The 230,686-nt window shown below is 41.6% G+C and carries 207 protein-coding genes, 5 tRNA genes, 1 rRNA gene, 5 pseudogenes and 3 other annotated features (1 of these 221 running past the window's edge); of the genes and pseudogenes, 52 read left to right on the top strand and 166 right to left on the bottom strand.

Annotation, left to right across the window (positions count from 1 at the left end; all coding sequences use genetic code 11):
* Window positions 1–558, top strand: the 3' portion of a protein-coding gene (locus A5886_RS04050; protein ID WP_086273753.1) for a cyclic nucleotide-binding domain-containing protein. It extends 114 nt beyond the left edge of the window; 558 of the gene's 672 nt are visible here — the last part of the coding sequence; its start codon lies off the left edge, out of view; the stop codon is at window positions 556–558.
* A 38-nt stretch (window positions 559–596) separates the two neighbouring features.
* Here A5886_RS04050 and A5886_RS04045 read toward each other — a convergent pair whose 3' ends face one another.
* The 7 genes and pseudogenes from A5886_RS04045 to A5886_RS04015 all read right to left on the bottom strand — a co-directional run bounded on the left by A5886_RS04045 (window position 597) and on the right by A5886_RS04015 (window position 8,565).
* Entirely contained in the window at window positions 597–2,042 is a 1,446-nt protein-coding gene (locus tag A5886_RS04045) for a glycoside hydrolase family 32 protein (RefSeq protein ID WP_086273752.1), read from the bottom strand.
* A gap of 27 nt (window positions 2,043–2,069) precedes the next feature.
* A complete protein-coding gene (locus A5886_RS04040; RefSeq protein WP_086273751.1) occupies window positions 2,070–3,446 on the bottom strand; it encodes a PTS transporter subunit EIIC in 1,377 nt (458 codons plus the stop codon).
* A 146-nt stretch (window positions 3,447–3,592) separates the two neighbouring features.
* Window positions 3,593–4,594 (bottom strand): annotated as a pseudogene (locus A5886_RS04035) (LacI family DNA-binding transcriptional regulator); the annotation flags it as partial.
* Between the two features lie 95 nt (window positions 4,595–4,689).
* A complete protein-coding gene (locus A5886_RS04030; protein ID WP_086273749.1) occupies window positions 4,690–6,000 on the bottom strand; it encodes an NCS2 family permease in 1,311 nt (436 codons plus the stop codon).
* A 155-nt stretch (window positions 6,001–6,155) separates the two neighbouring features.
* On the bottom strand, window positions 6,156–6,755 hold the full coding sequence (locus A5886_RS04025; protein WP_086273748.1) for an NUDIX hydrolase N-terminal domain-containing protein: 600 nt from the start codon (window positions 6,753–6,755) through the stop codon (window positions 6,156–6,158).
* A gap of 338 nt (window positions 6,756–7,093) precedes the next feature.
* Window positions 7,094–7,250: pseudogene (locus A5886_RS16170) on the bottom strand (MFS transporter); the annotation flags it as partial.
* Between the two features lie 124 nt (window positions 7,251–7,374).
* Window positions 7,375–8,565, bottom strand: a pseudogene (locus A5886_RS04015) (amidohydrolase).
* A gap of 182 nt (window positions 8,566–8,747) precedes the next feature.
* Between A5886_RS04015 and A5886_RS04010 the strand changes: the two are divergent.
* A complete protein-coding gene (locus A5886_RS04010) occupies window positions 8,748–10,508 on the top strand; it encodes a helix-turn-helix domain-containing protein (protein WP_086273746.1) in 1,761 nt (586 codons plus the stop codon).
* A gap of 37 nt (window positions 10,509–10,545) precedes the next feature.
* Here the strand turns inward: A5886_RS04010 and A5886_RS04005 are convergent, their stop codons facing one another.
* The 6 genes from A5886_RS04005 to truA all read right to left on the bottom strand — a co-directional run bounded on the left by A5886_RS04005 (window position 10,546) and on the right by truA (window position 15,893).
* On the bottom strand, window positions 10,546–11,589 hold the full coding sequence (locus A5886_RS04005) for an FUSC family protein (protein ID WP_086273745.1): 1,044 nt from the start codon (window positions 11,587–11,589) through the stop codon (window positions 10,546–10,548).
* Window positions 11,590–11,862: 273 nt separating this feature from the next.
* Entirely contained in the window at window positions 11,863–12,573 is a 711-nt protein-coding gene (locus tag A5886_RS04000; RefSeq protein ID WP_179190071.1) for a deoxynucleoside kinase, read from the bottom strand.
* 318 nt (window positions 12,574–12,891) lie between these two features.
* Entirely contained in the window at window positions 12,892–13,299 is a 408-nt protein-coding gene (locus A5886_RS03995) for a helix-turn-helix domain-containing protein (protein ID WP_086273744.1), read from the bottom strand.
* A gap of 103 nt (window positions 13,300–13,402) precedes the next feature.
* Complete coding sequence (msrA, locus tag A5886_RS03990; RefSeq protein ID WP_086273743.1) at window positions 13,403–14,230, bottom strand: peptide-methionine (S)-S-oxide reductase MsrA; 828 nt, start codon at window positions 14,228–14,230, stop codon at window positions 13,403–13,405.
* Between the two features lie 139 nt (window positions 14,231–14,369).
* Complete coding sequence (map, locus tag A5886_RS03985) at window positions 14,370–15,131, bottom strand: type I methionyl aminopeptidase (protein WP_086273742.1); 762 nt, start codon at window positions 15,129–15,131, stop codon at window positions 14,370–14,372.
* A gap of 24 nt (window positions 15,132–15,155) precedes the next feature.
* Window positions 15,156–15,893 (bottom strand): tRNA pseudouridine(38-40) synthase TruA, encoded by a 738-nt coding sequence (truA, locus tag A5886_RS03980; RefSeq protein ID WP_086273741.1) that lies wholly within the window; start codon window positions 15,891–15,893, stop codon window positions 15,156–15,158.
* Between the two features lie 192 nt (window positions 15,894–16,085).
* On the opposite strand from truA, the gene A5886_RS03975 reads away from it, so the two are divergent.
* Both A5886_RS03975 and A5886_RS03970 read left to right on the top strand, forming a co-directional pair.
* Window positions 16,086–16,367, top strand: a complete 282-nt coding sequence (locus A5886_RS03975; protein ID WP_086273740.1) for a metal-sensitive transcriptional regulator — start codon at window positions 16,086–16,088, stop codon at window positions 16,365–16,367.
* A 12-nt stretch (window positions 16,368–16,379) separates the two neighbouring features.
* On the top strand, window positions 16,380–17,726 hold the full coding sequence (locus A5886_RS03970; protein WP_086273739.1) for an MATE family efflux transporter: 1,347 nt from the start codon (window positions 16,380–16,382) through the stop codon (window positions 17,724–17,726).
* 73 nt (window positions 17,727–17,799) lie between these two features.
* On the opposite strand, the gene A5886_RS03965 is transcribed toward A5886_RS03970, so the two are convergent.
* Complete coding sequence (locus A5886_RS03965) at window positions 17,800–18,309, bottom strand: YehS family protein (protein WP_086273738.1); 510 nt, start codon at window positions 18,307–18,309, stop codon at window positions 17,800–17,802.
* A gap of 86 nt (window positions 18,310–18,395) precedes the next feature.
* Window positions 18,396–18,875, bottom strand: coding sequence for a 23S rRNA (pseudouridine(1915)-N(3))-methyltransferase RlmH (gene rlmH, locus A5886_RS03960; protein WP_086273737.1), 480 nt, complete (start codon window positions 18,873–18,875; stop codon window positions 18,396–18,398).
* Between the two features lie 200 nt (window positions 18,876–19,075).
* Between rlmH and A5886_RS03955 the strand changes: the two genes are divergently transcribed.
* Window positions 19,076–20,380 carry a S1C family serine protease gene (locus A5886_RS03955; protein WP_086273736.1) on the top strand — a complete coding sequence of 435 codons (1,305 nt, stop codon included), beginning with the start codon at window positions 19,076–19,078 and terminating at the stop codon, window positions 20,378–20,380.
* Between the two features lie 50 nt (window positions 20,381–20,430).
* Here A5886_RS03955 and ytpR read toward each other — a convergent pair whose 3' ends face one another.
* From ytpR to pepA, 4 genes are all read right to left on the bottom strand, one after another.
* Window positions 20,431–21,045, bottom strand: coding sequence for a YtpR family tRNA-binding protein (gene ytpR, locus A5886_RS03950; RefSeq protein WP_086275982.1), 615 nt, complete (start codon window positions 21,043–21,045; stop codon window positions 20,431–20,433).
* Between the two features lie 169 nt (window positions 21,046–21,214).
* Entirely contained in the window at window positions 21,215–21,670 is a 456-nt protein-coding gene (locus A5886_RS03945; RefSeq protein WP_086273735.1) for a universal stress protein, read from the bottom strand.
* Between the two features lie 18 nt (window positions 21,671–21,688).
* Window positions 21,689–22,003: a thioredoxin family protein gene (locus tag A5886_RS03940; RefSeq protein ID WP_086273734.1), complete on the bottom strand. Its 315-nt coding sequence runs from the start codon at window positions 22,001–22,003 to the stop codon at window positions 21,689–21,691.
* Between the two features lie 121 nt (window positions 22,004–22,124).
* Window positions 22,125–23,201, bottom strand: coding sequence for a glutamyl aminopeptidase (gene pepA, locus A5886_RS03935; protein ID WP_086275981.1), 1,077 nt, complete (start codon window positions 23,199–23,201; stop codon window positions 22,125–22,127).
* Between the two features lie 207 nt (window positions 23,202–23,408).
* On the opposite strand from pepA, the gene A5886_RS03930 reads away from it, so the two are divergent.
* The gene (locus tag A5886_RS03930) at window positions 23,409–23,753 is read left to right on the top strand and encodes a hypothetical protein (RefSeq protein WP_086273733.1); all 345 of its coding nucleotides are present in this window, start codon (window positions 23,409–23,411) and stop codon (window positions 23,751–23,753) included.
* A gap of 4 nt (window positions 23,754–23,757) precedes the next feature.
* On the opposite strand, the gene A5886_RS03925 is transcribed toward A5886_RS03930, so the two are convergent.
* The 3 genes from A5886_RS03925 to A5886_RS03915 form a co-directional block, all read right to left on the bottom strand.
* Complete coding sequence (locus A5886_RS03925; RefSeq protein WP_086273732.1) at window positions 23,758–24,804, bottom strand: YncE family protein; 1,047 nt, start codon at window positions 24,802–24,804, stop codon at window positions 23,758–23,760.
* 43 nt (window positions 24,805–24,847) lie between these two features.
* Complete coding sequence (locus tag A5886_RS03920; RefSeq protein ID WP_086273731.1) at window positions 24,848–25,249, bottom strand: Ohr family peroxiredoxin; 402 nt, start codon at window positions 25,247–25,249, stop codon at window positions 24,848–24,850.
* A gap of 177 nt (window positions 25,250–25,426) precedes the next feature.
* The gene (locus A5886_RS03915; RefSeq protein WP_086273730.1) at window positions 25,427–25,675 is read right to left on the bottom strand and encodes a GlsB/YeaQ/YmgE family stress response membrane protein; all 249 of its coding nucleotides are present in this window, start codon (window positions 25,673–25,675) and stop codon (window positions 25,427–25,429) included.
* A 411-nt stretch (window positions 25,676–26,086) separates the two neighbouring features.
* On the opposite strand from A5886_RS03915, the gene A5886_RS03910 reads away from it, so the two are divergent.
* The 3 genes from A5886_RS03910 (at window position 26,087) to A5886_RS03900 (ending at window position 29,185) form a co-directional block, all read left to right on the top strand.
* Window positions 26,087–27,340 carry an ABC transporter substrate-binding protein gene (locus A5886_RS03910; RefSeq protein WP_086273729.1) on the top strand — a complete coding sequence of 418 codons (1,254 nt, stop codon included), beginning with the start codon at window positions 26,087–26,089 and terminating at the stop codon, window positions 27,338–27,340.
* A gap of 131 nt (window positions 27,341–27,471) precedes the next feature.
* On the top strand, window positions 27,472–28,344 hold the full coding sequence (locus A5886_RS03905; protein ID WP_086273728.1) for a carbohydrate ABC transporter permease: 873 nt from the start codon (window positions 27,472–27,474) through the stop codon (window positions 28,342–28,344).
* Entirely contained in the window at window positions 28,334–29,185 is an 852-nt protein-coding gene (locus A5886_RS03900; protein WP_256926139.1) for a carbohydrate ABC transporter permease, read from the top strand. The genes A5886_RS03905 and A5886_RS03900 overlap by 11 nt, the downstream gene beginning before the upstream one ends.
* A 39-nt stretch (window positions 29,186–29,224) precedes the next feature.
* Here the strand turns inward: A5886_RS03900 and A5886_RS03895 are convergent, their stop codons facing one another.
* Window positions 29,225–30,166, bottom strand: a complete 942-nt coding sequence (locus A5886_RS03895; protein WP_086273727.1) for a magnesium transporter CorA family protein — start codon at window positions 30,164–30,166, stop codon at window positions 29,225–29,227.
* A gap of 194 nt (window positions 30,167–30,360) precedes the next feature.
* On the opposite strand from A5886_RS03895, the gene A5886_RS03890 reads away from it, so the two are divergent.
* The 3 genes from A5886_RS03890 to ypfJ all read left to right on the top strand — a co-directional run bounded on the left by A5886_RS03890 (window position 30,361) and on the right by ypfJ (window position 33,212).
* Entirely contained in the window at window positions 30,361–31,188 is an 828-nt protein-coding gene (locus tag A5886_RS03890) for a manganese catalase (RefSeq protein ID WP_086273726.1), read from the top strand.
* A 173-nt stretch (window positions 31,189–31,361) separates the two neighbouring features.
* The gene (locus A5886_RS03885) at window positions 31,362–32,201 is read left to right on the top strand and encodes an aldo/keto reductase (protein ID WP_086273725.1); all 840 of its coding nucleotides are present in this window, start codon (window positions 31,362–31,364) and stop codon (window positions 32,199–32,201) included.
* 117 nt (window positions 32,202–32,318) lie between these two features.
* Entirely contained in the window at window positions 32,319–33,212 is an 894-nt protein-coding gene (gene ypfJ, locus A5886_RS03880; RefSeq protein ID WP_086273724.1) for a KPN_02809 family neutral zinc metallopeptidase, read from the top strand.
* Between the two features lie 704 nt (window positions 33,213–33,916).
* On the opposite strand, the gene A5886_RS03875 is transcribed toward ypfJ, so the two are convergent.
* From A5886_RS03875 to A5886_RS03860, 4 genes are read right to left on the bottom strand one after another with little or no spacing between them, the layout of a single operon-like run.
* Window positions 33,917–34,744 carry an energy-coupling factor transporter transmembrane component T family protein gene (locus A5886_RS03875; RefSeq protein ID WP_086273723.1) on the bottom strand — a complete coding sequence of 276 codons (828 nt, stop codon included), beginning with the start codon at window positions 34,742–34,744 and terminating at the stop codon, window positions 33,917–33,919.
* A complete protein-coding gene (locus A5886_RS03870) occupies window positions 34,734–36,437 on the bottom strand; it encodes an ABC transporter ATP-binding protein (RefSeq protein ID WP_086273722.1) in 1,704 nt (567 codons plus the stop codon). The genes A5886_RS03875 and A5886_RS03870 overlap by 11 nt, the downstream gene beginning before the upstream one ends.
* A 27-nt stretch (window positions 36,438–36,464) precedes the next feature.
* Entirely contained in the window at window positions 36,465–37,019 is a 555-nt protein-coding gene (locus tag A5886_RS03865; RefSeq protein WP_086273721.1) for an ECF-type riboflavin transporter substrate-binding protein, read from the bottom strand.
* Window positions 37,020–37,024: 5 nt separating this feature from the next.
* Window positions 37,025–37,864 carry an SAM hydrolase/SAM-dependent halogenase family protein gene (locus A5886_RS03860; RefSeq protein WP_256926138.1) on the bottom strand — a complete coding sequence of 280 codons (840 nt, stop codon included), beginning with the start codon at window positions 37,862–37,864 and terminating at the stop codon, window positions 37,025–37,027.
* Window positions 37,865–37,955: 91 nt separating this feature from the next.
* Window positions 37,956–38,197: a binding site (T-box leader), on the bottom strand.
* 116 nt (window positions 38,198–38,313) lie between these two features.
* On the opposite strand from A5886_RS03860, the gene A5886_RS03855 reads away from it, so the two are divergent.
* Window positions 38,314–38,395, top strand: a tRNA-Leu gene (locus tag A5886_RS03855).
* An 85-nt stretch (window positions 38,396–38,480) separates the two neighbouring features.
* Here A5886_RS03855 and A5886_RS03850 read toward each other — a convergent pair.
* Entirely contained in the window at window positions 38,481–40,130 is a 1,650-nt protein-coding gene (locus A5886_RS03850; RefSeq protein WP_086273719.1) for a peptide ABC transporter substrate-binding protein, read from the bottom strand.
* A 526-nt stretch (window positions 40,131–40,656) separates the two neighbouring features.
* Here A5886_RS03850 and A5886_RS03845 point away from each other — a divergent pair.
* Complete coding sequence (locus tag A5886_RS03845; protein ID WP_086273718.1) at window positions 40,657–41,115, top strand: DIP1984 family protein; 459 nt, start codon at window positions 40,657–40,659, stop codon at window positions 41,113–41,115.
* 268 nt (window positions 41,116–41,383) lie between these two features.
* Here the strand turns inward: A5886_RS03845 and A5886_RS03840 are convergent, their stop codons facing one another.
* From A5886_RS03840 to A5886_RS03825, 4 genes are all read right to left on the bottom strand, one after another.
* Window positions 41,384–42,067 carry an NADPH-dependent F420 reductase gene (locus A5886_RS03840; RefSeq protein WP_086273717.1) on the bottom strand — a complete coding sequence of 228 codons (684 nt, stop codon included), beginning with the start codon at window positions 42,065–42,067 and terminating at the stop codon, window positions 41,384–41,386.
* The gene (locus A5886_RS03835; RefSeq protein ID WP_086273716.1) at window positions 42,060–43,121 is read right to left on the bottom strand and encodes an LLM class flavin-dependent oxidoreductase; all 1,062 of its coding nucleotides are present in this window, start codon (window positions 43,119–43,121) and stop codon (window positions 42,060–42,062) included. The genes A5886_RS03840 and A5886_RS03835 overlap by 8 nt, the downstream gene beginning before the upstream one ends.
* A 135-nt stretch (window positions 43,122–43,256) precedes the next feature.
* Window positions 43,257–43,631, bottom strand: coding sequence for a TIGR02328 family protein (locus A5886_RS03830; protein WP_086273715.1), 375 nt, complete (start codon window positions 43,629–43,631; stop codon window positions 43,257–43,259).
* Between the two features lie 36 nt (window positions 43,632–43,667).
* The gene (locus tag A5886_RS03825; RefSeq protein ID WP_086273714.1) at window positions 43,668–44,609 is read right to left on the bottom strand and encodes an NADP-dependent oxidoreductase; all 942 of its coding nucleotides are present in this window, start codon (window positions 44,607–44,609) and stop codon (window positions 43,668–43,670) included.
* A 260-nt stretch (window positions 44,610–44,869) separates the two neighbouring features.
* Between A5886_RS03825 and A5886_RS03820 the strand changes: the two genes are divergently transcribed.
* Both A5886_RS03820 and A5886_RS03815 read left to right on the top strand, forming a co-directional pair.
* Window positions 44,870–45,949, top strand: a complete 1,080-nt coding sequence (locus A5886_RS03820; protein WP_086273713.1) for an ABC transporter substrate-binding protein — start codon at window positions 44,870–44,872, stop codon at window positions 45,947–45,949.
* On the top strand, window positions 45,950–47,551 hold the full coding sequence (locus A5886_RS03815) for an amidohydrolase (protein WP_086273712.1): 1,602 nt from the start codon (window positions 45,950–45,952) through the stop codon (window positions 47,549–47,551).
* A gap of 51 nt (window positions 47,552–47,602) precedes the next feature.
* Here the strand turns inward: A5886_RS03815 and A5886_RS03810 are convergent, their stop codons facing one another.
* The 5 genes from A5886_RS03810 to A5886_RS03790 form a co-directional block, all read right to left on the bottom strand.
* Window positions 47,603–49,051 carry a glycoside hydrolase family 1 protein gene (locus A5886_RS03810; protein WP_086273711.1) on the bottom strand — a complete coding sequence of 483 codons (1,449 nt, stop codon included), beginning with the start codon at window positions 49,049–49,051 and terminating at the stop codon, window positions 47,603–47,605.
* A gap of 33 nt (window positions 49,052–49,084) precedes the next feature.
* Window positions 49,085–50,947, bottom strand: coding sequence for a beta-glucoside-specific PTS transporter subunit IIABC (locus A5886_RS03805; RefSeq protein ID WP_086273710.1), 1,863 nt, complete (start codon window positions 50,945–50,947; stop codon window positions 49,085–49,087).
* Entirely contained in the window at window positions 50,937–51,794 is an 858-nt protein-coding gene (locus tag A5886_RS03800) for a PRD domain-containing protein (RefSeq protein WP_086273709.1), read from the bottom strand. The genes A5886_RS03805 and A5886_RS03800 overlap by 11 nt, the downstream gene beginning before the upstream one ends.
* Before the next feature lie 190 nt (window positions 51,795–51,984).
* Window positions 51,985–53,319 carry a metal-dependent hydrolase family protein gene (locus A5886_RS03795; protein WP_179189963.1) on the bottom strand — a complete coding sequence of 445 codons (1,335 nt, stop codon included), beginning with the start codon at window positions 53,317–53,319 and terminating at the stop codon, window positions 51,985–51,987.
* A gap of 81 nt (window positions 53,320–53,400) precedes the next feature.
* Window positions 53,401–54,897, bottom strand: coding sequence for an AcpB/EbpR/MafR family transcriptional regulator (locus A5886_RS03790; RefSeq protein ID WP_086273708.1), 1,497 nt, complete (start codon window positions 54,895–54,897; stop codon window positions 53,401–53,403).
* A gap of 250 nt (window positions 54,898–55,147) precedes the next feature.
* On the opposite strand from A5886_RS03790, the gene A5886_RS15745 reads away from it, so the two are divergent.
* Together A5886_RS15745 and A5886_RS03780 are read left to right on the top strand one after the other, a co-directional pair.
* The gene (locus tag A5886_RS15745) at window positions 55,148–55,294 is read left to right on the top strand and encodes a hypothetical protein (RefSeq protein ID WP_086273707.1); all 147 of its coding nucleotides are present in this window, start codon (window positions 55,148–55,150) and stop codon (window positions 55,292–55,294) included.
* A 196-nt stretch (window positions 55,295–55,490) separates the two neighbouring features.
* On the top strand, window positions 55,491–56,069 hold the full coding sequence (locus tag A5886_RS03780; protein ID WP_086273706.1) for an SOS response-associated peptidase: 579 nt from the start codon (window positions 55,491–55,493) through the stop codon (window positions 56,067–56,069).
* Window positions 56,070–56,151: 82 nt separating this feature from the next.
* On the opposite strand, the gene A5886_RS03775 is transcribed toward A5886_RS03780, so the two are convergent.
* On the bottom strand, window positions 56,152–56,754 hold the full coding sequence (locus A5886_RS03775; protein ID WP_086273705.1) for a short chain dehydrogenase: 603 nt from the start codon (window positions 56,752–56,754) through the stop codon (window positions 56,152–56,154).
* A gap of 230 nt (window positions 56,755–56,984) precedes the next feature.
* Window positions 56,985–57,218: a binding site (T-box leader), on the top strand.
* A gap of 103 nt (window positions 57,219–57,321) precedes the next feature.
* Here A5886_RS03775 and cysK point away from each other — a divergent pair.
* Together cysK and A5886_RS03765 are read left to right on the top strand one after the other, a co-directional pair.
* Entirely contained in the window at window positions 57,322–58,254 is a 933-nt protein-coding gene (cysK, locus tag A5886_RS03770) for a cysteine synthase A (protein WP_086273704.1), read from the top strand.
* Window positions 58,255–58,280: 26 nt separating this feature from the next.
* Window positions 58,281–59,192, top strand: a complete 912-nt coding sequence (locus A5886_RS03765; RefSeq protein WP_086273703.1) for a LysR family transcriptional regulator — start codon at window positions 58,281–58,283, stop codon at window positions 59,190–59,192.
* A 114-nt stretch (window positions 59,193–59,306) separates the two neighbouring features.
* Here A5886_RS03765 and A5886_RS03760 read toward each other — a convergent pair whose 3' ends face one another.
* From A5886_RS03760 to A5886_RS03745, 4 genes are all read right to left on the bottom strand, one after another.
* Window positions 59,307–61,055 carry an ABC transporter ATP-binding protein gene (locus A5886_RS03760; RefSeq protein ID WP_086273702.1) on the bottom strand — a complete coding sequence of 583 codons (1,749 nt, stop codon included), beginning with the start codon at window positions 61,053–61,055 and terminating at the stop codon, window positions 59,307–59,309.
* On the bottom strand, window positions 61,039–62,793 hold the full coding sequence (locus tag A5886_RS03755; protein WP_086273701.1) for an ABC transporter ATP-binding protein: 1,755 nt from the start codon (window positions 62,791–62,793) through the stop codon (window positions 61,039–61,041). Before A5886_RS03755 ends, A5886_RS03760 begins: the two co-directional genes overlap by 17 nt.
* 424 nt (window positions 62,794–63,217) lie before the next feature.
* The gene (locus tag A5886_RS03750; protein ID WP_086273700.1) at window positions 63,218–64,858 is read right to left on the bottom strand and encodes a peptide ABC transporter substrate-binding protein; all 1,641 of its coding nucleotides are present in this window, start codon (window positions 64,856–64,858) and stop codon (window positions 63,218–63,220) included.
* A gap of 18 nt (window positions 64,859–64,876) precedes the next feature.
* Window positions 64,877–65,584: a gamma-glutamyl-gamma-aminobutyrate hydrolase family protein gene (locus A5886_RS03745; RefSeq protein WP_086273699.1), complete on the bottom strand. Its 708-nt coding sequence runs from the start codon at window positions 65,582–65,584 to the stop codon at window positions 64,877–64,879.
* 244 nt (window positions 65,585–65,828) lie between these two features.
* Here A5886_RS03745 and A5886_RS03740 point away from each other — a divergent pair, with 244 nt between their 5' ends.
* Window positions 65,829–66,248, top strand: coding sequence for a LysM peptidoglycan-binding domain-containing protein (locus tag A5886_RS03740; protein ID WP_086273698.1), 420 nt, complete (start codon window positions 65,829–65,831; stop codon window positions 66,246–66,248).
* Between the two features lie 63 nt (window positions 66,249–66,311).
* Here the strand turns inward: A5886_RS03740 and A5886_RS03735 are convergent, their stop codons facing one another.
* The 5 genes from A5886_RS03735 to A5886_RS03715 form a co-directional block, all read right to left on the bottom strand.
* Window positions 66,312–66,746: a single-stranded DNA-binding protein gene (locus tag A5886_RS03735; RefSeq protein WP_179189962.1), complete on the bottom strand. Its 435-nt coding sequence runs from the start codon at window positions 66,744–66,746 to the stop codon at window positions 66,312–66,314.
* Window positions 66,747–66,880: 134 nt separating this feature from the next.
* Entirely contained in the window at window positions 66,881–68,233 is a 1,353-nt protein-coding gene (locus A5886_RS03730) for a WD40/YVTN/BNR-like repeat-containing protein (RefSeq protein WP_086273697.1), read from the bottom strand.
* A 138-nt stretch (window positions 68,234–68,371) separates the two neighbouring features.
* The gene (locus tag A5886_RS03725; protein WP_086273696.1) at window positions 68,372–69,619 is read right to left on the bottom strand and encodes a dicarboxylate/amino acid:cation symporter; all 1,248 of its coding nucleotides are present in this window, start codon (window positions 69,617–69,619) and stop codon (window positions 68,372–68,374) included.
* 18 nt (window positions 69,620–69,637) lie between these two features.
* Complete coding sequence (locus A5886_RS03720; RefSeq protein ID WP_086273695.1) at window positions 69,638–70,888, bottom strand: MFS transporter; 1,251 nt, start codon at window positions 70,886–70,888, stop codon at window positions 69,638–69,640.
* A gap of 147 nt (window positions 70,889–71,035) precedes the next feature.
* Entirely contained in the window at window positions 71,036–72,250 is a 1,215-nt protein-coding gene (locus tag A5886_RS03715; protein WP_086273694.1) for a pyridoxal-phosphate-dependent aminotransferase family protein, read from the bottom strand.
* A 133-nt stretch (window positions 72,251–72,383) separates the two neighbouring features.
* On the opposite strand from A5886_RS03715, the gene A5886_RS03710 reads away from it, so the two are divergent.
* Window positions 72,384–74,018: a PucR family transcriptional regulator gene (locus tag A5886_RS03710; protein WP_086273693.1), complete on the top strand. Its 1,635-nt coding sequence runs from the start codon at window positions 72,384–72,386 to the stop codon at window positions 74,016–74,018.
* Window positions 74,019–74,031: 13 nt separating this feature from the next.
* On the opposite strand, the gene arcC is transcribed toward A5886_RS03710, so the two are convergent.
* From arcC to allC, 7 genes are read right to left on the bottom strand one after another with little or no spacing between them, the layout of a single operon-like run.
* Complete coding sequence (gene arcC, locus A5886_RS03705; RefSeq protein ID WP_086275977.1) at window positions 74,032–74,967, bottom strand: carbamate kinase; 936 nt, start codon at window positions 74,965–74,967, stop codon at window positions 74,032–74,034.
* Window positions 74,968–74,984: 17 nt separating this feature from the next.
* Window positions 74,985–75,803: an oxamate carbamoyltransferase subunit AllH family protein gene (locus A5886_RS03700; protein WP_086273692.1), complete on the bottom strand. Its 819-nt coding sequence runs from the start codon at window positions 75,801–75,803 to the stop codon at window positions 74,985–74,987.
* 30 nt (window positions 75,804–75,833) lie between these two features.
* The gene (locus A5886_RS03695) at window positions 75,834–77,099 is read right to left on the bottom strand and encodes a YlbE family protein (protein ID WP_086273691.1); all 1,266 of its coding nucleotides are present in this window, start codon (window positions 77,097–77,099) and stop codon (window positions 75,834–75,836) included.
* An 11-nt stretch (window positions 77,100–77,110) separates the two neighbouring features.
* The gene (gene fdrA, locus A5886_RS03690) at window positions 77,111–78,865 is read right to left on the bottom strand and encodes an acyl-CoA synthetase FdrA (RefSeq protein ID WP_086273690.1); all 1,755 of its coding nucleotides are present in this window, start codon (window positions 78,863–78,865) and stop codon (window positions 77,111–77,113) included.
* A gap of 8 nt (window positions 78,866–78,873) precedes the next feature.
* Entirely contained in the window at window positions 78,874–79,950 is a 1,077-nt protein-coding gene (gene allD, locus A5886_RS03685; RefSeq protein WP_086273689.1) for an ureidoglycolate dehydrogenase, read from the bottom strand.
* 16 nt (window positions 79,951–79,966) lie between these two features.
* A complete protein-coding gene (allE, locus tag A5886_RS03680; protein ID WP_086273688.1) occupies window positions 79,967–80,752 on the bottom strand; it encodes a (S)-ureidoglycine aminohydrolase in 786 nt (261 codons plus the stop codon).
* A gap of 23 nt (window positions 80,753–80,775) precedes the next feature.
* Window positions 80,776–82,020: an allantoate deiminase gene (gene allC, locus A5886_RS03675; RefSeq protein WP_086273687.1), complete on the bottom strand. Its 1,245-nt coding sequence runs from the start codon at window positions 82,018–82,020 to the stop codon at window positions 80,776–80,778.
* Between the two features lie 169 nt (window positions 82,021–82,189).
* On the opposite strand from allC, the gene A5886_RS03670 reads away from it, so the two are divergent.
* The gene (locus tag A5886_RS03670; RefSeq protein WP_086275976.1) at window positions 82,190–83,053 is read left to right on the top strand and encodes an alpha/beta hydrolase; all 864 of its coding nucleotides are present in this window, start codon (window positions 82,190–82,192) and stop codon (window positions 83,051–83,053) included.
* A gap of 117 nt (window positions 83,054–83,170) precedes the next feature.
* The gene (locus A5886_RS03665) at window positions 83,171–84,316 is read left to right on the top strand and encodes a cation:proton antiporter (protein ID WP_086273686.1); all 1,146 of its coding nucleotides are present in this window, start codon (window positions 83,171–83,173) and stop codon (window positions 84,314–84,316) included.
* 54 nt (window positions 84,317–84,370) lie between these two features.
* Here A5886_RS03665 and A5886_RS03660 read toward each other — a convergent pair whose 3' ends face one another.
* The 5 genes from A5886_RS03660 to rhaB all read right to left on the bottom strand — a co-directional run bounded on the left by A5886_RS03660 (window position 84,371) and on the right by rhaB (window position 90,605).
* On the bottom strand, window positions 84,371–85,558 hold the full coding sequence (locus A5886_RS03660) for an MFS transporter (protein ID WP_086273685.1): 1,188 nt from the start codon (window positions 85,556–85,558) through the stop codon (window positions 84,371–84,373).
* Window positions 85,559–85,827: 269 nt separating this feature from the next.
* The gene (fucO, locus tag A5886_RS03655; protein ID WP_086273684.1) at window positions 85,828–86,979 is read right to left on the bottom strand and encodes a lactaldehyde reductase; all 1,152 of its coding nucleotides are present in this window, start codon (window positions 86,977–86,979) and stop codon (window positions 85,828–85,830) included.
* An 81-nt stretch (window positions 86,980–87,060) separates the two neighbouring features.
* A complete protein-coding gene (gene rhaD / locus A5886_RS03650; RefSeq protein WP_086273683.1) occupies window positions 87,061–87,885 on the bottom strand; it encodes a rhamnulose-1-phosphate aldolase in 825 nt (274 codons plus the stop codon).
* Between the two features lie 7 nt (window positions 87,886–87,892).
* Window positions 87,893–89,146, bottom strand: a complete 1,254-nt coding sequence (rhaA, locus tag A5886_RS03645) for an L-rhamnose isomerase (RefSeq protein WP_086273682.1) — start codon at window positions 89,144–89,146, stop codon at window positions 87,893–87,895.
* The gene (gene rhaB, locus A5886_RS03640) at window positions 89,121–90,605 is read right to left on the bottom strand and encodes a rhamnulokinase (RefSeq protein ID WP_086273681.1); all 1,485 of its coding nucleotides are present in this window, start codon (window positions 90,603–90,605) and stop codon (window positions 89,121–89,123) included. The genes rhaA and rhaB overlap by 26 nt, the downstream gene beginning before the upstream one ends.
* Before the next feature lie 150 nt (window positions 90,606–90,755).
* On the opposite strand from rhaB, the gene A5886_RS03635 reads away from it, so the two are divergent.
* Complete coding sequence (locus A5886_RS03635) at window positions 90,756–91,637, top strand: AraC family transcriptional regulator (protein ID WP_086273680.1); 882 nt, start codon at window positions 90,756–90,758, stop codon at window positions 91,635–91,637.
* Between the two features lie 64 nt (window positions 91,638–91,701).
* Here A5886_RS03635 and A5886_RS03630 read toward each other — a convergent pair whose 3' ends face one another.
* The 13 genes from A5886_RS03630 to A5886_RS03570 all read right to left on the bottom strand — a co-directional run bounded on the left by A5886_RS03630 (window position 91,702) and on the right by A5886_RS03570 (window position 102,385).
* Window positions 91,702–92,628: a metal ABC transporter substrate-binding protein gene (locus tag A5886_RS03630; RefSeq protein ID WP_086273679.1), complete on the bottom strand. Its 927-nt coding sequence runs from the start codon at window positions 92,626–92,628 to the stop codon at window positions 91,702–91,704.
* Window positions 92,629–92,686: 58 nt separating this feature from the next.
* Window positions 92,687–93,094, bottom strand: a complete 408-nt coding sequence (locus A5886_RS03625) for a NusG domain II-containing protein (RefSeq protein ID WP_086273678.1) — start codon at window positions 93,092–93,094, stop codon at window positions 92,687–92,689.
* 24 nt (window positions 93,095–93,118) lie between these two features.
* Window positions 93,119–93,511 (bottom strand): hypothetical protein, encoded by a 393-nt coding sequence (locus tag A5886_RS03620; RefSeq protein WP_086273677.1) that lies wholly within the window; start codon window positions 93,509–93,511, stop codon window positions 93,119–93,121.
* Window positions 93,512–93,548: 37 nt separating this feature from the next.
* Window positions 93,549–93,719 carry a 50S ribosomal protein L32 gene (gene rpmF / locus A5886_RS03615; protein ID WP_086273676.1) on the bottom strand — a complete coding sequence of 57 codons (171 nt, stop codon included), beginning with the start codon at window positions 93,717–93,719 and terminating at the stop codon, window positions 93,549–93,551.
* A gap of 31 nt (window positions 93,720–93,750) precedes the next feature.
* Window positions 93,751–93,870: a putative metal homeostasis protein gene (locus A5886_RS03610; protein ID WP_086273675.1), complete on the bottom strand. Its 120-nt coding sequence runs from the start codon at window positions 93,868–93,870 to the stop codon at window positions 93,751–93,753.
* Between the two features lie 26 nt (window positions 93,871–93,896).
* Window positions 93,897–94,166: a 30S ribosomal protein S14 gene (gene rpsN, locus A5886_RS03605; RefSeq protein ID WP_086273674.1), complete on the bottom strand. Its 270-nt coding sequence runs from the start codon at window positions 94,164–94,166 to the stop codon at window positions 93,897–93,899.
* 15 nt (window positions 94,167–94,181) lie between these two features.
* Entirely contained in the window at window positions 94,182–94,334 is a 153-nt protein-coding gene (gene rpmG / locus A5886_RS03600; protein ID WP_086273673.1) for a 50S ribosomal protein L33, read from the bottom strand.
* A 248-nt stretch (window positions 94,335–94,582) separates the two neighbouring features.
* Entirely contained in the window at window positions 94,583–96,559 is a 1,977-nt protein-coding gene (locus tag A5886_RS03595) for a S9 family peptidase (RefSeq protein ID WP_086273672.1), read from the bottom strand.
* 89 nt (window positions 96,560–96,648) lie between these two features.
* Entirely contained in the window at window positions 96,649–97,593 is a 945-nt protein-coding gene (locus A5886_RS03590; protein WP_086273671.1) for a tocopherol cyclase family protein, read from the bottom strand.
* 149 nt (window positions 97,594–97,742) lie between these two features.
* Complete coding sequence (locus A5886_RS03585) at window positions 97,743–98,591, bottom strand: MurR/RpiR family transcriptional regulator (protein ID WP_086273670.1); 849 nt, start codon at window positions 98,589–98,591, stop codon at window positions 97,743–97,745.
* Window positions 98,592–98,667: 76 nt separating this feature from the next.
* Complete coding sequence (locus A5886_RS03580; RefSeq protein ID WP_086273669.1) at window positions 98,668–99,564, bottom strand: ROK family protein; 897 nt, start codon at window positions 99,562–99,564, stop codon at window positions 98,668–98,670.
* Between the two features lie 132 nt (window positions 99,565–99,696).
* Window positions 99,697–101,007: a PTS sugar transporter subunit IIC gene (locus A5886_RS03575; protein WP_218776625.1), complete on the bottom strand. Its 1,311-nt coding sequence runs from the start codon at window positions 101,005–101,007 to the stop codon at window positions 99,697–99,699.
* 343 nt (window positions 101,008–101,350) lie between these two features.
* Window positions 101,351–102,385 carry an oxidoreductase gene (locus A5886_RS03570; protein ID WP_086273667.1) on the bottom strand — a complete coding sequence of 345 codons (1,035 nt, stop codon included), beginning with the start codon at window positions 102,383–102,385 and terminating at the stop codon, window positions 101,351–101,353.
* 214 nt (window positions 102,386–102,599) lie between these two features.
* Here A5886_RS03570 and A5886_RS03565 point away from each other — a divergent pair, with 214 nt between their 5' ends.
* Window positions 102,600–104,729 (top strand): HelD family protein, encoded by a 2,130-nt coding sequence (locus A5886_RS03565; RefSeq protein ID WP_086273666.1) that lies wholly within the window; start codon window positions 102,600–102,602, stop codon window positions 104,727–104,729.
* Window positions 104,730–104,773: 44 nt separating this feature from the next.
* Here A5886_RS03565 and A5886_RS03560 read toward each other — a convergent pair whose 3' ends face one another.
* Window positions 104,774–106,138: a CHAP domain-containing protein gene (locus tag A5886_RS03560; protein ID WP_256926137.1), complete on the bottom strand. Its 1,365-nt coding sequence runs from the start codon at window positions 106,136–106,138 to the stop codon at window positions 104,774–104,776.
* A 558-nt stretch (window positions 106,139–106,696) separates the two neighbouring features.
* Here A5886_RS03560 and A5886_RS03555 point away from each other — a divergent pair.
* Window positions 106,697–107,935, top strand: a complete 1,239-nt coding sequence (locus A5886_RS03555; RefSeq protein WP_373404597.1) for a metallophosphoesterase — start codon at window positions 106,697–106,699, stop codon at window positions 107,933–107,935.
* A 307-nt stretch (window positions 107,936–108,242) separates the two neighbouring features.
* Here the strand turns inward: A5886_RS03555 and A5886_RS03550 are convergent, their stop codons facing one another.
* The 5 genes from A5886_RS03550 to A5886_RS03530 all read right to left on the bottom strand — a co-directional run bounded on the left by A5886_RS03550 (window position 108,243) and on the right by A5886_RS03530 (window position 113,690).
* Entirely contained in the window at window positions 108,243–108,461 is a 219-nt protein-coding gene (locus A5886_RS03550) for a hypothetical protein (protein ID WP_086273665.1), read from the bottom strand.
* A gap of 60 nt (window positions 108,462–108,521) precedes the next feature.
* Complete coding sequence (locus A5886_RS03545) at window positions 108,522–108,722, bottom strand: cold-shock protein (RefSeq protein WP_086273664.1); 201 nt, start codon at window positions 108,720–108,722, stop codon at window positions 108,522–108,524.
* Window positions 108,723–108,917: 195 nt separating this feature from the next.
* On the bottom strand, window positions 108,918–110,378 hold the full coding sequence (locus A5886_RS03540; protein WP_086273663.1) for a glycoside hydrolase family 1 protein: 1,461 nt from the start codon (window positions 110,376–110,378) through the stop codon (window positions 108,918–108,920).
* A 1-nt stretch (window position 110,379) separates the two neighbouring features.
* Window positions 110,380–111,822: a glycoside hydrolase family 1 protein gene (locus A5886_RS03535; RefSeq protein ID WP_086273662.1), complete on the bottom strand. Its 1,443-nt coding sequence runs from the start codon at window positions 111,820–111,822 to the stop codon at window positions 110,380–110,382.
* Entirely contained in the window at window positions 111,819–113,690 is a 1,872-nt protein-coding gene (locus A5886_RS03530; protein WP_086273661.1) for a beta-glucoside-specific PTS transporter subunit IIABC, read from the bottom strand. Before A5886_RS03530 ends, A5886_RS03535 begins: the two co-directional genes overlap by 4 nt.
* A 109-nt stretch (window positions 113,691–113,799) precedes the next feature.
* On the opposite strand from A5886_RS03530, the gene A5886_RS03525 reads away from it, so the two are divergent.
* Complete coding sequence (locus A5886_RS03525; RefSeq protein ID WP_086273660.1) at window positions 113,800–114,603, top strand: MurR/RpiR family transcriptional regulator; 804 nt, start codon at window positions 113,800–113,802, stop codon at window positions 114,601–114,603.
* Window positions 114,604–114,750: 147 nt separating this feature from the next.
* Window positions 114,751–115,332: a polymer-forming cytoskeletal protein gene (locus A5886_RS03520; RefSeq protein WP_086273659.1), complete on the top strand. Its 582-nt coding sequence runs from the start codon at window positions 114,751–114,753 to the stop codon at window positions 115,330–115,332.
* A 177-nt stretch (window positions 115,333–115,509) separates the two neighbouring features.
* Here the strand turns inward: A5886_RS03520 and A5886_RS03515 are convergent, their stop codons facing one another.
* From A5886_RS03515 to A5886_RS03500, 4 genes are all read right to left on the bottom strand, one after another.
* The gene (locus tag A5886_RS03515; protein ID WP_086273658.1) at window positions 115,510–117,177 is read right to left on the bottom strand and encodes a peptide ABC transporter substrate-binding protein; all 1,668 of its coding nucleotides are present in this window, start codon (window positions 117,175–117,177) and stop codon (window positions 115,510–115,512) included.
* A gap of 219 nt (window positions 117,178–117,396) precedes the next feature.
* Window positions 117,397–118,344 (bottom strand): hypothetical protein, encoded by a 948-nt coding sequence (locus A5886_RS03510; protein ID WP_086273657.1) that lies wholly within the window; start codon window positions 118,342–118,344, stop codon window positions 117,397–117,399.
* Window positions 118,345–118,557: 213 nt separating this feature from the next.
* Window positions 118,558–120,177: a C40 family peptidase gene (locus A5886_RS03505; protein ID WP_086273656.1), complete on the bottom strand. Its 1,620-nt coding sequence runs from the start codon at window positions 120,175–120,177 to the stop codon at window positions 118,558–118,560.
* A 334-nt stretch (window positions 120,178–120,511) separates the two neighbouring features.
* On the bottom strand, window positions 120,512–121,993 hold the full coding sequence (locus tag A5886_RS03500) for a UDP-N-acetylmuramoyl-L-alanyl-D-glutamate--2,6-diaminopimelate ligase (RefSeq protein ID WP_086273655.1): 1,482 nt from the start codon (window positions 121,991–121,993) through the stop codon (window positions 120,512–120,514).
* 205 nt (window positions 121,994–122,198) lie between these two features.
* On the opposite strand from A5886_RS03500, the gene A5886_RS15740 reads away from it, so the two are divergent.
* Complete coding sequence (locus A5886_RS15740) at window positions 122,199–122,342, top strand: hypothetical protein (protein WP_179189960.1); 144 nt, start codon at window positions 122,199–122,201, stop codon at window positions 122,340–122,342.
* 134 nt (window positions 122,343–122,476) lie between these two features.
* Here A5886_RS15740 and A5886_RS03495 read toward each other — a convergent pair whose 3' ends face one another.
* From A5886_RS03495 to A5886_RS03480, 4 genes are read right to left on the bottom strand one after another with little or no spacing between them, the layout of a single operon-like run.
* Window positions 122,477–123,925: a glycoside hydrolase family 1 protein gene (locus tag A5886_RS03495; protein WP_086273654.1), complete on the bottom strand. Its 1,449-nt coding sequence runs from the start codon at window positions 123,923–123,925 to the stop codon at window positions 122,477–122,479.
* An 18-nt stretch (window positions 123,926–123,943) separates the two neighbouring features.
* Entirely contained in the window at window positions 123,944–125,254 is a 1,311-nt protein-coding gene (locus tag A5886_RS03490; protein ID WP_086273653.1) for a PTS sugar transporter subunit IIC, read from the bottom strand.
* A 37-nt stretch (window positions 125,255–125,291) separates the two neighbouring features.
* Window positions 125,292–125,600, bottom strand: a complete 309-nt coding sequence (locus tag A5886_RS03485) for a PTS sugar transporter subunit IIB (RefSeq protein WP_218776624.1) — start codon at window positions 125,598–125,600, stop codon at window positions 125,292–125,294.
* Between the two features lies 1 nt (window position 125,601).
* The gene (locus A5886_RS03480) at window positions 125,602–125,928 is read right to left on the bottom strand and encodes a PTS lactose/cellobiose transporter subunit IIA (RefSeq protein ID WP_086273652.1); all 327 of its coding nucleotides are present in this window, start codon (window positions 125,926–125,928) and stop codon (window positions 125,602–125,604) included.
* 300 nt (window positions 125,929–126,228) lie between these two features.
* On the opposite strand from A5886_RS03480, the gene A5886_RS03475 reads away from it, so the two are divergent.
* Complete coding sequence (locus A5886_RS03475; RefSeq protein ID WP_086273651.1) at window positions 126,229–126,654, top strand: DUF3284 domain-containing protein; 426 nt, start codon at window positions 126,229–126,231, stop codon at window positions 126,652–126,654.
* A gap of 294 nt (window positions 126,655–126,948) precedes the next feature.
* The gene (locus A5886_RS03470) at window positions 126,949–129,336 is read left to right on the top strand and encodes a PRD domain-containing protein (RefSeq protein WP_256926134.1); all 2,388 of its coding nucleotides are present in this window, start codon (window positions 126,949–126,951) and stop codon (window positions 129,334–129,336) included.
* Between the two features lie 140 nt (window positions 129,337–129,476).
* Here the strand turns inward: A5886_RS03470 and A5886_RS03465 are convergent, their stop codons facing one another.
* The 9 genes and pseudogenes from A5886_RS03465 to groES form a co-directional block, all read right to left on the bottom strand.
* Window positions 129,477–129,932, bottom strand: coding sequence for a GNAT family N-acetyltransferase (locus A5886_RS03465; RefSeq protein WP_086273649.1), 456 nt, complete (start codon window positions 129,930–129,932; stop codon window positions 129,477–129,479).
* Between the two features lie 22 nt (window positions 129,933–129,954).
* Window positions 129,955–130,251, bottom strand: a pseudogene (locus tag A5886_RS03460) (MazG-like family protein); the annotation flags it as partial.
* Window positions 130,252–130,397: 146 nt separating this feature from the next.
* A pseudogene (locus A5886_RS03455) lies at window positions 130,398–131,676 on the bottom strand (glycosyltransferase family 2 protein).
* A gap of 64 nt (window positions 131,677–131,740) precedes the next feature.
* A complete protein-coding gene (locus A5886_RS03450; RefSeq protein ID WP_256926133.1) occupies window positions 131,741–132,034 on the bottom strand; it encodes a hypothetical protein in 294 nt (97 codons plus the stop codon).
* A 124-nt stretch (window positions 132,035–132,158) separates the two neighbouring features.
* Window positions 132,159–132,887 carry a YcjF family protein gene (locus tag A5886_RS03445; protein WP_086273647.1) on the bottom strand — a complete coding sequence of 243 codons (729 nt, stop codon included), beginning with the start codon at window positions 132,885–132,887 and terminating at the stop codon, window positions 132,159–132,161.
* Between the two features lie 265 nt (window positions 132,888–133,152).
* Complete coding sequence (locus A5886_RS03440; protein ID WP_086273646.1) at window positions 133,153–134,235, bottom strand: HigA family addiction module antitoxin; 1,083 nt, start codon at window positions 134,233–134,235, stop codon at window positions 133,153–133,155.
* Window positions 134,228–134,566: a type II toxin-antitoxin system RelE/ParE family toxin gene (locus tag A5886_RS03435; RefSeq protein WP_086273645.1), complete on the bottom strand. Its 339-nt coding sequence runs from the start codon at window positions 134,564–134,566 to the stop codon at window positions 134,228–134,230. Before A5886_RS03435 ends, A5886_RS03440 begins: the two co-directional genes overlap by 8 nt.
* 246 nt (window positions 134,567–134,812) lie before the next feature.
* Window positions 134,813–136,441: a chaperonin GroEL gene (gene groL / locus A5886_RS03430; RefSeq protein WP_086273644.1), complete on the bottom strand. Its 1,629-nt coding sequence runs from the start codon at window positions 136,439–136,441 to the stop codon at window positions 134,813–134,815.
* 29 nt (window positions 136,442–136,470) lie between these two features.
* Window positions 136,471–136,755, bottom strand: a complete 285-nt coding sequence (gene groES / locus A5886_RS03425; protein WP_054117104.1) for a co-chaperone GroES — start codon at window positions 136,753–136,755, stop codon at window positions 136,471–136,473.
* A gap of 204 nt (window positions 136,756–136,959) precedes the next feature.
* Between groES and A5886_RS03420 the strand changes: the two genes are divergently transcribed.
* Window positions 136,960–137,604 (top strand): CPBP family intramembrane glutamic endopeptidase, encoded by a 645-nt coding sequence (locus A5886_RS03420; RefSeq protein ID WP_086273643.1) that lies wholly within the window; start codon window positions 136,960–136,962, stop codon window positions 137,602–137,604.
* A gap of 51 nt (window positions 137,605–137,655) precedes the next feature.
* Here A5886_RS03420 and A5886_RS03415 read toward each other — a convergent pair whose 3' ends face one another.
* From A5886_RS03415 to A5886_RS03370, 10 genes are all read right to left on the bottom strand, one after another.
* Window positions 137,656–139,083 carry a 6-phospho-beta-glucosidase gene (locus tag A5886_RS03415; protein WP_086273642.1) on the bottom strand — a complete coding sequence of 476 codons (1,428 nt, stop codon included), beginning with the start codon at window positions 139,081–139,083 and terminating at the stop codon, window positions 137,656–137,658.
* A 23-nt stretch (window positions 139,084–139,106) separates the two neighbouring features.
* Complete coding sequence (locus A5886_RS03410; protein WP_086273641.1) at window positions 139,107–140,402, bottom strand: PTS sugar transporter subunit IIC; 1,296 nt, start codon at window positions 140,400–140,402, stop codon at window positions 139,107–139,109.
* Between the two features lie 155 nt (window positions 140,403–140,557).
* Window positions 140,558–141,304: a MurR/RpiR family transcriptional regulator gene (locus A5886_RS03405; RefSeq protein WP_086273640.1), complete on the bottom strand. Its 747-nt coding sequence runs from the start codon at window positions 141,302–141,304 to the stop codon at window positions 140,558–140,560.
* Between the two features lie 35 nt (window positions 141,305–141,339).
* Window positions 141,340–142,146 (bottom strand): exodeoxyribonuclease WalJ, encoded by an 807-nt coding sequence (walJ, locus tag A5886_RS03400; protein ID WP_086275972.1) that lies wholly within the window; start codon window positions 142,144–142,146, stop codon window positions 141,340–141,342.
* A gap of 58 nt (window positions 142,147–142,204) precedes the next feature.
* Window positions 142,205–143,059 carry a two-component system regulatory protein YycI gene (locus A5886_RS03395; RefSeq protein ID WP_086273639.1) on the bottom strand — a complete coding sequence of 285 codons (855 nt, stop codon included), beginning with the start codon at window positions 143,057–143,059 and terminating at the stop codon, window positions 142,205–142,207.
* Window positions 143,060–144,370, bottom strand: a complete 1,311-nt coding sequence (locus A5886_RS03390; RefSeq protein ID WP_086273638.1) for a two-component system activity regulator YycH — start codon at window positions 144,368–144,370, stop codon at window positions 143,060–143,062.
* The gene (gene walK, locus A5886_RS03385) at window positions 144,367–146,208 is read right to left on the bottom strand and encodes a cell wall metabolism sensor histidine kinase WalK (RefSeq protein ID WP_086273637.1); all 1,842 of its coding nucleotides are present in this window, start codon (window positions 146,206–146,208) and stop codon (window positions 144,367–144,369) included. Before walK ends, A5886_RS03390 begins: the two co-directional genes overlap by 4 nt.
* 3 nt (window positions 146,209–146,211) lie before the next feature.
* Entirely contained in the window at window positions 146,212–146,916 is a 705-nt protein-coding gene (yycF, locus tag A5886_RS03380; protein WP_086273636.1) for a response regulator YycF, read from the bottom strand.
* 141 nt (window positions 146,917–147,057) lie between these two features.
* Window positions 147,058–147,918 (bottom strand): DegV family protein, encoded by an 861-nt coding sequence (locus A5886_RS03375; protein WP_086273635.1) that lies wholly within the window; start codon window positions 147,916–147,918, stop codon window positions 147,058–147,060.
* On the bottom strand, window positions 147,911–148,477 hold the full coding sequence (locus tag A5886_RS03370; protein WP_179189959.1) for a DUF1836 domain-containing protein: 567 nt from the start codon (window positions 148,475–148,477) through the stop codon (window positions 147,911–147,913). The genes A5886_RS03375 and A5886_RS03370 overlap by 8 nt, the downstream gene beginning before the upstream one ends.
* A 254-nt stretch (window positions 148,478–148,731) precedes the next feature.
* Between A5886_RS03370 and A5886_RS03365 the strand changes: the two genes are divergently transcribed.
* The 3 genes from A5886_RS03365 (at window position 148,732) to A5886_RS03355 (ending at window position 150,615) form a co-directional block, all read left to right on the top strand.
* Window positions 148,732–148,804, top strand: a tRNA-Lys gene (locus A5886_RS03365).
* Between the two features lie 134 nt (window positions 148,805–148,938).
* Window positions 148,939–149,241 carry an ArsR/SmtB family transcription factor gene (locus A5886_RS03360; RefSeq protein ID WP_086273633.1) on the top strand — a complete coding sequence of 101 codons (303 nt, stop codon included), beginning with the start codon at window positions 148,939–148,941 and terminating at the stop codon, window positions 149,239–149,241.
* A gap of 186 nt (window positions 149,242–149,427) precedes the next feature.
* Window positions 149,428–150,615, top strand: coding sequence for an NADH-dependent flavin oxidoreductase (locus tag A5886_RS03355; protein WP_086273632.1), 1,188 nt, complete (start codon window positions 149,428–149,430; stop codon window positions 150,613–150,615).
* 84 nt (window positions 150,616–150,699) lie between these two features.
* On the opposite strand, the gene padC is transcribed toward A5886_RS03355, so the two are convergent.
* A complete protein-coding gene (gene padC / locus A5886_RS03350) occupies window positions 150,700–151,233 on the bottom strand; it encodes a phenolic acid decarboxylase (protein WP_086273631.1) in 534 nt (177 codons plus the stop codon).
* Between the two features lie 100 nt (window positions 151,234–151,333).
* Here padC and A5886_RS03345 point away from each other — a divergent pair, with 100 nt between their 5' ends.
* Window positions 151,334–151,879 carry a PadR family transcriptional regulator gene (locus A5886_RS03345; protein WP_086273630.1) on the top strand — a complete coding sequence of 182 codons (546 nt, stop codon included), beginning with the start codon at window positions 151,334–151,336 and terminating at the stop codon, window positions 151,877–151,879.
* A 70-nt stretch (window positions 151,880–151,949) separates the two neighbouring features.
* On the opposite strand, the gene A5886_RS03340 is transcribed toward A5886_RS03345, so the two are convergent.
* The 3 genes from A5886_RS03340 to A5886_RS03325 form a co-directional block, all read right to left on the bottom strand.
* Window positions 151,950–153,212 (bottom strand): CapA family protein, encoded by a 1,263-nt coding sequence (locus A5886_RS03340; protein ID WP_086273629.1) that lies wholly within the window; start codon window positions 153,210–153,212, stop codon window positions 151,950–151,952.
* Between the two features lie 349 nt (window positions 153,213–153,561).
* On the bottom strand, window positions 153,562–155,694 hold the full coding sequence (gene feoB / locus A5886_RS03330; RefSeq protein ID WP_086273627.1) for a ferrous iron transport protein B: 2,133 nt from the start codon (window positions 155,692–155,694) through the stop codon (window positions 153,562–153,564).
* Complete coding sequence (locus A5886_RS03325; protein WP_086273626.1) at window positions 155,691–156,161, bottom strand: ferrous iron transport protein A; 471 nt, start codon at window positions 156,159–156,161, stop codon at window positions 155,691–155,693. Before A5886_RS03325 ends, feoB begins: the two co-directional genes overlap by 4 nt.
* A gap of 358 nt (window positions 156,162–156,519) precedes the next feature.
* Here A5886_RS03325 and nrdH point away from each other — a divergent pair, with 358 nt between their 5' ends.
* The 3 genes from nrdH to nrdF all read left to right on the top strand — a co-directional run bounded on the left by nrdH (window position 156,520) and on the right by nrdF (window position 160,054).
* Entirely contained in the window at window positions 156,520–156,744 is a 225-nt protein-coding gene (gene nrdH / locus A5886_RS03320) for a glutaredoxin-like protein NrdH (RefSeq protein ID WP_054117135.1), read from the top strand.
* 97 nt (window positions 156,745–156,841) lie between these two features.
* Window positions 156,842–159,001 (top strand): class 1b ribonucleoside-diphosphate reductase subunit alpha, encoded by a 2,160-nt coding sequence (nrdE, locus tag A5886_RS03315; RefSeq protein ID WP_086273625.1) that lies wholly within the window; start codon window positions 156,842–156,844, stop codon window positions 158,999–159,001.
* An 87-nt stretch (window positions 159,002–159,088) separates the two neighbouring features.
* Window positions 159,089–160,054 carry a class 1b ribonucleoside-diphosphate reductase subunit beta gene (nrdF, locus tag A5886_RS03310; RefSeq protein ID WP_179190070.1) on the top strand — a complete coding sequence of 322 codons (966 nt, stop codon included), beginning with the start codon at window positions 159,089–159,091 and terminating at the stop codon, window positions 160,052–160,054.
* Here nrdF and A5886_RS03305 read toward each other — a convergent pair.
* The 9 genes from A5886_RS03305 to A5886_RS03270 all read right to left on the bottom strand — a co-directional run bounded on the left by A5886_RS03305 (window position 160,051) and on the right by A5886_RS03270 (window position 169,013).
* Window positions 160,051–161,100, bottom strand: a complete 1,050-nt coding sequence (locus A5886_RS03305) for an alpha/beta hydrolase (RefSeq protein ID WP_086275971.1) — start codon at window positions 161,098–161,100, stop codon at window positions 160,051–160,053. The genes nrdF and A5886_RS03305 overlap by 4 nt on opposite strands.
* 163 nt (window positions 161,101–161,263) lie before the next feature.
* Window positions 161,264–161,539: a helix-turn-helix domain-containing protein gene (locus A5886_RS03300; RefSeq protein WP_256926128.1), complete on the bottom strand. Its 276-nt coding sequence runs from the start codon at window positions 161,537–161,539 to the stop codon at window positions 161,264–161,266.
* 86 nt (window positions 161,540–161,625) lie between these two features.
* Window positions 161,626–161,820, bottom strand: coding sequence for a type II toxin-antitoxin system RelE/ParE family toxin (locus tag A5886_RS16140; protein WP_306297893.1), 195 nt, complete (start codon window positions 161,818–161,820; stop codon window positions 161,626–161,628).
* Window positions 161,817–161,960, bottom strand: coding sequence for a hypothetical protein (locus A5886_RS16135; RefSeq protein ID WP_306297892.1), 144 nt, complete (start codon window positions 161,958–161,960; stop codon window positions 161,817–161,819). Before A5886_RS16135 ends, A5886_RS16140 begins: the two co-directional genes overlap by 4 nt.
* A 121-nt stretch (window positions 161,961–162,081) precedes the next feature.
* Window positions 162,082–162,798 carry an MIP/aquaporin family protein gene (locus A5886_RS03290; protein ID WP_086273623.1) on the bottom strand — a complete coding sequence of 239 codons (717 nt, stop codon included), beginning with the start codon at window positions 162,796–162,798 and terminating at the stop codon, window positions 162,082–162,084.
* Window position 162,799: 1 nt separating this feature from the next.
* A complete protein-coding gene (gene glpO, locus A5886_RS03285; protein ID WP_086273622.1) occupies window positions 162,800–164,620 on the bottom strand; it encodes a type 1 glycerol-3-phosphate oxidase in 1,821 nt (606 codons plus the stop codon).
* Between the two features lie 3 nt (window positions 164,621–164,623).
* Window positions 164,624–166,144, bottom strand: coding sequence for a glycerol kinase GlpK (gene glpK, locus A5886_RS03280; protein ID WP_086273621.1), 1,521 nt, complete (start codon window positions 166,142–166,144; stop codon window positions 164,624–164,626).
* 123 nt (window positions 166,145–166,267) lie between these two features.
* Window positions 166,268–167,713, bottom strand: a complete 1,446-nt coding sequence (locus A5886_RS03275; protein WP_086273620.1) for a helix-turn-helix domain-containing protein — start codon at window positions 167,711–167,713, stop codon at window positions 166,268–166,270.
* A complete protein-coding gene (locus tag A5886_RS03270) occupies window positions 167,703–169,013 on the bottom strand; it encodes an NAD(P)/FAD-dependent oxidoreductase (protein ID WP_086273619.1) in 1,311 nt (436 codons plus the stop codon). The genes A5886_RS03275 and A5886_RS03270 overlap by 11 nt, the downstream gene beginning before the upstream one ends.
* Before the next feature lie 134 nt (window positions 169,014–169,147).
* Between A5886_RS03270 and A5886_RS03265 the strand changes: the two genes are divergently transcribed.
* Window positions 169,148–169,951, top strand: coding sequence for a DUF92 domain-containing protein (locus A5886_RS03265; protein ID WP_086273618.1), 804 nt, complete (start codon window positions 169,148–169,150; stop codon window positions 169,949–169,951).
* A gap of 43 nt (window positions 169,952–169,994) precedes the next feature.
* Here the strand turns inward: A5886_RS03265 and A5886_RS03260 are convergent, their stop codons facing one another.
* The 3 genes from A5886_RS03260 to A5886_RS03250 form a co-directional block, all read right to left on the bottom strand.
* Window positions 169,995–170,705 carry an MgtC/SapB family protein gene (locus tag A5886_RS03260; protein ID WP_086273617.1) on the bottom strand — a complete coding sequence of 237 codons (711 nt, stop codon included), beginning with the start codon at window positions 170,703–170,705 and terminating at the stop codon, window positions 169,995–169,997.
* Between the two features lie 84 nt (window positions 170,706–170,789).
* A complete protein-coding gene (gene nagB, locus A5886_RS03255) occupies window positions 170,790–171,491 on the bottom strand; it encodes a glucosamine-6-phosphate deaminase (RefSeq protein ID WP_086273616.1) in 702 nt (233 codons plus the stop codon).
* Between the two features lie 148 nt (window positions 171,492–171,639).
* A complete protein-coding gene (locus tag A5886_RS03250; protein WP_086273615.1) occupies window positions 171,640–172,266 on the bottom strand; it encodes a LysM peptidoglycan-binding domain-containing protein in 627 nt (208 codons plus the stop codon).
* A gap of 233 nt (window positions 172,267–172,499) precedes the next feature.
* Between A5886_RS03250 and A5886_RS03240 the strand changes: the two genes are divergently transcribed.
* The gene (locus A5886_RS03240; RefSeq protein WP_086273613.1) at window positions 172,500–172,877 is read left to right on the top strand and encodes a DUF1093 domain-containing protein; all 378 of its coding nucleotides are present in this window, start codon (window positions 172,500–172,502) and stop codon (window positions 172,875–172,877) included.
* A 214-nt stretch (window positions 172,878–173,091) separates the two neighbouring features.
* Here the strand turns inward: A5886_RS03240 and A5886_RS03235 are convergent, their stop codons facing one another.
* From A5886_RS03235 to A5886_RS03190, 10 genes are all read right to left on the bottom strand, one after another.
* Entirely contained in the window at window positions 173,092–174,087 is a 996-nt protein-coding gene (locus tag A5886_RS03235; protein ID WP_086273612.1) for a DUF4340 domain-containing protein, read from the bottom strand.
* A 12-nt stretch (window positions 174,088–174,099) separates the two neighbouring features.
* Entirely contained in the window at window positions 174,100–175,620 is a 1,521-nt protein-coding gene (locus tag A5886_RS03230; RefSeq protein ID WP_086273611.1) for a GldG family protein, read from the bottom strand.
* Window positions 175,621–175,632: 12 nt separating this feature from the next.
* Window positions 175,633–176,499: an ABC transporter permease gene (locus tag A5886_RS03225; RefSeq protein ID WP_086273610.1), complete on the bottom strand. Its 867-nt coding sequence runs from the start codon at window positions 176,497–176,499 to the stop codon at window positions 175,633–175,635.
* Window positions 176,496–177,470, bottom strand: a complete 975-nt coding sequence (locus tag A5886_RS03220; protein ID WP_086273609.1) for an ABC transporter ATP-binding protein — start codon at window positions 177,468–177,470, stop codon at window positions 176,496–176,498. Before A5886_RS03220 ends, A5886_RS03225 begins: the two co-directional genes overlap by 4 nt.
* A 198-nt stretch (window positions 177,471–177,668) precedes the next feature.
* On the bottom strand, window positions 177,669–179,009 hold the full coding sequence (gene glnA / locus A5886_RS03215; protein WP_086273608.1) for a type I glutamate--ammonia ligase: 1,341 nt from the start codon (window positions 179,007–179,009) through the stop codon (window positions 177,669–177,671).
* 50 nt (window positions 179,010–179,059) lie between these two features.
* Window positions 179,060–179,440 carry a MerR family transcriptional regulator gene (locus A5886_RS03210; protein WP_054117154.1) on the bottom strand — a complete coding sequence of 127 codons (381 nt, stop codon included), beginning with the start codon at window positions 179,438–179,440 and terminating at the stop codon, window positions 179,060–179,062.
* Window positions 179,441–179,644: 204 nt separating this feature from the next.
* Window positions 179,645–180,886 carry a GTPase HflX gene (hflX, locus tag A5886_RS03205; protein WP_306297891.1) on the bottom strand — a complete coding sequence of 414 codons (1,242 nt, stop codon included), beginning with the start codon at window positions 180,884–180,886 and terminating at the stop codon, window positions 179,645–179,647.
* Window positions 180,883–181,803, bottom strand: coding sequence for a tRNA (adenosine(37)-N6)-dimethylallyltransferase MiaA (gene miaA, locus A5886_RS03200; protein ID WP_086273606.1), 921 nt, complete (start codon window positions 181,801–181,803; stop codon window positions 180,883–180,885). The genes hflX and miaA overlap by 4 nt, the downstream gene beginning before the upstream one ends.
* Window positions 181,800–182,546 carry a glycerophosphodiester phosphodiesterase gene (locus A5886_RS03195; protein WP_086273605.1) on the bottom strand — a complete coding sequence of 249 codons (747 nt, stop codon included), beginning with the start codon at window positions 182,544–182,546 and terminating at the stop codon, window positions 181,800–181,802. Before A5886_RS03195 ends, miaA begins: the two co-directional genes overlap by 4 nt.
* A gap of 143 nt (window positions 182,547–182,689) precedes the next feature.
* Window positions 182,690–183,208: a hypothetical protein gene (locus A5886_RS03190; protein WP_086273604.1), complete on the bottom strand. Its 519-nt coding sequence runs from the start codon at window positions 183,206–183,208 to the stop codon at window positions 182,690–182,692.
* 174 nt (window positions 183,209–183,382) lie between these two features.
* Between A5886_RS03190 and clpP the strand changes: the two genes are divergently transcribed.
* The gene (clpP, locus tag A5886_RS03185; protein ID WP_054117159.1) at window positions 183,383–183,973 is read left to right on the top strand and encodes an ATP-dependent Clp endopeptidase proteolytic subunit ClpP; all 591 of its coding nucleotides are present in this window, start codon (window positions 183,383–183,385) and stop codon (window positions 183,971–183,973) included.
* 126 nt (window positions 183,974–184,099) lie between these two features.
* Here clpP and A5886_RS03180 read toward each other — a convergent pair whose 3' ends face one another.
* The 3 genes from A5886_RS03180 to A5886_RS03170 form a co-directional block, all read right to left on the bottom strand.
* Window positions 184,100–184,630 (bottom strand): gamma carbonic anhydrase family protein, encoded by a 531-nt coding sequence (locus A5886_RS03180; protein ID WP_086273603.1) that lies wholly within the window; start codon window positions 184,628–184,630, stop codon window positions 184,100–184,102.
* Between the two features lie 88 nt (window positions 184,631–184,718).
* Window positions 184,719–186,476, bottom strand: a complete 1,758-nt coding sequence (locus A5886_RS03175; protein ID WP_086273602.1) for an ABC transporter ATP-binding protein — start codon at window positions 186,474–186,476, stop codon at window positions 184,719–184,721.
* The gene (locus A5886_RS03170; RefSeq protein ID WP_086273601.1) at window positions 186,473–188,206 is read right to left on the bottom strand and encodes an ABC transporter ATP-binding protein; all 1,734 of its coding nucleotides are present in this window, start codon (window positions 188,204–188,206) and stop codon (window positions 186,473–186,475) included. Before A5886_RS03170 ends, A5886_RS03175 begins: the two co-directional genes overlap by 4 nt.
* 399 nt (window positions 188,207–188,605) lie before the next feature.
* Here A5886_RS03170 and A5886_RS03165 point away from each other — a divergent pair, with 399 nt between their 5' ends.
* Together A5886_RS03165 and rnjA are read left to right on the top strand one after the other, a co-directional pair.
* Complete coding sequence (locus tag A5886_RS03165; RefSeq protein WP_086273600.1) at window positions 188,606–188,818, top strand: DNA-directed RNA polymerase subunit epsilon; 213 nt, start codon at window positions 188,606–188,608, stop codon at window positions 188,816–188,818.
* Between the two features lies 1 nt (window position 188,819).
* Window positions 188,820–190,505, top strand: a complete 1,686-nt coding sequence (gene rnjA / locus A5886_RS03160) for a ribonuclease J1 (protein ID WP_086273599.1) — start codon at window positions 188,820–188,822, stop codon at window positions 190,503–190,505.
* A gap of 52 nt (window positions 190,506–190,557) precedes the next feature.
* Here rnjA and A5886_RS03155 read toward each other — a convergent pair whose 3' ends face one another.
* The 6 genes from A5886_RS03155 to A5886_RS03130 form a co-directional block, all read right to left on the bottom strand.
* The gene (locus A5886_RS03155; RefSeq protein WP_086273598.1) at window positions 190,558–193,632 is read right to left on the bottom strand and encodes an alpha-mannosidase; all 3,075 of its coding nucleotides are present in this window, start codon (window positions 193,630–193,632) and stop codon (window positions 190,558–190,560) included.
* 66 nt (window positions 193,633–193,698) lie between these two features.
* A complete protein-coding gene (locus tag A5886_RS03150; RefSeq protein WP_086273597.1) occupies window positions 193,699–195,255 on the bottom strand; it encodes an extracellular solute-binding protein in 1,557 nt (518 codons plus the stop codon).
* A 41-nt stretch (window positions 195,256–195,296) separates the two neighbouring features.
* Window positions 195,297–195,899: a DUF624 domain-containing protein gene (locus tag A5886_RS03145; RefSeq protein ID WP_086273596.1), complete on the bottom strand. Its 603-nt coding sequence runs from the start codon at window positions 195,897–195,899 to the stop codon at window positions 195,297–195,299.
* Between the two features lie 28 nt (window positions 195,900–195,927).
* A complete protein-coding gene (locus A5886_RS03140) occupies window positions 195,928–196,821 on the bottom strand; it encodes a carbohydrate ABC transporter permease (protein ID WP_086273595.1) in 894 nt (297 codons plus the stop codon).
* A gap of 11 nt (window positions 196,822–196,832) precedes the next feature.
* Window positions 196,833–197,774, bottom strand: coding sequence for an ABC transporter permease (locus A5886_RS03135; protein WP_086275969.1), 942 nt, complete (start codon window positions 197,772–197,774; stop codon window positions 196,833–196,835).
* 33 nt (window positions 197,775–197,807) lie between these two features.
* Complete coding sequence (locus A5886_RS03130; RefSeq protein WP_086273594.1) at window positions 197,808–198,059, bottom strand: helix-turn-helix transcriptional regulator; 252 nt, start codon at window positions 198,057–198,059, stop codon at window positions 197,808–197,810.
* A 159-nt stretch (window positions 198,060–198,218) separates the two neighbouring features.
* Between A5886_RS03130 and A5886_RS03125 the strand changes: the two genes are divergently transcribed.
* Window positions 198,219–198,557 (top strand): helix-turn-helix domain-containing protein, encoded by a 339-nt coding sequence (locus tag A5886_RS03125; RefSeq protein WP_086273593.1) that lies wholly within the window; start codon window positions 198,219–198,221, stop codon window positions 198,555–198,557.
* Window positions 198,558–198,612: 55 nt separating this feature from the next.
* Here A5886_RS03125 and A5886_RS03120 read toward each other — a convergent pair whose 3' ends face one another.
* From A5886_RS03120 to ezrA, 11 genes are all read right to left on the bottom strand, one after another.
* Window positions 198,613–198,813: a cold-shock protein gene (locus tag A5886_RS03120; RefSeq protein ID WP_005225155.1), complete on the bottom strand. Its 201-nt coding sequence runs from the start codon at window positions 198,811–198,813 to the stop codon at window positions 198,613–198,615.
* 188 nt (window positions 198,814–199,001) lie between these two features.
* On the bottom strand, window positions 199,002–200,705 hold the full coding sequence (locus tag A5886_RS03115; protein ID WP_086273592.1) for a putative glycosyltransferase family protein: 1,704 nt from the start codon (window positions 200,703–200,705) through the stop codon (window positions 199,002–199,004).
* Window positions 200,706–200,889: 184 nt separating this feature from the next.
* Entirely contained in the window at window positions 200,890–201,570 is a 681-nt protein-coding gene (radC, locus tag A5886_RS03110; RefSeq protein WP_086273591.1) for a RadC family protein, read from the bottom strand.
* A 74-nt stretch (window positions 201,571–201,644) separates the two neighbouring features.
* Window positions 201,645–202,319: an HAD family hydrolase gene (locus A5886_RS03105; protein WP_086273590.1), complete on the bottom strand. Its 675-nt coding sequence runs from the start codon at window positions 202,317–202,319 to the stop codon at window positions 201,645–201,647.
* The gene (locus tag A5886_RS03100) at window positions 202,312–203,625 is read right to left on the bottom strand and encodes a bifunctional folylpolyglutamate synthase/dihydrofolate synthase (protein ID WP_086273589.1); all 1,314 of its coding nucleotides are present in this window, start codon (window positions 203,623–203,625) and stop codon (window positions 202,312–202,314) included. Before A5886_RS03100 ends, A5886_RS03105 begins: the two co-directional genes overlap by 8 nt.
* Before the next feature lie 121 nt (window positions 203,626–203,746).
* Window positions 203,747–206,386, bottom strand: coding sequence for a valine--tRNA ligase (locus A5886_RS03095; protein ID WP_086273588.1), 2,640 nt, complete (start codon window positions 206,384–206,386; stop codon window positions 203,747–203,749).
* Between the two features lie 110 nt (window positions 206,387–206,496).
* Window positions 206,497–206,711 (bottom strand) — a binding site (T-box leader).
* A gap of 56 nt (window positions 206,712–206,767) precedes the next feature.
* Window positions 206,768–207,259: a thiol peroxidase gene (gene tpx / locus A5886_RS03085; protein ID WP_086273587.1), complete on the bottom strand. Its 492-nt coding sequence runs from the start codon at window positions 207,257–207,259 to the stop codon at window positions 206,768–206,770.
* Window positions 207,260–207,324: 65 nt separating this feature from the next.
* Window positions 207,325–207,978 (bottom strand): redox-sensing transcriptional repressor Rex, encoded by a 654-nt coding sequence (locus A5886_RS03080; protein WP_086273586.1) that lies wholly within the window; start codon window positions 207,976–207,978, stop codon window positions 207,325–207,327.
* Between the two features lie 157 nt (window positions 207,979–208,135).
* Entirely contained in the window at window positions 208,136–209,341 is a 1,206-nt protein-coding gene (gene thiI, locus A5886_RS03075; protein WP_086273585.1) for a tRNA uracil 4-sulfurtransferase ThiI, read from the bottom strand.
* Between the two features lie 49 nt (window positions 209,342–209,390).
* A complete protein-coding gene (locus A5886_RS03070; protein WP_086273584.1) occupies window positions 209,391–210,533 on the bottom strand; it encodes a cysteine desulfurase family protein in 1,143 nt (380 codons plus the stop codon).
* Window positions 210,534–210,711: 178 nt separating this feature from the next.
* The gene (gene ezrA, locus A5886_RS03065; protein ID WP_086273583.1) at window positions 210,712–212,433 is read right to left on the bottom strand and encodes a septation ring formation regulator EzrA; all 1,722 of its coding nucleotides are present in this window, start codon (window positions 212,431–212,433) and stop codon (window positions 210,712–210,714) included.
* 360 nt (window positions 212,434–212,793) lie between these two features.
* On the opposite strand from ezrA, the gene A5886_RS03060 reads away from it, so the two are divergent.
* Window positions 212,794–214,143 carry an aspartate kinase gene (locus A5886_RS03060; protein WP_086273582.1) on the top strand — a complete coding sequence of 450 codons (1,350 nt, stop codon included), beginning with the start codon at window positions 212,794–212,796 and terminating at the stop codon, window positions 214,141–214,143.
* 61 nt (window positions 214,144–214,204) lie between these two features.
* Here the strand turns inward: A5886_RS03060 and A5886_RS03055 are convergent, their stop codons facing one another.
* The 3 genes from A5886_RS03055 to A5886_RS03045 are packed head-to-tail and all read right to left on the bottom strand — an operon-like array spanning window position 214,205 to window position 216,460.
* Window positions 214,205–214,732: a pyrophosphohydrolase domain-containing protein gene (locus tag A5886_RS03055; RefSeq protein WP_086273581.1), complete on the bottom strand. Its 528-nt coding sequence runs from the start codon at window positions 214,730–214,732 to the stop codon at window positions 214,205–214,207.
* 34 nt (window positions 214,733–214,766) lie between these two features.
* On the bottom strand, window positions 214,767–215,621 hold the full coding sequence (locus tag A5886_RS03050) for a Cof-type HAD-IIB family hydrolase (protein ID WP_086273580.1): 855 nt from the start codon (window positions 215,619–215,621) through the stop codon (window positions 214,767–214,769).
* A gap of 8 nt (window positions 215,622–215,629) precedes the next feature.
* Entirely contained in the window at window positions 215,630–216,460 is an 831-nt protein-coding gene (locus A5886_RS03045; RefSeq protein WP_086273579.1) for a DUF72 domain-containing protein, read from the bottom strand.
* An 85-nt stretch (window positions 216,461–216,545) separates the two neighbouring features.
* Here A5886_RS03045 and A5886_RS03040 point away from each other — a divergent pair, with 85 nt between their 5' ends.
* Entirely contained in the window at window positions 216,546–217,514 is a 969-nt protein-coding gene (locus A5886_RS03040; RefSeq protein WP_086273578.1) for an asparaginase, read from the top strand.
* 49 nt (window positions 217,515–217,563) lie between these two features.
* Here the strand turns inward: A5886_RS03040 and A5886_RS03035 are convergent, their stop codons facing one another.
* The 6 genes from A5886_RS03035 to A5886_RS03010 form a co-directional block, all read right to left on the bottom strand.
* Window positions 217,564–218,322: an acyl-ACP thioesterase domain-containing protein gene (locus A5886_RS03035; RefSeq protein WP_086273577.1), complete on the bottom strand. Its 759-nt coding sequence runs from the start codon at window positions 218,320–218,322 to the stop codon at window positions 217,564–217,566.
* A 155-nt stretch (window positions 218,323–218,477) separates the two neighbouring features.
* On the bottom strand, window positions 218,478–219,257 hold the full coding sequence (locus tag A5886_RS03030; RefSeq protein WP_086273576.1) for a tyrosine-protein phosphatase: 780 nt from the start codon (window positions 219,255–219,257) through the stop codon (window positions 218,478–218,480).
* Window positions 219,258–219,413: 156 nt separating this feature from the next.
* The gene (locus tag A5886_RS03025; protein ID WP_086273575.1) at window positions 219,414–220,802 is read right to left on the bottom strand and encodes an L-cystine transporter; all 1,389 of its coding nucleotides are present in this window, start codon (window positions 220,800–220,802) and stop codon (window positions 219,414–219,416) included.
* A 227-nt stretch (window positions 220,803–221,029) separates the two neighbouring features.
* Window positions 221,030–222,067, bottom strand: a complete 1,038-nt coding sequence (locus A5886_RS03020; RefSeq protein ID WP_086273574.1) for a PDDEXK nuclease domain-containing protein — start codon at window positions 222,065–222,067, stop codon at window positions 221,030–221,032.
* Between the two features lie 216 nt (window positions 222,068–222,283).
* Window positions 222,284–223,612 carry a C1 family peptidase gene (locus A5886_RS03015; protein ID WP_086273573.1) on the bottom strand — a complete coding sequence of 443 codons (1,329 nt, stop codon included), beginning with the start codon at window positions 223,610–223,612 and terminating at the stop codon, window positions 222,284–222,286.
* Window positions 223,613–223,733: 121 nt separating this feature from the next.
* Window positions 223,734–224,750 carry an acyltransferase family protein gene (locus tag A5886_RS03010; RefSeq protein WP_086273572.1) on the bottom strand — a complete coding sequence of 339 codons (1,017 nt, stop codon included), beginning with the start codon at window positions 224,748–224,750 and terminating at the stop codon, window positions 223,734–223,736.
* Window positions 224,751–224,914: 164 nt separating this feature from the next.
* Between A5886_RS03010 and A5886_RS03005 the strand changes: the two genes are divergently transcribed.
* Window positions 224,915–225,304, top strand: a complete 390-nt coding sequence (locus A5886_RS03005) for a GntR family transcriptional regulator (protein ID WP_086273571.1) — start codon at window positions 224,915–224,917, stop codon at window positions 225,302–225,304.
* Window positions 225,301–226,674 (top strand): hypothetical protein, encoded by a 1,374-nt coding sequence (locus tag A5886_RS03000; protein WP_086273570.1) that lies wholly within the window; start codon window positions 225,301–225,303, stop codon window positions 226,672–226,674. Before A5886_RS03005 ends, A5886_RS03000 begins: the two co-directional genes overlap by 4 nt.
* 98 nt (window positions 226,675–226,772) lie before the next feature.
* On the opposite strand, the gene A5886_RS02995 is transcribed toward A5886_RS03000, so the two are convergent.
* Window positions 226,773–226,846, bottom strand: a tRNA-Asn gene (locus A5886_RS02995).
* A 183-nt stretch (window positions 226,847–227,029) separates the two neighbouring features.
* Between A5886_RS02995 and A5886_RS02990 the strand changes: the two genes are divergently transcribed.
* A tRNA-Thr gene (locus tag A5886_RS02990) sits at window positions 227,030–227,102 on the top strand.
* 80 nt (window positions 227,103–227,182) lie between these two features.
* On the opposite strand, the gene A5886_RS02985 is transcribed toward A5886_RS02990, so the two are convergent.
* Together A5886_RS02985 and A5886_RS02980 are read right to left on the bottom strand one after the other, a co-directional pair.
* Window positions 227,183–228,037, bottom strand: a complete 855-nt coding sequence (locus A5886_RS02985) for a hypothetical protein (protein ID WP_179189958.1) — start codon at window positions 228,035–228,037, stop codon at window positions 227,183–227,185.
* A gap of 331 nt (window positions 228,038–228,368) precedes the next feature.
* Window positions 228,369–228,803: a universal stress protein gene (locus A5886_RS02980; protein ID WP_086273568.1), complete on the bottom strand. Its 435-nt coding sequence runs from the start codon at window positions 228,801–228,803 to the stop codon at window positions 228,369–228,371.
* Between the two features lie 388 nt (window positions 228,804–229,191).
* Here A5886_RS02980 and A5886_RS02975 point away from each other — a divergent pair, with 388 nt between their 5' ends.
* On the top strand, window positions 229,192–229,545 hold the full coding sequence (locus A5886_RS02975) for an iron-sulfur cluster biosynthesis family protein (protein WP_086273567.1): 354 nt from the start codon (window positions 229,192–229,194) through the stop codon (window positions 229,543–229,545).
* 47 nt (window positions 229,546–229,592) lie between these two features.
* Here A5886_RS02975 and A5886_RS02970 read toward each other — a convergent pair whose 3' ends face one another.
* From A5886_RS02970 to rrf, 3 genes are all read right to left on the bottom strand, one after another.
* Window positions 229,593–230,228: an HAD hydrolase-like protein gene (locus A5886_RS02970; protein WP_086273566.1), complete on the bottom strand. Its 636-nt coding sequence runs from the start codon at window positions 230,226–230,228 to the stop codon at window positions 229,593–229,595.
* Between the two features lie 146 nt (window positions 230,229–230,374).
* Window positions 230,375–230,448 (bottom strand) — tRNA-Asn (locus A5886_RS02965).
* Between the two features lie 14 nt (window positions 230,449–230,462).
* Window positions 230,463–230,578 (bottom strand): 5S ribosomal RNA (rrf, locus tag A5886_RS02960).
* Window positions 230,579–230,686: the final 108 nt, after the last annotated feature.

The raw sequence follows: 230,686 nt of genomic DNA, 5'->3' as shown, positions 1-230,686 counted from the left end.
ATCCAGCAAGATGCTGTACCAATGACTTATTTCTATCTCTTGCTTTCTGGCAAAGCCAAAATCATCAAGGATCAGGCCAATGGAAAACGTGCACTGCTCCATTTTTTGCAGCCCGGTGATTCGATTGGAGATTTGACACTTGTTGGGGCTGAGATACAACCAAAGACAGTCATTGCCCTAGGCAAAACCAGCTGCATCGGTATCCCGATACAATTGGCCAAACAACAATTGATGCAAGATCCTTACTTTGTTCAAGCATTAGCCAAAGAAATCGGAGAAAAACTATTGCTGCGAATGGACAGCTATATGCTGCAGCAAACATATCCATTAGACTTGCGCCTCGCCATGTTGCTTATGGAAACATCCGTCGAGGATCATTATCAAGAAAAAATAACCGAAACAGCCGAATTTTTAGGCGTCAGTTACCGGCACCTAACGTTCACACTGAAACGGTTCAAAGAACAAGGATTGATTCAAAAGCAGAATCAAGGCTATCGTATCAATCATGAGGCACTAAATAACTATATAGATCAAAAACACAGAGGTGCATCAGACTAAACGTCTGATGCACCTCTGTGTTTTTATAAAGATTCACACTATTCACTTGCTAATGGCCAATAGTCGATAGAGCAGTCTGTGAAACCCGTCAGACCCATAGCTGATTGCCGTTTTTTGGGATATATTCTTGAAGTCAAACATGCAGTCCCATGATTTAAAAAGATTTCAATGGAGGAATGATCTACAAATATATGCAGATGTTTCAATTCATCGATTTTTACCCTGCGGTGCTTGCGTCCATATCCGGAAGGACCATGAGACATGGTCAACGTCGTACCATCATAATCGAGCAAAGTATCTTCTAATAGTTCAATCTGCCATCTCGGTTCATTCTGATTGATCGTTATAATCATTTCATAGGCAGACGTTGGTGTCTGAAATGATTGCTCACACGCTGGTGACTGGATCTGTTTGTGTTGTTGTTTTCCACGTAAACGTTGCAATTCGGCAATAGGTTGTTGAAGAAGTTTGCCTTCGCAGATCTGTAATTCTCGTGGTAGCGTTGCAGCATGTTGCCAACCACGGGCAACAGTTGGATTGCTATATTCTGGCAATGTATCACCTAGTCCCATCCATCCCCATAAAATCCGACGTTCTTGTTCATCTGAAAACGTTTGGGGCGCATAAAAATCAAATCCATGATCCAATTCTCTAAAGGGACTACTTTCATGAAAAGTGAAGGTTTCCCAATTCACTTGACCTATGATATACCCTGAATGAAATCTATTTTGGAATGATTCCCTTTGATTAGGTATTCCTTGTGGCGAAAATAACAGCACATCTTGTCCGTCAATTTGAAAATAATCAGGACATTCCCACATATAACCAAAGTCATCCATTCCACCAAAAAATATCCCGCGATAATGCCAATCAGACAAATTGGTAGAATCATAAATCAGAATTTTCCCTTCATTATTTACAGTCCGTGCACCTAAGATCATGTAATACGTATCTCCGCGTTTAAATACTTTGGGATCGCGAATATGATCCGTAAACCCGGAGGGATAAGCTGCATGAGGAATCACGACTTCTTGTTTGTTTATAGAAAAACCATCGTTGCTCACTACATGCACCGTATTTTGTTCTCTTCCACTGTAGGTATAATCATGATCACCAGGCTGTTTGACATTTCCAGTATAGAAAAAATGAATTTGATCATTCTCAACAAAAGCTGACCCTGAGTATACACCATCGCGATCATACGCATGGTTTGGTGAAAGAAACACGGGTTCCTCTTTGAATGAAACAAAATCCGTCGATGTCTTGTGACCCCAGTGCGGTGCAAGTCCACCAGCAGCTTCTTGCGGCACATATTGGTGATAAAAATGGATCGTCCCGTTGAACTGACACAATCCATTGGGGTCATTCATCCATCCAGTTTCAGGCATAAGATGATACGCCAAGCGCCAAGGATCTTGAGCGATTTTTTTCTTTAGATTCGTTTGTTTTTGGTTCAACGTTTGCCAATATTCTTTGTTCAGCATAGTGAACCTCCTTACTACTAGATTGGTTTAATGATTGATTTCTTTGATGATTCGTCCGCGTTGTACTTGTACACAAACAAACCCAACCGCAAAAGCCACAATGATGACTGCGATATACTTCAACATCGCTGACAAATCACCCGTATATAAAAGTAACCCGGGAATAAACGTAATGCCCATACCAGTTGCAGCCAATTGGAACAGGTAGGTGACAAAGCCGCCAACAGCACCGCCAATCACCCCAGAAATAAAAATACGCATAGATCTAAGATTGACACCAAAAAGCAAAGGTTCAGTAATGCCAAACAGTGTTGGAATTGCCGCGCTGATTGCATTCGACCGTTTGATTTGATCACGGTACAAGAAAGCTGCTGCGATTGCTGCACCAAATTGTCCTGCCATACTCGCTGTACCCAAGACTTGCAACACATTTTCACCAGTCGTATTCAACAAGCCCAATTCGACGATACTCAATGAATGGTGCAATCCAGTGATCACGATCAGCTGTTGCAGCCCACCATATAAAATATACCCGATACCAAAAGGCGCCTGAACCACACTTACGATACTATTGATAACCGCTTTTTCAGCAACTTGCAATATCGGTCCTAACGCGAATAGAACCAACACCAATGTCACAACTATTGTGAGAAAAGGCGTCACGATCAAGTCCATGATTTGTGGAACAAATCTTCGAAACCACCGTTCTAGTGTTGATACCAGCCAGCCGACAATAATTGCGGGGAAAATCGATCCTTGATAACCTGAAATAGACAAGCCAAACAAATGCAGCGGACTAGCATCCCCACTTGCAACCGCCCAAGCATTAGGCAATTGCGGCGAAACCATCATCAATCCAACAACAATACCGATGATCGGATTACCCCCAAATTTTTTGGTCGCACTATAAGCAATCAATACTGGTAAAAAGGCAAATGCTGTATCCGTTAACATTTCGAACATCGCATACCAATCCGCACTGAAAGAGACACCCAGTTCAACCAACAAGCCACGGATACCCATCAGCAAACCCGTTGTTACCAACGCGGGAATCAAGGGAACCAGCACATCAGATAGTGTACGAATGACCTTCTGAGTTGGGGACAAATTGGCGTAAACATCCTTTTTGAATGTTTGCTGCCCCTCCATTTCTGTCAGACCCATTTCTTTTGCGAAAGCCGCATAAACTTGGTTGACCTTACCGGTCCCAAAAATAAACTGATGTTGTCCAGTATGAAAGAAATACCCTTTACTCCCGGAGACACTTTCTGCTTTTTCTTTGTCCACTCGTTGATCATCCTTCAGAATTAACCGTAGACGAGTTGCACAATGCTCATAATTTTTTACATTTTCAGGACCACCTACTGCCGCCAATACATCCTTGATTATTTGCTCTTCATTCATTTTTTGCCACTCCTGACTGTATATATTCTTTTATGGAACCGGTTCTACATTTGTAGATTAACAGAAACCGTTTGCAATATCAAGAATAAAATAAAAAAAATAGTGCCACGGCACTATTTTCATATACGACATATCAGGACAAACAGTTAGTCTTCCAATCTAATCGTAGACTGTTTAATCACTAAATGATTGGGCAGTTCAATCACCTCTGGTATCGATTCTCCATGAATGATCTGCTGGATAGCTTGGACTGCATCTACACCGATTTGCTCATAAGGATAGGCTGCAGTGGTGATCGTTGGATAGACATAATCTGTCGAATCATACCCGCCAAACCCATTCAGAGAAAAATCAAGAGGTACATTTTGGCCCAATTCATGCGCCGCCTTTAAAACAGCAATGGCAATATTATCCGTGGCACAAGCCACATAGGTCGCCTGTCGCTCAGGCAGAAACTGTAATGCTTTTTGATAGGTTTCTCGACGTGAAAAAGAAGTCTCCTCAAAAGACAATGTCGTACCAGCTGTCTGATTGACAGTATCAGCAAATCCTTGTTTTCTTAAACGCCCCACCGCTTCATCTTTTTCGCTGACCCCCACAAATAAAAAGTGCCGGTGACCATTGGTTAATGCGTAATCAGCCATAGCTTCCCCAGCCTGATAGTCTTGATGAACGATTGCGTGCACACCTGATAATCGTTGACCGATTAAAATCACTGGCATTGGAATCGTTGGCAAGACCGCTTGTAACTGCGGCGTCATTTCTCGCGCAAAGATGATCATCCCTGCTACTTTTTGTTTGACCAAGGTTTGGATATTTTCCAATTCTCTTGTTTCACTTTGATCAGAATTCGTGATCAGTAATTGGTAGCCATTTTGACGAGCCGTTCGATCGATTCCTTTCAGCACATCATTGGCAGAAGGGGAGTTCAGACGAGGAATCATGACCCCTAACAGTTTTGAATCTTGTGCCTTAAGTGAACGCGCCAATGTATTGGGACGATACCCAGTTTCGGCGATGATTTGATCAATTTTTTTGCGCTTTTCTTCACTGATATAGCCATTGTTCAAATAGCGAGAAACGGTGCTTTTTGCGACGCCGGCTTTTTCTGCGATATCTTTAATGGTCGTCATACGCTGCCACCTTTTTTCTTTCTATTATACCATCTTACGTGAGAATAGCGCTAAAAAAACCAAAAAGGACTGACCAAACCTTAAGTTTTGGTCAGTCCCTTCATCAGCAATCAGACATTCAAAATCCACATAAAGCCGATAAATACAAAGAATAAAATATACATGATTGGCGATACTTCTTTGCCTCTCTTGGCTGCGATCATTGTGATTGGATAGAAAATAAATCCTAATGCGATCCCATCTGAGATACTATAAGTCAATGGCATACCTAATAAAATCAAGAAAGATGGAATGGCAATCTCCATTTCATGCCAGTTGATTTCTTTTAAGGATTGGGCCATCAAAACACCTACCACGATCAACGCTGGTGCTGTCACTTGTGATGTTACGACAGATAGTAATGGAGAAAAGAATAGCCCAAACAAGAAAAAGATCCCAGTTGTGACAGCTGTTAATCCAGAACGGCCGCCCACGGCGATGCCTGCTGAAGACTCAACATATGCACCTACTGGTGATGTCCCTAAAAGCGAACCTGCCAACATCGCTGTCGAATCAGAAGCGAGTGCCTTTCCAACGCGAGGCATTTTATTGTCTTTCATAAAGCCGGCTTGATTGGCCAAACCAACCAATGTACCAGCTGTATCAAAGAAAGTCACCAACAAGAAGGTCAAGACAACGACCCACATTTGCAGGGAATTGATATCTCCTACATGGTGAAGGGCAACTAAGAAGGTGGAAGACATGCTTGGTGCAGCAGAAACAATACTGGTTGGCGCTTGGATCAATCCAGTCAACAAGCCTAGAATCGTGGTTGCAGCCATCCCGATAAAAATGCCGCCCGGTACACGACGAACCATTAATACCGCCGTGACAACTAACCCAAAAATCGTCAACCAGGTTGTGCCAACGCTCAAAGAACCTAAAGCGACCAGCGTTGAATCATCTGATACAATAATACCCCCCTCACTCAAACCTAAAAAGGCAATGAACAGACCGATCCCACCGGAAATTGCATATTTCAAATCAGAAGGAATCGCATCGATAATCAATTCTCTTAATTTAAAAATAGTGATCACAATAAAAATCAGTGACGCCACAAAAACGCCCGCCAAAGCCGTTTGCCATGGCACCCCCATCCCGATACATACGGAATAAGAAAAGAAAGCATTGATCCCTAAGGCTGGTGCAGTGGCGATTGGATATTTGGCCAATACCCCCATCAAGATACAGCCCAAGGCACTCGCGAGTGCTGTGGCAGTGAAGACCGCGCCTTCATCCATACCTGAAGCGCCTAAAACAGTTGGATTTACGAATAAAATATAAGCCATAGAGATAAATGTTGTAAAACCAGCCAAAATCTCCCGTTTGACCGTCGTTTGCAAGGCATCAAGCCCAAAAAAGGAATTGATTTGATTTTTCATTTTGTACTCCCCCGTTAATCAAGCAGATGTGAAATAATACACTTGATGTAAATAATGAAAACAACGAAATCAATGATAAACCAAGTTACACAGCAAGTAAATAACATTCGACTGAAAATTCAAATTAAAACGCTTTTTTTGACAATCTCCCACCATCACTCGACATATAAGTGATCATCTTCCAATAAATGAATCAGTTGTTCTTTAGTGGTCCGCTTGACGGATAGCGGTGGCAATGCCTCCAGTCCAAAATATCCACTTTGAATCGTTTCGCTATTTGCCGCAAATTCCCCAGAAAGCACATCACAGGCAAACACCAATTTATAATACTGGAACAATTGAGGGATATCCTCACGTAAATTGGTATCAAAGATTGCCCGCAGTGGTCCTACTGCAACAGTCAGTCCCGTTTCTTCCAGCACTTCTTTTTGAATATTTTCTTTTGGTGTCAAGCCGACCTCTGCATATCCTCCGGGCAGCGACCATTCTTTCGTATGACTATCTTGTACCAAGAGTACTTGGTTCCCTTTACGAATCAAGGCTCGGACATCCACTTTAGGGGTCGGATAGCCATCATGTTGATCAAGGTATACCTTTAACGTCGCTATATCTTCATCTACTGCTTGACTTAACAATGTCAGCGCAAGTTCTTTTAATTCTTGGAACCGTTCCATATCATAAACATCTTTACCATAAAACAAGCCGGCTTCTGCAATCGAGAGAAGTCGTTGGTACTGCTTCAATTGATTCACGATTGATTGCCCCCCTTTCTATATCTTTTATCTTAGCTTAGAACAGTAAAATATGCCAACTAGATAAACAAAACGCGTTGTCAAAGTGGAGGAGAGTCCTCTTTGACAACGCGCTATTTTCCTTTTTCACTCATTTTATACGTGTGGTTATTTATGTTTGGGAATCACAAAAAGGATCGACCCAATGGCTAACACACAAAACAATACATTGACCAAAAGACCCACTGTTGCTCCTGTTGTAATTGATACAGATTGACTCAATCCATTATAGACACTCGCTGAAATAGCAATGCCCATGGCACCGCCTAATGAGCTGGCCATTTTGTAAATACCCGAAGGGACGCCAGCAGAAATACCCAAATCGGTTTGAACATCTGGCGCCATATTCAATAATGATTGCGCAAATAGCCAATAACTCAATACACTTAAAACGATGCCGATCAATAACCGGTTATTCCCACGATAAGAACCTTCTTCAATTGTAATAGAACGCTTCATTTATTTTACCCTCACTTTTATACTTGCATGAAAAACCAAAGCATATGCCCCCGATCTTTCAATCATCGCTTTGATCATTGCTTACATATCGCCTTTTATCTTGCTTAAGGCATTGATTTTTTTCCTATTGGTTCAAATAAGATACAACGACACTTGCCATTGCTTTGGCCGCAACCAACAGACAATCTTCATCAATCGTGAATTTTGGATTATGATGTGGCTAAACAGGCGTCCCTGGCGTATGTGCACCTACAAAAAAGAAACAACTAGGCCGTTCCAAAGTATAATACGAAAAATCTTCCGAAGCAGTTTGCGGACCACATTCTTCAACAGCTGCCACTTCTGGAATCACTGCTTTTTCAACTGCATCAGAGACCAATTTTGACATTTGGGGATTATTCATACAAACGGGATAATCATTTTGATAATCAAGTTCGTAAGAAATCCCAAAGGCTTCACAAGTACCGGCTAAAATGCGGCGAAATTCTTTTTCGACGATTGGGCGCAAAGATTCATCCATAATTCGTACATCACCAGCTAACGCAACGGTTTCTTTAATGACATTCGCAGAACCTTTGCCGTCGAATGAACCAATTGTGACCGTAGCAGAGTCAAAGGGGCTGATCCGCCGACTAATAATGGTTTGGACACTTGAAACGAATTGTGCTGCTGCCACAATTGCATCATTAGCATCTTGTGGTGCTGACCCATGTCCCCCTTTGCCGGTCATTTTCACTTTGAAGGTAGCGCGCCCTGTATGGACTGCACCAGGATGCACAAAGACTTTACCGACATCCATTGTACTCATGACATGAATGCCAAAGACATTGTCGATCCCGTCTAAACAACCGGCTTCGATCATCCCTTTAGAACCGCCAGGTGCCACTTCTTCTGCAGGTTGGTGGATGACTCGGATCATTCCTGGGAGTTGGTCTTTCACTTGAATCAATGTATCGGCCAAAATCATCATATAAGCGGTATGGCCATCATGACCGCAGGCATGCATGACACCGGGTACCTGAGAAGCAAATGGAACAGCTGTTTCTTCTTGGATCGGTAGTGCATCAAAGTCGGCACGAATCGCTATATGCTTGCCAGGTTTACCGCCTTTGATATCCACCACAATCCCATTACCACCGCCGACCTTGGTCTTGACAGTACAGTCTTTGCCTTCATAAAAAGCGGCAATTTTCTTTGCCGTTTCTGTTTCATGGAAAGACAATTCAGGATGTTGATGAAAATCTCTTCTTAATGCGATCATCTCTTCTTTGCGCTCACTTACTAATTGAAATATGTCTTGTAATACTGATTTCATCTCAATTCCTCCTTATGGATATATTGTAGTATTTTCCACACCATCAACAATCCCTTTCATTTCCAATTCAGAAACTATCCTTCACGCAATGTCCTTTCAGGAAAAATTTATATGCATAAAAGAACGATATCTTCTTATCAATCCATCCGGTGTATACTTGAGTAAAGAAATGAGGGATCCCTATGGAGAATCACAGCGCGAGTCAAATCAGCTATTTTCGTGTCTCGACACCACTACAATATTATGTAGATCACCTGACGCTGCTGCTGGTTTTGAAAGGTCAAATGACGGTAGAACATGATGAACATCTGCAACAATTAGGCACACATACCCTTTATTGTCTGAATGGTCATCAATTCGCCACGTTTTCGCCCACCGACGAGCAAGAATCCGTCGTATTGGCCTTAGAAATCGATTCACTTTTCTTTGCGGATCAATTCCCCGCTTTCTTTACTGTGCACTTCCACATTCCTTCCGCTGGCGCTGCTGCGACTACCAACGGTGAACTCTTGCAAGCAATCGCTGAGCTGGCTTTAAATGAGTTCAATCGACGAGATGAGCAAAAAATATATCGTATGATGAAATTGGAAGCCATCATTTTTTTATTGGCCCAACGTTATCAATCTGAGCGTCATCATCCTATTCAAATCAGCAGTTTTCGTCAGTTACCAGATATACTGCATTACATCGATGCACATGTCCATGAAGGGGTTAAAGTCAAACATATCGCTGAACATTTTTGCTTATCAGAATCAGCTTTATCAAAACTATTCAAAAAAGAAACGGGTGAACAACTCTCCCATTACATCAAAAAAATCCAGATTCATAAAAGTTTACCAACCCTTCAACATTCAAAGAAAAGTGTCGAGCAGATTGCCCTTGAAGCTGGTTTTGCGAGTGTCAAAGTATACCGTGATCAATTCAAATCATTTATGCACACAACACCCACCGCCTATCGGCACGCACAACCGCATATGATAGACGACAACACTTTGCCTAGAAATACGCTTCAGTCTGATCTATCAAACAAAGAGATATTGCATTTACTCTATCAAGCTGTCCAACAACAGCCAACGGAACGGCCACTTCTGATTGACAGACGCAGTCGCCACTTGTTGATTGATGCCTGTGACTTTATGAGTTTTGACGGTGATCCAAACTTTGTTTTTCTTGATAAACACAGTGAAAAGTCGTCCATCGAATCTTCTCACCACTATATTCAAGAGAAGATTCATTGGCTGCGGAAAGTGTGTCATGATTTGGCCTTTCATAAACCATTGTATATATTAAATTGGAATACACTGACTGGCGCAACCGTTGATTACAATGGGTTATTTTTCCGTGGGGCGATTATAGTCCAAGAACTATTGGGCTTGTCTCAACAGATACAAGGATATGGATTTTGGCTCAACAATGCGATACATGAGCAATATACCTTTGACCGACCAGGACTGCATGCTTATAGCACAGGTTTGGATCTATATCACTTTCAAAACAAAAAAAGACCGGCATTCTTTTGCTTGTCTTTGATTCGCCGATTACGTGGTCAAGTGATTGCCCAAGGTGACGAGTATCTATTGACCAAAGATGAACAAACCTATCAATTGCTGCTTTGGAATACGAACTTTTTTGATCCCCACTTGTCGTCAAAAGAAGCATTTCTTGAAAGCCAAGCGTTAGCTATTTCTCTCGATGTACGGGCGTTGCCTGCTGGCAGATATCAAATCAAACAGTTAGATCTTGACCGTAATTACGGCGCAGTCTTCTATGTGTACGCGCAATTTCAATCAGCTGGTCAGTTGGACCGCGAAACTGAAGCCTATATCCAACAGAAAACCATGATGAAATTGCAGGTATTTGATCTCATGATCACAGATCGATTCCGCCATTTCTCAACCATTGACACAAATGGCGTACAGTTATTGACGTTTACCTCTCTATAAAAAAAAGCTGCCAGTTCCCCACTGACAGCTTTTTTTGCTATTCTATTTCCTCTTTTTCTTTAAAATGGATCATACTTTGTTCCATTTGTTTCAAAGACCAGTCCATAATAAAAATCAAGACCATTGCCAGCACACTCCCAATCAATGCACCTGAAAAGCGCAAAGGGATCAATTGCAGCGGGGTAAAACTGCTGCCGATCGTCATCAATAGCAAGACTTGCGGATTGGTAAAAAAATTGGCTACCGTATAATTGATTGGCATATATACTTCTGTCAGTATATTCAAAATGATTAAAACCACAGCCAAGGCTGGCAAAGATAAATGCAATGACATCAACAAAAAGCCAAGCAATAAGCCAACGATCCCGCCAAGCACACGACCAATCGTCCGATTTTTGATTTTTTCCATATGTTCACCGGCTAATACTGCGGCAGCTGATATCAAGATCCAATAGCCATTGCTATCCCTCAGCAAATAGGCAATATACGTTGCAATAAATAAGATCATAGAAAAATGCAGTGCTTTAAGTACCATTTCAGGTTGTTGGTACAAAGCCAAATAATATTTGTCTTTCATTGCCAATTGTTGAAATCTTGTTGCTTTCCTATGTAGCGGCAATCCTTCCGCCACTGATATCAGCAGTCCTGAAAAAATCGACCCAGCCAAACCATAGAGCAGATAAGAACTTTGATGAAGAATATCCGAAACCGCCACAGCATGGAAATTAAAGCCAGTCGCATACAGCATCAAAACAAAGAAATAATCTGGTTTCGGAATCCGATAAACCTTTGAAAATAGAAATGCCGAGAACGATAAACACCCAATCATAAAAGGTGCGCTCCAAGGGACCAATGAAGTCAAAGCGCCAAGTATAAATGCCAATAACAACGCACCGCCATGAAGCAAAATCGCTTTGAGATTATACATAAATGATACATGTTGAAACGCCAAATAGGAAAAAGCCCCCATCGCACCGACTGAACTGATCAGCGGATCATTGAGTAAAATGCCTAACATCAACGGAACACCCATCGCTAAGCCGGAACCTAAAGGTCGTAATAGCGTCTGTTTTTCTCTCATAGAAGACCTCCTCTCTTCTTGCTCACCACTATGTAATAAAAAACAAATGTCCCTTAATTAGTATACGGACCGAAAATAGAATTGGCAAATTTATTTTCAGAATATAGGGCTTTCACCAATCAGAATCTTGTGAAGACTAGCTGATTTCCAGTTATTTCCATTGGTTCTTCACGCGTTGAAAGAGTTGACTGAATCCACAAAAACACGCAGCCCAGATAATGGTCTGCGTGTTTTTGCAAGATGATTTCATCCTTATTTTTTGATTGGTTCAGTTCATTTGTCCGCTGAAAAATCGCCCTTCGCCATCGCATGGTCTGTGCAGTAGCGTCCGGCTTGTTTATTCTCCCGCAGTGTTGCTAATTTCTCTTGAATCATCCCTAAAATGACGGATAGATTCTCTTCATTTTCAACAAAATCTAATTGATCCCCGTCGATTTGCATTTTAGGACAGACATCAAAGGCTTCATACCACGCATCATAGCGTTGGTTCAATTCCTTATAATAATCATACAACGTTGGATCATTGGCAACTTGTTCATAGGAACGTCCCCGTTTACTGATCCGTTCGATCATTGTATCCAGCGAAACCTTGATATGCACCATCAGATCCGGATGTTTTTCCGGTGCCGATTCTTCTAGTTCTTTCAGCATAGTATTCAATAAGTTATCATATTGTTCAACTTCTAATGGGGCAATTCTACCTAAATCAGCATTCAAATGGAACATCAAACTATCTTCGTAGATCGAGCGATCAATCACATTGTCGTCATTGGATAGTGCTTCTCGCATACCTAGAAAACTCTTATTCAGGAAGAAGATTTGTAATAAAAACGCATACCGCTCTGGGTTTGAATAAAACAAGGGCAATACGTCATTATCTTCCACATTCTCATAAAAAGGCTTAGAAGCCATCTCCTTTGATAAGAAATCAGTTAAACTACTCTTTCCTGCACCTATCGTACCAGCAATCAATAACACACGCATCCATCCTTTGTCCATATTCACTTATCTCGGTTGATTTCGGTCAATCCTTCTAAACTACACATGCTATTTTACACGTTCTAAAGAAAAAGTAAACACTACATATAGTAAGTAAAAAGGATGTTTGCGATACCCAACGCAATATATTGTATTTAATGAAGAAAGAATCTCGCAAATCACGAAGTATAAACACAAAAGATAGTCAAAGAATCAGATTCTATTGTTATTGGTGTTGGCTCATCGCACATATGAATAAAATTTCAGTTGTATTATTCGTGTTTTTATATTTAATTTTCACAGAAATAATATTAAAAAATTTAACTATTCTATATCTAGCGACTGTTTGATTTTATCTAAGTCTTCTTGCTCTACAAAGAAAACAACTTCTCCGGTCTCCATATCGACATTGGCTTTGACTTCTACGCCTCGGGGGAAAAATTTTGTGGCATCTGTTTCGATTTTCAGCCGCATCGTCCCATCTTTGAATCCAGCGCCATATGTCATTGTTCTAAATGTTTTTTTCATTCTATTCACTTGTCCTTTCAATAGATCATCCGCAGTACACCCATAAACTGTACTTAATTTCAAGATATTGATGATGTCAGGGGTCGTTTTGCCCGTTTCCCAATTCGAGATCGATGTTCTGGTCACCAGCATTTTTTGGGCAATGACTTCTTGACTCCATTTATTGGCTTGGCGATACGCTTTCAAGTTTTCTCCAATTGTCATGATTCTCTGTTCCTCCTTGGCCTTTACAATAGCGCAACTGACAAAGCTTGTCTGTTCAAACATGTAGACATCCCCTGATTGTCAAAGGGTTTTGACAGTGTATTCAGCTTTTTTTAGCACCAAAGACACCTTTGGTCCATGCCGACAACGCTTTGAATTGTTGCAACTGCTTGCGGGCTCGTTTGATTCGGCGGTAGCGTTTTGGTTGTTTCAGATAAAACTGTTGATGCCGATTTTCTGCGGGCCAAAAAGGCTTCGCTGGAAGAATCTCAGTCACGATTGGTTGTAGATACTTCATTGTTTCTTGCAGTTGATTTTTCGAGGCCTGTGCTACTTGCACCTGCTTTTTGGTCGTTGTAAAAATAATCGGGCGATAATGCGCGCCACGATCTTGAAATTGCCCAAAGGCATCTGTGGGATCTGTCACCCCCCAATAAATGGTCAACAATTCCTGATAGGTGATGATCGCAGGATCAAAGATAATCTCCACCGCCTCCACATGACCCGTATGCCCTGTCAGCACTTGATCATACGTCGGATGTGCCAACTGACCACCGGTATAACCCGATAAAACCGATAAGATCCCCGGGTGATTTTCAAACGGTTCCACCATACACCAAAAACAGCCACCAGCAAAAATCGCTGTTTCTGTATCTGCAGCTTGCATGCTGCGTTGTGGTGTCTTAGTAAATGATGGCGTAGCTATCGATGTTGTTTCGGTCAATGCTTGATAGAAGTCCATGACATCTGGTGAAAGATTATCCCGCAAAGCCAACGGCCGCAACACCGCTTCAAGCTGTGCCAAGCCTTGGGACTGATTGTTTTCGAGTGCATTTTTCGCTATGATCAACTGCGATCTTTCCCATTGGCGGGTCCCTTCAGCCAAAATCAAATTATATAAAGCAGCCAACACCTCTTGATTTGCTTCCATTTATCCACCTCATTTTAGCCAATCGATTTTCTTCTTCAACAAAACTCTATCATATACCTGCTTGATCACCAATTGAAGTGCCCAAAAAAAGCAGAAATTGCTTCTGCCTTTGTCTTGATTTTATGAGAGATTGTCATGATTATTCTGCTTCTGGTTTTTGCAATGTCATGATTACTGGCCCGTCTTTTGTGATTGCAATCGAATGCTCGTATTGGGCACAGTAGCTGCCATCGATCGTTCGTGCGGTCCAGCCATTGTCGTCCATTTTCATCCGCCACGTCCCCGTCGTGATCATGGGCTCAATCGTGATCGTCATCCCTTCCCGTAAACGCAGTCCTTTGCCTGGTAAGCCAAAATGTGGGAAGAAAGGTTCTTCATGGATCGTAGGTCCAATACCATGGGCGATAAAATCCCGAACGACGCCGAACCCTCTTGCTTCGGCATAACTTTGGATAGCATGACCAATATCACCAACGCGATTGCCTACTTGTGCTTGTTCGATGCCTAAACGTAAGGCTTCTTTGGTCACTGCCATCAATTCTTGGTGTTGTGGCGAAATCTCACCGACAGCATATGTCCAGCAACTGTCAGAAATCGCCCCATGATAATCAACACAAAAATCAACTTTCACCACATCGCCATTTTTTAATCGATTATTCGAAGGGAAACCATGACAAATTTCTTCATTGACGCTGATACATGTCGCATATTCATAGCCTTCAAAACCAATCTGCGCGGCAGTTGCATCCGCTGCCTCTATTTCTTGCTGCACAAATGCATTGATTTGATTGGTGGTGATACCCGCTTGGATAAAAGTCCGTAATTTCTCATGGATATGTGCTAAAATACGGCCTGATATCTTCATTTGTTCGATTTCTCTTGGTGATTTTAAGGTAATCATCATTTGCACCACTTTCTCTATGACTTAATAGTCAACTTCATCTAAAAAAAGACCATGGGCAGGCACTGTTTCGCCAGCCGCTTGTCGCACTTTTTCAGTCAACACGTGTTGAATGATCCCCTCATCCAATTCACCAGACCCAATTGCCAATAATGTGCCGGTAATGATTCGAACCATTTTATGCAAAAAACCATTGCCTTTGAAGGTAAAATGGATCATCTGTCCTTCTTGCGTGATCGTGAGTGATTCAATCGTTCTCGTCGTTGATTTCTTTGATTTTTTCAATGCTGAAAAACCAATAAAATCATGGGTACCGATCAATTGATCCGCCGCTGTTTGCATTTTTTCTAAATCAAGGGTTTGAGGATAATGGAAACTGCGACTGCGCTCAAAGACCGTTGGAATCAGATCATTCCAAACATAATAACTATATTGTTTGCCTTTTGCATGATAACGGGCATGAAAGCGATCGGGTACCTCTTCGATTTGATTGACTACGATATCTTGCGGCAAATAACGGTTGAAAAACTGCTGCATCTCAGCCAATGGCATGTCATGAGTCGTCTTGAAATTGGCTACTTGACCACGGGCATGCGTCCCGGCATCGGTTCTGCCAGATCCTACGATCTCAATGTCTTCGCTTGTCAGTAATTTGATGACCCCTTCGACTTTCTCTTGGATCGTTTTGTCATTGTCGCCCAAACGCTGCCAGCCTAAATAGCGCTTGCCGTCGTATTCAATCGTTAGTTTGATATTGCGCATCTTTGATTTGCTCCTTTTCATTCAAAACTTCTGTTCACACGAGTCCTTTTTCATCATAAGGCATTATCTTATGGTTGTAAACGCCATTGCTTATCTTAATAGTTGAATAGATTCCTCTTCTCTTCTATTGACAATCCACTAAAAAAGGTAGATTATATACCCCATACGGGTATATAAAAAGGAGGAAATGTTATGTCTCACACCAATGATCATCGACAAGATGCATTGATCAAACGTTTGAACCGTATTGAAGGGCAGATCAAAGGTATCAAAAAAATGGTCTTAGATGAAAAAGAAACAGCCGAAATCATGATTCAATTGAATGCTTCTCGCGCTGCTTTGCAAAAAATCAGTCAAATCCTTTTAGAAGCACAAGCCGATCACTCCTTGATGCATGTCAATGAAGGAAAAGATTTAGAGAAAGAAATGAGCACCTTGCGTCGCGTGATCACGCAGTATAATAAATTAAATTAAGGAGAAGACTTTATGACACACAATCAAGATACAATCCCAACGCAAAGCCTCGATCATCAGCTGTTGAAAATGGCCTTTCCTGCAATGGTCGAAAATATATTAGAAACTTCTGTGGGATTTATCGATGCCTTATTGATTGCGCAAATCGGCATCATAGCCGTTGCTGGAATTGGTGTGGCCAATGCGTTGATCAATGTTTATCTAGCTGTATTCATTGCGTTGGCTGTAGGTACTTCTTCGCTGATTGCGCGACGAATCGGGGCAAATGCGATTGAAAAAGCCAGAGAAGTTGCCAAGCAGTCCTTCGTTTTGACCCTTATTGTTGGGTTATTGTTTGGGTTCATCAGCATATTCTTCGCCGCTCCATTCCTCCGGTTGATGGGGGCTGATCAAGCAACACTTGCCGCAGCATTGCCTTTTTATCGAATGGTTGGGGGCACGGCAATATTGATTGGCACAATGACTACTTTTGGCAGTATGCTTCGCGCAACTGGGGACACCAAGTCTCCTATGTATGTTGGATTGATCACGAATGTTCTCAATATTGGATTGGATGTTGTTTTGATTTTCGGTTGGGGACCCTTTCCAGCTTTAGGTGTCATCGGTACCGCTATCGGAACCATTATTGCCCGTTTAGTAGGATCGTTTTTACTCTATCGTAAAGTCCAACAATCAGAGATTGCTTTTTCATTACGTGGGATAATGGATTTGCGCAAGTATACGTCCCTCGTTCGGTTGACAATCCCAGCTGCTTTGGAGCGATTGGCGATGCGTATGGGGCAAGTGCTATATTTTGGTTTAATTGTTGCCCTTGGCACCAAAACCTACGCAGCACATTCTATTGCCGGAAGCATTGAGAGTTTTGTTTACATGCCTGCTTATGGCATTGCAACCGCTACAGCAACTATGATTGGGATGAGTATTGGAAAAAAAAATTACGCAGAAACGAAAAAAATTGCCTTTATTGCGTGCAAATATGCCATACTGATTTTGACCACATTAGGAATTGTTTTATTCGTTGGTGCACCCACGTTTGCCTCTTGGTTCACCACTGACCAAACAGTAATATCTCAAGTCGTTACTGCATTGCACATCGATGCCTTTAATCAACCTGGGTTAGCTATCAGCTTGATTCTGACCGCCGCGTTGCAGGGTCTTGGCGATACAAAAACCCCTCTTTACAGTACCTTATTTGGTATGTGGGGTATTCGTGTGATTGGCGTATTCATACTGGGTTTGTCTTTCCAATGGGGAATTGCCGGGGTATGGCTAGCGATTGGGCTGGACTTGTATGCACGTAGTTGTTTTTTGGGTTGGCGGTTCAAATCAACTTTGCAGAAACGATCGTCTGTATCTTAAAAAAATGACCAATTTGATTGCTGAAAGCAAAACAATTGGTCATTTTTAATCCCTGTACATCATTAAAATACAACTATTGGTGTTCCTTCCGATACATCAATCCCAACCCTTTCAAAAAGTTGCGGGCGTATTTATCGCCGCAAGGTTTGAAGTTCCGGTGGCCTTCTTTTCGCAATATGGCGCCTAATTCGCCTTTCGTCGGATAAATCTCGGCTTCTGCAAAAATCGCCAGCATATCTTCACTTGTTAAAAACAAAGCGATTTTGACTTTCTTCAACAAAATATTGTTGATGTGCTTAATGTCTTTGCTTTTTTGTTGCGGGATGTCTTTTTGTTCTTTTTGCGGGCCACGTTTTAACGTAATATAGCCATTCAAAAATGCATCCAAAACTTGGTTGTTGATGGCTTTCAAGTAGACATTCTCTTTGTCATCTTCTGTTTGTGCGGCATGGTTTCTTGTCAGCATCTCCCGCATTTCTTCTTTTGTCACAGGATGGCCGCCTAATTCAAAGGCTTTGACCATATCTGAATCTTTGATATCGACAGCGTATCTTAAGCGCAGCAATCTGTCGTTATTATTCATATTCGTTTCCTCCTCAATCTTCTTCTCTCTATTGTAATCTAGAATGGCCTGTAATCAAAGGGCTACTTAAATGGCTACTTAAATGGCTATTTATGGTATGGCGCATTGGTATTGATACGATATGCACGATAGATTTGTTCCACTAAGATTAATTTCATCAATTGATGCGGGAACGTCATTTTGCCAAACGAGATTTGGGCATCGCTACGTTGCATCACAGCCTCACTCAATCCCAATGAACCGCCGATCACAAAAACCAATTGACTCTTGCCTTGGATGCCTAATTGATCGATTTGTTTGGCGAAGGCTTCGCTTGTTGGATTCTGACCTTCAATGGCTAAGGCATACACATATTCGCCGTCTTTGATTTTGGCCAAAATGCGCTGTCCTTCTTTTTCTTTGATTTGACTCATTTGCGCATCGCTCAAGTTTTCTGGTGCTTTTTCATCAGGTACTTCAACAAAGGTCAATTTGGCATAGACACTGATTCTTTTGGCGTATTCATTGATTCCCTGAACGAGGTATTTCTCCTTTAATTTTCCGACAGTCACAATTTTGATATTCATAGAACGTTCCTTTCTGAAATCTGTATCAAATGATGCAGATATTTTTTCATTAATCGATGAAATAAAAATCGAATGTTCATCATTTAAAATAAATTCTATCCCAACTTCTTCATATTTTTTTCAAAGTCTCCTAGTAGACTTAAGCCAGATAGAAAGAATATACTAATTATAACGAAATAATTAGTAAGGGGGAAATTAAAATGGCACGAAAAGATGTCACACCAGAAAAGAAACCGTCTTCTGGTTTACTCAAAAAATTAGGTATTGGTATTTTAGGTGGTGTTGTCGGTGGTCTCTTGACTTTTGGCGGCTTGTACTTGGCTATGGGCTCTTCACTGACCGGTTCTAACACAACGACCACAACGACAGGGGTTCAAAATTCAAGCGGAGAAACAACCGTCTCTAACGTAAAACTAGATGTCACGAGCGACGTCACAGAAGCTGTTGAAAAAGTGCAAGGCGCAGTTGTTTCGATCATCAATCTACAACAAAGTCAAACCAGTGATTTTGGCAGCATTTTCGGCCAACAAAGCGGCCAAGATGGTCAAACAGATGAAAATACCAGCGATGACAGCACATTAGAAGCTGCATCTGAAGGTAGTGGTGTTATCTATAAAGTCGATGGTGATACCGCATATGTCGTCACCAACAACCACGTCGTTGAAGGCCAGTCAGGTTTGGAAGTTGTCCTCTCTGATGGTTCTAAAGTAACTGGTGAATTGGTTGGTACCGATGCGTATACTGACTTAGCCGTCATTAAAATTGCCTCGGATAAGGTCGAAACAGTCGCGACTTTTGGTGATTCAAGTGCCCTAAAAGTGGGTGAACCAGCAATCGCCATCGGTTCTCCTTTAGGTTCTGATTATGCCAACTCAGTAACACAAGGGATCATTTCATCATTGAATCGTCAAGTGACCAGCCAAAATGATTCTGGTGAAACAGTCAGCATCAATGCAATCCAAACAGATGCAGCCATTAATCCAGGGAACTCTGGTGGGCCACTGATCAATGTCGATGGCCAAGTCGTGGGCATCAACTCAAGCAAAATTGCCAGCACATCTGAATCTACTTCTAGTGTCAGCGTTGAAGGAATGGGCTTTGCGATTCCAAGTAACGATGTTGTTGACATCATCAACCAATTAGAATCTGATGGTAAAGTGGTTCGCCCAGCATTAGGTATCCGGACGATTGATTTAAGTTCAATCACCTCACAACAACAAGAACAAATCTTGAAAGTCCCTACATCTGTGACTGCAGGTGTCGTAGTTTACTCGGTCAACAATGCTACACCTGCTGAACAAGCTGGATTGCAACAATATGATGTCATCACCAAAGTAGATGATACTGATATCAGTTCAACAACTGATTTACAATCTGCACTGTACAAACACAAAGTCGGTGATACGATTACCTTGACCTACTATCGTGGGGAAGAAGAGAAAACAGCAACAGTAGAATTATCCGTTGATACATCTATCAATGATACAACTGATAGCAGCAACTAGACATCGAAAAAACGCTCAACCACAAAAACAGGAAGTGGTTGAGCGTTTTTTTAGGCTTTTCCAGTGGGAAAGGCACTGCCGACAACTGCGTCTTGCGGCAATTCCAAAATTCCTTTTTTCATTGGTGCATTCGGCAACTGTAACTCTTTGGCTGAACAGACCATGCCATAACTGTCGATCCCTCGTAATGTACCTGGCCAAATCAACAGACCGTCAGGCATCATCGCGCCTGGCTTGGCAACAACAACTTTCAAGCCTTTACGGATATTGGCCGCACCGCAAACGATTTGTAACGTTTCTTCATCACCTACATCGATTTGGGTCACAGATAAGTGATCGCTATCTGGGTGTTCTTCACAAGATTGAACATACCCAACGACGATTTTTGGTGCATGGTCGCTTGTTAAGCGTTCCGAAAAACCCGCAGCAGCAATCAATTCATTCAATTGGTCCAGCTGCGCATCCGACAATGCCACTTGGCCTCTGCCATCAATGGTCATCACATCTGAAATCGCAAAAAAGTTCCAACCAACGATCGTTCCTTCTTCATTTTTGATTTGGGCAACTTGATCCACGCGCGTTACTGTTTGGTCTAAGCCTTTGTCGTTTTCAGTGATCACCATTAAGGTATCACTCACATATTCTTTATTGTATGCAAAAATCACGTCATTTCCTCCTTCAATCATTCCGCCCATAATCTTAACAAATTTTTGGGGATTCGTCATTGTATTTCGATCAATCTCTTGGATTTGTCACAAAAAACCAAAAAGCTGCTGACACACGCCATAAGTGGATTGTGCCCAGCAGCTTTTTATTTTTACTGTTCTAGATTATTTATGCATCTTGCGGTGAAACGATCAACACGTCACAACGGGCTTCTCTGATCACAAAACTAGCGACACTGCCCATCATAAAACGTTCAACCGCGTTCAAGCCGGATTGACCGACCATGATCAAATCAATATTATATTCATCCGGTAATTGTGTTGCCAATGCATCTTTGATTGAGCCATAGGCAATCACCCCTTCAACTAGGGCAAAGTCTACTGATTTTGCATAGGCTTTGCATTCGTCGATCATTTTTTGTGCGGTATCTTTTTCTTGTTCAAGAATGGAGCTATCTAATGGTGCATAGCCCATCATTGTCGGCATTTGTTGATCAATGATCGTTGCCGCATAGACTTTCCCTTGATTGCGTCGCGCAACTTCCACGGCTTTTTTGAAAGCGTCTTTGGCTTGCTCAGAACCGTCGATTCCGACTAATATATTTTGATATCTTTGTGCATCCATTTGAATATCCTCCGTTCTTTATTGAACACTTGTTAAGAAAGCTTCAATTTCTTCCTTTGTTTTGCGGTCTTTGTTCACCAATCGACCACGCTCTTTGCCATCTTCGATCACCACTAAACTTGGAATGCCAAATATCGACCACTCAACAGCTACATCCATAAATTTGTCACGGTCGACTTCAATGAATTGGTAATTTGGAAAATCCGCTTCGATCTCAGGTAATTGCGGTTTGATATATCGGCAATCCCCACACCAATCAGCGGTAAAAAAGAAGACATTTTTTCCTTTTTCTACATACGTTGCTAACTCTTCTATATTTTTTGGAATAATCACACGCTCACCACTTTCTCTTTATACATAAAGTATACACCTTTCTGGCTGGGAAAACCAAACACTAGGTATAAACAAAAAAGCACTTCATAATGAAGTACTTTCGTCTAACAGATGTTTACAATTATTTTCCAGCTATGATCGTATCGACAGTTGATTTATCCAAAGCCTTTAACACTTGGATTACCATTTCACGGGCTGCTTCATAATCTGCAATACTAAATAATGTTTGATGAGTATGAATGTAACGTCCTGGTACACCTATCACTGAGCTTGGGATTCCTTCGTTAGACATGTGGGCTGCACCAGCATCCGTACCGCCTTTTGAAACAAAATATTGGTAAGGAATGTGGTGTGTTTCGGCTGTATCTAACAAGAACTCTTTCATTGCAGGGAGCATGATCAAACCTGGATCAAAAATACGCAGCAACGTACCTTCGCCCAAATGACCAAAGGTGCCATTTTTTGTCACTGTATCATCAGCAGGCGAACAGTCGACCGCAAAAAATAGATCCGGCTTGAATTTGGTCACTGAAGGACGAGAACCCCGCAGACCTACTTCTTCTTGCACATTGGCACCGGCAATCAAGGTATGACCCAATTGTTCCTGTTGCAATGCCTCTAACGCATCCAATACAACAGTACAACCATAACGGTTATCCCAAGCTTTTGAAATGATATGTTTGCCATTTGCCGTTTTGATCGTTTCCACTTGAGGTACAACTGTATCTCCAGGACGGACACCAAAGCTTTCGGCTTCTTCTTTGGATTCAAAACCAGCATCAAACAGAATATCTGTTACTTCCACAGATTTCTGGCCACCAGTCCCCCGTAACAAATGAGGAGGTACAGAAGATGATACACATGGATAGTCCCCTTTTGCTGTTTTTAGCGTAAACCGTTGGGCGGACACAACGTATGGATTCCAGCCCCCGAGTGGTGTTACTTTAAAGAGACCGCGCTCAGTCACAGTTGTCACTAAGAAACCCACTTCATCCATGTGCGCAGCTAACATGATTCGGGGTGCCTCTTCATCTTGATGATGTCGAATCCCAAAAATACCGCCTAATCCATCTTGCTGCACCTCATCTACAAGTGGTGTCATCGCTTTACGCATATAGGCACGGACGTCTTGCTCAAATCCGCTCGTTCCTTGGAGTTCTGTCAATTCTTTGATTCGTTGAAATGTTTTATCTTCCATGTTTGATTGCTTGTCAAAAAACAAGCCTAGCCCCCTCTTTTACTATTCATTTTAAGATTTGTTATTGGTTTATTATAACGCAATTTCAGCATTCTGGTTATTTTTCTTATAGAAAAAAACTAAACTATGTTACACTTATGATAATTAACTTCTGATTTCACTCTAGCGACACCATGTGTGAAAAATCGAATGAAGGAGGACAAGCACATGCACAATCATCGCTCGATGCATTATTTTAAAAACGGCCTGACTGTCGGCTTAGGATTAGGTTTTGCCGGAGGAATCTTTTCCACTATTTGGTTAAAAAACAAGCAGAATCTCCATGCGGATGATGTTCTGGAAACGATCAAAGCAGCTTTTGTCAAAGAGGGACCGATTGAAGGCTCTTGGATCAACTTTGAAAAGCAACCGCTGCGTAAATTTGCTGTAACTTCCCAAGGGTATACTGGCGGCATCACCCGGACCGAAGACGGACAGCTAGTCTCTTATGAATTTCTAGCAGACGCGCGCACTGGTACTGTATTAGATATTCAACGCAGCATTGTTGAGTAAGCCATTATATATTTCCCTGCCGGTTTCTTTTGAAGCCGGTTTTTTTGTGCAATAAAAGTGGAATAGCTAAGACAAGCACTTCTTCCATCGGCCATGATGTTTTGTGCCGATAAGCAGTCGCGCCACTTTCAAACAAACAATACAGACGATCATCTTCCACCACGATTTGTTCAAGATAAGGCGGACATTTGATGCGAAGCGAAACAGTTTTCCTGCTGAATCTCTCGGTATCCTTTGGAAAGACCCAAACCTCACTAGACCTAGGACCATAGGACCGCACCATAAATAGCCACTCTTGGTATATCGCGATGCTTTGGACTTTTGTGGTGGTCGCGAACAAGCGACGCGGAGAAATCTGTCCCTTTTGGCCATAGACTGCTTCCTCTTTGGCTTTCGCCAATGAGTAATAAGCCAAGTGCCCTACTTTCTTCAAAGAAAAAGAGCCAGCTATAAGTTCCTGATGATGACAGGTCAAGTACGATGCCCGCTCGATCGCCACTACATCTATCGAGTATTGGAAATGGATCGGCACACCAGTTTCTGCTGAGTCATCGGCTAGTATGGCAGCTAACGAGAGCGCACCTACCCGGCCATTGCCTTGACCAGTGATCGTCACCCAAAGCAACGCTTCAGATGAATCGTAGGCCAAACCGCCAACATGGGGACGCTTGGGCAAGATGACCTGCTTATGCAGCTGTCCCGATGTTCGGTCATAGACCATGATCTGCGAATGATGTTGGTGATCAGCGCAGTACATCGACACAAACAACCATTCTTTAGAAAGTGCCAAACCTTGCGGCGTCATTTGGTGGCAATCCGTCCGTTGATTGTTATCATATGTACTTGCCAGCATCCCTGACGCCAGCCCATCAAGCCTTACGATTGGCTCTTTAGCCGCTAATGCAGCTGTCCATGCCTGCTGAATCAACGGATACCGCTTGAGTTGCGCCAACATCAAGGTTTGTTCTTGTTTGTTTCTTTTGAGTGTGCGCCACAACAAAAAGAGACAAACCAAGAACAAACTGATCAATACACCGTATGTTCTGTTCATCTCTTTCTCCCCTTCATCGATCCTTTTCAACGATCCTAATCAGTTACACCACTTGCACATCCACATCGATATTGCCTCGAGTTGCACGAGAATACGGACAAAAGTCGTGAGCTTCTTCTGCAATTTTTTCTGCTTCTTCTTTCTCGATCCCTGGCAATGACACTTCCAAAATCACACCGATTTGGTAGCTGCCATCATCATGGTGGTACAATGAAACCCGTGCTTTGACTTCCGATTCAGATTCAATAGCATGTTCTTTCAACATATGCTGTACAGCGCCATTAAAACAAGACGCATAGCCCGCTGCAAATAACTGTTCCGGGTTGGTGCCTTCACTATGAATACCTGGTTTGTCGATTTTCATATGCATACTGCCATTAGGAGCCTCTACTTCGCCAACCCGTCCACCACGATTGATCATTGCTGTTTCATATTGTTTTTTCATTGATACGCTTCCTCTCTTTTTTTAGTCTCTATTTAGTGTACCGAGTAATTTGCATTCTGACAAAAGGATTGCACTTTTATCAAAAAAAAAGACAGGTCTTGACGAATCCGTCAATCCCTGTCTTTGTATCCATAGTTTCCTATGTGTGATCAATAAATGTATACAATAGCTGAATAATTAGGCTTTAGAGCGTCCTAAGAAAAATGACACTACAGCAACCACGATAACCGCACCAATGATTGAAGGAACTAATGCCATTCCAGCTAATGATGGTCCCCAAGAACCTAATAGTCCTTGACCAATTGCAGCGCCGACTAAACCAGCAACAATGTTCGCGATCCAGCCCATTGATCCACCTTTATTTGTAATTGCACCGGCGATCAAACCGATAATAGCTCCTACGATTAATGTCCATAACCAACCCATGTTTTTCTCCTTCTTTCTGTTTGATATTTATTACACTGTTTATGTTACGCTTCTTTGTTAAATTAGACAAAAGATTTGCTCTCAATCGCAAAAAAAAGTTGAGAAACCTTGTTATATTAAGGATTTTAGTAAGTGGACATTTACATAAAAACCACTCTTAACGCGTTGTTTTAAGATAAGCCGCCAAAATGAAATCGTTTTACTTTGTGTTTTCCCCTTTTTCCGCTACACTAAGAAAGAACAACAGGTGTTTCATTTCATCAAATAAGAAATTTTATCACCTATCTATACTTTCCTTTCACCGCTATATTCTTATGACAGTTGTTACATTCACATACCCACGTTTCAGTTATGGTTGAAGTTGAGGGTTTATTTGAACATTCAAAACAAAATATAAGGGAGCGAAATATCATGAATAAGAAGTTAGGGATGACAATTATAAGCATGGCAGCTTTACTCTTAGTAGCAGGTTGCGGCAATGGTGATAGTTCTGATGCCAAAGAAATCCGAATGTTTGTCTCAGGTGACACAAGTGAAGGCGGTGCCTACACCAAAATGGCTGAGAAGTACAAAGAGGAAACTGGCGTAACCGTTGAAGTGACAGATGTGCCCTACGATGATTTATTAACGAAAATCACGAAAGCTGTACAGGCGGATGATGCGCCTGAAGTTGTCCGTGTGTCAACCGTCTTGCCAGATTGGAATGAATACTTGATGGATTTGACGGCAGTTGCGGATGATGCCAATACATTAGAATCTATGACCATCAAAAATGAAGAAGATGTGGTGAAAGCCTTACCATCAGATGTAACCGCTACCGGTTTATTTTTGAATACCGATTTGTTTGATGAAGCTGGTGTAGCCTATCCACAATCCGAAGACGATATTTGGACATGGGATGAATTTCTTGATGCCATAAATGAAGTTGTTGAAAAGACCGATGCCAAATATGGTATGGTCATGGATGCATCTGACCATCGACTGCGGGCCTTTACGTATCAATATGGCGGACAAGATTTCTTCCTAGATGATAGTGGCGATTCTTATACAACAGATGATGCGACAAAAGAAGCGTTGCAAAAATTTATTGACTTGAACAACGATGGTGTGATGCCTAAGTCTGTTTGGACCTCAGGAGAAGATGCCTCGGCGATGTTCAAAAGCGGTCGTGTCCCAGCCTACTTCTCCGGCAGTTGGCAAATCGTCGATTTTTCTAATAATATCAGCAATTTCAAATGGCAGTCTGTTTACGCCCCTGCGCAAGAAACCCGCGCATTGAATATGGGTGGCAACTTTATTACTGGTTTCAGCAACAGTAAGAATAGTGAAGAAGGACAAAAGTTCATTGAGTGGCTATACGAAGAAGAAAACTACAAACAACTCTGTACCTATGCTGGTTATTTGCCAGCTGTCGAAGACATGACGATCGAGTATGAACAAGGCCAAGATGCCTACGAAATCTATAACCAAGAAATTGCCGCAGCGGCACAACCAATCAGCGGTAAACAAACCAATGATCAAGTCACCATGAGTATGAAGGGCTATACAGGTTTGACAGGTGCCTATAAAGAAGCCATCGTGCAAGTCTTGAATGATGAAATTTCGTTGGACGACGCCATTGAGAAAACAATCCAAGATTACAATGACGGTTTTCTAAAAAAATAAGCAAAATAAGCCGATGAAAGAACCTGAACAAGTGTCAGATGCGATTCACTCATCTTTTGCAGTGATCGTCCTAACACTTATTCGGTTCTTTTCCATAGGCGACATGCTATGAAGGGTTGGAGGGGATTATCATGCATACGTTACATAAACACAAATGGCCATTGCTATTCACTGGTGTGAGCATTATTTTATTCGTGCTGTTCTTTTTGATTCCAGCCATTTTAGGTTTGTATTACTCGTTAACAGACTACAAAGGGTTTGCTGAAGCAAACTTTATTGGTTTAGCAAACTATCAAGAATTATTTCGCGATGATAGTTTTTATAAAGCCTTGTTTCGTACATTTCGCTACGTGATTATATTGGTCCCAAGTATTTATGTGATTTCATTAGCCATCGCACTTTTATTGAATAGTGACTTAGCTAAAGGACGTTTCCTCGCCAAAATCATTTTCTTTCTGCCTTGGACGATTTCAGGTATTATTGCTGGGGTCATCTGGAAATGGTTATTCGGCGAAAACTTCGGCTTCATCAACTTTCTGTTAGAACAAAGCGGTCAACAAACCATTCCTTGGTTTACTGATTCCAATGCTGCCTTTTCCGTAATCATTTTGGCAGCCATTTGGGGTGGGACAGCCTTCAATATATTGCAATTTACCGCAGCATTAAAAAATATCCCCCGTTCCTTATATGAAGCAGCCGAAATCGATGGTGCGAGTTTTTGGAATAAATTGCGCTTTATTACGATTCCAATGCTGAAGCCAACCTCATTTATGGTGATTTTATTGGCATCCATTGGTTCCATGAAAGAGTTTGCGTTGGTCCAGTCTTTAACGAATGGTGGTCCTGGGACTGACAATATGTTTATCGTGCAGTATATCTATACCACCGGCTTTGACAAGATGCGTGTCGGCTACGCCAGTGCTGCATCTATGGTCCTCTTTGTCATTTTGTTGCTATTAGGCTTGGTACAAATGAAATTAGGAGGGGGTAAAAATGATGTCTAAACAAAATACCCTTAAAAAAGCACCGGCGAAAAAGTCAGCGATGTTCTTTCTGACGCTGGCGTTAGTCATCACTTCCTTGTTGTATGTATTCCCGCTCCTTTGGTTTTTACTCAGCGCATTCAAACCTGGTACCGAATTGTTTGCTTATCCATTAAACGTATTTCCAGAAAATCCAACAGTACAAAACTTTATTGACGCGTGGACAACCCTCGACTTCTTTCGTTATTTTAGCAATACTCTGATTTCAGCAGTTACGACAACTGTGTTAACCATATTAGCCAGTGCTGCCTGCGGCTATGCTTTCGCCAAATATGATGCCAAGTGGCTTCGTTTTTTCTTTATTTGTATTATCGCGACGACTATGCTGCCAACAGAAGTGATTATGAATCCCACATTTTCAGTGATTCGCGCGCTTGGTTTGTATGATAACTTACTGGGCATTATCATTCCTTCGATCAATACCGCAACTGGCATCTTTATGTTTCGGACATTCTTTGTTTCAGTGCCGAATGACTTGATTGAATCTGCTCGGATAGACGGCGCTTCAGATGGCACGATTTTTTTGAAAATCATGTTGCCCATCGCCAGTCCTATTATTATGACTTTAGGTATATTTTCTTTCCAATGGCGCTGGAATGATTATATTTGGCCATTGATCGTCTTGAATGATCCAAAGAAATATACGTTGCAAGTGGCGATTCGCAGTTTAGTTGGTGCAGAAAATATCAACTGGACGATTTTGATTGCAGCTTCCGTCATTTCGATCTTGCCGTTACTCTTGGTATTTTTGGCCTTTCAACGTTGGATTCTTGATAGTAATTTAGATAGTGGCATAAAATAAACGAAAACAACGTCACGCAAAGAGTGACGTTGTTTTCGTTTATTTTGAAAAATCTTTTCGAGACAGATAAACCGCAGTTAATATCCCCACCAGTATCGCCAAGCCAAAGACCAAAATCGTGCCTATCGTATTGTCTTTTCCTGGCAATCCCCCAGTATTGATGCCCCATAAACCAGCGATCAATGACGGGATAGCCACTACGAGTGCTGCTGAGTCCAAATATTTCATCAAATGGTTTAGATTATTATCCATCATATCTGAGAATAATCCGCCGATCGTTTCCAAAAGATCACGATAAATAGTGACCATTTTATTGGCAAATTTTTGACGTAATTTGATATCGTATACCAAAGGCTCATTATCCAAACGGTCAAGAAATGATTTATGCTCCATCAAGCGATCAACTGTATGATTTTGGTCCCTCAGCGTATGATCCAAATAGACCATATCCCGCTCAGTATCTGCAAGATTGAATAGTTCATTGTTTTCAGTCGTTTTACGCGCAGCTTCATCCAATTCGTCGATTCGGCGCTTCATATGTTGCAATCCTTTGATAAAGTGTGTGTAAATCATCAATGTTGCATAAGCGATGACGTCTTCAAAATGATCAATATCTTGTTCATGCTTCTCAATCAACCGCTCAATCAAATTGGAACGATCAGATGCATAAGTAATCATTAAGTCGTCTGCATAAATGAAGGTGATTGGTTCTAAGCGATCTTCAATACGCTCATTTGTCACTTCAGATAAGTCAATCAATGTATACAGCATTGGATGAGTCAGTTTGGTATTGCGTAGATGTTCTAAACGCGACACTTCTTCAGGTTCATTCGATCCGATAAAAATATCTTCAGGTAATTGATACCGATCCAACAATTCTCTTTGCTCATTCGGATCACTACCAGTGATCACAAGCCAATTGTAATCATCTTTTGTTGACTCAGTCACTTTCTTTTCCTCAATTTTATAATATCGAAACATTTTTCTCGCTCCTTTTTCCTTAAATACACTTCTATATCAACTATCTTACGGTTTTTCACATTTGTCAAAATAAATGTATTATGTTCATAAACTGAGCAAAAAAAAGCAAAAATAGAGCCTTTTAATGGACGATAATTTGATATCGTGAGAAACTTAATTTGGGCCAAATAAACTATTTCAAGGAGGAATTGTGTATGTTTCGTCATCAAAAAGAATTACAGTTTGAAGCTAACCCCGATAAGCCAAATCCGTTAATTGCGAAATACCTTCAAGAATTAATTGGTGGACAGTACGGAGAAATGAGTGTAGCCATGCAGTATTTGTTCCAAGGTTGGAGTTGTCGTGGCGAAGAAAAATATAAAGATATGCTGATGGATATTGCCACTGAAGAACTGGGACACGTTGAGATGTTGGCGACAATGGTTGCACGCTTACTGGATGATGCACCTGTAGAAGACCAAGAAGCTGCGATGAAAAAAGATCCTACGATTGGTGCAATCATTTCGGGTATGAATCCGCAGCAAGCCATCGTTGCTGGTTTAGGACCTCGTCCGGCAGACAGCATGGGTAATCCTTGGTCTGGCGGTTACATCATTGCCAGTGGAAATTTATTAGCTGACTTCCGCGCGAACTTAAATGCTGAATCTCAAGGACGTTTGCAAGTGGCAAGAATATATGAAATGATCGATGATCGCGGTGTGAAAGATTTATTGTCTGTTTTATTAGCCCGTGATAGTTATCATCAAAATCTTTGGGCAGCTGCTGTCAAAGAATTGGAAGAAAAAGAAGGATCCATTTTGGTACCTAGTACATTTGATCGCAAAAATGAACGCTTAGACATCGCCTATGATTTCTATAATTTCTCTGAAGGAGATCAAAGTAAAGATGGCCTATGGGCTTCTGGAAAAGCACTAGATGGTGAAGGTGAATACCAATGGTTGGATGAACCGAAAGTCGAAGGCAAAGCCCCGGATTTAAAACCTGTCACACCGAAAATGTACGGTACACCCCCTGTTAAATAGTCAGTAAGAGAATAGACAGAATAAGATGTATGACATGCCGATCAACAGTTTGGTCCTGGCATCTTCTACTATTTTTCTGTCTATTCTTTTTTGTCTGCTTGAGCAAAGTAATTTACATAAACGCAAAAAACATTGTAGAGTAATAATCATAATAAAAAAGGAGGAGTTATTTTATGAAAGCACCATTATTGACTTTGAATGACGGTCATTTACGTCCCGCTATCGGAATGGGGACATTTCAAATCCGCGGCGGTGAAGGATTGAATCAACTCCACGCAGCGATTGCGGATGGTTACCGTTTGTTTGACTCTTCAACCAATTACGACAATGAAGGCATCGTCGGCAAAGCGATTCAGCGTTCTGGCATCCCTCGCTCAGAATTCTTTATCTCTTCAAAACTTCCAGGAAAATATCATGACTATGAAGAAGCTTTATCAAGCATCCAAGAGTCCCTTGCACGAATGGAGCTTGATTATTTTGATGCTTTTTTGATCCACTGGCCCCTACCAAAGCGTGGCAAATATGTTGATGCTTGGAAAGCGCTAGTCACTGCACAAAAATTAGGCTTGATTCGCACAATTGGTGTGTCTAACTTTGAACCGGAACATTTAGACACGATCATAGACGCAACTGGGGTGACCCCTGCGTTGAATCAAATCGAGATCCATCCTTATTGGGTCCAAGAACGCATGGTTGCTGAAAATGAAAAACGCGGGATCCAAACGGAGGCTTGGAGTCCATTAGGCCGCGGGAGTGATGCAATCAAAGAACCTGTCATTCAGGCATTGGCTGAAAAGTATCAAAAGTCTGCAGGACAAATCATTTTACGTTGGCATATTGATCGTGGTATTTTGCCATTGCCAAAATCACGGAATTTGGCGCACCAACGGGAAAACCTGGCGATTTTTGATTTCTCATTGACCTCTGACGAAGTGAAGCAAATCAATGGGCTGAATAAAGAAGATGGTCGTATCGATGGCCAAGATCCGAATGAATATGAGGAATTTGAATAGATTATTTCGATTGGCGGCTTATCGCACTTTTAGACAAGAGTGCTTAAGTCGCTTCTTTTCCCATCCCTCTCGATATCTCTTATAATAGAAGTAACAATTCTTGAGGAGGAGATATGGATGAAATGGCGTGGGGGTAGACAAAGTGCCAATATCGATGATCGAACGGGGCGTTCATCTGGTTCTGGCGGGAAATTGGTTGCTGGCGGAGGAATTGGAACAGTGATCATCGCCGTACTATTTTTTCTTTTGAGCGGCGGTGACATTGGTTCCTTACCGGATGTACTTGGCGGCAGCAATCAAGCTGCAAATTACCAAACGGAAAATGTAGCCACAGATGCTTACACTGAAGAAAAAGAATTTTCCGCCGTCGTTTTTGGTCATTTAGAAGATTATTGGCAAGACGTGTTCCAAGAGCGACAAGAAGCTTATCAGGATCCAACGTTGGTTTTATTTACCGATAGTGTGCAATCTGCCTGCGGCTATGCAACCTCACAAGTGGGGCCCTTTTATTGTCCGGCAGATGAACATGTGTATCTTGACTTAAGTTTTGCCAATGAATTGGCGAGTAAATATGGCGCCAGTGGTGATTTCGCCATGGCCTATGTGATTGCCCATGAAGTGGGACATCATGTACAAAATGAATTGGGGATCACCCAGCAGCTAGAGAAAATTCGTCAACAAGTGTCTGATACTGAATATAATGAATACAGCGTCCGTCTTGAATTACAAGCTGACTATCTGGCAGGTACCTTTGCTAAATATCTAGCGGGCGAAACGTATCAAGGCCAACCCATTCTAGAAGCTGGTGATATTGAGGAAGCCATCACTGCTGCCAATGCGATCGGTGATGATACACTTCAAAAAGAATATCAAGGCTATGTCGTCCCTGATAGTTTTACCCATGGTACCTCGGCACAGCGGGTTGCATGGTTCAACCGCGGGTATCAATATGGCGATCTCAGTCATGGTGATACCTTCAAAGAAAATAATTTAGACTTGACTAATCAATAAAACAAAGACAGCTGCATGCATTTACCCAATCCTTTGGATAAATGAACTGCAGCTATCTTTATTCTTTCTTAATCTTTGTTCCATAAATCGTGGCTGCTTCGTCATACTTTTTTCACATTTGCGGTCTATTATATACATATACCAACAAACAACCCTAACACTTTTTCATTTTTACTCCTTGCCTGTCAGTCCCCGCTGACAGGCCCTTTTTTTTTACAAGTATTGCTGCATATATTTTCTACTCGTCTATAGTGTACGTTTCTTTGTGGACATATCCATTGATACAAATGATCTTTATTTCTTCATATTTTTACTATATCTTTGCCCATCTTTTTTCACATCTGCAGGCTATTATATACATATACCAACAAACAAACCCTAACACTTTTTCATTTTTACTCCTACCCCGTCAGTCCCCGCTGGCGGGGCTCCTTTTTGTTCATTGAGACTTCGGATTTCGTATAGTTCCTACTCAGGTAGAAATCGTTTTTCTCAATCCATACCATCGATGCATTGTTTCTTTATTTCTTCATATTTTTACTATATCTTTACCCATCTTTTTTCACATCTGCAGGCTATTATATACATATACCAACAAACAAACCCTAACACTTTTTCATTTTTACTCCTACCCCGCCAGTCCCCGCTGGCGGGGCTCCTTTTTGCAAAAAAAAGAAGCATCCTATACGAGGACACTTCTTTTATTAAAACGGATTATAAAAACGGCCGCCATTGACAAAGAAAAGACTGATACCAATCAGTACAATGCAGCCAGTCAACAGGATCGCAACAAAATCTTTTGCTTGTAACGGACGCGCTTTGAGCCATGTCCGTTTTTTGTGTTTCCCAAAACGGCGTAGTTCCATTGCTGCAGAGATATGATCGATCCGTTCTAAACTAGAAAAAATCAGCGGGATCGCAATTGCCAGATTTCCAGTGATTCGCTGTTTCAACGGTGCTTTTTTGGACAGCTCGACGCCTCTTGCTTGCTGTGCTTTGGCAATGGTACGAAAATCGTCTTGGATATCTGGAATATATCGCAGCGCTAATGCGACTGCATAAGCAATCTTGTAAGAAATTCCGATTCGATTGATACTGGCAGCCAATTCACTAGGATTCGTCGTAAAAAGGAATATCAAGCCTGGTGGAATGGTCACGATATATTTGATCAGTAGATTACATTCATAAAAGAGTTGTTCTTGCGTGATCGTATAACGACCGATTCCCTCCACCAATACATGTCTAGTCCCATAAATCGTTACACCATATTCCGGTGCAAACAGATACACAGCCACCAAATTCAAGACAGAGAAAAACACAATAAACTTAAGCACCAATGCGACATCACGATAACGAATGCCTGAAGCAGCGAAAAGATAGATGGATAATCCTCCCAATGCCAACAAAAAACGCGTATCATACGTCACCATTCCAATGACTGAGATCAGCAAAAAACAGATCAGTTTGGTCGTGCCGCTTAGCCGATGCAGCCATGTATCCCTAGCGACATACCCGATAAGATTATTTTCCATGACGCACCCCTTCACTCGCAATAAAGGCCGTGGTAAAGGCTGTTGGATGCGGGAGTTGATTGACTTTCGCCAGCATATAAAGACTGGTTTCTTGCAGATTTGCCACTTGCGTAATCGACGAGTCACCCAATACCTCAGCTGGGGTAGCATCAGCCAAGACTTTGCCATTGGCCAAAACGATCGTCCGTTGGGTATATTCCAACATTAAGTGCATGTCATGAGTGATCATGATGATCGTTAATCCTAATGCATTCAAAGACTGAATAAAGGTCATCATATCATGATAGTGCCGATAATCTTGCCCCGCAGTCGGCTCATCCAGCAAAATCAATTCTGGTTCTAGGACAAGAATCGCTGCAATCGCGGCCCGCCGCTTTTGCCCGTAGCTGAGGGCCGATAACGGCCAAGAACGATAGGGATACAACCCACAAATACGTAATGTCTCGTGGACTTTGTTTCGAATAACTGCTTCTTCTATGGATCGATTGCGCAGTCCTGAAGCCACTTCATCAAACAAGAAATTTTTTGACAACATTTGATTGCTGTTTTGCAAGACATAGCCGATTTTTTCGGCCCGTTCTTTGATTGAATCACCGGCCATGTCCTTTCCTTGCCAGGATAATTTCCCTGAGCTAGGAGTCAAAAAGCCAGTGATCAAGTGTGACAGGGTGGATTTACCAGCGCCATTGTGTCCGACTAAGCTGATCATTTCTCCTCGATGGATCGTAAAGTCGAGATGCGACAAGATCGGCTTGCCTGCTTCATACGCAAATGAAACATTGGCTGCTTGTAGCAGGGGCTCAGACAGTTTCTTTCCCTCAGAAGCTGGATAAAGAGCTTGAAATTGGCTGAGGGCTGTTTTGATTTCCGGCGAACTGAAGTGCGTGATCATTGTTAGATTTTGTGCTGGCAGCGGCAGGCCGATTTTTTTGCATGCCTTTATATAAAGGGGTTCACGAATGCCTACCTCTTGTAATAAACTACTCCGCAAGAGAGCATCCGGGGTAGTATCTGCCGCGATCATCCCTTCATCCATAACGATGATTCGATCGATAGGTGCCGCCAAGACTTCTTCTAATCGATGTTCGATGATAATCGCTGTAAACCCTTGTTCTTTATGCAATTGATCAATCATCTCAATAGCTGCGACACTGGTTTTGGGATCCAAATTAGCTAATGGTTCATCGAAAAGCAAAATAGGGGTTTCGTCGATCAAGACGCCCGCCATTGATACCCGCTGTTTTTGACCGCCGGATAAATCTTGTGGCCGTTTGTGTAGCTGATCGATCAAATCTGTTTTTTGCGCCCATGTTTGCAAAGCCTCTTCCATCACTGATTGACTTTTCTGCTCATTTTCTAATGAAAAAACTATATCTTCCGCCACTGTCAATCCAACAAATTGGCTATCGGTATCCTGCAACACCGTGCCCACTTGTAAAGACAAATCGTAAATCGACGCATGGCCAAAATGAGCTGAACCAATTTGCAAAGACCCTGTTGCTTTGCCCGGATCGTTTTGCGGAATCAAGCCATTCAAACATTTGCCCAATGTACTTTTTCCTGAACCGCTGGGTCCAATGATCAATATTTTTTCTCCAGCATAAATCGTTAGATCTATATGCTTCAAAGTTGGCTCAGATTGGGCATCGTATTGAAATGAAAAATCGTTGAATTGAATGATTTTTTGTTTCATTTTTTATTCTTCACACATTTCTATAAATTAAGATTCCTTACTTAAGCTGCCTTTTTTGGTTTTGGTTTGGGCGTAGGCTTTTAGCAGGATCACTCCGATTATCCCAGTTACAATGGCATTGGTCAATCCCGCAATGATCCCTTGGGTAAATACTTTGTTGGCTGCTTCAGCATAGATCAAAATATCACCGACGGGAGCGATGATCACCCAGACGATCAAATTGGCAATCGTTTCGCCAATCAGAAATGTTTTGATCTCTTTTGACCCAAAAATACCTGCTTGGATCGGAATCCAGCGTGTCAACAGACCGAAGAAAACGCCTAAGATACCTGAGGCGATGATCCAAGACCACCAAGCACCATAGGTCGTCAAATCACCTAATGCGTGGCCGATAAAACCAGCGAGTCCAGCAACGATTGGCCCATACACCACGCCTAGCAAAGCCAAAAATGGATAGGCTGTTGCAATATCTGTGTTAGGGAATCCTGTAGGAATCGTGACAAAACGCTTCAGAATAAAGAAAACTGCTGCACCAATACCGATTGCGACGATGTGCTTAACTGTAAATTGTGATTTTTTCATATTGCTCATTTCTCCTTTTTGATTGTGATTTTCCACTCAGTTCCAGTGCCTATGTTGAATGTTTCTGCAAATGACGCCAAGTTCAAGCCAAGACCAACGTGTAATAATGAATTGATATAAAGGACAGGTGCCAAAGGACTGACTTGCGCAAAAGACCGACCAAATGCGACTGTTTCTTGATAATAGATGGTTTCGTGATGGGTGATGGTCACTTCTAATCGATCACCATAAGCGACGTGCCATGCATGAAAAAAGGAAGAAGGAATATTCGTCCATAAAGACCCAAAGCGGATATCTAAGATATCGATGGTACCGTGAATGCTTGTTTCATATTGTATCGGTTTTTCAATTGAGAACGTAGTGATCGATGCTGGATCTGCTGGGCTGCCAATCGATGCAAACGCCGCTTGACCACTTGCAAGCCAAGCACCATTATAGACATAGACATCTCGACCATGAAAGGTATGGCTTTCAGATGAACCCGCTAAGCGCTCAGTCTCTTCATCGATGACCCGCAACGCTTCAATACCGAGATATGCCGCTGCGTGTGTCAATGTTCCATTATCTGGTGTGATGATCACCTGCCCCGTCTGCAACTTAGCCACTACACTGCAGCGCTGGGAACCGACACCGGGATCAACAACGGAAACAAATACTGTACCTGCTGGCCAATACGCCACACTTTGCCATAAACGATAACTGGCATCATAGATTTGGTACGGTGTGATCTCATGGGTCAAGTCATTGATGATAAGTCCAGGATCCACTTGATAAGCCACACCATACATCGCATTGACCGCCCCATCTTGTAAGCCAAAATCTGTTTGCAATACTAATTTATGCACATAGAACCTCCTCACACTTCGATTCAAACAAATGTGTATCCGCGGGATTTCCCAATCATTCTGAAAAAAAAAAAAAACACCCCTAGCTTTCACTAAGGGCATTTACCTGCGGTACCACCTTACATTGCAGAATCATATAGATCCTGCCTCAATCAGTACCCGATCATTGACGGAGACTGCTGCTTGTTAACGGGGCTGCCGTATTTTCCTCATTTCAGTCAGAAAATCCGCTCCAAAGTCATGTTCAAATCATTCATTGCCGTTCCTTCTCACCTGCCGGAACTCTCTGAGAGACAACTACCTTGATTTTACTTTCTTTTTCATCGCGTTTACATTTTGTTTCATTAAAATTACCAAAGTGTTTCTCATTTGTCAATCATTATTTTCTATTGTTTGCAGTTGCGTTTTCTTCTTGCATTTCCCTTCCAAAAGAGGTATCGTTTTGATAGGCGGAAGTGGCGGAATGGCAGACGCGCACGCTTCAGGCGCGTGTGAGATTATCTCGTGTGGGTTCAACTCCCATCTTCCGCATCTTACCCACCATTGGATTGGTGGGCTTTTTTTATGTCAAACCCCCTTTTATCGAATGGTAAAAGGGGGTTTTTGTTGATGCTGTCTACTCACTGACGGATGCGGTTCTGAAAAAGAAATACGCACCGTAAGCTGGATATTGGATATCTTTGATTTTTGATTTGATCAAGTAATTAGAAGCGCTTTGATACAAAGGGACTTGTGCTGCATCTTGCGTCAATAAAATATCTTCAGCTGCTTTGTAGTCTTCAAATACTTTATCAGGATCATTGGCATCGACTGTGCGGGCATTTTCGGTCAGCGTTGTATAAGCCTCACTATCGTAGCCGCCGTAATTGTAAGAAGAACCATTCTTGTACAAGTTAAAATATGAATCCAAGTCACTGCTACCGGCAATCCAACCAGATACAGATAGTTCATAATCTCCATCTGAGCGGGATTGATTCAAGTTGGTACGTGGCTGTTTGTTGATCGTGATCGTCAGCCCGGGCAGATTTTCTTGTAATTGGCTCTGCAAGTATTCACCAATCTTTTGTCCATTGTCATCATCCGTCACCAATAACTTCAGCGCTATCTGATCGCCAATCTCAGACTGGGCTTTATCCCATTCCTCTTGCGCCGCTGTCGAATCAAATTGATTGTACTCGCCACTATACGCACGGAAATCTTCATTTGTATTTGGGTTTGCATACAAGCCGCTTGGAATCAGCCCATTCAATGGTTTCGCACCATCATTCAAAACATCGTTCGCCAAGCTGTCTTTATCGATTGCCAACGAAATCGCTTTACGGACATGCACATTGGCTAGTGCTTCATTGGCTTGCTTATTGAAATCAAGGAAGTAGTTGGCGATATCATTGTGGGTCACCAACTGGTCATTGTCTTGGTATTGTTGCACATATAAACCGCTGATTTTTTGGATATCCAATTCATCACTTTCGAATAATTGAATACCGGTATTTTCCTCTTTGATCGTTGATCCGTTGATCTCATCTAATTTGACAACATCTTTGTCATAGTAATCATCATTTTTGATCATGGTCCATTCGGCCCCTGTTTGTTGCCAATCGGTCAGCGCGAACGGTCCTGAATAAAGCAAATCGTCACTCGTTTTGGCATAGTTATCGCCTTCTTCTTCCACAAAGGCTTGATTTTGCGGTGCCAACCAGCCAATAGATACAACCGATAGGAAGGAAGCTTGCGGTTGGTCCAGTTGTACAACAAATGTTTGATCGTCTGGCGTTTCTAAGCCAATCGTATCGATTGATGCATTGCCTTCACGAATGTCTTTGCTGTTAACTACATTATCCAACAAATATGCATTCGGGCCCATCGTGGCAGGATCTACTAATTTTTTCCAGGCATAAGCAAAATCTGCAGAAGTGATTTTCTCTCCATTACTCCATTTGGCATCTTCACGAATCGTGAACGTATAGGTTTTGCCATCTTCACTGATATCTACACCTTCAGCCAAACCTGGTACCGGTTGACTGTCTTCATCAAAGCGGTACAACCCTTCGAACAAATGTTGAATGACAGTAAATGTCACCTTATCCGTGGTTTGAGTTGTATCTAATGTCGTCAATTCTGCGGGCAAACTCACAGAAATCGTTTGTGCTGCAGCTGTAGCATCTCCCGCTGCAGATGATTCATTCGTAGTCCCAGTTGTCGAACAACCTGCCAAAGTTAGTGTGATCAAGCCTGTTGATACCAATAATCCTTTTTTCCAATTCATTTTTCCAGTTCCTCCTCAAATCTTTCCAATTTGTTGAATAGCTATCTCATGAAAAGTCAATGATTGAAGCGCCGATAAAAAAAATCCCCATCCCTTTGCTCATCAAAAACTGACAAACAAAGGGACGAGAATTTCGTGTTACCACCCTTCTTCGTGTTATTTCATATAACACCTCAACGGTACGTACGCATACCCGGCAGGATAACGGCTGCTTGCCGTTTGACCGGCGTGAACCAGTCAAATCACTCAGAGCTCATCTTCACATCTTTGCCCATTCCCCTTTCTCACCATCCGGGGTCTCTTGCAACAGGCGCCAAAGCTACTCTTCTCTTCAACGTGCAGGATCTTCAATTTCTTGTTCATTTCATGATTGCTTTAAAGTATACTATTGCACGCAAATGATGTCAATGTGATTTGAGAAAATTCTGATAGTTCGGTCATTGATCTTCTTTCTTGCATTATCGGCAGCGATTGCATAGGATAGATGAAAGAGACTTGATAGATACCTATTTGAGGAGGTTTTTTGATGAAATTAGCGGAAGCATTGTTACTGCGGCGTGATTTAGAAAATCGTTTACACATTTTACGTACCGAAATCACTGGCAGCGTCTTAGTCCAAGAGGGTGACACATTGGATCGAAGTGTATCCGATTTATTGGCTGACTATCAACAAGGGAGTCAACAATTAGATGAGATTGCCCGCCAGATCAATCATACCAATGCCCATACAACGATAGTGGAGAGCAGCCTGTTGGTAGTGGATGCCCTCTCCCAACGAGAACGCTTGCGCCAAAGCCATGCATTGTATACACAAATGCTAGATGCCGCCAAAGCCGGTCCACGAATGGGACGTAATGAGATTCGCTATGTCAGGACCATTGATACCAAAGAAATCACCAAATTACTGAACCAAACAGCACAACAATTGCGAGAGATCGACGGGCAAATCCAACAGACCAATTGGTTGACAGATCTATCACAATAAACAGCTTGGGTGGGATGTCAAAGGCGAGCACACAGCAGGTACAGGCTTATATGTACACCATGGACGTCTGGCAGGGGCGATTTGTCAGCAATGACTGCTTAGCCATTACAAGTGTATCCATTATTGATTATTGTTAAACGACCACGTGCTGATTTGACGGTTGGGAATCCTCTTTATCTTGATTGATCAAGATGAAGAGGTGTTTTTTTGTAAAAAATCCTCTCTAAATCCCATTACAACTCATGGGGGGTTAGAGAGGATATCTGAATTATTGATTCACTCGTTGGGCAAAAAAGTCATGCCCTTTGTCACTATCCGCAAAGTCATCCATCAGCTGCTGCAGTTTGCTGGCTGTTTCATTTGCGCCAAATAAAGGACTGCCAGGTTCCAGCATGATGCCGTTGGCTAAAGGTCCAATCACCAGAGGGGTAAAGCCGAAGTCTTCAATGATGCGGGCGACTTTTTCCACCGCTTCTGGCTGGTCGCCGGCGACAGCGATTGCTTTTCTTTCAGTATCTATACTATAAGAAGACACCGCTTGTATATCATGGTACCCCATATGATTGAAGGCTTTGACCACTTGACTGTCTGAGAAATACGCTTGGACCCGCTCTGAAGAAGTAGCGTCAATGGTTGAAAAAACTTTGTCTTTACCGTCCACTTCCCACCAATAGTTCATCGCATCGATAATGATTTTGCCTTTCAAAGCAATGGGGGGTAATTCTTGGTATTTGCTTAATGGAATCGCTAAAACGATGATGTCTGTTTCTGCAATCATTTCCTCAGCTGACAACGGTTTGGCGCCGGGTGCCAAAATTGACACGGGCAAGGCCAATTGTTCTGCAGGTTTTCGGCTGGCAATCAGCACTTCGTAGCCTGACTGGGCACCGATATTGGCCAAAGCTAAGCCCAATTTGCCAGCACCCAGTATACCGATCGTTTGCTTAGCCATGTTGACCACCAACTTGTAATAATTCTTTCACACGAGGAATGACTTTGGTACCATACAATTCAATCGTCCGGAAGCGGTCTTTTTGTAATTGTCCACCGGTCCCGTAAACCAAATCAAAGCGCTCTACACCAACTTGCGGCATCATCCGAGCAATTTTTTGGGCAACAGTTTCTGGGCTGCCGACATAATAGGAACCATGTTCGACTTCAAAATCAAAACGTTCTTTGCTCATCGCTGGCCAACCACGGTCCAAGCCAATTTTATCCATACTCTTCTTGATATAATGCCAACCGATCTCGTAAGCTTCTTCATCGGTATCAGCAATCACCCCATGAGAATGCATGCCCACAGGTAAAATCGGTTGCCCCAACTGTTGCGCTGCTTTTTTGTACAAATCGACATACGGCGCAAAACGGGCAGGTTCGCCACCAATAATCGCCAACATCACTGGAAATCCATAACGGACCGCACGGATGATCGATTCTGGTGTCCCACCAACGCCCACATAGGTATCTAACTGATGACCTTCAATTTTTGGAAAGACTTCTGCTTGCTGCAACGATTGCGTCAACTTCCCTTCCCAAGTCAAAGGCGTACCCTTTCTTAGTTCACTGAACAGCGCGGTTTTCTCTTCAAATAGCGCTTCATAATCCTGCAAGTCATAACCGAATAATGGGAACGACTCTGTAAAAGAACCTCGCCCTAACATGATTTGTGCACGGCCATTGGACAGAGCGTCCACCGTCGCAAACCTTTCATAGACTCTGACTGGATCATCTGAACTTAGCACGGTTACACCCGTACCTAGTTTGATGCGCTTCGTAACCATCGCTAACGCAGCCAAGACTGTGTCTGGGCTGGAGATAGAATACTCTTCTCGATGATGTTCGCCCAAAGCGATGACATCGATACCAGATGCATCCGCCAATTGTCCTTCTGCCACGATATTGCGTAAAGATGCCGCATAACTTAGTCTTTGGCCTGTCGTATCATCGAAAGCCAAATCACCAAATGTATCTAGTCCAAATTCTACTGCCTTGCTGTTGATCGTCATATTGATTTCCTCATTTCTCAATTCTTCTCTATCCTTACTATAGCAATAAATGTATGTGCGGGCGAATAATATGCTTACTTTTTGTAAGAATGAAGAAAGCAAAAAAAACTCCCCTTCTTTAAAAGGGAAGTTTTGCTATGGATTCGTAGAAAGAAAAATATCCTTACGGGCAAGGTTTAACAAGCATTCTTCCAGATACGCTGCATCATGTTCTGGATAAATTGGCTGCGTGAGGGCGACTGCTTGGACCTCTATTTCTGACGGCAGATTTTTGCCCCGATAACTGGGATCATGCCATTCAGGTGCCGGTCGATAGCCTCGTCTCTCCATTTCCGCCATGATCAATTCATGGTATTGATAAAGTTTATAAGGTGGATGGGTAAACACATAATCCACTGTCGCATGTTTCTTGCCCCAACCGGCACCTCGCAAAGCAGCTGCTTCACGGTGTTGCCCTAATAATTGTTGGCGAGGCAAAGAGCCAATCAAAGCTTCATGCCATAAACGCATCCTTCAATCTCCTTTCGTCCTAGTCCTTCGGGTGGCTTATTGATTGTCGATGACGATTTTGCCTACTGCATGGTGGGTCTCGCTGAGGGCATGCGCATCATAAATGCCTTGTGCCGTTAATGGGAATGTTGCACCAATCACACTTTTGACATCGCCTGCTTCAATCAGAGCGGCAATTTCTTTCAATTGTTCGCCATTGGTTCTCAACCAAATCGCTTTGGCCATGATTTCTTTTTCTTTGCCAGCTTCTTCATCTTCAACACTGAGAATCGTAATCAGACGACCTTTGGGTTTCAACACGGTATAGCTTTTGCGCTGTACGTCTCCTCCCATGGTATCAAAGACTAAATCGATCGCTGACAATGTCGTTTCGAAATCAGTGGTATGATAATCAATGACTTCATCAGCCCCTAAAGAACGCAATAGTTCATGGTTGCGTGGACTTGCAGTGGTGATGACATATGCGCCCGCTGCTTTGGCCATCTGGATAGCATAGGTTCCCACACCACCAGCACCTGCATGGATCAAGACTTTCTCACCAGCTTCTAAATGACCGTGTTCGAACAATGCTTGATAAGCAGTCAAGCCTGCTAACGGTACCGCTGCAGCTTCTGCAAATGTTTGATTTTCTGGTTTGAAAGCGGCCAATGTTGCATCCACGATCGCATAATCAGCATAGGTACCAAATGGTGTCGTATCCGGGCGCGCATAAACGGCATCCCCAACTTTGAAAGTTGTCACAGCTGATCCGATTTCAACCACTTCTCCAGCAACGTCCCAGCCAAGAATAATTGGGAATTGCCATGGAAACATTTGTTTCAAATAACCTTCTCGCAACTTCCAGTCGATGGGATTAATCGATGTTGCCGCTGTTTTGACCAAGATTTGATCAGCCTCTAACGCGGGCAGTGTTACGTTTGCTTCTACTAATTCTTCTTTGCCACCATAGGCATTGATAACGATTGCTCTTGTGTTCATTGATTGTTCCACTCCTTATTCACTGACAAAAATAAACTAGATCTATATTCATTCTTGTCTTTGTACCATAAGGGTAGTGATAAAGAAACATTTTGACAAACGATTTGATTGAGGATGAGAGAATATTTGCTGTTTTTTAACAAAACTACTAGTTAATTTTGCTATTGATTTTCACATTGATTTTTTTGTTGCCTTTTCAATCTAAATCAGCTAATCTACTCAAGAAATAAAAAAAACAATTGAAAGAGGGAATTGAAGCATTGAAAAGGTTGTGGGTATTTTTTGGCGGAATCGTTGGTGTTTTGTCGTTATTGTTGATTGCAACGACAGTCCTTTCGAAGGAATCAGGTGCGGTGTCTTCTACTGATCCTAATTCGCTGATCATTTATAATTGGGGAGAATATATCGATCCTGATTTGATAGAGAAATTTGAAGCTGAGAGTGGTTACTCGGTGATCTATAATACATTTGATTCAAATGAAGCAATGGAAACGAAAGTCAAACAAGGCGGAACGCGCTACGATTTGATTTTCCCAAGTGAATCGATCATTCCAAAAATGATTGAAGAAGGACTATTGTTGCCTTTGGATCATAGCAAATTGACAGGTACAGAAGATTTGTCTGCTTTTTTGATGGATCAAGCCTTTGATCCTGACAATACCTATTCTATCCCGTATTTTTGGGGTACGATCGGCATCATGGTCAATACGGATGAAATTGATCCTACGTTGATCAAGGGCTGGTCAGATTTATGGAATCCAGCTTTCAAAAATGATATTTTGATGGTCGATGGCGCCAGAGAAACACTGGGCTTGGCATTGCAAGTATTGGGTGATTCTCAAAATGAACAAGATCCTGCCGCATTGGCAGCAGCTGTTGAGAAATTGGCGGATCTGCGGCCGAATGTCAAAGCCGTTCTAACCGATGAAATCAAAACATTGATGATCAACAACGACGCTCCTATCGGCATTGGCTACTCAGGCGATGCGGCTTATGTCATGGCTGAAAATCCAGCCGTTCGTTACGTAGTACCAAACGATGGCGGTGCCATTTGGACTGATAATTTTGCGATTCCAAAAACAGCTGGCAACCAAGCTGGGGCGTATGCCTTCATCAACTTTATGCTGCGACCAGAAAATGCCGCGCAAAATGCTGAATATGTCGGCTATGCTACGCCTAGTGAAGCAGCCAAAGCCATGCTGCCGCGTGCGTTGACTCAAGACAAAGCCTTTTATCCTGATCCTAGTGCAATGGATCTCATGGAACATTATGAATATTTAGGAAAAGATACCGTAGAACGCTACAATGATTTTTTCTTAGAATGGAAGTTGGGATTATAAATGGCGCTATTATTGACGTCTAATTTTATTTTTGATACCGAGAGCCAGACGACTTTTTCTGGCTACTTGTTGATTGAGGGTCATCGAATCATTGACCGTGGACAAAGGGATCAATTGCCACAAACACTGCCTCATGATACAGAAATCATTGATCTAAACGATCAAATGGTTATTCCTGGTCTGATTGATGCCCATGTGCACTTCTATTTATCGGCGCTTCTTCATCAAGGAGCCTTGACCCATATCACTGGTTTGACAGAAGAAGCGGTTGCCTGCCAGGTGCCGTTGATTCCTGTCAAACATGGCTGGAAAATTGGGATTGGCTGGTTCAGCAGTGATTTTGGTCAACAAGTTTATCCAACAAAAGCCAGCATCGATCATTACTGTTCAGATATCCCCGTCATGTTGATTGCCGGCGATGCCCACAGTATTTGGTTAAATAGTCGCGCTATCGAGGTCCTTGGGATCACACCGGATCGTTTGCCCCAAGGGATCAGCGGCGAAGCATTGATGGAAAACAATCGTTTAACGGGATGTTTTTTAGAAGCAATCGCCATTCATTACTTAGCGGAGGTCTTGCATGTCTTTCAACTTGAAAGTCCAGCTGCGTTTCTTGCCTATATGCAGCAACTCAATCAATATGGCATCACAACGATTGGAGACGTCGCATTGACTGGGGAAAGCTGGGATGATCTAGTCTACCCAGCTTTATACAACAAAACGGAATCAGCGGCCACTGTGCGGACAGTCTTCTACCCTGCGATGCGGGAAGATACCCGTTTGCTAGAAGAATGCTACCAACGTTTCCGTTCTGAAAAAGTACAAATGGGCGGTGTCAAACAATTCTTTGATGGTGTGACCAGTACCCATACGGCTTTTTTGAAAGAGCGTTATGAAACACCTTATTTTGATGGCGATGTTGGCATGCCATTGATTGATGTTGAACGCATGCGGCAGTTGATCTTGACTGCCAATCAACAGGATTGGCCGATGCGGATCCATACGATCGGTGACCGCGCCATCCAGCAAGCACTGCGCTATTACCAAGAAAGTGCTGCCCTTTATCCACTATCTGCTGGCAAATACAATACTTTAGAACATTTAGAAGTGATGGATGCAGCCGATTTGCCTTTAGTCGAACAAGAACAATTGGTTCTGTCTGTTCAACCTAGCCATTTGCTAGTCGGTTGGGAAACCCTAGATGAAGAAGTCGGTGAAAAACGGGCACAACAAATGTTTCCCTTTCGCTCTTTCTTGCAGCAAGGGGCAACGCTCGCATTCGGTACAGATACACCAGTGGTCATTGATGTCACTCCATTGGATTCTATCTATTATGCTGTGGCCCGCAGCGAAAAAAATGGCCAGCCAGCCGGCGGGTTGATGCCGACAGAAAAGATTTCCATTGCTGATGCATTATATGCCCATACCGCAGGTGCTGCCAAAGCGTTGAGCCGTCAAGATATTGGTGGTCTTGAGGTAGGTCAATTGGCGGATATTTGTATTTTGTCTGAGAATATTTTGTCCTTGTCTCCCGAAGAATTGCTAGAGGTGAAAGTAGCAGCAACCATTTTTGATGGTCAATTTGTGGTTAGGAATACGTAGCCTGTATTGATAGAACAAAAAGGAGCCTAAAAGGCTCCTTTTTGTATAGTGTTATTTTGTTTCATTCTTTGCTAGCCCATTTTGCTCGATCACTTGCTGATACCAAGCGAAACTATCTTTTTTCTTACGAGCCAAAGTGCCGGTACCATCATCATATTTATCTACAAAGATGATGCCATAACGTTTTTTCATTTCACCGGTCGATGCACTGACGATGTCAACCGCACTCCAAATCGTATAACCAATCAAATCAACACCGTCTTCAATGGCTTTATCCATTTCTGCAATATGTTTTTGTAAATAATCGATGCGGTATTGATCATGGATCTGACCGTCTGCCGCAACTTCTTCTGAGACACCAATCCCATTTTCAACGATCATCAATGGCAATTGATAGCGGTCGTAAATGTCATTCAAGGCGATACGCAAACCTACTGGATCAATCATGGCATTCCACTCGGTCTGCTCTAAATAAGGATTATTGACGCCTGAACCGCCAATCATGCTATGGCCATTCTTGGTAACATTCTCATCTGCAGAGACACAAAGGGTCAAGTAATAACTAAAGGTGTAATAATCGACCGTTCCTTTGGCAAGAATGTCTTGATCCTCTGGCGCAAATGCGATAGAGAAACCATTATCTGCAAAGTATTTTTTGGCGTAATACGGATATTTACCCGTCACTTGAACATCTCCGCAAAATTTAGAATGCATATTTTCTTCTTGTTTTGCCAACAAGACATCATTAGGATGGCAGGTATATGGATAGCGCGGCATATATGAAATCATACAGCCCACTTGTAATGCTGGAAACTGTTCGTGGGCATAAGCTACGACTTTGGCACTGGCGACAAATTGGTGATGCAATGCTTGGTAGCGCAATTGCATATTGTCTGGTTGATCAATAAAAGACGACGCGCCGACTTGCAAACCAAGTGACAAAAAATTACCGATCGATAAAGTCGCAGTATTGATTTCATTGAAGGTGATCCAGTATTTGACTTTCTCATGATATCTATCAAATAAGACTGTCGCATAACGGGTATAAAAGTCAATGACTTCGCGGCTGCCCCAACCATTGTAGACTTCACTCAAGTGCGCTGGCACATCAAAATGGGCAATGGTAACGATCGGCTCGATGCCATACTTGCGACAAGCATCGAATACGCGGTCATAAAAGGCCAGGCCTGCGTCATTTGGAGTTTCATCATTGCCATTTGGGAAAATTCGCGTCCAGTTGATCGACATCCGAAATGCTTTGAAACCTGCCTCAGCAAACAGAGCGATATCTTCTTCATAATGATGATAAAAATCAGTTGCTTCATGACTTGGGTATAAACGGTCCTCTTCGATTGTTGGCGTGATCTGACGAGAGGTTGTGAGGCTGCCGCCACTAATCAAATCAGCACATGCCAATCCTTTGCCTCCCTCATTATAGCCGCCTTCATATTGATTGGCAGCAGAAGCGCCGCCCCATAAAAATCCTTTTGGAAAACTCATCTTGATTTTGTCCTTCCTTTCTCATCGATGTGCTTAAAACACAGCAAGCAAGTGGTCCCCTGCTTGGATCTCTTGATGTGCAGCCAATGGTACGACATCCAAAAAGTTCATCGTATTCGTGACAGTGATCATGACTGTATCTTCATAACCAGCTGCGGCAATTTTAGCAGAATCAAAATGCAGCAATGCTTGACCTGTTGTAAAGGTATCTCCATCATTGACTTGTCGACTAAAGCCATCGCCTTGCATATTGACTGTATCGATACCAATATGGATCAATAATTCAATCCCATCATTACTCGTAATACCAATTGCATGGTTCCCTGGAAATACAGCAGAAACTTTTCCAGAAAAAGGGGCAGCAATCGTGTCGTCTTGCGGTTTTACTGCAACACCTTTCCCTAAAGCCAACGAAGCGAAGGCTTGATCATTGGTTTCAGCCAAAGGAATGGCCACACCTTGCAATGGAGAGAATACGATTTTTTCAACGGCCGCTTGTTGACCCGCTTCTGCATCTTCAGCAGATGTATCGCTTTGAGCTGTTGTTGTTTCTGGAACAATAGCAACGTTATTGTTAGGAAAATCACTGTCTTTGACCACGAACCATGTATACGCAAAGGCAATCGCAAACGTGATCAGCGAACCGATAGTTGCATGCAAGACATTGCTGTAAGAAGGCAGTGCGACAAAGGAAGCAATGACCACTGGGGTATTGATTTTCATCAATCCAAAATACAGGCCACCAACAGCACCACCTAGAATCATACCGACGATTGGTTTTTTCAAGCGTAGTGTTACCCCGTATAAGGCAGGCTCAGAAACACCCATCAATGCAGTGATCGCTGATGAAAAGCTGACTTGTTTGAATTCTGGATCTTTGGCTTTGATTCCCGCTGCTAAACAGATTGCTGCTTCAGCTGCTAATCCTAACAACATTCCTGGAACGATCAAATCATCGTAGCCGTAGGTAGCAAGTGAGGTCAAAAGAATCGGTGTCAGCGTGGTATGCATGCCTGTCATTACCAATAATTGCGCAAAAGCACCCATGAACAAGACAGCCAATGGACCAAAATTATTCGTCAAGAAATTTAGGAATTGTGAGACATAATTCCCAATCGTTACACCTAAAGGTCCAATAAGCAATAATGCAAATGGCGTGATCACGATAATCGCAATCAAAGGACGTAAGATAAATTTGACGCTGTTCGGCAAAATCCGATCTGCAAAACGGTAGACATACGACATCAACCAGACTGTCAACAAGACAGGTAAAACAGATGCATTATAACTGACATTTGGCACAGTTAGGCCAAACAAAGTGATGCCGCCTTCTTGACTCAATAAGGCTGTCAAACCGGGCATTACGAAAATTCCACCGACATAACTACCTAAGAAAGGATCGATTTTCAAACGCTTGGCTACAGAATTCCCTAAATAAACAGGAATAAAGAAGAACGCTGCTTGAGATACTTGATATAAGACAAGATACGTATCATCCGTTGCTGCCAAAATGCCTGATAATTCTAATAAAGATAACACAACTTGCAACATCCCGCCTGCTGCGATAATCGCGATCATTGGTGTGAAACAACCTGCAATAAAGTCCAATAAGCGAGAAACGACTGAATTGCTGTTTGATGATGTATCCGTAGTAGATTCTGTATTTGGCAGTTGCGCATAGACACTAGAGACATCTGGTCCAATAATCACTTGATATTGGCCATTGCCTTGTACTAACCCAGTCACACCTTTTAACTGTTTGATGCCTTCGCTGTCGGCTTTCTTATCATCAGCTAAAGTAAATCGTAACCGTGTCGCACAATGGGTCACATGCTGAATATTTTTACCACCACCGACTTTTTCATAAATATCATTGGCTAATTGTTTATAATCCATGATTTTTCTCCTTCTCTCCTTGCTCCGTCAATTTCTGGATATGGAGGGATAAATAAATTTCTTCGTTTTCTGAAATAGTAATATCATAGGTATTTTTGATATAGATCTTGATTTTGGACACACAATGAAAAGCTTGCGGATACATCTTCTCGATTTGTTGATATAAAGAAGATTCTTCATATCCAGGCATTGTATGGTTGATCACATTTTGCGCAAAATAATGCAAATGGGTCACAAACCGAGAATAGTGAAAACTATTTTCGTCAAAATTTTGCTTATATTCATATTTAACGATCGTCAGTACATCTTCGATAAACTTGGCGATTCGATTGGTGACAGTCATGTCTTTCTTTTGTGACTGTACATTAACGAAATGCAGAGCAATCGATATCGCTTCTTCTGTCGGTACATCGATGGCCAATTCTTGTTCCAATAATTGCACAGCATAGACACCAATCGCATATTCATCCGGATAAAAGCGTCTTACGTCCCATTGCAGCGGACTATGAAAAGTCATGTGCTGCTTGATCCGATGTACCGTGAAATCGATATGGTCCAATAACGTCAAATAAATATAATCACTGATCGCTAACTGATAATTCTGTTTTGCATAGGCCACGATTTTTGCCACGATCGCCACATAACGGGGATCACATTTCCCTAATTGATAGCTGAAATGCTCCAACATCGCATGGGTATCAAGCACAAAGATTTTTTCAAAGTCTTGCTCTTCCACATCATCTCCTACTTTTTTATTGAAGCTGATGCCTGTCGAAAAGCCGATGATTTCGTTGCTGCCTTTTTTCAATAAGACAACATTGTTGTTTAGAAATTTTTTGATTTTCATGGTTTCCTCCAAAATTGACGCATAAAAAAACCCCATACTCCGCCCTTGGCAGAATATGAGGTTTGCCTGCTTAGCCAGTAACACGCCTCTTGGTTACAGCACATCTGTAACCGTTCTCTTATTTACATGGCTATAATAGCACTTCAAAAAATACTTGTCAATGACATTTTATGTCTGTTGTCAATGATGATCAAAAGAAGTGCTGGCATTGATTTTTTTGTAAAACGACATCCATTTGCTGATCCAACTCAGTCATTTTCTTTATCGGCTTCAACTTGATACAATGGCCATCTTTGACGACTGCTCGCGGTTGCGCCAGTGCACGCAACTCTTCATGAGGATCCTCTTCCAGCAAAATAAAATTGGCCCTTTTGCCTATTTCAATCGTGCCTACCTCATGGTCAATACCTAGAATTTCTGCATTGCCTTTTGTTGCACGCTGCAGCATTTCTGCAGCTGAAAGACCTGTTGCACCCGCAGTGATTGCCAATTCTCTCCAAAAATCGTAATGCGTGACAAAGGTCATGGACGCATCGTTACCGACACCACAGAGGATGCCCTGTGCGATAGCCTGTTGGACACCAATCAACATGTTGGCATAGACCATACGGGCATTTTCGACTGTGACATGGCTCATCCCCAAAGTCGTCTCATCTAACATTGCAAATGGTGCAGCTGCCTGAAAGGTTGGTATAAGCACTGAATAACCGCGCAATGCACGAGGATTTTGTTTGAATAAAGATATGATTTCATCGTCCATCGGGGCCCCATGCTCAATTGTATCGACGCCGCCTTTTAACGCAATCCGCATGCCTTCAGTACTTTGCACATGAGCTGCCACCATCACCTGATTCTTATGAGCCTCTTCGCAGATTGCGGCAACTTCTGGTTCAGTTAACTGTAACGCACCTGCTTCACCAATCCGTCTTGCATCCGTCACACCGCCTGTGACACAAATTTTGATCCAATCCACACCTTGACGCATATTTTTACGGACATTTTTTCTTCCTTCCCATGGCGAATCCGTTTCAAGTGCCAAGTAAGGTGCACCATGGCCCCCGGTTGTACTCAAGAAGAAACCAGAAGTCAACAAGTCCGGACCGGTCCCTTTTGTTGCCGAAAAGTCATCTCGCAGGCGCACATCTTGATAGAAAAATTCCCCTACGCTGCGAATCGTTGTCACACCAGCATGTAATTCGATCAACGCATGTTTCTTCATGATGCGGCGAAGCACTGCCAATCCCGCACCTGTTTTTAGCAGACGATAGGCGGCGTTGATCACATTGGTCGAATAGTGGCGCTTACTCGGACGTCCCGATGCAAATAGGTGGGCATGGGCGTTGATCAAGCCAGGCACCATATAGGCTTGCTTCCCGTCGATGATGACATAGCCTGCGTTTTCAGCTGGCGCTTCTCCTGTGATGTCTTCTATTCGGCCCTCATGATCAACAAGTATCGTCCTTATTTCCCATTTGTTTCTTTCCTCATCGAATATTCGACAGTTGATCCATGCCTTTTTGGTCAAAAAATCGCTCCTTTATCTAAAGCCTATGATGGTATTGATAGTAGCAAAAAAGAGAACTAGCGCCAAGGGAACATCCGAGATTCAACTAATTGGTGTGTCCTTCAAAGAAAACTCCTTGACGATTCGCGTATTGATTTCCCGCAGCAGCCGATTCCAATCATTGGCATCTGGTATCGTTTGAAACAGCAGGGCTCGTTGATTTTTCAATAAATCATTCATATATTCACTGTAATTTGTCACAACCAAATCGATTTGATGCCGATCGATATAGGCTTGATCCAACGCAATGGCATTGGGAAAATACACATTTTGAAACCGACCCAAATACTTGATTGCTGTCGCTTGAATATTTTGACAAACAATTGCATTGCCTTCCAAAAGAAACGCAATCCGTTGAAACTGTCCCCAATGTATTTCTTTCAGCGCATCCATATATAAAACCATCAATACCGTACAGTTTTCAGCTGACGTTTTACCGCCAGTGATCGATGCCCCATACCTGTCAAAAAAAGCCAAATATTGAGCAAATTGAGCAGGAAATTTCGCCGCTACCGTTTCATGGACATCACGAATCGTTTGATTGGCTGCCGGGGTTAGTGACTCACGAATAAATAACATCGTGAAAAATGACCGAATAAACATTTGATCCCGTTGTTTATTGGGACTTTGCGTTTCTACTTCTGACAAGAAACGATCAGCCGCGGTCGTAATCGATTCAGTGGGTTGATTCTCAGCAACAAAAAGCGCTTCTCCTGCTTCATCCGTTAATGAACGCCGGCTCATCAATAAAATATACAAAAACAATATTTCAGTTTCAGGCAACACTGTCTCAAATTTTTCTTCTATCAACGGATTGATTTTTTGAAAAGAGCGAAATGAATCTTGGGTAGTCATACGCTGCAAATAGCTACTGGTCAGATTGATTTTACAACCGTTCAAATAACGTTCAAGTGTAATATAGACTGTATACGTAAAATCCCCTAATGAAATATTGGGATAGGTTGAAAAGAAATGTTCTTTCTTCAAATCAAACGCCAATTGCTGCACCGCCAAGGATGGCTGGATCGTATGTGGGGTGATCTCAGATTCATAATAAAAATCATGAAAAAAACAACGAATCGCTGCCTCATCCCCTATCAAATCAACCGGATTAACAGTCAGTGCAATGCCATAGGGTGATAATTCCTTTTGTACATGCTTGAAGTATCGAATCAAACTGCTTTCTGAGATATGCAGTTGTTCAGCCCATTCCCCGAGACTCTTGATTTCATGATAAAAAATCCCTTCCAAAACTTTGAAAAGCGGCTCATCTGCCAGCAGTGTCCGCTTTTGATCAATATAGTCTAAGTGAGATTGTTTTGTCGTCATGTATCCGACAGACGTCGCTTCGATCAACAACTTGTCTGCAAATACTTCTCTGATTGCCGTAATATCAGCAACGATTGTCCGAGTCGTACTTGAAGTAAGCTGTGCCAACTCCTTGGTCGAACGATTGGCAGAGCGCTCAAACGCATTCAAAATTTTTAACCACCGAATCGTTTCTTTGTTCGTCATAAACCTCAATTGAAAGTCTTTCATTTCTGTCACTCTTTTCCTACTTCTTGCTTCAACTTTCCTGCATTTCATCTACTTTAAAAGAGATATCCTCTCTTTATTATACGCGTTTTTGGCTGTTATCCAGTATAAAAGAGCTTTTGTGTGCTTCATCTTGTCTGAACTTTAACATATTTAGATAAAAATAACGCTTTATTTTAAATATTTATAAATCACTCTTGAATGTAAGCGTTAAATTTGTTATTATCATATCAGACAAGGAGGTGCTTACTATATGTATGCGATTAAAATCTTCCATGGTTATCTCACCCCGCAAGGTAAACGGACCCGCGATAAATCTATTGCTTTAACCTATAAGCGCAAAGAAGAAGCTGAACGTTTTGCTGATAAAATTGGCGGGAGAGTGAAAAAAATTGGATAACCAAATAGAGTAAAAAAGGGAGCCAACCAATCGTGTTGACTGCCTTTTTTGTTTTTTATTTTTCTTTATTTTATATCGAAGATAACATATACAAAAAACTCATCATCCGAGCAAGTCTCTGGTAAAACATTACACTTCCTCGCTATACTGAAACAAATACTTCCCCAATCTATTAAAGAAAAGGAGTGAAGGTTCAATGTGTGGCAGATATCTTTTTGATCCCACAACCGGTGAATTGGCAACCTATTATCAAGAAGCCGCAGCCAAAGCCCGAAAAAGACAGCAAGTGATTGCGGTAAATGATGTGTATCCTTCTGATCATGTGGTGACATTAGGTGCCAATCGGCAACAAGCCATCGTAAGTGGTGTAACAAAATGGGGATTCACGGGGTTTAAGAAAGGGCATTTGATGATCAACGCCCGGGCCGAAACTGTCGAAACCAAAAAGACCTTTCAGGCGCATTTCCAGCAGTCCCGCTGCGTGTTTCCTATGTCAGGATTCTATGAATGGAACCATGACAAACAAAAATTTTACTTTTCCCGCGACACTGTCCTATATGTTGCTGGCTTTTATCGCATGTTGCAAGCTGGTGATCAGTTGGAAACTGAATCGATTATTTTAACGACAGAACCAAACGCTTCTGTCGCACCGATCCATGATCGGATGCCAGTATTGATTGATCCTCAAGATGTGCCCGCTTGGATCAACGATCTTTCCTTTGCTCAGCAGATGCTCCAAGCAGATATGCCGTCACTGCATGTGGCTAAAGGCTAAAGCCTTGATAATGATCCACACGGCAGTCAGCTTTTTGGGCTGATTGCTGTTTTTTTTTATACTCAATCACTCTGTCAGCGGATCATACAATGAAGGTTTGACCCGTCATAATGCCAAACACTGATTTTTCATACGCCGCAAATACAGGTGCATCCCCAACTGGAATAAATCCTCTAAAAGAAGAGGCATAGCTCTCCCATGAACCGACAAGTGCATTGGGACTGACCACATTGATGCGTAGACCCCCACCAATTTCATAGGCAGCCGCAGCAACAAAGGCTTCCAACGCGCCATTGACCAATGCAGATGACGTCCCTTGAGGGATAAACTCACGATTGAGAATACCTGATGTCAATGTGATACTGCCCCCTTTATTCAACGCATGCTGGCCAATTAACACCAGATTGACCTGTCCTTGTAATTTTGATTCTATCGACTGTTGAATATCTGCTGGTTCGAGAGCTGAGAAGGGTTTAAAAACTGTGCTGCCAGCTGCCGAAACAATTGCATCAATCGGCCCCACTGCAGCGAACAGTGCTTTGACACTTTCACTATCATCAATCGCAACGTGATAATCGCCAGCCTGACGACTCGCCGTGATCAACTCGATTTCCGGGATTTTACTAAACCCTTCGTATAATATTTTCCCTAACGTACCTGTATGACCTATCAATAAACATCTCATCGCTTTGCCTCTTTTCCTTTTCTACATACTGCCGCTTTCTTTGTCCATCATCTAATCAAAAGACCTGATGCTTACGATTGTATAAGAAGTCTGCTGGATTCTCAAAGATTTTCACTTTTGCCTTTATTGGTCTTTCCCTATTGATGATAGGCAGTCTCGTGATTCGAATCGCTGATCACGAAAACAATTGACATTTGCATTTTTCTGCTCTAAGATACTAGTAATTTCATAAAGATGCAGTGAAAAGAAGAGTACGATCAATTTTTTCTTGATAGAGAATTCGTGGTTGGTGGAAACGAATAAGAAGAATGATCCGAACATGGTCTTTGAGCATTTACGGACGAATAATCCGTAACGGAGAAAGCCCGTTAACGCAATGCAGTTTGTTCAAACGAACTGACCAAGTTTTTTTGTGCAAGCAAAAAATAAACCTAAGGTGGTACCACGAGATGATCGTCCTTTCAAAGCTTTGACTTTGAAAGGACTTTTTTGTCTTCTCTGCCCAAGGTCATTCATATGCGTTTGTTCCACTCACTGCATCACCCCACACAGAAAGCAGGAAAATACATGGTAAAAATCGTTGATTCAGTTACAGCCCTTATTGGAGAAACACCCATCGTCAAACTAAACAAATTGGTTCCAGAAGGTGCCGCAGATGTCTATGTCAAATTAGAATTCTTCAACCCAGCTGGTTCTGTCAAAGATCGGATTGCTTTGGCTATGATCGAAGCAGCTGAACAAAGCGGTCAACTAAAACCTGGCGGCACGATCGTTGAACCAACGTCTGGCAATACAGGTGTCGGCTTGGCTTTTGCCGGCGCTGCCAAAGGATACAAAGTGGTGATTGTCTTGCCAGAATCCTTCTCCATCGAACGACGCAAATTGATCCAAGCATACGGCGCCGAGTTGGTCTTGACCCCCGCCGGTGAAGGCATGAAAGGTGCGATTCAAAAAGCAACCGCATTGGCGGAAAGCAATGGTTGGTTCTTGCCGCTTCAATTCAACAATCAAGCCAATCCAAACGTCCATTACAACACAACCGGACCAGAAATTGCTGAAGCCTTTGGGCAAACCGGCATTGATGCCTTCGTTTCTGGTGTCGGTACTGGTGGTACGATCACTGGCGCAGGTCATTATTTAAAAGAGCACTATCCGGATCTAAAAATCATTGCCGTTGAAGCGGCGGAATCACCGGTTCTATCTGGAGGACAGCACAGTCCTCACAAAATCCAAGGGATCTCGGCAGGTTTCGTACCTGAAGTGTTGGATACCACAGCTTATCAAGACATCATCCAAGTGACTAGTGATGATGCCATCACCACCGCACGGGCCGCTGGCAGCCAAGAAGGCTTACTCGTAGGCATTTCGGCGGGTGCCGCAATCAAAGCCGCGATTGATACTGCCAAAGACCTAGGATCTGGCAAAAAAGTGTTGGCGATCATTCCAGATAACGGTGAACGCTATTTATCCACAGCTTTATATGCGTTTGAGGAAGCGTAAAAAAGAATTTTGAGGGGGATGCAGCAATGAATATCCAACAAATGCGGGTCGTTCAGTCGATTGCGGATCACGGCAGTTTTCGTGAAGCAGCCAAGCGCCTCTTTCTTTCTCAACCCAGCCTTTCTCAAAGCATCAAAGAATTAGAAGCAGAGTTAGGGGTGCAGCTGTTCGAACGAACCAATCAAGGTGCCCGATTGACTGCGGAAGGATCAGAATTTTTGGACCATGCTCAGCATATTCTCAACCAAGTCGAGCTGCTTGAAACACGGTTTTCGAGTAAAGAAGCCCACAATCTGGAATTTTCGATTGCCAGTCAGCATTACGATTTCACAGCAGTGATCGTGCGTGAATTATTGGCGGAATTTCCAGAATGCCGTCAATTCCGATTATTTGAAACAACCACACTGAAAGTCATCAATGATGTCGAGCAGCATCGCAGTGAATTTGGCATTTTGTATCTGAATGATGAAAATCGTGCAGGCATGCTCCGCTTGCTTCAAGGGGCGCATTTGCACTTCGAACAAATCGGGACATTTCGTCCCCATGTCTTTGTTCGCCAAGGTCACCCCCTCACGCAAAAAGCCGCTGTCACGTTGGCGGATTTGGCCGCTTTTTCGCAAGCACGCTTCTTGCAAGAAGACAGCCGCTTTTCCTTTTTTTCAGAAGATCTGGTTGATTATGCTGCCAGCAAACAAGTCGTCCATGTCAGCGATCGCGGCACGATCATCGGCTTGTTGCAGCAAACCGATCTTTATGGGACTGGCTCAGGCATTGTTAAAGAACCAGAAAAGCAAGGCCTCGTTTTCATCCCCCTTTTACACGAACCAGAGGGAGAAATCATCCTCATTAAAAAGAAAAATCGCCAGATATCTCCGATTGGCGACAGTTTCTTGCAGAAATTACGGCATCATATTGCTTCATTTCAATCAAGTGTATAAGCGAAGGCTTCCTTTCCCTACTCCCCATAGATGATCAGGCAACCCTTCGCATTATATTGAAAAACCTTGCGCGTCCGTTGAATTGGCGGACACGCAAGGCTTTTTTATCATCTTTTATAGTTGTTCAGCTTGCATTTTGTACATTTGCTGGTAAATCCCCGTCGTTTGGACCAGACTGCTATGGTTGCCTCGTTCAACGATTTTCCCTTGATCTAGGACCAAAATTTGATTGGCTTCTTTGATCGTTGATAAGCGGTGCGCAATCATAAATGTCGTGCGCCCCTTTTGCAGTACCGTCATCGCTTTTTGGATGATCGACTCAGTTTCAGTATCGACGTGACTGGTGGCTTCGTCCAAAATCAAGATTTTCGGATCAAACACAAGGGCACGAGCAAAACTGATCAATTGTCGTTCACCACTGGAGAAGGCATTGCCTTTTTCTACTACTGGATGATGAATACCTTCTGGATAACGAGCCAACAAATAGTCCGCCCCGACTTGTTTCAGCGCATCAATGATCATCTCCTCGCTGATTGCGGGATCGTTCATACCAATATTGCTGGCAATCGTCCCTGTAAACAAGTAAGGATCTTGCATCACAATTGCCATAGATTGACGCAAGCTATGACGATCGAAATCATCGATGGCTTGACCATCCACATAAATATGTCCTTCTTGCGGATCATAGAAACGAAACAACAAATTCAAGATACTCGATTTCCCGCTGCCCGTATGCCCTACAAGTGCCACCGTTTCACCGGCTTGAGCCTGGAAATTGATATCATGTAAAATCATTTGCTGCGGATCATAGCCGAAAGTGACACCCTCAAAAATCACTGTTCCTTCTTTAATATCCATTTGGGCAGTTTGTTGCGCCTCCACTGGCTGATCCGCAAATTCAAAGACCCGTTGACCAGCGGCTAAGGATTGCTGCACATTGGTGATCGTTTGGACCAGTCCTTCGATTGGGTCGTATAAACGATTGATGTAATCAATAAAGGCATATAGCAATCCAGCTGAAATCGCCAAGCGGTCATTTAGAAAGAATGAAGCCAATGTCGTAATCAAAATCAAAATCGTGGAGTTTCTTAGTAAATTGCCTAAGCCCCAAGCAATACTCGAATCAAGCAACAAGTACTTTCGTCCTGTTTGAAACCATTTATCAACGGTTTCATTGAATTCTTTTTGCAACTGTTTCTCGCGTTGAAAGGCCTGGATGATAGCCATCCCTTGGACAAATTCATTCAATTGACCACTGATTTGTGAAATATATTCCCGCATCGCCAAATTATAACGAGACGCATACTTGGTGTAGATATGCTGCCACACGCCTAAAATCGGAATCAGCACCAGCATAGCTGTGCCTAATGTCGGATTCAGTAAGGTCAATGCGATAAAAGCACCTACGATTTGCATGATATTGCTGAGCAAATTGCTGATCACCACCACATAAAAGTTGGACCGCAACACTTCAGTATCATTGGTGATCCGAGCGACAACTTTTCCAGCTGGGATTTGGTCAAAATAAGAAACGGGCAACTGGTGCATGTGTTGGAACAATTGATCCCGCATCTTCTTGACGATGCTATTGGACATTTTTCTCAATTGCAGCAAACTAACATATCTGAACAATGAACCGATCAAGTTGACCAGCAAATAGCCGCCAAGCAATTGGATCAAGCGCATGGTTTTCAAAGTTGCTGTTTCAGAAGCGGGTGTCATCACTTGATCAATCAATTGTTTGGCGATCAGCGGTGAGGTTAATTCCAATGCAGCCGCCAGCAATAATAAGCTGGCACCTAGCATAAATCGTTTTTTGTAAAAGCGTAAATAAGACAGCAGACGCTTAATCGTTGAGAACATCTGTATCGTCCTCCTTTAACTGTTGATGATAATACTGGTCTTGGTACCAGCCTGGTGTCTTGATCAATGACTGGTGGGTACCTCTTTGGCGAATCTCACCGTCATCCAAGACAATGATTTGATCAGCATCTGTGATGGCCGATAGCCGATGTGTCACAATGATCGATGTTGGCGCATGTTGCATCTGTTTCAAGTTGGTGATGATTGCTTGTTCGGTTTTGGCATCCACTGCGGACAACGCGTCGTCTAACAGTAGAACTTCACTTTGCCGCAGAAAGGCCCGTGCCAATGACAATCGCTGCTTCTGACCGCCGGATAACGACACGCCTTTTTCACCGACGACCGTTTCCAATCCTTCCGGCATGCGCTTGATATCTTCTGAGAAACAAGCAGCATCTAACGCTGACCAAATGGCTGCATCACTGGCATCAGGTTGACCAAACAAGAGATTTTCTTTGATCGTCCTTGAGAACAAAGTATGTTCTTGCGGCACTTCCGCAAATTGACTGCGCAAAGCCTCCGTATGAAAGTGAGTCAACGCTTGTCCATTGATGTACGGCATCTGATTCGAATAAGGATACCGATGACCAAATTGACGGAGTAATGAGGTTTTGCCGCTTCCTGTTTTACCGACGATCCCCAATACTTCTCCTTTTTGAATCGTTAAATCAAGACCTGCCAAGACTTCCCGTTTTGTGTCAGGATATTTGAAATGATAATCTGACAGCTTGATTGTCTCAACACTAGCCAAATCAGCTGTTCCGGCGGGTTCCAACAGATCCTCTGTTTGCAAGACTTCATTGATTCGGCGCCATGAAGCTGCCCCTTGCTGCATCACATTGACTAGATCGCCGGCCGAGATCATAGGCCAAACCACCATGGTCAAATAGACTTGGAAAGAAACCATCGCCCCAATCGTGATTTGCTGATTGGCAACCAGCTGGGCACCGATACCAAAGCTCAAAACGAAACTAATCGCCAGAATAATCGTGATCAATGGACCAAAGCGGGAATCGATTTCTGAAACAATATTATTTTTCTCGCGTGTTTCCGCTGTTTTTGCTTCGAACTTTTTGGTGGTTTCCGCCTCTAAGCCATACGCCCGCACTACGCGAATCCCGTCGATGATCTCCAAAACTTCACTGTTCATTTCCGACACAGAGTTTTGTGCTTCGGTAAAAGATTTATCGACCTGTGATCCCCATTTGAAAATGTAATACGCCAAAATCGGCATTGGAATCAAGGCAATCAGTGTCAACTGCCAAGAAACAGTCACCGCCATCATAGCCACGATAAAACTCAAATACAAACTCGTATTCAAAAAAACCATTAAGCCATAACCTACAGTCATCCCCATCACTTGCACATCATCACTGGAGCGGGTCATCAAATCACCCGTACGAAACCGTTGATAAAACGGTGCCCCCATTTTCAGAAAATGACCCATCAATTGTTGGCGCAATTGCCGCTGCAGATCATAAGAACCAATAAATAAGTTAAAGGTCCAGACAAATTCTGCTACATAACCTAGCAAAATCGCCCCCGCAAACAAACTGCTGTAACGAATCAAATCTGTCTGTGAGAAATCGTCTTGCAAAAGCGCATCGATAAATAATCTCAAAATATAAATTGGCGCCACATACATGGCACTAGCAATGATCATGAATCCAAAGACCACCGCATAGCGGCCTTTATGTTCTTTAAAATACGTCGTTAATTGTTTTAATACATACTTCATTTTTATCCCTCTCAATCTAAAAAAGTACACAAAAAAGCTCTGTCCCTTCGGAAAAGGGACAGAGCGAAAACGTCAAAAAGACATTATCTGTACACTAATGGTTACCGAGTAAGGGATTTACTTTATTCAATTTGGCGATTTGTTGTTTTGTTGAATTTTGCATCGTAATCCCTCCTTCGTTTTTATTTAATAATTACACTTTACAGATAAGTTTCTCAGATTGCAACCATTTTCATTAATTTTTTTTAAAAAAGATTGACTTTTTAAAAATCTATTTGTCGATATTGTATTTTTTAACGTATGTTTTTTATGAAAATCAATATCCTGATAAAGCCTTTTAAATGACCCTTTCCAAGCAAAAAAACCACCATGATCCTTTCTTCAAAAACAGAGTCGAAGGGATCAGGTGATTTTTTTGAGAAAATTATTCAGTCACAGAAGCCAATCGATAAGATACCGTTCTGCCAAAAGGAAACACTTGCACATTTTGCAGACGATCTGATTTCAAATAAGCAACTGCTCCTTGATAAAGTGGCAAAACAGCTGTATCTTCAGCGACCAATTGTTTTTCCAACTCTTTCAATTTGGTCCAACGTGCGGCAGGATCATTTGCGAGTGTGGTACGGGCATCTTCCAGACCTTGGTCATAACTTTCGTTGGCATAGCCTGATGTATTCAATCCACCCGTTGAGTCATAGAATTCCAAGAAGTTGATTGGGTCTGCATAATCTGGTGTCCATGTACCAAATACCAAGTCAAATTCACCCTTTGATTGCAGATCAAGACGATTTTGCAATGGTACTGATTTGGCATCGATCGTCAATCCTGGCAAATTGGTTTCTAATTGGCCTTGAACAAATTCAATTGTTTTCTTCGCTGCTGCTGTATCGGCGGAAAGTAATTCCAACGTGATGTTATCTTGCCCCAATTCAGTTTTGGCTTCTTCCCATAATGCTTGGGCTGCATCCAGATCAAATGGCAATAGATCGCCATTTTCTTCACGGAAATCTTCTCCAGTATCAGGATCTTTGGCAAAGTTGCTTGGTACAAATCCATTTAATGCCGTCGAACCATCACCAAGAATGTTCTCCGCGAATGCCTCTTTATCGATGGCTTGTAAAATGGCTTGCCGTACTTTGACATTTCCCGTCACACTTCTCTTTTGATTGGCACTCAAGTAGCCAACCAAAGCTTTCGGTACATAATTGGCATTGTCAGAGTCTTGATACTGTTGGGCGTAAGTATCTGTCAATGTGGTGTAATCCAATTCTCCTGTTTCAAATAGGCTGACACCAGTCGCCGTTTCTTTGACGACTTGTACGTCGATCTCAGTCAATTGAACATTGTCTGCATCCCAATAATCCGGATTTTTGGTCAATGTCCAAGATTCATTGGTGCCTTCCCATCCAGAAATCAAGAATGGTCCGTTGCCTACAAAGTTGTCTGCAGACAAGCCGTAGTCTTTGCCTTTTTCTTCAGCAAAGGCCTGATTTTTCGGCATAAATGGCGTACCGACCAATATTTGATTCAAATAAGTGATTGGACTTTCTAAAGTCAATTCCAACGTTTGATCATCGATGGCTTTCACACCTAAATCAGTTGCATCTGCCTCGCCTTGTCTGACTTTGCTGCCATTTTTCAAGACATCCATTTGGTTGCTGCTGCTAGATCCATTGGCAGGGTCAGCAACATATTGAAATGCATAGACAAAATCACCAGCCTTGACGGCATCTCCATTGCTCCATTTGGCATCCCTTAATGTAAAGGTGTAAACCAAGCCATCTTCGGAAACCTCTGGGTCTGATGCAGCGATCGCCAGCTCCGGATCACCATTTGCATCCAGTCGATAGAGTCCTTCTGTCACTTGGCCGATCATGTCCGAACTATTGACATCGGTATACTGCCCGCTATCTAACGTGGATAACTCTCCAGCAGTTGACACTTGGATCACTTGATCAGCATTTGCTGCTGAACCACTCGTTGCCGTACTTGTCTCATTGCTGCCACCACACGCACTCAATACCAACAATGCGAACGCAGCAATCCCAAACATTCTTTTTTTCATTTTTATCCCCCTTAGATTTTATAAATCGTTGACCACATAACGAAAAGCTGCCATTTCTTGAGACAGTGCATCATAGGCAAAATCAGGATGCCATTGCACCCCCATTATCCGCCGTTCTGCTGCTTCAAGTCCCTCAATGATACCATCAGGGCTCCAAGCCGTCTTACACAGTCCCTGAGCCAGTTTGTCCACTGCTTGATGATGAAAGGAATTGACATGGGTCTTGCGCCCATAAATCGCGGATAGTCGGCTCTCATCCAATGTTTCTATAACATGTGTCGGCACTTCTTTAGGTATAGGTGCTTGCATGTGAACAATATCGCTGTGGTTGCTAATATCTTGTAACAGCGTCCCGCCTAGAGCCACGTTGATCAATTGCATTCCTCGGCAAACCGCAAAAATAGGTTTCTTCTGCAACAGTGCCTCATCGATCAAGGCCAATTCAAACTCATCTCGCTGCAAATAACTGGATAGATTGATCGTCTTTTCTTGACCATAAAACTTAGGTGAGACATCTTGACCACCCGCTAAGACCAATTTATCGATTTGTGCGATATACTCCTTGGCTGTTGCACTATCGCCGATGGGCAAAATCAATGGCAACCCACCAGCTTGTTGAACCGCCCGGACATAGCCTAGCGGCGTATAACTGATTGGTAAATGGTGTAATGTTTCTCCTGCATCTGCTACTTCATTGGCAGCAATGCCAATCGTAGGTCGTTTCATAACTGCCACATCCTTTTTTATCCATCCTATAGCCAGATATGTATTGCATCTAGTTTATCTTATTTGAGTACTTTTGTGAAATAAGTTTTTCACTTTCGCGATAATTAATTACAATCGCCACCAAATGATATCCGAATGTACATTAGCAGCATCACTAAAAAAATGTGTACACAACCCGTAAAATCAGATATAATTCCTTTTAAACAAAACAATATGAAGAATATTGACAAAAAAGAGGTAAATAATGAGAATTCATAAAACAATCATGTATACGCCAGTTCTGTTCGTTGGTCTAAGTTGCTGGGTATTGCGTCCTATGCCCGTACATGCAGACGGCCAGGTCGAAGGAGTCATACAGTCTTGGGTCCCCCGGGAACTCAGTGCTATTCAAAAACAACTGCCAACCGATTTTTATACCATTCATTGGGGTGATACGTTAGATTTGATTTGTACAGCAGCGAAAATCCCGATGGATATCGTAATCCACTGGAATCAAATCGTCAACCAAGATCTGATTTTAGCCGGCGAAATACTCGTTTTAACAGACCCCGCGACTATTGATCCAGATAATCGAGAAAGATATGCCTCCTCAAATGGCCCGGCAGAATCGACGACGCTCGCTCCCAAATCAAGCGCGATCAATCGTTTCGAAAAACGGCAATAACCGCATAAACGAAAAAACGTTAAAATCTGACGCATTGGGGCGCACAGACAGTAACGTTTTTTTCTAGACGAATCGATTGTCTTTCAAAAATTCCAACACTTGATTTCTGAAAGGGTCGTGTTCTTGATTTTGTTTTTTGTTCACAGCCTCTTGCTGGCTCCGGTTTTCTGATAGATTCATTATGACTGGTTCAGGTCGTTCCAACAGCTGAAAACTGTCTGCAATCACTTCTGCGCCACAAAATCGCTGACCATCTTCTGTCTGATGCGGACAACTATGTAAATGCCCTGTGACTTTGATCGTTGCATCGATTTGGGTATATTGCTTGAACGTTTCTGCTGGTTTGCCATAGATCACACATTCAAATGATTCTGCTTCAGCTGCCGATTGCCAATTGCTTTTGACCATTAATATGAAACGAATCCCTGTTGCGTCTTGATTGGTCACTGATGTCATTTCAGCGATTTTCCCGACCAAGATCACTTGGTTTGCTGCCACGTTAAATCCCTCGCTCTTGTTTGATAAATTGCTTATTTGCGTATTAGCTCTAGTCTATCATATTCTTCATTTGTTGCAATCGCCAAGAATCATTTCTGCGGCTTGGCACAATGAGTTACATGAAACTTAAGAAATTATCCCGCTTCTGACGTTTCCTCCGCTTCTTCTTTCTCAAATGTCCAAGTCAATCCTTGATCCTCTGAGATAAAAATACCTTTGACGTTGCCGCCTTTATAATCCCCCAATGAACCTTGGTTGACTTTTACCTTTAACGCGCCATCTTCTTCGTATGGCGCTTCAGCGACAACAAAGACTTTTTTCAAATCATCTGGCATAGTAAAAGATGATTGCAACCACGTATTGCCGCCATCTGTTGTCACATAAAGATTTGGCTCAGAAGGTGTCACACCGCCTAAACTCATGAAGCCTAACGTTTCATTTAGATAGCAGGCATCTGTCAACAAGCTGCTGACCCCTTCGACGACTTGATGTTCAGTCCATGTTTTGCCCCCGTCTGTCGTGATATAAGAAAGATAGCCTTCCAGACTCATCACTCTGCCTCCAGACAAAAAGATATAACCAAATCCATCGTCCCCGAATGCCACTTTGCGGTAACGGATCGCTGCCGCGTCTTTTTCCAAAACAACATCATGCCAGCTGCTTCCTTGGTCATCGGTATACGTATAATAGACCGTTTCTCTCGCACTGTCATCAGTGGCATAAGCGGTTCGGATAAAGCCGGTTTGATCAGGTGTCAACACATAACTTTGGTCAATCAACGACTGTTTGTCGCCACTATACTCCCCACCAAAAAAATCTGACAATGCATACGGAAGAATCACTTGATTTTTCCAGCCATCATAGGTCAATTTGAGTTGATCTTTGCCAACTTCTGTTTTGTAGTCAATTGTTTGATTGCTGTTCTCATCAACTGTTATTTGATTGTTATCTTCTGTGATGAGACTTGCATCTCCTGTCGCGACTTTTGTGATTGCCGTATCGCCCTGACTGGTTGTATCGATTGTTACTTGCCAACAAATGTCTCGGACAGAACCATCATCAGCGACCTTCCCCCAGTATGCAACCATTTGATCCCGATTGATCGTTTCAGGCCACACAGTAAATGTAACGGTCAAGACCCCCTCTTCATAGGCTGCCCCCGTGACACTATATGATTCGATTCGTACATCATCTGTCACTTTTTCAGATGAGAAATAACGCATCAAGTCATAAAACAAATTGGCCCCTTCCATACTAGGCTCATAAGAATACTCACTTTCAAAGGGTAAAAATTGGTTGAAATAATCCACATTTTGTTCTTTGATCGTCGTTTGACTTGTTTGACTGGTCGCAGTCGCTTCCGTATGATCTCCGACAAATCGACCGAGGGAAAAGCCAAGTACGAACCATACCACTAAACCGATCACCACCAATGTCAAAGCGATGGCCAATGCGATGCGGATCACCACTGTTTTTCTTTCTTTCATGAAACATCCACCTTCTGTTTTCAATAAAAATAGTATAAAACAGCGTGACCTTTCTCATAATACTTCTCTTGATAGATTAAGAAAACTAAACAAATCATGCAAAAAAGGGCAGCATCGGCTGCCCTTTTTCTCACTTTTTTATTCGGCTGTTTTCGTCACATGCTTTGTGCCATTGAAGATGTCGTGATCCAATTCTTTTTCATCGTGGGCAATAATCAGCGCGACGGTCACATCAGGATCCACATTCAACAACGTACGAAACATCCCAGAAAACCAATCAATACCTGCCAACAAGGCAATACTTTCAGTGGGCAGTCCTAACATTGGCATCACAGTCGCCAGTGTGACTAACCCGCCGCCAGGAACAACAATCGTCCCCATACACGCCAGCGTAGACAAGAGGACGATCTGAACCAGGTCTCCTGTCCCCAACTCAATCGAATAATATTGGGCAAATGTCATGACAGAGAGGGATAAGAACATTGCTAACCCATTGCTGTTCAAACTCATTCCGAGAGGCAAAACCAATTTGGCGATTCGGTCGCTGATGCCTAATTTTTCCCGACTGTCTTCAATCAAAATCGGCAATGACACGGCAGAGGAGGTGGTGGTAAAGGATACGACGGACATCCGCCACATATTTTTCATCAAACGCCATAAATTGACTTTGCAATAGCAGGCAGTAACCACGAGCCATGCTGCCAGAAATAACAGTGAGGCACTGCCTAATGTCAGCAAGAAACGAATCAATGTCCCAAGAACTTGAACACCGGACTCTCCTACGACCGAAGCAATCAGGCAGAATATACCAATTGGTGCGGCTTTCATGATCAGAGTGACCATTTTCAGAATGACATTGTTGAAAGCAATGATCCACTCGAGAATAACGTGGTTGTTCTTCTCATCCTTGATCAAACTAAGTGCGAGACCAAACAGCAGTGAAAAAACAATGACTTGAATCATGTTTCCCTGTGACATCGCTTCTATAATGTTGCTGGGAATAAAATTCAGCAAGACATCTTCTAACCTTGTACTGCCAATCGAAATGGCTTCTGTGGCTGCGGATGTATGTTCAATGCCCGCACCTGGCTGAAAGAGAAATCCAAATACAATCCCCACAACAGCTGCTAGAATAGTCGAACCAACAAACCAAAGAAAGACTTTGATCCCAATCTTGCCTAATTCTTTCGCCTCTAATCCACCCACGGCTTCAATAACAGCCCCCATGATCAAGACGACCACTGACATTTGTATAAGACGCAAGAACAATTCACCGATGATTTTCAGATCGCTGACTGCACCTTGAAATACAAAACCGCAGAGAATACCTAGAATAGTGGCGATCATGATCTGGTTAGTCAGACTGAGTTTGATGGCAGTTTTCATTTGCAGCGCCTCACTTTTTTAGTTGACTTTTTTCTTTGCATTGACTGTTAAGAATAAGATTGATCCGATGGCCAATAAAATAATTGCGATATAAAAGCCCATGACCTTCGATCCCGTGGCATCAGAAATCGAGCCTGTCAATGTCGGCGCAATGACTGAAGACATCATACCGAAAAAGTTGAAGACCCCCAAAGTTGTACCTACACCAACACTTGGTGCATTTTCACCCAACCAAGAAATAATGATTGGTTCAACTGCCAATTTTCCTAAGAAGCCATACATGATCAACGCAATCATTAAGAACGTTGCATTCGATGCTTGCACAGTGACCAAGAGCATCAACGCGGCCAAGAGTTCCAACACAACGATAAACGTTACTTTTTTATGCATATATTTATCTGCCAGTCGGCTAAACAGCAATGCACCAGGAATCGAAGCGAAGGCCACCAATGATGAAGAAAACCCAATCGCTACACCTTGAAACCCGCGCTCTGTGCCTAAGAAGTTCGGCAGCCATGTCACGGTCATGTAATACGCATAGCACGTCGCAAAATACAACACATAGGTAAAGAGCATTTTTAATGAGAACAACGTTGATAAAGACACATTCTCTTTCGGCTTTTCCCCGATTTCTTCTTCTGCACGTGCTTCATTTACTTGAAACGCAACATCATCTTTATTGCTGCGGATCACTAGGGCAAAAGCAACGGTCATACAGATGATCAAGAATGTCGAAAGATACATCATCGTTTGCCATGGCAAGTTCATTTGAATGACTAAAAAACTAGACAAAATCATCCCAAATCCTGACCCTACCGCAGAACCGCTGTTAACGATCGCCGTTGAAAAACTTTTCTTGTCCTTCGGAATATTTTGCGACGTTAAGGAATAGGCTGAGCCATAGAAAGAACCGCACCCTATCCCTGCTAGAAAACTACCGGTATAAATCATGGTGATCGACGCTGCTTGCGAAATCAAGAAAGCAGCAATCGCAAAGACGATAAATCCTGGGATCAAGACTTTTTTCTTCCCAATTTTATCCACCAAAAATCCTGCCGGAATCTGCATGATCACATATCCTAGGAAATAGAAGCTGGCAATCGACCCTAATGCTGTGTCCGAGATATTGCCCCCAAGAGAATCATTGATTTGCGGATAGATTGGGGATAATGCCGAACGATAGATCCAAATCGTGACCCACCCTGAACATAAAAGAATAATGATTTGTTTCCAATAAGCAAAACCACCGCGTTCTTTATTGATTTCCATTTTTTTCCCTCCAACATATACGCCTATAAGTTTGTGCACCAAACATTTAGTAAGCGCTTCAATATACTGTTATTTTACATTTTAGACGAAAATAATTCATTGTCATTTTTCACAAAGGACAAATTATCCTTGTGCATAAGTGCCAAACTATATGTTATTTTGATAAAAGCGCAATGCCGCCGGTACAGCTTGCCCTGATTGAATCGGTGCTTGATGATACAACAAGGCACCTTCTAGCGCTGCTAAAACATGCAGTATATTTTCTTTGCGGCTGCTATACCCCATATTGCCGATCCGCCATATTTTGCCTTTTAAATCACCGAACGAACTTGCAATCTCCACGCCAAAATCGTCAAGCAGCATGTTCCGAACCGCTTCTCCATCAATACCTTCTGGGATAAAGACTGGTGTGACAGTGGGCATCTTCGTATCCGCTGCACCATACAAGTTCAAGCCCATGGCTTTGAGCCCTGCAATCAATGCCCCTTCGTTCCTAGCGTGGCGGTGATAGACCTCAGACAAGCCCTCTTGCAATAAAACTCTCAACCCTTCATGCAAGGCATAGATCATACTCGTTGCTTCTGTATGATGATTGATGCGTTCTTGGTTCCAATAGCGCTGCAACTGACTGAGATCCAAATAGTTGCTGGCAATGTGCCGCTCATTGCGGTCTGTTTTGCTTAAGCCTAGCTCTTTTTGGTAACGAGCGTCCAACACGTCTTCCACTCGATCATTATACGTCACCAAAGCGAGGCCTGATGGCACACTCAAACATTTTTGGGTCCCAGCGATGGCAATATCGACACACCACTCATCCACTGCTAAAGGCACACCGCCATACGTCGCCACCATATCGACCACAAAAAATATGTTGTTGGCGCGACAGTATTGACCGATTTCAGCCAATGGCTGCATTTGCCCGTTCGCCGTTTCTCCATGGACCATCGCTACGATTTTGGGATTGAATGCGTCAATTTCCGCAATCACGGCATCTGGCGCAAAAGGCGCTGTCCACTCTTTTTCAAGATAGCGGACTTCCGCTCGTGCCCGTTCGCAAATTTCCCCCAATAAATACGCAAAGCGCCCATAGGCTGGGATCAGAACCTTATCGCCTGGTTCAATCAATGCAATCAAAGCCGCTTCTAATCCTGATCTGGAGGTACCATCAATGGCAAATGCTTCTTTGTTGGTTGTGCCAAAAGGTTGCTTGATCATTTCTTTGACTTCATCCATGATCGTTAAAAACGCTGGATCAAATTGACCCAATATGCGCCGCGTCATTGCTTGCAACACGGCTGGATGTGCTTCTACGGGACCAGGAGTCATGATGGTTCTTTGGGGTATTGCTAATTCATTAAACATCGTTTCGCCTCATTTCAATTTAAATTTTGTGTCTAGCCGCAACTTGTCAACGCTTCCACGGATGTTGTACAATTGGGCTAACAATAAGCTATTTTTTGTTCAATCTGTTCAATATACTAAAGGGAGATTTTTAATGAAAACACTCACTGATGTACTTGCTGTCCCACGCTTCTCCGATTTAACACTATTAACACCTGCCAATACAGCGCAACGGGTCGTTGATAGTATTGAAATCACCGAAACACCAGATATTGCCCATTATATTCCTGAAGATACGTTTATTTTGACTACCGCCATGGTCTATCAACACAAACAGCAAGACCTTTGTGGATTGATCGATACGCTGATAGCCAAAAATGCGGCCGGACTTGGGATCAAAATCGGCCGATTTCTGAACGACATCGATCCGGAAGTCATCGCCTATGCTGCCGCACGGAAATTTCCATTGATCGAGGTACCTGCGACAATGCCATTGGGTCGCTTGATGCATCAATTGCTGAACTTGATTTGGCATACCAAAACAGAACAATTAAGTTATGCCCTCGATATCCAAAAACGATTTTCCGCTTCACTCATGAAAGATGTGAGTATTGCTCGTTTTATTGCAGATTTTGGGCAAATGGTCAATACACCGATCATTCTATTGAATCCATTCAAAAAAGTCATCGCCCATTCAAAGCATTTCACTCGTATGTCGAAACCAGCAGAATACTATGTCCATCAACTGACGCAGACCAAAGGTGTCTTCAGCGGTGAAAAAAGCGGCGTGATCCCCATCACCGATCTGCAGGAAAAAACGTCTCAGATTTCTTATTATGCGATCGAAACATCGACATACTTTCCTTATTATTTGGTGATATTGAATCCCGAAGCCATTCCTTATCCAGTATCAGAATTTGCCCTTGAACAAGCTGCATTGGTCTTGTCTTTCATGTTGTATAAAAACCAAAAAATCCAAGAATCGCTAGAAGACATCAAAAGTGATTTTTGGACCAGAATGATCGAATACCAGCAATCCACCAAGCAGCAGCCCAAAGAATGGTTAGAACTTGGTAAAGGGCACGGACTTGTCAAAGCGCGCCATTATCGAGTGATTTACGGGGTGTGTCAACCTAGGCGGCATACCCAAGAAAAACTCAAATACCAACAAGAGGAAAGTGCCTTGGCTTACACTTGGTTTAGCGCACAACTTCCCCACCGAATCAAAGATGTTTGCCTTTTCCACATCAAGGATACCAACCATTTTGCGATTTTGACGCAACATAAATGTGATGGACTGGCAGACTACTTGATTGAAACAGCCAATGCTTTAGCTGAATGCTTGCCTTTTGATATGACCTTTGGTGTTGGCAGCGTTTATGAAAGTATTGACGACATCGCCAGCTCCTTCATTGAAGCAAAATCAGCCTACGAAGAACGCAAAGGACAGCTGCATACTTCTCCAGTCTCCTTTTATCATCAAAAAGGGATGCGCAGTTTATTCGAAAAAATGAGTCCAGAAGATATTCACTATTTTTGTCGTACGATTCTCAATGAATTGGCCTTCCCAACTGAAGACAATTTGATTGAATTAAGAAAAACATTGGCTTGCTATCTCGATTTTCAATGTGAGATCACTCGCACAGCCAAAGCACTCTTTGTCCACCGCAATACGATCAAATACCGGATCGAACAGTGCCAAAAATTATTAGGCAAGAATGTTCATGATCCGGCAGTCAGTCTTGATTTACGTTTGGCATTGACGTTATCCGAAGAAGGTTACGCCTGAGTTGCTGCAATCATCAGCCAGCAATCCGCGTACCTGCCTGGCCAAGCAACGCTTGGTCAGCTTCTTCTAAGGAGCAGATGATAGCCGTTTTGCCTTGTTTTGCAAAAGCAATCGCCGCTTCCATCTTAGGTCCCATACTACCTTCAGCAAAATGGCCTGCATCATAATAGCCTTGTGCTTCATCGACAGAAAGCCCAGTCAATTTCTGCTGTTGGGGAGTGCCGTAATGAATGTAGACATTGCTTACATCCGTCAGCATCATAAAGACATCGGCATCGACTTGTTCAGCCAACTTTTTGCCTGTCCGATCTTTATCGATGACCGCCTCGATTCCATGTAAGCCATGTTGTTGTTTGACAACTGGAATCCCCCCGCCACCACCGGCAATCACAATGGTATTTTGATTCAGCAAATGGACCATTGCTTCCACACCATGGATCGTTAATGGTTGTGGTGATGGTACGACTCTGCGATAGCCGCGTCCTGCATCTTCTTCCATCACCCACTGCTTTTCTTTGGCCATCGTCTCGGCTTCTTCTGCGGTATAAAACAACCCAATCGGCTTGGTTGGTTTTTGAAATGCTGGATCATCAGGACTGACTTCCACTTGTGTCAGCAAGGTCACCACATTACTCGTCAATGCTTCTTGTTCAATTTTATTCTTGATACTTTGCTCCATCAGATAGCCAATAAAGCCTTGGGTTTCAGCATTGCAGACATCCAAAGGAAAAGGCGGAACGACCGCTTTGGCTTCTTCATTTTGCCGCAAAATATTTCCTACCTGAGGCCCATTCCCGTGGGTGACCACGATTTGATGATCCAACTGCTCAATTTTGGCGATTTGATCTGCACTTAATTGGATATTCGCCAATTGTGTTTCTACTGTTGCTTCTTGATTCGGTTTTAAAATTGCATTGCCCCCTAAGGCGATCACAACTCGCTTTGCCATAATATATCCCTCACTTTTCATTGATTGTCCTGCAACAAACTTCGGATAAACCCAGCCAAAAAATCAACCCCCGAGGTATGTCCGATTGCAAGGATCGTTTGGATCACGTTCTTTGCGGTCTGCTGATCCCGACACCAGCCGATGTTTGTGTAAGTCTGACTAAAATTGCCAGCAATCGCTTGTAGTAAATAATGCCGACTGACATCCGTGGTCAAATCATCTACGGTGATCAATGTGTGCTTCAAATAGGTAAGTAAACGCTGATTTTGCTGATTGGTGAAACAGCATGCCAATAAATACCCCACCAACATATCATCTCCCGTCGGTGTCAAGCCGACACCTCGGCCAATCAGATAGTCGATTGCTTGTTGCTGTGCGCAGAATGAGTCATCGCGCAGGGCATCGATTGCTTGATAATACGTATGCTGACTAATGAATACTTGCTGTAAAGCTTCTTGAAAGCCCGTTTCTTGTGTTACTTGTTTGATTACTGAAAATAGATGCTCTCGTTCAAAGTCGCCTCCATTGGTAGACCAAGTCGTTTCATAGCTATTGGCGTGTTGGAAAGAAAGTGCTGCTTGCGGAAAATACAGGACCCGTTGTTGGATCATAATTGACGTATCGATCGTCAACTGTGCTGTCAGCTGTTCATAGTCTCTCTGAGAAACAGTGATGCCATGGGGTACTTTGGCATCTTGATAGGTCACCATGACCAATTCCTTGTTGCGCTGCGCTTGCAGATTCAGACTCTTTTTGAACATGCTATGCACGCGCCAGTGCCCATTGACATAGGGCTGCGCAAATAACTGCTGATCGATACTTTTTGCCTGCAGCATTTTCTTTCCTCCTTAGTAAGGCTTTCTTGGCTATTCTTCAGAAAAACCTAATTTTTTTGCATAGGCTAAGACAGCCTTCTCAAAACAGCCGATCGGTGGGGTTACCGTTCCCGCACCAATTTGACCTCTTCCAGCTTGCTTATTGGCAATGCCTGTGTTGATGACTGGCAAGATGCCTGTTTCAACCACTTTGCGGGCGTCGATGCCTAAGCAGATACCTTGGAAGTCCCATGTTGGTACTGGGAAATTAGGATTTGTATCAATACAGATCTCCATCATGTCATTGCTGGTTTTCAACGCATCATGAAACCCGCCTGATCCGACAAAGCGTGTTACAGCTGGTGCTGCAATCATAGCCATGCCGCCGACACCAAAGGTTTCTGTGATCGCACTATCTCCCATATCAGGCGAAGCATCTGCTTCACTAAAACCTGAAAAGTACAGCCCTTTTGGCGTATTCACAGGACCCGTGAACCATTCATCCCCCATACCAGCAATCCTAATGCCAAACTCATGACCATTGCGGCACATCGCGGTGACGACCGTTCCAGCTTCAATACTGCGGGCACCATCTAATACGGCTTTTGCCGATGCCATCATGATATTCAAGAAAAACTGATCCGTATCAGCCAAAAATTGGATGACTGCCAATTTTTCTTCATCAAACCCTTCCAACGCTACGATTGACGGCGCAACTTCTTTCAAGAAGGCCAAGGATGCTGCAATATTGCGTTGATGAAATTCATCTCCCATAGCAATTGCCTTGGCAACCAATACATTGACATTCATGCCTTCGGATTTGGTTTTTAAAGCGGCACTTAATACAGGTGCTAACGTGTTTTTCATCCAATGCAAGCGATCGATGACTTCTTGTGAATAGGCGCCAAACCTTAATACAGCACCAATCCCTTCATTCATCGTACAATAAGCACGGTTGCCACCTGTGGTATTTTCTACTACCAAGACTGGCATATGGGCAGAAGTGATCCCTCCCATAGGCCCTACCGCGTTCACATGATGACAAGGAACCAACGTCACTTCGCCATTTTCTAACAAGTGACGAACGTCGGCTTCTGTTTCGCCCCATCCTTCAAACAAAGCCGCACCTACACAGGCACCTTGGATTGGATCGATCAATTGGTCATAACGGATCGGCGGTCCCGCGTGCAGCAAGACTTTTCCTTCTGCCAGTTCTGGAATGACGCTGACCGCAGGCACGACATCCACTAAGAATGGCGATCCTGCAACGATTTTTGCGATAACTGCTTGATTTGCTTCTTCAATTGTTTGATACAAACGAATTCCTCCTACTCTTTTAATGACACTTGATTCAAGAAACGCAACGCTTTTTGCAACGTTACATTGCCCCCTGCGATAGGTTGCCAATCATACTGGATGACTGTCCCATGGTGCGCACGAATGGCTTCACCAAAACTGCGCAGTCCTACATTGATAAAGGTGTCATTGTGCAATAGCGCCATTATTTGTGCTGAAGGTTGCCGCAATGCGTGATGATCATTTTCTGTTTTCAATAAATTTCTAGTGATTGGTGACAATGGATGCCCCAGTAAATCCAAGGCTTTTTTAACAGCTTGGGCATTGCTTTGACACAAGATGGCACCAGCCTCTTCCAAGATCGTTGCTTGTGCTTTGGCATCTTGCGGATCCAAGTCAGTACCTACGATAGTCGCGATAATTGCCAACTCTCGTCCTGAGGATTGTGCTTGTGCTTTCAAGTCTTTGATCGTAGGTGCCAGTTCACCGGCCATATCTTGATGAGCGCCATAGCCTAGTACGATATCCAACAAAATGATTGCGGTCTTAGGATCGGCCCCAGCTTGACGCAGCATTTCTTTGCGCTTGGTTAGATCGATCATTGGGTGGGGTTTTCCCTGTGTATAGATGTCATCGCCTAAATCAATGATTTCATGCCCATCCGCTTTCAAGATAAATCCATCTTTATGGCCATCTGCTGCCGACAAACCTAAACCGGCTTCAATCAACATCGCTGCTTCATAAGCCAAGGTGCCACCAGAATAAAAGCCTTTGATCTGCTGTTGTTCTGCTGAAAAAGTAACTGTATTTCCCACATTGTCATCTTCTGTCAACTGGACTTTTTCATGACGCAGCAATTGAACTGCTAATTGGGCAGCCTCTTCTAATGTGTAAGCCCGATATAGGTTTTCTTCGTGATCAGTTGGCGCTTCCCCTAAGAAAATCGTGACTGCCGGTTTGCTGCCGTTTCTCAGCAATGCCAACACTTGATCACGTACGATAGGCGCCGGTGGTTTTGAGATGACAACGATCACTTCGGTATCTGGATCATTTTCCAAAGCTACGATACTGTCTTTCATCGTGATGCCGCCAACGGCTTCATGTAAATCACGACCGCCAGTACCAATGGCTTGCGTGACACCTTCCCCTAATTTATGGATGATCGTGGTCACTTCTTGGATGCCTGTACCTGATGCACCAACTACGCCGATTTTTCCTTTGCGGATCGCATTGGTAAACGCTACTGGAATCCCATTGATGATGCCAGTACCGCAATCAGGTCCCATTAACAATACGCCTTCTTGATGCGCCAATTGTTTCAGGCGCACTTCATCTGCCAACGCAACATTGTCACTAAAACAAAAGACATGTTTGCCAGCAGTCAATGCTGTCTCAATTTCATTCGCTGCCATGGTTCCAGGTACTGAAAGAACCACAACACCCGCATCTTCTCCAGCTGATAGTGCTTTTTCCCAAGTTTTGACGCTTTCAAGACCTTCTTCTTTACTGGTTTTGTTCTGGTCATTCAAAAAGCGGTCGATTTCAGTCATCACCGTGTCAACGATCGAATCGTCTTCAATATCTAGAACCAGTACCATATCATTTGAGGTAGCTGCCGTCATCTCTTCTGTATAGAGGCCGCCCGTTTTAAAAATATCTTTATTTGCTGGTGTTCCCATCATCACGGATGCATTATTGACTCCTTCAATCGTCAATAATTGGTTGGTCAGCAACATCAGAACGATTGAATCTTGATAATTATTTTTTTGAATCACTGTGTGTAACATGGGTTTCCTCACTTTCCTGATCCTGTTTGGGCAAATGCATCAGCCCTGGAGTATTGATTGAAATGAATCGTATCGCTTTGTAAATAGGCATAGATATTTTTTTCGATTGGAATCCCTTCAGTCATATACTTGTCATAATGCAGCTGATTGATTTCGCCAGGGTAATAGACTTGTTCAAAACCATCTGCTGGCGGCGTTTCGTGTAATTCTTGAACCATTGTATCGACGGATGCTTTAAAATTGTCCAGATCCGTGAATCGTTGCGGGTCAATCAACAAAATAAATTGTCCTAGATCTCTTCCTTTGGTCAAATCTTGGTACATCGAAGACACATGTTTACCGAAAGGCAAGCCCAACAACATACCAGACAAGATATCGACCATCATCATCAAGCCGAAGCCTTTCGGCCCTGAAATCGGCAGCAAACCATGGACATGATGAGGATTGGTAGTAGGGTGCCCGTCAGCGTCTACGGCCCAAGTATCAGGAATCTCTTTGTTTTTTGAGCGGGCATCCAATATTTTGCCCCACGCTTGGACAGTCGTTGCCATATCAAAAACGACTGGTTCACCGTCTTTGCGTGGCGCAGCAAAGGCAATTGGGTTGGTGCCGAAGTAATTCTCTTTGCCGCCAAAAGGGACAACCATTGAATCAGATTGACACATGGACAAAGCAATCAAATCTTCTTGTGCTGCTTTCTTTACATAGTAAGACAGCGCTCCGCTATGACTGGTTTGACTGACCCCGACAGCCGCGATCCCCGATTTTTTGGCCATCGCAATCGCATATTTTGTCGCTTCCAACACAACTACCTGTCCAGGTCCATTTTGACCATGGACGATGCCGCTGCTTGGTCCAGTCTCTTCAAATGTAATTTCTGGTTGTGTATTCATTCCGCCCTTGGCAATACGTTCCGCATAATAATCAACGCGGACAGCCCCATGGGAATGAATGCCGCTAGCATCAGCAAAAACCAAATGCTCGGCAACGATTTTGGCTTGTTGGTCAGTGAGACCTGCTGCTGCTAATTTCTGTTGAATCAACTGTTCCAGCTCTTGCGGCCGAACAATCACCGTATCTGCCATACTGTTCTACTCCCTCTCAAATTTCTGGATCGCGGTTGCAATCTTTCGAATAAATATAAGACAACGGCTCATCCCGGCCAACGCCATAAGCAGCTTGCTGCACATAGGCACTCATGAAGATATAGTCACCTTTTTCAACTGGAAACCATTGATTGTCCAAGTTATACATGCCTTTACCTGAAAGCAGATATGCACCATGTTCTTGGTAATGGGTCTCGATGTATCCGTGGCTGGCACCCGGTTCAAAGGATAAAATATGCATGTTCATATCAAAACCAAGGTCTTTAGGTAAAAAGTCCCATAACAACACATCTTCCATTCCCTCGTATTGAATCGGTGTTAAGTCAGACACATGGCCGGTGACTTTGTATGCTTCATGTCCTTCGATAGGCTGATAACGTTTTTTGTACAGAAAGACTTCTGTTGCCTCATCTTGTAGATTTTTCATATACATTTTTTCACCAGCGGGTAAATACATATAACCGCCAGTCTGCAAATCATGGGTCTCATGTCCGTCCCCCACAGATAGATGTCCATCGATCACATAGAGAAATGTTTCAATCCCAGGTCCGCCAAATCCTACTGTATTGGCGCCATCCTTCTTGAATGAAATCAAATAATCGACAAAGCTGGCACCTAATTTTTGCGAGCCCAGAATCGAGCAGTCACATTGGTCAAATCCGGGAATCACATTGTTGACCAACCCATCATGAGGCAAAATCGCATAATTGTTTTTTTTGATAATGGCTCTAGATTGGAGAAGTCCTTCTAGATAGCCGGTATTGTTATTTTTATAGCCCATTTACTTTCCTGCTTTCTGATTGTTTATTCTTGATATGCTAATTCATACAGTGCTGCTGCCAAGACTTCGACACCCGCAGTTAAATCATCGATATGGGTAGCTTCTGCTGGATTATGGCTGATGCCGTCAATACTTGGGACGAACAACATGGCAGTTGGGAAATGTGGCGCAATGATTTGTGAGTCATGGCCCGCACCGCTATGCATGACTTTATAATTCTTCCCTGAAGCTTTGACTGCTTTTTCAATAATCGTCACAATATTTTCGTCCATTGGTACTGGACGCTCATCCATCCAAAGATCCATTTCAACTGTTAGTCCATGGGCTTCAGCAATCTCTTTGATCAGCGATTCCGCTTCAGCTGTAAAAGAATCTAACACTTGTCCATCGGTGTGGCGACAATCCATCGTGAACAAAACTTCCCCCGGCACAACGTTGACCGTATTTGGTTTTGGTTCCACCTTGCCAAAAGTGACCACTAAGGGATCGCCTAATGCCAATCCACGATCAATGACTGTTTTGCATATATCCGCGAACCCATATACAGCATCGTGTCGATACCCCATCGGTGTCGTGCCTGCATGGTTGGCTTGGCCTTTCAACACAAAAGTGTAACGTTTTTGACCAGCAATATTGTTGACAACGCCAATCTGCAATTGCTCTTTTTCCAACACGCTGCCTTGTTCGATATGGATTTCGACAAAAGCCTTAATATCTTTGCGTACAGCTTCTTTCGCATCACGAAAATCGAACCCTTGACGGTGCATTTCTTCTACGAAGGGACGGCCTTCAAAATCAGCAATGTCTTGCACATCCTCAGCTTGCACATCCTCAGCCTGCGCTTCACCCACGAAGTTCTTGCTGCCCCAAAAAACAGTTGGAAAACGACTGCCCTCTTCTTCTGCCATCGAAATCACTTCTAATGAGCGCAAAGGTTGGCCATAAGTTTCTTTCAAATATTTGATTGCCAACACCGCAGCCGCTACACCAAATTGCCCATCTAAGGTTCCTCCATTAACGACTGTATCGATATGGGAACCTGACAAAATGGTTTCATCAGGATACTTGCTGCCCGTTAAGCGTCCAAATAAATTCCCGACTGCATCAAAGTGAGTAGCCAAACCATTGTCTTGTAATTGTTTCTCAACGTATAATTGCGCTTCTTTCCATGAATCTGTATACAATAACCGGGTCATACCGCCTGTGGGATCAGCCCCTATATTTGATAATGCATCGATCATTGCGGCAGTTTCTTTCTTTAAACTCATTTGGTGTGCCTCCTTTAATTGATACCTTTATTGTACGCATAAGAATAAACGCTTTCATTGTGCAATAGTGCTAAATATATCGTATTTTTTGTCCATTACGTTGTTAAATAAACCCCTTACACTGTCTATACTATAGGAAGCAACGTAAGAAATGAAAGTAGGAACCGATATGAATGAGAAAATAATCGAACAAACAACAACGGAGACGTTTGTTTATGGTCATAGTGCACAGCTTCCTTTGAAAGCCACCCTTTATCGTCCCGAAAAAGTGCGGGGCACACTCTTATATTTTCACGGTGGTGGGTTTCTCTATGGCCATCGCAATGATTTGCCGGCAGCCTATCGCCAAGCACTGCTTGAGGCTGGCTATAGCTTATTTACCTTTGATTACCCCCTGGCGCCTGAGGTTCCATTGGTGGATATCTATCAGTCCGCACAGGCTGCCATTCAGTGGTTTTTGCAAGACGGATGGCACTACAGTGGGCTTGGAAAAAAAGACTACATTTTATTTGGTCGCTCAGCGGGGGGTTATTTGGTTTCATTGTTATCAGCAGCTTTTCCACACGTATCACAAATTGGCTTGATTCGTTTTTATGGCTATCAAGAAGTCTTGAGTTCAACTTTTTTAGCACCTTCTGCTCATTATCAACGATTGCCAAAAGTTGCTCCGATCGAGGCCCAACAAATAATCGAGGCAGCCCCCATCACTGAAGGGTCTTTGGCCGCCCGTTTTCCTCTTTATCTATCCGCACGTCAGTTTGGCAATTGGCATACGTATTTGGGCAAACGCGCTGAGTTGCAGCTTTTAGATCAGCAGTTGCAGAAGGTCAATGACATGCCACCAACTTTTATGGCCCATTGCACCGACGATCCCGACGTGCCTTTCCAAACTTCAACAGCATTTGCTGCACGGCTGGATCAGGTAGAAACAGAATGGCTGTCGGACGCGCAACATGACTTTGACCGACAAGCAAATCCGTTAGCCGATGCTTGTTATCAAAAATTGATTTCATGGCTCAACCGACTTACATAAGCATGTTCCCTGCTATCAGCTCCTTTCTTCATACCTGATAATTGGCATTCTTCTGGACACTTTTTCCTCAAATAAGTGTTATAATGAATAGGCAATTTTGATAAAAGGAATGATTGAATGGCTTTTGTAGGAATAGTATGTTTGATCCTGATCACCACTACTTTGTTTGCGCAAATCGCTAAACGATTGGGGGTTCCAGCCGTAATCGGTCAGTTGTTGGCAGGGATTCTTCTGGGCACAGGCGGATTGAATTGGGTGCATCCAGATATACTGGTGACCGATTTTTCTGAGATTGGTGTCATTTTGCTGATGTTTTTGGCTGGAATGGAAAGTGATGTCTCTTTACTGAAACGGTATGTCAAACCGGGGATGTATGTGGCAGTTTTGGGGATTATGCTGCCTTTGGGTCTGAGTTGGCTCGCAGGTTGGCACATCACTGGATCCCATGCAGAGAGTTTCTTTTTTGGGATCGTGTTGGCTGCGACTTCGGTGAGTATCTCAGTGGAAGTGCTGAAGGAATTAGGTGTTGTCAGTACCAAAGAAGGTTCCACGATTTTGGGGGCATCCGTTGTAGATGATATTTTGGTGGTATTGGTGCTGAGTTTAAGTCTTTCTTTTCTGGGGGCAAGCACTGAGAGTTCTTCATTGCCGCTCACGATCCTCGAGGAGCTATTATACTTTGGACTGATCTTTTTGATTGTTAAATGGTTGGCTCCATTGCTGTTCTCATTTGCAGAAAAATTATCCACCACTGCTGCCGTGATCATCGCTTCATTGGTGCTTTGTTTCTCAATGGCGTATCTAGCCGATATTGTCGGATTATCCTCAGTGATTGGTGCTTTCTTTGCCGGAATTGCTGTGGGTCAAACCAAAGTTAAACAAGAAGTGTTGGTCAATATTGAAGCCATCGGTTATGCGCTATTTATTCCCGTCTTCTTTGTTAGTGTAGGTTTATCCGTGGATCTGTCTAGTCTCCTTACACAATCAGGTTTTGTTCTGCTCTTTACTGTGATTGCGATTGGCACTAAATTATTGGGCGGTTTTGTCGGCGGAAAATTGGCTTCCTTTTCCAATCCAAGTGCATGGATGGTAGGCGCCGGGATGATTTCTCGAGGGGAAATGGCCTTGATTATTTTGCAGATTGGCCAACAAAATCAATTGATCAATGACGCGTATTATTCACCATTGGTTGTTGTTGTTTTGTTAAGTACCTTGCTCTCTCCGCTGATTTTGAAGTATTTTACGAGGAGAATGTATCCATGAATAACACCCCCAAAAGGCAGCGAATGATAGCTGCCTTTTGGGGGTGTTTTGGTGCTATACTTCCTCAATCACGATCGACACATCCGTCGGTCGATTTTTTTTACCCAAATAAAGAATGACCAATCCTAAAAATGACAACCCTGTGGCAATGGACAATAATGTTGTCAGATTGGTATGTGCTAAAATCAATCCACTCAGTATGCTCCCAATACCGCTGCCGATTCCCAAATAACAAACGCCCACAGCGGCTTGCGCTTTGACAGAATACTGCGGTGGTAAAATCGTACGTATGAACTGGACATTTCCCGCCCAGAATAAACCATTACCTAGCATTTGAAAGGCTTGCGCTATATTTAATAAGACCAATGACGGTGCCAACATGATCAACAAAATACGTAACCCAGCAAAAAAGAAAGAAAAAAGCATCAATCGATAAATGCCTAATTTATTCGTAAGTTTTGTGAACAAGATGGCCGCTGGAATTTCGCTGGCAGCGAGAATAAACGTGCCCACACCGTATGAACGGCTGCTACCGCCTACCGCGCGATAGACATCGATCAGAAAACTAGACGCCATTTCTTTCCCAATAAAGGAAACAATGATCGCCACCAAGAAAAATTTGAAAATAGGATACGCTTTTATCAACTGGCCAAACGACATCATCTTCTCTGCATATTCATCTTTGCTCTCCACCCCTTTGATCGAGTCAATCATCAATACCGCCGCCAATAAAGGAATAAACAACAAAAACTGTGTAATCAAAATCGTGTGCGGCTGCACAAGGAAACCGACACAGACTGCACTGACCGCATAGCTTAACGAACCGACACCGCGGGAAACTGGATAATTGATCTGTTTGCCCTGAAAGAAGTAGAGCGTCGACATCGCATCAATAAAGGAAACCATCCCGAAAGTAAAAATCCCATAGAAAATAAATAAAAACAACGTACCCAAAAAACCTGGTTGCAGCAATTGCAGCCCTGTTACAGCCATGCTGACCATAATCATTCCCGCTATCAAATGGTTAAATGAAATCTTTGCGCCAAAGCGATCCATCAATTGAGCGAACAACGGTTGAAAAAAAACACTGAACAATGCACGAATACTTAAAAATACCCCTATTTGTGCATGATCAAACCCTTGTTTTTGTAAAACGGGCACCATATAGCCAATAAAGCATGCCGCCACCGCGTAGTAACTTCCTTGCAACAACACGTAATGATAATGTAGTCTTTTGTCCATCTCTCTTCCTCATTTACCTTTATTTTCGCTCTTACTCCTTTTACCCTTAGAACTGATGCGCTTACATCTTTATCGTTGTGTGAAAGTAAGAGAATTATACACAATAATAAAGACATTGACTATCTAAATATGGTGACTAATTACTATTTATTTTTCATATCTAACGAGAATTGATTCCAATTGATCGATAGACCATCAGTGGCGCTACTTCGTTGACTTACACCAAAAAGACCTGTTGCATCTTCCACAACAGGTCTTCTACGTTTCTTCTACATCAATGACTGATACAGTTCAATGATCTCTTCCAACGACGTATCCCGCGGATTGCCGGGGGTACAAACATCTTTCAATGCGTCTTGGGCAATCGCTGGAATATCTTCTGCTTTCACACCTAGCTCAGATATCGTAGCAGGAATGCCCACATCTTTGCTTAGCTGATCGATTGCATCACAGGCTGCCTTTCGTACATCTTCTATTGACAATGATGCTGCATGGTCAATACCTAACGCGATAGCGATCTCGCGATATTTTTCTCCAGTAAAGTCTTTATTGTATTTCATCACAGTTGGCAGCAAGGAGGCACACGCCACGCCATGAGGAATGTTGTACCAAGCCGATAATGGGTGCGCCATTCCATGGACTAAGCCTAATCCAACATTTGAAAAGCCCATGCCGGCAATGTATTGGCCTAATGCCATATCTTCTCGACCCACTTGGTCCCCGTTGACGGAGTTTCGCAAGGAGCGGCCAATGATTTCGATCGCCTTTAGATGCAGCATGTCCGACATTTCCCACGCACCTTTTGTGATCAACCCTTCGATTGCATGGGTCATGGCATCCATCCCTGTTGCAGCAGCTAACGCTTTGGGCATACCCATCATCAAATCACTATCGACAAAGGCGACGATGGGAATATCATGGGGATCAACACAGACGAATTTGCGGTGGTTTTCTTCATCTGTAATGACATAGTTGATCGTCACTTCTGCTGCTGTACCTGATGTCGTAGGAATCGCAAAAATCGGCAATGATGGTTGCTCGGTAGCTGCAACGCCTTCAAGACTAATGACATCGGCAAAGGCTGGGTTAGTGATGATGATGCCAATCGCTTTAGCGGTATCAATAGGGGATCCGCCGCCGATTGCAATGATACAATCAGCCTGTACCTCTTGTACAAATGCAACACCATCTTTCACATTCTGGATCGTTGGATTTGGCACAATGCCATCATACAAGGCATAGTCAATGTGGGCATGATCCAAGAAATCAGTCACTTTGGTTGCCACCTTGAATTGCACCAAATCTTTATCCGTGATGACGGCTGCTTTCTTGAATCCTCTTGACTGAAATTCTGGAACGATTGCTTCGATTGCCCCTTTGCCAAAATACGATGTTTCATTTAAAACCATTCTATTGACCATGTTATAGCCTCCTATTGTTTGTTTTTTCACAAGTATATTGAATAGAAAAGGGATACCCTTTTCTATGATTGTCTTGTTGTATCAAATACTTAGATATCCTAATCGTGGCACGACACCAAAGGCATCTGCCAATTGTTGCAGCTGCACATCTGATATCGTTTGCAGAATTGGACCTTGCGCTTTGACATACGTGTACACTTCCGCTGCTTTCTCGGCCGTTTCGATCAAACCGAACACTTCATCCATGTCGTTGCCCGCGCCATAAATACCATGTTGAGGCCAAAGAACCAAACGGGTTTCTTTCATTTTAGCGGCTGTCGCTTCACCGATGTCATTGGTGCCAGGGACCATCCAAGGAATGATCGAAACACCTTCTGGAAAAACAACCAAACATTCCGTACACATTTGCCATAACGTCCGCGTGAAGCTGCGCTCTTCCAATGGATGGGTAAAACTCATCGCTAACAGATGAGAGGCATGATTGTGCATCACGATCCGATGATCCGGGTCAACAGATAGTCGTGCGATATGACTCATAAAATGGCTAGGTAATTCACTCGTTGGTACAGCACCATTTTCTAAGCCCCACAGCAAATCCAATGTCCGTCCGTCCTCTTTGACACGAATGACCCCCAGATTTTCAGTTGGATGTGCAGCGACATTTTTGAAGTATTTGCCAGAGCCTGTCACAATAAAATACTTTCCTGCCAAAGCGCCGGCGTCAAAGATCATAGGAATCTCCCGCAAGACAACCGTCGGATCTAGAAAAGGCAGTATTTCCTCTTCTTCCAGCAAATAGGAAATATTGCCGCCATTGCGTTCATCCCACCCTAATCGATAAAGATTCGCTGTTGTATCCATCATTTCTTGAACAAAATTTGCTTGTAACATATCGATTTTTTTCATGCTTCTCCTACTTTCTCTCTTGTAAGACCGTTTCTTCATATTCTTTGACGGTGGTCAACCAATCTAAGCCCACAGGAACCCCTTGACTTTCGCAATAGTAATTCCAGACATCTGCAAATGGATAATCTTTTAATTCTTCTGTCAAGGCCAATCTTGTCGTGAAATCGCCTGACAGCTCGATTTCCTTCAATTCATCACTTGGTTCAAGCATCGCTTTCAACAACGCTTTTTGGGTGTTGCGGGTACCAATGACCCATGCTGCGACACGATTGATCGTGGCATCAAAGAAATCTAATCCAATATGCGTTTTGGCCAATAAATCGTTACGAACCAGCTCACGGCCAATTTCTTGCAGCTCATCATCCATGATCACCACATGGTCACTATCCCAACGGACCGGACGACTGACGTGCAACAAAATGCCTTTACTGAATAGTGCCAATGAAGACAATTTATTTGAAATCACCTCTGTGGGATGGAAATGTCCGGCATCTAAACAGATCAATTTATCTCGGGTTAGACCATAACCCATATAAAATTCATGGGACCCCACTGTATAGGCTTCTGCACCTAAACCAAATAACTTACTTTCAACAGCATCGAGGGTATATTCTGCTGGAAGTTCTTCTGCAAAAATTTCATCTAACGCCGTCATCAAACGTTCTCTCGGCGTGAAGCGATCGATTGGATTGTCTTTATAGCCATCTGGAACCCAAAAATTATTGACACAAACTTGCCCCGTTTCTTGTCCCATATAAGCGGCTATCTTGCGGGCCCGCTTGCCATGTTCGATCCAAAATTGACGGACCGATGCATCCGGAGAAGCCAATGTAAAGCCATCTTTAAACATTGGATGAGAGAAGAATGTCGGGTTGAAATCCAGCCCAAGTCCTTGCTCCTTCGCCCACGAAACCCATTTTTCAAAATGCTTGGGTTCCAATTGATCCAAATCAACGTCTTCTTCTGTATCGAGATAGATTGCATGGAGGTTTAATTTGTGTTTGCCGGGAATCATGGCATAAGCAGCTTCTAAATCTTGGCGTAATTCAGCTGGTGTCGTGGCCGCACCAGGATAATTTCCAGTGACTGAGATACCGCCAGACAGTTCCTCGTCACTCAAAAAACCTTTCACATCATCCCCTTGCCAGACATGCATGGATATTTTCACTTCATTTAATTTCTTTAATACTGCCTCAGTATCTACACCTAACTTGGCGTATTTGGCTTTGGCTTCGTCATATCGTTGTTGGATGTTTGTCATGGTGTCGCGCTCCTTTAAGAAAGAATTGGTACTCCGTCATTATCGTGGGATCAATGGGTTCTGGTTGGTAAACGGTACAAGGAAATGATGCTTTAATGGCCATCCGTGCTTCTTCCAGTGTGTCAAATAGGCCAACTGTCATCATTTGCAGGACAAGATTACCGATTGCTGTGGCTTCACTTGGACCGGCTTCGATGGTACATTGGGCAACATTGGCTGTCAGCTGATTCAAGAACGCATTGTTAGACCCACCGCCTACGATATGAAGGGTCTGCAACTTGTTTGCAGTCCCCGTCAGCGCTGCAAGCTTTTGCAACTCATCACCATAACAAAGCGCCAAATTATCATAGACACATCGTGCAATCTCCCCAGGTGTTTCTGGCACTTTCTGCTTGGTTTCACGGCAATACTCTTGCAACGCTGCAATCATATTGTCCGGATTCAAAAAGCGAGGATCATTGACATCGATAAACTGCTGAAATCCAGGTTCTGTCTCCGCCATTGCGGCTAATTCGGGAAAAGAATAGCGGTTCTCTTGTTGTCGAGCCACTTCTTGGATCAGCCACATGCCCATAATATTTTTGAGGAACCGAATGGTGTTATGCGCGCCCCATTCATTGGTGTAATTTTCATCAAATGCTGCTGCAGAAATGGTCGGGACTGTCGTTTCAATGCCCAGCAAAGACCACGTGCCGCTGCTGATATAGCCCCAATCCGTGCCGTTGCCGGGTGTGCCAAGAATGGCCGATGCTGTATCATGACTAGCGATTGTAATAAATGTTGTATCAGGCAAATCATACGTTGGGAAATGTGCCTGATTTAAAGCACCTAAGACGGTACCGGCGTCAACCAAAGGCGCAAACAACGCTTCATTCACACCAATCGCCGCCAACAAATCCGGATCCCACGTTTGGGTAGTGGCATTCAACAATTGCATCGTAGAGGCATTGGTCTTTTCCGTGACCATGTTGCCAGTAAACACATAACCTAGATAATCAGGGATCAGCAGGAGCTTATCCGCTGCTGCCAACAGTTGTTTCTCTTCAACATATAACTGAAAAATCGTATTGAAAGGCTGCAACTGGATGCCTGTTTTTTCATACAATGTTTGCAGTGAATAGGTTTGCCCGAAGCGCTCGATGACCTGATTGGTGCGTTTGTCACGATAGGCCACTGGGTCGCCTAACCGGGTTCCATTTTCGTCCACCAAGCAATAATCTACGGCCCAGGTATCGATGCCGACGTGACAAGTATCAATGCCTGCCTGTTTGACTTTCACTAGACCTAACAGTATTTCTTTGATCAGATAATCGATCTGCCAACGGTCAAAGCCATTCTGATGGCGAAAACGATTCTTAAAACGATGGATCTCTGTTAATGATAATCGTTGGTTGTTCCATTGACTCATCATCAAGCGACCGCTTGACGCCCCAATATCAATGGCGATAAATGTATCCATGTGCCTCCACCTTTCATTATTTTGCTTAACACTAAAACGATTACAATCGCTTCATTTATTCTTGATAAGCCAATTTTAGCTTGACAAAAAGGGATTTACATCACACAATTTTGATAAAGTCTTATACTATTTTGGCGAAAGGAGAATCAAATGGATTATTGGGAAAAAGCGAATCATTCTTGGTCAACAGATTCATTGCGGTATATCAATACTTCTACAAAAAAAGAGCGAGAACTTTTTTACTATATTCAAGAGATTGGGTATTTTAAAGCGTCTAAACCATATTTTACCGAACGGGAAAACTTACCTTCTTATCTAATCAAATTCACGCTTTCAGGAAAAGGTGAATTGTTTTATCAAGGCAAGCGCACCATAATCGAAGCTGGCGATGTTTTTTTTATAGATTGCAAAGAATATCAGCACTACAAAACGATCAGCCATGAACCATGGGAAATGGATTGGATCCATATTTATGGCAGCAATAGCCGCGCATTTTATGAGGAGTTTATCAAAAATGGCAGCAATACCTTTCGGACAACACAAAAAGGATTGGTACAAAACCCAATCCATCTGATAATTCAAGATTTACTGATGCTGCAACAAGAGCCGAATGCAAAAACGGCGTTTCAAAGTTCTATTTTTATCCATCAATTGTTGAATGAGCTTTTGCTGCAAAAATACCGGCAAGACTTTTCTTCTACGGATATTCCTGATTATGTTTTGGCGATGCGGGCATTGATCGACGATGAATTCCGTCAGCCAATCACGTTGGAACGATTAGAAGAAACGTTCCATCGCAATAAGTATCAGTTGGTCAAAGCGTTTTCAAAATATATCGGTGCACCGCCGATCGATTATCAGATCAGCAAGCGTATTTCATATGCCAAAGATCTGCTGCGCTATTCAAAAATGTCGATTAAAGAAATCTCGATGGCGATCGGTATCGATAATACCGCTTATTTCAGTCGTTTGTTTAAAAGTAAAGTCGGGCTTTCCCCCAGTGATTATCGGCAGACGGAGAATGGGCGGTAAAAACAACTTGATCGCAAAAGACAGCTGCAGAAATCGTCATTTTCTGCAGCTGTTGCCAGTTTCATTATTTCACTGTTTTCTCTAAACTCTTCAAGTTATCTTCCATAATAGATAGATATGTGACACCATTGTCGATATCGGATTGTGTGATACCTTCGATTGGGCTCAATACTTCAGTTGAAACACCTGTTTCGTCTGCCAATGCTTCGGCCACTTTAGAAGAAGCTGTTTCTTCAAAATAAATGATCGATAAGTTGTTGTCTTCAACGAATGTTTTTAATTCAGCCAATCGTGCAGCACTTGGTTCTTCTTCAGGAGAAATTCCTGAAATGGCTTCTTGGGTCAAGTCATACTCTTTCGCTAAGTAGCCAAAAGCAGCATGTTGGGTAACGAATGACCGTTGTGTTGCATCTTTGAAGGCATCTTGGTATTCTTGGTCCAAATCTGCCAATTTAGCAATATAGGCATCCGCATTTTTTTCAAATGTTTCTGCTTTATCTGGAAATTTATCTTCTAAACCTGCTGCGATCGTTTCAACTTCTTGTTCAGCCAAAACAGGATCTAACCAAACATGGGGATCAAGTTCGCCAGCTTCTTCACTATTGGCATCACTTTCAGCTAATGTGATACCTTCAGCTGCTTGGATCACTTTTGTCTTATCTGTATCTACTGTATCTAATCCGTTGGCTGCCCATTTTTCTAACGCATCGCTATTGTATACAAACACATCGGCATCACTGATTTTTGTCATATCTTGCGCACTTGGTTCGTATTCATGAGGTTCGTTTCCAGCAGGGATCAATAATTTAACGTCCCCTTCGTCACCTACGACCGCTTTGGTAAATTCATACATGGGATAGAACGTTGTCACGACATCGATGCCGTCATCACTTGTCGTGCTGTCAGATGATGAAGCTGTATCATGTGTGCCGCAAGCAGCAAATAAGCTAGTTGAAAATAAAAGCAGTGCAACAGATGTAAATTTTTTCATTGGTTTGTTCCTTCAATCTATATAATTTTTTTAATAAACTGTCGGTAAGATCGGCAGATTAATATATGAAATAATCCTCTGCACCAGATTGCTTGATCTCGATCACCAATTTATGCGGCAAGCAAATACTTGTTTGTCCATTCTTTGCGATCCAGCCGGTTTTAACGGCAATCTGATCGGGGCTATTGTCCTCTTTGACACGGATGCGACCATTGTCGATCTCAATGATGTTGTATTGGCCTTCCGCGGGATAATAGGTTTTTTCTAATGATGCTTGTTTGTCTAAATCAAAACGATCGACTTCTTTTCCATTGATGCGGATAATCGCATAACGAGCGCCAGTTTGACTTTGTGCGTGGGATTGAAATAAGATGATCGGCAAAAATGAGCCTATGATCAACACCAAGATGATCAGATAATCATACGGCTTCAGCAAACGGAAGAATCCTTGAAGTGTCTGTTTCATACAACACGCCTTTGCCTCTTCACGTTAAGAGGCCTCCGATGAAAGGCGGTCCTCAAAGAAAGCCATTAAATCGATTGCTTCTTCTTCTGTGAATACTTCATGTTCCCATTGATCTAGAATGCGCTCTTGCAGGGTCAAATCCATTTCCCAAAAGTGATCGATTTTTTTGAAATGCTTGGGATCAAATTGTTTAAAAACAGGATATATCGTCAAAAATGCCGCAAAATCAAGGTCCCAATCTTCGGTATAATCTTTCACATATCCTTCAGATAACGCAGCTTCAGTCGGCTCGCCGTTTTCTTGGATCAAGCCAGCTTCGTAAAAATGGCGATAGATTTCTTCCTTCGTAATGGCTGGATTAAACTTCTTACTATGGTAATAGGCTTCTTCGATAAGTGATGGATAGATGATTTGCATGTTCATCCTGCTTTCTCTAATTGATCAACCGTATTGGTTATTTCGTTGTAATGGGATGTTGCGCTTTGTACTCTTTTAATGACACGTGATGGCTGCGTTTGTACGTACCTGTTGTACCATCAAATGAAATTGCTGGTCCCGCTACTTTGTAATGGGTCCGACGTTTATTTTTCTTTGCTTTTGACGTTTTTCTTGCTGGAACTGCCATTTGTTTTCCTACTTTCTATAGGTGCTGTTGTTTAATTGCTTTTCTTTTTGTTGCGTTTGAAATCATGAATGATTTTCAGTGCCCGTTTTCTGGTTTTGATATTGGGGCTTTTTAGCCGCCGATAAGCACTAGACAAGTCTGTTTTTTCCATGAGGTGTCCTCCCTATCGAATGATGATTACCAGCTGGCTTTTTTGACGCCAGGAATTTGGCCTAGATGTGCATGTTTGCGGAAGTTGACCCGCGACATGCCAAATTTGTTCATGTATCCTCGTGGACGACCGTCGATCATATCCCGTTTTTTCAATCGATTTGGATTTGAATCTTTCGGCAGTTTGGCTAAACCGGCATAATCTTTTGCGGCATTTAGTGCCATCCGTTGTTCACGATACTGTTCAACAAGTTGAACTTGTTTGTTATATTTTGCGATTTTAGATTTCTTCGCCATGTATCATAATCCTCTCTATTTTTTGATTTCTCGAAAAATTGCTTTCCGTCTTAGTTTAGGGGAATATTTTTTTAGTTCCAATCGTTCTGGTGTGTTTCGTTGATTTTTACTTGTCAAATACAATCTTTCCCCAGTTTCAACACACTCTAAAATAATATTATTTCGCATATACATGCTCCTTCCACGGACTGTTACACACTAAAAAATGCAAACTGTAACAATTACGTTTTGAATCATAGCATATTTTTTTTCTTTGCACAAGCATTAAATTTATTTTTTTGTTATTTAACACGTGACGTTATTTTCATATGAACGATTGGTCTTTTGTTTGATCCACCTTTAGCGCTAGACACAAAAAGCATCTATCCCGCTATGGACAGATGCTTTCTTCCTATAGATCATCAAAACTTTCCTTACTAAACCGTTTCGTGGGTATTCAGCCACTCACTGACGGCATTGATCCGGGCGATTCGCAAATGGGGCAACCCGTTTCGCGATAATCCGTGAGACGATTGGGGAAATAACATTAGTTTGGTATCGACCCCATGGCGTTTCAATGCCATATAAAATTGTTGCCCTTGTTCCTGTGGACAACGCAAGTCATTTTCTCCATGTAATACCAAAGTGGGCGTTTTGACTTGATCCGCATAAGCAATGGGGGACAAGGCCCATAATGCAGCAGATTCATCCAATTCCCGCAACAATTGGTACTTCACAAAGAATGGGCCAATATCACTGGTACCATAAAAACTGAGCCAATTTGAAATAGAACGCTGGGTCACTGCCGAAGCAAATCGGTCAGTATGTCCGACGATCCAATTGGTCATAAAGCCGCCATAACTACCACCGACGACATGGACTTTTTTGGGATCGATTTCTGGATGATCTACCAAAACAGCATCTACACCTAGCATGAGATCTTCAAAATCTTTCTTGCCATATTCACCCAAGATTGCTTTGACGAAGTCTTGGCCATATCCTTGGCCGCCTCTTGGATTCAGCATGATCACCCCATAACCATTTGCCGCATGGACTTGCATTTCATGGAAGAAGGTTTCGCCGTAGCACACTTGCGGACCGCCATGGATATACAAGATTGCCGGATGATGTGCAACTGGGTCAATCGGTGGCACATACCAGCCTTGAATCTGCCATTCGTCAGCGCCTTGATAATCAAACGCTTCAGGTTGACTGATCATCTGTGTTGCAACTGTCTCTTTGTTAGGATCATAAATTGAATTGATCGTGCCATTTTCCAAATCAATGACACCCATTCGACTTGGGATCACCGGTGTCGAATAAGAAACGGTCACTCTGCCCGCTACAGGTTGAGACGTATCTACAATATCTAACGGTAGATCCACCAACCGTTCCCATTGACCTGTGACTGTCCCTTGATATAAGGTCAACTTGCCTGACTCAGTTACCGGTGCGAGAAAGGTCTGATCATCCAACCAATAAAACTTTGGTCCTTTATTTTTTTGTTGAAAGTCACTGATAATCGCGTTACCAAAGGCTTTGTCTAAACCTTTAGATAGATTGACCGCAGTCTTCTTGGTGAGATCAATCAGATACACATCGTCTAATGTGACAAAACCATAGGTCAAGTCATTGCCTAATACCAGCAATTGATCACCCCGCAGCGCCGCAAAAGAATAGGTGCCATTCGGCAAATAATCTGCCATACTCGTTACAGATTGGGTAGCTGTTGTGACCTGATAAATCATCGAACCGTAGCGCCACTCATCCTCAGGTGCATACTCGCCACTAATATACAGAAACGCCCCTTCCTCTGACACTGCAGCGAGTTGAAAGGGATCTTTTTGTGTATAAATCAATTCGGGTGTTTTTTTATTGATAGCGATCCGATAAACAGCGCTTTTGGTTTCATTCAAAAAGCCAACACCGTCAGTTAAATAATCAACTTTATTGGTTGATTTGACTTCTGGAAAAAGCGCTGCTTTTTCTTTGGACGCTTCCGTTTCTTTGCCTTCTGTGGCTTTGTTTTTTGCAGAAGATGTTTGTTGATAGTAGATGGCCGATGAATCACTTAACCAAAAATAGTGCTGTACCCCTTTTTCACTAACGACTGCTTGCGCTTTCCCACCTGAGAGCGGCATGATCCATAGAGTGGTGGTCTCACTAGATGCATCTTTCGATACGAAACTCAGCCATTCTTGATTTGGTGATACTTGCAAATGGTCATGTTGATGTCCTTGTGTACCCCATTGACGCAATTGATTGGTTCGGGTGTTGATACTAAGAATAGCGCTTTGATACTGATTCGTTTCCTCATCAATCGTTGTCTCAATAAAAAAAACATCCTCGTCAACAACGACCGGTTGTGCCACACTTTTCAAATCAAATAGTGATGCGTTTGTTATTTTCTGCATAGATACCCTCCATAAGTTCGTCTATTTTTCTTATCTTTCATTATAGCAAATCTACTGCTGTCCGCGATGCTCAATCTGCTGCTTTTTCATCAGTAGCGGAAGCCGCGTAAATTGCCCACCTCTTCAAAACCCGCCATTGTTCCTCTATCTGTTAGCAGGTCTTGTCCATTTTGTTTCAGCGTGAGCTGAAATGTGGTACTGGCGCTTTCTCTAATGATTCGCCCCATTGCACCTCTCGATGGCGCTTGCAGCGGGTGCCCCTCCATCGTTTCAATGATGATCGCTAATTGCAGATCCTTTTGTCGAAGCAACACAGTTAATCTATCTTCTTCTCTCACAATGTCAGTTATCTTCCCACCATAGTACGTGGCAAATCGATACTCTTTATCCCCTATTTGTAAGATACAAATCAACCCTAAAAAAGTGCTGCCTAAAAAAGGAATATCTGCAGCTGAAAAAAAGAATCGTGCATCAGCGTTGTCAAATAGGTTACTCTGCACCCAAATATAGGCAGCGGGAAATGAAGTCCCCCAATCCTTTTCGATATAACCTTTACCACCCTCGAGAGCTAAGACTTCCCCATTCCAAGATAAAGTGCCTGACAAGGTATGTCCCATGCTTAAAATACCATGGTAACATTCCATAAAGGACAAATATGAAAATGGCCCCATGACACTCGGGGCATAGGTGGAATGTTTGATAGGCGTTAAATGATCGTATGTTAGACTACCTTCTATCGAGAGTTCAGCACTGTGTAAGGCAATCTTTATTCCCCGCAAACTGAACAGATTATCCCCAATCGTGACTTGCTGCGCAACCTCATCCACCTTCATTTCTTCAGCTGGAAAGTGAAAATAATGGGCGGTGTCTTGGCTGATCACTTGAATAAAGGCGTGCTTTTCACCTTTATCATCAATCGAGATGCCTGGGATAAAAGCATATACTTGCGAGCCGATTTGATGTTTAAAATACCATCCTTCGAAAAAACCTCGAGACCGCTTGTTGACATGAAAAAATCGATTGGTTGTTATCATCCTTTTCTCCCTCCCTATATATATCTTTAGTCTATCACAATAAAAAAAATAAGCTTTTCAAGCGCATTCGATTTCTGAAATAGCTATTGGTGAATCGCTATTTCAAATCAATCCTTGCATTGAAAAGCTTTTGATTTCTTTTGTATGATTTAAGAGAAGTTTTTATATTTCAAGTAGGTCGTGCGAATATTCTCCTGATAGGTATCATAGTTTTCTCTGAAAAAAACGGCATAGATCATGTCAAAAATAAATTGAAAAATAAGTTGAATCGTATAATTGGCAATATTATTTTTACTTTCTTGAATGGGACCCGAAAATAATATACATTCATTTTTGCTTGAAGGTATATGCTCTGAAGAAGACTTGATGAAAATAATTTTGGTCTTATTCCCTCTGAGTGTTTTACGCAATTCTTGATATTTTATCATCGGCGAACTTGTGACGAAAATAGCAACATCTTGATGATTTGTCACTTGTGCAACAGCAATTTTTTGATACTCACTACTTGGAACAATCACTTTCGCACCACATTTTTCCATTCGATACTTAAATATTTCTGCCGCAGCTAATTGCTCTTCATCAATAAATATAATGATATTAAGAGCTACCTGAATATCTTTAATCACCGAATTTAAATCTTGAAAATTCATGAATTTTGATGCCATATGTGCGGATTGGGTATAAATTTCAGTCAAATTCGAGCATATTGTATAAATATTATCGTTTTCTCTAAAAGGTATCTTTAAAGATTTATTATACGTGCCATAAATAGCGGTTGTATCAATAGAAAGCACATAAATTTTTAGATCGTTTAAACCCGAAAAATTTAATTTTTTACAAAACCGATAAAGAGTAGATTTTGAAACAAATGCTTGAGCACAAATCTCATCGATTGATAATTGCGTGAACAGCATTGGATCTTCTTCTATAAATTCAACTAGATTCTTTTCAGTTTCCGACAAATTCTCCGTGTTAAATAACTTTTTAAAAAAATCCATAATATTTTCTCCTGCTAAAAACTAAATCTCTTCTATGACATTATTGAAGTCATTATACTAATTACATAATTACATATCAGTCGGTATGTATCTTATTTAAATAGAAATTCATCAATGCACCTATCATATTCGCATCATTTCTATATTTACAAGGTACGATTACTGGGTGAACCATATGAAATGGGTTACTGTTGATTAACCTTTTAACTTCCAATCTTACTATTTCAATAAAAATATCTCTTTCGCTGATGCCCCCGCCTATTGCAAATACTTCCGGATCAAAAATATATTGTAAATTCACAATTTGTTGCGCAATTCCTTTACAAAATTGGTGAAGCAAGACGCGCATCTCTTGATTTCCTGATTCAATTTGGTCAAAAATAATTTCTCCTGTTAGACTCCCTGACGCCATATCCATTTCAATCTCAATCAAGCGTATCAATGACAATACACTCCCTATATGCCCAAAATAAGGATATGCAAAATTTGCATCATCTTGTTTGATAAAACTAAATTCTCCAGCTATTCCTGAACTTCCCCTATGCAGTGTAGAATTTAAAATAATTCCCCCACCAACACCCGTTCCAAATACCAATACAACACCGTGCTGAATCCCTTTCAAAGCCCCCGCCCATGATTCCGCCAACGCTGCGCATTTCCCATCATTTTCAACTGCGACTGGTAGCTTTGTAAACGTTCTGAAAAGAGATACCATATTTGTTTCATTTAAAAATGTCAATACACCTGCTGAAGACGCATATCCATTGAAAACATCAATTTTTCCAGGCATACTCACTGCAATACCGTTCACCTGTCCATCAAACAAATGATAGATTTCTTTGATAGCTTCAACGAATGCTGTTTTACTCTCCAACGGTGTTCGTTTTTTTTCTTTCAATAAAATTTCTCGATTCCCTGTTATCAAACTATATTTTATATAGCTACCACCTATGTCATATATAAGGTACTTCATTACAATTCCAACTTTCGCTTTTTCATTCTACCCTAGCATGTGATTTCTACTAGGGTAGATGGATTCATTATTTACTAATCACTTTATATGTTATTTTACAAACATCCATTCATTAAATGGTGATAAACACAATCATGCCGCTTCCGTTATCTGACTTTCATTTGCAGCAACATCTGCCGCTTTTTCTTCGAGTAAAGCTAATTTATCAGCTTTTATAAAAAATGGTAAATACAGAAGCGCATTAATCAAGATTGTAAATAAAGCGAGTAAGACACCTTTGATTCCTACTGTCAAAATAGGGCCAATAAAAGCTGGTGTGATCCAAGGTAATGATATAGAAGGGTTCAATGTATCATATATCCCTATATTGTATCCTATGAACCCAATCATACCATTAATTAGTGCAGTACCCACCATTGGGATAAAGAATAATGGATTTAACATGAGCGGTAAACCAAAAACCAGTGGTTCATTAATATTGAAAATTGCTGGTCCAAAACTTAATTTTCCAAGTGATTTGTAGCGATTAGATTTTGAAATAAACGGAATCAGTAAAGCGATTCCTAGTGTATTTCCTGCTCCCCCAAGCGAGAAAAAAGCTAATGTTGCCGAAAACGCTAAATAGGGCATTGGCTCACCTGCCATAAATGCTGTTAGATTTGCTACACCTGTGGACATTAAGACGGGTAAATAAATACTAGTAACCGTATTGGGATGAATACCAAAAAACCAAAATAGGGAAACGATTGTCATAAATGTGATTGCAGAAATTGGTGAAGCACCCAAATTCATGATTGGTGCACCAATCACACCATTGATAAATCCAAAATAATCCTCCCACTGGGTAAAACTAAACCCAACTCTTGAAAAGAAGACCAAAACAAATATGATAATGGCTATAAACGTAGGGGAAAGTGATTGTGAGACCATCGGAGGTACTGAGTCAGGTAGCTTAACCACAAGCCCTTTTTTATCAAGTGCACTGTACAAACTCGAAACCAAAATAGCAACAATCATTCCTCCAAAGATTCCATTACTACCAATATAATCAAAATTCAATCCAGCGACTTCACCACCTTCATATGGAATCACTTGTGGCATTAAAATGAAGAACGAAGCCAGCGAAAGGATACCACCAGTAATAGGGCTTGTATTGCGTTCATTTGAATTGTGGTAACCTATCATAAATGTCATATACAAAGCTGTTATTTCCATAGTCACTTTAATCGTAGCACGCATATGAACATCTATTCCCGATGAAGCGAGCCATGTCGTCCAAGATTCAACAGGTAAATTAACTAGAATTGCAATTAAACTAACACCAAGCGTTAACGGCATTGTAGACATTGCGCCATACTGTATTGCACGAATAACTTTATTCTGACTGATTTTCCCCATGACAGGCATAATTTGTTCATTTAAAACTGTATTAAATTGCCCCATAATAAACCTCCAATTATTTTTTTGACTACGATCATCTTTATCCGGATAAGGCGAAAATGTAATCGCTATCAATATCATATAAACGATTGTTTCAAGCAACATTTGATCAAAAAAAAAGAAACAAAATATCCACTATATTGCTCTAAATAGCTAACCAAAAGAAATTTTTGTTTCAAAAGAATATATTAAATGAACCTATACGAAAAATGATATTCCTGCTCACTACATGTGTTTTATTGAAATGAATTCCATTTTTTTAGCGTTTTATTTCACATGACACCTAAACAAAACCCATTCAATATGCCTAAATCATGCATACCAAATGGGTTGATTATTTATTCTGTTATTTGATGCCACGTTGATACGATCCATTATAGGCAGTAAACGTGGAATCATGTAACGCAACCGCTGCTTCCGCCAGCCAATTGACATTGTTGATCATAGCCCTGCCTTGTAAGATCAAATCTGCTTCTCCCATCTGCAAGATATGTTCACATAATGTCGGGTTGTCCAGTAGTCCAACCGTTGCAATAGGAATATTGACCGCTTGTTTCATTGCAGCAGCAAAGGGTACTTGATAGCCATCATAAATCGGAATCGTCGGTTTCTTATCCAGTAAGCCTCCAGTTGAGATATCTAAACAATCAATGCCATCTGCTTCTAACCATTGACCGATCTGCTGCCATTCCGCGATCGAATTCTGACGCTTTTCATCTTCGAAGTCTGTTAAAGACAGACGCATCCATAGCGAGCCCTTGAACACTGCGCGAACAGCTATCACAATTTCTTTGACAAAACGATAGCGGTTTTCTAACGAACCGCCATATTGATCTTTTCGTTGATTCACCAACGGCGACAGAAATTGACTCAGTAAATAACCATGGGCGCCATGTAATTCGATCATGTCTACCCCAGCTTCATCTGCACGTTGACACGCGTCAATAAATGCCTGTTTGATCTTGTTAATGTCTGACAACGTCATTTCATGAGGGACGGGATAGCTTTCATTAAAGGCTTCTGCAGAAGGCCCAAGCGGTCGCTGTGCATCCATAGCTTTGCGCCCAGCATGGCTGATTTGGATACCAACCTTTGTACCAAAGCCATGCAATAGTGAGACTAATTCTGCTAATCCCTCTTTTTGCATGTCGTTCCATAACCCTAGATCTTGATTGGTGATTCGGCCATCAGGATCAACAGCCGTTGCTTCGATAATCACTAAACCAACTTTACTTAACGCTCTCGCTCCATAATGAGCATGATGAAACGGTGTGACGATCCCGTCTTCTTTTTTGACTTCATACATACACATTGGTGACAATACCACATGATTGTCTAAAGACAAATGAGGTATTTGAATGGGAGATAATAACTTTGACATATTTCTCACTCCTTCTTTAGATAGTATCAAATAAAAAAAACAAGCATCTAAAGGCTTGTTTCACTGCTCAAATATTTGAATGACGCTTTCTGGAGAAACAAAATATCCCTCTCTCTATATTTATTATACTATACCCATAGCAAAAAAAACAGACTGGTAATTTGGCTTGATTCTCGTATAATAAACCATACTTTCATAAAAGGGATGTGGGCGCATGGACCAAAGAGCCAAAGAACAAACACACTTGTCGATCGTTTATCAGCAATTACTTGCCCGGAAAAGTCAATTGGATCTATTCTTGGCAGAAAAGAAAGCCGCGCATTTACAAGATTTGCGACAAGTTGGTTCAGATGTTCGATTGAATTTTGACAGTATCACTGATAGCTTAGACACCTATGCCGCAATCGAAAGTAAAAAACGTGAAATAGATCAAATGAATTTGTCTTTAGCAGCTGCAGAAAAAGAATTAGCGTCGGTAGAAAGATTATTGAAAAGTCCCTATTTTGGAAAATTGACGATGCGCTTCACAGATGAAGCCGAAGCTGAGGATTTTTATTTTGGAATCAACGGCTTTACAAACACAGAAAAAAAGGGCGTGATTTATGATTGGCGCTCACCTGTAGCGGCTGTTTTCTATGAAAATAGCCTCGGACCTAGCGCCTACATGGTCAATGATCAACAGATTGACGTGTACGTTCGTGATCGCTGGCAGTTTATGATCGATCATGATCAGTTATTACAGTTATTTGATACCTCTATTGCGATTCAAGATGATATTCTCTTAACCGCATTGTCCACAGACCATACCCAAGAAATGAAAGATATTACTGCTTCGATCCAACAAGAACAAAATGAAATCATTCGTGACACGAAACACCAAAATATCCTTGTCCACGGTGTTGCAGGAAGTGGGAAAACCTCCGTAGCTATGCAACGCGTTGCTTTCCTACTCTACCATTACCGCCAACACTTAACAGCAGATAACGTCCTGATTCTATCACCTAACACGGGATTTACACAGTATATTTCTCAGGTACTGCCATCTTTAGGCGAAAAGAATCCACGCACAATGACGCTGAATCAATTGATAGGGCAACTATCTGATTGGTCTATCCAAAATGAAGCACAATTTTTTTCAACTTTAGTAAAGGCACCATCAAAGGAACAACAAGTACTTCGTCAGCACGCATGTGTTTCTTTTTTGAAACAACAAGCTGCGGCATCTACTGTCAAAATGAACAATTCTTTTTTGCCCATACGCTATAAAAAGAAAATTATTTTTTCTGCCGCTGTATTGCAAGACCTCTATCAAGCAACGCCAGAAACATATACTATGCAGGAACGGTTGCAAGCGGTCAAACAGCAACTGATTCTTCTATGGCAGCAACGTCTAGAAACAAATGCTAAGAATAGTACGATTCAAGATCAAGTCCGGACATTAACAGAAGAAGAACAACAACAAAAGTTAGGCGGATTGATTCAAGATGAACAGCCAGATACGATTCGACATGCCGCATCTATGTTATTGAAGAGAAAGTATCGAAAAGTTGATCAAGCGATTGAACAATTACATTGGGTCGATCAAGAAACGTTGGCTGAAGACCTATATTTACAATACAGCAAGAAACCTCTTACGCATACAACCCCAAATGATATCGATCATCACATATTCTATATGACCGTTCGACATTTGTTTATTCAAAAAATAGCAGTGCCTAAACTAACCTATCTGTTTATTGATGAAGTGCAGGATTATACACCGGCCCAAATCGACTTTTTACTTTTATTGTTTCCATTTGCCGCATTTACTTTTGTCGGTGATGAAAACCAAGCGATATTCCCAGCATCGATCACGTTTAATGAACTAACCATGATTTTTCAACAAGCAAATTTACCCATCCATAGGTATGACATGCTGACAAGTTACCGTTCAAGTGGTGCGATCACAGCGCTCTTTGCTAGATTACAGACCAAAAGCAAACATCTGAAAATTGCTGCCGTGCGACCAATAGGCAAAAGCATATCTTATATCGACAATTTAGCTGATTCACAGCTTATAAAATGGATAAAAAATAATGTTCTTCCTCTTACGATTCTGACTAAGTCTGAAGCTGACGCTATCCGATTACAGAAAGAATTCAGTGATGAATCTACAGCATCAAAGATGACGATCTTACCAATTTATTTGGCAAAAGGCCGCGAGTTTCAACATGTGCTGCTGTATAACGTCAATGATCAAAACTATCATGGTCCATTAGACAAACGACTGCTGTACACCGCAATCTCCCGCGCAACAGAAACATTGATCATCACGTCCAATAGTGCCATAAGTGCTCTCATATAAAGAAAAAAACCTCAACGTAAAGTTGAGGTTTTTGTATATGTTGTTTAACGATGGATATAAGTGTATCCTGAAGCACTCAATGTTGCTGTATTTGGACCAGTTGGTGATGAGAAGCCCATACCGCCTTGAGAGATTGTAATTGTGTTGTTAGAAGCATTGTAAGATTCAACATAAGCAACGTGACCATAAGTACCATCAGCAGTCCAAACACCACCAACAGATTGACCAGCTGCAAAAACTACGACAGAACCAGCTGCAGGCGTACCATTTACAGTATATCCTTCAGCAGCTGCTGAAGCACCCCATTGTGCGCCGTTACCCCAGTAAGTGCCAACCCATGACGCCCGGTTTTTCACATACCAAGTGCATTGTCCAACTGCATACATATTACCTGAACTAGAATGATCGATACCGCCACCTGTTGATGTGCTGCCAGTAGAAGCAGAACTATCGTTTGATGAACTGTTGCTTGAATCATTGCTCGTTGAAGAACCAGCATTTGATGAACTAGTGTTTGATGAAGAACTGCTTGTTTCACTTGAAGCAGTATTACTTGAAGCACTGCTGCTTGAAGATGTATTGCTTGAAGCAGTTTCAGTCACAGTTGCTGCTGCAGTTGCTTCGCTGGCTGCTTGTGCTTGCGCTTCTTTCAATGCTTGTGCTTGTGCTTCTTCTTCAGCTTTTGCTTTCGCTGCTGCTTCTTGTTGTTCTTTCAAGATACGCGCTTTTTCAGCTTCCGCTTCTTCTTTTTTCTTCTTCAATGCATCTTTGTCTTTTTCAGCTGTTGCTTGTTCAGCAGCCAAATCCGCTTTTAATACATTCAAGTCTGCTTGTTTCGCAGCAATTGCATTTTTTTGTTCAGTTAATTCTGCTTGATTCGCAGCAACTTCTTGAATTTTGGCTTCGTTCTCTTTGACTTTATCTTCAACGTCTTGTTGGTCTTGTTTTTGTTGTTCAACAAGATCATTGTTGGCATTGACGATTGTTGTCATTGCTTGTACACGGCCGATAACATCTGTTAATGAATCAGCTTCTAGTACAGCATCGATGAAGTTTGTGCTTTGTCCATTGACTTGCACGTCACGTGCTTGTTTTTGGATGGCTTCTTCACGTTTAGCGATACGTAATTTAAGGGTTGCGATTTTGTCTTGCAACTTCTCTGTTTCTTGACCTAATTCAACTTGTTTGGCTTCTAAAGCAGTGACTTTAGCGCCCACAGTTTCAATTTCTGCTTCTAGAGAATCGATCTGTGATTGTGCGTCAGCTTGTTGACCTTTTAAAGAATCAATCTTTTGGTCTTGCTGTTCGATTTGATCATCAATGGTATCTGCTAATGCTAAGCTAGGTGCTGCAACGGCTGTAAGTGTCAATGAACACACCATTAATGCTGATAACAAACTTTTCTTCACTCGTTTTTCCTCCGACTGGCTCTTTGATTGACAGATGATCTGTCTTTATAAAAACTTAATCTTATCTAAGAAAGTTTAACATTCGTTTTTAACGACAAATGAATTCTACCACAAGCATATGACACACAGATAAAGGAAATGTTACAAAATTATTTCAATCCGACGATAAAAATTGTACAATAAAAAAAACATTCTTAAAACATTGTTAAATCAACGATTCATAAGAAGTAAATTTTCTTTCTTCATTATTTTACACAAAAAGAATTTTCGTAAAAATTGTTTTTTTATTTCAATAAAACCTTCTATATCATGGTCCACTTAGCACACGCTTGATATTCATGACATTATTTTAATCTCTATATCGGCTGCCTGTTCATAGCATCATAATCCTATTGTGTGACTTTTCATCATACAATTTCTATAATAAATAAAAAACAAAAGGAGGATATAATGTTCAAAAAAAATAAACCTTTCAAAATGATTATGGTTTTCGTGCTGATAATCACGATTATCGCTAGTATCGCTTTCTACACGCATCAATCCGCTAAGTCAAATGAGATGCTTGTAAATGAGGAAAAAAACGAATTTTGGCTTTTAAGTGATATTCATTTTTTATCGGCATCGTTGCATGATAATGGCGAAGCGTTTCAACAGTTTGCCGAAGGTGCAGCGGGCAAGGAAATGCATTATCAGTCTGAAGCTATCACTGCATTTGTTGAAGAAGCGCTGACAAGCAAACCGACAGGGATTATTCTCACTGGTGATATGACTTTAAACGGCGAGAAAGCCAGTGCAGAAGAACTCAGTACATTACTTACTCCCTTACAAGAGGCAGGCATCATGGTTTTCGCTATTCCAGGGAATCATGAGATTCACAACGGTTGGGCACGGACGTTTGCCGAAGACAAAGAATATTACGCGGACCAACTGAGTACAGAAGATTTCAAAAGCATATTTGCGGAAGGTTTTGATAATGCCAATAGTCTAGACAAATCTTCCTTGAGTTACAGCATCAATCTCAATGACACCTACCGATTGTTTTTGTTGGATTCATGTATCTATGAAAACGACGTGAATTGGAATGATCCGACTACAAATGGTGAATTAAAAGAAAGCACCTTGGCATGGTTGCAGACACAGTTAGAAGATACAAAGGAAAATGGGCAGACACCATTGGTCTTTTTACATCACAATCTTTATACCCACAATGAATTACTCACGGAGGGCTATGTATTGGATAACGCGGACGAAGCATTGTTCCTATTCAATGCCTTCGATGTACCTGCGGTTTTTTCTGGCCATATTCATATCCAAGACATTGAAGAGAAAGAAGATGCTTTGGCCGAAATCGTCACAGGTTCATATAGTACAGAAAATTTGGGTTATGGTGTATTGACCCTCACCAAAGAGCAAATCGACTATCAAACACGGACAATCGATTTGAACGCTTGGGCAGAAGCGACAGGGCAAACCGATACACACTTACTCGATTATACAGCCTATCAATCGACTGTTTTTTCCAAAAGCACTGCGCAAATGGTTCGAAAGCAGCTTAGTTCTGTCACAGAGTTGACCGAAAAACAGATCAGCAATGTGTGTGCCTTTATCGATGATTTAAACAACGCACTATTCAAAGGAGAAGATCAATATACAAAAGAGCAGGTCGCAGCAATCAAAGCTTCAGAGAACTATCAACTTCTCGCCACCTATTCTTATTTCCTTAAGCAGTACACCGACTCGTTATTGACTGACCAAACACCCGACCAATCATTCACACGCTCCATTCTTTCTGACTAATTCAATCAAAACGTCCATGAAATGAACGATAGCCCTCACATGTTTGCCATGTGAGGGCTATCTGACGAGTCAATATTTATTCGTTGAAAGTCGCAGCATACTATTACTACTATTAATTATTTCTCATTTAAACGATACAATCCCTAACCTCTATTGTATCCTTGTAACTCTGAAGTTACGCCAGGTTTGAATAAATTTCTTCAAAACAAGTAACGTGTGGTACAAAAATATTTGTCGCGTATATGTATTATAACACAAATCACAAAATAAAGCATCTTCTATTCTGATGAAAGACATTCAGAAACAATCAGCTTTCTAATTCTGTATAACGGACAACTGTCTTAAAGTTAATCATCGCTTTCGAAGGACTTTCGATAATTCTAATGACTGCTGTATTCTCCAACATATTTTCAATCAGCCCAATATGCAGCTGTTCTCTAAAAGAGAACTGAATTTTTTGTCCAATCGAAAATTCTCCGCCAGATTGCGAAGGTTGCGGTGCTTTGAATCCGTAAGTATTCGCCATTTTTATACTCCTTAACTAAAAAAAGAGAAGATCGTTTCCGACCTTCTCTTAAAGTTTCATTTACGCTTTAACGATGTTAGTTGCTTGTAAGCCGCGTTGGCCTTCTTCAACGTCGAAAGTCACTGCTTGACCTTCTTCTAAAGTTTTGAAACCTTCGCCTTGGATAGCTGAAAAGTGAGCAAATACATCATTGCCGTCTTCACCTGTAATAAATCCAAAACCTTTATCTGCATTAAACCATTTTACTGTACCGTTATTCATAAACGTATACCTCCATATTACACATCGACTGTGTTTATTTTTGTAATAGAAAATGATGTGTAATTGAAGTGTGTATCAAATAAAAGATAAACAAGTATTAACATATCAGAACTTTACTTAACTATCATAGCACGCCTACGAATAAATAGCAATGGTCTTTTTTAGATTATTGTTGTTGTAAGGAAAACTTATGAATTAAAGTTCAGATCCATTCGAAGCAATCACTTTTTGGTACCAATCAAATGACGCTTTTTTGATCCGTTTCTTCGTTCCATTTCCTGTATCATCTTGATCTACATAGATAAATCCATAACGTTTGGACATTTGCGAAGTCGACGCACTGACAATATCAATACACCCCCATGCAGTGTAGCCAAAGACATCGACACCATCATGCAACGCTTCATTGATTTGTGCGATATGTTGGCGCAAATAGTCAATCCGATACGTGTCATTGATTGTCCCATCTACTTCTACGGTATCTTCTGCCCCTAGTCCATTTTCCGCGACGAACAACGGTTTTTGGTAGCGATCATATAACTGATTCAATGCAGTACGTAGTCCTTTAGGATCGATTTGCCAGCCCCACTTGCTACTTGGTAAATAAGGATTTTTGATACCACCAGTAATCAAATTGCCGACAGCACTTTCTAATCGTTCAGGGTGGGCACTCACTGCACTGGACATATAATAACTAAAGGAGATAAAGTCTACAGGGTTCTCTTTGATGACGGCTAAATCCCCTTCTTCAATCACTAATTCCACTGATTTTTCTTCGAACATGCGTTTTGCATATGCTGGATAATAGCCTCTGGCTTGTACATCACTAAAGAATAGCGAGGTGCGCTGCTGTTCAACAGTTTTTTGGATATCGTCTGGATCACAACTATAGGGTGTCAATAATTGATAACTGATCATACAGCCTACTTGGGCTTGTGGAATCACACGATGGATATAGGCAGTGACGCGTGCACTTGCGACAAATTGATGATGTGCACCTTGATATTTGTCTTGCTCAATATGCGGATGCCCTTCTTCAATGATTCCGACACTGACATACGGGTGATGCTTGACACAATTGATTTCATTGAATGTCACCCAATAGTTGACTTTATCTTGGTAGCGGTCAACCACCGTTTCGGCAAATCGAACATAAAAATCAATCACTTGGCGGTTTGGCCAGCCGCCATACTGTGTCACTAAATAAAGTGGCATTTCGTAATGAGAAAGCGAGACTAGTGGCTCAATGCCGTATTTTAAGCATTCATCAAATACGGCATCATAGAAAGCTAATCCTGCTTCATTCGGTTCAAGTTCATCGCCTTTTGGAAAAATACGCGTCCATGCAATCGACATCCGATAGGTTTTAAAGCCCATTTCAGCAAATAGTCGAATATCCTCTTTGAAGTGGTGATAGAAATCAACACCATGCCGCTTAGGATAATAGTTCGTGCTGTTTGGATCTTGAGCTTCTTCGACTTGCTTGTGGGTCATCATATGCCACTGATTTGTCCAGCGTTCTTTGGGCATATCCTCATCGAAAAGATAGACATCCGATACGGATAGACCTTTTCCGTCAATAGAGGATCCGCCTTCCAATTGATTTGCTGCCGTGGCACCGCCCCATAAGAAATCTTTCGGAAAGTAACTTTTCATGTTATTCATCCTCCTTGATATATCTTTGATAATTCAAATCATCGCCATTTGATTCGATTACTTGCTGATAATAATCGAAGCTGGCCTTTTTATGTCGTGATAAATCGCCGCTGCCATCATTTTGTTTATCGACATAAATGAACCCATAGCGTTTTTCCATTTCTCCGGTTCCGGCAGATACGATATCGATGGGGCCCCACCACGTATACCCAATGATTGTTGCACCATCTTTGATTGACTCGGCCATAGCCTCTACGTGATCCTTTAAATAGGCCATCCGCTCTTGATCAATGATTCGTCCATCTGCTTGGACTATATCTTTCAGCCCAATACCATTTTCAACAATGAACAATGGTTTTTGATAGCGATCTGTCAACTCACTGCAAACATACCGTAACGCTAGTGGATCAATTGGCCAGCCCCAAGCTGTTTCTTTCAGATATGGATTTTTTTTGCCCAATAGACCGCCAGTATTCCCTAAGATTTTCATACCAGCCTCGTGCAAAGAACTACGATAAAAACTAAATCCAAGGTAGTCGCAAACACCAGCTTTGATCAATGCCAAATCTTCATCTGTTATATCTAGCGATAATTGATTGTCTTTCACAATACGGCCAAAATACTCAGGATACGCACCGCGTAACTGTACATCACTATAAAATAATGACCTTCTGCGTAATTGATAAGATTCAAAAACATCTTGCGGATTACATGTTGCAGGATATATTGGGCTTAAAGAGAGCATACAGCCGATCTGGTTGCTTGGATCTGTCCTTTTTCCATTCAACACTGCTTTGGCACTAGCGACAAACATGTTGTGGCTGGCCTGATACAATGCTTGCAATTTCTCTGCTTCATTGTCAAAAGCAAAGACATCAATGCCCGCTGCCAGCAAAGGAATAGTATGCGTATGATTAATTTCATTAAACGTCATCCAGTACCTCACTTTGCCTTTGAATCGTTCAAAAACGACTTTTGTGTAGCGATCAAAGAAGTCGATCAAGGCACGATTTTGCCATCCGCCATAGGTTTTAACAAGATGTAACGGTGTTTCAAAATGAGCCAATGTTACTACTGGTTCAATCCCTTTTGCAAGCAATGCATCAAAAAGATCATCATAAAACTGTAACCCCGCTTCATTCGGTTCACGCTCATCTCCATTTGGGAAAATACGACTCCACGCAATCGATGTTCGTAAGCATTTCAAACCCATTTCTGCAAATAGCGCAATATCTTCAGGGTAGCGATGATAAAAATCAATCGCATCATGACTTGGATAAAATGCCGATGCATCCATATTTAAAGATACGTTTCCGATTCTTTTTTCTCCGACAGGCAAGATGTCGGCCACACTCAATCCTTTGCCACCTTCCAAATAAGCCCCTTCTGCTTGATTGGCTGCTATTGCGCCGCCCCATAGGAATTCTTTTGGAAATACACTCATGAAATCGCTCCTTTTAGTAGGTCGTTCGTGACAAATGCTGTTACTTCTTTGTGATTTTGATCTTCAACAGCCACTGACGGTTCTTTTACATTGCTAGTAAAGACAAGCATTGTAGTAGGATCATAATTTTTTTCCAAAATAGCAGATAAATCAAATGTACCTATAGTTTGGCCTTTGACCACTTGATCACCTTGTTTGACAATGATTTCAAAGATTCCTTTTGGCAAATCCACAGTGTCTAATCCGATATGAACCAATACTTCGGTACCTGCCGCTGACTGGATACCAAATGCATGACCCGTTGGAAAAACCGTCATCACTTCACCCGTGATTGGTGCATAGATCGTACCGGTAGTTGGATATACCGCTAAACCGTCACCCATCGCTCTTGAAGAAAAAACTTCATCTTTTACATCATCCAACGTAATCACCTCGCCATTTACTGGCGTCACGACTTGCAGTGCATCGCCTTCTTCAACAATTGATTGCTCAGGTGATTCATCAAAACCAATGATATAGGTTAGAATGGCTGTTCCAAAAAATGCTGCTGCAATACCGATCACATAATAAACAAATGTATCACCAAAGAATGCCGGCAAGGTCGTTAAAGCCGGAAAAACATAGACGATCGCTTTAGTCTGCATTATTCCCATAAAACCACCAGCAACCGCTCCTACGATTACTTGTGCAATCAACGGTTTCTTTAATTTTACTGATAATCCATATACAATAGGTTCAGTAATTCCACCAAGTAATGCTGGCAATAATGAAGATAAGGCTAAACTCTTTGTATCTTTTCTTCTAGATCGTAAAAAGACGCCTAACGCGACACCTGCGCTGGCAAACGTTGCTGCTGCAATCATAGGGCGCAACGTATCATAGCCGTATGTAGCCAAATTATTGACCATAATCGGCACCACACCCCAATGAATACCAATCATGACTAAGAAGGTCCAACCTCCGCCAATCAAAACACCTGCCAATAACCCGCTCTTGTCACTTATAAAATTCATCACACTGCCTAGTCCATCACCTAGCATGACGCCGACCGGACCAATAATCAGAACAGTTAAAGGAACCATGATCAGCAATGCAACTAAGGATAAAGCAAAGATTTCAATACTTTTCGGTATAACGCGTTTCAACAACTTTTCAAGTTGACTATAGATATAAATCGAAACAATTGCCGGAATAACTGTACCTGAATACCCCATCAATACTGCCGGGACACCAAAGAAATCAACTGTCACACCATTTTCTGTAACCATTGCTGTAAAATTTGGTTCCAGCAAAGCTGCTACGATCGCCAATGAGATAAACATATTTGCTTTAAAAATTCGCGCTGCACTAATTGCTAAAAATAAAGGCAGAAAATAAAACACACTGTTACCGGCTGCTGCCAAAATTTTATATGTGCTCCCTTCAGCATCCATCAAATGGTAGGTTGTAAAAACGACCAATAATGCCTTCAACATACCTGCACCAGCTAGTGCAACAATAATTGGATTGAAGATTGCGGATAAGACATTGAAGAAGCGGATAAATAAATTGCCTTGATTCTCTGTTTCTTCAGCTGTGCTTTCACTTTCCAATGCATGTTGTATCGAATAGTTTTTCATGATCGTTTGAAAGACGTCCGCCACATGATTGCCAATAACAACTTGGAATTGGCCATTGCCTTCTATAACAGACAACACGCCATCTAATTGCTGAATCGACTCTTTGTGTTGTCTCGCCACATCCACATCCTTTAACTTGAATCTCAATCTAGTGATGCAGTGATATAAATTGACTATATTTTGCTCTCCGCCAACCTGTGCTATAATTTCATCAGCAAGTTTTGTATAATCTTTTGCCAAATGACTCACTCCCATTTTCCAATTTATAAAGCGCTTTATGGACACAATATAGCAGATATTTCGCCTGCAGATCAGAAAGTTCGCGATTTGGAAACTGCTTTCAAGAAAGGACTCTATTATGGGACTACTAATCATTCGATTATTGAATTTATTGAATAATGCACCCGCAAACTCTACAAACTATTTTATAGGCTTAACGATGATCAATCACTATGAAGCAATCAAAAAAATGAGTATTGGAGAATTTGCTGAGCTTTGTCACGTATCAAAATCAACTGTGTCAAAGTTTGCAAGGACGCTCGGTTTTGATGACTACAGTGATTTGAAAGACAACGCTGCATTTATTGAAAATCGTTTCAATAATCCTTTAAATTATCGTTCAAATATTTTATTTGCTATGGAACAAGATGGGATCGACCCTTATTTTGACGCAGTAATCAAAGATATGCAGTATCTGAAGGAACATTTAGATATGCCTGCTATCACAAGGTTTGCACAGGCAATCTATGACCATAAGAAAGTATTTGCCTTTGGCATTTTGTTCTCTGAATCCGCAGCAATCGATTTTCAATTTAAATTAGCGTACAATGGTAAATTTATCCGTACATTCCAAGACGATATCGTCCAAGAAGAGTTGATAAAGTCTGCAGATGAACAGGACCTCTTTATTATCTTCACGAATTCTGGGGATTATCTTACCAAACAGCAGATACGCAATGGGACCCCGAGAAAAGATTTCTTTACACGAACAAAAGCAAAAGTGATGGTTATTACCTCTAACCCAGAGATTTCAGATTTTTCTTTCGTCAAGGAAGCGATTATTTTTCCGCATCAAACAAGCTATCAAACACATGCGTATATGTATCAGATGATCACTGATTTAATCGTATCGAGATTTAAGACAATCAACGAAAAAAAATAAGCCTATCCAACGGCTTATTTTTTTAATATCAAATGATATTTATTAAATTTCTCCTCATTTATGTTTTTTGTTTCACAAACTTACCATGGGTATGGTATACTTATTTTGTTTTTAAGAAACCTATGGGATTATAAAGGAGAAGGAATCATGAAAAAAACAAAAATTACTTTACTTGCTGCAACATTACTTATGGGAGGATCATTATTAGCTGCATGTAGTTCTGATAGCGATACAAGCGCTAGCTCAAGTTCAGAAACAGCTGCATCTACTGCAACAACTGAATCAACTGATGATGTTGTTTCTACAGCTTCAATTAGTGACCAAACTTCAGTGATCGAAACAGCGTTAAGTGCTGACGGTAACTGGATCGTTGCTGTAACTGACGATATGACTTTCGATGCTGACGTAACTGTTGATGGCGAATTCCACGATAAAGGCGATGACGCTAGCGACATCTACCGTAAATTTGCTTTATACTCACAAGACGAAGACCGTAATGTTACAGCAGAATACACTGTAACTGTGCCAAAATTAGTTGTAAACTCTGAAAACTTCAACATCGTTCACGGTGTCATCAAAGGCGATATTGAAGTAAATGCAAACGGCTTTGTATTGAATGGTGCGAAAGTTGAAGGAAACGTAACCTTCACTTCTCAAGAATTCCAAGATTCAGCAACACTTGACGAAGACGGCGCTTCTGTAACTGGCGATGTAACAGTTAGCGAATAATCATTTTTATGTGAAATCCATTTTCACATAAGGGAGATAGCAAGGACGTTTTTGCGTCACTTGCTATCTTTTTTTGTTTTTTTATCATAAATCGCATCCGTTTACATCACTAACATTGTGTAAGTAAGAACAAGCAATATAAAAAAAGAACTTGCAGATGCAAGTTCTCTTTTTATATTATTCTTCAATCGATGCCCATTTGTAATCATATTGTGCGCCGGCACCATGAGATACGACACCTTTAACTTTCGGTGCACGTAGATGTGCTTCCACATTTTGATAAACAGGTGTTACGCCTTGTTGATCCATGATCACTTTTTCAGCATCTAACAGATTTTGCCAACGTGCTTCTGGATCAGCGGCATTTGTTGTTGCTGATTCCTTCACAGCTGCATCATATTCTTCATTGCTCCATTGCCCACGGTTATAAGAATTCCCAGTGACAAATAGGTCAGTAAAGCTACTTGCATCTGCATAGTCAGCACCCCATCCGCCCATGACAACATCAAAATCGCCTGTATTAGAACGATCTAAACGAACTGAGAATGGTACTGGACTTAACGAAATCGTCACGCCTTCTAGTGTATCTTGTACTGCACTTTGGATATACTCAATTACTTTCTTTGTAGAGTCCGTATCAGAGGCTAAGATTTCAAAATCTAGGGAGTCAATGCCCAATTCTGATTTCGCAGTTTCCCAATACTCTTTGGCTTTGTCTTGATTGTATTCAATCACACTTCCAGCTTCATCGACAAAGTCTGTATTATCAGTTGGACTAAATGTCATCCCTGATGGAACCAGTCCTGTTGAGGCAAGCGATCCATCACCTAAAATAGAAGTCACCAATGCATCGCGATCGATGGCATAAGAGATTGCTTTACGTAGATTTTCATTACGGAAAGGAGAATCCTCATCGATTTGGTTATACTCTAAGTATGAAGTCCGTGCCAATGGTTCAGATACAAACGCTTCATCGTTCGCCATTTGCTGTGCCAACTCACCTGTCAAAATCACGTCATCTGCTTGACCATCTTGGAATAAATTCAATGAAGTAGCAGATTCTTTGACTACACTGACATTGATTGTATCAAGTTTGACACTGTCTTTGTCCCAATATTGATCATTTTTTTCGTAAACCCATTCTGTATCCGTACCTGGTCCATCAAAACCACTCAAGACAAAAGGGCCGTTATAAACAGAATTGTCGCTTGTTTGTGCATATTGATCGCCATTTTCTTCCACCACTGCTTGACTTTGTGGGAAGAAAGATGGGAATGCCAACAAATAAGGGAAATACGGTGTTGCAGTGTTTAGTGTAATTTCTAATTCATAGTCACTCACTGCCTTGATGCCTAATTCTGATGCATCTGCATCTCCAGCGGTAATGGATTCAGCATTTGCCACTGGTGCAAATAAATACGCATACTCTGATCCTGTCTCAGCACTTACTGTGCGTTGCCAACCATAGACATAATCTGCAGCGGTCACAGGCTCACCATTCGACCATTTTGCATCTTCTCTTAATTTTAGTGTATACGTTAGCCCATCATCACTGACTTCAGCCAATTCTGAAGCGCCCGCAGGTTCAGGTTTACTGTCTGCATCTAATCGATAAAGTCCTTCATAGACATTGTTTAGCGCACTAAAACTAATCGTATCTGTTGCTAAAGATAAATCCGCACTCGGCATTTCTTGTTGCACCACAACATTAAACACCTGCTCTGCTGCTGCAGTTCCACTATCCGATGTATTGCTTTCACCAGTACTAGATGTACCTCCAGTCGAACAACCAGCTAATACGATGCCACATAATGCGACAATCCCATATCCCCACTTTTTCTTCATCCTACCTACCCCTTGCTGTTTTCCCAATTTTCAGAATTATTATAAAACTCTGAATGTAAATAAGATTTTAATAAATATTAATTATAAAAGCAAGCTTTTTTCTCACTTAATTTTTATTAAATTGCTATAAATTTTTTATCCATGTTATTTAAAAGTCGAATATAAGAAAAAAACATAGAGAAAAAGATATTCTCCATGTTTTTTTAACCAGTATATTTTTTATAGCATTTTATAACTTTCTTGGGCACGCTTTCCTTCTCGCACTGCTGAAATGATCGTCGGAACTGCACCGATTGCAGTAAATAAATACACCATGGCAAGATTCCCATAATATTGACTTGCTTCTAAATAGCCTTCTCTAATCAAATCAGGTAGAATCCGAAAGGCATAAAACAGATCCACATCTGTATAGTAATTGGCGACACTGATCGACCAATCGATCCGATTGCCGACATAAACCATGACTATCATAATCACGGAACTAATGATAATTCCCTTGGTACTTAACTTTTTTCCGAGCAGTTCATAGCCTTTGATTGCGCAAATAGCCATCACAATACCAGAAATAGCAGCCACGTACCCAAATTGGCCTAATAAAATAATTGCACCTGCACCAATCAACGAACCCAAAAAGGCACCTACTGTTCCGGATAAAACATTTTCTTTTACATTCCCTTGTTCTCTAGCATGGATATTAACCGCTTCTTGTTGTTTTTTAAAACAATCATCACACAGTATCGCTGGTGCACCGCTGACCGAATAAAGTGAGACGGTTGGGTCGCTCTTGCCGCATAAGGCGCACGCATCTTGATAACCCAGTTGTTGTAAAAATGATGTAATTGTTTGCAATGACGGTCCGACTTTCTCAGCTGTCTTGGCGACGGTCATGCCCCCACGTAATGTATAAACAACTTGGTAACCTTGAATCACACAATCGATAATGTCTTTTGATTCTTTCACCACTCGCTTGACTTCATCTTGTTGTGGTAATTCACCCGCTTTATTTAAAGAAAAATTGACCGCAAACGAATAACTGTTATTATTTGCACGAGTCAAGTACACATGGTATCCTTCGTATTCCCCATAAATGACACCATTGTTTCCATCCACAGACATCCCTAAAGGTTCGGCAAACTTGTGTAAGGTTTTCTCCTCTTTTTTGTTCATTTTGTCCCCTCTTTCTACGCCTTACATTTATACCTAAAAATGGTATAGCTAAAAGTTTAAAGAGAGGATAAATTTATGTCAATTAATTGGATTTTATCTCTGAGTTTTATTGATTTGTATATCTATTTTACTCAATTGCTCTGCATTATTCTTTCATTCTTTCATATAAATAAAAGATGTTCAGTAGCCGTTTCTCACTACTGAACATCTTTTTTATTTCACTCTTAATGCGAAGCTCGCTGTTCCAAATCCAGATTTGGCTTCTGTCACTGTGTAGCCAGTGCTTGGTGCATGGATATAACTTGAATTGCTTGTTGCAATCGCTACATGATAGGTGTTGCCCTTTTCACCCCAGAAGAGTAGATCCCCTGCTTGAGCTTGGGAAACAGGAATGATCGTACCGGCACTTTCTTGTGGAACAGTCCAATCACCGATATTCTTACCAGTTACTTGTAAGAAAACATACCGTGTAAAACCAGAACAATCAAATACATCTGGCCCTTTGCCGCCCCATTGATACGGCGTACCTATGTATTTGCGGGCTTCAGCAACAATAGCTGCACCATTTACACTGGTTGATACATTGGTGTTATATGAATTGCTTCCGCTATTCGATGAACTGCTGACTTCTTTGACATAAGCCGCTGTCACCCAACCGCCGGTAGACAATTTGTACCAAGTTGCAGTACCACTGACTGTTGTACCTTGTTTCTGCGCCACTGCTTTGACTGTTGCATTGCTGCTTAGACTCGACACCACACGCGCGGAAGTCGAAGCATCGGCACGCACATTGACGCCCGTTGTCGTTTGCAAGTTTTTGCTGATTGCTTGCTCTTTCGCTGTACTGGTGTTGTTATTCGTTGATGTACTCCCAGATGAACTGCCAGTATTTGATTGGTTGTTATTTGAACTTGTCGATACCGCAGTTGTATACGCTGCTGTGATCCAACCGCCTGTGGAAAGTTTATACCACGTATTCGTTCCCGCAACAGTCGAACCGCTTTTTTGGGCAACGACTTTGACAGTTGTACTATTACTTAAGCTGCCCACCACACTACCGCTAGTAGAAGCTGACGAACGCACATTTAACGCACTGGTTGTTTTGACATTTTTGCTGATTGCTGTTTCAGTTGTACTCGTGTTGTTCGACGTCGAACTATTGTTTGAAGATGAACTGCTGACTTCTTGAACATACGCACTTGTGATCCACCCACCAGATGATAGCTTATACCATTTGGTATTGCCATTGACGGACGTTCCAGTTTTCTGCGCAACAACGTTCACCGTTGCATTCGCACTTAATCCGCGCACTACGCTTGATGATGTTTGCGCATTACTTCGCACATTCAACGCCGTTGTCGTTTTGACACTTTTTGCTACCGCAGTTTCCGTTCCTGTCGCTGTATTCGTATTAGACGTTGACGAAGAAGAACTTGATGAACTCTTTACATAAGCACCTGAAATCCATCCACCAGTAGAAAGCTTATACCACGTCGTGTTGCCATTGACGGATGTTCCACTTTGCTTGGCCACGGCTTTGACCGTTGTATTTGCTGCTACACCATCAACGATGGACGCACTTGTTGATGCAGATGCACGTACATTCAATGATGCAGTTGTCTTAAATTGCTGATTGATCGTTGTCGCACTAGATGATTTCGACAATGTGGCTGTTGTATTCGATGCACTGCTTGTTGATTCTGTTGCATGTACCAAAGAGGTAAAGACACCTGAGGTCGATGCAAGTGCAGCTGTGATCCCTAATCCTTTTTGAACAAAAAGAGATCGTTTATGTTTGATTGAACGCTTGCGCATAACTTTACGAGATTCCAATTAAACACCCCCTGAAACCCCATTCTAACAAATAATCAAAATGAATGATATTGTTTTCAACTTGTATTTTTTTACTACACGTTTAATAAAACGTATTATTTTATCATTTTTGTTATTATTATTCCCGATTCTTAATTTTTTTTATCAAAAAATCTCTATCAATTCACTAATTCAACTTTTTATATATATCTAAAATCAACATTCTCCGTTATTTTTAAACTGTGAAAAACATTGAAATTTTTTTTGATATTTTTATCTATTAAACATAGGATAATTTTTCAAATAAACCCGCGAAAAAAACAGCCGCGCCTCCAATTGACACAGCTGTTTCTATTTAACGTGGCACGCCTTCACTGATTTGATAGGAACGAATGACTTCTCGATCGTCAAAATGGTTGATTTGTTGGCCGATCGTCTGAGTTGTTTCATGCCCTTTTCCTGCAACAAGTACAATATCGCCAGGTCTCGCTAAATTTAACGCATGAAAAATTGCTGCCTGACGATCAAGGACAATGTCATAATTGGTTTTATCTGTTTGCGCAATCATATCTTCTGTAATGCGTACTGGATCTTCTGATCGCGGATTGTCCATCGTAAAAATGGCTTGATCCGCATATCGTAAAGCCACATCGGCCATCAACGGACGCTTGGTTTTGTCACGATCTCCACCGCAACCTACGACACAATAGATTTTTTGCTGGGCAATCGCCTGAATTGTTTGCAGTACTTTTTCTAACCCATCAGGTGTATGGGCATAATCGACGATAGCGGTGACTTGTTTCCTATTTTTTACTGTCTGAAAACGACCACTGATCGGTTTGAGTGCTGGAATCAATGGAATCAGTGTTTCTATATCATAACCTAAACCAATCATGGCGCCGATGGCTGCCAAAAGATTGGCTACGTTAAATTCTCCAATTAGTGCGGTCGATACCTGATACGATTGATCAAGGTACATCAATGTAAACTGAGTCTGATTGCTGGCGATTTCGCAATCAACTGCCTGCAACATACCCTCTCCATGGCAGCCATATGTCAAAATATTGGCACTGGTAAGCTGGCACAACCGTTGTCCATAAGGATCATCCCAATTGATCACCGCATATTTATTCTCAGTCGCAGCCAGATTCCCCAATTGAGAAAACAGTAAGCTTTTCGCTTGGAAGTAATTTTCCATTGAACCGTGATAATCTAGATGGTCTTGCGTTAAATTCGTAAAAACCGCGACATCAAAGTCTATCCCCCAAGTACGACCACCATATAAGCCATGAGAAGAGACTTCTAATGCAGCTATATTCACTTCAGCAGCAACCATCTCTGCAAGCAGTTCCTGCATGCATAAACTGTCCGGTGTCGTATTGACGGTCTTTCTCGTCTGGTCTGCAATTCGATTATGGATCGTGCCTATTACACCAGGGGTACCGCCTAAACTTTCAACCAACTGGCCGATCAATTGAGTCACGGTTGTTTTGCCGTTCGTCCCTGTGACACCAATCACTTGCATCGCTTGGCTTGGCTGACCATAAAATATTGCCGATATTTGGGCCAAAGCCCTTGTTGTGTCGGGAACGATTATATATGGAATCGAAGAATCTTGTGGTACTTCTTCCACGACAGCGACGACTGCTCCGTTTTTCATAGCTTCTGCTATCTTTGTGTGTCCATCACAGTTCGCTCCTTTGATTGCAATGAACATACCATTTTGTGCAACGATTCGACTATCTTTCATGAGGTGTTGAATCTCTAATTTTTTTACTTTTTCTTCAATTGGTGCCATCAAAAAACAATGTTTGATCAACGTTCTGACATCCATCATCTATCACTTCCCATATCAACTTTTGACGTTATTTTGTTCTTCTTAATGATGATTATACCATCTGAAACTTAATGGCAACTTAAATAATATAAAATATTTCACAATCATTTTTCAATTAATGATGGTTAATTCAAGGTTTCGATCAAAATCGTTTGCAAGTTTGTGAAATTATGCTATAGTAATTGTAAGAAAGAGGTGACCGTGTATGAAAACCAAGACAAAAGAAAAAGTCTACGCTGAACGTCAACATGACTATAAAAAGAAAAAAGAAGAAATTTTCAAAAAAGCCTTAGATTCCGTACCGACCACAGACGAGAAGAAACAAAAAGCCCCAAAAAAAGAAGCGTAATGTGTGATTACGTTTCTTTTTTTGGGGCTTTTTTGCTTCACGAAAAATTTCTGAGCGTCTATTTTTTCACAGATATTCTTGCCATTTGCCTATTGCTAAAAACACTACAGACGATTCGTTGATGAATCATCTTTTCAAGACAAATCTGCGCCATTTGTTGCAATTACTTTTTGATACCAATAGAAAGAATCTTTTCTCAACCTTTCTAACGTCCCCTCGCCATCATCATCTAGATCCACATAGATAAAGCCGTAACGTTTAGACATTTCACTCGTGCTGGCACTAACCAAGTCAATACATCCCCATGGTGTATAACCCATGATTTCAACACCTTCTTCGATTGCTAAAGCAATTTGTTCTATATGTGATCGTAAATAATCAATACGATAGAAATCGTGTATTTTCTGATCATCCGTTACTACGTCTTCCGCACCTAACCCATTCTCTACTATGAAAAGAGGCACGTTATATCGTTGATACATTTTTTTCATTGTCGTTCTTAAGCCGATTGGATCGATTTGCCAACCCCAATCACTTGCCTGCAAATACGGATTGACCTTCGACCCAAACAAATTTCCGTTTGTTTCTTCCTGTTGGGATTCACCAACGACCATTGACATATAATAGCTAAAGGAGAGAAAGTCAACAGTTCCCTGTTTTAAGATGTCTTTGTCTTGTGGCTCAAATTTAATTTCAATCGCATGTTCTGCAAAAAACTTCTGCATGTATGAAGGATATTCTCCGCGTATCTGAACATCTGTATAAAAAAAATTCATTTCATCTGCATTGACCGACGCCAAAACATCTTTCGGGTTACACGTTTCTGGGTAAGCTTCCATTCGTGCTAGCATACACCCAATTTGTGCATTTGGTATGATTTCATGACATTTTTGTACAACCAATGCACTTGCAACAAATTGATGATGCCCCGCTTGATATTGTGCTTCAAGCATATGCTCAATCCCATCTGCTAAGATACCGCCACTGAGATACCCCGTCATCCCAATAATATTGATTTCATTGAACGTTAGCCAATACTTGACTTTGTCTTTGTAACGTTCGAATAATGTTTCTGCATAATGAACAAAGTAATCAATTGTATCTCGGGAAAGCCACCCATTCTTTTTTAAAGCCAATTGCAATGGAAACTCATAATGTGAAATAGTCACTAATGGTTCTATTCCATATTTTAAACACGTATCAAAGACCCGATCATAAAAGGCCAATCCAGCTTCATTGGGTTGCACGTCATCACCATTCGGAAATATTCGTGGCCAAGAAATCGATAAACGAAATGTTTTAAAGCCCATTTCAGCCATTAACGCAATATCTTCCTCATATCGATGATAAAAGTCGATTCCATGACGTTTAGGATAATGCCCTGATTGGTCTTCCATTGCTTGCAACACCCTGTCTTTGGTCATTTTATCTCCTAAAGACATAGTCTTTCTTGCGTCTTTTCCCATATAAAGTGCTGTATCTGCCGTCGACCATCCTTTACCATCTTCTAGATACGCCCCTTCTAATTGATTTGCTGCAGTTGCACCGCCCCATAGAAAGTGGTCTGGAAATGTTTGAGCCATACATATGATCCTCCTTTTTTATTCTGGTACGACACCGAAAGCCTCTTCTTGTTCAGCCAAAGCCTCTTTGGCTATCAATTGTTTTTCATATGCTTTAAAGAATGGATAGTAAATCAATCCAGCAGGTATCAACATGAGGTAATCCCAAATCGCATTCTGCCATTTCAATGTACTAAGATAGCTAGCCATCCCCATCGGTAATAATGCAGAAATTGAAATCCACCCAGGTGTCAAAAAACCAAATTGATAGCCAAGTAATGTCAATAACATCACGACTGGAATATTTAATACATATGGAATACACAGGATTGGGTTATACATAATCGGCATACCGAAAGTTAATGGTTCATTGATATTGAACCAACCTGGAACAGCTGCTATTTTTGAGATAGCACTGATTTGTTTCGACTTAGACTTTAATCCCAGCAAAGCAATTGGTAACGTATTTCCTGTACCACCTGCTATAGCCATTGCACCAAACAATGCGACTGGATAAAAAACTAAAGGTTCCCCAGCAGCAGCGGCTGCTCCATTTGCAGTGGCTGCTTGAATACCAAGTGGCATGATAATTGGAACCAGAATCATCGTTCCATGAATACCAAAACACCATAATAATGCAGCAAACACACACATAATAAACATGCCTACAGTTGATGATAATGCAGATAAAGGTACGCCTAGTAATGCCATAAACCCAGAAGCAATCGTATACTCACCATTGGTAAATAGATCCACTCCAGCACTGCAGGCTAGAAAGAGTACGGTGCTGATCGCTAATGGTACGATAGACGCAAACCCATCTTGTAAAAATGGCGGCACGACGTCCGGCATCTTTATCTTTATATTATGATCCGCACAATATTTTTCAATTTGAACGGAAATAAATACCACAACGAAACCAATAAACATCCCTGTCGAGCCCAAGTAACTCATATCTATACTTGTCGTGCCTGTTTCACTAATCATAATTGGACCTGCCACTAAGAAAAAGCAAATCAACGCATCGACGGCATTCATAATTGGTGATTTCATTTTTAAATTTTTGGCATAATTAAATGAGAAAAGAATCACCACCCATACAGACAGTAAATCCATTGTAAATTTGTAAGGCAAATAAATAATTTCATATAACTGACTCTCAGCAGCGATCACATTAAACATGGTAGGGCCCAAAACGGATACAGTAATCTGAGAAATTGCGCCAACCATAATGATGCCCATCAGTGACATCATACAGGCTTGTAATGCAGCTAAAAATTTATTACTGCCTAATTTTTGACCAAAGTCTTGTAATTTGATCATAACAGGACTATCAAATAGTTTTTCCATCGTTTTCACTCCTTCAAATTGGCTATGTCATTGTTGTTTATTTTTCAGCATATAACTTTTGGGCAAGCTTCATAATATTTGGGCAATTGGCCATCGCATAATCAAAAGACGGAATTGCAGCAGTCGGTAACGCAGTATTTTCAATAATCTCTTTCATACGATAAGAAACTTGCGGGCCAACCATCACAATATCATAGTGCTGAAAAACATCCTGATATTCTGAGAGCCCTACTGCTTTAATATCCAACGCTAACCCATTTTCTTGCCAATACTTGCTCATTTTTTGCATCAAAATACTGGTTGACATACCTCCTGCACAAACAAGCAATACTTTCATTTTTTCCATCTTAACGCGCCTCCTTTTTGTCTTTATACAGCCTAATAATTTCTTTGATCAATTCATTGGCTAACATACTTGTCATAAAATGATCCTGAGAATGAATCAATAAAATATTGATTTCTTGTTTGACCCCCTTTGCTTCTGAAAATAGTAATTCCGTTTGTGCTTGATGTGCCTTCTTAATCGCATGATCTGAATCGACAAGTAACTGATCACATAATGTAAACTCACCATTCCTCGCTGCCTCTAACGCCTGAAATGCAAAGGAGCGACCGTCACCTGAATTGGCAATCAAATTCATCGCCGCTGTTTCTGTACTCACAACTTCTGCCATAATTACCCTTCTTTCCCTTTTACTTTTACAAAATCAAAATTATCACATATCCAAAATGAATCAAGCGCTTACATTTTTTTGAAATAATTTTTTTATACACTAATTCTGCCAGAACCACGTTTATTTCTTTCGATTTTTCCTTTTTGATTGTTTTAGACAGCTTCAATCAAGTTAGTGTATAAAAACGAGCCGATCATTTTAGTTAGCGTATACTCCAAGGTAAAGATTGTATATGAATCATGATTTTCGATAGAAAAAGGACGAGTTGCAGCAGACTTTTTTTCCAAATATAATACAGCTATGAAACTAAAAAGAGTATTACCCATAGAAGAAAATGAGTTTTATAATTATCTTGAATCAGAATTATTAAACGATAGTTCTCACACAAATACCTCTGTAAATAAAATCGAGAAAGGGATGACATACAGTAAGATTGAACCAAAAACACATTTACAGATAAACGTGCTTGTCAAAGACTATCAAAGAGGTCATGTGTATGAAGTTGCAATTGATTCACTCTACGAGAAATTAACCATTAAGTATCAAACAAAACCCACTAAAGAAGGGCTGCAAATTGTGTTTGAACAGCACATAGCTAGTTTTCAGGAATCAAAACAAAACCGGTGGTTAAAATGGTTCAGTGAGGGCGTTTATTTGGGGAGAATGTCTGATACGCTATTTGATATTCAGAAAAAAATTGAAAAAAGTAGAGTCATTTCATCTTAAATTGGTGAGTCTCTATATGAAAGCATCCATTTGAAAGCGTTTATAATGAGGTGAATTATGAGTAAAATGAAATTGATGATTTTCGAGTATATTCAAAATCAGCTGTTAACAAATCCAAAACATCTGGAGGGTATGACCACGAAAACAATCGCAGAATCAATGGGCTTACAGCGTTCAAATGTGAGCAGCCTATTGAATAAACTTGTGGCCGAAAATAAACTAAAAAAATCAGCTACTCGACCCGTCCTTTATACATTGGCTGATTCAACGGACCAAAAGAACGACTTTGATACAATGATTGGTGCCAAACAAAGCCTAAAGAATGCCATTCAACTCGCAAAGGCTGCTGTTCTCTATCCTCAAAACAGTCTGAATATACTAATACATGCTCAACCAGGATGCGGAACAAGTTTTTTTGTTGAAACATTGGTCGATTTCGCACGTCATCGTCATATCATTCAACCTGAAGCGCCGTTCATAAAAATCAATTGCCGAAATTATTCAAAAGATCCTCATATACTCGATGAAAAATTATTTGGCCCGCAAAATGATTTTCAAAATAGCGCCTTTGATCATGCTTGGACAGGAATTTTGCTCATTGAATCATATGATTCTTTAACTGCAAAACAACAAGCAAAGATTTTAGAATTTTTGAATCATCATATTGATCTATTTAAGGAGAATAAAAATCATGATACGCCCAATCATATCATGGTTATCCTTTCCTCCTCACCCACAAAAGATTTACCTATCAATCAAACGATTCCATTTATCATAGAACTACCAGAACTTGAAAAGCGTACTTTTAGAGAACGTTTTGACTTTATCAATCACTTCTTTTCTCGTGAGGCCGCACATTCAAAACGCACGATTACTGTTTCTGCAGAAGTGATACGCGCTTTGCTGCTTTCTTCATTGACCTATCATATTAAAGAATTAAAAATGCTGATTACTCAGGCCTGTGCCAACGGATATGTTCGTGTGATCAATGATGAAGAAAAAGATATTGATATAACCATTTCAGATTTTAAACCAATCATCAGACATAACTTACTGAAAGAAAAAGAAAATACACTGATTTTTGAGGAACTTTTCGGCAATTCGGAAACCATTATCTACGATCGTGATATTGGCTATCTCAAAGAGTTTGGCAAAAGTGAACGTCTTTATCTTTATGAAGAAATCGGGCGCCACTATCGCTCCCTTTCAGAACATGGTATCACGGATATAAATATTAGCAGTATTATGAACAAATATATCCAAAACCTCTTCAATCAATATAGTTATTACAATATGTTTGATGAGCAATATAATAGCATTCAACTAGCAAAAATAGTTGATCCACGTGTGATTCAACTCGTCAACAGCTGGTTAGATACATGCAGCAAAGCGTTGAAAAGAGAATTTAAACCTAGCGTATTTTATGGCCTATGTTTGCATATCAATTCATTACTAACACTCACTACTAAAAGGCATATGATTCCTACAAATGAAACAAGCAACCTCATTCAAACTTATCCCGAAGAATACGCCTTTAGTGTACAATTGGCTTCAAACTTAAACAGGCAATTACAACTGGACTTGCCAACAGAAGAAATCATCTTGATTTTACTCTTTTTGATTGATCAAAATGAACAACAGGTTTCCGGACATCCAGTCATCCTCTATATTTTACATGGATCAAATATAGCCAAATCACTGGCCGAAACAACCAATCTGTTGACCCAAACAAATAATATATACAGTTATGACATGACACTTGACTGTAAACCGCAACAAGCCATGACTGACATCAAAGAATTGGTTGAACGAATTGACCAAGGGCAGGGTGTCATAGTCATTTACGATATGGGTTCAATTAAAACCATTGTAGAAGCGATCGCAGAAGAACTGAATTGTAAGATACGTTTGATTTATATGCCTATCACACTGATTGGTATTGAAGCTGCCCGTAAAAGCGCCATGGAGACTGATATTGATTATGTTTACCACAGTGTCAGCATGAGTATGAATGACTTATTACAAAAAACCGAAAAAGGCGCAGATTTGATTATCACCTTATGTCATACCGGTGAGGGTGGGGCCGAGCAACTAAAACATTATATTCAACGCTACTCAAAATTAGGCATGAAAATAAAAGCGTTAGCTATTTCTTCCAGAAATGAATTGATCAAAGAAGTCGCCTCTTTAAAAAAAGTCTATAAGATCCATGCTTTTGTTGGTACATTTGATCCAAACTTATTTGGTATTCCCTTTATTTCTATCGGCAAAGTTTTTGAAAACACCAAAGAAAATTTAGATCGCCTATTAATGTTCGAGCCGCTCAAAACACAATTCTTTGATTATACAGAGGTCTATCAGTATCTGACTGAATCGTTTAAATATACTGATGTTGACAAACTGAAAATGCTTCTTCCCGAGGTCATTGATGAGATCTCTTTGCATTATGATCTTTCCCTCGATCAAACGATTGGCCTTTTTATGCACATCGCCTGTCTAGTGGAGCGATTATTAGAAGGAAACGGTCGTAATATGAGCATAGATAATCAAGCAATATTGAAAACATTTAAAACTGATCGAGTCATTTTAAGTAAAATACTAAAAAAAATAGAACGTAGTTTTGCTATCATTGTTAACGATGCTGAAATATCAACCATTATATTAATCATCAAAAAACTTTAGACACAGTATACAACACTACATTTCGTATGCGAAAATAAGTTCCCACAATATATTGTGGATAAACCTGTTGAAACTGTGCATAACTAAAACCCAAACATACATCTAGCAAATAGACGTGTGTTTGGGCTATTTCGTAGGTGTCACTCAATTGAGCGATAGAGTGTCACATTATCAGGTATTGGTTGAAATCCATTTTTTGCATAGAATTCCACTGCCGGCATATTAGTTTCCGTATCTAAAAGAATTGTAGGAATTGCTTTTTGACGCAAGTCTTCTTCAATCATTTTTATAAAGCTTGATCCAGTGCCTTTCCCTTGATGTTCAGGAGCAATTAGCAAGGTGTCGATCACATATTCTGTCCCTTGATACCATGGTTTAACAAAGCCTATCGCGTAGCCGACCAATTCATTTGTGTCTTCTTTGATTAAGCTATAACCAAGAAATGTATTCATCTGTATCAGTGCAGTGAGATAGTCGCTGATTTGTGTATCAGTCAATATATCATTCCATGGTTCCGCAGAAAAAACAGCGATGTATAAAGAGACTGTTTTTTCAAAATGTTCCTTTGTCCATGGTGTCATGTGGATGTTGGGCATGATTTGACTCCTTTTTTTGACTGTCATCTATTCTTTTGGCATAGCCATTTCCACTGGCTATATATCGCCTAGTAGCATTGATTTTCATTTTCTCTTGAATTTCTTTTTCTAAATCAACATCCAATAGTTCTGCTAAACCGAACAAGTAAATAGCAACATCTGCCAATTCTTGCCCAACTGGTTCCATTTTCCGATAGGCATCGAAAGCTTCAGCTACTTCTCCATACAATGCCAAGAACTCTTTTTCAATGTTGGTGGTATTGAACTGATGATCAATTTTATTTTGTAGTATGGCTTTTTGATAGTCACTAATATGCATGATGGCTCCTTTTTGACTGATTATAGCATAAACGCAAACTTCTTAAGCATTGTATTCAAAATAATAGCAGGTATACGAAAAAAGAAAGCATCTCTGCTTTCTTTTTTGCCCTATTTCTTCCCTTGCCCTTGCCGTTTCGGACTGACTCACACACCAGAGCCATAGCCCATAATTGTTTTGTCTGCAGGTACAAAGGTCGTCACGATCGTTACAGCATTGATCATCCAATAAAAAAGCATATAGAACGGAGCAAAACGGAAATATTTCATTTTCTTTCTGCCATCATCCACTAGCAAACTCGTCAGCAGTTGAATCGATCCGGCAATCATTTCAAAACAGACAATATAGAAAGGCCATCGTAAACATATGATAAATCCTTTCGGTATTTACTTGAGTAATAAAATAAACCAACCAAAACACAAACAAAAAAGAGGATATCCAGAAAAAGAAGGACCAGATAATACTGAGGCTTTGGTCGATAGACATAAAGGTCCGCCCGATGTTCTCAAAAAGATGTGGCAAGACCTTTTTGAAGTTGGTTAACCAAACTTCTGTCCTGCCTTTTGCCCACCGTTTTCTTTGGCTATACAGCATTCTAAGGGATTCAGGGACCTCCATGAAGAACATGATTTGAGGGGCAAACAAAGACAACCATCCTTGAAATTGATGGTCCCATGCAATACTGATATCTTCAGTCGCTCGATTCTGACGAAATAATCCAACATCCAAAAGTGCGTCTCTGCGATACATCGTGTTGGCGCCGCTGTATGCATAGATCACACCCAGCACCGCTTGTTGGGTTCTTTTGATAATGCCTACGATGCTAGAGAATTCAACCGTTTGTGATTTGCCAATGATCGTTGTGCGATTTTGGACATCCATATTGGCAGTAATGGCGGAGATGTTGATGGCGTCTTGACGAATAAAGTAATTCACGTATTTCCATAAAGCATCAGGTTCGGGAACCGTATCGGCATCATTGCTGAGAATCAGTTCCCCTTTCGCAAATCCAATGCCCATATTGAAGGCATGGGCTTTTCCTTGGTTCTTTTCAATACGCAATACCCGTAAATTCGGATACTGCTCCATCAGTCGGTTCAGTATAACAGGTGTTTGATCAGTAGACCCATCGTCTGTAACCAGCACTTCGTAACGACGATAATTCATTTTTTGCATCAAGTAATAGATGGTATCTTCAATCACGATTTCCTCATTATGAGCTGGCACCATAATCGTAATCATCGGCTCAATTTCTTCAGGTATCGGGATCCAATCCAACTGGCGATAACGGAATAAAAACGTATGACACATCACACCAATAAACCAAGTAAAGCCGCCCAAAATCGGATAGGTAAATAGAATCATCATCAATATATACAACAGTACATCCAACCATTGACGACCGGTGTCAATCAAAGAAAACATCTTTACACCCCATTTCGTTGAAACAATGCTTGAATCTCAGTTTCCGAAATGTTTTGTTCAGGTTTTACAACATAGTATCTAATGTTTTGACGATCTGCTTGGCCGCCAAAACGCGCACTGTAAAAATCAGCAAATACCAAAATGCTAGACGTTCTTCAAAATAAATGCGAAAATCCAACCAATCGGCTGTGGTAGGAAAAAATACCGGTATCGACAGCCATAAGAACGGGATGAAAATAAATAGCCACGCAGCGATGACCGCAATTGTCTGTCGTATCTTTACCATATGATTGCCGGGCTCAAAATAGGCATCAGTGACCAACTGTTTACTGACTTCTTCTCGGGTAATTCTTTTCATGATTCTCCCTCCAATACTGATTCCAAACATCTCGCTTTTTTTACCATGACAATTTGTTTCTTTTTCATGACATAATCAAAGATAGATGAACAGCAATTGGTGTTGAGATTCAGATAAAAACCAATTATTTCGATTTCTTCCCAAGATTCAGCGCGTTGACCAATGTATGAAATTGTCCCTTGAATGACATCACTTGGTCAAAAATGTCCTCGCCATCATTCAGCATTTTGACAGTGACCCACCCTAATGCTTCAGTGATGCCTGTGGCAACTGTCGCATTTACCGCTGCTCCAGCAACCGTGCCAACAGCAGGAATAAATTTCAACACATTTCCCACAACACTTCGACCAAATGTGACGACCACTAATTCTTTAGACAGACTTTTGGTCAAACCTTCTGACCATGTACGACCAAACAAACGATACAAACGTGCCATCATCGTCATTTGCACAGGTACCAACAAAAACGCATCAGAAAATGGGATCGGTGAACAGCCGATAATGGCCGCGGTTAGAGAGGCGGCATGGATTATCCGATGGGCCTTTTTTTGTGTCACTTCATCGACACCCAATAAAAACTCATCAAATACCTTATCGGATTGTGCTTTCCCTTTAGCCAGTACTTTTTCTGCTTGTACCCTCGAACTACTATAACTTTTGCGAATGATGTTTGCTGTCGCTTTAGGCATTTTTTCAAGAACTGTATTGAAGAAAGACTTGAATTCTGCTTCTTCTTCAGTCTGGATCTGATTTGTTTCAGTTAAATCTGTAGTTTGAGTACTGTGTGTGACATTCTCAGGTTCTTGTTTATGTTTTTTTCTAAATCGTTTCACAAAAAGACCTCCTGTTTTCATTTGTGTATTATTTTGCGCAATTTGTACCCCTATTTTATCTTAGGTTGCTTTTGAAATCTAAAGATAAAGCTTGAATAATCAGACGAGTAATACACATATTCAGAAAAACTTAACTAAACATATATCTTATATAAAAACTTAGGTAACAAAAATCCAATCATCTGTTCAATTGGACAGAGATATCTGTATATCAATGGCAACTGTAAATCAAAAAAAGAATACGAAAAACTCCCCTTACTCAACACTGTGTAAAGGGAGGTTTTGCTCATTGACTGGATAAGCTGACACTATAGCTCGGTTTTAAATGACTATACTCATGGTGTTGAACGTATCCCTCATTTTCTAATCTACCAATCAAAATGCTAGGCAAAATTTCTAACTCTTCAGCAAACTTAAGTATAACGGTCTCTGTAAACACACCAGATGCGATAAATTTATCATATTTTTCTCTAGGTATAAAAAAATTTTGCGCAAATAAATCTGCTTCTTTTTCTTTTTTCTTGTATCGTTCGATATCGTGGTAGTCCGTATAAAAGTCTTTATTGTAGATATGACCTAGCTCATGTATTAAAGAAAACCAGAATATATCTGCTTTCTTATTCCGATCCGTAATCAGTAATAATACACTACCATTTTTAAATTTTTTCGTCGCACCATTCAGATTAGCATTCTGAAGTTTAGGCAATCCTACCAAAACAATGCCACATTCTAAAAGTATTTGCTTTAAGTGGGGAAAAAATTTTTCTGGCGATTCTGTCGTCATTTTTCTGATTTCTGGCAAACAGTTCTCCAATTTCTGCTTGTCATATTTCCTATCAGTTCCATTTCGAGCAACATCAATTGCTAACTCCAACATGACATTAGAATTGACAATCGATTTTTCATCAAACTCCCTTGTATTTCTATAGCTGACAGCATTATTGAATTCGTATAACATGGATAAGTTAGATAAATTCAATAATTTTCTTAGCTCTTTTATCTTTTCATTGATTGAATATCTTCTTTTTTCTACTAAGTTATGTGTTTTAAAATAAGAAAAATCAATTAACTCACATGCACGTTTTTCATCTTCGTCTTGCATGTCCTCAATTTCTATAAGTTTTGCATCGTATGTAGCTTGCAAATTCAACCACGTTTTAATAGAAACGCCTGTTGTTTTTGCCAATTTATTTGCCACATCAGTGCTAATCCTTTCTTCTCCGTTGATAATCTTACTCAATGTCTTGCTGGATGTTCCTAGTCGTTCAGCAAACTCATTCTGAGTGATATTCAATTCGTCGACTATTTCTTCAACATAGGAACCTGGATGAAAAGCAATTAACTGTTTATAGCTAATTTCATTACTCATAATGTTTACTGACCTCCTCTATTTGAATAATTTCAATGGATGATGAATCAGAAAAAAGACGTTCATTCAGTTGCTCATCAAAAGCAACAATCAATCTATAGGAACATTTTCTTCCATCAATATCCATCGCATATAATCCTTTTTTATGTCCTTTTAGGTGATGAAATCTATACGTTGGGAAATTTAAAACTGATTCAAGATTTTCAGCCGCTTCAATAAAAGTAATCATTTTGATTAACTTTTCTGCAACTTTACTGGGAAAATCTTTTTTTGCTTGTCTCAAATCGGTGCATTGTCTATTAACTTTATTGTTTTTGTACTCAATATACATGCCTGCCTCCCAGATATAAATTACCTATAAGGTAATTTAACTATAAGGGAATTTCTGTCACCTGTCAAGATGTCAGCATACAGTTGAATAAGTCTTTATATACTTTCGGAATACTCCTGCTTCAAAAGTTACTAGATAAACAAAGCTTGATTGGTTGAAATATCGTATCCCGTCTTTTATGTAATCAAAATAAAAGCCCTATAATCAAAAAAAGAACCCCTATACAAAGGGGTTCTTAGTGTTTCGTTACATCATGCCGCCCATGCCCATGGATGGGTCCATAGCTGGGGCTGCTGGTGCAGCGGATTCTGGTTTGTCTGCAACAACTGCTTCAGTTGTTAACAATAATGCAGCAACAGAAGCGGCATTTTGCAATGCTGAACGGGTTACTTTCGTTGGGTCAACGATTCCTGCTTCAAGCATGTTTACCCATTCGCCTGTTGCAGCATTGAAACCAACACCTAAATCAGCATGTTTTAATTTGTCGATGATGACTGAACCTTCGTAGCCAGCATTTTCAGCAATTTGGCGTACTGGTTCTTCTAACGCACGCAAGACGATTTTCACGCCTGTTGCAGCATCGCCATCAGTTTCGATTGCTGCGACTTTGTTGATGACATTGACTAAGGCAGTTCCCCCACCTGAAACCATACCTTCTTCAACAGCGGCACGGGTTGCGTTCAATGCATCTTCAATACGTAGTTTTAATTCTTTTAATTCTGTTTCAGTTGGTGCACCAACTTTGATCACTGCAACACCGCCAGCCAATTTAGCTAAGCGTTCTTGTAATTTTTCACGATCAAAATCAGAAGTTGTGTCTGCGATTTGGTTTTTGATCAATTGCACACGTGCATCGATTCCGCCTTTATCGCCAGCGCCTTCTACGATTGTTGTGTTGTCTTTATCAACAACGACTTTACTTGCTTGACCCAAGTTATCGATAGTCGCATCTTTTAATTCAAGACCTAGGTCTTCAGTGATCACAGTACCACCAGTTAAAATAGCGATATCTTCTAGCATTGCTTTACGACGGTCACCAAAGCCTGGTGCTTTGACTGCTACGACGTTGAATGTACCACGGATTTTGTTCAAGACAAGTGTTGGCAATGCTTCGCCATCTACATCATCAGCGATGATCAATAATGGTTTTGATTGTTGTAAGATTTGTTCTAACAATGGCAAGATATCTTGAATGTTAGAGATTTTTTTGTCAGTGATCAAAATGTATGGATTTTCTAAAGCAGCTTCCATTTTGTCGTTATCAGTGACCATGTATTGTGATAAATAGCCACGATCAAATTGCATACCTTCAACGACATCTAATTCAGTTTCGATCCCTTTTGATTCTTCAATGGTGATGACACCGTCATTACCGACTTTTTCCATTGCATCCGCAATGTATTGGCCGACTTTTTCACTGCCAGATGAAACGGCACCGACTTGTGCAATCGCTTCTTTTGAATCAACGATTGATGAAATGCTGTGTAATTCTTCAACTGCCACTTTTGTTGCCAATTCGATTCCGCGGCGGATACCTAATGGGTTCGCACCTGCAGTCACGTTTTTCAATCCTTCACGAACGATTGCTTGCGTTAATAATGTTGCGGTAGTTGTACCGTCACCTGCGATATCATTGGTTTTAGATGCAACCTCAGCGACTAATTTTGCACCCATGTTTTCGAAATGATCTTCTAGTTCGATTTCTTTGGCAATCGTTACGCCATCATTTGTGATCAATGGTGAGCCGTAAGATTTTTCTAAAACAACGTTACGTCCTTTTGGTCCTAAGGTTACTTTCACTGTATCTGCTAATTTGTCTACTCCACGCAGCATTGCTGCACGTGCATCTTCTGCAAATTTAATCTCTTTTGCCATAATTGATTCACCTCAAAGTTTTTTATTTTTTATTCTACGACTGCGATAATATCTTTAGCAGCCACGATCAAATATTCTGTTCCTTCGAATTTCACTTCTGTGCCAGCGTATTTTTCGAACATGACTTGTTCGCCTACGTTGACAGCAACAGGAGCTTGTTCACCGTTTTCAAGTGTGCGGCCTTCGCCAACTGCGATCACGGTACCTGTTTGTGGTTTTTCTTTTGCTGCTGAAGCAAGCACGATTCCGCCTACAGTTTTTTCTTCTTCTTTTGCGACTTCGATAATCACACGATCACCTAATGGTCTTAACACGATAAATCCCTCCAATAAGTTATAATCAATTTTCATTAGCACTCTCATCTATCGAGTGCTAACTCACAGTTTTAATATTACTCATTTTCACTTGCTTTTGCAAGCCTTTTGATTAACTTTTTTGGTTTGTTTTAAGACATTGATCCTTTGTTTCTGACGCTTGTCTAGTTTATAATAGAGCGAAAGGAGCGTGATTCTTACATTATGTCATTATCAAAATATTCATTTGCAACCATTCTTACGTATGGGATCGTATTTTTCTTGCCAAGTGCCTTCGTAAGTGCGGGATTGGCTGTGCCCGCCACAACGATTGGCTATCTTGTAGGTGCAATCATTATGTTTGTACTCTATTTCTTTCAAAAAGAGCCCTTATCCTTCGAACATCATCGCAGTAAATCTTCTGCCATTTTGATTTATGGGTTATCTGGGATTATTTTGGCGATCTTATTGCAAAATGTAGCCGTCTTTCTTGAATCTCTGATGGGTGAAGTCACTCCATCAGAAAATACTGCAAATATCATCCAGATCATTGTGCACCAACCATTGTTTGCCTTGGCCGCTATGGTCGGAGGACCAATTATGGAAGAGTTTGTCTTTCGTCGCGCACTCGTTGGCATCATTGGTAAATATACCAATGTCTGGATTGGCGTAGGGATCAGTGCGGTGGCTTTTGCATTTGCCCATAATGACGGTCATCTGCTAGTGTATCTTTTTCTCGGCTTGTTCTTCTCAGGTTTGTATGCCTATACTGGCAGCATTTGGACGTCGATGATCACCCACGTAGGAATGAACAGCTTAGTCGTTGTGATTCAGCTATTGGTATATAAAGGGTATATCCAACTGCCTTAAATTAGAATGAGCGTTGCGCAAAAATTTGCGCAACGCTCACTCTATGTTTGATTACAGTGTTTCTCCATTACTCGCAATTACCTTCTGATACCAATCAAATGAATCTTTTTTGCTGCGGGCAAGTGTGCCGTTGCCTTCATTGTCTTTATCTACATAGATCACACCATAACGTTTCTTCATCTCTCCAGTTCCTGCTGATACCAAATCGATGATTCCCCAAGGCGTATACCCTAAAAGATCGACACCATCATATACAACTGCTTCTTTCATCATTTCGATATGGGCTTTCAAATAATCGATACGATATTGATCATGGATACGCCCTTCTTCTATTTGGTCAACAGCGCCGAAGCCATTCTCTACGATAAACAAAGGCAATTCATAGCGCTCATTGAACCAATTCATTGCATAGCGCAAGCCGATTGAATCGATTTGCCAGCCCCATTCTGATGCCTTCACATGAGGATTGGTCACCAAATCTTGACTTTCATCGTAATCATAGGTTGGATCATCCGCTTTGCCTTTTACTGCAAAAGACATATAGTAGCTAAAGCCAATATAATCTACGCAACCTTCTTTTAACACTTGTTTGTCCTCTTCAGTGATATCAAGGTCAAATTGTTTTCTTTCAAAGTAACGCAACAAATATCTAGGGTAATGTCCCCGGACATGCACATCTGAAAACCAATATCGTCTTTGCATCGCCACAGTTGCGGCCATCATATCTTTGGGATCACATGAATAAGGATAGATTGGACACATAGCAATCATTGAGCCTATCTGAAAATCTGGATTGATTTGATGGCCCTTTTTAACAGCTTTTGCGCTGGCAACCAACTCGTAATGCGCGGCTTGATACATCACTTCTTCTCGGTCCTCATCTTCTGAAAAAAGCAGACCCGAGTTGGTAAACGGTGCGAAATCTTCTTTATAGTTTGCTTGGTTGTTGATTTCGTTGAATGTCATCCAATATTTGACTTTATCTTTATACCGTTTGAAACAAACTTCGGCAAACTGGACAAATAAATCGATCAATGCACGATTGCGCCAACCACCGTATACGGTCACAAGATGATAAGGCATTTCAAAATGGGACAATGTGATCACCGGCTCTATGCCATATTTTAAACATTCATCAAACAAATCATCATAAAATTGCAGCCCGGCTTCATTCGGTGTAGCTTCATCTCCTTTAGGAAAAATCCTTGTCCAAGCAATCGATGTTCTAAAACACTTTAGCCCAAGTTCCGCAAACAGTTTGATATCTTCTGGGTAGCGATGATAGAAATCAATTGCTTCATGATTGGGATAAATATTGCCTTCTTTGATGCCCTCTGTGATTTGACGTGGAATACCATTAGCGCCTACAGTCATGACGTCGGCAACACTGACACCTTTGCCCCCTTCTTGATAACCACCTTCTAATTGGTGCGCAGCAACAGCACCACCCCACAAAAAGTTTTCTCGCAATTTATTCATATCTCACACGCCTGCTTTCTTATTTATTTCACTGTTTCTGTTTCTTGCTTGTAGTTCAAGCTATCTACTTTACGAATAAACGGATAATAGATAAAGAAGCCAATCGCTAAGACAACAAATTGTAAAATAGCTGTTCTAACACCGCCGACTAAAAAGCCTGAGATGATTGGTGGCGTTGTCCAAGGCACTTGCACGGCTGTAAAGAGAGGGACCAATCCGGTATATAGTGAGAAATACGTCACGATACCAGAAACCACCGGTGTCAAAATAAACGGAATCGCCATAATCGGGTTCATCACGATCGGTGTAGCAAAGATAATCGGTTCATTGATGTTAAAGAACGCTGGAATCATAGATAAGCGGCCCAACTGTTTGAACTGAGCAGATCTTGCAAAAGCCATCATATACAAAACGATTCCAATCGTCATCCCAGCCCCAGTAACCGTCATGAATTGATCCAAAAATTGTTGCGTGACAATGTGTCCGCCATTTGCCAATGTTAGTTCTTTTCCTGATTCCAATATGGCTGTATTGGCTAAAGAATTGGCTTGCAAGATTGGCCCCATGATACCGCCAACGATGGTGGACCCATGTACCCCAAAGAACCACAGAAACGGTACTAAGAAACCTAACATCAATGCGCCACCCAATGAGTCAGTTACGCCTTGCATAGGACTTTGAATCACTTTGTAGATCCATTCGACAACAGTCGTATTAAATACTTTATCAAAGAATATATACACAACTAAAGCCACTGTCGTTAACACGGCTGCTGGAATAAGTGCTGTAAATGAATTCGCTACGTTTGTCGGAACTTGTTCAGGTAATTTGATTCGAATATCTCTTTTCAGGAACCATGTATAGCCCCATCCGACAAATAAACCAACTAAGATGGCACTGATCATTCCTTGACCGCCAGTCCAAGTTTTATCAATAATATTGCCAATCGTTACGCCAGAATCGGCATCTGTCACACTAGATTCCATTGTTAATAAGAAAATAACCAACCCAATCATTCCTGCAGGAAGACCTTCGAATCCTTCTGCTTTCACATAAGAATACGCAATACCCATTACCGCAAAGAATGCCATAATCGCAAATGAAGCACCATACGCTTGATTAAAATATTCCCCTAACCCACTACTGGTTACCCAATCAGCAATCGATTGAACAGGAAAGTTTGCCAATAATAAGAAAATAGACCCTACAATAGAAAACGGCATCGTATACAGCATCCCATTTCGTAATGCAGTAATCGCTTTGGTATTTACAAATTTTAAGACGGGAGGCAATACTTTATCATTGATCCATTCATTCATCAAAATCACTCCTATAAAATTAATCTCGAACGACCGGCCGGTGAATTCGCTTACATATATAGCATAGCTTATCGATAGCTAGGATGGTAGCTATCCTTCTCTCTTAGAAACAAATTCCAACAAAAAAAACAGCCGAAGCTGCTTTTTTGTATAAGTTATTGATCCTGTATCGATCGATGCGCTTGATGGGCTAACAACTCAATCAATGCAATGACCGGCACTTGCGTTGTTAGATTCAAATACTCTTCCTCCGCCCCATTCACGACTGGCATATAGTAAGACAAATTGTAATCAGCCATTTGCGCAATCGTTGACTTTTCATCATTGGTAATACTCAATAGTTTCGCACCGTACCGCTTGAAGTCTTCTGCTTGCTTGATCATTTGGGTGGTTTCTCCTGATACAGACAAGATGATGGCTAAGGTATTTTCCATCCCTCTAGGGGATACTGGTAAAAAAGGGTCAACGATGCTGTAGGCATTGATGCCTACATTCGCAAAATAACGACTACCATAAGTCCCCAATATGCCGCTAGTGCCAATACCAGAAAAAGCGACATGTCGCGCTGCAACAATCAATTTCACAGCGGGTTCAACAAACTCCCGGTAATTGACATTGTTTACTTTTTTCAAGAACAAATCTACTTGAATCGTAGCATCATAAAATAATTCAAAAGCGTTTGTTTCTTGCTCTTTCTTTTGCCGAATTGCATATTTGAGTTCAGAATATCCAGCATAGCCTAATTTATTGATGCATCTTAAGATGGTCGAAGTAGATACATGACACATTTGCGACAACCCGCGAATCGTTAAATGATCGATTTCATCGAAATGCTGCACGATATAATTATAAACATTGATTTCTAATTCATTTAATGTTTTGATTTTTTCTGCATCAAACATCCGTTTTCCTCCAATATGGATGGCATCAATAACAGTTAAACACCAAACAAAGCAGTGGCTTTATCCGGATCTGTGTCATAGACCTCAAAGCTTTCACCCACGCCTAGATCATGTTCTTTCATCGTGTTGACCATGGTTAAATGCGCCAATTCTTTCAAATTATTTTCTTTACTTAAATGGCCAAGATAGACCCGTTTGGTGTTATCCGTCAATATATCGGTCATCACTAGCGCACCATCTTCATTCGATAAATGACCACGGTCGCCTAAGATCCGCTGTTTCAAACTCCATGGATAGGCACCCATCCGCAGCATTTCAAGATCATGATTGCTTTCGACTAAGTAGGCATCTGCACCTTTGATGATCCCTCGCACATGATCGCTGCAATAGCCGGTATCTGTCAACATCACAAATGATTTGCCATCTTTATAAAACCGATAAAACTGCGGTGCAGCGGCATCATGGGAAACACCAAAACTCTCAATGTCAATATCCCCCATCGTTAAGACTTTGCCCATTTCAAAGATATGCTTTTGCTCAACAGCGACATTGCCAATCATTGGATCCATCGCTTGCCATGTTTTGGTATTGGCATAGACATCCAAGTTATACTTCCGTGCCAACACACCTACACCGTGAATATGATCCCGGTGTTCATGGGTCACAAGAATCGCATCCAAATCTTCTGGTTTACGCCCAACTTCACCTAATAATGAAGTGATTTTTTTGCCGCTCAATCCTGCATCAACCAGTATGCGCTTTTTACCAGTTTCGATATAAAGCGAATTTCCTGAACTGCCGCTGGCGAGAATACTAACTTGAAAGGCATTTTCTTCCTTCATCATGGTTTACTTTACTTCCTCTCTGCTTGTTTCAACGTGTTCCATTATACCTATTTCTTTATGGATTTTCTACTTTTTGTACTGCATTATTTGTAATGATTCGATTACTAAAGGCATTGACGGTTTCGATTTGGATCGTATCATCGTTGTCTGATTTGAATGCTACAAACCATGCTGGGATATAAACATTTTTATCTCGGACTTTCAAGATCATCGTATACGCCAATTCTGTCCACAATATCGTTGAATGACTGGGCAGTTTATTGTTTAAATAGAGCGTATTAACGGCTTCTTTCTCTGAATAGACCGTCATCTTCTCCCTTAAAGGCGTGATTGATGAAATATGGGTTTGGTTATACTTGGTGATCTGCAACAAATCATCCGTTTGTTCCAACGTCATGTCGATTCGACTAGAACTATCATTAAATGGGATGCCTTCATAGGATTGCGTGGCAACAACAGTTGGGTGTGTGCTATCGATCAAAGACAAATTCTCGATATATTGATATTCATCCCCATATAGTACCTGGTCTTCTCGCTTTAAATAGCCATTCACCGTTTCTTCTGCTTGCGCATCGTCGCTGATATAAAAACCGCCTGAAGCCACATGAGTCAGTTGTTGCCCTTTGACCGTTGACTCACCTGTCAGTTTATTCTCTGATTGCGCTGCTTTCAATGCCGCAGTCATATCTGTCTGTTCTCCGCTAAGATAATATCCGCTTAACGTTTCATCCGATAACTCCCCTGAAAAACGAATATCTTCGGTATCTAATCGCTGTTCAATCGGGATCGTCTGATTCGATTGGGATACATTGCGCTGTTCACTGCGGGCTTCACTGTAGATATTGAAAAGAAACACATTCAACCCTAAAAAGGCGAGGAAAAAAATCCATTCGATTCGTTTGAAATCCAACTAATTCTCCTCCTTTTCTGCCAATTTATCCAGCAAACTATCATAACTGATCCATTGTGCATCATAATTGATATACCATGCAGGGGTCAAATTGACCAGTGGTGCGTCTTTGATTTCTCCCCATTGGTAACCGACAATGATTTGCGCTAACTGATCATTCTCTGCACCAGCAGCCAATAGGTTCTCTTTGACTGTCAAGCTTGATGGTAATTCTACTTCAGTATCTGAAGGAATAGGTACTTGGATGGCATTTAAACTAGCAGAAATCGACATTTCGCGACTACCAGTTTGGCCACTGTCAGAAAATGCAACATTGATTACACCTTGAGAGCCGCTGCTGAATACAGGATAGCCTTCAACAAAGACACGATATTCTAAGTGTTTATCCAGTTGATCAAAGTAGCGAATCGTACCAAAATTATTGCCTAATCGGGTGATATAATCGGCACTAAGCATGGCTAGATCTGCTTCTTCAGATTCTGCGATCGTCGTTTCAAATTTGACAAGCTGTTGGTCTTGCATGACCGTCATATTCTGACCGCCTTCATAGTAATACGTGTCAACACTATCGTCATTGATTTTGACATCTTTCGGATAATTGAAAAAGGCTTCGCGGAAAAGACTTTGAGATTGCGTGGAAGAATAGTAACTATATTTCTTCAGCTTGATGGTATCTTGCGTATAAAACTGATTGCTGTCTTGTATTTCATCTTGCTGCATTGCTGTCCATTCTCGAGGATTATCCGCCAATAGACTTTTCACTTCAGATTTATCCCAATCAATCGTACCTTCAATGATCCGCATTTTATCCAAATCAATAAATTGAATCGCATCTGAATCTAAATCAAAGTGAATACGTGTGAAGGGCAGATCACTGCCATCCTCTTTGTTCTGAAATGATATGTCCATCTCGAAAGTTTCCGCATAATCATTTAAATAAAACGAGGTGTAATAATTCAACGAAATACCTTGTGACAAAGTAACAGCTTTCGTAAAATCCGCTTCATCATCATAGGTATTGACCACTAGATCACTGATTGTTCCTTGATCGATTTCTCCTTGGATCTCACGAATCAACGTCTCAGAATTGGTCTCTTTGATAACGTCATCGTCTTGCCAAGTAAGATATAGCGGTAAAAATAAATCACTTTTTTGTTTGTACGTTTGAACAGACGGATTGACAGTGGTGTCCGGATCGTCACTAACACTGCTATTGCCGGTTGGATTGAGCCAAATCATATAAGAAAAATAAAAGCTCAACGCGATCATTAAAATCAAACCCAAGCGCATGACTTTTTCCGAAATTCTCATACCCACCAATCCTCCTCATACGGTTCATATGGCAACATAATATAGAAGGTTGAACCGCGATGTTCTCGACTTTCAGCCCAAATGGCACCACCGTGGGATTTGATCACTTCTCGAGAAATCGCCAAGCCCAATCCTGTTCCACCCTGTTGCCGTGCACGTGCCTTATCCACACGATAGAAACGATCGAAGATTTTTGTGAGGTCTTTTTTCGGAATCCCCAGACCTTGGTCATTGATACTCAACACGATATTGTTATGGGTCTCCATCAATTTCACGGTGATGATTCCGCCATCTGGTGAATACTTGATGGCGTTATTCATGATATTATCGATTACTTGGATCATTTTGTCGGTATCCACTTCAACCCACAGTTCTCGCTTCGTGAACTCCCGGCGAATCAAGTATTTTTTGCTTTCATTGGTCACCATCATATCAAAACGATCCAGCACGAAATTGACCAGTTCATTAAAATTAACATACTCCGATTGCAATTGAGCGTTGCCGCTATCCATTCTTGAAAGACTCAACAGATCATTGATCATTCGAATCATCCGGTCGGTCTCATCCAAGGTAACTTTCAAAAAGTTGGGTGCAATCTCTGGATCTTTCCAGGCACCTTCGCTTAATGCCTCAATATAGCTACGCATACTCGTCAAAGGCGTCCGCAGTTCATGAGATACGTTTGAAACAAACTCGCGGCGTTCTTGTTCATTTTGTTCTTGTTCTGTTACATCATGCATCACGGCAACCAAACCTGATATGAAGCCGGATTCTCGTCGAATCATTGAAAAATCGATCCGCAATATCAGATTGGATCCATTGGCATCAGTGCTTGGTCGTTCAATCAGCATCTCTTCAGGACTTTCCAATAATTTACGCAATGTATATTCTTCATCAATTTGCAGCAAAGACAAAATCGATTGGCCTACTGCTTCTTCTGTCGTGACATTCAACAACGACATGGCCATTTCATTGATGGTTATCACTTTGCCTCGTCGGTCGGTCGCCACGACGCCATCGGTCATATGGGATAGCACACTATCTAGCCGATTCCGTTCCGATTCCATGGCCTCTTGGGTTTCTTCAATACGTTCGCCCAATTGGTTGAAGGTTTCTGCCAGTTGTCCTAGTTCATCTTTTCCGTGAACAGCAACTTTCCGACTATAGTCTCCTTTGGCGATCCGAATCGCTTGTTCCCGCATTTCACCGATTGGTTGCGTGATCGATCGGGATACCAATAAGGCGACAACGATCGAAATAACTGCGGCAATCAATGATGCCGTCACAAAAATCAAGGCCGTTGTACTGACTTCACTGTATTTTGATTCTAAATTGCTGCGCAAATACAACGTCCCTAAAACCGCGTCACCTGTCGGAGATTGGATGGATTGGACGATGTTGAATACCCGTTGCCCGCTTGATTCATCGTATAACACTTCACTGCGGTTCGTATCGTAATCTCGGTAATCATTTTTTTCGCCCACTGAACCTCGGTCATTGATATTCGTGGTGGCCCGAATAATACCTTGTTCATCAACCACCCGCATTTCCAAGATCTCTGATGAATTTGTACTGGTCAAGATTCGATTCAAAGACGTATTCATTGAATCCCAATCCAAACCATTTTCTGAGTCCATTCGGCTCAATTCTGACCCTAATGTAACCACCAGTGTGCTTGCCCTTGCCTCCATGTCGCGTTTGAAGGCATCGACTGTGGTTTTTTCCAATTCACGAATAAAATACGCCCCGATAATCTGGATCGCAATCAATAGGATCAAGATAAATGTCAGGGCGATTTTGAAGTTCACTGATTGAAAAAAGCGAACTTTATTTTTCATCTCTTATTCCTGTTCTGGATTTCGCAAATAATAGCCTACTCCGCGACGAGTCACTAGGTAATTTGGATGACTTGGACTATCTTCGATTTTTTCACGCAAGCGGCGCACGGTAACATCGACTGTTCGGACATCGCCGAAATAGTCATAGCCCCATACAGTTTGTAATAAATGTTCCCGGGTCATTACTTGACCAAGATGTTTGGCTAGATAATGCATCAACTCAAATTCACGATGGGTCAATTCAATGGCCCCACCATTTTTGGTCACCATATAAGCTTCTGGATGAATCGTTAAATCACCGATAGTCAATTCTGCATTCGGCGCATCTTCGGCTTCTTTTGCTGATGAAGAACCACGACGCAAATTGGCTTTCACGCGCGCGACCAATTCCCGATTCGAGAATGGTTTTGTCACATAGTCATCGGCCCCTAATTCAAGACCTAACACTTTATCGATTTCAGAATCTTTGGCTGTAACCATAATGATTGGCATATCGTGGGTTTTGCGCACTTCTCTTGCCACTTCTAACCCGTCCATTTTTGGCAGCATCAAATCTAAAATGATTAAATCTGGATCGACTTCTGCGACTTGTTCTAATGCTTCTTCGCCATCATACGCTGTATATACTTCATATCCCTCTTTGGTTAAATTAAACTTGACGATATCTGAGATTGGTTTCTCATCGTCTACGACTAGGATCTTTTTCAAAAAATGTCACCTCAATTTTTTTTGGTTTCTTACCTATTATACATGATTTGTCTGTGCTTTTCATCTTTCCCAAAATCTAACAACTGTTTCTTAAGAAAACTAAAAAAAGAGAAAGACTGAATGTCCTCCTCTTCCCAACTATCAATCTTCCAATAACTGAATGCCTATACCTAGCAATCCCGGTCCGGTATGCACCACTAAGGCTGGTGAGATTTGCCCAAACAAAATTTCTTTGACCTTAGGAAACTCGGCTTCTAGCCGGGCTTTCATTTCTTTGGCTTCTTGCAGCGCATCCCCTTGGGCAACAGCCAAGCGGACATGTGGATGGTCGCCAACAAACTGTTTGATTAATTCTACTGTTTTGTCCAAACTCTTCTTTCGGCCACGAGATTTGGCTACTGTATGGTAAATACCTTCTTCATTACAAGAAATGATCGGATTCAACTTTAACGCATTTCCTACAATCGATGCGACCAAACCAATCCGGCCACCTTTTTGCAAGTATTCCAGTGTCGCAACATTGAACAAGACTCTATTCTTTGGTACTTCGTTGGTGAGTTGGGCTTGCAATTGTTCCCAATCTGTTCCATCGTTTAACAATTCAGCTGCCCGAATCGCTTGCAAACCAGCTCCAATACCGATATTTTTGGTATCTAATACAAACACTTCTAAGTCTGTGCGTTGCTCTCCAAGAAGGCGAACCACATTAAAGGTCCCGCTTAATCCACTTGAAATCGTCACTGCACATACTTTTTCAAAACCATCTGCTTTGATTTGGTCAAAAATCTTACCAATCGCTTCACCATCAGGCAAAGAGGTACTTGGGATTTCTTGTGGTAAACGCGCATAGATTTCTTCTGCGGTGATATCGATTTTATCCGTATAGGTGCGGTCTTTGTAAATAATTTGCAATGGCAACATATACATTCCATACTGTTCCATGATTTCTGCGGGTACATCTGTTCCTGAGTCTACTAATAGGGCAACTTTGTCTTTATTCATGAGCGTCTCCTTTATGGGTTTCTAAATAGATTTGTTCTAAGGCAATCATTTTTTCTGCCAGTAGTTTATTTGCAAAAGATCGTGTCGCGCCTTTGATAGCGATCAATTCGACAGCAATCGGCTGTGTTTCTCTTTGTTCAGGCGCACCTGCCGCTTCTTGTCCAACGATGCGAATGGCCTTCTCCTGTTCTTCACAAAACAAATTATACGCATTGCGAATACCGACTACTTTGCCTTGGAATATAATCCCAGTCTTGATTTCTGGTATGGTTAAGACTTGCTTCAACATCGTGATCGCAATCAAAAAAGCCAGATGTTTTTGATTATAGCGTTTTTTTTCAGGTGCGGGGATCATGCCTTTTTTGACATAGTTATTGACCATTGACGAGGTCAATAAAGGATGCTTTTCAACCTGGATGACAGGTGATAAATATTGATCAATCAATGTAATCACTTGATCCATATATAGCTCCAGTGTTGGCAGTTCGTCCCAGCGTGGGAGGTGGAATGTTGCAATTGATTCTCCCCAATTTTTGATTTCCAATTCTACATTTTTCATTGGTTCCTCCATTTAAACAATAGCGCTTAAAATCATCATAAACAAATCATCTAGTTTCGATAACTAGATATAGTTTAGCATGAAACAGACGTTTTTTAAAGAAAATCTGTGCATTTAAGCTTTTTTTAATAGAAATGAAATATGTTTAATCAATTTTGTCGGCTTTTTCTGTGAGGTTGATTATAGAAATTTTTTTAATAGAACGATTGATTTTTTAGAAACAGAGTGCTAAGATAGTTAAGTAATTTTGTTATGGGCCGTTAGCTCAGTTGGTAGAGCAGCTGACTCTTAATCAGCGGGTCGCGGGTTCGAGCCCCTCACGGCCCATTGGGTGCCAAACCCACGAGACTAGTACACTCTTGGCGCTTTCGAGCGTTTCGAAAAGAGTGTGCGTAGTCTCATTTTTTTTGTCAGTTTTCTCTTCTCTTTACATATCGATAAAAGCAGATATAATTGAATCTATGGAAAATATAGATATTTTTAAAGCGCTAGCGAATGAACACCGCCTGCAAATTCTCTATTGGTTGAAGAATCCAACAGACTATTTTGTACATGAAACAAATGTCGATATGAACGAAGTCGGTGTCTGTGTGGGCGAAATCCAAGGGAAACTTGGCTTGACACAATCTACCACCTCCCATTACTTGTCCATATTACAAAAAGCCAATTTATTAACAGCAACAAGAATTGGTAAATGGACGTATTACCGACGGAATGAAACAACGCTTAGTGAACTAAGTGCCTTCATCCATTCAGAGTTGTGATTGTCGAATGCTGGGCTTCTCCCACATTCGACACGATCACTTACTTGGAATGTTTTTTTAACTATATATATCGATAAAATTAGATATGTAGTTTTGATTATCTTTGTTTATTCGCTTTTTTTTATGCTTATTACTTTCTATTCCATGAACTTGACGACCCTAATCTATAAAAAGGAGCTCAAACAAATGACCAAAGAACTAACCGATTCAATTACCTTAAGGCATGGCGCTGTATTAAACAATCGAGTTGTTATGTCCCCTATGCAAACCCATTCGGGTTTACGTAATGGATTTGCTTCTGAAGATACGATTGCTTATTATGCTGCACGCGCGCAAGCAGCGGGCATGCTGATCACAGAATTTCATTACGTGAGCCAAAATGGCGGTCCAGCCTACGTACCCGGCTATCCTGAACAACTTGCTGCTTATTCTGATGAACATATTGATGGCTTGAGTAAAGTGGCCCATGCGTTGAAAAAGGAGGGCAATAAAGCCATTTTGCAGATCCACCATGGTGGCAGAGCGGCGATTGGCCAAGCGGTCAGCGGCCAAGATGTGGTTGCACCAAGTGCACTGGATTTTCCTTTCTTAGATTATCCTGTTCGGGCCCTCACAGATGCGGAAATCAGAAGCATTATCACAGATTTTGGGCAGGCAACGAGGCGGGCGATTGCTGCGGGTTTTGACGGTGTTGAAATTCATGGTGCCAATCATTATTTGCTGCAGCAATTCTTCTCAAAATGGTCCAATCAACGAACCGATGATTGGGGTGGTGATTTGAAAAAACGCATGGCCTTTCCATTGGCAGTTGTAAAAGAAGTCAAACGGGTGATTGCTGAAGAACAAGCTGCGCATTTCATTGTTGGCTATCGTATCAGTCCTGATGAGATTCACGGAGACAATGTCGGCTATACTTATAAAGAATCCACGCAATTGATTGCTGAAATCGTCAAACATGAATTGGACTATATCCATCTTTCTTTATGGGGTGGGTATGCATCGAGTCCAAATGGTGTCGACAGATCCTATGCATCGTTATTCAATGACGTGTTAGATGAACAAACCAAATTGATCATCGTTGGTGGCGTATTTGATGCGCACAGCGCACAAGACGCGGTTGCCCAACACACTGATTTGATTGCCGTGGGGCGTGGCACCCTTGTTGATCCTCAGTTTGCAAAAAAGATTGCTGCAGGCCAAGGGGAACAGATTTTACATGACGTTTCACCAGAAACCATGGATTATGTCAAATGGACACCGGGATTGAAAGAAGCTTTTACGCGAGAGGATGCATTAGGGTTACCTCCACTACCAGGTGGAGAAACGATTCGGGCCCTGCATACCGGTCGATTTGATATGTATCGTAAAATGTAAACTTTCAGCTACACAAAAACAAGCAGACCGCCAACACTTGAATAGTGGCAGCCTGCTTGTTTATTTGTCTATTTTTTTGTGATACTATTTGTTGATTTTACGATAATTTTCGTCGAAATAACGGCCTTCTCTAATGTCACTCGGCATTCCATCATACGGTTCTTCACTGATTACATCTTCGTTATCGATACCTGCATCGCCCATATAAGTGATGGCCGCGAATTCAGGAACCACTAATTTAGGATACGTGTCATACGTTTCTCGTGCAGCTTCCATTTCGGCAATATGTTCATTTTGGAAGGTCACTGTGATTTCTGGATGTTCTTCTACCCATTTTGGAAAGAAAATCGTACCATGTAGTTTCTTTTCATTGGGCATAAAATCCAATGCGACATCTGTACCGGTTGGCTCTGTCCAGGTGATTTTGAAGACGCCATCTGTTAGTTTCACCATATCAACCTCCTGGTCTTTGACCCAACGGCCTTTGACCATACCGCCATGGATACGGTAATCAACAGTATGGTCATTTTTTGCATACCATTCATATTCCCAACCGTTATCATAGGTATAAATAAAATGTGTGCCAATAAAATCTTCTAATTCTTTGAATTGTTTCATGCCGAAGCATCTCCTTTAAATTAACATGTAATAATTTACATGTTTTTGTTTACTTGATTATGGTAGAATGATTGTACGCATTTGTCAAGGAGGAAATATCATGGCTCGTAAAAATACATTACGCTATATATTATTAGGCTTATTAAGCAAAAAAAAGATGTCTGGTTACGATCTGCGTCAATCATTCCAAAATGAGATCGGTGAATTCTGGCAAGCACAACATAGTCAGATCTACCCAGAACTAGCAAAGATGGAAGCCAGTGGACTAATCACCCACGCCATTAAAATTTCAGGCGAAAAACTTGAAAAAAAAATCTATCAATTGACCTCTGAAGGTACGTCCGTCTTACAAGAATGGATTCATACAGCTACAGATGAACTGCCCGTCAACCGAGATGAATTTGTTTTAAAGTTATTTTTCATCAGTGATATCCACGATCCAGCCTTAATTGAGATCGTTCAACAACAGTATGACTTGCATGAAGCCAAACGCCATCATCTGGTCGCCCGAGAACGGGCCTTATTCCCGACACAAGCTGCGCAAGAAGCAAATTACGGTCATTATTTGATCCTTGCCCATGCCATCAATCGCGAAACAGAATATACGAACTGGTTGCAAGATGTGCTGGGGAAGATAACTGATTAGAAGGCGCTTGCTTTTATAAGAGAACGAAAAACGACGAACCGCTAAAAAACAGCGGTTCGTCGTTTTGACCTTATTCCCATTGCAAATCCAAATGTTCCAACATCTCTTGATACGCTGTCGCGATACGTTGCTGTGTTTCTTCATCTACCGTGTCTACAGATTTTCCGTCTGGCAAATAATCCTCTGCCAAGACGACTTGGAAATCATAGGCTTGCATTGTCCCAAATTCCCAATCATCATATGTCCGTCCTTCAATTGGTATCTTTGAGACCCATGTAGGGTGCAACGTGATATTACTCAAAAAAGTCCGCTCCCCCTCTTTAGTGACTTCAACTTCGGGGATGACACCTCGTTCTGTCCAATAATTTCCATCTAACGTTTCATACCGTTGATTCGATAGTAGATTGCCCATTGAATAAATGATAAATTTTGCTTCTCCGTCTTTATCAATGATTTCAGTTGGTTGTGCCACATGTGGATGTCCACCAAACACAATATCGGCACCAAAATCTACCATTTTGCGATAAATCGTTTGTTGCTCCTCTGAAGGTTGTTGTGCATATTCTACACCAGCTTGCGGCATGACGATCGTTATATCTGCTATTTGTTCAGCTTCTTTGATATCTGCTTCTACTTGATCCATGGAGAGATCATTCAAATACTGCGCTTGCTCCTCTTGGCTTAGATTATTTTCAAGTCCATTAAAGCCGTAGGCATATGCCAACATCGCAACTCTTATGCCTTTCACTTCCTTCACCAAGATGCCCGAGTCGTCTACATTGACCCCTATTGTATCTAAGCCAATTTCTCGAAACGCCTTCGCCGTTGATTGTAAGCCTTCAATGCCTGTGTCTAGAATATGATTATGTCCCAAATCAATGACATCGAAACCCGCATCTTTGATGCTATCCACCACATTTGGTGGTGCATTGAATAGAGGGAAACCACCAAGTTCCACCTCTGGATTGATTGTACCTTCGAAATCACCGAGAGCAAGATCAGCACCTGAGATGAGGGGTTTGATTTCTGAATAGTCATTGTCAAAATCGTATTGTTCACCGTCGTAAGCACTCATATATAACGGACGATGATACAGCATATCCCCACTTGCTGTAATCGTGATCGTCTGACTTTCAGGTGCTTTTGAGTGACTGGTTTCATCAATTTCTTTTGATGTAGTCAGCTGTGTTTCTTCTGATAGTTCTTTTGTCATCGGATGATTGCCAATCATCCCACCAAAATAAATACCTGCGATGACGACACATAGACCGACCAACACAAGTGCGTTGCGCCTGATTTTCTTTCTTTTCTGTAATCTTCGTTCTACTCTCATCTTGCCAGCTCCTTTGTTAAAACGTTTACTTTTGCATTTTCAAAAAATCGATATCTCTAATTCCATATTTACTATTCATATAAAAAATTATACTAAAGATGCCATCACTTTAATAGTAGTGATATGGTGGCAATAAAAAAAGAGCAGATATACAGCTATCCACTCTTTAGCAATTATTTTACTTTTTCCTACTTATTTTATAAGTTCCTATGATGGCTTTTGCGGTTTATCCCCCACAGGACAAGCACAATGACAATCCGAGCAACTGTCCTTTTTCCACATCTTATAAACGACCCTTGAAGCATAGCCAAATATCATTCCGCCAATAATCACCGTTGCTGTCATTTTGTCATCCCCCTATCACTTGAATCGGACCTTGCATTTTCCGACTAGGTTTCTTCACTAACGCGAAAATCATCAAGCAAAGTACCAGAAAAGCTATACATGTGACGATCGTTAGGTGTCCACCTTCAAAGATGACATGTCCTAACTGATATACAATGAAACTGGCACAATAAGCCAATCCGCATTGATAGCCAATCGCCAGCCATGTCCATTTACTATCGCCCATCTCACGATGGATCGCACCGATAGCCGCAAAACATGGGGCACATAACAAATTGAATATCAAAAATGAATACGCAGCTACTGCTGTATAATCATTTCTCAACAGTTGCCAAATTTCATTGCCGCTTTCTGAGACAGCGCCTGTTTGACCGTACAAAATACCAAATGTACCAATCACATTTTCTTTGGCGACCAACCCGGTGATCGTCGCCACTGTTCCTCGCCAAGTCCCCCAACCCAACGGTGCGAACAATGGTGCTGCTGCTCGTCCAGCGAATGCCAGAATACTCTGTTCTTCTGCAACTCTCGTCAATGTGAAATCATAACTGGAAGCAAACCAAATCACGATACAGGCAACAAAGATGATCGTGCCGGCTTTTTTGACAAAGGCAATCCCGCGGTCACACGCGCTTTTTAAAACGGAAGTCAGTTGAGGCATGTGATATGCTGGTAATTCCATAATAAAAGGGGCTGGATCTCCTGCAAATAAGGCGGTCTTTTTCAAGACGATTCCTGATAAAATGATTGCCCCCATACCAATAAAATAAGCTGACGGCGCCACCCACGTACGTCCAGGAAAAAATGCGCCAGAAATCAACGCAATGATCGGCAACTTGGCAGAGCAAGGCATAAAGGTGGTAACCATGACAGTCAGGCGACGGTCTTTTTGATTTTCAATCGTCCGACTTGCCATAACACCGGGTACCCCGCAACCTGTGGCAATCAGCATGGGAATAAATGACTTGCCTGACAAGCCGAATTTTCGGAACAAACGATCCATTACAAATGCAATACGCGCCATATACCCGCAATCTTCTAGGATTGCCAAACAAAAGAACAAGACAAATATCTGAGGTAAGAACCCTAATACTGCACCGACACCGGCAACGATACCGTCTTGAATCATAGCTTGCAGCCATTGTGCCACATGCCATTGCTGCATCGCTCGATCTAATATATCCGGAATCCAAGAACCGAATAAGACATCATTGACCCAGTCAGTCCCTAGCGTGCCAACTGTTTGAATCGACAAATAATAAATCAGCCACATGAAGAAAGCAAATAAAGGCAATGCCAATACACGATGGGTCAACACATGATCGATTTTGTCGCTGATAGATAGACGCTGATCTGCTTCTCTAATGACAGCCAAAGACAACAATCCTTCAATAAAAGCATATCGTTCATTGACCAAGATTGCATCACTGCTCTCTTTAAAGATCATTTCGGCGATTGCGATCGTTTCAGCAACTTCTTTTTTCTGTGTATCTGAAAGTTGCAGCATCTCTGCAATCAAGGTATCTTTTTCAAATAATTTAATGGCCAACCAGCGTCTTTTCTCTTCTGATAATTCTGTCGGCAAAACGCGGCCGATTTCTGACAAGGCCGACTCTAAACGAGAATCATATCTCACTACGTCTGAGTGTTGTTTGGCAGATTGTTTGGCTGCATTGATCATTTTGTCGATGCCTTGCTGTTTCAATGCACTGATTTTCACCACAGGTACACCTAATCCGTAGGATAGCTTGTCTGTATTCAGTTGAATGCCTTTTTTCTTCAGTAAGTCACTCATATTGATGGCTACTACAAGCGGTAATCCCATTTCCAGCAGTTGCAGTGTCAGATATAAATTCCGCTCCAAATTGGTTCCATCGACGATATTCAAGACCGTATCGATAGCCGCTTCCTGCAAATAGTTTCGGGAAATCACTTCTTCTGGTGTATAGGGTGACAGCGAATAGATACCAGGCAGATCCTGAATCACGATGTGTTTGTCTTTCTTGTATTTGCCTGACTTGCGCTCAACGGTTACCCCCGGCCAATTTCCGACTGTTTGCTTGGCACCTGTCAATTGGTTGAAGGTACTTGTTTTTCCACTGTTGGGATTGCCAACGAGTGCAAATTGAACCTTCATCTCTCAGGCCCTCCCTTTTCAACAAGAACATGCGCTGCTTCTTCTTTGCGCAGAGATAGCGCGTAGCCTCTGACCTGAATCTCGATTGGATCGCCCAAAGGTGCCAACTTTACGATCTTGACTGCGACATTTTTCGTCAATCCCATATCCATCAAACGGCGACGCAAGGCACCCATGGCGGCAATTTTGGCAACTCTGACTTCTTCACCGATTTGCAGTTGATCCAATGAAGTGATTTGCTTGTGTTGTGTGACAAGTACGACGTCAATTTTCTGCATCACAGATTCATCTAATGCAATGCGGTGATCTTGGCACAAGAGAATCCCGCCTTGGCGATTCTTTTCTACAATCAACACATCTGTGCCAATGCGTAAGCCCAGATTATTCAAATGAGTAGCTACTTGTTTCGTCGTATCGATTGCTTCGATACAATAGGTATAAGAGACTTGTGTTTGCGCCATTTTCATGTAAATTCGCTCCTTCGCGAGAGTCATTGTGTGAAAACACACAGGTTAATTGAGAATGATTATCACTATAATAGGGGGGTTTTTTAATAAAGTCAATATAATATGAACGATAAATTGATATTCACTTCACAATCAAATTTTTTTTTAATCATTTTGATTGCATATCTTCTGCTAGCCAACGTGATAAATGCCGATTCGACACTATATATGCCCTTATATAATTTGTATAAAAAACATAACAACACTATAAATAGTGTATTCGATTTTCACAAGCACAATATATAGTGTTTTTGGATTGACTTTCTCCGAGACTTATTTATACTAGGTTTATAAAGAAATTCACTCGGAGGTCAAACTTATGAATATTAAATTATTTTCTAAAAACAACTGTATGCAATGTAAAATGGCAAAACGCTTTTTAAGCGAAAATCAAATTGCTTTTGAAGAAGTCAATATCGATAATGAACCAGAAGCATTGGAATTTTTGAAAGAACAAGGTTTCCAAAGCGTACCTGTCATCACATCTGACGCCCAAACAATCATCGGTTTCCGTCCAGATCAATTACGTCAATTGGCGAGCTAAGAATTTTCTCAATTCGCTGTTTTTTGAGGGATTTGTCAGTCGTAAGACCGCAAATCCTTTTTTATACGTACAAAATAAGAAAAGAGGTTAGCCCGTTATGAGCTTGAAAGAAATCAAAGACGTTAGCTATTTCAAACTAAACAATGAAATCAATCGTCCCGTCGATGGTCAAATCCCATTGAATAAAGACAAAGACGCATTGGCTGCATTTTTCAAAGAAAATGTTGAACCCAACACACTGACTTTTGCGACAGCAATGGACAAAATCAACTACTTGATCGAAAATGATTATTTAGAAGAAGCGTTCATTCGTAAATACGATCCTGCCTTTATTGAAAAACTGTATCAATTCCTAGATGAGCAACACTTCACCTTCAAATCATTTATGGCTGCCTATAAGTTTTATTCGCAATATGCCTTGAAAACCAACGACGGTACTGCTTATTTAGAACGTTATGAAGACCGTGTCGCATTCAACGCCCTTTATTTTGCTGATGGCAACGAAGAATTGGCACTCAATTTGGCTGATGAAATGATTTATCAACGCTATCAACCAGCAACACCTTCATTCTTGAATGCTGGCCGTAAGCGTCGTGGTGAATTGGTTTCTTGTTTCTTGATCCAAATCACGGATGACATGAATGCCATCGGCCGCGGTATCAATTCGGCATTGCAATTGTCTCGTATCGGCGGCGGCGTTGGGATCACCTTGTCCAACTTACGTGAAGCTGGTGCACCCATCAAAGGCTATGAAGGTGCCGCCAGCGGTGTGATGCCAGTCATGAAATTGTTTGAAGACAGCTTTAGTTATTCTAACCAATTAGGCCAACGTCAAGGCGCTGGTGTCGTTTACTTGAACGTCTTCCATCCTGATATCATCAGTTTCCTATCTGCAAAAAAAGAAAATGCCGATGAAAAAATTCGGGTGAAAACATTATCTCTTGGTGTGATCGTTCCGGATAAATTTTATGAATTGACACGTCAAAATCAAGATATGTATTTATTCAGTCCCTACAGCGTCGAGAAAGAATACGGCGTACCGTTTTCTTATGTTGATATCACGAAAGAATATGACAACCTTGTTGCCAATCCACGGATCCGCAAAACCAAAATTCGTGCCCGGGATCTAGAAAACGAGATTTCTAAATTGCAACAAGAATCAGGTTACCCTTATATCATCAATATTGATACAGCCAACCGTTCAAACCCGATCGATGGCAAAATCATCATGAGCAACTTGTGTTCTGAGATTCTGCAAGTACAAGCACCTTCTGAGATCAATGGCAAACAAGAATATGAAGTCCTTGGTACAGATATTAGCTGTAATTTAGGCTCTACCAATATCGTCAATCTGATGGATAGCCCTGATTTTGGTCGTTCTGTCAAAGCCATGACGCGGGCGCTGACCTTTGTAACGGATGCTTCTGATATTGATGTTGTTCCTTCTATTCAAAACGGCAATGCATTGAACCATACGATTGGTTTGGGGGCGATGGGCCTACACACCTATTTTGCCAAAAACCAAATGCAATACGGTTCTCCTGAATCGATTGAATTTACGGATCTATACTTTATGCTTCTAAATTATTGGACTTTGGTTGAAAGCAATGCCATCGCCACTGAAAAAGGCGAAGTCTTCCATAACTTTGAAAAATCAGCATATGCAGATGGCAGTTACTTCACGAAATATATCGAAGGGTCTTATCAACCAACTTCTGATAAAGTCAAAGCACTCTTTGAAGGCATCTTCTTACCTACTGGTGAAGATTGGGCAACGTTGGCACAAACCGTCAAAGAAACGGGCTTGTATCATCAAAATCGCTTAGCTGTCGCGCCAAATGGTTCTATTTCATATATCAATGACACAAGTGCAAGTATCCATCCAATCACCCGAATGATCGAAGAACGCCAAGAAAAGAAAATCGGCAAAATCTACTACCCTGCGCCTTACTTAAGCAATGATACGATTGGGTATTACCAATCTGCTTATGATATGGATATGCGCAAAGTGATCGATGTCTATGCCACTGCGCAAAAACATGTCGATCAAGGAATGAGCATGACCTTGTTTATGCGTTCAGATATTCCAGAAGGCTTGTATGAATGGAAAGAAACCACAAAACAAACAACCCGAGATTTGAACATTTTACGTCACTATGCCTTCCATAAAGGCATCAAATCGATTTATTATGTCCGGACCTTTACCGACGATGCAGAAGAAATCGGCAGCAACCAATGCGAAAGCTGTGTCATTTGATCGTCTTATAAGCATCACGTTTATCAGCCAGCCGCTTAGTTACCCATGCGGCTGGCCCTATGCTTACAATCAGTACTGGAGGAAATGATTATGGAGACTTATTATGAAGCAATCAACTGGAATGAGATCGAAGACATTATCGATAAATCCACTTGGGAAAAATTAACCGAGCAATTTTGGTTAGATACGCGGATTCCTTTATCGAATGATTTAGACGATTGGCGCACGCTGTCTGATTTAGAAAAAACCACTGTCGGCTATGTATTTGGCGGACTGACATTACTAGATACGGTTCAGTCTGAAAGCGGCATGGATCAATTACGCAAAGATGTCCGTACCCCCCATGAAGAGGCTGTTTTGAACAATATCCAATTCATGGAGTCTGTGCATGCCAAAAGTTATTCATCGATTTTCAGCACATTGAATACAAAAGCAGAGATCGCTGATATTTTTGAATGGACCAATACAAATCCATTCCTACAAAAAAAAGCTGAGCGGATCAATGAAATTTATAAAACCGGCACACCATTAGAGAAAAAAATTGCCAGTGTTTTCCTAGAAACGTTCTTGTTCTATTCAGGTTTTTATACACCTTTATACTACTTAGGTAACAATAAATTAGCCAATGTAGCGGAAATCATCAAACTGATCATTCGTGACGAATCTGTACATGGTACATACATTGGTTACAAATTCCAACTTGGCTTCAATGAACTGCCAGAAGCTGAGCAACAATCGTTGAAAGACTGGATGTATGACTTGCTTTATGAATTATACGAGAACGAAGAACGCTATACCGAAGAATTGTATGATGAAATCGGTTGGACGGAAGAAGTAAAAACCTTCTTGCGCTACAATGCCAATAAAGCATTGATGAACTTGGGTCAAGACCCATTGTTCCCAGATACTGCCAACGACGTGAACCCTATCGTAATGAACGGGATTTCAACTGGGACAAGCAACCATGATTTCTTCTCTCAAGTTGGGAATGGCTACTTATTAGGTTCAGTAGAAGCCATGAAAGACGATGATTATTTGATTGGGTTAGACTAATCACTCCACAACGTAAAGCGCCCGAGATCATTCTTACATTGATCTCGGGCGCTTCTTAATTTATTGTTGTTGATAAAAGCGATCGTTTCTGCTAAACAAGCATTCGCCTCTTTCGTACTGTAATCAAATTGATATTCGTGGGTCACCGTATGCGCATCATTTTGATAGAAGCGGCTAGTCACAGGAATCGACAATGCAGTCAATTGGTCTGCAAAAGCGCTCTCCTGTTCTTGAAAAGAATACGCATTGCCATCGGTTAGATAACTCGGTGGAAATGCTTCTGTCAGCTTATCGATCAATGAGATTTTTTGCAGTTCATCACTCTCTTGCCACGCTTTACGTCCGAGCAAAGACCAAGCGACAGTGTGAACAAAAAATTTCATAAAGGCATCGTCTGATGAAATAGAGGTGATTTGCTTTAGTTCTAATGGCCCACAGTATGAAATAAATCCTTTGATGTTATCTGTTGCGATGTCTTTTTTTACATGCATTTCAGTGGCATACGCTGCATTGGTTTGTAACGCGACATATTGACCGGCAATTTGCCCACCAGCTGAATCCCCTCCGAAAAACAAGTGAGTAAAATCAAATTGCGGATAGTTCTCTGCGGAAGCAAGCAGGGATTGGACTGCTTGTTGTATTTGCAAAACCTGTCCCGGATACTGCAGGTCTGGTGCAGCTTCATAATTCAAAGCAATCACCGCAACTTGTGTTTTGTCTGCGATATAAGTTGCAAATTCTTTGACACCAGCTTTATCGCCGCCGACATAACCGCCCCCATGTACCCAAAACAACACAGGAACTGGTGCATCAGCTTGCTGTGGATAATACAAATCAAAGGTACTTTTTTGATAATCTGACGGATAACTTAGATCTGTTTTTACCGTCACATTTTTCAGACTTTCTTGATAAGCTGTTGGATCTTTTATCGTTACTTCTTGATTAAACATCTGGCCTATCAAAAAGGCTCCTGGGCGTGGTGACAATTGAAATGCCAGAAAAATACTCGCTACGATCAAGACGATTCCGCCAGCAAACCACAGCATAACCCGAACCAGTTTTTTCAATCAAACACACTCCTCTTTCAGTCTTCGTCCTTTTATTAAACCATGCTTATTTACTGAATACAAATGATGGCATAAAAATAGGCAAATATCCACCATTGAACTAATGGATACTTGCAAAATAGTAGTGACATACATCTTTTCTTCATTCAAAATTTGGAACAAATTTTTTACCAAGACCTTTCGAAATTTCGAAAATCAATTCTATTGAAGGATTCATTTCTCCTGTTTCGATTCTAGATATTGTAGATTGTGGTTTACCTATAATTTTAGCCAATTCACTTTGCGTTAGACCAGCATTTTTTCTTAATTCGGTCATTTGGAGCGCAAAGTCTAAGCGCTCATTTTCCAGATCAACCATTTCTTTGAATTTAGAATCTCTTTTCGATTCTTCGTCTATAAATTTCTTAACTTTACTCATGATGATCATCCTTATCTTCATATATTGTTATGCTGTATGATATTTTTTAATCAACTTAGTACCACACTCTTGAATGTAGGGATAAACTATTTATCGCCTTCAGTATTATTTCTTATCTGTTTTGCTTTTATGATTTCTTTTTTTGGTGTTTGATTCGTTTTCTTTTTGAATCCGTGGGTAATATAGTACCTGTTCTCTTTTATTTGAAAATATATTCCTCTTAAAAAGGTTTCATTTGTTCTGGTCCTAATTTCATATAAATTAGTTTCAAGCTTTTTCACCCACTGTTGCCTTCTTGCCGTTTGCAAACCAACATCTTCAATTTTTTAATCATTGTAACAAGTTTTGCTTTATCCATCTTGTTTAATGACAGCAAAAACTGATCAAACTCTTTTCCCCAATCAAAATCAGGCTTATCCAAACTATACACCTCCTAGCTATATTATCAACTGACATTTCTCTTATTTTAATATATAAATTCATGATTCACTATAAACATACAAAAAAGAGTACCCGCAGGCACCCTTTTTTCTTATATATTCTTATAAAGGCAGCATCATGAATAATCCTGCAGCTATTGCGGCACCGATAAATGGTCCGACGATTGGTACGATTGCGTAACCCCAATCAGAAGTGCCTTTGTTTTTGATTGGCAAAATTTGATGGGCGATCCGAGGTCCTAAGTCACGGGCTGGATTGATTGCATAGCCTGTTGGTCCGCCTAATGAAAGACCAATTGCTAAGATCAAGATCCCAACGACGATAGGATTCAAGCCATCGGTAAAGGTATTGGCACCAAATGCTAATAAACCAAAGACCAAAACGAATGTACCGATAATTTCTGTCATTGTGTTCGACACTAAGTTGCGGACAGCTGGTCCAGTAGCAAATGTTCCTAAAATAGCACCTTGATCTTCTGTTTCATCCCATAATGGCAAGTAGTTCAACCATACAAGAATCGCACCTACGATCCCACCTGCAACTTGTGCCAACATAAACGGTACAGCTAACGACCATTCAAAGTTGCCGGTCATGGCCATGCCCAAGGTAACAGCCGGGTTCAAATGCGCAGGTCCCATGAATCCTGATGCATAGACAGCGATTGTCACGGCAGTGGCCCAGCCCATGGCGATCACGATCCAGCCGGAGGCCTCAGCCTTACTTTTTTTCAAATTGACTGCTGCACAAACGCCGTCACCAAGCAATACCAAGATTGCGGTACCCAAAAACTCACTGAATATCTGTGTTGCATCGCTCATGTTATTTTCCTCCTTTTAAAGCTGTTAGATCCGACTCAGCAATGATTTGATCCATTTCATCAACATAGTATGCTTTTTCTTCTTCGCTCCAACCAAAGTAGTCCGCCATTGCAGCAACTACACCAGCTTTGACCGCATCCAACGTATCTCGCATGAACAAAATATGGTTTGTCCGGCGCAATAAGTAATCCACTGGCGTCAAGACCAATTCTTCATGCAGTGCATAGTTCAACGCAGTGCTTTCTTTTTCGTCTAACCCATCAAATGTTGTTTTATAAGTCAATACTTTAGGCAGATTCGATCCGTAAAGATTGGCTAGATACGCAGCTGCGGCTTCATCAAAACCGGCAGCTTGTGCTTTGGCCGCTAATCGTTCTAGTTCTTCTTCCACACGGGTTGCATCAATCTCGCCACCTGATACAGGATAGCTAGTAGAATCCACTAATTCAAAAGAAGCACCTAGTTCTTCCAACAATCCATTGATCCGTTTGACTGCTCCTTCTGCCATCAAGCGATAATCGGTGATTTTCCCTCCAGCTAAAGTCAACAGCCCATCTTGTGACCGTTCTAAGCTACTGCCACGGGATACTTGCGAAGGATCTACTTTATTGGCTTCGATACGTTTCTCTGCATCTTTAACGGCTTTCTCCACTTGTGGTTTTTGTTGATCGTCTTCTAGATACAATTTAACACTATCTACGATTTGGTCGAAGCTTTCTTTGGTCAACTCACTCTTTGAGCCACCATTATAATCTGACCCGCCATTGGCTGTGATCAATGGTCGTAAACCTGCCCAGCTTGCTTCAATGTCATCGATCGTCACTGCGGCTTCTGGGAAGCGTTCATTAACGATTGCCAATAAATAATCCACATCCTCTTGTGTCACAGTTGGGTGTGCAAAATCTCCGGTGTAATCGGTATCTGTCGTACCAAAGTAGGTTTTGTTTTCTCTTGGCACGACAAAGACCATCCGCCCATCATTTTTTCCAGTATCAAAATAAGTCGGTTGCGGTACTTTTAATTTTTCACGATCCACAACTAAATGGACACCCTTGGTTGGGCGCATTTGTGGTGGTAAATTGTCATTACTATCCAATTGCCGAACAATATCCGACCAAGGGCCAGTTGTGTTGATGACGACTTTCGCATGGACCTCAAAGACTTCTTTCGTCAATTGATCTTCGACTTTTACGCCATTGATCATGCCTTGTTCATCATGAAGAACGCCTACGACTTTGGCTTTGCTGATCATGGCGCCACCATCGGCTTGTGCGCGTTTGATATTTTCAATGACCAAACGCGCATCATTATTGCGAAAATCCAGATACACACCACCGCCAACTAGGTTTTCAGCTTGTAGTTGTGGTTCTCTTTCTAACACTTCTTCTTTGGTCAAAGTATAGTTCTCGTATTTAGATCCAGTCACATTTGCTAAGCGATCATAGAGATCCATTGCGACTTTCACAGAAAACATCGAGAATGTAGCCCCAGGTTCATCATAAATCGGTAAGAGCATTGGATCTGGTTTTGGGATATGCGGCGCAATTTGCTGCACGATCGCCCGTTCTCTGACCGTATCAGCAACCACTTCAACATCAAATGTTTTTAGATAACGAATGCCGCCGTGGACCAATTTGGTTGAGCGAGACGATGTACCTTCGGCGAAATCTTGCATTTCTAGCAAGATCGTCTTCATGCCAGCAGCAGCGGTTTGCACCGCTACCCCAGCACCTGTGATTCCACCACCGATCACCAACACATCATAAGTGGTCTCTTTGGCTTCTTTGATTGCTTGTTGACGTTCTTTGTATGAAAAAGTCATGGCTTACTCGCCTTCTTTCTTCCCTTTGAATTTGAAGGCTTGTGTAGCAGCTACTGCTTGCTTCCATCCTTCATATAGATTTTCACGTTCTTCGCCATCCATTTCTGGTGTAAAGGTTTGTCCTTCTTCAGACATCGCCTTCAACTCATCTAAGTCTTTCCAGAAACCAACTGCTAAACCTGCCAGATATGCTGCACCCAATGCTGTTGTTTCAAGATTTGCTGCTCGTTGCACATCAATATCCAAAATATCAGCTTGGAATTGCATCAGTAGATCATTTTTCGCTGCACCACCATCGACTTTCAGTAATGGAATGTCAATACCGGAATCTTTTTTCATTGTGTCGATTACGTCTTTTGATTGATACGCAACAGCTTGGAGTGTTGCTCGGACAAAGTCTTCTTTAGTGGTACCACGTGTCAATCCAAAGACTGCGCCGCGGGCATCTGAATCCCAATATGGCGCACCCAAACCTGTAAAGGCTGGCACAACATACACTTCATTGTCGCCTTTGGCTTTGGCAGCCAATTCTTCTGATTGCGGAGAAGTCTCGATCATCTTCAGTCCGTCACGCAACCATTGGATGGCAGAACCTGCCACAAAGATACTTCCTTCCAACGCGTAGTAAACTTTGCCGTTGATGCCATAACCAATTGTCGTTAACAAATCATTGTCAGACAGTTGCGGCTCTTCTCCGGTATTCATGACAATAAACGCACCTGTACCGTACGTATTTTTGATCATCCCTTTTTCGAAGGCCATTTGTCCGAATAAAGCAGCTTGTTGGTCCCCCGCCATACCAGCAATTGGTACTTCACTGCCATAGAAGTGATAACTGCGGGTATGTCCATACACTTCTGAATTGCTTTTGACTTCTGGCAACATCGAACTTGGAATATTCAAGATATCCAAGATTTCTTGATCCCATTCTAACTTGTGAATGTTGTACAACATCGTCCGACTCGCATTGGAATAATCGGTCACATGTACTTGGCCGTCTGTGAGTTTCCAGACTAACCATGAATCGATCGTACCAAATAGTAAATCGCCATTGTCAGCTTTTTCTTGCGCACCTTCTACATTGTCTAACAACCAGCGGATCTTCGTTGCTGAGAAGTACGCATCGATCACTAAGCCGGTTTTTTCATGGATCATGTCTTTATGGCCGTCTTCTTTTAATTGATCAGCGATTGGTGATGATTGACGAGATTGCCATACGATGGCATTGGCGATTGGTTGTCCGGTGTTTTTGTCCCATACCACAGTGGTTTCACGCTGGTTGGTGATCCCAATACTGGCAATTGCTTCTGGACGGATACCTGATTCAATAAAGGCGCCTGCGATCACGGATTGCACGGAGTTCCAAATTTCGTTGGCATTGTGCTCTACCCAACCAGATTTAGGAAAATATTGTGGAAATTCTTTTTGAGAGCTGCCCACATTTTTCCCATTGCGGTCAAAGATGATTGCTCTTGAACTTGTTGTCCCTTGATCGATTGCCATTACATAATTTTTTTCTACCATTTTATTCGCTCCCTTAAATTTAATACGTTAATGATAACGTTTTCTTTCTTGCCTTTACTATAACGGAATTTCACCGTTATAACTCGTCAACTTTTTTTTAAATTTAAAAGAAATTGACGAAATCTAAGATTCAAAGCGTTCTCGAATGATTTTTTTGATTTCCCCAATATCATAATTCGTCCCCAATTCGCTGATGCGATAGGTGGGCGTCTGGGTTTGTAAAGGATAATTCGCCAAAATCAAATCATACTCTTTTTCAGCACTATATATTTCAACAACAACGCCGTTGAGATTTTTCAAATAGAGCAACCACATATAATAGACGGCTTCTTTGAAAAGCTCATCCATTTTCAATGCGATCCCCACTCGAAATTCGCGATTGATTTGATAATCGATAATTGTGATAACACTCAGATATTTGATCATGGTCATCACCAGCAAGCTGTTGCTCTCCTTCTGCTGAATCTGCATTTCTTCCGTTGCGAGAGTCAACAGTTTCTCACTGATCTGCTGAATATTACGACTTGATAGCTTGGCTTCAAGTTGCCAAATATTGCCTCGATCAAAGACTTCCACATCCCCTTGAAAAAAATAAATGCGGCTATGAATCTGAGATAAGTGAAAGTAACAGGCAGCCTCTATTTCTCGAGGTACAGGTTTTGGCCGATACAAGTGCAGGATGTTCTCTAAAATCACCGTATCAGTCAGTGCGGTGGGTGTAAACCGCGAACGTTGTAGCATATAACTACGAAAGTCGTGCTCAGAGAAAATGGAAAAGGACAAAAGAAACACAAAATGAAGCATCGCCTCCTCTTCTCGGACTTCAAATGCGTAGTGCCCAAAACTACGAAAAACCAATTCACGTAATTGTTGATAGAGGGGATCTTTCACATAGGGCGTCATTTGGGTCCGTAACTGCTGATAAGATTGTCCAGCTACTTTCAAACGCGCTTTCATGATGTGCAGCCACAACGATAAGCGCTGTTGTGCTTCTTCGGTAAAAGAATAGCGCAGCCCTCTACTGATCAATCCGATATACTTGTCATCGATTGCCAACGGCTGGTTGTTAAAAGAAGCCACATGCCAAAACAATTCAAAATAGAAATACCGAATCTGCGGTTCTTCTCCGGTGATTTTCCCCTGCCAAATCTCCAACCCAAATTCTGCCAGCAAGACATTCAGTTCCTTGATTTTGCGAAACAAGGATGATTCACTGACCGCCAGTTTCTGAGACAAAGGAACCATGGCAGTCTCTTGGTGTTCTAACAAATGGGTCAATATCTGGTATTTGATTGCTTCTTGATAAAAATCGCCCTCAATTTGACTCAACGAAAACGAGGGTGTCATTTCATAAACGAGATAGTTTCCTTCATAGCTCAAACGACAGTGACCTTGATATTTTTTTAACACAAGCATCAATTCTTCCGCATACTTTTCTAATGAAGGTTTACTGATTTTTAGATATTCCGCCATTTCATGGGCCGGTAATTTGCCACCTGCTAGTAATAATTTTTTTAGTAACTGCAATTGTTTGGCTTCTTTTTTTTCTAACAGCTGATCAAGTCTCATCGGCATCACGTCCTACAGGCCAACGAAACGTCTCATCCGTTGCGGGTGAAAATTTAGGTTGGAAGAAAAAATCTTTCTGGGCCAGCTCAGCCATGGTGGCTTTTTTTTCGATGGCAAATGCCAATAAATTGATCTTTTCTAGTATATTGGCTTTTGATAACAATTGCGCACCTAACACACGACCACTTTGGGCTTCGATGGTGAGTTTACCATGGATCGTGGTTGACTCAAAGACAGATACACGCGCCTCAAAATCATGGCAGACGATGTCTTGCTCATAAAAAAAGCGATCTGATTCAGTTAAACCCGTACTGGCTAAATACCAGTCGAATAGCTGTGTGCCAACGGTACGCAGCCCGCCTCTGAAGGGAACTTTTTTTTCTGCTAAGTTTCGTGCAGCCGCAGCACCCGATCGAATCGCATTGTTGACGAGCGGCATATAACTCGTATCATTTGTCACACCGTTGGGGATTTGGATCAAATCTCCCACAGCAAATACATCTCGATAAGAAGTCTCCAAATACTGATCTGTCCAAATCGTTTGATCACTATGCCGTCGAAATGCGGCAAATGCTGGTTGAATACTAGGATGAACATTGACTGTTGTTAACACCAAATCACTTTCGATCACATGTTTGGCTGTTTCAACTTGGAAACCAGTGTCTGTATCGGTCACGGCCAATGTGGGCTCTGACCAATAAAAGGTCAAGTTTTTTTTATCAGTCAGATCATCTAAGAACGGCTGCAAGAAAGTCTGATCAAAATACTTAAACAACGGGTAGTCCATGGATTCGATCACAGACACGCTTTTACCAATGCCTACCATTGTGTTAGCAGCCTCCATACCCGCTTGTCCAGCCCCCACGATGCTGACAGTCCGGGCTTGGGACAGTGCCTCGACAAACCGTTGTGCTGCCGCATATTCTTTGTAAGTAAGCAGTGATTCTTCTGGTTGTGGCAAAATAGTAGAATCTTGACTAGATCCTGCTGCTAAGACCAAGCGATCATAGTTGATCTTTCGTTGATCGGTTTGGAGCAAGTGTTCTTCTGGAATAATGTCATGAACGGTTTCATTCAACGAGACAGTGATGCCTTCTGCGGTTAATTGATCCACAGTACAGAAAAAAGCATCCGCCAATGAAGCAATGCGTCCTTCAATATAAAGCAGCATGCCGCTGGGAATAAATCCAATCTGGGCTTTTTTTTCAATCAATAGGATTTCGGCTTTGGGATATAACCGACGGGCTTCTCGTGCACAACTGATTCCGCCGAAGGAGCCTCCTATAATCACAATCTTCATCTCGATCACCTCTTACTATAAGCTTAAATGAAACGCTCTCATTTGACGAGCATAACGCAACAGATTCTGTTGATTTTCTCCAGCACACTGATATACAACTTTATATGCTACACTATACAAAAAGGGGGTCTTGCATGTTGCTCTTTTACCAAATCGCTTTAGGTTTCCTATTCAGCAGTCTGGTGGCTTGTACCGCATGGTTTCTCCAGTGGCTGACACTTTCCGGTATGATTGCAGCAATCCTTTCTGGGACACTGATCATTACGATTGGGCCATGGTACAGTATTTTTCTTATTGGCTTCTTTTTTGCGAGTTCTGGGGCAATCAGTCTCGGCAAGCGACACAAGCAGCATGCCGTCGAGGACCGTGTCAATAAAGGGCAGCGACGGGATATGGTGCAAGTTTTTGCCAATATTTTCCCTAGTTTGATTGCGCTGGTTTTATATCGCCTACTGCAAGAAGATGTTTATTTATTGGCCTTTGTGGCTGGAATTGCTAGTTGTACGGCGGATACTTGGGGATCGGATCTTGGTGTCCTCAGTCGCAGACCGCCTAGACACCTACTGACAGAAAAAAAAATGGCACCCGGTCTATCCGGCGGTGTGAGCTTTCTTGGTACCGTGGCTTCTTTTGCAGGAAGCATGGCCATTGTTGCTTTGTACGCTGCCAGTTTATGGCTCAGCGGTCGATCACTCCCTCTTCCACAACTGATGCAACTTGCTGCGCTGGGCTTTTTAGGTAGTTTGATAGACAGTTTCTTAGGAGCGACGATTCAAGTACGTTATCAATGTCGCGTCTGTGGTCAGTTGACCGAGAAACGATTACACCATTATCAAGCAACCGCCCGAGTCAGCGGTTGGCCATTTGTCACCAATGAAGGGGTCAATTTCTTGACGACTCTTTTGCTTGTTTTCATCGCTTTCTTGCAATTTAGATAAAAAATGACACCGGCCTGTAATAGTCGGTGTCATTTTTTTGTTTCTATACAATATCTACCAAACGTAGCTTGGTAATATTTTTGTATACCGATAACTCTTCAATCACTTCCGAAAAATGCAACCCTCGAGGCAGATCAATCGTGTAGATGTTTGTATAGATCCGATAATCTTCCATAAATTTCACATCAAAATTGACATCCTCGATATTGATGTTTTTCTCCTGAAAGTATTCCGTCAAAAATTCTTTGGTTTCTGCCCGATGAAAATATTGGATCTCCAATTTTTTGGCTGTAGGCACTTTGATGATTCGTTTAACGATTGTCAACGCAAAGAAAATGCCAATAAAACTACTGATGGCGATTGGATAAAACCCCATGCCGATGGCAATACCAAGGCCAGCAATGGTCCACAGTGAAGCAGCCGTTGTCAAGCCAGTCACCGAGCGTTTGGTGACGATGATTGTGCCTGCGCCTAAGAAACCGACGCCGCTGACTACTTGGGCAATCAAGCGCGCTTCATCTGAACGTATGACGCCAGCCAAGTTAGGATGATTTAATGCATCCCGCATCGCCCCGCTAGCAATCTCCACTTGGATCAATGCGATCACGCATGCCCCCATACAGACCAATATATGGGTTCTCAAGCCAGCCGGTCGGCTTTTATATTGTCTTTCATACCCGATTGCACCGCCCATGACCATAGCCAGCAACAAACGCAAAGCGATTTCAGGTATCGTCAAATGCATATCCACCATGCATATCACTCCCCTTTTTTATCACTATAGCATGCTTCAAATAAAAAGAAAAACCAGACTATCCTCAGTCTGGTTTACAATCGATTATAATTTGCTGGCAGCTGCCTCATCGATAATTACAACAACATCGTTGTGATTTTGCAATACAGAAGCTGGCAATTCATTGGTGATTGGTCCTTCGATCATTTTTTGAATGGCACCTGCTTTGACTTCGCCAAAAGCCATCAAAATGATTTTTTTGCTGCGCATGATTGAACCAATACCCATGGATATCGCTGTGGTCGGTACATCTTCTACTTTATCGAAATAACGTTTGTTGGCATTGATCGTTGATTCAGTCAAATCGACAACTGAAGTGGTACCTTCAAAAGAAGCACCCGGTTCATTAAAGCCAATATGCCCATTTTGACCAATCCCTAGAATTTGGATATCAACAGGATGAGATGCAATCACATCATCATAACGTTGGCATTCTTCTTTCAAGTCACTCGCTTTGCCGTTGGGTACAAAGGTCTCTGCAAATGGTTTTTTGTCAAACAAATGAACATCCATAAAATGGCGATAACTTTGATCATCACTGCCGCCTAAGCCAACATATTCATCCAAGTTCACTGATGTCATGTGTGAAAAATCAATATCACTTGCTGTCATTTCAGCATAAAGCGTTTCTGGGGTACTACCAGTTGCTAAACCTAATACTTTCGCACCTTTTTCCATGCCTTCTTGAATCAACTCAAAAGCTTTCTTTCCGCCTTGGACAGCATCTTTTACGCGAATAATTTCCATAGTCAAGCGCTCCGTTCTTTTTTGGTATAGTCCAATAATACCACGAAATGTTTTTTTTGACAAGAATTAGTCTAGACCAGATGAAACAAAACAAAAAAAGACAAAATCGCCGCAGCAGATTTTGTCTTTTGATCATCAGAACTTTTGCTTACCAGTTGGTATACACATCAATCCCGCTATGGCCGACACCTGTATCGTAGACTTTATAGGCGCCTAAAGAAGATTGACCTGTTGACCCTTTGGCTTGATTGTCGCTTGCTACCACAATATAACCATCCGCATCACGAATCGTCCCATCAGATGCAACATGGCGTCCTGGAATAGTCAATCCGCCCCCTGGCAAGACTTTTTGTGAATAATATGATTCTCTGACACCATTATAGTAATTGATGCCATCTACTGGATTCAACACCCCTGAACCTGCACTTGGCGTGCTAGTTTGTGCTTGGCTGCTTGCAGCAGAAGCTGCGGTTGTGCTTTCAGCAACTGTTTGGTTCTCTGAATTGCTTGTGTCTGCTGAATTGCTCGTTTCTTTACGCTCAACTGTTTGACTATCACTGAAAATCAGTAAAGTTTCACCATCAAAAATCAAATTAGGGTCTTCGATTGAATCATTCAATGCCATAATGTCATCAATCGTGGTTTCGTAACTTGCTGCCAAGCTAGATAACGTATCACCTGGTTCAACAACGTGGGTTTGTTCGTCCGCTAAGGCAACTGAACCGCCTGCGAATAAACCGAATCCTGCAACAAGTGTAAATGCAAATTTTTTCAAATGAAAAAACCTCTCTTTTGTTTATTTGTCCCTCTGTCGGGCACAATTAACAGAATAACATTACAATGTTGCACGGGTATTTCATTTCGATTGAAGAATATCACAATTCTTCGACAGAAAATGACAGCCATTTTGTTCATAAAAGTAGAACTTACATTTTTGTTATCTGATTCGATGCTTTTTTTTAGACAGTTTATGCTATATTAATCCCAGAAAAGAAAGGAACGATAGACATGAAAAAGATACTTATTGCACTTGGTATTTTGATTATTGCTGCGGGAGGCTACTTTGGTCACACCTACTATGCAGACAACTATCAAACCGTCACGGCCTATGCTTTAACACCAGCCAAAGTACCAGTGGAACACCAAACAGTTGATCAATCAGGCAAGGAAATCGAAGGGTATACCTCTTATGATTACACGTTTGAATTTGTCAAAAAAAATGGTGAAAAAGAAATGATGACTTATGAACTTTCAGGTGAACACGTCACCCCTTATGCACCAAACACATTGATCAAAGCAGAAATCAGCAAGACAAGAATCGTGTCTGGTCCCAATGAAATCAAACAATCTGAAGTACCAGCCTCGATTTTGGCAGAACTGGAATAATGTATGCCACACATTTGTTACAGGCATTTAAATAAATCTTTACTTTTTTTAAGGTTTATTTAGCGTCCTCACGCTATATTTATTGCATACCAAAGATAGTTTTCTTCCTCTTACCAGTCTCCGCCCGACTGGTATTTTTTTTTGCCAAAAATTACCTTATATCAGTAAGCAAAAAACGAAGTTGATCAAACTTGTTGATCGACTTCGTTTTTGATTAATTTGTTTCGTCAAAGGCTGTATCTAAATCTTCGATCATCGACGAACTAACCAAGTAAACTGATTCGTTGCCTTTTACTTGGATATAGGTGGTTGTATCTTCTTCATCGTTACTTCCCGCATAAAAGACAAAGGTTGTTTCTTTATCGTCATCGTCTGTGTAAGTCAACGTATAGGTTTTACGTGAATCTTTCGTTAAACCATATGTCTTTAATTCATCCTCAGTGGGTTGCGCGGTTTGTGTACTATAGATCATCGATGAGGCAATTGCTGTCATTGCATCTTCAAAGGGTGATGTGGTTTCTTCTGTGCTGGATTCAGTACTTTCTTCGATATCACTTTCCTCTGTCGATTCAGATTCTTCTGTAGCTGAAGCAGCCGTGTCAGGTGTCAAACTGATTGTTTCATCATCTAGTGAGCGAGTCAGCGTCACTGTATTATCTGTTGTCAAACCTGGGAGAGAAGGAATCTCGACCAACTCGTTTAAATCAAACACCAAATTGGTCACGACAGATGCATCAAGAACATAGATAGTCTCACTAGTGTCTGTTTTCCCATAGTAATAGGCATCACTCGAGAAAGAATCGCCTATCAGAATATCCGTTGTCTCGCCGTCACTAGATGTGATCGATAACGTATAAGCTGGATCATCCAGACCATAGTCAGACAAATCATCTGTATCCCCCGTTAATTCTCTGGAGGCCGCCAATTGTGCAAAGGACGCTGCTACCGATTGCAACGTGGTTTGGTTGATTTGCAACGCATCGTCCTCATGATACGTCCAAACCGTATCCGCGAAGTCAAAAGCAAGTGTCTCGGTCCCATTCGTGTAGCTCAATGCGGACAACGTCTCTTCATTTGTCACATAGATCACTGCCGCTTCTTCAGCAGCAGTTTCGGCAGCAGTCGTTTGTGTATTATAGGCTTTGAGGCCCCAATAAGCCGCAATCAAAAGCAGGAAAACACCGCCCAGCAGTACATAAGTTTTCTTCATAGCAAGTCCCTCCTACGCTCTTCTGCGACGGAACCAAATCACAAACCCTGTGACCAATACCGCTAGCGGAATGATCAGGATAAACAGCACACTATAACCGCCTGGATTGGTCACGGTGTTCATATTTGAAGAAAGTGTTTTGGCTTCGATCGAGATATTTTCAACATCATCAAAGTTAGCAGTGATCATGTTCATGAAGACGGTATTGTTTTCCAATGTTGAAAACGCACTGGTCACATCTTCTGCAACTAAGTTGGTAGAGCTTAAAATAGTCAATTTGCCTTCAACAGCCGCGGATTCCTCATCTGTATCAGATGCTTGTGTGTCACTGCTGGTTGTTTCACTATCAGATGTGTTCTCGTCATCCTCGTCAGTGTTGATGGTTTGCGTCACGACCGCACCTAAGGTATAGGTTCCTTGCGTTTGTTCATCATCCGTCACATTATAGCCATTTTCACTCGTTTGTAATAGTGGTGTGACAGTTGCATTCTCAATCGTAGGATCCTCTTGTGTGAAGCCTTTGGTATTGATCAGCAAAACGGTTTGACTGGAAAGATTATCCAAATAAACATCGGTTCCTGTCATGTTTGGAATCAAGTAGTAGCTCTGTCCTTGATACGAGCGTTCAGCATCTGCAATATAGCCAGACGTTTCTGCTAATCCATAAGCTTTCATAAAAGCGGACAAATTCGGTGTATCCGCATCTTCAGCGCTCAAGACTACCATCACTTTGCCACCAGCGGCAATGTATGTTTCAAGATTGGTGATTTCATCTTCTGTAAAGTCCGTCGTTGGTCCGTAGATCAACAACAAATCCATATCATTTGGCATTTCTGCCGTTGTTACTGTATTTAATTCAGCAGTTGTATAATTTGCCTTATCAAATAAGGTAGTGATACTACTGACAAGGGTTTCTTCTCCATGGCCGGCAGATAGATAAATTGTATGCTCATTTTGTTTGGTCAATCGATTGACCGCACTTGTCAATTGACCATCGCCATCAAATGTAGTGACCGTGTTATAAGAACTATCATAGCCAGTAGACACGATACTGCTGAAAGAAATGACCTCATAGTCTTCTGTGCTTTCATTTTCGACAACGACACTATTTTCTTCGGCACTATAATCAGTCAAAACAGAAGGATGCAATACTGGATCAATCCATTCAATCGACAGATGACTACTAGTAGCAGCATATTTTTCTAGAAATGATTTTATAGCAGTATCGGTAGTGGTTTGATCGGCAAATACCTTCAATACTATCGTATCGTCTAACCCATCTAATAAATCTTTCGATGTTTGCGACACTTCCGTCACTTGTTCTTCACTTAAATCAATGGTATTGATTGTCTGCGGCAATTGTCCAACGATCAAATTTACCACCACCACAATCGCCAAAACCAATAGTGTGACGCCACTGCGAGAAGCGCCTTGACGTGCATTGGTGGTTTGTAAAGATTGATGCATGCTTGACCAAGATGAAGTTGGCCGTGTCTTCAATCTGTTGCTGATTTTTTTTAATGTATCCTTCATTTGTCAGTCCTCCTAGCTCCAGCGTCTTTTTTGCATCACTTGCAACGTTAAAAAATTGAACACAACGATCAGCGAGAGCAAAAGAACCAAGCTAGATAATGTGAGTACATAACTGTCAGAAATATTGCTGAGTATCGAAGGAATATCAAAGTCAGCAAGTTTCGTAGGCAACAAACGTTCAAACCAAGTCGATTTCAACCAATAAGAGAGGAGTAATCCCACCGTACCAACAAGACCGACTGTCAAAGTTATCGCCATCGTCTGCATATAGGCATGCAAAATCAAGCATACGATCACCAATATGACCAGTAACATCACGACATTTGCTCCTGCCCCTGAAGGCAGCAATGACACCAAGTGGCTCCAGAAATAAATCAGCAATAAGGCTGCCATCGTGCCAATTGCTGCAATGATTTGGCTTTCTGTCAACGCTGAAATAAACATCCCAACGGCGATATAGACACAGCCAATCAAGAAAAAAACGAAGATGGCGATATAGTCGATTTTCAGATGCGCATCTCCTTGCAGCTTGATGATCAAGGGACATAGACAAAAGACCAAACAAGCCATTGCTAAGATGCTGATCATCGCCAAATATTTCCCAATCACTACTGCGCTCAGCTTCAACGGCGAAGTCAAAAGCAGTTGGTCGGTTTTGCTTTTGCGTTCTTCCGATAATGACCGCATCGTCAAAATCGGCACAGCCAGAATCATCATCAAAAGACCTGAACTCAATGCATAAGCAAAGAAATTATAGCCGTAGTTTAAGTTATACGTGACAAAATAAACACCCACAAAGCCAATCAAAAATGCAAGAAAAAAACTGCCGACCATATTTTGAAAGTAGGCACGGTATTCACGTTTATATACTGCAATCATTGTAGTTCCTCCTTCTCTTGCGGCGTTTCCTCATCTAGCTGCGGTTGATTCATCAAATCTAAAAAGACGGATTCAAGACTGCTGCTGACGGCATTCATTTGCAAGATCGCCAAATCTGCTTGGGCAAAAGCTTTGAACAGCGCACGACGAAAGTCGGCAGTATATTCGCTTTCAATCATGACCCGACAGAATCCATCTTCTTGAAGTGCCAATTGATAGGTATCAATTGCAGGCATTTCCGCCAAAACAGCTGCTGTTTGCGCTTCTGTGCCCTCAATGATCAATTCTACTGTTTGAGAAGATGCCACACGGGCCATCATTTGCATCGTTGATTCACTGGCAATCAATTTGCCTTTTTGGATAATCAAAATATGATCACAGACCTCTTGCACTTCTGCTAAAATATGGGAGCTCAAAATAACGGTATGCTCTTTAGCCAGATCGCGAATCAATTGGCGGATCTCAATGATTTGTTGCGGATCTAACCCTACAGTTGGTTCATCTAAAATGATGATTGCTGGCCAACCAACCAATGCTTGCGCTAAGCCAACCCGTTGCCGATAGCCTTTTGAAAGATTTCGAATCAAACGGTGACGTACCTCTTGCAATTTGACACGATCTAATAGCTCTTCCATATGTTTTTTTTGGCGTTCTTTTGCAATTTGTTTGATTTGCATCACAAAAGAAAGGTATTCTTCCACAGTCATTTCCGTGTAGAGTGGCGGAATTTCTGGTAAATACCCAATCCGTTTTTTGGTTTCCTCTGGTTCTAGCAACACATCTTTTCCTTCCACTAGCACAGTGCCCGATGTTGCCCCGATATAACCGGTAATAATGTTCATCGTTGTACTTTTCCCAGCACCATTCGCCCCCAATAACCCATACACTTTTCCCTTTTCTATGGTAAAGTTCAGGTGATCCAAGGCGACATGATTGCCATACTGTTTGACCAGATCTTTGACTTCGATCAATTTGCTCACTCCGTTTCTATCGAAAAAATACACAGTTTATCATTACAATAATAATGGCAAATATGAAGATAAACGTTGTGATTTAGGGTACCAAGCGAAGCTTAAATGAAGTTTAAAGTAACATTGATCTGTTTTAGTACAGCAAAAAAACACCGTTAGATTGGTTATCTCTAACGGTGTTTTCCTTCTGGCTATCGCTTAGTAAAGTTCCAAATATTGTTCTCTTTCCCACTCAGATACAGTTTGTCTGAATGATGCCCACTCTAAACGTTTTGCTTCAACGAAGTTGGCATAAATATGTTTGCCTAACGCATCGATCATCACTGGATCTTTGCGTAATTCTTTGATAGCATTGTGGATCGTTGATGGCAAATCATCAATTTGCGCTTCCGCACGTTCTTCTTCGTTCATAATATAGATATTGCGGTCAACAGCTGGTGGTGGCGTCAATTCACGTTTGATCCCATCAAGGCCTGCTTGCAGCAATACGGCCATTGCCAAGTATGGGTTTGCTGATGGATCAACTGACCGTAATTCTAACCGTGTTGATAAGCCACGAGATTCAGGTACCCGAATCAATGGTGAACGGTTGCGTCCTGACCAAGCCACATAGACCGGTGCTTCATATCCAGGAACCAGACGTTTGTAAGAGTTGACGGTTGGGTTGCAGACAGCTGTGTATGCGCGGGCATGTTCAATCAAACCTGCCAAGAAATGATACGCTGTTTCGCTTAATTGCATTGGACCTTCCTCATCAAAGAAGACATTTTCATTGCCTTTGAATAAAGACATGTTGCAGTGCATACCTGATCCATTGATACCAAATAATGGTTTTGGCATAAATGTCGCATGTAGACCATGTTTGCGGGCAATCGTTTTTACTACTAATTTAAATGTTTGGATATTGTCGCAAGCTTCCACTGCATCGGCATATTTAAAGTCGATTTCATGTTGTCCTGGGGCTACTTCATGGTGAGACGCTTCTACTTCAAAGCCCAGACTTTCTAATTCTAGAACAATATCACGACGGCAGTTTTCACCTAAGTCAGTAGGGGCAAAATCGAAATAGCCACCTTTATCATTCAGCTCAGTTGTGATTTCACCTTTTTCATCTAATTTAAACAAGAAGAATTCAGGTTCTGGTCCAAGGTTGAAAGAAGTGAATCCCAAAGATTCCATATCTGATAACGCACGTTTCAAGTTGCCGCGAGGATCTCCGGCAAACGGTGTACCATCTGGATTATAGATATCACAAATCAAACGCGCTACTTTTCCGTGCTCACTTTCCCATGGGAAAACCATCCAAGTAGATAGATCTGGATACAAGTACATATCACTTTCTTCGATCCGTACAAACCCTTCGATTGACGAACCATCAAACATCATTTTGTTTTCAAGCACTTTATCTAATTGGCTTACTGGTACTTCTACGTTTTTGTTGCTTCCTAAAATATCGGTAAACATCAAACGTAAGAAACGCACGTTTTCATCTTTCACGATTTGTTTGATATCTTCGGCAGTTCTTTCAATTTTTGGCATAGTATCCCTTCCTTTTTCCCATTCTTGATTTTATTTTTTTCAACATCGATCTACATACGCGGACCTTTTTGTTGGTAGGGCTGTTGTTGATGCAAACCACCTTGTGCCAGCAATTCGTCATAGAAAATGCGGCGAACATCTTCATCAGTTAGTGGCGGTTTGTTCTTTGCTTCTTTTTCTTTGGCAACTTTCATTTCATACACACGCTTGATACCAGCCATGTTCAATCCATCAGAAAGATAGTCTTTGATTTCCAATAAGGTATCAATATCATTCAATGAATACATACGGCGATTGCCATCGCTTCGTTCTGGATGAATCAATTCTTGTTCTTCATAATAGCGAATTTGTCGCGCGGTTAAATCAGTCAACTTCATGACAGTTCCGATTGGAAAGACAGACATCGACCGCCGCAATTCTTTTTCCCGCATAGCTTGGCTCCTTTCAGGTACAAATGGTGTTGCTTGACTTCATGGAAACTATACCAATTCTCAAAACGTCTGTCAACCCCTCATGTGAGGAAAAGTGACATAGAAATAAATTATTTTTTCAGAATATTCAATAAAAGCCTTTTCATTGTCAATTTGGGTACAAAAAAAGCCATGCATTTGATGCATAGCTCTTAAGCGTGTCTGTCACTGTTCGTCTTTTTCCATCCGACGAATCGGAGAAGAATCTGCCAAAGCAAACCCTTTGATGTGGTATGTTCGACTTTCTTCATCAAACGTATTCGTCAATACCAATGATTCTCTTTTGAGTCGATTCAACGCTTTGCCCTCATTTGCCTGCAAGACCAAATGATAGGGTTGCAACAACTGCATCAACTCCATCTTTATGGCCTGACTCAAGCGTTCTTTGCCTTTGGTACTTTTTGCAGAAATCAACACATGTGGGAACAGCGTTGGGACGAATTGATCTTCATCGATTTGATCGGCTTTATTGTAGACAGTCAAAACCGGCATATTCGTAAGTGCCAGTTCCTCCATCAAACGCAGCACCGTTTGTTCTTGCTGGATCCGTTCTGGTGAACTCGCATCCACGACATGCAGCAAGAAATCCATATTACGGCTTTCTTCCAATGTGGAATGAAAGGCATCAATCAATTGTGTCGGTAAATCTTGTATAAACCCAACGGTATCGGTCATGGTCACTTCCAAGCCTTCTGGCAAGCGCCAGCGTTTGGTCAAAGGGTCCAATGTGGCAAACAACTGATCTTGTTCATACGTATCTGCACTGGTCAACATGTTTAAAATCGTTGACTTGCCAGCATTTGTGTAACCAATCAATCCAATTTGAAAGATCTGACTATCCTTGCGCTTTTGTCTTGTACGGTCGCGATGGGCTGCGACTTCTTTCAAGTCTCGTTTAATATTGGTGATTCGATTGCGTATGTGTCGACGATCAGTTTCTAACTTGGTTTCCCCAGGTCCTCGGGTCCCAATCCCACCACCTAGCCGAGACATATTTTTCCCTTGTCCGATCAATCGTGGCAGCAGGTAGTTCAGTTGCGCCAACTCGACTTGCATTTTCCCTTCGCTGGAGCGTGCACGCATCGCAAAAATATCTAAAATCAACTGTACACGATCAATGACCGGGACAGCTAAGGCATCTCCTAAAATTTGGCTCTGACGTGGTGTCAGTTCATGATTGAAGATCACCAACTCCGCTTCATGAGCTTCTGCCAATTGTTGTAATTCAGTTACTTTTCCTTTGCCGATAACCGTTTGGCGATCCGGTTGCGGCCGTTTTTGGACCATGGAGAAAACAACTTCCCCATTGGCTGTCTTGGTCAGATTCTTCAACTCTTTCATTGAGGATTCAAACTGCTGATAGTTTTTTTCGGTTTCTACACCAACTAAAATCACACGTTCACTCATTGCTTCTCCTCCAACCATTGATCGATTTCTACCATGATTTGTTTCTGCGGATTAGGTTCTTGTACTAAATCTACCCAACGCGGGGTCAGACGATTGGAAAACCAAGTCAATTGACGCTTTGCATAGCGTCGCGAATTTTGCTTGATTTGTTCGATCGTTTCTTCTAAAGACTGGCGCCCTTCGATATATGGCAGAAATTCTTTATAACCGATCCCCTTGGCAGCTTGTGTATCAGGATCACGCAGCACGTTTTTTGCTTCCTCAAGCAAACCCATATCCATCATTTGATCGACCCGTTGATTGATGCGTTGATACAGCAGACCGCGATCAGTGGTTAAGCCAATCATAAAATAATCATACAAGGCCGCTGGCACCTCTTTTGGGGTTATGATACTCTGTCCAGTAGTTTCAAAGACTTCCAATGCCCGAATCACTTTTCGCACATTATTATAATGGATTTTTGCTGCTGCAGCTGGATCGATTTGCTGCAGTTTTTGCCACAATGCTTCTTTTCCTAGTTCCTCAGCTTGTGCTTGATAATCATTACGCAGGGTGTCGTCAACTTCTTCCGCAGCCCCCAATCGATAGTCGTACAGCAAGGCTTGGATGTATAATCCTGTACCACCTACAATGATCGGCAAATGCCCCCTACCTGTGATTTCAGCGATTTTTTCCCGAGCCATTTCTTGGAACATGGCCACTGAGTATTGTTCCGTCATTTCACGAATATCGATCAAATGATGCGGTGCTGCAGCCAGCTCTTCCTTTGTGGCTTTGGCGGTGCCGATATCTAACTGGCGATAAATTTGCATGGAATCACCACTGATGATTTCACCATGATAGTGTTTGGCTAGTTCAAGACTGAGGGCTGTCTTGCCGACAGCAGTTGGGCCGACGATCACGAGTACTTTCTTCATTGGTTTTGCTCCTCGCGAAAGGCTTGCAGTACGCTTCCGGCTTTCTCTGGAAAGTCAGTAATGATGCCGGTCACACCCAATTGCAAACAATCCAGCATGATCGCCTCTTCATTAATAGTCCAAGGGCGTAGGGAGATTGGAAATGCTGCCGCTGTCTCGGTATTGGCTTCAATCCAGCCATACGCTGGGTGCAATCCTTCAATATAAGGTCTGCTTAGTGCCAAGGCAGGCTTATCTGCGGCTTTGCCCATAATAAAATTCAGTTTTGCCTCAGGATCAATCGTATGGATTCGGTCCAATGAATCAATATTGAAGGAACAATACCAATGAACAAAGGGCCATGCTTGACTGTGCAGTAACGCTGCCGTCTTCTCCTCGATCCCTGGGTAATCATAATGATCGGTTTTCAGCTCAATAGTCAAGATCCCTCGATAGTTTCTTGCGGCTAAAAGAGCGAGTACCTCTTTTAGTGTGGGTACCTTTGCCGCTTTGTATTCGTCAGAAAACCAGCTGCCGGCATTCAATTCCTTTAGTTGCGGAACTGTCAAATCACAAATACGGCCTTTGCCATTTGTTGTGCGATCCACGGTTTCGTCATGCATCACGATCAGTTGTTCATCTTTTGAAAGATGGACATCCAATTCAATAATATCTGCTTTGACACGGACAGCTTCGGCAAAAGCAGGCAATGTATTTTCCGGTCGATTGCCGCTGCTCCCACGATGTGCCACGATTTGTACCATACACGTTTCACTCCATTCTTTGTTCTTATTCTAACACGGAACGTCTCAGAACCAAATATCTCTATTGCTTTTGCGCCTGTACAAGCAAAGAACCCTAATGCCACACTGATCGACATTAGGGTCTTCACGAACTGTTTGTATGCTCAAAGGCTTTTGGAAAAATAAGTCAATGGTTCGCTTGTCATATTTTTGATTTGGCTTTTGCGCTCATTGACCATTTCCACTAACGTATCCAAGAAATTCTCCATGATCACACGACCACCTTTGTACGTATAGCCACCGATTTTCACGGTTTCATCTGGCGACAAAATCACACGGCGTGTGCCAATTTTTTTGAAAAATTCTTCCAGAAAATAATTGGGTAAATAAAAGCTGTTTTGCGCTGCAAACGATTGTAGATAAGCAAAATCATCAATGGTGATATAACAATCATCGAATGCATCAAAACTGACATATGCATCCATCAATATCACCCGTTTTTGCAAAATCTCACTGATTTTTTGATTCAATAAAACAAGTGTTTCGATCTCTTTGACCTTATGTTCTAATAAACGCCGTTTTTTTTCTTTGCGTTCTTCATACCTTATCCGTAAGTTAAAACTGATGATTACTAAGAGAGCGCCTACTAAGACGCCGATAAATCCTGAAATTGCTACTGCCATTCTATTCGACCCTTCCTCTGCTTTTGTTTATTGTACCATAGTTAAAAGAAGCACTAAAAAGATAACGAACTTTTTATTTGACCTTTCTTGACCTAATAGGTATACTATCTCTTAGATATTGCGAAAACTTTATGCTAAACTATATCTATATCGATTTTTAGGAGGACGACGAAAATGAATTTAATTCCTACAGTCATTGAACAATCATCTCGTGGTGAAAGAGCGTACGATATCTATTCTCGTCTATTGAAAGACCGTATCATTATGTTGAGCGGCCAAGTCACTGACGATTTAGCAAACTCGATCATTGCCCAACTACTCTTCTTGGATGCCCAAGATTCTGAGAAAGATATCTATTTGTACATCAATTCTCCTGGCGGGAGCGTAACAGCTGGATTGGCGATTTTTGATACGATGAACTTTATCAAAGCAGATGTCCAAACCATTGTAATGGGGATGGCCGCTTCTATGGGTTCATTCTTATTGACTGCCGGTGAAAAAGGCAAACGTTTTGCCTTGCCAAACGCAGAAATCATGATCCATCAACCTTTAGGGGGCGCACAAGGACAAGCAACTGAAATTGAAATTGCTGCGAAACATATCCTATTGACCCGCGAACGGTTAAACAAAATCTTATCTGAGCGTACTGGTCAACCAATCGAAGTCATTGAAAAAGACACTGACCGTGATAATTTCATGACCGCACAAGAAGCCAAAGATTATGGTTTGATTGATGAAATCATGGAATCAAATAAATTAAAATAAACTGATGTCCTGTCCAGTTATTTGAAGAGTCATCAGCTGCAAGAGACCGTTGTCCATATTTGGGGCAACGGTCTTTTGTCATTTACTATCTATCTCCCAACGCTGCCCACGAAGAGGATTTTCCAATTACACTCCCTCGCCATAAAGACCTGTTTGATATTGAACGCCTAAGTCCACGTAATGCGCAATATTGGCTTTATTCTTGGCAATCTCAGCTTCAGTCAGCGGTCTGATAACTTTTGCCGGTCGGCCAAATGCCAGCACATTGGGTGGGATGATCGTTCCTTGCGTGACCAAAGAGCCCGCTCCAATCAAACTATTTTCACCAATAACAGCATGATTCAAGATGATTGAACTCATGCCGATCAATGCCCCTCTTTCGATCGTGCAGCCATGGAGCATGCATTGATGTCCCACCGTCACATCATCGCCAATGATCGTTGGTGCATCATGATCCACATGGATGATCGTTCCATCTTGAACATTGCTGCGATCGCCAATGGTGATCCAATTGGCATCGGCTCGAATCACAGCTTGAAACCAGACTGTACTTTCTGCACCTAAAGTGACATCTCCAACGATCGTGGCATTATTGGCGATAAAATTTGGTTTACTATTCGTTTGTTTAACGGTTTGACGCTTTGTCTCTTTCTCCATTCATAACACCTCTTCTAAATGAATCGAACATGCGATTTCTTATACTATAACATGATGAGAATAAAAAAGAGCGCCTCTCGGCACTCTTCTATTCTGCTTCTTCTGAAAATTGACTCTGATAAAGTTGGCTATAAAAACCGCCGGCTGCCAAGAGCGTCTCGTGGTTGCCTTTTTCAATGATTGACCCTTGGTCCATCACCAATATCAAATCGGCTTCCCGGATGGTCGATAGACGGTGGGCAATCACAAAGCTGGTACGCCCTTCCATCACTTTATCCATTGCCTTTTGAATCAACGCTTCCAGACGAGTATCCACAGAACTAGTGGCTTCATCAAGAATCAAGATTTTCGGATCTGAAATCACTGCCCGCGCAATCGTAAGCAATTGCTTTTGTCCCAAGGAAACATTGTCCCCTTCTGAATTGATGAACATCTCATATCCATCAGGCATCGTACGAATAAAGTGATCCACATTGGCTGTTTTGGCAGCATCTACAACCTCATAATCGGTTGCATCCAATTTACCAAAGCGGATATTGTCGCCAATCGTGCCTTCATACAACCACGCATCCTGCAAGACCATCCCGAAGAGTGAGCGGACATCATGGCGTGCCATCTGCTTTGTATCGATCCCATCGATTTTGATTGCTCCTTCATTGACATCATAAAAGCGCATCAGCAAATTGATCAAGGTTGTTTTCCCAGCCCCAGTTGGTCCGACAATTGCGACAGTTTGACCGGCTTTGACTTCAAAATTTAAGTCTTTGATCAATGGTTTCTTCGGATCATACGCAAATCCAACATGCTCAAAGGTTACATTGCCATTGACGGTCGCAGGTAAAGGTATATCCGTCTCATTGACTGGTTCTTCTGCTTCATCCAAAATCTCAAACACACGGGTTGCCGCAGCAGAAGCACTCTGCAAGACAGAGGACAATTGGGTGATATTTCCCATAGGCTGACTGACTTGCCAAATGTATTGAATGAAGGCTTGCAATTGCCCCACCACAATGACGCCGCTGATGACATAGAAACTCCCCATGACTGCCATCGCAATATAAGTAAAGTAAGCCGTCATTTGCACAAGTGGCATCATCAATCCGGAAACAAAGGCTGAACGAAAACCGTAGTAACGTAACTGATGATTGACATTTTTGAAACCTTCCAAGGTTTGTTTTTCCCGACCATATACTTTCAACACACTGAAGCCAGTCATGTTTTCTTGGACATAGCCGTTCATATCCCCCAAAGCATTCTGCATGCCTTGAAAATCTTTTTGTGATGTTTTGACGATCGTTCTGGATATAATCAGCGCCAAAGGAATCATGATCAATGAGATCAATGCCATCATTGAATTGATATAAAACATCATTGATACCGCCATAATGATACTTAAAAAAGCATTGACGATCCCGATCATCGCTTGTTGCATCGCGCCACTGACTGCATCCACATCATTGGTGACACGAGAAAGAATATTTCCTTGTTGATTTTTGTCAAAATAAGAAACAGGCAAGCGATTGATTTTTTCATCAATGTCTTGGCGCAGATCTTTCATGGCAGATTGCACCACATTGGTGATCAACAAGCCAGACATTAGCTGCGACACACAATACCCTAAACCCACAACCCCGATCCATATCAGACAGACAATAATGTAGTCAAAATTGACCCCTTGTCCTGCCGTAATGTTGCGGCTGATTTCCGTGGTTGGCAAACCAGAGACATACGGCATCGCCGCATTAAAGCCAACTGTCGCCACTGTAAAAATCAGTACAAGCGCAAAGGTCGCTTTATAGGGCTTTAAATAGTGCCACAAACGTTTTAGTGAAGAGAATGCTTTCATATCGCCAACTCCTCCTCTGATAACTGTGATGCCGCAATATCGTAATACACGGAACAATTTTGCAGTAATTCTTTATGGGTACCCATTCCAACTACATCGCCTTCATTCAAAACAATGATTTTGTCCGCATGCATGATCGTACCCACCCGTTGTGCAACGATCAAGACCGTTGACTCCGTGGTTTCTTTCTTCAATCGTGCCCGTAATTTGGCATCGGTTTGATAATCCAATGCCGAAAAGCTGTCATCAAAAATATAGACATCTGGTCGGCGGATCACCGCACGGGCAATCGCTAAACGTTGTTTTTGTCCGCCAGAGAAATTCGATCCCCCTTCTGCAAGCGCAGCATTGAAACCATCAGGGGTTTTGGCAATGAAATCAGTCGCTTGGGCAATGTCAGCTGCCCGTTCCAAATCAGCTTGTGTCGCATCTTCTTTGCCGTACCGCAGGTTATCTGCAATCGTGCCGGTAAAGAGCAGTGCTTTTTGCGGGATAAAGCCGATTTTGTCTCTTAACGCAGACAATGAATAGTCCCGAACATCGACACCATCTACGAGGACTTGTCCTTGACTGACATCATAAAAACGTGGAATCAATTGGATCAATGTTGACTTTCCGGACCCAGTACTGCCGATGAAAGCCACCGTTTCCCCCGGCGATGCTGTAAAACTGACATCACGGATCACTGGGCTTTGCGCGTGACCAGGATAAGCAAAGGTCACGTTTTTAAACTCAAGAAAACCTTTTGTTTTCGTTTCCGTTACCGGTTGTGCCGGTTCTTTGATTTCAGAAGTCGCATCTAGCGCTTCTTGGATCCGTCGTGCAGAAACAGCTGCCCGCGGATACATCGTAAAGACCGTCGCGAACAACATAAATGAGAACAACGCATGGAATATATATTCGATAAAGGCAATCAAATCACCGACTTGCAATTGTCCTTGATCGATTTGAATACTTCCGGTCCAAATAATCAAGATCATCACGATATTGAATAAGAAGAAAAAGCCCGGTTGTGCAGTTGCCATCAAGCGAAATAAACTGCGAGAGCTTGATGCATAGGCTTGATTGACTTTGCTGAAACGAGATTCCTCAAATTTCTCATTGACGAATGCCCGAATCACGCGTAACCCCGAAAGATTTTCCCGTAAAATACCGTTGATTTTGTCTAAATTGGCTTGTTGTTTTGTTGATAAAGGTTCTGACAGTTTCGCAATCGCCACCACAGCAATCAATAGGATCGGCAACGCCCCTAATACATAAAGACCCAACTGGGTACTTGTCCGCATCACCATATACAAACTGACCACAAACATCATCGGGGTCATCAGACCCGTACGCAAAATACTTTGCATAAACAACATGATTTGATAGGCATCATTGGTCACACGGGTGATCAATGATGAAACACCGATTTTTTCATACTCTGTATGGGAATAACCTTGAACTTTCTCAAAAAGATCATCCCGAATGTCTGCGACGATATTTGTCGTAATTCTTGAAGTAAAGTAGCCAAGCATGATATTCATGGCAATCCCAATCAAAGTGATCACCACCATCGCTGCCCCCATCTTCCAAATGTAGTCGCGATCACCATTCGCCATCCCGACATCGATCATCCGCGCCAACAATGTGGGCAAACCCAACTCAATCAAAATAAATCCGAACACACAGATGAAATTTAGAACCAAAAGTTTCTTATTTCTCATCGTGTAATGCCACATTAATTTCAAATAATTCCCTCCTTTTTTTATCCATTGATTTTACTATAGCATAGGAATATTTCGAATGTAACGGGATTTGTTGCAAAAAGGAGCAACTTCTCATTAAAGGTCTTTCATTTTGTTTCAGTAAGCCTTTTCATGGTGAGCTGATTCTATACTTATTCCTTTTTCTATGCTACACTAGGGATACTTGTAGTGGAACGATTACAAACCCGGTGAATTTATGCGACAACATTCGGAAAGCAAAGACGAGGCTTTCTCTTTTTTCTCACAGTCAATGTCTGAAAAAAGCATGCAGCAGCTCTATGAGCTTTCATTAGGTCACTTTCTTTGGACCTCGATTTTGTGATGCCGCGAATACATCAAGCAAATAAACTACTGCCTAGACGCAGATAAAGGAGAAAAACTATGATTTACAAAATTTATTACCAAGAAACAAAAGACCGCAACCCCAAGAGAGAACAAACACAATCTTTATACATCGAAGCCGATGATGCAGTGATTGCACGTCGCCAAGTTGAACAAAATACCCCATACAACATCGAATTCGTTCAAGAATTGGATGAAAAACATTTGGCTTACGAAAAAGAAAACGCTGATTTTACATTAGCGGAGTTTTAAGATGAAAGTCTCTCTTAAAAACAACGAAACCGGCGTATTTGGTGTCGGTGGACTAGGTGAAATCGGGAAAAACTGTTATGGGGTTCAATTTCAAGACGAAATCATTTTAATTGATGCGGGAATCAAGTTCCCCGAAGATGAATTGCTTGGAATCGACTATGTTATTTCTGATTATAGCTATATTGTCCAAAACTTGCCGAAAGTCAAAGGCTTGATCGTTACCCATGGTCATGAAGACCATATCGGCGGGATCCCTTATTTACTGCGAGAAGCCAATATTCCCATCTATGCTGGACCATTGGCCTTGGCCTTGATCACCAATAAGCTGGATGAACACGGCCTGTTGCGGGATGCTGAATTGCACGAAATCAACGAAGATACGATTATTCGTTTCCGCAAAACATCGATTAGTTTTTTCCGTACGACCCACAGCATCCCTGATGCGTTAGGCGTTGTCGTGAAAACACCTTCTGGGAACATCGTTGCAACTGGTGACTTCAAGTTTGATTTTACACCAGTTGGCGAACCAGCAAATCTGCATAAAATGGCAAAAATCGGCGAAGAAGGCGTTCTCTGCTTGCTTTCAGATAGTACCAATGCAGAAATCCCAACTTTTACCAAATCAGAGAAAACGATTGGTAGTTCGATATTGAAGATTTTCGAAAAAATCGACGGTCGAATCATTTTTGCCAGCTTTGCGTCAAACATTTTCCGTCTGCAACAAGCTGCGGATGCCGCCGTTGCAACGGGGCGCAAAATAGCTGTTTTTGGCCGCAGTATGGAAAATGCGATCGTTAATGGTCAACGATTGGGTTATATCAAAGTACCGGATGGCACATTTGTTGAATCCCATGAGATCAATCGGTTACCTGCGAATGAAACCATGATTTTATGTACCGGATCACAAGGCGAACCAATGGCTGCATTGAGTCGTATCGCCAACGGGACTCACCGTCAGATTCAGGTCCATCCTGATGATACAGTGATTTTTTCTAGTTCGCCGATTCCAGGAAACACCACGAGCGTCAATCAATTGATCAACTTATTGCTTGAAGCTGGTGCCAATGTGATCCACGGCAAACTGAACAATATCCATACCTCTGGTCACGGTGGCCAAGAAGAACAAAAATTGATGCTGCGTTTAATGAAACCTAAATTCTTTATGCCAGTCCACGGTGAATTCCGGATGCTGAACATCCATACCCAACTTGCTCAAGACGTCGGTGTACCAAAAGAAAATTGCTTCATTATGGAAAACGGCGATATGCTGGCATTAACTGCCGACAGCGCTCGACCAGCCGGTCATTTCAATGCCAGCGACGTCTATGTAGACGGCAGCGGTATCGGAGATATTGGCAATGTCGTGTTACGGGACCGTCGTATTTTGTCTGAAGAAGGATTGGTCTTAGCGGTTGCCACAGTCGATATCGCCAAAAAAGATGTCATGGCTGGCCCAGATATCCTCTCTCGCGGATTCGTTTATATGCGGGAATCGGGTGAAATGATCAATGAAGCCCAACAAATCCTGTTCCGCGCTTTAAGAGAAGTCTTGAATCAACCAGATCCAACCGAACACAAATTGCGTGAAGCCATGTCGGCTGCACTGCAACCCTTCTTGTTTGAGAAAACGGAACGTCATCCAATGATCTTATCGATGATCATGTCACCGGATGATTTGAAAGCTTAACAAAAACCCACTTGCCATAAGCAGCAAGTGGGTTTTTTTGTCTGTCAAACATTTAAGAATATGCTTGGTGAATTTCTTTGATTTTTATTGTTTTTACCTCATATGGTTTCAATACGAGTTCGATCGGTGTGTTTTTTTCTGCTTCTATGGGCTCTTCCATCATACTTGTTTCTTGCCAAACGACCTGCCTTTCACCTGTATAGGTCAATACGCACGTACGATCCGCGCCTATATGATCATAACATCTAATGATCCATCCTTCTCCATTTTCCGCTTGCTTGATTGTGTCAACGACGAGACCTTCTTCGGCCTTCAGTTCAAAGGGAATCAAATCAGTATCAGCATTCATCAACGTTAATGGTGCGTTGATCTCCCACGCTTCTTCTACGACTTTTCCCGTTACAAAATCCCCTTTATGCGGAAATAAACTATAGGTGAAACGATGTTTGCCTAGGTCTGCATGAGGATCTGGATAGATTGCACCTTTTAACAACGAAAGACGCATTTGATTTTCTTTGATGTCGTATCCATACTTACAATCATTCATTAATGCGACTCCATAATTGGTTTGTGAAAGATCCGCCCACTGGTGCCCGACAGTTTCAAACTTTGCTGTATCCCAACTCGTATTCCAGTGTGTTGGTCGTTTGACATTTCCATGTTGAATGTCATACGTGGCTTCTGTTGCACGAATATTGACATCAAATTTCACTTTTAATAACTGTTGCCTTTCTTGCCAATCAACTTCCGTTACAAAATCAATCCGTTTCGTGTGTTGATACAACAAGATGTCTTGTTGTATTGTAGACTGACCGAATGTTGCTTGTACGGTGAAAATCGCAAAGATAGGATTATTTTCTTTCAATTGCCAAGTTGATCCTGTGATCTCGGTCATCTTTTCTTGATAAAACAAATCAATATCCCATGCATCAAAATTAATTGGTTTATCTTCAAACAATTGGAAAACATTGCCTTTTCCTAACAATACTTCTTTTTTATTTTCTTTATCGAAAACACGCGTCAACTGACCTGCTTGGTTCCATTCTAAATAGTAATATGTTGTTTCGGCTTTATTATTTTGCAATAAAACTGTCTGTTCACTTGATAGTTTACATTCGTTACCTGCAAAAGAGACAGCATCCAAAGCATCTATTCGATGCACACTATAACAATCCTCGCCCAATTGAACACTGTGCTTGGGTCTAGGTGCTAAAGTAGTTGTTTTGACTAGACTATGTCTTGACCAACCAGCTGTATTCACGAGCGTTAATGGCTGATGCTTTGCTTGCAAATTTTCTTTTAATTCAGCGATTGTTTCCATACATGTTTCAGCATCTTTACGATAGTCACGATAGACTTCAGCAATGGATGAACCTGGAATAATATCATGGAATTGATTCTTCAAAACATTTTTCCATATTTTTTCAAATATTTCATTTGGATAACTGCTTCTTTTAGTCAGTGTTTGGCAGCTATACAATGCTTCAAGTTCTCGCAATTGAATTTCAAAATAGCGATTCATCATTTTGATATATGCTTGAGATGTATAGGTCCCACGATGATATTCTAAATACAATTCGCCATCCCACTTAGGTAAATAAGCTGCTTGTTCATTAACTGTTTCATGCAATTGGTCGAAGTAAACATCCGCTCTGCCAGTATTGATTTGTGGTAAGCCGGGGATCTTTGCCATCTGTCTTCTATTTTCCAACATTTCTCTAGTCACACCACCACCGCCATCTCCGTGTCCATAAGACAACAATAGCTGCTGATTCAAGGCTTTGTTTTGGTATCCACGGTATATACCCAGCACCGTTTCAGGTGTCAACGTACCATTGTAAGTATAGAACCAGTTAGATTTTTCGGTCCAACTTCTTCCTCCCGGAACAGGTGTAGTAATAAAATGGGTCAATATTTCTGAACCATCCATCCCTTTCCACAAAAAGGTATCGTTAGGCATTCGATTGTATTGATTCCAGCTGATTTTTGTTGTCATAAATGTCTTGATGCCGCTTTTTTTAAGGATCTGAGGTAACGCCCATGAATAACCAAAGACGTCAGGTAACCATAAATAGGAACTTTCATGCCCAAACTCTTCCTTGATAAATTTCTTGCCATATAAAATTTGCCGAACCAAAGACTCGCCACTTGGAATGTTACAATCCGCTTCGACCCACATGGCCCCTTCAACTTCCCAACGACCTTCCATTGCTCTTTCCTTGATTTGACGATAGATGTCAGGAGCGTCCTCTTTTATGAATTGATATAATTGCGGCTGAGATTGTAAAAAGACATATTCTGGATATTCTTTCATCAATTTCAAGACTGTCGAAAAACTGCGTATTACTTTTTCTCTGGTATGTTTCAGTCTCCAGAGCCAAGCCAGATCAATATGGGTATGGCCTACCGCTGTTACGGTGACAAGTTCATTTTTTGGTAATTTTTCAAGTTGTACACCCAAGTATTGATTGGCGCACACAATACTTTCATAAAAGGACTCATCGCCTTTCACGCGCCAATCAACCAGCTGCCAAGCTTCCGTCAGAAGCCTCAAAAGACGGTATTTATAGGCATGATCTTCAGTCAATTGACTTACTGTTTCGAGAATCATCTGAGACATAGCATAAAATGCATTTGCATCTGAATCTAATTTCCCTATAAAGGCTTGATTGAATGTGTGTGTTAGTTGACGTTTCTCACCCCCACCTTCTAAACCAGACCATAACTTAAGATTCAAAGTAAGTGTCTTGCCAATTTCCGATGGTTGAAAGATATATTCTTGGTGATTCGAATCAATTCCTTGAACGGGTACACCATCAACATATAATAGTGCCTCGAAACCTGAGTTACCACCACCGCCAGTTTTTCCGAAATCGAAATAGCAGATATTATCGCTGTTAGAAACATCAACTGTTGCCTGCAGCCATAAATAACGATCGCGACCTTTCCAACTATCGCCCAACCGAAAAAACTGTGTATCAACAAAAGATTGGGGCGGATCTGTTTCTTCTTTCGACATATCTTCTTGTATCTGCCATATATCGAGATCTCGTTTATTTCGAAATCGTAATGTTGCTAATTCATGGATACGACGTTGGAGCTTTTCTTCTTGTAAAAACATATTCATTGAATGTTCTCCTTTATGGGATTTTCTCAGCATAGTTACGCGCGTTTTGTCGCAATTATGCTGCAATCACTCCGTCATGAACCGTTCATATTGTTGGCGGCGAATCTCTAATAAGCGTTGCGCTCCAACACGGTCAAGTTGTTGGACATAGTCATCCCAATCATTATCCAAGTCCCACTCTCCTGTCACAAATTTCACCCGTGACTGTTCGACATATGTTGAAATATCTGTCGAAATCGTCGCCATTTCTGCGGCTTCTGCCTCCGTCGCCATAAAATTAGGCAGCATGTATTTCGGCATATATTCATCTTTTACGTCATCATAAACAGCTGGTTCTTTGCCAAAAGCAATATCGCGTATCTCTTGATCCAATTCTGCATATGGGAAATAGCCGCCATACACATTATCAACCCATTGGAACGCGCCTAATTGTGGCCCATTCTTATAATTCAGAATGTCTTCGACATAGACCATATTGCCCTCTTCATCCACTTCATACGTGACGCCTTCTTCACCTAGATAGGCAAAAATTTGCCCCTCAGGACTATAGAAATAATCCACCCATTCTAATAATAATGCAGGGTCCGGTGCATCTTTCGTAATAATGAAGGACGCGCTTCCCGCAACTGGCGGCTCTGTAAACAATGTCTTATCTCCGTAGGGGCCTTCGATCACATTAATAGGCGTGTACGTTTCTGGACCAAAAGGACCAATATAATCAGGATCGACCCATTGGAACAAACCAACTTTATCTTGCGCCGCATCTGCACGCCATTTATCATCGTCCACACCAGCAAAAGATTGTTTTGCTACTAAGCCATCAGCATATAGCTCTCGTAAATACAGCCAGACTTCTTTCATCCGTTCATGATTGATCGTTAATTGCAGCTCATCATTGTCATCAACAAACAGCATATTTCCCATAGCTTGACGGCCACCTGTGCCTAGTCCATATGAGGCCATGATCATTTTTTCTAGTCCGCTGGCTATCTGTCCGCTTGGCATATAATATCCTTCTCGATCATCATCGCTGGCAACAAACGCAGCCAACACAGATTTTAATTCATCTGTGGTTCTTGGGACATCTAATGACAGTTCATCCAGCCAATTTTGATTGATATATAAGCGAACTGTTCTCCCGCCACTCATCGGATCCAATGACATATAAGGCAAGGAATAGATGTGTCCATCCGGTGCTGTGAGTGTTTTCTTGACCACAGGATGTTCATCAAATATTTTCTGCAGATTCGGGGCATGTTCAGCAATCAAATCTTCTAAAGGGATGAACAGCCCTTGCTGCCCATATTTCACAATCTCATCCGTGCTCCATCCGGTTTGATAAAAAGCGTCTGGAAGCTCTCCTGAAAGAATCAAATTTTTCTTTTCACCAAATTCTTTCACTTCATCCCACTCAACTTTAACACCTGACATCTTCTCGTATTCTTGCCACATCCATAAGTCTTCACTTTTTGGTCGAACATCTGTAAAATCACTTCTCATTAAACGAATCGTTTTCGTTTGATTCTCTTCTGCATCTGCTTCAGGGGTATCCTCAGAGGAAGATTGACAAGCCGTAAAGAACAATAAGAATGGGAATAAACATAATAAGTATTTCTTTTTCATCGTTTCAACTCCTTTTATGCCACGTGCAACGAGCAACTGTTTCAAAAAAAGACACCGTTCATTTTGACAAACTTCTTTAAAAACAAACGACTAATACAATAAGCAGGTAATCCAATCCCTAAACATATCCCTAGTAATGGATAGGAACGATACACAAAACCAACCATACCGATCATCATCAAGCTGGCAACAGTTTGAAGCGGACAAATAAAGATAAACGCCAGCGGTTGGATGATCATTTTTGATTTAGATAATGTGAAATACGCATGAACTGGAAAGAAAACAATTGAAAGCAGCAAGAATAAGAACAAATTGCTTCGCACCGCAAACTCGAATGGAAATGGCGGCGAAGCATACGTACCCATCAGGGTGTATAAAAACAAGATCGTTCCAATGAGTAGAAACGAGATACAGGATACATTTTTATACCTTGGTTTGTTGACTCGATAATAGGTTTTATAAACCTGTGATACAGTTGTTTCGTCATGTTCTAAAATCAGTTTGCGCAAGCAGTCATAAACCGTAACTGTCGCAGGAATCAAACTAAAGAATAAGCCCCCAAATAAGGTGTAACGTAACCACAACATATTTATACAAATCAAATAATATATCCATTCGCATAATGCAAAGAACCTATTTGTCATCTACTACTCCTTTCAACGTACTAGACATTTACCCTTTGATCGAACCAACTAAAATTCCTTTTTCGAAGTACTTAGCCACTACTGGATAGAATAGTAGAACTGGTAAACTAGATACGATCACCACACTATATTTTAATGTCATTTTCAACATCAACAATTCTGATTCTGCACTACCAGCAATGATTTGATTCATATCTTGTCCAAATTGACCCTGTACCAAAATTTCTCTTAGTATAATTTGCAATGGATACTTCGCACGGTCTTGTAAATAGATTAAAGCATCAAAGTATGCATTCCATCTACCAACACCATAAAACATCGCCATCACAGCGATAATCGGCGTTGCTAAAGGCAAAACTACTTTCCAAAGCAGCCACAAATCATTCGCTCCGTCAATATAAGCGCTTTCAATCAAGTCATTAGGAATATTCTGACTAAAGTATGTGCGCATCAAAATCATGTTATAGACACCTAGCGCCCCCGGCAATATCATGACCCAAATGGTGTTCACGATACCCAATTGTTGATTGACTAAATAAGTTGGAATCAATCCGCCACTAAAGAACATCGTCACCGTGAAGAATAAGGTGATGAACTTCTTCCCCCTCAATCCAGGGCGTGATAAGGGATAAGCGGCCACAGTCGTAACAGTCAAATTAATGATTGTGCCTAAACCTGTATAAATCACTGCATTTTTGAATCCTGTCCATATGTCGGTACTCTTCAGTACTTCTTTATATCCTTCTACATTAAATCCTCTTGGATACAACAACAGCGGGACTTCATATATTCGTGTTGGATCACTGAAAGAAGCATTGACGACAAATACAAGAGGATACAAAATAATCAAAGAAATCATTATCACTATAGTAATATTCAAGATATCAAATAGTTTGTCGGCTTTTGATGTTGCTTGTTTCATCTCTTCTCCTCCTACCACAAACTAGATTCACTGGTCTTTTGGGCAATTTTATTCACCGTAAATAGTACAATAAAATTAATCACATTGTTAAACAAACCAACAGCCGCGGAAAAACTATACTCACCATTAATAATCCCCATTTTGTAGGTATAGGTTGAAAGTACTTCCGATGTCGCAAGGTTGGCAGCATTTTGTAAAAGAAACGTTTTCTCGAAGCCTACAGAAAGAATACTGCCAGTGGCTAAAATCGTGGAGATAACAATGGTGGGCATAATTGAAGGAATCGTAATATTGCGTATACATTGAAATCTAGATGCGCCATCCAAGTAAGCGGCTTCATATTGATCTGGAGAAATGCCTGACATCGCAGCTGTATAAATCAATGTTCCCCAACCTACTCCTTGCCATACACCAGACCAGACATAAATATGCGGAAACCATTTTGGACTGCCTAAAAAGTCGATAGATTGAAAGCCCAGTGTATTCAACAACGTATTGACCATTCCATCTTGTGTTGAAAAGAAGAATTGGACCATCCCGATCACAACCACAACAGAAATAAAATTGGGAATATAAGAGATTGTTTGTACACTGCTTTTAAACCATTTCCGATTCAATTCATTAAAAAGCAATGCCAGGATGATTGGTAACGGAACACCTACCAACAAACTATACAGACTCAACCGCAATGTATTCACAATAATGTCTACAAAGAAATAGGAGGCAAAGAAACGTTCAAAATGTTTAATCCCTGCCCAAGGACTACCCAAAATACCGAATGCTGGTGAATAATCTTTGAATGCAATGACGACACCATACATTGGCCAATAATTCCAAATCAGCACAAAAATAATTGGGATAATCAACATGACATATAACCACTTATGTTTTTTGATATCCCTCAATAAAATAGAAAAATAGGGTTTCGTATCTTTGCTTTTGGGTGGTCGTATTTGCTTATTTTTGTTTAAAGCTTGTGTCCTCAACTAAATATCCCCTCCTTGTTCATGTTGATGATTTAACCCTTCACATGGTGTCTTTTCGTTACATTCCTTTGTATAAAAACAGGTCCATTCAAAATGCAAGGCATGACCGATTTTCTGTGCCACATCGACACTAGGTCGACGCTTGCCTCGTTCGATCATATTATAATAAGAACGTTCAATATCAGCCTTATTCGCAGCTTGCTCTTGTGTATACCCCCTCTCTTCTCTTATTTTTATTAACCATTCCCTCATGATTTTACTCCCTTCTACAAAGTAACGATACGACACAATATTAATTATAGGTAACCAATCGTTACTTGTCAACGTGAATAAAGTAACAAAAAGCAACCAGCGTTCAGCTTTTTTTCTTCGTAACGCTATGTTACTATCACGATGAAAGCAGGTGTCATTATGTTTCCTCATGTCATTAAAGAATTACGCTTAAAAAATAATTTTACTCAGCAAGAAATAGCCCATCAGATCGGTATCACACGGCCCGCATACACAGCATACGAATTGGGTAAACGAGAGCCGGATTTCCGCACGCTGCAAGCATTAGCTGATTTGTTTGGTGTGACTACGGACTTTCTTCTAGGAAGAACATCGCAAATAACCTATTCATCTGATTATCAACGTACGCTTGTGGATGCTGCACATGATTCATCTCTAGATGAAGATGATCTGAAAGAAATATTGTCATTTATCGCCTACATCAAAAGCAAAGCAATCAAAAAAAAGACCATCGACTAGATGGTCTTTTGGGCTTTTGATATCGATTGTACGCAAAAGCAGTGCTAAACAAGTCTTATGCTTTGTTTACGTTTACTGCTTGAGGTCCGCGGTCTGAATCTTCAACGTCGAAAGTCACTGCTTGACCTTCTTCTAATGTTTTGAATCCTTCACCTTGGATAGCTGAGAAATGTACAAATACATCTGTACCGTCTTCGCGAGAGATAAAACCAAACCCTTTTTCAGCATTAAACCATTTTACTGTACCTTGTTCCATTAAAAAAACCTCCTCGTGCATCAGCACTTAATTGTGTGTAACGTTGCTTTTGTGCGATAGAGGTGTCCCTTACGTTTCAACATCTATACTGCAAACAAAATTACAATAATATTTTACACTTGAAGATATTTTTTTGCAAGACAGAAGATTAATTCTTTCTCGCTGATTTTTAATCATTTTTAGATATTTCATGATTTTTTAAAGCAACGCTGCCGTATGACAAGTCGTTTGCCATATTTGCCGATCACCAAGAGCCAAAGAAACAATACAACACATAGAACAGCCAGAAAGCCGCGAGGTGTGGGATAAGCAATGGTCATCTGATTCATTCCTGCATTTTCTATCACTATAGGGGCACCGATGGTTGTTAATTGTAATGACTCACCTTCGAGAGGTGCACCATTCAAATGTACGATTGTCCGATCATAAATGATCAAAGGCAGTTGTCTTTGTCGTCCCTCTTGCCCCTGCCAACGCAAGATCAGCTGATTGCCTTGCACTACTTTGTCAAAATCTGCATTTGGGAGAATCATTTGTTCTGTATAGGCTTCATACTTATTGGCATCATCTTCCCTATAAATCGGCACATAATCCGGCGTCCCTTTTTGAAGCAGCAGCAAAGCCGCTTGTTTGTCAGTGGAATGGAAGGCTTCTTTGGTGCGTTGGATGTCTTCTGAAAAATGGGTTGTATGTTTTCTTGTTTGAAAAGGCGCTTCTGATTGGTGCCAACGTAAATTTGCTTCCGTATTCATCAGCAAACACTGCCCCACCGCACAAACGATCACCAAGAGATGCCAATATCGGTGCGTAACCTTTTCCTGCCAGCGCTTCGCTAAATAAACCATCATCAACGTCGTCGCCGGGATAAAGAAACGAAACGGAAACTGGATCAGCTCGGCGAGGAAGAAATGATTCTCAACCAAGAATCGCCAAGGTACAATGTTGGTACTGAGCAACACAAAAAACGAAAACGGCAGAAACAACATGCGCCTATCAAAGGATAACCGTCGAAAAGACAGCACCCCTTCTCCAATCATAAAGAATACCCCGGCAATCAAAATCGTTGGTGTCATTATCCAGTAGGTACTATTGTAGGTGATTGTACTACGATACATATTGCGATTGATGAAGGGCGGCAACAATGTATTTCCTTGATAAATCAGCAGCATAGTCAGCCAAATATTTGCAGTCAAAAATAGAAATACAACGATCGATTGTACAATCTTCCAGCACAAGGACCAGTCCACTCGCTTCTTTTGCCAAAGAATCCCAATCAATCCGAATGCATAAATCAGACCCACAAACAAAGCAGTCATCAGATGGACTTGAACAGCTAAAGCCACACTGATCCCCACTTTGAAAGGGTCAAACTTTTTTGTCTGCATCCATTGCATATATGGAATCAAGCAAAGGGGCAAGATCGCTGCACCCCAACTAGAAAATCCCTGTCGCATCATCCAGTATTGAATCGCATAGGTCGTCAGATAGACCACACTGAACAAACATGACGTTGCTGGTCGTATCCTGCAAGCACAAAGTAGTCCATACATTGAATAGCCTGCCAGAACATACAACAAAAAATTGGCACTGACTTGATAGAAGAACCAATTGGGACTCAGCACAACCAACCCACCATGGAGATACGCGATGATTGGGCCATAGAGTGCATTGACGATCCGCCCACTCTGCTGAAAACCGTAAAAACTGACAAAGTATTGCATATTCCCTTCCTTGATTTGCATCGCTGTATCATAAAAACGATTAAAGTGAAACAATGAATCCGATGAAATCACTAAGCTGCCTAAGACGATCTGCGGCAAAACCAAAACTACTGCGCACCCTAACAAGGCCAATACATAGCCGATATTCTGACTTTTTTTCCAAAACTGCATCCATTATCCTACTTTCTACATCCCATAAGATAATTTATACAATAGCATATTTTTGTCTAAATAAAAGAATTATTTTATATAAAAAGATTATTTTAGACAAAATTATAAAACAACCCTACTTACTCCTCCCATAACCCTTCTTCCTGTCTCTTATACACATCTAGATGTGTATAAGAGACAGTACTTACTCCTCCCATAACCCTTCTTCTCGCAAACTCACGTATGCATTGTCGCCTATAATCAAGTGATCGAGTAAATCAATGCCCATGATCTCACCACACTTCATCAAGCGTCGTGTAAAGGCCAAATCGGCCTCGCTGGGTTGCGGACTACCACTGGGATGGTTATGGACCGCAATCACCCGGGCGGCGCTGCAACGAACTGCACCATGAAAAATTTCTCGCGGATGTGCAATCGATTGATTCAGCGAGCCAATAAACAAGGTCTTTTTCTGAATGATCTCATTCTTGGTGTTGAGGTACAAACAAAGTAAGTGTTCTTGCCGATAGTCTTTCAGTTCTTGCATCATATGTTTCGCAATATCCATACTGGAATTGACTTTGCCATATTTCGGTTGTCCGGCTCGCTGGATCCGACCGCCCAATTCGATCATCGCTTTGATCTCAATTGCTTTGATCTGTCCAACACCGCGAATTTCCTGCAGCTCGTCCAGTGTGACTTGCTTGAGTTCATAAATATTCTCAAAACGGTTCAAAATAACCCCTGCCAATTCCAAGACATTCAACGGATGTGCACCGGTACGCAATACGATCGCCAATAATTCTTGATTTGATAATGCATCCACCCCATAATGCAGCATCCGTTCGCGAGGAAACGAGCTTTGGGGAATAATTGTTTTCGTCATCAAAAAAACTCCTTTGCCATATTCTATAATAGAAATACGCAAAAGAGTTTCAGTTGATTGGATGTATCCATTATTTATATTGTGTAGGCTTCTGAAAGAAACGCTGGCACATCTGTCAAAGCAGGCAAGATAGCCAATACTTTCTCTTCAATGATCGTTGTTGGGGCAATCAAATCAGGTATCATGATGACAGAGATCCCTGCACTATGGGCTGCATGAATGCCATTGGCGGAATCTTCTAAAATAACCAAGGAGGCTTTCGGAACGCCAAGGATCTGTTGGGCTTTCTCAAAGATTTCCGGATCTGGCTTCGCTTTAGCCACATCATCAAAACAGACGATTTCAGGAAATGCTGCCGTTAAATCAGCCGCTGCCAACAAGGTATCAATGACAGCCCGTTGATTGCTTGACGCTAAGATACGTGGAATCTGCTGCTCATCTAAGAAGCGTAATAGCGTGTGCACGCCGGGTTTGAGTTCGGCAGCGCCTTGTTGGAACAAGGTCACTGTTCGATCAAATGCGGCTTGGATAAAACACGCCACTGTATCATGACCGAAATCAGGATCAAATCGTTCATGATAGGCCGCCCATACTTCTTCGTCTGAGACACCAACATACGCCAAATATAATTCTTTGCTGTAGGGAATACCCATCTCATCGGCAACCTCTTGTGTGGCCTGATAATACAACAACTCTGTATCGAACAACAAACCATCCATATCGAAAATCACACCTTGCAACTTAGCCATTGTTTCCTCCTAATGATCGTAATAATTCTCGTACTTCTGAAACAAAATATAATGAACCTGTGACTAGCAGTAAATCATCGCTGGTCATTTTTTCTAATAACTCTGCCAACCCAAACTGCCAGAGTGAGACGGTTGAAATTCTTTTCGGATCGATATCCTGATAGCCCGCAGCTAAGTTAACAGCTTTAGGAAAATCAAAGGTCGTCATATAAATCTCAGCTTGGGGAATCTGCAGCAGTTGATCTAACATATCGGAAATATTTTTGGTTTCTAGTGCCGAAAAAAGAATATGGATACGATACGCACTGAATTCTTCCTTCATTGTGTCCACTAGACGTGTCATGGCATGGGTATTATGCGCACCGTCCAATATCACCAATGGTTCTTGGCTCAACCTCTCCATTCGCGCTGGCCAATGGGCATTTTTTACGCCATTGCGGACATTTTTGGTTGTGAAAGGCAACTGTTGCAGCTCACAATATAATGCATACAATTGGATAGCCACACCGGCATTTTCTGGTTGATGGCGGCCAAGCATAGGGGTCACTAAGCTTTTGATTTTGCCCTGTACATTGTCAAAATCGAAGACCTCGCCCCACGTAGCATCGGGATGACGGTAATTGACGTTGTAGTCTTCACCCAAATGATAGGTTGCAGCAGCATTTTCTTTGGCTTTGGCATCGATCACTGATAGCGCCGGCTCAGAGATATTGCCTGTAACCAATGGGATACCCGGCTTGATGATCCCCGCTTTATGGGCAGCAATCGCTTCGACCGTATCCCCAAGGACATCCATATGATCCATGCCAATCGTGGTGATTGCTGTCAGGATTGGTGCGATGACGTTGGTACTATCCAACAAACCGCCAAGGCCTACTTCGATCAAGGCAACATCGACTGTCTGCTCAGCAAAATAGCCTAATGCCATGGCCGTAATGATTTCAAATTGTGTGATGCCCGTCACGTCTTCTTCTTGGTCCATTTGTGCTACCAATGGTTGCAGGCGCGCGACCCACCCAACCAAATCCTCATCGGAAATAAACTGCCCATTGATTTCAATCCGCTCATTAAAGGACTCGATATGGGGGGAAGTAAATGTCCCCACCCGCAAACCGCTCTCTTCTAATAAACTACGCAAATAACTGACGGTCGATCCTTTGCCATTGGTCCCGGCGATATGGATCATGGTTACTTCTTTTTCTGGATTGCCTAATCGCTTCAATAACGCCTCGACACGGCGTAATCCGGGTCTAACGCCAAACGTTAAACGACCATGGATCCATGCAATTGCTTCTTCGCTTGTCATCTCGTTCACCTCGCTTTTATTTTAACAAAAAAAACGCTGCTTTCCTAATTTCTATTCCCTCAAGACGCCCCTTTACAGAAAAAAAGGAACAGCTATCTTACTAGCTGCTCCCTGATAGATCTTATTGAATCGTCCGTAATTGATCGATTCGCTCTTGTACTTGTTGTTTCTTTTCAAGATAGTCGGCTTCTTTGCTGCGTTCTTGAGCCACCACTTCTTCAGGGGCATTGGCCACGAAACGCTCATTCGATAGTTTGCCTTGAACACGTTTGACTTCTTGATTGTATTTATCCAATTCTTTTTCCAATCGACTGATTTCTTCTTCGATATTGATCAATCCTGCTAGAGGCAAGTAAATCGTCGCACCGGTCAAAATAGCGGACATCGCAAGTTCTGGTGCATCTAGATCATTGGAAATCACCAATTCTTCAGGATTGCAGAAACGTTCGATATAATTTTTGTTGTTGATCAAGAATTCTTCCACTGTTTGATCATTGGTTTGGATCAAGAGTGTGATTGGTTTTGACAATGGTGTATTGACCTCAGCACGAATATTGCGGACTGATCGGATCAATTCTTTCAAGACTTCCATACCTTGTGCTGCTTTGTCATCTGACCATTCTGGTGTAACGACTGGGTATTGTGCGACAACCAATGATTCACCGGTATGTGGCAATTTACTCCAAATTTCTTCGGTCACAAATGGCATGATTGGGTGCAGCAGGCGTAAGATGTGATCAAGCACATGAACCAAAATACTCTTGTTGACATGTTTGGCAGCTTCATTGTCCCCATACAACGTTTCTTTGGACATTTCGATATACCAGTCACAGAAATCATCCCAGATAAAGTTGTACAATTGGCGGCCCGCTTCACCAAATTCAAAGCGTTCAAAAAGATCAGTGACTTTCTCGATTGTTTCATTTAGTCGCGTCAAGATCCACCGATCAGCGACTGATTTTTCACCAGAAAAATCAATGTCTTCCACATTCATGCCTTCAACGTTCATCAAGACAAAGCGTGATGCATTCCAGATTTTGTTGATAAAGTTCCACGCTGCATCCATTTTTTCATAGCTGAAGCGAACATCTTGTCCTGGTGCTGAACCATTTGATAGGAACCAACGCAATGCATCCGCACCGTATTTCTCGATAACTTCCATCGGATCGATGCCATTGCCCAATGATTTACTCATTTTGCGGCCTTGTTCATCGCGAATCAAGCCATGGATCAAGACATTCTCGAAGGGACGTTTACCAGTAAATTCTAAGCTTTGGAAAATCATTCGGCTAACCCAAAAGAAGATAATATCATAGCCGGTGACCAACGTATTGGTTGGGAAGTAGCGTTGATAATCTTCGTTTTGTTCATCCGGCCAACCCATGGTTGAAAACGGCCATAAAGCTGAACTAAACCAAGTATCCAAGACATCTGGATCTTGTTGCCAATTCTCTGCATCTGCCGGCGCCTCTAAGCCAACGTACATTTCACCAGTTTCTTTATGGTACCACGCTGGGATTTGATGACCCCACCAAAGCTGACGAGAGATTACCCAATCATGGACGTTGTCCATCCAACGCAAGAAGGTCTGATTGAACCGTGGCGGATAAAATGCCACTGCATCGTCTGTTGCTTGATTGTCAATTGCTTGTTGGGCAAGTGGTGCCATTTTTACAAACCATTGTGTGGATAATCTCGGCTCCACAACAACTCCCGTACGTTCAGAGTGCCCTACACTATGGACCATTTTTTCGATTTTGATCAACCGGCCAAGTTCATCCAAGTCTTTGACGATTTGTTTCCTAGCGGCAAAACGGTCCATCCCAGCATAAGCGCCAGCCAAATCATTCATTGAGCCATCTTCATTCATGACATTGACACGAGGCAAGTCATGGCGATTACCGACCTCAAAGTCATTTGGATCATGGGCAGGTGTGATTTTCACAACACCTGTTCCGAATTCTTGGTCAACATACGTATCAGCAATGATGGGAATTTCTTTGTTGACCAATGGCAAGATCACCATTTTGCCAATCAAATCTTGATAACGTTCATCATCTGGATGCACAGCGACCGCGGTATCGCCAAGCATTGTTTCTGGACGTGTCGTTGCGATTTCTACGACGCCGCTGCCGTCTGCCAACTCATAGGACATATGATAAAAAGCACCTTCAATGTCCTTATGGATCACTTCAATATCTGACAATGCAGTACGTGCTTGTGGATCCCAGTTGATGATATATTCTCCACGGTAAATCAAGCCTTTTTCATATAATGTCACAAAGACTTTACGAACGGCATCTGATAGTCCATCGTCTAATGTAAATCGTTCGCGACTATAATCCAATGACAAGCCCATTTTGGCCCATTGTTCACGAATGTGACCGGCATATTCTTCTTTCCAATCCCATACTTGCTCAATGAATGTTTCGCGGCCAAGATCGTAGCGAGAGATACCTTGTTCACGTAGTTTCTCCTCGACTTTGGCTTGCGTAGCGATCCCTGCATGGTCCATACCCGGCAACCATAATGTATCGTAGCCTTGCATCCGTTTTTGGCGAATGATGATATCTTGCAATGTGGTATCCCACGCATGGCCTAAATGTAATTTCCCTGTTACGTTTGGCGGTGGGATCACGATTGAATAGGGCTTGGCTTCTTTATTTCCGCTTGGTTTGAAACGATCATGGTCGAGCCAGTTTTGGTAGCGTCCGGCTTCAACTTCTTGGGGATTGTATTTTGTGGATAATTCCTCTGTCATGTGGTCTCCTCCTATGTGGATCAATTATTGTGTCAGATGAGCGCTAATCAAAGGGCAGAAAATGTGCAGTGGATGCCGAAGACAACAAAAAGCGCCTTAAATGCCGAGGCATTTAGGGCGCTGATACGCGGTACCACCTAAATTGTAGATTTCTCTACCACTTTGACGTGAGTTAACGGTCACGATGCGTTTGTCCTTGGATCAGCATGGATCCTCGAATCAAAGACCTTCAAGCTACCTTCTTTGCTTCTGGGAAAGTCTTGCACCGACCGACTTTTCTCTATACACCAGGTGAACAAATACTCCTCTTGAACATTGTCTTGCTGTTTTCATTCTTGTTTCATCTTGCTATATTCTACAATGAAGTCGATCGAAAGTCAATTAGAGGTTTGCTTTAGCAGCGTCGATGGCTGCTTGATAATCAGGCTCTTGGGCAATTTCTGGTACGATTTCAACATGACGCATGACACCATCTGCATCCAATACAAAAATCGCCCGTGCAAAATGGCCAAATTCTGGAATCATGATTTGGTAAGCTTCTCCGAAGGTATTTGCTGGATCATGCAAAACGATCATGTCCACACCTTCTTTGCCGCACCATTGTTCTTGTTCTTCTTTGGTATTGTTTGAGATCGTTACGAAATGAATCTCGTCTAATTGACTAGCCTCTTGATTAAAGCGCTTGGTTTGCAATGCACACACTCGTGTATCGATATCGGGCACAACGCTGATGATCGTTGGCTTGCCCAAAAAATCAGCCAGAGTGTACTCAGTGTCATCCAAACTCTTCAAACGAAAATCATGGGCAATATCTCCAACCCTTGGTTGATCTCCAGGCATTTCATAGACGGTTCCTTTACGTGTAACTTGCATATCATCTCTCCTATTGCGTTTTCTCCCAGTATAAGGAAGAATCACAGAAAACGAAAAGAATTTGCTCAAACCCTCGTTTTTTGTGAATAAGTCGTATCAAAAAAGATCAAGGTTTGCAATTCGGTCGTTAAATCGATATATTGAATATTCACGGCTTTAGGTACCACTACTGGATCAGGCGCAAAATTCAAGATTGCTGTGATGCCGGCATCAACGATGACATCCACCGCACTTTGGGCATAGCGGCTAGGTACCGTAGAAATCGCCACTGTGATTCCTTCCTCTTTGACGACTTCAGCCAATTGATCCATCCCATACACATAATGGTCACCAACCGTTTGCCCCACCAATTGCGGGTCATTGTCAAAAACCGCTGTCACCGACAGGTTTTCATTGCGACGAAAATTGTTATTGGCCAATGCTTTGCCTAAATTACCAAAACCGATCAAGGCAATTTTCTTTTCTTCATTGGTTTCCAGTATATGGCTCAACACCTCGATCAAATACGGCACATCATAGCCGTATCCACTACGTCCTAATTCACCTAAATGCGAAAAATCACGACGGATCGTTGCAGAAGGGACCTGTGTAATTTCGGCAAATTCTTTTGATTTGATCCGTTGGACACCTGTAGCATCCAGAATTTTTAAGTGTCTTAAATAGACTGGCAGCCGTTTGGCAGTTGCTTTTGGAAGTTTCTTTTCTTTTAAGCTTTCCATCGTTCTACCTCCCTTGTTAAAATGTTCACATATCGAGTGTAGCACGTTGAATTTTGAATAGCAAGAAATTATTCACAAACTTTTGCAACGAAAAGCCTGCATGTCTTAGAAACGGCATACAGGCTTACTTCATACGTATTCTTTTATTTTGCAAGATTTACAAAAGGTCAGCAAATGCTTCATCTATTGCTTGTTTTGCTGTGATTTGCTCAATTTTCAATCCAGCCATTGCGCGACTGATCATGCCGTCAATATCCAAGCGTTCTTCGTATAAATGGACTTTTTCCAATTTTGGCCGTGTTTTTGGTTGAGGCGGCGCAAAGATCGTGCAACAATCTTCAAAGGGTTGAATCGCCAATTCAAAGGTATCGATTTCTTGAGCAACCTCAATGATTTCTAATTTGTCCATCGTTGCCACAGGCCTGATGATCGGTGTAGTGGTCACTTCATTGATTGCCACCATTGACTGCAAAGTTTGTGAAGCCACTTGTCCTAATGATTCCCCATTCAAAATCACCAACCCATGTCGCTGTTCGCGAATCGCATCAGTCAAACGCAACATCATGCGACGGGTCAATGTCATCCAATACCCTTGCGGCACCCGATTTTTGATTTCTTCTTGCACCTCTGTAAAGGGCACTTCAATAAACTGGATACTACCGACATACGGTACTAGTTTTTCGGTCAAATCTTTGGCTTTTTGCAAAGCTTGTTCACTGGTGTAAGGCGGACTTGCAAAGTGGACAGCTTCAATCTCGACACCGCGCTTCATCGCATAGTAGCCGGCAACTGGCGAGTCGATTCCACCAGACAACATCAGCATTCCTTTGCCACTGGTCCCAACTGGCAAACCGCCAGCACCTTGAATCGTTTCATAAGACAAATAGGCACCGTCCATCCGAATTTCGACCCGCAAATTGATATCCGGTTTCTTCATTTGTACACGAATATCTGGAAAAATATCAAAGACAGCATTGCCCAATGTCAAATTCAGCTCATTGCTGTCTTGAACAAACGAGTGGTCGCTGCGTTTGGCAGTGATTTTGAAAGTTTCCGTTCCTGTATAGATTTCTTTCATCAAGGTTTGCACAGATGTTTTTAACACCTCAATGTCTTTCTCCACGCGAATACTTGGCGAGAAATTTTGAATACCGAAGACTTTTTGCAGTCTTGGTATGATGTGTTTGCCATCTGCACCGTTCAACAACAAGTGCATCCGGTCTCTTTCTGCATGGATCTTCACATCTGGAAAATCTGCTAAAGTCCGTTTCACATTTTCAGCCAACTGCATGATAAAGCTGCGCCGATTTTTCCCTTTTGTTGATAGTTCGCCATAACGAACCATGATTTCTGTATAGTTCACGATTAAACTCCTTTAGTTATCGAATGATCTTTTGTTTTGTTTCGGATAATTAGTTGATTTTGGAAAACTTCTGATAAAGCTGATGAAAAACGATCAAGAATTGTTCAACTTCGGCCATTGTATTGCTTTCATCCAAACTGATGCGGACAGCAGATGTGGCCAAATCATTGGGAACTTGCATTGCATGCAAGGTGCTGCTGGCCATTTTCTTACGAGAAGAACACGCGCTGGTGGTAGAAATATAGATTTGTTTCTCCTCAAAGGCATGAACCAATACTTCTCCTCTGATGCCTTTTAATGAAAAGCACAGGATATGAGGCGCGAAGCCGTCAGAGCCAGAAAATACTGTCACTTTCTCGTAACTGGCCAAAGCTTCCAATAAGTATTGCTTCAATAACTGAACATGTTTGGGTCTTTCGGCTTTTTGTTCTGCAGCAAGACGCAAAGCTTTGGCCATCGCTGCGATTGCAGGAACATTTTCAGTGCCACTGCGTTGGTTGCTTTCTTGACCGCCACCTGTCAGTAGCGGCGCTAATTTGCGGCCTTTTTTCCAATAGATAAAGCCCACACCCCGGGGACCATGAAACTTATGGGCTGAAAACGTCGCAAAGTCTACACGTGTTGGCATCCATTCCTCTTGGGGAACCTTGGTGATTGCTTGAACGGCATCTACATGAAAATGAATCGTTGGATACTCTTCCAGAACAGCTGCGATCGCTTTGATGGGTTGGATGCTGCCTATTTCATTGTTGACTGCCATGACGGAGACGAGAATCGTTTCTTTGCGGATCAGAGCCGAGAGTGCGTCGACATCGACAAATCCTTGACCATCGACTGGTGCCACGCTGACCTCAAAACCTAATTCAGACAATTGTGCTGCGGTTTCACTAACAGCAGGATGTTCGATACTGGAAATAATCAAATGATTGCCATAGGCTTTCTTGGCGAGTGCCGTTCCTTTGAGTACCCAGTTGTCGCCTTCCGTGCCGCCGCTTGTAAAAGCAATCTCAGTAGGTTGAACAGATAACGTATCCGCAATTTGTTGACGTGATTGCTGTAACAGTCGATTGGATTGATTGCCTAGGTCATGCAAACTGGATGGATTGCCGATGATTCGTTGACTCACTTGTGTATATGTATGTAAAGCTTGGGGATAGATGGCTGTTGTGGCGCTATTGTCGAAATAAATCAATGGTAGGACCCTTTCTCTAAAAAATTCTTTCCCATTATAACTGGTGCAGCTAACACTTTCAAGGCTTGTTCCACAATGTAGTGATTTTATAAAGAATTGTATGGTTGTCTATCAAGTGTTGTTCAGCTGATTCATCGCAGAAAGAAAGCCAGCCGTCGTGCACTGGCTGGCTTTGGGATTAGACTAAATCGCGGTTATTGAAATAGAAATTTTCGATGCGTTTGAAGGCACCTGGTTCGACACGTTCTAAAGCAGTGCCGATTTCATCTAAGGCGTCTTGATAGCGATATTCTTTGCTGAAAAGATACAATGATTTATCGATCGCCGCTTTGATGTCTGGATGAGAATGACGATAGCGATTTGCGTATTGCATCATTTGCTCAGTCAATGCTGCTGCATCTACTAAATCATGGGTTTGTTCATCTAATAGGTCCAAATCATCTTCACAAACTGAAACCAATTTGTTGATGTCTTGCATGTTGATTCGGATCTTGTTCAACTCTTTGCCAAGATCTTCCACACGATCAGTAGCCACGAAGAAGAACTCAAGATACTCTCCTGGTAAACCTGGCAATCGTTGTTTTTCAACAAATCGTTTCAAGTTGCGCAAACGGAATTCGAAGGCTTCCACTTTTTCGTGGGCCACTTTTTCACCACGACGCAATTCTGCCAATGACTCATCGATTTCCACTTGTTGGCTTTCAACATCATCAAGGATTTTGTAAGCATCTTTGTAGTAGCTTTGCACTTCTGAGTAAGAAATTTCATGGTTTTCAAGTTGTGGCAAATACTCATTGTTGCGACGTGCCAGTTCATCGACTTCTGTTTGGAAGCCGCGGACACGACCTAATTCATTATGATTCAATGTATAACTTTGTGCGGTATGGTCTAATTCGATCAATAACTGACGGTTGTTCTTTGTCGCATGTTCAATGTAATCAACGATGACTTGACGATTTTTCATCACATATTTCTTGGCATTGATTTCTCGTTCCATGACAGTGTATAAGCCATCAATATCACTTGCTGTATCACGATTCGCCACTTCAACTGTCGCAACTTCTGTTTTGGCAAGATCGTTAGTAGAATTTTCGACCCGTTTCTTGACGCGGTTGATTTCTTCTTGGAAGTTTTGTTCAGGGAAAACATATTTTTGATCAAGCAGTTTTTGATAACCATCTTGGATTTCTTTCAATTGGTCTGGGAAAGTTCGGTTCAATTCTTCGTAAGCAGCTGGGATGCGTTTCATCAAGTCTTCGACTTCGTACGTATGTTGCTCCGCTTGTTCTAAGACTTCACGGGCTTCCACCGGATCACCAGAAGTATTCAATGTCACAAATTGTGTGAATTCAATTTCGATATTTTTGATTTGTTTTTGTAGTTCATTGTACGCAGGTCCGAATTCTTCCCCTTGTTCACGAAGGTTCTTTTTCAATTCTTCATAGACGTCTAATGCTTTTTGGACTTCTAATGAATTGCGTTCTTCACTTTCACGCAATTCTTTCAAGCCAGCACGGATCTCTTCGACTTGGCTCTCCATGTCATTCATGGTCGCTTCCGCTTGTTCGATGGCCCCTTTGGCTTTAAAGAAGCGAATGCGTTCATTCAATTCTTCCACTTCGAAAATTTGACTTTCTAATTCTGCAAAAGATTTTGTAGAAATATCTGTCCATTGTTGGTTCCATTCCCGGAACGTATTTTGACTTTGACCGACAAGGTGCATTCTTTTGACTTCGTCGACCTCTTCTATGACTGGCAAGTCAAAAAGATTCTCTTTACGTTTTTCCAAGGCATTCAGCTTTTCTTGGTTTTTCTTTCGCATAAAATAGCCAATTGCATATAAAATCGCTGCAATGACGATAATCGCAATGACAATGCCGAAGATGATATTAGTTCCCATGTTGTGGTTCCTCCAATTTTCAAATATACATGTTGCCTCTGAAATCTGCCCACAAGCAGATTGATTTTGGTTTCGGGGCTTTTTTCACAAAAGGACAGAAGTCCCCTTTATAAAAAAGCATCTACGCTAGATTATAGCATAAAGAAAAAAATCAAGCATTAGATTGAGGCAAAAAAGATTGACTTTTTTGGCATCTGATATTTTATAGGAATGTTTTTCGTAAAATTCGGAAGCAAATATTGCGAAATAACAGCTGATAAACGGTTTTTTATGCAATTTATCATCTTTTTTCAAGAAACAGCTTGATTTATCAAAAGCGAAACTGTACTCTAGTAAAAAGCTTGAACAGGAGTATGTCATATGAAAGTAGCCAAATTTGGAGGCAGTTCTCTCGCCTCAGCTGAACAAGTGCAAAAAGTAGTGGATATTATAAAAGAAGATACGCAACGACGTTTTGTCGTGGTCTCTGCACCAGGCAAGCGCAACAACGCAGACAAAAAAGTGACCGACTTGCTTCTCGCCGTTTGTGCAGCCCGTTGTGCCAATGAACCGATCGAAGCATTGCTTGCTGAAATCTATGGCCGTTATGAAGCCATTGCGGCACCATTTAAGATTGCCGCTGATCACTTAGCATCTATTCATACCTCTTTACAACAGTTTGTCACATTACCTTACGAAAACAATCCTCATTTCTACGATACTGTCTTGGCCAGCGGTGAGGACAACAATGCCAAATTGATTGCCGGCATCTTGCAAAGTGCTGGTCTGCCTGCCCGCTATATGAATCCACGGGAGTTAGGGATGACTGTGACGGATGAACCGCAGAATGCCCGTATTCTGCATGCCTCTTATGAGAAAATCAACGCTTGGCATGATAGCCAAGCTATTCTGGTGATTCCCGGCTTCTTTGGTTATACCGAAGCGGGTGATATCTGTACATTTTCTCGCGGCGGTTCTGACATTTCTGGCGCTATCGTTGCAGCTGGCTTGCAAGTCGATCTCTATGAGAACTTTACTGATGTGGATGGCATTTTTTCCGCACATCCAGGTTATGTCCATCGCCCGGAGTCAATCAAAGAAGTGACGTATCGCGAAATGCGGGAATTGTCATATGCTGGTTTTACTGTCTTGCACGACGAGGCTCTGATGCCTTCTTACCATGCCAAAATCCCTGTCGTGATCAAAAATACCAACAACCCTAGTCACCCGGGAACACTGATCACCAATCATCGGGATAATCTAGAACAACCTGTGATTGGCGTCGCCAGTGATGAAGGGTTTTGTATGATCTATATCCGCAAATATCTGATGAACCGCGAAGTCGGCTTTACCTTGCGGGTACTTGAAATCTTCCGTGACTTGGATTTGAATTATGAACACATGCCTTCAGGAATCGACGATATTTCGATCATCATGCGTTCCAATCAATTAACAGCTGAGTTAGAAGAAACACTGTTAAGAAAGATCGCTTATGAGATTGATCCAGATGAATTACGAATTACCCATGACCTCTCTATGGTCGTAGTAGTTGGTGAAGGCATGCGGCAGCGTGTCGGGATCACCGCGGACAGCACCGCTGCCCTCGCCCGCAAAAACATCAACTTAGAAATGATCAACCAAGGTTCCTCGGAAGTCAGCATTATGTTCGGTATCCACAAAGAACAAGAAAAAGCGGCTGTTCGAACCTTGTATTACACCTTTTTCGACTAAGCCGAAAGGAAACGACCGTCAACAATGCGCAGAAATGCAGCGCTGTGGACGGTCGTTTGTTTTATTGGTTGTCTTTGATTTGATTTTGTTTGGTTTTGATTTGACGGTTGATTTCTTCTTTGATTTTGCTTTCTGGAGCAAAACGTTCTGACCAGTCATCAGGCTTCATCACCTTATGGGTTTCCGGGTGGTAATGCGGTTGCCCATCAGGAAACAGTTTCCCCATGTTGGCTTGATGGACGATCGCCAATAATGGATCTGGATCAATCCCCATAAGGGAGAACGAACCATAGGTAAAGTACAGCAAATCACATAGCGCATCCACTTGCTCTACAAAAGAATCTTCCGTTGGCTGCGCTTTAGCGGCAAGCTTCTGCGCCGCTTGATCAATTGCCTGATGCAACTGCGCAAGCCCTACTGAGAATTTCTCTTGATCATTATTGCTGGCGGCATAAATCAATTCAACGATCTCTTCAATTTTGAAACCACCCCGAAAAACTGCTTTTTCATAAGAAAACGGTTGGGGGATCGGTGGACAAGTTGGATCAAAGGTGCGGTGAAACTCTTCTGTCATCTCAAATGGACGCATCTATCTTCCTCTTTTCTGGTGTCACATGACTGGTTTATTGTTTCGGGTTCGCCTCGATAATACCATAATGGATCAACGCTTGTTGAATCCCATCCTCATCATTGGAGGCTGTGACATAATCAGCACTTTCTTTGGTCACGTCTTGTCCGTTCCCCATCGCCACACCAATACCGACGCCTTTTAACATATCGACATCATTGAAATGGTCGCCAAACGCCATCGCTTCTTCGATCGCAATGCCTTCATAGGCAAGGAACTCTTTGATGCCTCTTAATTTTGACCCTCTTTTGGGCACGATATCCACTGAATAGGCATTGGAGCGCTTGAAATCGCATTGCGGCAATTTATTCATCAATTTTTCCTTTTCTGACTCTGGACTCAACATGATACATTGATAAATCGGTTCTCGCAAAATATCTAATGACTCATATCTCTTGGCATTGCGATTGGGACTAAAACGCTGCAACATTTTCTTCAAAAAGCCGACTGGAAATTTCTTCGGTACAAACCGCAGATACCGCTGCATCACCGGCGATTGACTTAAACGGATCGTCAAACTGCCCGCGACTTGGGTCTCACCGCCAAACATCACTTGACGATAATTTTCATCTGCATAGTCAACAATGGTTTCTAGCGTTGGCTTTGAAAATGGCTTGGCATAGATCAAGCTTTCATTTGTATAAACGAATTGCCCATTATAGGTAATAAACATATCCAACGGTAGATAATCGATGACTTTGTCCAATTCGACAGGACCACGTCCTGTCGCAACCCCACATAAGACCCCTTTTTCTTGGGCTTGTTGGATGGCTGCCCGGGTACTAGATAAGGCTTTGCCGTTATTGGCAATCAATGTACCATCGATATCAAAAAAAATTGCTTTAATCATAGGACTCCTCAAAATAATGCTAATTGGTTGGGATTCAATGCTTCATACGTCAATTGCAGCTTGCTGATCATCTCTCGCGCATTATCCGCTGCATCTCGGCCAGCATTGTTATTAAAAATCACCGCTGTTTCTTTTGTATTGGCAGAAACAGATTGTATGGCGGTGGACAATTCATTGATTTCTTTCTCATTGTAACGATACAATGTGCGCACTTGTTTCGCATCTGGACCGGTGGCTGTCCATCCGCTATCATTGCGGCCATGAAAGCGGCACAAAGTAAAGGATGGATTCGTGACTGTCGGATCCAGCGGAATCGTTGTGGACAGTTTTTTCGGCTGATCCACGACAACCAAAGAGAACTGACGCTGTTTCATAAAGTCGATCATGGATGGATAGACATCCGGTTGATACCAGCTATGATCCCGCAATTCAATCGCCAACGGATAATCAGCGAACCATATTCTCACTTGATCCAAATACGCCACATGTTGTTTGGTACATTTGAACTGATTTGGAAATTGCGCCAACAGACAAAACAACTTCCCAGCCTCCACCATTGGTGCAATCGCTTCTTTGAAGCGTGTCAATGATTCTTCTACTGTCATCCCTTCTGGTACATCCCCTTGGGTCGTGATACTTTGATGCACTTTCAGGACGAAGCGAAAGTTATCTGGTACTTGTGTTAGCCAATTGCGCACATCTTTTTCTTTAGGCAAAAAATGATAGGTCGTATCCAACTCCACAACGGGAAAATAGCGGGCATATTCAAATAATTTTGAACTTTTTCTATCTACTAGACGACCATGTTCACTAAATGTTGTGCAGCCGATGCGAATCATTTTTGACACCTCACTTGTCTTCTCATTTCAATAGTATACAATAGTTTAGAGTGAAGCGTAAATAATTAATGCAGGTGATGAATAAATGAAGCGAATTCTCGTGTTACATACTGGCGGAACGATTGCTATGAAAGAAGATACATTAACTGGTGGTGTCAGCCCAGACGTCAGCAATCCACTGATGGACGCACCGATCCACATTGAAGAAGATGTGGAATTGATCGTAGAAGATATTTTTAATTTGCCTAGTCCCCATATGACACCAAATGAAATGCTGCAATTAAAAGAACGGATCCAACTGGCACACATCGGTGGTGTGGAGGGTGTCGTTATTACCCACGGCACCGATACGTTAGAAGAAACTGCCTTTTTCCTAGATACCACGATTGGCGGCCAATTGCCCATAGTGGTGACCGGCGCGATGCGTTCCAGCAATGAGATCGGTAGTGATGGCCTGTATAATTTTGAAAGTGCCATTCGGGTTGCGAAATGCCCTGATGCCGTCAACAAAGGTGTGCTTGTGGTCATGAACGATGAGATCCATTCAGCCCGCTATGTGACCAAAACCCATACGACAAATATCGCTACCTTCCGTACACCGACATTGGGTCCCATCGGTTTGGTGACGAAACATCGCATCATCTTTATGCAAGAATTATTGAACAGCCGTCAACTAGACGTTGATTCTGTGGACGGTCTATTCCCTATCGTGAAAGCCTATGCAGGTATGACTGGTGAACTCTTTAACGCATTGGCTGATTCTCAAATCGATGGCCTAGTGATCGAAGCCCTCGGTGCTGGCAATTTGCCGCCACAAACAATCGACCCTTTAAAGAAACTGATTGCTCGAAATATTCCCGTCGTATTGGTATCTCGCTGCTTCAATGGCATCGCGGAACCCGTCTATGATTACCCGGGGGGCGGTATCGAACTGCAGCAGTTGGGGATTATTTTTTGCAACAGCATCAATAGCCAAAAAGCCCGCATCAAATTATTGATCGCCAAAAACCGCGGACTCCCTTTACCAGAATTGACTGCATTTATGGAAAACTAATGAGAAAACAAACGTCCTCACGCTAAAAAAAGCAGTCAGGACGTTTATTTTATACCGTGATCCAGCTAAAGACAGCTTCACAATAGGTGATATCAGCAATTTTGATTTCATGCAGTGTTTGCAAAGGCAGCGTGTCTCCAGTTGCCAAAGTTTGTGCTTCATTGATTTGGACATGGCTATCGATCAAATTGCCATAGGCGACTTCTCGATCAAATCGAATCGTGACTTCTTTTACTTGGTGGCTTGTCAAAAAGTCGTAGCCCAGTACATCTAACAGCCAATTAAAATACATCGCATTATTGACATGCTGATTGCTGTCAATATCATAAAACCGTACACGATAGGGCAAAGATTGGCCATTGGTGATGGGATCGATTTTCGGATAGCGTTTGATACGCTTGATTTTTTCGCTGCCAAAAGGTGCCACGATCTCATCAGGTACACTGCTGACCTTCCGGGTTTCTGGATTCATCAAGGCAAACACAGCTTCGATTTTGACCAGTTCATTTCCTTGCTCATCTAACAACCAGAAGTAACGGTAGCAAAAGAACTTATTGTATTCCTTCGCTTGGGTTGCCACTTGGATCTGCTCTCCGACTTTTGGCAGCCTGGTCACCAAGATATGGTAGCTGGTAATGATCCACGTCAACCCATAACCTGCAATCACATCCGGACCGCGGTCTAATTGCGCACTTTGCTCCTCAGACGTTTTGATTGCTACACCCAACATAGCTGGAAAGGTCATCGTTTGATTGATATCACACTCATAATACGCAACTTCATGCGTCGTTTGGTACTTTGTTGCCATTAAAAAACTGCCTCCTAAAAACGGTTCAAGCTGTTATCGACACTTGCTCCGCAGCTTTCGCCAAATTGATTTAAATGAACCAATAAATACTATCACTGATACCCAGATTGACATTCTTGCCTGTCGACTGAAAGTCAGTCATTGTGGCCCATCCTTTACTCAGTCAAGTGGGCAATCAAATAATCCTGTTCTTCTTTTCGTAGACCTAGCCCCACTTCAATGTACTGATCCACTGAGCCATATTGCTTCTTGATCGTTGCGATACTCTCCGCAAGGAAACTTTCTTCCGCACGCATCAAAACCGAAATCGCATTGAGGATATCAGCCTCTAAATGTTTCGTCATAGGTTCAAATTTCGCCTTCAACATGGGGCCCAAATAGCGATTGGTCGCCAAATAGTCCTCTTTGATCGTATCCGGATCGACACCTAAAACATGCAGCAGTAAGAAAGCCCCAAAACCGGTCCGGTCTTTGCCCGCAGTACAATGAAATAGTGTTGCCCCAGAGCCATTGGCATTGTCTATCACATGATCAAAAAATTGGCGATATTGCTTACGGGCGTGTGGGCTTTCAACAAAGTGACGATACACTTTTTTCATCTGTTCCTCGGCATCTTCCCCGTCATCAAGACGCTGTTTCAAGCTTTCAGGGGATAATGAAACCATCGTTTCATCTTCTTCAAAAATTGGCAAAAACACTTCTTTCGCGCCTTTGATTGGTCGATCAGGTTGTGCTTGGCTTTCAGCTAGCGAACGAAAATCGACCACTTGATTGACGCCATAATCTGCCAATTTTTCTTGGTCTGCACTTGTGAGCGCATCGATAGCAGCGCTGCGAATCAGTTTTCTATCCTTGATTACACTGCCATACTTAGTCTGATAGCCGCCCAGTTCTCTGACATTTGCCGCCTGTTCTAGTTCGATCAATTGTGACATATTCAAAACCTCCCGAATGTTTATACTTAAAAGTATAGCAGAAAGAATGTCAGAGGGGGAAGAAACGTTTGGTTTTCTCCAATACAGCGCAAAACTGCACAAAAAAAAGACCACACGTAGTCTTTCTTTCGGACTAAGATCCTCTTTTGATTTGGTTTATTCTGCGTCGATGACAGCCGCTGTATCGTCTAATACAGAGCGATCCAATTCATTGATGCGACTACTTGTCACCACACCAGCCACCATACTGTCGCTAACGTTTACCAAGGTACGAGCCATATCGATCAAGGGTTCCACAGAGATCACCAATCCAACAATGGCGATGGGCAGATTCATCGAGCCTAAGACAATCAATGAAGCAAAGGTTGCCCCGCCGCCGACACCAGCAACACCAAAGGAACTGATCGTTACCACAGCCACCAACAGCAAAATAAATTGCCAGTCAAAGACATTGATTCCTACAGTTGGTGCCACGATCGTTGCCAACATAGCTGGATAAACCCCGGCACAACCATTTTGACCAATCGACAAGCCAAAGCTGCCTGAAAAGTTGGCGGTTGCTTCATCGACACCCAATGCTTTTGTTTGGGTTTCGATATTTAAGGGTAATGCCCCAGCACTAGAACGAGAGGTGAAGGCAAAACTCAATACTGGAAAAGCTTTTTTGAAATAGGTTACTGGATTGACTCTTACTGCAATCAACAGCAGTGAGTGAACCAAAAGGACCAAAATCAAGGCTGCATATGAAGCCAAGATAAATTTACCCAAATTTAAGATAGCAGCAAAATCACTTGATGCCAACACATTCGTCATCAACGCTAAAACGCCGTAGGGAGTCAAGCGCAAGACCAACGTCACGATGCGCATCACGATTTTGTATAAGCTATTCATTAAATTGGCAAAGGTTTCTGCTTCTTTCGGCGATTTGCGTTTGACACCTAAAAAGGCGATCCCCACAAAAGCAGAGAAAATCACCACACCGATCGTACTGGTTGATCGAGTGCCAGCAAAGTCAGCAAAGACATTGCTTGGGATAAAAGACACGATTTGTTGCGGAATCGACAAGTCTTGCACTTGTGTCGAACGTTCTGCAAGTTCTGCAATGCGGGCTGTTTCCGTCGCACCTTCTGTGAAACTTGCACCGTCTAAACCAAAGACCATGACCATAGAAATACCGATCAAAGCAGCAATTGCTGTCGTTCCCAGCAATGTCGCCAATACAGTAAAACTGATTTTCTTGATTTTTTCGCTTTCTTTCATTTTGGTAAATGCCCCAACGATAGAAACGAAAATCAATGGCATGATCAACATTTGCAGCAAAGCCACATAGCCGCTGCCGACCATTGTGATCCACTCCAGTGATTGGGTTACCACATCAGAGCCAGTGCCAAAAATCAATTGCAAGATACCACCAAAGACGATACCGACAAACAAAGCGCCAAATACCCGGGTTGAAAATTTCACGTGGCGCTTTTGCAACAAGTAGAACCCATAAATAAGGGCAGCAAAAATAAGTACAACAATTACAGTTAACAGATTTGTCATTTGAATCCTCCTTAAATAAAATAAGATGACAAAGTCTGTCAAAGGAAGTAAAGGTTCCCAGTGACCATTCTTCAACAGTTCACTCTAATGAGACGTGTGACATCATTAGTGACCTTTCTATTCTAAAGAAGATTTGGAAATCTTACAATAAATAAGTTTGCTGAATGGGGATATTCTCAGAAAAAAGCGCCCACAATCTAAAGCAAATCACAAAAATGTTATTTTATTCAATCAGCAGGTTGCTGCTGTTCCTGCTCAAACTGTTCTTCCACTTTCGCTATTTCTGCCAATAAACGTGTTTCACTTGGGAGAATCGTTTCATACTTGCTCGCCACAATCGTTTGATTCGTCTGTGGCAAAGCAAATTTGACCAATGTATCATTCTTCTGGGTACATAACAAAATCCCGATCGTTGGTTGTTCATCCGCTAATTTCTCTATACGGTCATAATAATTGACATACATCTGAAGCTGTCCCAAATCACCATGGGTCAACTTCCGGGTTTTGATTTCAACGATCACATGAGCCCGCAATAAGCGATTATAGAAGACCAAATCGATAAAGAACGCCTCATCTTCCAACATAATCCTTTTTTGACGCGCCACAAAGGAAAAGCCATTGCCTAGTTCAAGCATAAATGCTTCTAAATGATTGATCAATGCGGATTCTAGTTGGCTTTCATGATAGGCAGGTTGATCAGACAGCCCTAAAAATTCTAGCACCATAGGGTCTTTGATGATTTCTCGCGGATCCTCCGGCAAACGTTGCTTTCGCGCAACTTGCAATACGGATGCCTTATCCGTGGACATCAGCAACCGCTCATACAATAGAGAATTGATTTGCCGCTCCAGCTCTCGACCCGTCCAATGATTATGCACAGCTTCTAAAGCATAATATTCTCGCTTATCTGGATCATCGATTCTGATAAGCAGACGGTATTGCAGCCAGTTCAATTCGGAACGCAGTGCGTTCCGAATTGGATAGGTGAGGTAAAATTGTCTGGCTAACCGCAAGCTTCTTTCTGAAAAACCTCCCCCATATTTACTGTGCAAGACATCACCTAAATTTTTTAAAAGGCTTATCCCATACGCAGCCCGTTCCTGATTGTCTTGTTCTTCAACAACGATTCTTTGGCCAATCTGCCAATACATCAAGACTCTTTGAAAATCGATACTGCGCATCGCTTGCGCTTTTGACGTGGTGATAATCTGTTGGATGTCACTCAAAATAGCTGAATCAACTGCTTCTACTTCATTATCAGTCATGCGTTTCCTCTCCTGTCACCTCACCTAAGATTGGCTTGATCCTAAAATAGATGTCGCCTGATAAGGTACAAAAAAAGATACGCAGTCTTATGCTGACTATTTTTTTGATTGGATGAATATGCCTATTTCAGATACTGCGCGCATTTTCATCGTTTCAGATCGTGCATATCAAAAAAAGCTTTGATCAATCAGCATCGATCAAAGCTTTTTCCATTTCTACGCCAATGCACCCATTGGATCCCAAGGAGCCAACACTTTTGGTTCAGCTTCAAAAGCTGCTAGTTGTTCTGGTGATAAGAACTCTTTGCGGACAACGATTTGGTAGGTGTATTCATCCATCCATTCATCACTCATAACGAAGAATCCATCTGTACCGACTTTTTCTCCCCAGCTATTTTCGACTTTCCATTTGGTTGATTCACCATCGATGATATCCACCCCAGTTAAGACCATGGCATGAGTCATCAAACTTTCACCAAAATCCAATCGTTCTGCTTTTGTCATCGTAAAGTCAACATCGAATAAGTCATTCATATCATAGGCATCCAATGACATGATACCGGAATCTCTCGTGGATGATTGACCGACATCACAACCAAACCATACAGATTCTCCTTGTTCAAGTTGTGCGATCGCCAATTTTTTGAAAGTCGGCATATCAACATTCAGGTATTTGACTTCCTTTCCGCCTACGACATTGCCTAACATGTCAACTGTATAAGATTTGTCATACGGTTTGTCTGCCGTTGGGGCATTGATAATACTTACATAATCATTCAAATCCACACCTACATATTTGTCATAAAAACTTTGCGGTGTTAAATCGCGGTCGATGTGATACACCTTGTCTTCATCGCGGTATTCAAAATCAAATGTTTCCGGTGGGGTGCCTAAAGATGTTGCTAAGAAATTGTACACGTCTTGCAACATTGCTTCTTTCGCAGCTTGAATGTCTGTATCCGTTTCACCAGCTTCAACCAATTTCCGTAAAGCAACAGCATCCTTACGTAGTTTTTTGTTCAAGTAATTGTTTAGATCACGAGAATTTGATGAGTTGCTGCTTTCAGGCATCACAGATTTTGGTACGACACCATATTTTTGGAAGATCGATACGATCATATCCCATTGACCACCATCTTGTTGTGGTGTTTGCAATAAGAAAGCAACTTTGCGGCTTGTCACAGGTTCTGACGCTGTCGCCAAAATATTTTCATAGAAATAATTGGCTTTTTCATATTTGTCCCAAAAGAAGGTATGGTTTTGAGACAATTCAAACTCTTTTAATTTAAAATTGTTCAACATTTTATGACGGAAGGTATTCAAGGCCGCAAACATCCAGCAACGGCCAGATTGTTTTTGGTTCGATACTTTACCTGTAGTCACATCAACAGAAAATACTGGTACATTGACGATTTTGGCACTGATGTTTTCTGCAGAAGCGGTGATGCCGTTTTTGACTACACCACGTTGCAGGGCGTTTTGTTTATTGTTTTCTAGATAAGCTGCTGCAAACTCAGCTGTTGTTTGTTTAGAAATTTCTGACATATTTCTTCATCCCTTCACATTTCGTTCCTTCCATTCTACGCCTCTCACAAAAAAATGACAACCGCCCAATTGAAGAAACCTTGATTTTCTCAACCGAACAGTTGTCATAATTATTCAGGCTTTACATAAAAATCAGCCATGCGAGTAGGCCTGGCAGTACAAAAGATAGCCCATGTTCAAAACGGCCATATATCTTGTGAATCGGCTTACTGGCCAAAAGAATCGTCAATAGCACGCTACCTAACATCAAGGTCACAAACCCTAGGAGCGATAGATTCAAATCCATAATATTCAATGCCCGCAACCCTTTAATAAAGATGCCTTGCAATAAATAAACTAGTAATGTGTTTTTTCCCCACTTGGTGAAAAACATTGTTTCCCGCGGAACGATCCGCATAAAACCGACGATACCCATCAGCCCAATCAAGAAAAAGACCCCTCTTAATGGTCCGCCAAACAAAGGATAGCTCAAATAATCTTCATAAGGTTTTGAGCCAAAGACCATATACTTGTTCATCCCATGAAAGACAGCAATAAAGCCATAAATAATCGGCAAAAAGCTGACACTCAGCCAACGCAACCTCGATGTTTGCAAAAATGCCATGTCATTTTTAGGAAAGTAAAAGCCAATAATAAAGAAAGGCAAAAAGACAAAGGTACGTTGCAACGTCAAAATTTGATTTAAGAAGGGCAAATAACCAGCGCCAAGACTTAAGGCAATACTAAGGATGATCGCCTGTTTAGGCGTCAGTCGTTGAAAGACGAATAAGGACAATTGCCAAAAAAACATACTAAGCAAAAACCACAAGGCCCATTGGGGATTCAACAGCTGAATCTTGGGCGTCTCCCGCAACCCAATCAGCCAATAATAGACGATATAAAAAATTTGGAAAAAAAGGTACGGCAACAAGAATTTTTGTATCAATACCGCAACTTTTGACCCTTTCGTCAAAGGCTTCGCAAAATAACCAGATAAAAAAACAAACGCCGGCATATGAAACGTAAAAATAAAATAGTATAAATCATGATAAAATTTGTGATCGCCAATAAAAGATTGTAATAAGTGGCTAAACACCACCAAGATCATCAATAAAAATTTGGCATTGTCAAAGTAAGCCGTTCTTTGCGATTGGCTCATAATAGTTCCTCCTCATTTGATGCTTACCTTTAGATTACGGGAAATGTCCTTTAAACAGGTAACAAATCCATGTAATTTTTACAACAATCATGACAGGTTTCTTACAGGTGCTTGCTTTTTTGTATTATTTGTATTAATGTTAGTAATACAAAGGAGTGGATAGCATGATTTTTACCATTGAAACGCAGAGTGACAGACCCATTTATCAACAACTCCGTGCACAAATCATTGTAGCCATCGCCAAAGGTGAACTGATGCCCGGTGAGCTACTGCCTTCTGTTCGTCAACTAGCTAGTGAAATCGGCATCAATACGATGACTATCTCCAAAGCCTATAACTCATTGAAGGAAGAAGGTCTTTTGATCACAGATCGGCGCAAAGGAACCATCGTGGCAACACCCCAGCTCTTAACTGAAAAAGAGTCTACCCAATACTTGCAGGATTTAGAAGTCCAGTTAGCCGCCGCCTTGGTACATGGCAAAACAAAAGCCACACTTGAACAAGAATTTCATCAAGTGCTTGCACAATTTACGGAAGGATGTGACATAAAATGAATCTCATTTTTTTCTTCATCGCATTGTCTTTCTGCGGTATCTTCTGGTTTGGTTTGCGACTACCCAGCAAACCCCACAAATATGTACTATTGGAAAACACATTGGCGCCTCAGCATATCGACGATCTTGCTGTACAAACAATTGTCACTAGTTATCGCCGCCGCCTCATTCAACTGATTGCTTTATTTAGTGTAGCAAGTCTTGTTTTTTTGTTCAATCTATCTGACTCGATCATGTTTATGTTGTTCTTTTTACATCTTTTTTCTCTGATTGGTTGCGGTCAACTTTTGCTGATTCATTATATCGGGAAGATGCGCCAATTGATTGTCGACAAAGCGTGGCTCTTACCCATTGATGCGATAAGGATCGATACCAAGATCATTCAAGAAAAAAACCGTAAGATGTTGCCGCTGATCAGCTTTATTCCGGCTTTTCTGCTCTTACTTCTTGGTAGTTACTTCAGTTTTGAAAGCACCGATAAGGGCCTATCGATTGTGGTGATAGGTATCAATCTTTTGATGATGCTCCTCTTTATCGGGTTGTGGTGGACGATTCGAAACCTACCTGTACGCGGGATGTCTGGTGATTCTCGTATTGATCAACAAATCAATGATGCGACTAAATATTATTGGTCATTAACGCTGATTATTCTAGCGACAGGTTTGCTCATACTGACATTTGTTCCATTACTTTCGGCGAATGCTCATAGTCTTTGGGGCCTTTTGATTAGCAGTGTATTCGTTCTTTTGACCATCGGCATGATCATTGTGCCCTTTATACTGCTTATGCGTCTGCGTAATAAACAAGAGCAGCTTTTGGGTCAAGCCAAGCAGCCAAGATATAACGGCGAAGACGTCTATTGGCGTTACGGGGTCTATATCAATCCAAATGACACCAGATTGTTCGTCCCCGATCGTATAGGTATGAATATCGGTATCAATTTAGGCAAACGCAGCGGTCAAGTACTCTCGATTGCCACTTTGCTCCTCCTAATTGGTGCCCTGTTGTTTGCAGTCGTCCCTTTGTATCAATTGGACTTCACCCCTGATGCATTGCAAGGGCAAATTATTGATGAACAAGTAATATTTACCGCCCCTTTGACAGCCAAAACAACGGTCTCTGTTGATTCGATTGAAGAAACCACATTGGTCGATACGATCCCCACACCAATCGTCAAAAAAATCGGCACCGCGACCGAAGATTACGCTACTGGGTCATTCACGGTCAACGGCGAAAACGCACATCTCTATGTTGATCTGCAAGCACCAAAATTTCTTAGAATCGAAACAAAAGACAAGATCATCTATTATACAAACAAAGACCCTAAAAAAACGATTGCGCTTTATCAGCAATTGGTCGCGCTAGACTAACTGCGCATTGCACAAAAAAATCACTGACTAACGGTAGAAGCAACCGAAGTCAGTGATTTTTTCATTTTTTTATTCTGAGCAAAAAATAAGGTACTTAACTCCGGCAGTAGGACTCGAACCTACGACATCATGATTAACAGTCATGCGCTACTACCAACTGAGCTATGCCGGAATAATCTATAAGTACTATACCAAATAGTCTGATAATTTAGCAAGTCTATTTTTTATTTTTTGCTCATTTTTTTTACGTACTTGATTACGAATGAAACAAAGAATATTTCCCCTCATTACAAGTCAAAATCTGTTTGACAAAGCTGGCACTTTACGGTATGCTATATCTTGTGTTAAATAACATGCCGCTTTAGCTCAGTTGGTAGAGCGCATCCATGGTAAGGATGAGGTCGACGGTTCGAGCCCGTCAAGTGGCTTTGGTAGGACAACGTTTTGGACGTTGTCTTTTTTTGTTGTCATTTAGTAAAGCATTTTTTAGTGGGTCGAATTGTCCGATTTACTCTTTTTTGGAAAGTAACTCAATCAACTCTTTTTGTTGTTTGATAACTGTAACAAGCTGCTCATTCATTTCAATTTGACGCGCACGTTTACCTGATGTCAACTTCAACTGTACGTAATCATTCATTTTGATCCACTGGAACAAAGCCAATCCATGGGCTGCAAAAAGGACAAACACAGCAGCTGTTACGCAAACCATCAGCCCGTTTTTCAACATGAAAATCTGGTCCCAACTTTGACGTAAAACAGAAGGAATTCCAGCAATTTCATTTGTTTTTTGGATGATCGTTCGTATTTGTTCAAACAAAGAAGCGAAATCAGCTATCAGCCGATCCACTGAAAAAGAACTATTTAAAAATACATTTGTAAACTCAGTCTGTAAATGTAGCACTTCCTGCACACTTAATTGATTGACACGCTGGACAACAGTGTTATAGGTTTGATACACCTCTACCCCCATCTTCACCATAATCACAACAGCGGACACTACCAAAAACAAATAACCGCCAATCAGCATCTTTTCGCTGACATACCACCGATCAATACGCTTGAGCTTTACTAAAAAATAGCCAATGAGACACAAGCCGGTAACAATGATTAACCCTTCAAGCGCAATTAATCCCCCAATTTCGATGCCCATATGTACAAAATACTCTTTCAACGTTTGAAACATATCACTTGCTGAAAAGAGCATTAGAACAGACCGTATATTGATGTCAAAATAATTATTCACTATCCCGTTGATCCAGCCTTGCTGATGCTGAAAGATAAACAATAAGACAATTAAAAATATCAGACTGCTTATATAGACCATGGACCGAAAAAATTTTACGTTACCACCTTGATTTATCATCTGGCTCACCTCAGTCTCTATATTCCTTTGAAAAGCCTGGATAATGCTATTACGGAAAAGTATACCATATCCTCTTGATTTCCCCAGTATTAGGAGAACCCGAGGAAAGATAAATGACTCCAGAAAAAATTACAAAACGAACATAGATTACAAGAAAAAGTGTTGTATCACTTGAGAAAGAATACTATATACTTTACTTTACTCCTGAATTGTATGGTGTTACATTCGCTCCTCGTACATATCTATAATAAACCAAAAACAATCAAACAGATAAAGAGGTATACTTTATCTGTTTGATTGTTTTATTTACGTATATTGTACAGTCTGACACTTATTTCACAACCAACACGCTACACTTCGAATGATTGACTACATAATCAGTCGTTGTCCCGACAACTGCGCGCGTTAGAGTACCCTTGCCCGTAGCTCCAATTACGATCAGATCGATGGGATATACCTCTGTTGCCGCATGGATAATGAAACGTTTGGGATCCCCCACTTCAACAATGACCGCCACATCTTCCACACCTTGTTTGTTGGCATCATAGATTTTTTTTAACATCTCTGTTTCTACTTTGGTCTTTTCTTGGTCAAAAACCTTGGCAAACGCATAAGCACTTGTTGACAATTCAGCATTGTTGATCACTGAGAGGATGAATAATTTGGCTTTACTGGTGCGACAAATTGCAATTGCTTCTTGGAACGCTTTTTCCGCCTGCTCTGACCCATCAAGTGCAACGAGAACATTTTGACAATTCGATAACATCATAATCCCCTCCCTCACCTTCATTTTAACAGGAAACGGCGGCTATCTCCATATTTTTGTAACTGTTTTCATTTTAACGTTTTTAAATCAAAAGCTTTTGTTAATTTTTGTGAATGACCTTACATAATAAATCGAATTGGACTATGGTTAATTAAAAAGATTTGAGGTTTTAGCCATGCGTTCTTTCTTACAAGCACTTTCCACACTTTTGCTCTATTTAGTTCTCTTTCTTGTAATCCTGGCTGCTATTGCTTGGCTTCTTTTGAAATTTTAAACTTATGCAAGAATAAACCAATTATTTGGGTTTGTTTATCCACCGTGCTACACTATGGATATCAACTTATTAAAAGGAAGTATAGTGCTTCCTAATCATCCGGAGGTCTTTCTAATGGAACTTGAGATTACACCAGAAGCGGCGGCGCGCTTTCCTGAGAACTATCAGCTCTACATTATCACAAGCAATGACGGATCGAATCAATTTTCTTCGGCTGCTGGTTGCTGCATGATTGGTGAGCGCTTTTTGATCACGCCTATTACGGAACCTTTGCCTCGATACAGCGAAGTCGTAACAAGCAATCGCTTTACCTTTTTCACATCGACCTATGATCAAATGTTTCTGACCGGTCATCTGATTTTGACTGTGCACCCATCCTCTGGCACACTGATATTGAAAAATGAAGGCGGCTATCTCGACAACAATCTAATGCTCGAAAAAGAACCGCAAATCCATCCTACTGCATAAAAAACAAAAAACGGGCCAATCCTTATCAGAAGGAAGTGCCCGTTTTTTTATTGCAGTATAGGTAACAAATCCTTTGGTTGTTCAACAATTACTTGCGCTCCGGCAGCCATCAATTCACTTTGGTCACCAAATCCGTATAAGACCCCGATTCCAACCAATTGGTTCTCTTTGGCTCCTTCCATATCATGAGAGCGATCTCCGACCATAATGGTATGCTGATGCTCCGCGGGTACGATCTCTGATAGAGCATAGGCAATCACTGCCCCTTTAGATCCTCTTTTATTTTCCAGATCCGCGCCAAAAATCCCTTTGAAATAACGGGTATAATCCAAATAGCTCAAAATGTCTTTTGCAAAAACTTCCGGTTTCGAAGTAGCGATATAGAGCGCATGATTTTTTGAAAGAGTAGCTAAGACTTCAGCAATCCCTTCATATGGTGTCACTTGAAACATCCCGCTTTGACGATAGTGTTCGCGATAAAATGCAACAGCCTCTTTTGCTTTCTCTTCTGAAAAGCCAATGTTAAGAAACGAATCGATCAATGGCGGTCCGACAAACGATCGCAATTGTTCTAAGTCCAGTGGATCATGCGCCATTTGTTGCAACGCATATTGAATAGAAGCAAATATTCCCTCACTTGAATCAATAATTGTGCCGTCTAAATCAAATAATATCGTTGTCAACTCTACAACTCCTCTCTACAACTCCTCTTTTCTTCTATTATAAAGAAAAAGAAGCCGAAAAATCAACAAAAAGAAGGAACGAACCAATCGGTTCATTCCCTCATACTTTTTTATACAAAAAAAGATAGCCTCAGCTATCTAAAAGACTCCGGCAGTAGGACTCGAACCTACGACATCATGATTAACAGTCATGCGCTACTACCAACTGAGCTATGCCGGAATAAAAAAAGAAACGCGTGGCGACGTCCTACTCTCACAAAGGGAAACCCTTCACTACAATCGGCGCTAAGAAGCTTAACTTCTGTGTTCGGCATGGTTACAGGTGTATCCTTCTTGCTATCGCCACCACACTATTCAATTGAGTAAGTGTTGCTCACTCAAAACTGGATTGAAGAATCAAAACTCTTCCGAGTTTCACGTTAATCTTGGTTAAGTCCTCGATCGATTAGTATCAGTCC

This window comes from Candidatus Enterococcus testudinis, assembly GCF_002140915.1.
In the GTDB taxonomy this organism is placed as follows: Bacteria; Bacillota; Bacilli; order Lactobacillales; family Enterococcaceae; genus Enterococcus_D; species Enterococcus_D testudinis.
The sequence above is the reverse complement of the archived record's forward strand: the minus strand, read 5'-3'. Positions and strand labels throughout refer to the sequence as shown.

What these genes read in the sequence shown, in the direction of transcription:
- A5886_RS03390 (WP_086273638.1), bottom strand. Translation starts at nt 144,370, where the DNA reads ATGAGAATTTCGGAAAAAGTCATGCGCTTGGGTTTGATTTTAATGATC.
- A5886_RS03325 (WP_086273626.1), bottom strand. Translation starts at nt 156,161, where the DNA reads ATGAAAATGGCGCAAACACAAGTCTCTTATACCTATTGTATCGAAGCA.
- A5886_RS03535 (WP_086273662.1), bottom strand. Translation starts at nt 111,822, where the DNA reads ATGAGTGTATTTCCAAAAGAATTCCTATGGGGCGGCGCAATAGCAGCC.
- A5886_RS03665 (WP_086273686.1), top strand. Translation starts at nt 83,171, where the DNA reads ATGGCTTTTGTAGGAATAGTATGTTTGATCCTGATCACCACTACTTTG.
- tpx (WP_086273587.1), bottom strand. Translation starts at nt 207,259, where the DNA reads ATGCAAGTTACACGTAAAGGAACCGTCTATGAAATGCCTGGAGATCAA.
- A5886_RS04045 (WP_086273752.1), bottom strand. Translation starts at nt 2,042, where the DNA reads ATGCTGAACAAAGAATATTGGCAAACGTTGAACCAAAAACAAACGAAT.
- A5886_RS03890 (WP_086273726.1), top strand. Translation starts at nt 30,361, where the DNA reads ATGTTTCGTCATCAAAAAGAATTACAGTTTGAAGCTAACCCCGATAAG.
- A5886_RS03865 (WP_086273721.1), bottom strand. Translation starts at nt 37,019, where the DNA reads ATGAAAAAATCACAATTTACAGTTAAGCACATCGTCGCAATCGGTATT.
- A5886_RS03545 (WP_086273664.1), bottom strand. Translation starts at nt 108,722, where the DNA reads ATGAATAACGGTACAGTAAAATGGTTTAATGCAGATAAAGGTTTTGGA.
- A5886_RS03450 (WP_256926133.1), bottom strand. Translation starts at nt 132,034, where the DNA reads ATGAAAAGAATTACCCGAGAAGAAGTCAGTAAACAGTTGGTCACTGAT.
- A5886_RS03345 (WP_086273630.1), top strand. Translation starts at nt 151,334, where the DNA reads ATGGCTCGTAAAAATACATTACGCTATATATTATTAGGCTTATTAAGC.
- A5886_RS03710 (WP_086273693.1), top strand. Translation starts at nt 72,384, where the DNA reads ATGAAAACACTCACTGATGTACTTGCTGTCCCACGCTTCTCCGATTTA.
- A5886_RS03015 (WP_086273573.1), bottom strand. Translation starts at nt 223,612, where the DNA reads ATGTCAGAAATTTCTAAACAAACAACAGCTGAGTTTGCAGCAGCTTAT.
- A5886_RS03850 (WP_086273719.1), bottom strand. Translation starts at nt 40,130, where the DNA reads ATGAATTGGAAAAAAGGATTATTGGTATCAACAGGCTTGATCACACTA.
- A5886_RS03080 (WP_086273586.1), bottom strand. Translation starts at nt 207,978, where the DNA reads ATGGAAAGCTTAAAAGAAAAGAAACTTCCAAAAGCAACTGCCAAACGG.
- A5886_RS03780 (WP_086273706.1), top strand. Translation starts at nt 55,491, where the DNA reads ATGTGTGGCAGATATCTTTTTGATCCCACAACCGGTGAATTGGCAACC.
- A5886_RS03895 (WP_086273727.1), bottom strand. Translation starts at nt 30,166, where the DNA reads ATGTTTCGATATTATAAAATTGAGGAAAAGAAAGTGACTGAGTCAACA.
- ypfJ (WP_086273724.1), top strand. Translation starts at nt 32,319, where the DNA reads ATGAAATGGCGTGGGGGTAGACAAAGTGCCAATATCGATGATCGAACG.
- A5886_RS03010 (WP_086273572.1), bottom strand. Translation starts at nt 224,750, where the DNA reads ATGAGCCAATCGCAAAGAACGGCTTACTTTGACAATGCCAAATTTTTA.
- A5886_RS03270 (WP_086273619.1), bottom strand. Translation starts at nt 169,013, where the DNA reads ATGAAGATTGTGATTATAGGAGGCTCCTTCGGCGGAATCAGTTGTGCA.
- A5886_RS03300 (WP_256926128.1), bottom strand. Translation starts at nt 161,539, where the DNA reads ATGAGTAAAGTTAAGAAATTTATAGACGAAGAATCGAAAAGAGATTCT.
- A5886_RS03580 (WP_086273669.1), bottom strand. Translation starts at nt 99,564, where the DNA reads ATGAAGTACCTTATATATGACATAGGTGGTAGCTATATAAAATATAGT.
- A5886_RS03555 (WP_373404597.1), top strand. Translation starts at nt 106,697, where the DNA reads ATGCTTGTAAATGAGGAAAAAAACGAATTTTGGCTTTTAAGTGATATT.
- A5886_RS04000 (WP_179190071.1), bottom strand. Translation starts at nt 12,573, where the DNA reads ATGCGTGTGTTATTGATTGCTGGTACGATAGGTGCAGGAAAGAGTAGT.
- A5886_RS03275 (WP_086273620.1), bottom strand. Translation starts at nt 167,713, where the DNA reads ATGAGACTTGATCAGCTGTTAGAAAAAAAAGAAGCCAAACAATTGCAG.
- hflX (WP_306297891.1), bottom strand. Translation starts at nt 180,886, where the DNA reads ATGAGTGAACGTGTGATTTTAGTTGGTGTAGAAACCGAAAAAAACTAT.
- A5886_RS03055 (WP_086273581.1), bottom strand. Translation starts at nt 214,732, where the DNA reads ATGCGTCCATTTGAGATGACAGAAGAGTTTCACCGCACCTTTGATCCA.
- A5886_RS03620 (WP_086273677.1), bottom strand. Translation starts at nt 93,511, where the DNA reads ATGCAAATCATCTATCCATCACTTATCGAAGAAGCCTATTACCATAGT.
- A5886_RS03420 (WP_086273643.1), top strand. Translation starts at nt 136,960, where the DNA reads ATGTCATTATCAAAATATTCATTTGCAACCATTCTTACGTATGGGATC.
- A5886_RS04040 (WP_086273751.1), bottom strand. Translation starts at nt 3,446, where the DNA reads ATGAATGAAGAGCAAATAATCAAGGATGTATTGGCGGCAGTAGGTGGT.
- A5886_RS03115 (WP_086273592.1), bottom strand. Translation starts at nt 200,705, where the DNA reads ATGCAGTTTTGGAAAAAAAGTCAGAATATCGGCTATGTATTGGCCTTG.
- A5886_RS03920 (WP_086273731.1), bottom strand. Translation starts at nt 25,249, where the DNA reads ATGAAAAAACAATATGAAACAGCAATGATCAATCGTGGTGGACGGGTT.
- A5886_RS03520 (WP_086273659.1), top strand. Translation starts at nt 114,751, where the DNA reads ATGAAAAAAACAAAAATTACTTTACTTGCTGCAACATTACTTATGGGA.
- A5886_RS03595 (WP_086273672.1), bottom strand. Translation starts at nt 96,559, where the DNA reads ATGCAGAAAATAACAAACGCATCACTATTTGATTTGAAAAGTGTGGCA.
- A5886_RS15745 (WP_086273707.1), top strand. Translation starts at nt 55,148, where the DNA reads ATGTATGCGATTAAAATCTTCCATGGTTATCTCACCCCGCAAGGTAAA.
- A5886_RS03100 (WP_086273589.1), bottom strand. Translation starts at nt 203,625, where the DNA reads ATGACAAGCGAAGAAGCAATTGCATGGATCCATGGTCGTTTAACGTTT.
- A5886_RS03260 (WP_086273617.1), bottom strand. Translation starts at nt 170,705, where the DNA reads ATGGTGGATATGCATTTGACGATACCTGAAATCGCTTTGCGTTTGTTG.
- A5886_RS03440 (WP_086273646.1), bottom strand. Translation starts at nt 134,235, where the DNA reads ATGAGTAATGAAATTAGCTATAAACAGTTAATTGCTTTTCATCCAGGT.
- A5886_RS03670 (WP_086275976.1), top strand. Translation starts at nt 82,190, where the DNA reads ATGAATGAGAAAATAATCGAACAAACAACAACGGAGACGTTTGTTTAT.
- A5886_RS04010 (WP_086273746.1), top strand. Translation starts at nt 8,748, where the DNA reads ATGGAGAATCACAGCGCGAGTCAAATCAGCTATTTTCGTGTCTCGACA.
- A5886_RS03830 (WP_086273715.1), bottom strand. Translation starts at nt 43,631, where the DNA reads ATGCGTTTATGGCATGAAGCTTTGATTGGCTCTTTGCCTCGCCAACAA.
- rlmH (WP_086273737.1), bottom strand. Translation starts at nt 18,875, where the DNA reads ATGAATATCAAAATTGTGACTGTCGGAAAATTAAAGGAGAAATACCTC.
- miaA (WP_086273606.1), bottom strand. Translation starts at nt 181,803, where the DNA reads ATGAAGAAAGTACTCGTGATCGTCGGCCCAACTGCTGTCGGCAAGACA.
- A5886_RS03150 (WP_086273597.1), bottom strand. Translation starts at nt 195,255, where the DNA reads ATGAAAAAGAAATACTTATTATGTTTATTCCCATTCTTATTGTTCTTT.
- A5886_RS03145 (WP_086273596.1), bottom strand. Translation starts at nt 195,899, where the DNA reads ATGACAAATAGGTTCTTTGCATTATGCGAATGGATATATTATTTGATT.
- A5886_RS02980 (WP_086273568.1), bottom strand. Translation starts at nt 228,803, where the DNA reads ATGTTATCGAATTGTCAAAATGTTCTCGTTGCACTTGATGGGTCAGAG.
- A5886_RS03730 (WP_086273697.1), bottom strand. Translation starts at nt 68,233, where the DNA reads ATGAAAGAAAGAAAAACAGTGGTGATCCGCATCGCATTGGCCATCGCT.
- A5886_RS03375 (WP_086273635.1), bottom strand. Translation starts at nt 147,918, where the DNA reads ATGAATAAAGACAAAGTTGCCCTATTAGTAGACTCAGGAACAGATGTA.
- cysK (WP_086273704.1), top strand. Translation starts at nt 57,322, where the DNA reads ATGGTAAAAATCGTTGATTCAGTTACAGCCCTTATTGGAGAAACACCC.
- A5886_RS03025 (WP_086273575.1), bottom strand. Translation starts at nt 220,802, where the DNA reads ATGACAAATCTGTTAACTGTAATTGTTGTACTTATTTTTGCTGCCCTT.
- A5886_RS03445 (WP_086273647.1), bottom strand. Translation starts at nt 132,887, where the DNA reads ATGAAAACAGGAGGTCTTTTTGTGAAACGATTTAGAAAAAAACATAAA.
- A5886_RS03905 (WP_086273728.1), top strand. Translation starts at nt 27,472, where the DNA reads ATGCATACGTTACATAAACACAAATGGCCATTGCTATTCACTGGTGTG.
- A5886_RS03875 (WP_086273723.1), bottom strand. Translation starts at nt 34,744, where the DNA reads ATGGAAAATAATCTTATCGGGTATGTCGCTAGGGATACATGGCTGCAT.
- map (WP_086273742.1), bottom strand. Translation starts at nt 15,131, where the DNA reads ATGATTACCTTAAAATCACCAAGAGAAATCGAACAAATGAAGATATCA.
- A5886_RS03465 (WP_086273649.1), bottom strand. Translation starts at nt 129,932, where the DNA reads ATGCCCAACATCCACATGACACCATGGACAAAGGAACATTTTGAAAAA.
- A5886_RS03210 (WP_054117154.1), bottom strand. Translation starts at nt 179,440, where the DNA reads ATGCGGGAAAAAGAATTGCGGCGGTCGATGTCTGTCTTTCCAATCGGA.
- A5886_RS03470 (WP_256926134.1), top strand. Translation starts at nt 126,949, where the DNA reads ATGATTGGTGCCAAACAAAGCCTAAAGAATGCCATTCAACTCGCAAAG.
- A5886_RS03125 (WP_086273593.1), top strand. Translation starts at nt 198,219, where the DNA reads ATGTTTCCTCATGTCATTAAAGAATTACGCTTAAAAAATAATTTTACT.
- A5886_RS03995 (WP_086273744.1), bottom strand. Translation starts at nt 13,299, where the DNA reads ATGACAATTGGAGAAAACTTGAAAGCGTATCGCCAAGCCAATAAATGG.
- A5886_RS03495 (WP_086273654.1), bottom strand. Translation starts at nt 123,925, where the DNA reads ATGGCTCAAACATTTCCAGACCACTTTCTATGGGGCGGTGCAACTGCA.
- msrA (WP_086273743.1), bottom strand. Translation starts at nt 14,230, where the DNA reads ATGGAAGCAAATCAAGAGGTGTTGGCTGCTTTATATAATTTGATTTTG.
- A5886_RS03575 (WP_218776625.1), bottom strand. Translation starts at nt 101,007, where the DNA reads ATGGGGCAATTTAATACAGTTTTAAATGAACAAATTATGCCTGTCATG.
- A5886_RS02975 (WP_086273567.1), top strand. Translation starts at nt 229,192, where the DNA reads ATGGAACTTGAGATTACACCAGAAGCGGCGGCGCGCTTTCCTGAGAAC.
- A5886_RS15740 (WP_179189960.1), top strand. Translation starts at nt 122,199, where the DNA reads ATGAAAACCAAGACAAAAGAAAAAGTCTACGCTGAACGTCAACATGAC.
- A5886_RS03915 (WP_086273730.1), bottom strand. Translation starts at nt 25,675, where the DNA reads ATGGGTTGGTTATGGACATTAATCGTAGGAGCTATTATCGGTTTGATC.
- A5886_RS03550 (WP_086273665.1), bottom strand. Translation starts at nt 108,461, where the DNA reads ATGGCGAATACTTACGGATTCAAAGCACCGCAACCTTCGCAATCTGGC.
- A5886_RS03930 (WP_086273733.1), top strand. Translation starts at nt 23,409, where the DNA reads ATGCACAATCATCGCTCGATGCATTATTTTAAAAACGGCCTGACTGTC.
- A5886_RS03870 (WP_086273722.1), bottom strand. Translation starts at nt 36,437, where the DNA reads ATGAAACAAAAAATCATTCAATTCAACGATTTTTCATTTCAATACGAT.
- rpsN (WP_086273674.1), bottom strand. Translation starts at nt 94,166, where the DNA reads ATGGCGAAGAAATCTAAAATCGCAAAATATAACAAACAAGTTCAACTT.
- A5886_RS03815 (WP_086273712.1), top strand. Translation starts at nt 45,950, where the DNA reads ATGGCGCTATTATTGACGTCTAATTTTATTTTTGATACCGAGAGCCAG.
- allD (WP_086273689.1), bottom strand. Translation starts at nt 79,950, where the DNA reads ATGGCAGATACGGTGATTGTTCGGCCGCAAGAGCTGGAACAGTTGATT.
- A5886_RS03965 (WP_086273738.1), bottom strand. Translation starts at nt 18,309, where the DNA reads ATGAATAATAACGACAGATTGCTGCGCTTAAGATACGCTGTCGATATC.
- glpO (WP_086273622.1), bottom strand. Translation starts at nt 164,620, where the DNA reads ATGACTTTTTCATACAAAGAACGTCAACAAGCAATCAAAGAAGCCAAA.
- A5886_RS03240 (WP_086273613.1), top strand. Translation starts at nt 172,500, where the DNA reads ATGAAAAAGATACTTATTGCACTTGGTATTTTGATTATTGCTGCGGGA.
- A5886_RS03900 (WP_256926139.1), top strand. Translation starts at nt 28,334, where the DNA reads ATGATGTCTAAACAAAATACCCTTAAAAAAGCACCGGCGAAAAAGTCA.
- radC (WP_086273591.1), bottom strand. Translation starts at nt 201,570, where the DNA reads ATGACGAAAACAATTATTCCCCAAAGCTCGTTTCCTCGCGAACGGATG.
- A5886_RS04005 (WP_086273745.1), bottom strand. Translation starts at nt 11,589, where the DNA reads ATGAGAGAAAAACAGACGCTATTACGACCTTTAGGTTCCGGCTTAGCG.
- A5886_RS03305 (WP_086275971.1), bottom strand. Translation starts at nt 161,100, where the DNA reads ATGCTGTGGTTTGCTGGCGGAATCGTCTTGATCGTAGCGAGTATTTTT.
- A5886_RS03565 (WP_086273666.1), top strand. Translation starts at nt 102,600, where the DNA reads ATGGACCAAAGAGCCAAAGAACAAACACACTTGTCGATCGTTTATCAG.
- A5886_RS03370 (WP_179189959.1), bottom strand. Translation starts at nt 148,477, where the DNA reads ATGAAAAATGTAGAATTGGAAATCAAAAATTGGGGAGAATCAATTGCA.
- A5886_RS03630 (WP_086273679.1), bottom strand. Translation starts at nt 92,628, where the DNA reads ATGAAAAAATTTACATCTGTTGCACTGCTTTTATTTTCAACTAGCTTA.
- A5886_RS03955 (WP_086273736.1), top strand. Translation starts at nt 19,076, where the DNA reads ATGGCACGAAAAGATGTCACACCAGAAAAGAAACCGTCTTCTGGTTTA.
- A5886_RS03840 (WP_086273717.1), bottom strand. Translation starts at nt 42,067, where the DNA reads ATGGCTAAGCAAACGATCGGTATACTGGGTGCTGGCAAATTGGGCTTA.
- A5886_RS03000 (WP_086273570.1), top strand. Translation starts at nt 225,301, where the DNA reads ATGAATCTCATTTTTTTCTTCATCGCATTGTCTTTCTGCGGTATCTTC.
- A5886_RS03515 (WP_086273658.1), bottom strand. Translation starts at nt 117,177, where the DNA reads ATGAAGAAAAAGTGGGGATATGGGATTGTCGCATTATGTGGCATCGTA.
- feoB (WP_086273627.1), bottom strand. Translation starts at nt 155,694, where the DNA reads ATGAAGGTTCAATTTGCACTCGTTGGCAATCCCAACAGTGGAAAAACA.
- A5886_RS04030 (WP_086273749.1), bottom strand. Translation starts at nt 6,000, where the DNA reads ATGAAAAATCAAATCAATTCCTTTTTTGGGCTTGATGCCTTGCAAACG.
- A5886_RS03035 (WP_086273577.1), bottom strand. Translation starts at nt 218,322, where the DNA reads ATGGCAACAAAGTACCAAACGACGCATGAAGTTGCGTATTATGAGTGT.
- A5886_RS03190 (WP_086273604.1), bottom strand. Translation starts at nt 183,208, where the DNA reads ATGGCAGTAGCAATTTCAGGATTTATCGGCGTCTTAGTAGGCGCTCTC.
- A5886_RS03140 (WP_086273595.1), bottom strand. Translation starts at nt 196,821, where the DNA reads ATGAAACAAGCAACATCAAAAGCCGACAAACTATTTGATATCTTGAAT.
- A5886_RS03165 (WP_086273600.1), top strand. Translation starts at nt 188,606, where the DNA reads ATGATTTACAAAATTTATTACCAAGAAACAAAAGACCGCAACCCCAAG.
- allC (WP_086273687.1), bottom strand. Translation starts at nt 82,020, where the DNA reads ATGAGTTTAAAGAAAGAAACTGCCGCAATGATCGATGCATTATCAAAT.
- A5886_RS03355 (WP_086273632.1), top strand. Translation starts at nt 149,428, where the DNA reads ATGACCAAAGAACTAACCGATTCAATTACCTTAAGGCATGGCGCTGTA.
- A5886_RS03755 (WP_086273701.1), bottom strand. Translation starts at nt 62,793, where the DNA reads ATGAAGTATGTATTAAAACAATTAACGACGTATTTTAAAGAACATAAA.
- clpP (WP_054117159.1), top strand. Translation starts at nt 183,383, where the DNA reads ATGAATTTAATTCCTACAGTCATTGAACAATCATCTCGTGGTGAAAGA.
- A5886_RS03760 (WP_086273702.1), bottom strand. Translation starts at nt 61,055, where the DNA reads ATGTTCTCAACGATTAAGCGTCTGCTGTCTTATTTACGCTTTTACAAA.
- A5886_RS03290 (WP_086273623.1), bottom strand. Translation starts at nt 162,798, where the DNA reads ATGAGCGATGCAACACAGATATTCAGTGAGTTTTTGGGTACCGCAATC.
- A5886_RS03230 (WP_086273611.1), bottom strand. Translation starts at nt 175,620, where the DNA reads ATGAAGGATACATTAAAAAAAATCAGCAACAGATTGAAGACACGGCCA.
- A5886_RS03045 (WP_086273579.1), bottom strand. Translation starts at nt 216,460, where the DNA reads ATGATTCGCATCGGCTGCACAACATTTAGTGAACATGGTCGTCTAGTA.
- arcC (WP_086275977.1), bottom strand. Translation starts at nt 74,967, where the DNA reads ATGGCAAAGCGAGTTGTGATCGCCTTAGGGGGCAATGCAATTTTAAAA.
- pepA (WP_086275981.1), bottom strand. Translation starts at nt 23,201, where the DNA reads ATGGAAGATAAAACATTTCAACGAATCAAAGAATTGACAGAACTCCAA.
- A5886_RS03435 (WP_086273645.1), bottom strand. Translation starts at nt 134,566, where the DNA reads ATGTATATTGAGTACAAAAACAATAAAGTTAATAGACAATGCACCGAT.
- glpK (WP_086273621.1), bottom strand. Translation starts at nt 166,144, where the DNA reads ATGGTAGAAAAAAATTATGTAATGGCAATCGATCAAGGGACAACAAGT.
- A5886_RS03340 (WP_086273629.1), bottom strand. Translation starts at nt 153,212, where the DNA reads ATGAGAGTAGAACGAAGATTACAGAAAAGAAAGAAAATCAGGCGCAAC.
- ezrA (WP_086273583.1), bottom strand. Translation starts at nt 212,433, where the DNA reads ATGGGAACTAATATCATCTTCGGCATTGTCATTGCGATTATCGTCATT.
- A5886_RS03700 (WP_086273692.1), bottom strand. Translation starts at nt 75,803, where the DNA reads ATGCTGCAGGCAAAAAGTATCGATCAGCAGTTATTTGCGCAGCCCTAT.
- A5886_RS03790 (WP_086273708.1), bottom strand. Translation starts at nt 54,897, where the DNA reads ATGAAAGACTTTCAATTGAGGTTTATGACGAACAAAGAAACGATTCGG.
- A5886_RS03120 (WP_005225155.1), bottom strand. Translation starts at nt 198,813, where the DNA reads ATGGAACAAGGTACAGTAAAATGGTTTAATGCTGAAAAAGGGTTTGGT.
- A5886_RS03540 (WP_086273663.1), bottom strand. Translation starts at nt 110,378, where the DNA reads ATGAAAAGTTACTTTCCGAAAGATTTCTTATGGGGCGGTGCCACGGCA.
- A5886_RS03635 (WP_086273680.1), top strand. Translation starts at nt 90,756, where the DNA reads ATGGATTATTGGGAAAAAGCGAATCATTCTTGGTCAACAGATTCATTG.
- A5886_RS03415 (WP_086273642.1), bottom strand. Translation starts at nt 139,083, where the DNA reads ATGAATAAATTGCGAGAAAACTTTTTGTGGGGTGGTGCTGTTGCTGCG.
- A5886_RS03970 (WP_086273739.1), top strand. Translation starts at nt 16,380, where the DNA reads ATGACACACAATCAAGATACAATCCCAACGCAAAGCCTCGATCATCAG.
- A5886_RS03775 (WP_086273705.1), bottom strand. Translation starts at nt 56,754, where the DNA reads ATGAGATGTTTATTGATAGGTCATACAGGTACGTTAGGGAAAATATTA.
- allE (WP_086273688.1), bottom strand. Translation starts at nt 80,752, where the DNA reads ATGGGCTATAAAAATAACAATACCGGCTATCTAGAAGGACTTCTCCAA.
- A5886_RS03235 (WP_086273612.1), bottom strand. Translation starts at nt 174,087, where the DNA reads ATGAAGAAAACTTATGTACTGCTGGGCGGTGTTTTCCTGCTTTTGATT.
- A5886_RS03725 (WP_086273696.1), bottom strand. Translation starts at nt 69,619, where the DNA reads ATGAAAACTGCCATCAAACTCAGTCTGACTAACCAGATCATGATCGCC.
- A5886_RS03155 (WP_086273598.1), bottom strand. Translation starts at nt 193,632, where the DNA reads ATGAATATGTTTTTACAAGAAGAAAAGCTCCAACGTCGTATCCATGAA.
- rpmF (WP_086273676.1), bottom strand. Translation starts at nt 93,719, where the DNA reads ATGGCAGTTCCAGCAAGAAAAACGTCAAAAGCAAAGAAAAATAAACGT.
- A5886_RS03410 (WP_086273641.1), bottom strand. Translation starts at nt 140,402, where the DNA reads ATGAATGAATGGATCAATGATAAAGTATTGCCTCCCGTCTTAAAATTT.
- A5886_RS03525 (WP_086273660.1), top strand. Translation starts at nt 113,800, where the DNA reads ATGGGACTACTAATCATTCGATTATTGAATTTATTGAATAATGCACCC.
- walJ (WP_086275972.1), bottom strand. Translation starts at nt 142,146, where the DNA reads ATGAAGGAAGAAAATGCCTTTCAAGTTAGTATTCTCGCCAGCGGCAGT.
- walK (WP_086273637.1), bottom strand. Translation starts at nt 146,208, where the DNA reads ATGAAAAATAAAGTTCGCTTTTTTCAATCAGTGAACTTCAAAATCGCC.
- A5886_RS03945 (WP_086273735.1), bottom strand. Translation starts at nt 21,670, where the DNA reads ATGGATGCACAAAGATATCAAAATATATTAGTCGGAATCGACGGTTCT.
- A5886_RS03490 (WP_086273653.1), bottom strand. Translation starts at nt 125,254, where the DNA reads ATGGAAAAACTATTTGATAGTCCTGTTATGATCAAATTACAAGACTTT.
- A5886_RS03750 (WP_086273700.1), bottom strand. Translation starts at nt 64,858, where the DNA reads ATGAAAAAAAGAATGTTTGGGATTGCTGCGTTCGCATTGTTGGTATTG.
- A5886_RS03510 (WP_086273657.1), bottom strand. Translation starts at nt 118,344, where the DNA reads ATGAACAAAAAAGAGGAGAAAACCTTACACAAGTTTGCCGAACCTTTA.
- rhaB (WP_086273681.1), bottom strand. Translation starts at nt 90,605, where the DNA reads ATGGATACATTTATCGCCATTGATATTGGGGCGTCAAGCGGTCGCTTG.
- A5886_RS03835 (WP_086273716.1), bottom strand. Translation starts at nt 43,121, where the DNA reads ATGACGATCAACAGCAAGGCAGTAGAATTTGGACTAGATACATTTGGT.
- A5886_RS03360 (WP_086273633.1), top strand. Translation starts at nt 148,939, where the DNA reads ATGGAAAATATAGATATTTTTAAAGCGCTAGCGAATGAACACCGCCTG.
- nagB (WP_086273616.1), bottom strand. Translation starts at nt 171,491, where the DNA reads ATGGAAATTATTCGCGTAAAAGATGCTGTCCAAGGCGGAAAGAAAGCT.
- A5886_RS03180 (WP_086273603.1), bottom strand. Translation starts at nt 184,630, where the DNA reads ATGGAGAAAGAGACAAAGCGTCAAACCGTTAAACAAACGAATAGTAAA.
- A5886_RS03175 (WP_086273602.1), bottom strand. Translation starts at nt 186,476, where the DNA reads ATGAAAGCATTCTCTTCACTAAAACGTTTGTGGCACTATTTAAAGCCC.
- A5886_RS03225 (WP_086273610.1), bottom strand. Translation starts at nt 176,499, where the DNA reads ATGATTGCAGTATATAAACGTGAATACCGTGCCTACTTTCAAAATATG.
- A5886_RS03660 (WP_086273685.1), bottom strand. Translation starts at nt 85,558, where the DNA reads ATGGACAAAAGACTACATTATCATTACGTGTTGTTGCAAGGAAGTTAC.
- A5886_RS03810 (WP_086273711.1), bottom strand. Translation starts at nt 49,051, where the DNA reads ATGAGTTTTCCAAAAGGATTTTTATGGGGCGGCGCTTCTGCTGCCAAT.
- A5886_RS03195 (WP_086273605.1), bottom strand. Translation starts at nt 182,546, where the DNA reads ATGGTACAAATCGTGGCACATCGTGGGAGCAGCGGCAATCGACCGGAA.
- A5886_RS03500 (WP_086273655.1), bottom strand. Translation starts at nt 121,993, where the DNA reads ATGATGGATGTCAGAACGTTGATCAAACATTGTTTTTTGATGGCACCA.
- A5886_RS03825 (WP_086273714.1), bottom strand. Translation starts at nt 44,609, where the DNA reads ATGAACACAAGAGCAATCGTTATCAATGCCTATGGTGGCAAAGAAGAA.
- fdrA (WP_086273690.1), bottom strand. Translation starts at nt 78,865, where the DNA reads ATGTTACACACAGTGATTCAAAAAAATAATTATCAAGATTCAATCGTT.
- A5886_RS03585 (WP_086273670.1), bottom strand. Translation starts at nt 98,591, where the DNA reads ATGGATTTTTTTAAAAAGTTATTTAACACGGAGAATTTGTCGGAAACT.
- A5886_RS03715 (WP_086273694.1), bottom strand. Translation starts at nt 72,250, where the DNA reads ATGTTTAATGAATTAGCAATACCCCAAAGAACCATCATGACTCCTGGT.
- rhaA (WP_086273682.1), bottom strand. Translation starts at nt 89,146, where the DNA reads ATGACAAACATCCAACAACGATATGACGAAGCCAAAGCCAAATACGCC.
- A5886_RS03720 (WP_086273695.1), bottom strand. Translation starts at nt 70,888, where the DNA reads ATGGAAATCAATAAAGAACGCGGTGGTTTTGCTTATTGGAAACAAATC.
- rpmG (WP_086273673.1), bottom strand. Translation starts at nt 94,334, where the DNA reads ATGCGAAATAATATTATTTTAGAGTGTGTTGAAACTGGGGAAAGATTG.
- glnA (WP_086273608.1), bottom strand. Translation starts at nt 179,009, where the DNA reads ATGCCAAAAATTGAAAGAACTGCCGAAGATATCAAACAAATCGTGAAA.
- truA (WP_086273741.1), bottom strand. Translation starts at nt 15,893, where the DNA reads ATGCGCAATATCAAACTAACGATTGAATACGACGGCAAGCGCTATTTA.
- A5886_RS03475 (WP_086273651.1), top strand. Translation starts at nt 126,229, where the DNA reads ATGAAACTAAAAAGAGTATTACCCATAGAAGAAAATGAGTTTTATAAT.
- groL (WP_086273644.1), bottom strand. Translation starts at nt 136,441, where the DNA reads ATGGCAAAAGAGATTAAATTTGCAGAAGATGCACGTGCAGCAATGCTG.
- A5886_RS03590 (WP_086273671.1), bottom strand. Translation starts at nt 97,593, where the DNA reads ATGATAACAACCAATCGATTTTTTCATGTCAACAAGCGGTCTCGAGGT.
- A5886_RS03060 (WP_086273582.1), top strand. Translation starts at nt 212,794, where the DNA reads ATGAAAGTAGCCAAATTTGGAGGCAGTTCTCTCGCCTCAGCTGAACAA.
- A5886_RS03910 (WP_086273729.1), top strand. Translation starts at nt 26,087, where the DNA reads ATGAATAAGAAGTTAGGGATGACAATTATAAGCATGGCAGCTTTACTC.
- A5886_RS03050 (WP_086273580.1), bottom strand. Translation starts at nt 215,621, where the DNA reads ATGATTAAAGCAATTTTTTTTGATATCGATGGTACATTGATTGCCAAT.
- A5886_RS03405 (WP_086273640.1), bottom strand. Translation starts at nt 141,304, where the DNA reads ATGTTTGATGCAGAAAAAATCAAAACATTAAATGAATTAGAAATCAAT.
- nrdE (WP_086273625.1), top strand. Translation starts at nt 156,842, where the DNA reads ATGAGCTTGAAAGAAATCAAAGACGTTAGCTATTTCAAACTAAACAAT.
- A5886_RS03610 (WP_086273675.1), bottom strand. Translation starts at nt 93,870, where the DNA reads ATGGAAAAAACAGACTTGTCTAGTGCTTATCGGCGGCTAAAAAGCCCC.
- A5886_RS03030 (WP_086273576.1), bottom strand. Translation starts at nt 219,257, where the DNA reads ATGTCACAATTGATCGAACTAGAACAGGCGGCAAATGTCAGAGAACTG.
- A5886_RS03800 (WP_086273709.1), bottom strand. Translation starts at nt 51,794, where the DNA reads ATGAAAATCAAAAAATTTCTAAACAACAATGTTGTCTTATTGAAAAAA.
- nrdH (WP_054117135.1), top strand. Translation starts at nt 156,520, where the DNA reads ATGAATATTAAATTATTTTCTAAAAACAACTGTATGCAATGTAAAATG.
- A5886_RS03265 (WP_086273618.1), top strand. Translation starts at nt 169,148, where the DNA reads ATGTTGCTCTTTTACCAAATCGCTTTAGGTTTCCTATTCAGCAGTCTG.
- A5886_RS03040 (WP_086273578.1), top strand. Translation starts at nt 216,546, where the DNA reads ATGAAGCGAATTCTCGTGTTACATACTGGCGGAACGATTGCTATGAAA.
- A5886_RS03845 (WP_086273718.1), top strand. Translation starts at nt 40,657, where the DNA reads ATGAAATTAGCGGAAGCATTGTTACTGCGGCGTGATTTAGAAAATCGT.
- A5886_RS02985 (WP_179189958.1), bottom strand. Translation starts at nt 228,037, where the DNA reads ATGATAAATCAAGGTGGTAACGTAAAATTTTTTCGGTCCATGGTCTAT.
- A5886_RS03130 (WP_086273594.1), bottom strand. Translation starts at nt 198,059, where the DNA reads ATGAGGGAATGGTTAATAAAAATAAGAGAAGAGAGGGGGTATACACAA.
- A5886_RS03005 (WP_086273571.1), top strand. Translation starts at nt 224,915, where the DNA reads ATGATTTTTACCATTGAAACGCAGAGTGACAGACCCATTTATCAACAA.
- rnjA (WP_086273599.1), top strand. Translation starts at nt 188,820, where the DNA reads ATGAAAGTCTCTCTTAAAAACAACGAAACCGGCGTATTTGGTGTCGGT.
- A5886_RS03925 (WP_086273732.1), bottom strand. Translation starts at nt 24,804, where the DNA reads ATGAACAGAACATACGGTGTATTGATCAGTTTGTTCTTGGTTTGTCTC.
- A5886_RS03975 (WP_086273740.1), top strand. Translation starts at nt 16,086, where the DNA reads ATGTCTCACACCAATGATCATCGACAAGATGCATTGATCAAACGTTTG.
- A5886_RS03805 (WP_086273710.1), bottom strand. Translation starts at nt 50,947, where the DNA reads ATGGATTATAAACAATTAGCCAATGATATTTATGAAAAAGTCGGTGGT.
- fucO (WP_086273684.1), bottom strand. Translation starts at nt 86,979, where the DNA reads ATGGTCAATAGAATGGTTTTAAATGAAACATCGTATTTTGGCAAAGGG.
- A5886_RS03885 (WP_086273725.1), top strand. Translation starts at nt 31,362, where the DNA reads ATGAAAGCACCATTATTGACTTTGAATGACGGTCATTTACGTCCCGCT.
- A5886_RS03095 (WP_086273588.1), bottom strand. Translation starts at nt 206,386, where the DNA reads ATGACAGAGGAATTATCCACAAAATACAATCCCCAAGAAGTTGAAGCC.
- A5886_RS03105 (WP_086273590.1), bottom strand. Translation starts at nt 202,319, where the DNA reads ATGGCTAAGTTGCAAGGTGTGATTTTCGATATGGATGGTTTGTTGTTC.
- A5886_RS03740 (WP_086273698.1), top strand. Translation starts at nt 65,829, where the DNA reads ATGAGAATTCATAAAACAATCATGTATACGCCAGTTCTGTTCGTTGGT.
- A5886_RS03480 (WP_086273652.1), bottom strand. Translation starts at nt 125,928, where the DNA reads ATGGCAGAAGTTGTGAGTACAGAAACAGCGGCGATGAATTTGATTGCC.
- A5886_RS03625 (WP_086273678.1), bottom strand. Translation starts at nt 93,094, where the DNA reads ATGAAACAGACACTTCAAGGATTCTTCCGTTTGCTGAAGCCGTATGAT.
- A5886_RS03485 (WP_218776624.1), bottom strand. Translation starts at nt 125,600, where the DNA reads ATGGAAAAAATGAAAGTATTGCTTGTTTGTGCAGGAGGTATGTCAACC.
- A5886_RS03745 (WP_086273699.1), bottom strand. Translation starts at nt 65,584, where the DNA reads ATGAAACGACCTACGATTGGCATTGCTGCCAATGAAGTAGCAGATGCA.
- A5886_RS03765 (WP_086273703.1), top strand. Translation starts at nt 58,281, where the DNA reads ATGAATATCCAACAAATGCGGGTCGTTCAGTCGATTGCGGATCACGGC.
- padC (WP_086273631.1), bottom strand. Translation starts at nt 151,233, where the DNA reads ATGAAACAATTCAAAGAATTAGAAGATTTTATTGGCACACATTTTATT.
- rhaD (WP_086273683.1), bottom strand. Translation starts at nt 87,885, where the DNA reads ATGAAAAAAATCGATATGTTACAAGCAAATTTTGTTCAAGAAATGATG.
- A5886_RS03020 (WP_086273574.1), bottom strand. Translation starts at nt 222,067, where the DNA reads ATGACTGATAATGAAGTAGAAGCAGTTGATTCAGCTATTTTGAGTGAC.
- A5886_RS03570 (WP_086273667.1), bottom strand. Translation starts at nt 102,385, where the DNA reads ATGTCAAAGTTATTATCTCCCATTCAAATACCTCATTTGTCTTTAGAC.